210 protein-coding genes, 2 tRNA genes and 4 pseudogenes (2 of these 216 cut by a window edge) are annotated in these 225,404 nt (G+C 71.5%); 105 read left to right on the top strand and 111 right to left on the bottom strand.

All coding sequences use genetic code 11. The annotated features are described in order from the left end of the window. The 5 genes from rsmA to rsmI all read right to left on the bottom strand — a co-directional run. On the bottom strand, window positions 1–573 hold the 5' portion of the coding sequence (gene rsmA / locus ACIQHQ_RS13355) for a 16S rRNA (adenine(1518)-N(6)/adenine(1519)-N(6))-dimethyltransferase RsmA (RefSeq protein ID WP_402612052.1). 318 nt of this gene lie to the left of the window's left edge; only the first 573 of its 891 coding nucleotides appear in the window; its start codon is at window positions 571–573; the stop codon falls past the left edge of the window. Between the two features lie 42 nt (window positions 574–615). Continuing rightward, a complete protein-coding gene (locus tag ACIQHQ_RS13350; RefSeq protein WP_402612051.1) occupies window positions 616–2,103 on the bottom strand; it encodes a ubiquitin-like domain-containing protein in 1,488 nt (495 codons plus the stop codon). A gap of 95 nt (window positions 2,104–2,198) precedes the next feature. Continuing rightward, window positions 2,199–3,113, bottom strand: coding sequence for a TatD family hydrolase (locus tag ACIQHQ_RS13345; RefSeq protein WP_402612050.1), 915 nt, complete (start codon window positions 3,111–3,113; stop codon window positions 2,199–2,201). Window positions 3,114–3,192: 79 nt separating this feature from the next. Further along, a complete protein-coding gene (locus ACIQHQ_RS13340) occupies window positions 3,193–3,621 on the bottom strand; it encodes a hypothetical protein (RefSeq protein ID WP_402612049.1) in 429 nt (142 codons plus the stop codon). A 283-nt stretch (window positions 3,622–3,904) separates the two neighbouring features. Further along, window positions 3,905–4,753, bottom strand: coding sequence for a 16S rRNA (cytidine(1402)-2'-O)-methyltransferase (rsmI, locus tag ACIQHQ_RS13335; protein ID WP_248503779.1), 849 nt, complete (start codon window positions 4,751–4,753; stop codon window positions 3,905–3,907). Between the two features lie 111 nt (window positions 4,754–4,864). Between rsmI and ACIQHQ_RS13330 the strand changes: the two genes are divergently transcribed. The 4 genes from ACIQHQ_RS13330 to ACIQHQ_RS13315 all read left to right on the top strand — a co-directional run bounded on the left by ACIQHQ_RS13330 (window position 4,865) and on the right by ACIQHQ_RS13315 (window position 9,382). After that, entirely contained in the window at window positions 4,865–6,613 is a 1,749-nt protein-coding gene (locus tag ACIQHQ_RS13330; protein WP_402612048.1) for a dolichyl-phosphate-mannose--protein mannosyltransferase, read from the top strand. A gap of 248 nt (window positions 6,614–6,861) precedes the next feature. After that, a complete protein-coding gene (locus tag ACIQHQ_RS13325) occupies window positions 6,862–8,046 on the top strand; it encodes a DUF5677 domain-containing protein (protein WP_402612047.1) in 1,185 nt (394 codons plus the stop codon). A gap of 306 nt (window positions 8,047–8,352) precedes the next feature. Further along, entirely contained in the window at window positions 8,353–8,814 is a 462-nt protein-coding gene (locus ACIQHQ_RS13320) for a GntR family transcriptional regulator (RefSeq protein WP_402612046.1), read from the top strand. A 1-nt stretch (window position 8,815) separates the two neighbouring features. Then, window positions 8,816–9,382, top strand: coding sequence for an HD domain-containing protein (locus ACIQHQ_RS13315; protein WP_402612045.1), 567 nt, complete (start codon window positions 8,816–8,818; stop codon window positions 9,380–9,382). On the opposite strand, the gene ACIQHQ_RS13310 is transcribed toward ACIQHQ_RS13315, so the two are convergent. Both ACIQHQ_RS13310 and ACIQHQ_RS13305 read right to left on the bottom strand, forming a co-directional pair. Further along, the gene (locus ACIQHQ_RS13310; protein ID WP_402612044.1) at window positions 9,370–9,843 is read right to left on the bottom strand and encodes an NUDIX domain-containing protein; all 474 of its coding nucleotides are present in this window, start codon (window positions 9,841–9,843) and stop codon (window positions 9,370–9,372) included. The genes ACIQHQ_RS13315 and ACIQHQ_RS13310 overlap by 13 nt on opposite strands. Before the next feature lie 2 nt (window positions 9,844–9,845). Continuing rightward, window positions 9,846–10,562: an XRE family transcriptional regulator gene (locus ACIQHQ_RS13305; protein ID WP_402612043.1), complete on the bottom strand. Its 717-nt coding sequence runs from the start codon at window positions 10,560–10,562 to the stop codon at window positions 9,846–9,848. A gap of 548 nt (window positions 10,563–11,110) precedes the next feature. Between ACIQHQ_RS13305 and ACIQHQ_RS13300 the strand changes: the two genes are divergently transcribed. From ACIQHQ_RS13300 to ACIQHQ_RS13225, 16 genes are all read left to right on the top strand, one after another. Next, on the top strand, window positions 11,111–11,290 hold the full coding sequence (locus ACIQHQ_RS13300; protein WP_402612042.1) for a hypothetical protein: 180 nt from the start codon (window positions 11,111–11,113) through the stop codon (window positions 11,288–11,290). Between the two features lie 95 nt (window positions 11,291–11,385). Continuing rightward, window positions 11,386–11,655: a DUF6284 family protein gene (locus tag ACIQHQ_RS13295; RefSeq protein WP_399858400.1), complete on the top strand. Its 270-nt coding sequence runs from the start codon at window positions 11,386–11,388 to the stop codon at window positions 11,653–11,655. Next, entirely contained in the window at window positions 11,652–12,098 is a 447-nt protein-coding gene (locus ACIQHQ_RS13290; protein WP_402612041.1) for a Pycsar system effector family protein, read from the top strand. The genes ACIQHQ_RS13295 and ACIQHQ_RS13290 overlap by 4 nt, the downstream gene beginning before the upstream one ends. Continuing rightward, the gene (locus ACIQHQ_RS13285; protein WP_402612040.1) at window positions 12,095–12,760 is read left to right on the top strand and encodes a GGDEF domain-containing protein; all 666 of its coding nucleotides are present in this window, start codon (window positions 12,095–12,097) and stop codon (window positions 12,758–12,760) included. Before ACIQHQ_RS13290 ends, ACIQHQ_RS13285 begins: the two co-directional genes overlap by 4 nt. Beyond that, window positions 12,757–13,770, top strand: coding sequence for a DUF2637 domain-containing protein (locus ACIQHQ_RS13280; RefSeq protein WP_402612039.1), 1,014 nt, complete (start codon window positions 12,757–12,759; stop codon window positions 13,768–13,770). The genes ACIQHQ_RS13285 and ACIQHQ_RS13280 overlap by 4 nt, the downstream gene beginning before the upstream one ends. Then, complete coding sequence (locus tag ACIQHQ_RS13275; RefSeq protein WP_402612038.1) at window positions 13,767–14,099, top strand: hypothetical protein; 333 nt, start codon at window positions 13,767–13,769, stop codon at window positions 14,097–14,099. The genes ACIQHQ_RS13280 and ACIQHQ_RS13275 overlap by 4 nt, the downstream gene beginning before the upstream one ends. 29 nt (window positions 14,100–14,128) lie before the next feature. Further along, window positions 14,129–15,616 (top strand): DNA cytosine methyltransferase, encoded by a 1,488-nt coding sequence (locus ACIQHQ_RS13270; protein WP_402612037.1) that lies wholly within the window; start codon window positions 14,129–14,131, stop codon window positions 15,614–15,616. A gap of 144 nt (window positions 15,617–15,760) precedes the next feature. Further along, a complete protein-coding gene (locus ACIQHQ_RS13265; protein ID WP_402612036.1) occupies window positions 15,761–17,995 on the top strand; it encodes a cell division protein FtsK in 2,235 nt (744 codons plus the stop codon). Between the two features lie 141 nt (window positions 17,996–18,136). Continuing rightward, a complete protein-coding gene (locus tag ACIQHQ_RS13260; RefSeq protein ID WP_402612035.1) occupies window positions 18,137–18,412 on the top strand; it encodes a hypothetical protein in 276 nt (91 codons plus the stop codon). Then, window positions 18,409–18,603, top strand: coding sequence for a hypothetical protein (locus ACIQHQ_RS13255; RefSeq protein ID WP_365095060.1), 195 nt, complete (start codon window positions 18,409–18,411; stop codon window positions 18,601–18,603). The genes ACIQHQ_RS13260 and ACIQHQ_RS13255 overlap by 4 nt, the downstream gene beginning before the upstream one ends. 14 nt (window positions 18,604–18,617) lie before the next feature. Beyond that, a complete protein-coding gene (locus ACIQHQ_RS13250; RefSeq protein ID WP_402612034.1) occupies window positions 18,618–19,091 on the top strand; it encodes a hypothetical protein in 474 nt (157 codons plus the stop codon). Window positions 19,092–19,107: 16 nt separating this feature from the next. After that, on the top strand, window positions 19,108–19,377 hold the full coding sequence (locus tag ACIQHQ_RS13245) for a hypothetical protein (protein WP_402612033.1): 270 nt from the start codon (window positions 19,108–19,110) through the stop codon (window positions 19,375–19,377). 88 nt (window positions 19,378–19,465) lie between these two features. Continuing rightward, window positions 19,466–20,341, top strand: a complete 876-nt coding sequence (locus tag ACIQHQ_RS13240) for a DNA primase (RefSeq protein WP_402612032.1) — start codon at window positions 19,466–19,468, stop codon at window positions 20,339–20,341. A gap of 133 nt (window positions 20,342–20,474) precedes the next feature. Further along, a complete protein-coding gene (locus tag ACIQHQ_RS13235) occupies window positions 20,475–21,896 on the top strand; it encodes a phage/plasmid primase, P4 family (RefSeq protein ID WP_402612031.1) in 1,422 nt (473 codons plus the stop codon). Between the two features lie 62 nt (window positions 21,897–21,958). Further along, the gene (locus tag ACIQHQ_RS13230) at window positions 21,959–22,234 is read left to right on the top strand and encodes a helix-turn-helix transcriptional regulator (RefSeq protein WP_402612030.1); all 276 of its coding nucleotides are present in this window, start codon (window positions 21,959–21,961) and stop codon (window positions 22,232–22,234) included. Window positions 22,235–22,321: 87 nt separating this feature from the next. After that, a complete protein-coding gene (locus ACIQHQ_RS13225; RefSeq protein ID WP_402612029.1) occupies window positions 22,322–23,545 on the top strand; it encodes a tyrosine-type recombinase/integrase in 1,224 nt (407 codons plus the stop codon). A 201-nt stretch (window positions 23,546–23,746) separates the two neighbouring features. Here ACIQHQ_RS13225 and ACIQHQ_RS13220 read toward each other — a convergent pair whose 3' ends face one another. Further along, complete coding sequence (locus ACIQHQ_RS13220) at window positions 23,747–23,977, bottom strand: hypothetical protein (RefSeq protein WP_402612028.1); 231 nt, start codon at window positions 23,975–23,977, stop codon at window positions 23,747–23,749. A gap of 725 nt (window positions 23,978–24,702) precedes the next feature. Between ACIQHQ_RS13220 and ACIQHQ_RS13215 the strand changes: the two genes are divergently transcribed. From ACIQHQ_RS13215 to ACIQHQ_RS13190, 6 genes are all read left to right on the top strand, one after another. Then, window positions 24,703–24,921 carry a hypothetical protein gene (locus ACIQHQ_RS13215; protein ID WP_402612188.1) on the top strand — a complete coding sequence of 73 codons (219 nt, stop codon included), beginning with the start codon at window positions 24,703–24,705 and terminating at the stop codon, window positions 24,919–24,921. Between the two features lie 381 nt (window positions 24,922–25,302). Continuing rightward, entirely contained in the window at window positions 25,303–25,689 is a 387-nt protein-coding gene (locus tag ACIQHQ_RS13210; protein ID WP_402612027.1) for a response regulator, read from the top strand. After that, window positions 25,689–26,063 (top strand): response regulator transcription factor, encoded by a 375-nt coding sequence (locus ACIQHQ_RS13205; RefSeq protein WP_402612026.1) that lies wholly within the window; start codon window positions 25,689–25,691, stop codon window positions 26,061–26,063. The genes ACIQHQ_RS13210 and ACIQHQ_RS13205 overlap by 1 nt, the downstream gene beginning before the upstream one ends. Continuing rightward, entirely contained in the window at window positions 26,060–27,160 is a 1,101-nt protein-coding gene (locus ACIQHQ_RS13200) for a HEAT repeat domain-containing protein (RefSeq protein WP_402612025.1), read from the top strand. Before ACIQHQ_RS13205 ends, ACIQHQ_RS13200 begins: the two co-directional genes overlap by 4 nt. Further along, on the top strand, window positions 27,157–28,647 hold the full coding sequence (locus ACIQHQ_RS13195) for a glycosyltransferase family 2 protein (RefSeq protein WP_402612024.1): 1,491 nt from the start codon (window positions 27,157–27,159) through the stop codon (window positions 28,645–28,647). Before ACIQHQ_RS13200 ends, ACIQHQ_RS13195 begins: the two co-directional genes overlap by 4 nt. Then, window positions 28,644–30,746 (top strand): ATP-binding protein, encoded by a 2,103-nt coding sequence (locus tag ACIQHQ_RS13190; RefSeq protein ID WP_402612023.1) that lies wholly within the window; start codon window positions 28,644–28,646, stop codon window positions 30,744–30,746. The genes ACIQHQ_RS13195 and ACIQHQ_RS13190 overlap by 4 nt, the downstream gene beginning before the upstream one ends. Before the next feature lie 27 nt (window positions 30,747–30,773). On the opposite strand, the gene ACIQHQ_RS13185 is transcribed toward ACIQHQ_RS13190, so the two are convergent. After that, complete coding sequence (locus ACIQHQ_RS13185) at window positions 30,774–31,661, bottom strand: glycoside hydrolase family 16 protein (protein ID WP_402612022.1); 888 nt, start codon at window positions 31,659–31,661, stop codon at window positions 30,774–30,776. Between the two features lie 410 nt (window positions 31,662–32,071). Here ACIQHQ_RS13185 and ACIQHQ_RS13180 point away from each other — a divergent pair, with 410 nt between their 5' ends. Continuing rightward, complete coding sequence (locus tag ACIQHQ_RS13180) at window positions 32,072–33,703, top strand: penicillin-binding transpeptidase domain-containing protein (RefSeq protein WP_402612021.1); 1,632 nt, start codon at window positions 32,072–32,074, stop codon at window positions 33,701–33,703. A gap of 96 nt (window positions 33,704–33,799) precedes the next feature. Beyond that, window positions 33,800–35,467, top strand: coding sequence for a penicillin-binding transpeptidase domain-containing protein (locus ACIQHQ_RS13175; protein WP_402612020.1), 1,668 nt, complete (start codon window positions 33,800–33,802; stop codon window positions 35,465–35,467). 9 nt (window positions 35,468–35,476) lie between these two features. On the opposite strand, the gene ACIQHQ_RS13170 is transcribed toward ACIQHQ_RS13175, so the two are convergent. Beyond that, window positions 35,477–35,842: an SsgA family sporulation/cell division regulator gene (locus tag ACIQHQ_RS13170; protein WP_402612019.1), complete on the bottom strand. Its 366-nt coding sequence runs from the start codon at window positions 35,840–35,842 to the stop codon at window positions 35,477–35,479. 168 nt (window positions 35,843–36,010) lie between these two features. On the opposite strand from ACIQHQ_RS13170, the gene ACIQHQ_RS13165 reads away from it, so the two are divergent. From ACIQHQ_RS13165 to ACIQHQ_RS13140, 6 genes are all read left to right on the top strand, one after another. Continuing rightward, complete coding sequence (locus ACIQHQ_RS13165) at window positions 36,011–37,075, top strand: energy-coupling factor ABC transporter permease (RefSeq protein WP_402612018.1); 1,065 nt, start codon at window positions 36,011–36,013, stop codon at window positions 37,073–37,075. A gap of 1 nt (window position 37,076) precedes the next feature. After that, the gene (cbiQ, locus tag ACIQHQ_RS13160) at window positions 37,077–37,838 is read left to right on the top strand and encodes a cobalt ECF transporter T component CbiQ (protein WP_402612017.1); all 762 of its coding nucleotides are present in this window, start codon (window positions 37,077–37,079) and stop codon (window positions 37,836–37,838) included. Next, window positions 37,826–38,602, top strand: coding sequence for an energy-coupling factor ABC transporter ATP-binding protein (locus ACIQHQ_RS13155; RefSeq protein WP_402612016.1), 777 nt, complete (start codon window positions 37,826–37,828; stop codon window positions 38,600–38,602). Before cbiQ ends, ACIQHQ_RS13155 begins: the two co-directional genes overlap by 13 nt. 10 nt (window positions 38,603–38,612) lie before the next feature. Then, on the top strand, window positions 38,613–39,074 hold the full coding sequence (locus ACIQHQ_RS13150) for a MarR family winged helix-turn-helix transcriptional regulator (protein WP_402612015.1): 462 nt from the start codon (window positions 38,613–38,615) through the stop codon (window positions 39,072–39,074). A 102-nt stretch (window positions 39,075–39,176) separates the two neighbouring features. Continuing rightward, window positions 39,177–39,623, top strand: coding sequence for an organic hydroperoxide resistance protein (locus tag ACIQHQ_RS13145; protein WP_402612014.1), 447 nt, complete (start codon window positions 39,177–39,179; stop codon window positions 39,621–39,623). Between the two features lie 42 nt (window positions 39,624–39,665). Further along, window positions 39,666–40,829 (top strand): serine hydrolase domain-containing protein, encoded by a 1,164-nt coding sequence (locus tag ACIQHQ_RS13140; protein ID WP_402612013.1) that lies wholly within the window; start codon window positions 39,666–39,668, stop codon window positions 40,827–40,829. Here the strand turns inward: ACIQHQ_RS13140 and ACIQHQ_RS13135 are convergent. From ACIQHQ_RS13135 to ACIQHQ_RS13120, 4 genes are all read right to left on the bottom strand, one after another. Then, window positions 40,826–41,101: a DUF1876 domain-containing protein gene (locus ACIQHQ_RS13135; protein WP_402612012.1), complete on the bottom strand. Its 276-nt coding sequence runs from the start codon at window positions 41,099–41,101 to the stop codon at window positions 40,826–40,828. The genes ACIQHQ_RS13140 and ACIQHQ_RS13135 overlap by 4 nt on opposite strands. A 71-nt stretch (window positions 41,102–41,172) precedes the next feature. Then, complete coding sequence (locus tag ACIQHQ_RS13130) at window positions 41,173–42,018, bottom strand: EamA family transporter (RefSeq protein WP_402612011.1); 846 nt, start codon at window positions 42,016–42,018, stop codon at window positions 41,173–41,175. Then, window positions 42,015–42,530 (bottom strand): YbaK/EbsC family protein, encoded by a 516-nt coding sequence (locus ACIQHQ_RS13125; RefSeq protein WP_402612010.1) that lies wholly within the window; start codon window positions 42,528–42,530, stop codon window positions 42,015–42,017. The genes ACIQHQ_RS13130 and ACIQHQ_RS13125 overlap by 4 nt, the downstream gene beginning before the upstream one ends. 67 nt (window positions 42,531–42,597) lie before the next feature. Continuing rightward, on the bottom strand, window positions 42,598–42,783 hold the full coding sequence (locus ACIQHQ_RS13120) for a hypothetical protein (RefSeq protein WP_033312110.1): 186 nt from the start codon (window positions 42,781–42,783) through the stop codon (window positions 42,598–42,600). A gap of 90 nt (window positions 42,784–42,873) precedes the next feature. Here ACIQHQ_RS13120 and ACIQHQ_RS13115 point away from each other — a divergent pair, with 90 nt between their 5' ends. Further along, window positions 42,874–44,016: a glutathione-independent formaldehyde dehydrogenase gene (locus ACIQHQ_RS13115; protein WP_402612009.1), complete on the top strand. Its 1,143-nt coding sequence runs from the start codon at window positions 42,874–42,876 to the stop codon at window positions 44,014–44,016. 22 nt (window positions 44,017–44,038) lie between these two features. On the opposite strand, the gene ACIQHQ_RS13110 is transcribed toward ACIQHQ_RS13115, so the two are convergent. Beyond that, window positions 44,039–44,224, bottom strand: a complete 186-nt coding sequence (locus ACIQHQ_RS13110) for a DUF397 domain-containing protein (protein WP_402612008.1) — start codon at window positions 44,222–44,224, stop codon at window positions 44,039–44,041. Continuing rightward, a complete protein-coding gene (locus ACIQHQ_RS13105) occupies window positions 44,221–45,066 on the bottom strand; it encodes a helix-turn-helix domain-containing protein (RefSeq protein WP_402612007.1) in 846 nt (281 codons plus the stop codon). Before ACIQHQ_RS13105 ends, ACIQHQ_RS13110 begins: the two co-directional genes overlap by 4 nt. Window positions 45,067–45,203: 137 nt before the next feature. On the opposite strand from ACIQHQ_RS13105, the gene ACIQHQ_RS13100 reads away from it, so the two are divergent. Then, complete coding sequence (locus ACIQHQ_RS13100; RefSeq protein WP_402612006.1) at window positions 45,204–45,605, top strand: ATP-binding protein; 402 nt, start codon at window positions 45,204–45,206, stop codon at window positions 45,603–45,605. A gap of 59 nt (window positions 45,606–45,664) precedes the next feature. Here the strand turns inward: ACIQHQ_RS13100 and ACIQHQ_RS13095 are convergent, their stop codons facing one another. Together ACIQHQ_RS13095 and ACIQHQ_RS13090 are read right to left on the bottom strand one after the other, a co-directional pair. Further along, window positions 45,665–47,872, bottom strand: coding sequence for an MMPL family transporter (locus tag ACIQHQ_RS13095; protein WP_402612005.1), 2,208 nt, complete (start codon window positions 47,870–47,872; stop codon window positions 45,665–45,667). A gap of 96 nt (window positions 47,873–47,968) precedes the next feature. Next, entirely contained in the window at window positions 47,969–48,571 is a 603-nt protein-coding gene (locus ACIQHQ_RS13090) for a TetR/AcrR family transcriptional regulator (protein WP_402612004.1), read from the bottom strand. Window positions 48,572–48,725: 154 nt separating this feature from the next. Here ACIQHQ_RS13090 and ACIQHQ_RS13085 point away from each other — a divergent pair, with 154 nt between their 5' ends. Beyond that, window positions 48,726–51,971 (top strand): S41 family peptidase, encoded by a 3,246-nt coding sequence (locus tag ACIQHQ_RS13085; RefSeq protein WP_402612003.1) that lies wholly within the window; start codon window positions 48,726–48,728, stop codon window positions 51,969–51,971. A 76-nt stretch (window positions 51,972–52,047) separates the two neighbouring features. Here ACIQHQ_RS13085 and ACIQHQ_RS13080 read toward each other — a convergent pair whose 3' ends face one another. The 4 genes from ACIQHQ_RS13080 to ACIQHQ_RS13065 all read right to left on the bottom strand — a co-directional run bounded on the left by ACIQHQ_RS13080 (window position 52,048) and on the right by ACIQHQ_RS13065 (window position 55,673). Then, on the bottom strand, window positions 52,048–52,272 hold the full coding sequence (locus tag ACIQHQ_RS13080) for a hypothetical protein (protein WP_390987035.1): 225 nt from the start codon (window positions 52,270–52,272) through the stop codon (window positions 52,048–52,050). Window positions 52,273–52,348: 76 nt separating this feature from the next. Beyond that, window positions 52,349–53,233, bottom strand: coding sequence for an SDR family oxidoreductase (locus ACIQHQ_RS13075; protein ID WP_402612002.1), 885 nt, complete (start codon window positions 53,231–53,233; stop codon window positions 52,349–52,351). Continuing rightward, a complete protein-coding gene (locus ACIQHQ_RS13070) occupies window positions 53,230–54,153 on the bottom strand; it encodes an alpha/beta fold hydrolase (RefSeq protein WP_402612001.1) in 924 nt (307 codons plus the stop codon). Before ACIQHQ_RS13070 ends, ACIQHQ_RS13075 begins: the two co-directional genes overlap by 4 nt. After that, window positions 54,150–55,673 carry a flavin-containing monooxygenase gene (locus ACIQHQ_RS13065; RefSeq protein WP_402612000.1) on the bottom strand — a complete coding sequence of 508 codons (1,524 nt, stop codon included), beginning with the start codon at window positions 55,671–55,673 and terminating at the stop codon, window positions 54,150–54,152. The genes ACIQHQ_RS13070 and ACIQHQ_RS13065 overlap by 4 nt, the downstream gene beginning before the upstream one ends. A gap of 131 nt (window positions 55,674–55,804) precedes the next feature. Between ACIQHQ_RS13065 and ACIQHQ_RS13060 the strand changes: the two genes are divergently transcribed. After that, the gene (locus ACIQHQ_RS13060) at window positions 55,805–56,446 is read left to right on the top strand and encodes a MerR family transcriptional regulator (RefSeq protein ID WP_402611999.1); all 642 of its coding nucleotides are present in this window, start codon (window positions 55,805–55,807) and stop codon (window positions 56,444–56,446) included. Here ACIQHQ_RS13060 and ACIQHQ_RS13055 read toward each other — a convergent pair. Continuing rightward, window positions 56,443–57,246: an exodeoxyribonuclease III gene (locus ACIQHQ_RS13055; RefSeq protein ID WP_402611998.1), complete on the bottom strand. Its 804-nt coding sequence runs from the start codon at window positions 57,244–57,246 to the stop codon at window positions 56,443–56,445. The two genes, ACIQHQ_RS13060 and ACIQHQ_RS13055, sit on opposite strands and share 4 nt — an antisense overlap. Before the next feature lie 127 nt (window positions 57,247–57,373). Between ACIQHQ_RS13055 and ACIQHQ_RS13050 the strand changes: the two genes are divergently transcribed. Further along, window positions 57,374–57,850 (top strand): GNAT family N-acetyltransferase, encoded by a 477-nt coding sequence (locus ACIQHQ_RS13050; RefSeq protein ID WP_402611997.1) that lies wholly within the window; start codon window positions 57,374–57,376, stop codon window positions 57,848–57,850. Between the two features lie 208 nt (window positions 57,851–58,058). Here ACIQHQ_RS13050 and ACIQHQ_RS13045 read toward each other — a convergent pair. From ACIQHQ_RS13045 to galU, 7 genes are all read right to left on the bottom strand, one after another. Next, window positions 58,059–58,132: transfer RNA gene (locus tag ACIQHQ_RS13045), tRNA-Ala, on the bottom strand. 83 nt (window positions 58,133–58,215) lie between these two features. Beyond that, the gene (gene glpR, locus ACIQHQ_RS13040; protein WP_402611996.1) at window positions 58,216–59,439 is read right to left on the bottom strand and encodes a gephyrin-like molybdotransferase receptor GlpR; all 1,224 of its coding nucleotides are present in this window, start codon (window positions 59,437–59,439) and stop codon (window positions 58,216–58,218) included. Between the two features lie 172 nt (window positions 59,440–59,611). After that, window positions 59,612–60,232, bottom strand: a complete 621-nt coding sequence (locus ACIQHQ_RS13035; RefSeq protein ID WP_402612180.1) for a GNAT family N-acetyltransferase — start codon at window positions 60,230–60,232, stop codon at window positions 59,612–59,614. Between the two features lie 23 nt (window positions 60,233–60,255). Next, the gene (locus ACIQHQ_RS13030; protein WP_402611995.1) at window positions 60,256–60,756 is read right to left on the bottom strand and encodes a molybdenum cofactor biosynthesis protein B; all 501 of its coding nucleotides are present in this window, start codon (window positions 60,754–60,756) and stop codon (window positions 60,256–60,258) included. Continuing rightward, on the bottom strand, window positions 60,753–61,262 hold the full coding sequence (moaC, locus tag ACIQHQ_RS13025) for a cyclic pyranopterin monophosphate synthase MoaC (RefSeq protein WP_390987057.1): 510 nt from the start codon (window positions 61,260–61,262) through the stop codon (window positions 60,753–60,755). The genes ACIQHQ_RS13030 and moaC overlap by 4 nt, the downstream gene beginning before the upstream one ends. A gap of 85 nt (window positions 61,263–61,347) precedes the next feature. Next, window positions 61,348–62,685, bottom strand: a complete 1,338-nt coding sequence (glp, locus tag ACIQHQ_RS13020) for a gephyrin-like molybdotransferase Glp (protein ID WP_402611994.1) — start codon at window positions 62,683–62,685, stop codon at window positions 61,348–61,350. 4 nt (window positions 62,686–62,689) lie between these two features. Further along, the gene (galU, locus tag ACIQHQ_RS13015) at window positions 62,690–63,592 is read right to left on the bottom strand and encodes a UTP--glucose-1-phosphate uridylyltransferase GalU (RefSeq protein WP_402611993.1); all 903 of its coding nucleotides are present in this window, start codon (window positions 63,590–63,592) and stop codon (window positions 62,690–62,692) included. A gap of 93 nt (window positions 63,593–63,685) precedes the next feature. Between galU and ACIQHQ_RS13010 the strand changes: the two genes are divergently transcribed. Next, window positions 63,686–64,309, top strand: a complete 624-nt coding sequence (locus ACIQHQ_RS13010) for a 5-formyltetrahydrofolate cyclo-ligase (protein ID WP_402611992.1) — start codon at window positions 63,686–63,688, stop codon at window positions 64,307–64,309. 59 nt (window positions 64,310–64,368) lie between these two features. Here the strand turns inward: ACIQHQ_RS13010 and ACIQHQ_RS13005 are convergent, their stop codons facing one another. Beyond that, window positions 64,369–67,206, bottom strand: a complete 2,838-nt coding sequence (locus ACIQHQ_RS13005) for a penicillin acylase family protein (RefSeq protein WP_402611991.1) — start codon at window positions 67,204–67,206, stop codon at window positions 64,369–64,371. 238 nt (window positions 67,207–67,444) lie between these two features. Between ACIQHQ_RS13005 and ACIQHQ_RS13000 the strand changes: the two genes are divergently transcribed. From ACIQHQ_RS13000 to mscL, 6 genes are all read left to right on the top strand, one after another. After that, on the top strand, window positions 67,445–68,974 hold the full coding sequence (locus ACIQHQ_RS13000; RefSeq protein ID WP_402611990.1) for a potassium/proton antiporter: 1,530 nt from the start codon (window positions 67,445–67,447) through the stop codon (window positions 68,972–68,974). Between the two features lie 264 nt (window positions 68,975–69,238). Then, entirely contained in the window at window positions 69,239–70,531 is a 1,293-nt protein-coding gene (locus ACIQHQ_RS12995; protein ID WP_402611989.1) for an MFS transporter, read from the top strand. A 67-nt stretch (window positions 70,532–70,598) separates the two neighbouring features. Beyond that, complete coding sequence (locus ACIQHQ_RS12990) at window positions 70,599–70,925, top strand: FmdB family zinc ribbon protein (protein ID WP_402611988.1); 327 nt, start codon at window positions 70,599–70,601, stop codon at window positions 70,923–70,925. Window positions 70,926–71,002: 77 nt separating this feature from the next. Next, entirely contained in the window at window positions 71,003–71,863 is an 861-nt protein-coding gene (locus tag ACIQHQ_RS12985; protein ID WP_402611987.1) for an S-methyl-5'-thioadenosine phosphorylase, read from the top strand. A gap of 252 nt (window positions 71,864–72,115) precedes the next feature. Then, window positions 72,116–72,625: a hypothetical protein gene (locus ACIQHQ_RS12980; RefSeq protein ID WP_402612179.1), complete on the top strand. Its 510-nt coding sequence runs from the start codon at window positions 72,116–72,118 to the stop codon at window positions 72,623–72,625. A gap of 132 nt (window positions 72,626–72,757) precedes the next feature. Next, window positions 72,758–73,207, top strand: coding sequence for a large conductance mechanosensitive channel protein MscL (gene mscL, locus ACIQHQ_RS12975; RefSeq protein WP_402612178.1), 450 nt, complete (start codon window positions 72,758–72,760; stop codon window positions 73,205–73,207). Between the two features lie 7 nt (window positions 73,208–73,214). Here mscL and ACIQHQ_RS12970 read toward each other — a convergent pair whose 3' ends face one another. Further along, window positions 73,215–73,394 (bottom strand): hypothetical protein, encoded by a 180-nt coding sequence (locus ACIQHQ_RS12970; RefSeq protein ID WP_030845027.1) that lies wholly within the window; start codon window positions 73,392–73,394, stop codon window positions 73,215–73,217. A gap of 157 nt (window positions 73,395–73,551) precedes the next feature. Between ACIQHQ_RS12970 and ACIQHQ_RS12965 the strand changes: the two genes are divergently transcribed. From ACIQHQ_RS12965 to ACIQHQ_RS12950, 4 genes are all read left to right on the top strand, one after another. Continuing rightward, the gene (locus ACIQHQ_RS12965) at window positions 73,552–73,710 is read left to right on the top strand and encodes a hypothetical protein (RefSeq protein ID WP_402611986.1); all 159 of its coding nucleotides are present in this window, start codon (window positions 73,552–73,554) and stop codon (window positions 73,708–73,710) included. Between the two features lie 99 nt (window positions 73,711–73,809). Then, entirely contained in the window at window positions 73,810–74,838 is a 1,029-nt protein-coding gene (locus ACIQHQ_RS12960; RefSeq protein WP_402611985.1) for a P1 family peptidase, read from the top strand. A gap of 166 nt (window positions 74,839–75,004) precedes the next feature. Next, on the top strand, window positions 75,005–76,222 hold the full coding sequence (locus tag ACIQHQ_RS12955; protein ID WP_402611984.1) for an Ig-like domain-containing protein: 1,218 nt from the start codon (window positions 75,005–75,007) through the stop codon (window positions 76,220–76,222). 191 nt (window positions 76,223–76,413) lie between these two features. Continuing rightward, the gene (locus ACIQHQ_RS12950; RefSeq protein ID WP_402611983.1) at window positions 76,414–77,160 is read left to right on the top strand and encodes a DUF6227 family protein; all 747 of its coding nucleotides are present in this window, start codon (window positions 76,414–76,416) and stop codon (window positions 77,158–77,160) included. Window positions 77,161–77,382: 222 nt separating this feature from the next. Here the strand turns inward: ACIQHQ_RS12950 and ACIQHQ_RS12945 are convergent, their stop codons facing one another. The 5 genes from ACIQHQ_RS12945 to ACIQHQ_RS12925 all read right to left on the bottom strand — a co-directional run bounded on the left by ACIQHQ_RS12945 (window position 77,383) and on the right by ACIQHQ_RS12925 (window position 83,236). After that, window positions 77,383–77,538 (bottom strand): hypothetical protein, encoded by a 156-nt coding sequence (locus ACIQHQ_RS12945; protein WP_402611982.1) that lies wholly within the window; start codon window positions 77,536–77,538, stop codon window positions 77,383–77,385. A 124-nt stretch (window positions 77,539–77,662) separates the two neighbouring features. Next, entirely contained in the window at window positions 77,663–79,717 is a 2,055-nt protein-coding gene (locus tag ACIQHQ_RS12940; protein ID WP_402611981.1) for a fructose-specific PTS transporter subunit EIIC, read from the bottom strand. A gap of 145 nt (window positions 79,718–79,862) precedes the next feature. Further along, window positions 79,863–80,810, bottom strand: coding sequence for a 1-phosphofructokinase (pfkB, locus tag ACIQHQ_RS12935; protein ID WP_402611980.1), 948 nt, complete (start codon window positions 80,808–80,810; stop codon window positions 79,863–79,865). After that, a complete protein-coding gene (locus ACIQHQ_RS12930; protein ID WP_402611979.1) occupies window positions 80,807–81,568 on the bottom strand; it encodes a DeoR/GlpR family DNA-binding transcription regulator in 762 nt (253 codons plus the stop codon). Before ACIQHQ_RS12930 ends, pfkB begins: the two co-directional genes overlap by 4 nt. 162 nt (window positions 81,569–81,730) lie before the next feature. Further along, complete coding sequence (locus tag ACIQHQ_RS12925; protein ID WP_402611978.1) at window positions 81,731–83,236, bottom strand: MFS transporter; 1,506 nt, start codon at window positions 83,234–83,236, stop codon at window positions 81,731–81,733. Window positions 83,237–83,298: 62 nt separating this feature from the next. On the opposite strand from ACIQHQ_RS12925, the gene ACIQHQ_RS12920 reads away from it, so the two are divergent. After that, window positions 83,299–84,282 carry a helix-turn-helix transcriptional regulator gene (locus ACIQHQ_RS12920; protein WP_402611977.1) on the top strand — a complete coding sequence of 328 codons (984 nt, stop codon included), beginning with the start codon at window positions 83,299–83,301 and terminating at the stop codon, window positions 84,280–84,282. A 643-nt stretch (window positions 84,283–84,925) separates the two neighbouring features. On the opposite strand, the gene ACIQHQ_RS12915 is transcribed toward ACIQHQ_RS12920, so the two are convergent. Further along, complete coding sequence (locus ACIQHQ_RS12915) at window positions 84,926–85,609, bottom strand: TetR/AcrR family transcriptional regulator (protein ID WP_402611976.1); 684 nt, start codon at window positions 85,607–85,609, stop codon at window positions 84,926–84,928. Between the two features lie 514 nt (window positions 85,610–86,123). After that, window positions 86,124–87,122, bottom strand: coding sequence for an RNA polymerase sigma factor RpoD/SigA (locus ACIQHQ_RS12910; protein ID WP_402611974.1), 999 nt, complete (start codon window positions 87,120–87,122; stop codon window positions 86,124–86,126). 193 nt (window positions 87,123–87,315) lie between these two features. Between ACIQHQ_RS12910 and ACIQHQ_RS12905 the strand changes: the two genes are divergently transcribed. Continuing rightward, entirely contained in the window at window positions 87,316–87,834 is a 519-nt protein-coding gene (locus ACIQHQ_RS12905; RefSeq protein WP_402611973.1) for a GNAT family N-acetyltransferase, read from the top strand. 4 nt (window positions 87,835–87,838) lie between these two features. On the opposite strand, the gene ACIQHQ_RS12900 is transcribed toward ACIQHQ_RS12905, so the two are convergent. Beyond that, window positions 87,839–88,624, bottom strand: a complete 786-nt coding sequence (locus ACIQHQ_RS12900; protein WP_402611972.1) for a dioxygenase — start codon at window positions 88,622–88,624, stop codon at window positions 87,839–87,841. Window positions 88,625–88,710: 86 nt separating this feature from the next. Here ACIQHQ_RS12900 and ACIQHQ_RS12895 point away from each other — a divergent pair, with 86 nt between their 5' ends. Further along, a complete protein-coding gene (locus ACIQHQ_RS12895) occupies window positions 88,711–89,244 on the top strand; it encodes a MarR family transcriptional regulator (protein WP_283973940.1) in 534 nt (177 codons plus the stop codon). A gap of 92 nt (window positions 89,245–89,336) precedes the next feature. Here the strand turns inward: ACIQHQ_RS12895 and ACIQHQ_RS12890 are convergent, their stop codons facing one another. Further along, a complete protein-coding gene (locus ACIQHQ_RS12890; protein WP_402611971.1) occupies window positions 89,337–90,878 on the bottom strand; it encodes an MFS transporter in 1,542 nt (513 codons plus the stop codon). Between the two features lie 259 nt (window positions 90,879–91,137). Continuing rightward, a complete protein-coding gene (locus ACIQHQ_RS12885) occupies window positions 91,138–91,782 on the bottom strand; it encodes a TetR/AcrR family transcriptional regulator (RefSeq protein WP_402611970.1) in 645 nt (214 codons plus the stop codon). Window positions 91,783–92,155: 373 nt separating this feature from the next. Here ACIQHQ_RS12885 and ACIQHQ_RS12880 point away from each other — a divergent pair, with 373 nt between their 5' ends. The 3 genes from ACIQHQ_RS12880 to ACIQHQ_RS12870 all read left to right on the top strand — a co-directional run bounded on the left by ACIQHQ_RS12880 (window position 92,156) and on the right by ACIQHQ_RS12870 (window position 95,965). Beyond that, window positions 92,156–93,403 (top strand): M6 family metalloprotease domain-containing protein, encoded by a 1,248-nt coding sequence (locus tag ACIQHQ_RS12880; protein WP_402611969.1) that lies wholly within the window; start codon window positions 92,156–92,158, stop codon window positions 93,401–93,403. A 661-nt stretch (window positions 93,404–94,064) separates the two neighbouring features. Further along, window positions 94,065–95,705, top strand: a complete 1,641-nt coding sequence (locus ACIQHQ_RS12875) for an IclR family transcriptional regulator C-terminal domain-containing protein (RefSeq protein WP_402612177.1) — start codon at window positions 94,065–94,067, stop codon at window positions 95,703–95,705. A gap of 184 nt (window positions 95,706–95,889) precedes the next feature. After that, window positions 95,890–95,965, top strand: a tRNA-Arg gene (locus ACIQHQ_RS12870). A 77-nt stretch (window positions 95,966–96,042) separates the two neighbouring features. Here the strand turns inward: ACIQHQ_RS12870 and ACIQHQ_RS12865 are convergent. From ACIQHQ_RS12865 to ACIQHQ_RS12855, 3 genes and pseudogenes are all read right to left on the bottom strand, one after another. Continuing rightward, a pseudogene (locus tag ACIQHQ_RS12865) lies at window positions 96,043–96,438 on the bottom strand (tyrosine-type recombinase/integrase); the annotation flags it as partial. A gap of 185 nt (window positions 96,439–96,623) precedes the next feature. Beyond that, window positions 96,624–96,725: pseudogene (locus ACIQHQ_RS12860) on the bottom strand (type II toxin-antitoxin system prevent-host-death family antitoxin); the annotation flags it as partial. 882 nt (window positions 96,726–97,607) lie between these two features. Then, entirely contained in the window at window positions 97,608–98,066 is a 459-nt protein-coding gene (locus ACIQHQ_RS12855) for a lactococcin 972 family bacteriocin (RefSeq protein WP_402611968.1), read from the bottom strand. A gap of 1,066 nt (window positions 98,067–99,132) precedes the next feature. On the opposite strand from ACIQHQ_RS12855, the gene ACIQHQ_RS12850 reads away from it, so the two are divergent. Then, complete coding sequence (locus ACIQHQ_RS12850) at window positions 99,133–99,603, top strand: hypothetical protein (protein ID WP_402611967.1); 471 nt, start codon at window positions 99,133–99,135, stop codon at window positions 99,601–99,603. A 139-nt stretch (window positions 99,604–99,742) separates the two neighbouring features. Here the strand turns inward: ACIQHQ_RS12850 and ACIQHQ_RS12845 are convergent, their stop codons facing one another. Continuing rightward, entirely contained in the window at window positions 99,743–100,072 is a 330-nt protein-coding gene (locus ACIQHQ_RS12845; protein ID WP_402611966.1) for a hypothetical protein, read from the bottom strand. A gap of 874 nt (window positions 100,073–100,946) precedes the next feature. Here ACIQHQ_RS12845 and ACIQHQ_RS12840 point away from each other — a divergent pair. Further along, complete coding sequence (locus tag ACIQHQ_RS12840) at window positions 100,947–101,540, top strand: DUF5994 family protein (RefSeq protein ID WP_402611965.1); 594 nt, start codon at window positions 100,947–100,949, stop codon at window positions 101,538–101,540. 426 nt (window positions 101,541–101,966) lie between these two features. Here the strand turns inward: ACIQHQ_RS12840 and ACIQHQ_RS12835 are convergent, their stop codons facing one another. Continuing rightward, a complete protein-coding gene (locus ACIQHQ_RS12835) occupies window positions 101,967–102,983 on the bottom strand; it encodes a DNA-directed RNA polymerase subunit alpha (protein ID WP_402611964.1) in 1,017 nt (338 codons plus the stop codon). Between the two features lie 504 nt (window positions 102,984–103,487). Between ACIQHQ_RS12835 and ACIQHQ_RS12830 the strand changes: the two genes are divergently transcribed. The 8 genes from ACIQHQ_RS12830 to ACIQHQ_RS12795 all read left to right on the top strand — a co-directional run bounded on the left by ACIQHQ_RS12830 (window position 103,488) and on the right by ACIQHQ_RS12795 (window position 109,397). After that, window positions 103,488–104,165 carry a glycoside hydrolase family 11 protein gene (locus tag ACIQHQ_RS12830; RefSeq protein WP_402611963.1) on the top strand — a complete coding sequence of 226 codons (678 nt, stop codon included), beginning with the start codon at window positions 103,488–103,490 and terminating at the stop codon, window positions 104,163–104,165. Continuing rightward, entirely contained in the window at window positions 104,162–104,857 is a 696-nt protein-coding gene (locus ACIQHQ_RS12825) for a polysaccharide deacetylase family protein (RefSeq protein ID WP_402611962.1), read from the top strand. Before ACIQHQ_RS12830 ends, ACIQHQ_RS12825 begins: the two co-directional genes overlap by 4 nt. A 150-nt stretch (window positions 104,858–105,007) precedes the next feature. Continuing rightward, window positions 105,008–105,493, top strand: coding sequence for a hypothetical protein (locus tag ACIQHQ_RS12820; RefSeq protein WP_402611961.1), 486 nt, complete (start codon window positions 105,008–105,010; stop codon window positions 105,491–105,493). 125 nt (window positions 105,494–105,618) lie between these two features. Beyond that, the gene (locus ACIQHQ_RS12815; RefSeq protein WP_402611960.1) at window positions 105,619–106,419 is read left to right on the top strand and encodes an SAM-dependent methyltransferase; all 801 of its coding nucleotides are present in this window, start codon (window positions 105,619–105,621) and stop codon (window positions 106,417–106,419) included. A 67-nt stretch (window positions 106,420–106,486) separates the two neighbouring features. Continuing rightward, window positions 106,487–107,170, top strand: coding sequence for a nucleotidyl transferase AbiEii/AbiGii toxin family protein (locus tag ACIQHQ_RS12810; RefSeq protein ID WP_402611959.1), 684 nt, complete (start codon window positions 106,487–106,489; stop codon window positions 107,168–107,170). Between the two features lie 44 nt (window positions 107,171–107,214). After that, entirely contained in the window at window positions 107,215–107,724 is a 510-nt protein-coding gene (locus ACIQHQ_RS12805) for a MarR family winged helix-turn-helix transcriptional regulator (RefSeq protein WP_402611958.1), read from the top strand. A 208-nt stretch (window positions 107,725–107,932) separates the two neighbouring features. Beyond that, entirely contained in the window at window positions 107,933–108,436 is a 504-nt protein-coding gene (locus tag ACIQHQ_RS12800; protein ID WP_402611957.1) for a glutathione peroxidase, read from the top strand. Window positions 108,437–108,512: 76 nt separating this feature from the next. Continuing rightward, window positions 108,513–109,397 carry a MerR family transcriptional regulator gene (locus tag ACIQHQ_RS12795; RefSeq protein WP_402611956.1) on the top strand — a complete coding sequence of 295 codons (885 nt, stop codon included), beginning with the start codon at window positions 108,513–108,515 and terminating at the stop codon, window positions 109,395–109,397. Window positions 109,398–109,500: 103 nt separating this feature from the next. On the opposite strand, the gene ACIQHQ_RS12790 is transcribed toward ACIQHQ_RS12795, so the two are convergent. The 3 genes from ACIQHQ_RS12790 to ACIQHQ_RS12780 all read right to left on the bottom strand — a co-directional run bounded on the left by ACIQHQ_RS12790 (window position 109,501) and on the right by ACIQHQ_RS12780 (window position 111,753). Next, window positions 109,501–109,692, bottom strand: coding sequence for a DUF397 domain-containing protein (locus ACIQHQ_RS12790; protein WP_102912542.1), 192 nt, complete (start codon window positions 109,690–109,692; stop codon window positions 109,501–109,503). Window positions 109,693–109,889: 197 nt separating this feature from the next. Beyond that, window positions 109,890–110,747 (bottom strand): helix-turn-helix domain-containing protein, encoded by an 858-nt coding sequence (locus ACIQHQ_RS12785; protein WP_402611955.1) that lies wholly within the window; start codon window positions 110,745–110,747, stop codon window positions 109,890–109,892. 250 nt (window positions 110,748–110,997) lie between these two features. Further along, complete coding sequence (locus ACIQHQ_RS12780) at window positions 110,998–111,753, bottom strand: GPP34 family phosphoprotein (RefSeq protein WP_402611954.1); 756 nt, start codon at window positions 111,751–111,753, stop codon at window positions 110,998–111,000. 234 nt (window positions 111,754–111,987) lie between these two features. On the opposite strand from ACIQHQ_RS12780, the gene ACIQHQ_RS12775 reads away from it, so the two are divergent. Both ACIQHQ_RS12775 and ACIQHQ_RS12770 read left to right on the top strand, forming a co-directional pair. Continuing rightward, window positions 111,988–115,035: a D-alanyl-D-alanine carboxypeptidase gene (locus ACIQHQ_RS12775; protein WP_402611953.1), complete on the top strand. Its 3,048-nt coding sequence runs from the start codon at window positions 111,988–111,990 to the stop codon at window positions 115,033–115,035. Window positions 115,036–115,197: 162 nt separating this feature from the next. Next, a complete protein-coding gene (locus ACIQHQ_RS12770) occupies window positions 115,198–117,048 on the top strand; it encodes an MFS transporter (RefSeq protein WP_402611952.1) in 1,851 nt (616 codons plus the stop codon). Window positions 117,049–117,051: 3 nt separating this feature from the next. Here ACIQHQ_RS12770 and ACIQHQ_RS12765 read toward each other — a convergent pair whose 3' ends face one another. Beyond that, a complete protein-coding gene (locus ACIQHQ_RS12765; protein WP_402611951.1) occupies window positions 117,052–117,891 on the bottom strand; it encodes a hypothetical protein in 840 nt (279 codons plus the stop codon). A gap of 85 nt (window positions 117,892–117,976) precedes the next feature. Between ACIQHQ_RS12765 and ACIQHQ_RS12760 the strand changes: the two genes are divergently transcribed. Both ACIQHQ_RS12760 and ACIQHQ_RS12755 read left to right on the top strand, forming a co-directional pair. Further along, window positions 117,977–118,762 carry an SDR family oxidoreductase gene (locus ACIQHQ_RS12760; RefSeq protein ID WP_402611950.1) on the top strand — a complete coding sequence of 262 codons (786 nt, stop codon included), beginning with the start codon at window positions 117,977–117,979 and terminating at the stop codon, window positions 118,760–118,762. Between the two features lie 173 nt (window positions 118,763–118,935). After that, the gene (locus ACIQHQ_RS12755; protein ID WP_402611949.1) at window positions 118,936–120,504 is read left to right on the top strand and encodes a sodium:solute symporter family protein; all 1,569 of its coding nucleotides are present in this window, start codon (window positions 118,936–118,938) and stop codon (window positions 120,502–120,504) included. A gap of 36 nt (window positions 120,505–120,540) precedes the next feature. Here the strand turns inward: ACIQHQ_RS12755 and ACIQHQ_RS12750 are convergent, their stop codons facing one another. Together ACIQHQ_RS12750 and ACIQHQ_RS12745 are read right to left on the bottom strand one after the other, a co-directional pair. Further along, window positions 120,541–121,656: an ADP-ribosylglycohydrolase family protein gene (locus tag ACIQHQ_RS12750; protein WP_402611948.1), complete on the bottom strand. Its 1,116-nt coding sequence runs from the start codon at window positions 121,654–121,656 to the stop codon at window positions 120,541–120,543. Window positions 121,657–121,935: 279 nt separating this feature from the next. After that, window positions 121,936–122,400 (bottom strand): ATP-binding protein, encoded by a 465-nt coding sequence (locus ACIQHQ_RS12745; protein WP_402611947.1) that lies wholly within the window; start codon window positions 122,398–122,400, stop codon window positions 121,936–121,938. A 112-nt stretch (window positions 122,401–122,512) separates the two neighbouring features. Between ACIQHQ_RS12745 and ACIQHQ_RS12740 the strand changes: the two genes are divergently transcribed. Further along, window positions 122,513–123,325, top strand: a complete 813-nt coding sequence (locus tag ACIQHQ_RS12740) for a helix-turn-helix domain-containing protein (RefSeq protein ID WP_402611946.1) — start codon at window positions 122,513–122,515, stop codon at window positions 123,323–123,325. Then, entirely contained in the window at window positions 123,322–123,507 is a 186-nt protein-coding gene (locus ACIQHQ_RS12735) for a DUF397 domain-containing protein (RefSeq protein ID WP_402611945.1), read from the top strand. The genes ACIQHQ_RS12740 and ACIQHQ_RS12735 overlap by 4 nt, the downstream gene beginning before the upstream one ends. A 93-nt stretch (window positions 123,508–123,600) precedes the next feature. Here ACIQHQ_RS12735 and ACIQHQ_RS12730 read toward each other — a convergent pair whose 3' ends face one another. From ACIQHQ_RS12730 to ACIQHQ_RS12720, 3 genes are all read right to left on the bottom strand, one after another. Continuing rightward, complete coding sequence (locus ACIQHQ_RS12730; protein WP_402611944.1) at window positions 123,601–124,008, bottom strand: hypothetical protein; 408 nt, start codon at window positions 124,006–124,008, stop codon at window positions 123,601–123,603. Window positions 124,009–124,182: 174 nt separating this feature from the next. After that, the gene (locus ACIQHQ_RS12725; protein ID WP_402611943.1) at window positions 124,183–125,844 is read right to left on the bottom strand and encodes an LCP family protein; all 1,662 of its coding nucleotides are present in this window, start codon (window positions 125,842–125,844) and stop codon (window positions 124,183–124,185) included. A gap of 454 nt (window positions 125,845–126,298) precedes the next feature. After that, on the bottom strand, window positions 126,299–128,041 hold the full coding sequence (locus ACIQHQ_RS12720; RefSeq protein ID WP_402611942.1) for an LCP family protein: 1,743 nt from the start codon (window positions 128,039–128,041) through the stop codon (window positions 126,299–126,301). A 409-nt stretch (window positions 128,042–128,450) separates the two neighbouring features. Between ACIQHQ_RS12720 and ACIQHQ_RS12715 the strand changes: the two genes are divergently transcribed. Beyond that, window positions 128,451–128,960, top strand: a complete 510-nt coding sequence (locus tag ACIQHQ_RS12715; RefSeq protein ID WP_402611941.1) for a DUF2165 domain-containing protein — start codon at window positions 128,451–128,453, stop codon at window positions 128,958–128,960. Here ACIQHQ_RS12715 and ACIQHQ_RS12710 read toward each other — a convergent pair. After that, window positions 128,953–129,513, bottom strand: coding sequence for a hypothetical protein (locus ACIQHQ_RS12710; RefSeq protein ID WP_402611940.1), 561 nt, complete (start codon window positions 129,511–129,513; stop codon window positions 128,953–128,955). The genes ACIQHQ_RS12715 and ACIQHQ_RS12710 overlap by 8 nt on opposite strands. A gap of 97 nt (window positions 129,514–129,610) precedes the next feature. Further along, window positions 129,611–130,609 (bottom strand): glycosyltransferase family 2 protein, encoded by a 999-nt coding sequence (locus ACIQHQ_RS12705; protein ID WP_402611939.1) that lies wholly within the window; start codon window positions 130,607–130,609, stop codon window positions 129,611–129,613. Between the two features lie 138 nt (window positions 130,610–130,747). Here ACIQHQ_RS12705 and ACIQHQ_RS12700 point away from each other — a divergent pair, with 138 nt between their 5' ends. Together ACIQHQ_RS12700 and ACIQHQ_RS12695 are read left to right on the top strand one after the other, a co-directional pair. Next, a complete protein-coding gene (locus ACIQHQ_RS12700; protein ID WP_402611938.1) occupies window positions 130,748–131,218 on the top strand; it encodes a GtrA family protein in 471 nt (156 codons plus the stop codon). Between the two features lie 36 nt (window positions 131,219–131,254). After that, complete coding sequence (locus ACIQHQ_RS12695; RefSeq protein ID WP_402611937.1) at window positions 131,255–132,670, top strand: hypothetical protein; 1,416 nt, start codon at window positions 131,255–131,257, stop codon at window positions 132,668–132,670. A gap of 4 nt (window positions 132,671–132,674) precedes the next feature. On the opposite strand, the gene ACIQHQ_RS12690 is transcribed toward ACIQHQ_RS12695, so the two are convergent. From ACIQHQ_RS12690 to ACIQHQ_RS12680, 3 genes are all read right to left on the bottom strand, one after another. Beyond that, entirely contained in the window at window positions 132,675–135,260 is a 2,586-nt protein-coding gene (locus tag ACIQHQ_RS12690) for a bifunctional FO biosynthesis protein CofGH (protein WP_402611936.1), read from the bottom strand. A gap of 44 nt (window positions 135,261–135,304) precedes the next feature. Next, window positions 135,305–135,511, bottom strand: coding sequence for a hypothetical protein (locus tag ACIQHQ_RS12685; protein ID WP_402611935.1), 207 nt, complete (start codon window positions 135,509–135,511; stop codon window positions 135,305–135,307). Between the two features lie 77 nt (window positions 135,512–135,588). Beyond that, a complete protein-coding gene (locus tag ACIQHQ_RS12680; protein WP_402611934.1) occupies window positions 135,589–136,434 on the bottom strand; it encodes an LLM class F420-dependent oxidoreductase in 846 nt (281 codons plus the stop codon). Window positions 136,435–136,631: 197 nt separating this feature from the next. Here ACIQHQ_RS12680 and ACIQHQ_RS12675 point away from each other — a divergent pair, with 197 nt between their 5' ends. Then, on the top strand, window positions 136,632–138,140 hold the full coding sequence (locus tag ACIQHQ_RS12675; protein WP_402611933.1) for a CehA/McbA family metallohydrolase: 1,509 nt from the start codon (window positions 136,632–136,634) through the stop codon (window positions 138,138–138,140). On the opposite strand, the gene ACIQHQ_RS12670 is transcribed toward ACIQHQ_RS12675, so the two are convergent. Continuing rightward, window positions 138,137–138,961 carry an endonuclease/exonuclease/phosphatase family protein gene (locus tag ACIQHQ_RS12670; protein WP_402611932.1) on the bottom strand — a complete coding sequence of 275 codons (825 nt, stop codon included), beginning with the start codon at window positions 138,959–138,961 and terminating at the stop codon, window positions 138,137–138,139. The two genes, ACIQHQ_RS12675 and ACIQHQ_RS12670, sit on opposite strands and share 4 nt — an antisense overlap. A gap of 98 nt (window positions 138,962–139,059) precedes the next feature. Here ACIQHQ_RS12670 and ACIQHQ_RS12665 point away from each other — a divergent pair, with 98 nt between their 5' ends. Next, window positions 139,060–139,452 (top strand): nitroreductase/quinone reductase family protein, encoded by a 393-nt coding sequence (locus tag ACIQHQ_RS12665; protein WP_402611931.1) that lies wholly within the window; start codon window positions 139,060–139,062, stop codon window positions 139,450–139,452. A gap of 6 nt (window positions 139,453–139,458) precedes the next feature. Here ACIQHQ_RS12665 and ACIQHQ_RS12660 read toward each other — a convergent pair whose 3' ends face one another. The 6 genes from ACIQHQ_RS12660 to ACIQHQ_RS12635 all read right to left on the bottom strand — a co-directional run bounded on the left by ACIQHQ_RS12660 (window position 139,459) and on the right by ACIQHQ_RS12635 (window position 146,905). After that, window positions 139,459–140,910, bottom strand: coding sequence for an aldehyde dehydrogenase family protein (locus ACIQHQ_RS12660; protein ID WP_402611930.1), 1,452 nt, complete (start codon window positions 140,908–140,910; stop codon window positions 139,459–139,461). After that, window positions 140,907–142,637, bottom strand: a complete 1,731-nt coding sequence (locus ACIQHQ_RS12655) for an amidohydrolase family protein (protein ID WP_402611929.1) — start codon at window positions 142,635–142,637, stop codon at window positions 140,907–140,909. The genes ACIQHQ_RS12660 and ACIQHQ_RS12655 overlap by 4 nt, the downstream gene beginning before the upstream one ends. A 113-nt stretch (window positions 142,638–142,750) precedes the next feature. Next, window positions 142,751–143,869 (bottom strand): LLM class flavin-dependent oxidoreductase, encoded by a 1,119-nt coding sequence (locus tag ACIQHQ_RS12650; RefSeq protein WP_402611928.1) that lies wholly within the window; start codon window positions 143,867–143,869, stop codon window positions 142,751–142,753. Window positions 143,870–143,966: 97 nt separating this feature from the next. Continuing rightward, complete coding sequence (locus tag ACIQHQ_RS12645; RefSeq protein ID WP_402611927.1) at window positions 143,967–144,737, bottom strand: SDR family NAD(P)-dependent oxidoreductase; 771 nt, start codon at window positions 144,735–144,737, stop codon at window positions 143,967–143,969. Between the two features lie 9 nt (window positions 144,738–144,746). After that, window positions 144,747–145,649, bottom strand: coding sequence for a TIGR03619 family F420-dependent LLM class oxidoreductase (locus ACIQHQ_RS12640; RefSeq protein ID WP_402611926.1), 903 nt, complete (start codon window positions 145,647–145,649; stop codon window positions 144,747–144,749). 14 nt (window positions 145,650–145,663) lie between these two features. Beyond that, on the bottom strand, window positions 145,664–146,905 hold the full coding sequence (locus tag ACIQHQ_RS12635; RefSeq protein ID WP_402611925.1) for an amidohydrolase family protein: 1,242 nt from the start codon (window positions 146,903–146,905) through the stop codon (window positions 145,664–145,666). A 226-nt stretch (window positions 146,906–147,131) separates the two neighbouring features. On the opposite strand from ACIQHQ_RS12635, the gene ACIQHQ_RS12630 reads away from it, so the two are divergent. The 3 genes from ACIQHQ_RS12630 (at window position 147,132) to ACIQHQ_RS12620 (ending at window position 151,820) form a co-directional block, all read left to right on the top strand. Then, window positions 147,132–150,188, top strand: a complete 3,057-nt coding sequence (locus tag ACIQHQ_RS12630; protein ID WP_402611924.1) for an AfsR/SARP family transcriptional regulator — start codon at window positions 147,132–147,134, stop codon at window positions 150,186–150,188. Between the two features lie 216 nt (window positions 150,189–150,404). After that, a complete protein-coding gene (locus ACIQHQ_RS12625; RefSeq protein WP_402611923.1) occupies window positions 150,405–150,581 on the top strand; it encodes a hypothetical protein in 177 nt (58 codons plus the stop codon). A 312-nt stretch (window positions 150,582–150,893) separates the two neighbouring features. Next, window positions 150,894–151,820, top strand: coding sequence for an SMP-30/gluconolactonase/LRE family protein (locus tag ACIQHQ_RS12620; RefSeq protein ID WP_402611922.1), 927 nt, complete (start codon window positions 150,894–150,896; stop codon window positions 151,818–151,820). Here ACIQHQ_RS12620 and ACIQHQ_RS12615 read toward each other — a convergent pair. Then, window positions 151,786–153,417 (bottom strand): FadD3 family acyl-CoA ligase, encoded by a 1,632-nt coding sequence (locus ACIQHQ_RS12615; RefSeq protein ID WP_402611921.1) that lies wholly within the window; start codon window positions 153,415–153,417, stop codon window positions 151,786–151,788. The two genes, ACIQHQ_RS12620 and ACIQHQ_RS12615, sit on opposite strands and share 35 nt — an antisense overlap. A 97-nt stretch (window positions 153,418–153,514) precedes the next feature. Here ACIQHQ_RS12615 and ACIQHQ_RS12610 point away from each other — a divergent pair, with 97 nt between their 5' ends. From ACIQHQ_RS12610 to ACIQHQ_RS12595, 4 genes are read left to right on the top strand one after another with little or no spacing between them, the layout of a single operon-like run. Further along, window positions 153,515–154,675, top strand: coding sequence for a lipid-transfer protein (locus ACIQHQ_RS12610; protein WP_402611920.1), 1,161 nt, complete (start codon window positions 153,515–153,517; stop codon window positions 154,673–154,675). Between the two features lie 9 nt (window positions 154,676–154,684). Continuing rightward, window positions 154,685–155,098 carry a Zn-ribbon domain-containing OB-fold protein gene (locus ACIQHQ_RS12605; protein WP_402611919.1) on the top strand — a complete coding sequence of 138 codons (414 nt, stop codon included), beginning with the start codon at window positions 154,685–154,687 and terminating at the stop codon, window positions 155,096–155,098. Next, window positions 155,095–155,871, top strand: coding sequence for an enoyl-CoA hydratase/isomerase family protein (locus ACIQHQ_RS12600; protein ID WP_402611918.1), 777 nt, complete (start codon window positions 155,095–155,097; stop codon window positions 155,869–155,871). The genes ACIQHQ_RS12605 and ACIQHQ_RS12600 overlap by 4 nt, the downstream gene beginning before the upstream one ends. Window positions 155,872–155,920: 49 nt before the next feature. Then, a complete protein-coding gene (locus ACIQHQ_RS12595) occupies window positions 155,921–156,871 on the top strand; it encodes an alpha/beta fold hydrolase (protein ID WP_402612176.1) in 951 nt (316 codons plus the stop codon). Between the two features lie 552 nt (window positions 156,872–157,423). Here ACIQHQ_RS12595 and ACIQHQ_RS12590 read toward each other — a convergent pair. Beyond that, a complete protein-coding gene (locus ACIQHQ_RS12590) occupies window positions 157,424–159,802 on the bottom strand; it encodes a PQQ-binding-like beta-propeller repeat protein (protein ID WP_402611917.1) in 2,379 nt (792 codons plus the stop codon). Window positions 159,803–159,994: 192 nt separating this feature from the next. After that, a complete protein-coding gene (locus ACIQHQ_RS12585; RefSeq protein ID WP_402611916.1) occupies window positions 159,995–160,717 on the bottom strand; it encodes a VOC family protein in 723 nt (240 codons plus the stop codon). A gap of 134 nt (window positions 160,718–160,851) precedes the next feature. Between ACIQHQ_RS12585 and ACIQHQ_RS12580 the strand changes: the two genes are divergently transcribed. Further along, window positions 160,852–161,487, top strand: a complete 636-nt coding sequence (locus ACIQHQ_RS12580) for a TetR family transcriptional regulator (RefSeq protein ID WP_402612175.1) — start codon at window positions 160,852–160,854, stop codon at window positions 161,485–161,487. A 50-nt stretch (window positions 161,488–161,537) separates the two neighbouring features. Here the strand turns inward: ACIQHQ_RS12580 and ACIQHQ_RS12575 are convergent, their stop codons facing one another. Beyond that, on the bottom strand, window positions 161,538–162,041 hold the full coding sequence (locus tag ACIQHQ_RS12575) for a nitroreductase/quinone reductase family protein (RefSeq protein ID WP_402611915.1): 504 nt from the start codon (window positions 162,039–162,041) through the stop codon (window positions 161,538–161,540). Continuing rightward, a complete protein-coding gene (locus ACIQHQ_RS12570) occupies window positions 162,038–163,237 on the bottom strand; it encodes an acyl-CoA dehydrogenase family protein (RefSeq protein WP_402611914.1) in 1,200 nt (399 codons plus the stop codon). The genes ACIQHQ_RS12575 and ACIQHQ_RS12570 overlap by 4 nt, the downstream gene beginning before the upstream one ends. 104 nt (window positions 163,238–163,341) lie before the next feature. Here ACIQHQ_RS12570 and ACIQHQ_RS12565 point away from each other — a divergent pair, with 104 nt between their 5' ends. The 3 genes from ACIQHQ_RS12565 to ACIQHQ_RS12555 all read left to right on the top strand — a co-directional run bounded on the left by ACIQHQ_RS12565 (window position 163,342) and on the right by ACIQHQ_RS12555 (window position 165,736). Beyond that, window positions 163,342–164,511, top strand: a complete 1,170-nt coding sequence (locus ACIQHQ_RS12565) for a thiolase C-terminal domain-containing protein (RefSeq protein WP_402611913.1) — start codon at window positions 163,342–163,344, stop codon at window positions 164,509–164,511. Between the two features lie 82 nt (window positions 164,512–164,593). Next, entirely contained in the window at window positions 164,594–165,019 is a 426-nt protein-coding gene (locus ACIQHQ_RS12560; protein ID WP_402611912.1) for a pyridoxamine 5'-phosphate oxidase family protein, read from the top strand. A gap of 36 nt (window positions 165,020–165,055) precedes the next feature. After that, a complete protein-coding gene (locus ACIQHQ_RS12555; RefSeq protein ID WP_402611911.1) occupies window positions 165,056–165,736 on the top strand; it encodes a pyridoxal 5'-phosphate synthase in 681 nt (226 codons plus the stop codon). A gap of 107 nt (window positions 165,737–165,843) precedes the next feature. Here the strand turns inward: ACIQHQ_RS12555 and ACIQHQ_RS12550 are convergent. The 6 genes and pseudogenes from ACIQHQ_RS12550 to ACIQHQ_RS12525 all read right to left on the bottom strand — a co-directional run bounded on the left by ACIQHQ_RS12550 (window position 165,844) and on the right by ACIQHQ_RS12525 (window position 169,201). Next, window positions 165,844–166,244: pseudogene (locus ACIQHQ_RS12550) on the bottom strand (DUF5958 family protein). 17 nt (window positions 166,245–166,261) lie between these two features. After that, window positions 166,262–167,149: a GNAT family N-acetyltransferase gene (locus tag ACIQHQ_RS12545; protein WP_402611910.1), complete on the bottom strand. Its 888-nt coding sequence runs from the start codon at window positions 167,147–167,149 to the stop codon at window positions 166,262–166,264. A gap of 59 nt (window positions 167,150–167,208) precedes the next feature. Beyond that, window positions 167,209–167,421, bottom strand: coding sequence for a DUF4287 domain-containing protein (locus ACIQHQ_RS12540; protein WP_352119587.1), 213 nt, complete (start codon window positions 167,419–167,421; stop codon window positions 167,209–167,211). A gap of 107 nt (window positions 167,422–167,528) precedes the next feature. Next, complete coding sequence (locus ACIQHQ_RS12535; RefSeq protein ID WP_402611909.1) at window positions 167,529–168,152, bottom strand: GNAT family N-acetyltransferase; 624 nt, start codon at window positions 168,150–168,152, stop codon at window positions 167,529–167,531. A gap of 156 nt (window positions 168,153–168,308) precedes the next feature. After that, window positions 168,309–168,752 (bottom strand): Zn-ribbon domain-containing OB-fold protein, encoded by a 444-nt coding sequence (locus tag ACIQHQ_RS12530; protein WP_402611908.1) that lies wholly within the window; start codon window positions 168,750–168,752, stop codon window positions 168,309–168,311. Then, window positions 168,752–169,201, bottom strand: a complete 450-nt coding sequence (locus ACIQHQ_RS12525) for a DoxX family protein (protein WP_402611907.1) — start codon at window positions 169,199–169,201, stop codon at window positions 168,752–168,754. Before ACIQHQ_RS12525 ends, ACIQHQ_RS12530 begins: the two co-directional genes overlap by 1 nt. A gap of 227 nt (window positions 169,202–169,428) precedes the next feature. On the opposite strand from ACIQHQ_RS12525, the gene ACIQHQ_RS12520 reads away from it, so the two are divergent. The 5 genes from ACIQHQ_RS12520 to ACIQHQ_RS12500 all read left to right on the top strand — a co-directional run bounded on the left by ACIQHQ_RS12520 (window position 169,429) and on the right by ACIQHQ_RS12500 (window position 174,987). Further along, window positions 169,429–170,634: a flavin-containing monooxygenase gene (locus ACIQHQ_RS12520; RefSeq protein ID WP_402611905.1), complete on the top strand. Its 1,206-nt coding sequence runs from the start codon at window positions 169,429–169,431 to the stop codon at window positions 170,632–170,634. A 138-nt stretch (window positions 170,635–170,772) separates the two neighbouring features. Next, the gene (locus ACIQHQ_RS12515; RefSeq protein ID WP_402611904.1) at window positions 170,773–172,998 is read left to right on the top strand and encodes an acetate--CoA ligase family protein; all 2,226 of its coding nucleotides are present in this window, start codon (window positions 170,773–170,775) and stop codon (window positions 172,996–172,998) included. Then, window positions 172,998–173,789 (top strand): enoyl-CoA hydratase/isomerase family protein, encoded by a 792-nt coding sequence (locus ACIQHQ_RS12510; RefSeq protein WP_402611903.1) that lies wholly within the window; start codon window positions 172,998–173,000, stop codon window positions 173,787–173,789. The genes ACIQHQ_RS12515 and ACIQHQ_RS12510 overlap by 1 nt, the downstream gene beginning before the upstream one ends. A gap of 41 nt (window positions 173,790–173,830) precedes the next feature. Continuing rightward, the gene (locus tag ACIQHQ_RS12505; protein WP_402611902.1) at window positions 173,831–174,442 is read left to right on the top strand and encodes a flavin reductase family protein; all 612 of its coding nucleotides are present in this window, start codon (window positions 173,831–173,833) and stop codon (window positions 174,440–174,442) included. Window positions 174,443–174,510: 68 nt separating this feature from the next. Beyond that, window positions 174,511–174,987 carry a hypothetical protein gene (locus ACIQHQ_RS12500; RefSeq protein ID WP_402611901.1) on the top strand — a complete coding sequence of 159 codons (477 nt, stop codon included), beginning with the start codon at window positions 174,511–174,513 and terminating at the stop codon, window positions 174,985–174,987. 14 nt (window positions 174,988–175,001) lie between these two features. Here the strand turns inward: ACIQHQ_RS12500 and ACIQHQ_RS12495 are convergent, their stop codons facing one another. Beyond that, window positions 175,002–176,303, bottom strand: coding sequence for an MFS transporter (locus tag ACIQHQ_RS12495; protein WP_402611900.1), 1,302 nt, complete (start codon window positions 176,301–176,303; stop codon window positions 175,002–175,004). Between the two features lie 72 nt (window positions 176,304–176,375). Here ACIQHQ_RS12495 and ACIQHQ_RS12490 point away from each other — a divergent pair, with 72 nt between their 5' ends. Next, entirely contained in the window at window positions 176,376–177,389 is a 1,014-nt protein-coding gene (locus tag ACIQHQ_RS12490) for a GlxA family transcriptional regulator (RefSeq protein WP_402611899.1), read from the top strand. On the opposite strand, the gene ACIQHQ_RS12485 is transcribed toward ACIQHQ_RS12490, so the two are convergent. The 3 genes from ACIQHQ_RS12485 to ACIQHQ_RS12475 all read right to left on the bottom strand — a co-directional run bounded on the left by ACIQHQ_RS12485 (window position 177,379) and on the right by ACIQHQ_RS12475 (window position 180,600). After that, window positions 177,379–178,428, bottom strand: a complete 1,050-nt coding sequence (locus ACIQHQ_RS12485; RefSeq protein WP_402611898.1) for a Zn-dependent alcohol dehydrogenase — start codon at window positions 178,426–178,428, stop codon at window positions 177,379–177,381. The two genes, ACIQHQ_RS12490 and ACIQHQ_RS12485, sit on opposite strands and share 11 nt — an antisense overlap. Then, the gene (locus ACIQHQ_RS12480) at window positions 178,428–179,576 is read right to left on the bottom strand and encodes an acyl-CoA dehydrogenase family protein (protein ID WP_402611897.1); all 1,149 of its coding nucleotides are present in this window, start codon (window positions 179,574–179,576) and stop codon (window positions 178,428–178,430) included. The genes ACIQHQ_RS12485 and ACIQHQ_RS12480 overlap by 1 nt, the downstream gene beginning before the upstream one ends. A 112-nt stretch (window positions 179,577–179,688) precedes the next feature. Then, on the bottom strand, window positions 179,689–180,600 hold the full coding sequence (locus tag ACIQHQ_RS12475) for an SDR family NAD(P)-dependent oxidoreductase (RefSeq protein ID WP_402611896.1): 912 nt from the start codon (window positions 180,598–180,600) through the stop codon (window positions 179,689–179,691). Between the two features lie 104 nt (window positions 180,601–180,704). Here ACIQHQ_RS12475 and ACIQHQ_RS12470 point away from each other — a divergent pair, with 104 nt between their 5' ends. Then, complete coding sequence (locus ACIQHQ_RS12470; RefSeq protein ID WP_402611895.1) at window positions 180,705–181,631, top strand: cyclase family protein; 927 nt, start codon at window positions 180,705–180,707, stop codon at window positions 181,629–181,631. A gap of 426 nt (window positions 181,632–182,057) precedes the next feature. Here the strand turns inward: ACIQHQ_RS12470 and ACIQHQ_RS12465 are convergent, their stop codons facing one another. The 4 genes from ACIQHQ_RS12465 to ACIQHQ_RS12450 all read right to left on the bottom strand — a co-directional run bounded on the left by ACIQHQ_RS12465 (window position 182,058) and on the right by ACIQHQ_RS12450 (window position 186,219). Then, entirely contained in the window at window positions 182,058–182,537 is a 480-nt protein-coding gene (locus ACIQHQ_RS12465) for an ATP-binding protein (RefSeq protein ID WP_402612174.1), read from the bottom strand. A 443-nt stretch (window positions 182,538–182,980) separates the two neighbouring features. Next, a complete protein-coding gene (locus ACIQHQ_RS12460) occupies window positions 182,981–183,883 on the bottom strand; it encodes an acyl-CoA dehydrogenase family protein (RefSeq protein WP_402611894.1) in 903 nt (300 codons plus the stop codon). A 6-nt stretch (window positions 183,884–183,889) separates the two neighbouring features. Then, complete coding sequence (locus tag ACIQHQ_RS12455) at window positions 183,890–185,023, bottom strand: acyl-CoA dehydrogenase (RefSeq protein ID WP_402611893.1); 1,134 nt, start codon at window positions 185,021–185,023, stop codon at window positions 183,890–183,892. After that, window positions 185,023–186,219, bottom strand: a complete 1,197-nt coding sequence (locus ACIQHQ_RS12450) for an amidohydrolase family protein (RefSeq protein ID WP_402611892.1) — start codon at window positions 186,217–186,219, stop codon at window positions 185,023–185,025. The genes ACIQHQ_RS12455 and ACIQHQ_RS12450 overlap by 1 nt, the downstream gene beginning before the upstream one ends. A gap of 89 nt (window positions 186,220–186,308) precedes the next feature. Between ACIQHQ_RS12450 and ACIQHQ_RS12445 the strand changes: the two genes are divergently transcribed. Continuing rightward, entirely contained in the window at window positions 186,309–187,811 is a 1,503-nt protein-coding gene (locus tag ACIQHQ_RS12445; protein WP_402611891.1) for a class I adenylate-forming enzyme family protein, read from the top strand. 28 nt (window positions 187,812–187,839) lie between these two features. Here the strand turns inward: ACIQHQ_RS12445 and ACIQHQ_RS12440 are convergent, their stop codons facing one another. Then, on the bottom strand, window positions 187,840–188,352 hold the full coding sequence (locus ACIQHQ_RS12440) for an EF-hand domain-containing protein (protein WP_402611890.1): 513 nt from the start codon (window positions 188,350–188,352) through the stop codon (window positions 187,840–187,842). Window positions 188,353–188,520: 168 nt separating this feature from the next. Next, complete coding sequence (locus ACIQHQ_RS12435) at window positions 188,521–188,901, bottom strand: STAS domain-containing protein (protein WP_402611889.1); 381 nt, start codon at window positions 188,899–188,901, stop codon at window positions 188,521–188,523. 363 nt (window positions 188,902–189,264) lie between these two features. On the opposite strand from ACIQHQ_RS12435, the gene ACIQHQ_RS12430 reads away from it, so the two are divergent. Both ACIQHQ_RS12430 and ACIQHQ_RS12425 read left to right on the top strand, forming a co-directional pair. Next, window positions 189,265–189,846 (top strand): sigma-70 family RNA polymerase sigma factor, encoded by a 582-nt coding sequence (locus ACIQHQ_RS12430; protein WP_402611888.1) that lies wholly within the window; start codon window positions 189,265–189,267, stop codon window positions 189,844–189,846. After that, entirely contained in the window at window positions 189,843–191,264 is a 1,422-nt protein-coding gene (locus ACIQHQ_RS12425; protein WP_402611887.1) for a maleylpyruvate isomerase N-terminal domain-containing protein, read from the top strand. The genes ACIQHQ_RS12430 and ACIQHQ_RS12425 overlap by 4 nt, the downstream gene beginning before the upstream one ends. A 92-nt stretch (window positions 191,265–191,356) precedes the next feature. On the opposite strand, the gene purU is transcribed toward ACIQHQ_RS12425, so the two are convergent. Both purU and ACIQHQ_RS12415 read right to left on the bottom strand, forming a co-directional pair. Further along, window positions 191,357–192,238, bottom strand: a complete 882-nt coding sequence (purU, locus tag ACIQHQ_RS12420) for a formyltetrahydrofolate deformylase (protein ID WP_402611886.1) — start codon at window positions 192,236–192,238, stop codon at window positions 191,357–191,359. A gap of 70 nt (window positions 192,239–192,308) precedes the next feature. After that, window positions 192,309–192,809 (bottom strand): hypothetical protein, encoded by a 501-nt coding sequence (locus tag ACIQHQ_RS12415; RefSeq protein WP_402611885.1) that lies wholly within the window; start codon window positions 192,807–192,809, stop codon window positions 192,309–192,311. 117 nt (window positions 192,810–192,926) lie between these two features. On the opposite strand from ACIQHQ_RS12415, the gene ACIQHQ_RS12410 reads away from it, so the two are divergent. Continuing rightward, on the top strand, window positions 192,927–194,234 hold the full coding sequence (locus ACIQHQ_RS12410; protein ID WP_402611884.1) for an ABC transporter substrate-binding protein: 1,308 nt from the start codon (window positions 192,927–192,929) through the stop codon (window positions 194,232–194,234). 43 nt (window positions 194,235–194,277) lie between these two features. Here the strand turns inward: ACIQHQ_RS12410 and ACIQHQ_RS12405 are convergent, their stop codons facing one another. Both ACIQHQ_RS12405 and ACIQHQ_RS12400 read right to left on the bottom strand, forming a co-directional pair. Further along, the gene (locus ACIQHQ_RS12405; protein WP_402611883.1) at window positions 194,278–196,074 is read right to left on the bottom strand and encodes a hypothetical protein; all 1,797 of its coding nucleotides are present in this window, start codon (window positions 196,072–196,074) and stop codon (window positions 194,278–194,280) included. A 201-nt stretch (window positions 196,075–196,275) separates the two neighbouring features. Further along, window positions 196,276–197,661, bottom strand: a complete 1,386-nt coding sequence (locus tag ACIQHQ_RS12400) for a transcriptional regulator (RefSeq protein WP_402611882.1) — start codon at window positions 197,659–197,661, stop codon at window positions 196,276–196,278. Window positions 197,662–197,968: 307 nt separating this feature from the next. Here ACIQHQ_RS12400 and ACIQHQ_RS12395 point away from each other — a divergent pair, with 307 nt between their 5' ends. From ACIQHQ_RS12395 to ACIQHQ_RS12385, 3 genes are all read left to right on the top strand, one after another. Next, window positions 197,969–198,631: a bifunctional DNA primase/polymerase gene (locus ACIQHQ_RS12395; RefSeq protein ID WP_402612173.1), complete on the top strand. Its 663-nt coding sequence runs from the start codon at window positions 197,969–197,971 to the stop codon at window positions 198,629–198,631. Between the two features lie 132 nt (window positions 198,632–198,763). Next, window positions 198,764–199,555: an ABC transporter ATP-binding protein gene (locus ACIQHQ_RS12390; protein WP_402611881.1), complete on the top strand. Its 792-nt coding sequence runs from the start codon at window positions 198,764–198,766 to the stop codon at window positions 199,553–199,555. Further along, complete coding sequence (locus ACIQHQ_RS12385) at window positions 199,552–201,174, top strand: transporter (RefSeq protein ID WP_402611880.1); 1,623 nt, start codon at window positions 199,552–199,554, stop codon at window positions 201,172–201,174. Before ACIQHQ_RS12390 ends, ACIQHQ_RS12385 begins: the two co-directional genes overlap by 4 nt. Window positions 201,175–201,193: 19 nt before the next feature. Here ACIQHQ_RS12385 and ACIQHQ_RS12380 read toward each other — a convergent pair whose 3' ends face one another. Continuing rightward, window positions 201,194–202,093, bottom strand: a complete 900-nt coding sequence (locus ACIQHQ_RS12380; RefSeq protein ID WP_402611879.1) for an alpha/beta fold hydrolase — start codon at window positions 202,091–202,093, stop codon at window positions 201,194–201,196. Between the two features lie 605 nt (window positions 202,094–202,698). Continuing rightward, window positions 202,699–203,391 carry a metal-dependent transcriptional regulator gene (locus ACIQHQ_RS12375; protein ID WP_283971932.1) on the bottom strand — a complete coding sequence of 231 codons (693 nt, stop codon included), beginning with the start codon at window positions 203,389–203,391 and terminating at the stop codon, window positions 202,699–202,701. Window positions 203,392–203,660: 269 nt separating this feature from the next. Between ACIQHQ_RS12375 and ACIQHQ_RS12370 the strand changes: the two genes are divergently transcribed. Then, entirely contained in the window at window positions 203,661–204,416 is a 756-nt protein-coding gene (locus tag ACIQHQ_RS12370) for an SIS domain-containing protein (protein ID WP_402611878.1), read from the top strand. A 19-nt stretch (window positions 204,417–204,435) separates the two neighbouring features. Here the strand turns inward: ACIQHQ_RS12370 and ACIQHQ_RS12365 are convergent, their stop codons facing one another. After that, window positions 204,436–205,890: a PAS domain-containing protein gene (locus tag ACIQHQ_RS12365; RefSeq protein ID WP_402611877.1), complete on the bottom strand. Its 1,455-nt coding sequence runs from the start codon at window positions 205,888–205,890 to the stop codon at window positions 204,436–204,438. 131 nt (window positions 205,891–206,021) lie between these two features. Next, window positions 206,022–206,435, bottom strand: a complete 414-nt coding sequence (locus ACIQHQ_RS12360; protein WP_402611876.1) for a RidA family protein — start codon at window positions 206,433–206,435, stop codon at window positions 206,022–206,024. A 303-nt stretch (window positions 206,436–206,738) separates the two neighbouring features. On the opposite strand from ACIQHQ_RS12360, the gene ACIQHQ_RS12355 reads away from it, so the two are divergent. Beyond that, window positions 206,739–207,245 carry an HIT family protein gene (locus tag ACIQHQ_RS12355; RefSeq protein ID WP_402612172.1) on the top strand — a complete coding sequence of 169 codons (507 nt, stop codon included), beginning with the start codon at window positions 206,739–206,741 and terminating at the stop codon, window positions 207,243–207,245. A gap of 20 nt (window positions 207,246–207,265) precedes the next feature. Here ACIQHQ_RS12355 and ACIQHQ_RS12350 read toward each other — a convergent pair whose 3' ends face one another. Further along, window positions 207,266–208,366 (bottom strand): citrate synthase 2, encoded by a 1,101-nt coding sequence (locus ACIQHQ_RS12350; protein ID WP_402611875.1) that lies wholly within the window; start codon window positions 208,364–208,366, stop codon window positions 207,266–207,268. A 284-nt stretch (window positions 208,367–208,650) separates the two neighbouring features. On the opposite strand from ACIQHQ_RS12350, the gene pdxH reads away from it, so the two are divergent. Continuing rightward, window positions 208,651–209,319 (top strand): pyridoxamine 5'-phosphate oxidase, encoded by a 669-nt coding sequence (gene pdxH, locus ACIQHQ_RS12345; RefSeq protein WP_402611874.1) that lies wholly within the window; start codon window positions 208,651–208,653, stop codon window positions 209,317–209,319. 110 nt (window positions 209,320–209,429) lie between these two features. On the opposite strand, the gene ACIQHQ_RS12340 is transcribed toward pdxH, so the two are convergent. The 13 genes and pseudogenes from ACIQHQ_RS12340 to ACIQHQ_RS12280 all read right to left on the bottom strand — a co-directional run. Further along, window positions 209,430–210,041 carry a TetR/AcrR family transcriptional regulator gene (locus tag ACIQHQ_RS12340; protein ID WP_402611873.1) on the bottom strand — a complete coding sequence of 204 codons (612 nt, stop codon included), beginning with the start codon at window positions 210,039–210,041 and terminating at the stop codon, window positions 209,430–209,432. Then, window positions 210,029–210,763, bottom strand: coding sequence for an enoyl-CoA hydratase family protein (locus tag ACIQHQ_RS12335; protein ID WP_402611872.1), 735 nt, complete (start codon window positions 210,761–210,763; stop codon window positions 210,029–210,031). The genes ACIQHQ_RS12340 and ACIQHQ_RS12335 overlap by 13 nt, the downstream gene beginning before the upstream one ends. 137 nt (window positions 210,764–210,900) lie before the next feature. Next, window positions 210,901–211,209 (bottom strand): annotated as a pseudogene (locus tag ACIQHQ_RS12330) (AMP-binding protein); the annotation flags it as partial. Between the two features lie 27 nt (window positions 211,210–211,236). Further along, window positions 211,237–212,364: an acyl-CoA dehydrogenase family protein gene (locus tag ACIQHQ_RS12325; RefSeq protein ID WP_402611871.1), complete on the bottom strand. Its 1,128-nt coding sequence runs from the start codon at window positions 212,362–212,364 to the stop codon at window positions 211,237–211,239. A gap of 80 nt (window positions 212,365–212,444) precedes the next feature. Then, a complete protein-coding gene (locus ACIQHQ_RS12320) occupies window positions 212,445–214,289 on the bottom strand; it encodes an acetyl/propionyl/methylcrotonyl-CoA carboxylase subunit alpha (RefSeq protein WP_402611870.1) in 1,845 nt (614 codons plus the stop codon). A gap of 35 nt (window positions 214,290–214,324) precedes the next feature. Then, on the bottom strand, window positions 214,325–215,923 hold the full coding sequence (locus ACIQHQ_RS12315; RefSeq protein ID WP_402611869.1) for an acyl-CoA carboxylase subunit beta: 1,599 nt from the start codon (window positions 215,921–215,923) through the stop codon (window positions 214,325–214,327). Further along, on the bottom strand, window positions 215,920–217,590 hold the full coding sequence (locus ACIQHQ_RS12310; RefSeq protein WP_402611868.1) for an acyclic terpene utilization AtuA family protein: 1,671 nt from the start codon (window positions 217,588–217,590) through the stop codon (window positions 215,920–215,922). Before ACIQHQ_RS12310 ends, ACIQHQ_RS12315 begins: the two co-directional genes overlap by 4 nt. A 139-nt stretch (window positions 217,591–217,729) precedes the next feature. Continuing rightward, a complete protein-coding gene (locus tag ACIQHQ_RS12305; protein WP_402611867.1) occupies window positions 217,730–218,524 on the bottom strand; it encodes a TIGR03084 family metal-binding protein in 795 nt (264 codons plus the stop codon). Between the two features lie 273 nt (window positions 218,525–218,797). Next, window positions 218,798–219,400, bottom strand: a complete 603-nt coding sequence (locus ACIQHQ_RS12300; RefSeq protein WP_402611866.1) for a DinB family protein — start codon at window positions 219,398–219,400, stop codon at window positions 218,798–218,800. A 459-nt stretch (window positions 219,401–219,859) separates the two neighbouring features. Next, window positions 219,860–220,819 (bottom strand): EamA family transporter, encoded by a 960-nt coding sequence (locus ACIQHQ_RS12295; RefSeq protein WP_402611865.1) that lies wholly within the window; start codon window positions 220,817–220,819, stop codon window positions 219,860–219,862. A gap of 161 nt (window positions 220,820–220,980) precedes the next feature. After that, a complete protein-coding gene (locus tag ACIQHQ_RS12290) occupies window positions 220,981–222,117 on the bottom strand; it encodes a lipid II:glycine glycyltransferase FemX (RefSeq protein WP_402611864.1) in 1,137 nt (378 codons plus the stop codon). Window positions 222,118–222,418: 301 nt separating this feature from the next. Further along, window positions 222,419–225,322 carry an FAD-binding and (Fe-S)-binding domain-containing protein gene (locus ACIQHQ_RS12285; RefSeq protein ID WP_402611863.1) on the bottom strand — a complete coding sequence of 968 codons (2,904 nt, stop codon included), beginning with the start codon at window positions 225,320–225,322 and terminating at the stop codon, window positions 222,419–222,421. A 60-nt stretch (window positions 225,323–225,382) separates the two neighbouring features. Next, on the bottom strand, window positions 225,383–225,404 hold the final stretch of the coding sequence (locus ACIQHQ_RS12280; protein WP_402611862.1) for a carbohydrate ABC transporter permease. 821 nt of this gene lie beyond the right edge of the window; only the last 22 of its 843 coding nucleotides appear in the window; the start codon falls outside the window, past its right edge; the stop codon is at window positions 225,383–225,385.

Below are 225,404 nucleotides of genomic sequence, written 5' to 3'. Positions count from 1 at the left end.
ACCGGCGCGCTTGACCTCGGCGTACCAGTTGGCCTTGACCGAGGGGACACCGTAGACCTTCGAGCCGGGCGGGGCGGCGAGCCGGTCGGCGACCTCCGCCTGGACCATGACCAGGGTGCGCTCGATGGTCGGGAAGGTGTCGAGCATGTGCAGCAGGACCGGGACGGCCACGTTGTAAGGGAGGTTGGCGACCAGCGCGGTCGGGGCGGGGCCCGGCAGCTCGGTGACGTGCATGGCGTCGGAGTGGACCAGGGCGAACCGGTCGGCGCGCTCGGGCATGCGGGCCGTGATGGTCGCGGGCAGCGCGCCGGCGAGCACGTCGTCGATCTCCACCGCCGTGACCCGGTCGGCGACCTCCAGCAGCGCGAGGGTGAGCGAACCGAGCCCCGGGCCGACCTCGACGACCACGTCGTCGGGGCGGACCTGTGCGGTGCGGACGATACGGCGGACGGTGTTCGCGTCGATCACGAAGTTCTGTCCGCGTTGCTTGGTGGGGCGTACGCCGAGGGCTGCCGCGAGCTCGCGGATGTCGGCGGGGCCCAGAAGGGCGTCGGGGGTGGGGCTGCTGGTCACGGGACAAGGGTACGGGGGCCCGGTCGCGCCTCGGGTTCCCCCTTATCCGCCTTGTCCGCGCAGCCGCCCCCCGCAGTGCGGCCACGGACTGGTTCCCTGCCGCACGTACAGCTTCTTCGCCCGGTACGTCTGTTCCGCCGCCGGGGCGTCCTGGGGCCTGCCGCTGCCGCCGAGGGCCCGCCAGGTCCGGGTGTCGAACTGGTAGAGGCCGCCGTAGGTGCCCGAGGGGTCGACCGCGTCGGGGCGCCCGCCCGACTCGCAGGCCGCGAGACCCTGCCAGTCGAGGTGGTCGGCGCCCTGTACGGACGCCGGGCGCGGTTTCGTGCCGACCTTCACGATCTGCGGGCGTGGCGCGCGCACCACCTCGGACCTGATCCGGCGTGGTTTCTGTCTGACGCCGTTGACGGTGCGCAGGGAGAAGGTGATCCGGCGCAGGCCCGGCTCGCCCGCACGTGCCACGACCTCCGTGCCGCGGAACAGGGACGGATCGTCCGTGCGCCGCACGTGGAAGGGGATCGGCTCCTCGCGGACCTCCTTGCCGCCGGTGATCCGCAGCACCGTCACGGTCTGTCCGTCACGCGGGAAGCTGCCCTGCGGGACCGAGGTGGTGTCCTGGCCGTGCAGGGTGATCCCGGCCTCCTCGACGGCCTCCCGTACGGTCGCCGCGTTGGTGCGCACCGTGCGGGCGCGGCCGTCCGCCATGATCGTGACCGTGCGCTCGGTCCGCACGTCCAGCGCGAGACCCTCGCGCCCGATGCGCCGTGAGCGCGGCGCGGACACGTAGGCGCCCTCCTGTCGCACACCGAGCTGCCGCAGCGCTCCTTCCACCGTGTGGGCGGTCGTCCACACCTCGCGCCGGTGTCCGTCGAGGGTGAGCCGCACCGGACGGGCGTAGTGCACGGCGACCTCGTCGCCGCTGGCGATCTCCGTGCCGGGCCTGGGCGCCACCACGTCGTGGGCGCCGACCTCGACGCCCTCCTCCGCGAGCAGTTCGGTGACGTCGTCGGCGAAGGTGTGCAGCGTGCGCGTCCTGCCGTCGACGTTCAGTTCGATGGCCTTGTCCTTGGCGACGAACGCCGTGGTACCGCCCGCGAGGAAGGCCACGACCAGGGCCTGCGGGACCAGCCGCCGCATGGGACTGTCCGGGCGCTCGGCGTAGCGCGCCTTGCGCCGGTGCGTGGACCTGCGGTGCGAGCCGGTGCGCGCCGCGGCTCGTGCCCCGGCGCGCGCACCCACGCCTGGGCCGGCGTACCCGGCGGGCTCGCCGTCCGGGGCGACCTGCCGGGGCAGCCCGGGCAGGGTCGGGGCCTCGTAGGCCTGGCGATTGGTGGTCGGGGTCTCGTAGGCGGGGCGATAGGTGGTCGGGGCCTCGTAGGCGGGGCGATAGGTGTCCTCGTAGGCGCCGGGCGCCCCGTGAGCCAGGGTCTCGGCACTGTGAAGATCAGCCGGAGGCGCGTCGAAACGGCCGTACGCCGGGTCGGCGTAGGCCGGGCCATACGTCTCGTACGTCTCGTACCGCGAGTTGCTCACGCCGACGCGCTCCAGGGGCCGGAGGGGGTCCAGAGGGGTCCGGATCGGGCCCCCAGAACCTAGCGGAGCGGTCGTCACTCTCCAAAGCGACGCGACTACGCACAGTCGTACGGCCGGTGTCGGTAACCGAAGGCCCGCGCGGTGTTCGCGCCGAGCGCCGCGGCCAGCGTGTCCTCGTCGACGCCGCGCACCTCGGCCATGGCCCGCACCGTGATCGGCACCAGGTAGGGGGCGTTGGGCCGCCCGCGGTAGGGCGCCGGGGTGAGGAAGGGCGCGTCCGTCTCCACGAGGAGGAGTTCCAGCGGGGCCACGGCCACCGCGTCCCGCAGGTTCTGTGCGTTCTTGAAGGTGACGTTGCCGGCGAAGGACATGAAGTAGCCCGCGCTCGCGCAGATTTCGGCCATCTCGGCGTCGCCGGAGTAGCAGTGGAAGACGGTCCGCTCGGGGGCGCCCTCCTCCTTCAGCACGCGCAGGACGTCGGCGTGGGCCTCGCGGTCGTGGATGACCAGGGCCTTGCCGTGCCGCTTGGCGATCTCGATGTGGGCGCGGAAGGACCGCTCCTGCGCCTCCTTGCCCTCGGGCCCGGTGCGGAAGTAGTCGAGGCCGGTCTCACCGACGCCCTTGACCTGCTCCAGTGCGGCCAGCCGGTCGATCTCGGCGAGCGCGTCGTCCAGGGCCGCCGGGCCGCCGGGTTCGCGGGCGCCCTGCCGCGACCAGCCGTCGGGGTCGCCGTGCACGATCCGGGGCGCCTCGTTCGGGTGCAGGGCGACCGTGGCGTGGACGGCGGAGTGGGCCGCCGCCGTCTCGGCCGCCCAGCGCGAGCCCTTGAGGTCGCAGCCGACCTGCACGACCGTCGTCACTCCGACCGACGCCGCCTTGGCCAGCGCCTCCTCGACCGTGCCGGACTGCATGTCCAGGTGGGTGTGGGAATCGGCGACCGGCACCCGGAGAGGCTCCGGGAGGGGCGGGGCCGCGTTCTTGTCCTGGCGGCCGGAGGCGTTCGAAGGCATGCCCCGATCCTACGAAAGGGGTACGCCCTCCCCGATGGGGGAGGACCGGGGAGGGCGTCGGCAAGGGAAGCCGGACGGGTCAGCTCGCCTTGCGCTGGAAGGGGTGCAACAGGTCGGACAGGTGCCAGTGGTGGGGCTCGCGCTGCCCCTGGCCGGCCGTCGCCCCGGCCCCGGCGCCCGCGGTGGGCGCCTCCACGGGCCCGGCGGGCGGCGGTACGCGGGACGGCCGGTGCGCCGCCTCGCGCGCCGACGCGACCCGCCCGGGCCGCATGATCCGCACGACGTGGCTGTCGCAGTGGTGACATTCGGGCCTGCTCAACGGGGAGGGCACCACCTCGCCGTCGGCCACGTAGAGGACGAACTCGTGACCCGCGGCGTCCGTGTGGTGCTCTATCTCGTACGACTGCTCCCAGCCGTGCCCGCACCGCATGCAGGCGAAGGAGTAGGACTCGTTGACGACTGCGGTCGCACCGGCGCGGAGCCCGGTCCGCCCTGCGATCTCACTCATGCCGGCTCCTGTTGGTCCGCTGTGGCGTGAGGGCGATGCCGCCCCCGCGACCCAGTGGACTCCTCGACCGGGCCGATGGCAGCGGACCTGTCGACTGTTGGCCCCGATTTGGGCGTCCCTTGCCCTCGCGCCCCTTCTCCTTTGCCCACCCATGGGGCGCGCGCTCAAACGAAAAGAGCCCTGCTCAGAGGGGGCCTACGCCCCGCTCGGCGACGCGCAACGGCGCGGCGAACCCGACACCACCCGCGCCCCGCACAGCACACCGGGCCCACCCCGGACCCGGTCACCCCGCGGCGTTCTTCGCCGCGACCACCGCATCGAAGACAACCCTCTTCGGCACCCCCGCCTCCACCGCCACCGCGGCGATGGCCTCCTTGCGCCGCTCCCCCGCTTCCTCCCGCACCCGGACCCGCCGCACCAGTTCCTCGGGCCCGACCTCCTCGGGCCCCTTCTCCGGCGCCCCCTCGACCACCACGGTGATCTCGCCGCGCACCCCCTCCGCGGCCCACGCGGCCAGCTCCCCGAGCCCGCCCCGCCGTACCTCCTCGTACGTCTTGGTCAGCTCCCGGCACACCGCCGCCCGCCGCTCGGCGCCGAACACCTCGGCCATGGCCGACAGCGTGTCGTCGAGCCGGTGCGGAGCCTCGAAGTAGACGAGCGTCCGCCGCTCGTCGGCGACCTCCCGCAGCCGTCCCAGCCGCTCCCCGGCCTTGCGCGGCAGGAACCCCTCGAAACAGAACCGGTCGACGGGCAGGCCGGACAGCGCGAGCGCGGTGAGCACCGCGGACGGCCCGGGCACGGCGGTGACCCGCACGTCCCTCTCGACCGCGGCGGCGACCAGCCGGTATCCCGGGTCGGACACCGAGGGCATCCCCGCGTCGGTCACCAGCAGCACCCGCGCCCCGCCCACCAGCTCCTCGACCAGCTCCGGCGTCCGCGCGGACTCGTTGCCCTCGAAGTACGACACCACCCGCCCCTTGGGTGTGACGCCGAGCGCCTGGGTCAGCCGGCGCAGCCGCCGCGTGTCCTCGGCGGCGACGACATCGGCTCCGGCCAGTTCCTCGGCGAGGCGGGGCGGGGCGTCCGCGATGTCGCCGATGGGGGTGCCTGCGAGTACGAGGGTTCCGATCACGCTCCCATCCTCCCAGGGCGGGCGGACCCGGACTCCTCCCAGGGGCGGAGGATGCGGACGCATACCGGCCATGCACGGGACTCACACAGAACGGTTCCCTACGATGGCGCGGTGACCAGTACCGCGTCCTCCACGGACACCCGGCAGGGCCAGGCGCCGCTCGAACAGCGGACGTCCTGGCAGCAGCGGCTGCGCCGCTTCGGCTACCAGGGGCAGCCCAGAAGCGACGCCGATGACGTCCGTGAGCGCCTGGTGCCGCCGTACACCGAGCCCGGGCCCCGGCTGTGGGCGGCGCTCGGCATCCCGCACACGCTCGCGGGACGGCTGGTGCGCTGGTCGGGCTGGATCGGCCCGCTGCTCGTGACGCTGCTGGCGGGAGTGCTGCGGTTCTGGAACCTGGGCAATCCCAGGGCGGTGATATTCGACGAGACGTACTACGCCAAGGACGCGTGGGCGCTCGTCCACCGCGGGTTCGAGGTCAGTTGGGACAAGAACGCCAACGACCTGGTCCTGTCGTCGGGCTCGCACGTGACCGTCCCGACGGACGCGGCGTACGTGGTGCACCCTCCGGTCGGCAAGTACGTCATCGGGCTCGGCGAGCTGATGTTCGGGTTCGACCCCTTCGGCTGGCGGTTCATGACGGCGCTGCTCGGCACGCTGTCCGTGCTGCTGCTGTGCCGGATCGGCCGCCGCCTGTTCCGCTCCACGTTCCTGGGGTGTCTCGCGGGTGCGCTGATGGCGGTGGACGGCCTGCACTTCGTGATGAGCCGCACGGCACTGCTCGACGGCGTGCTGATGTTCTTCGTGCTGGCCGCGTTCGGCTGTCTGCTGGTCGACCGGGACAAGGCCCGCGCGAGACTCGCCGCCGCGCTGCCGGTGGACGAGGACGGCCGGGTCCGGCCCGACCGGCACACGGCCGAGACCACCCGCCTGGGCCTGCGCCCCTGGCGCTGGGCGGCCGGCCTGATGCTGGGCCTGGCCATCGGCACGAAGTGGAACGGCCTTTACATCCTGGCCGCGTTCTGCCTGATGGCGGTGGTGTGGGACGTCGGCTCGCGCCGCGTGGCCGGTGCCCGCTACCCGTACACGGCGGTCCTCAAGCGCGACACGGGCCTGGCGTTCCTCGCCACGGTCCCGGTGGCCCTGGTCACCTACGTCCTGTCCTGGACCGGCTGGATCCTCTCGGCCACCGACGGCAAGGGCGGCTACTTCCGCAACTGGGCCGCGACCGACGGCAAGGGCGGCAACTGGACCTTCCTGCCCGACTGGCTGCGCAGCCTGTGGCACTACGAGCACCAGGTGTACGAGTTCCACGTCGGGCTGTCCTCGCCGCACACGTACCAGTCCAACCCGTGGAGCTGGCTCGTCCTCGGCCGCCCGGTGTCGTACTTCTACGAGTCCCCCGCGCCCGGAAAGGACGGCTGCCCGGCCGACGCGGGCGAGAAGTGCGCCCGCGAGGTCCTCGCCCTCGGCACGCCGCTGCTGTGGTGGGTCGCCTGTTTCGCGGTGCTGTACGTCCTGTGGCGCTGGTTCTTCCGCCGCGACTGGCGCGCGGGCGCCATCGCCTGCGGCATCGCGGCGGGCTACCTGCCCTGGTTCATGTACCAGGAACGCACGATCTTCTTCTTCTACGCCGTCGTCTTCCTGCCGTTCCTGTGCCTGGCGGTGGCGATGCTCCTCGGCGCGATCATCGGCCCGCCCCGCTCGACCGAGACCCGCCGCGTCGCGGGCGCCACGGCCGCGGGCGTCCTGGTTCTCCTGATCACCTGGAACTTCATCTATTTCTGGCCCCTGTACACCGGCACCGCCATCCCCATCGACGACTGGCGGGCACGGATGTGGCTGGACACCTGGGTCTAGCTGGGCGGACACACCACGAGGGTGCGGCTGACGGCCGCGCCCTCATGGTCGTTATTGGCCGTCAACGGCTGTCATCGGCCGCCCTCGGACGGCCCAGCGACGGCCCGTCCTGGCCTCGCAGGAGACCGTAGATCGCCGCAAAAACGCCCTGAAGATCACGACACACCGATGCCTCCGAGTCACGAAACACGCTGGCCGTCGCCGTCTGGAACGTCATAACATATCGCCCTTACTATGGAGGTCAATCGGTGAGCAATAAGTTCGGAGCTGTTGACTTCAGCGTTCCACCTTCACAGCGCCATGGGGTCGCCTTCAAAACTGAAATTCGGGCCAACATGGAAGCCATGCTGCCCGAATTCCCGCACATCCTCTCAGCGACCATCGAAGAAATCCAGCTCACGATTCGCCAGTTTTTCACCGAGACCACCAACAAGTCTGCGGCAATCATAGGAAATCACGCCTTCAATGACCTGGATAGTTTTATAGACTGCCTCCTCAGCGGAGACGGCAGGTCTGCCGCGCGGGCTTCCAGGTCGCTCTACGAGCACTTGATCAATTATTGCGAGGTGACGTCATCCGCCGTAGCAGCGGAGAGGTACCTAGAGCATGCTGCCGTCACCGCCGATCTGCTGGGAAACCTAACCCACGGGCTGCATTACCTGAGGGGCACGCAACACAAGCAGGAGAGAACTCGACTGGCGAAACTGAGGCGGGACAGCTTGCCTCAGCTCAAGAATGCCGTCACACGGTTTGGGGCCCGATTCCGCCGGGATTGGTCGTCACGCAACCTGCATGATCGTGCCGTGGCTCACGGGTACGGCAACCACTACGACACCTACCGCCTTCTTTCGCAGGTGACGCACGGGAGCTGCGGCGGGGTCCTTGGCAGTCGTGCTGACATTGCTGGCAAAACCGTTCACCGCACCGGATTCTCCCTTGAACTCGCAGTACTGTCCTACCTGGAGGGTTTCACTTTCTTCCGTGCATTCGCTGCCGAGATCAACTCCCGTCAGTCTATAGACACCCAACGGCTCACCGAATGGGTCGATGTACTACTGGCCTATTGGCCTAATTACCGCCAAGCACTCATGGAGATCGATGCCAATACATGGCCGACTTCTCCACCACCTAGCCCAGTCGCCATCTTGGCCCTCTATCCAAACGGGCGAGTTCGCTGGTTTTTCTGGGAGCCTGCCCTAAGCAGAATGAAGCCCGCCTATCCTCCCGCAGACTGCGAATGGATCGAGGAGGAGTTCCGGAAACATGCAGAGAGTGGGAAAGTTGAGGTCCCTGCGAATATGGAAGGGCGGCCTCTAACGACGGATGTTATGGGGGTGCAGGTCACACCAAAGAGGGGAGCATCCTGGTTCACAGCAAGCGCAATTTTGCTACCCGACGCGAAGCCGTCGGCCTCCTGGCTCAAGTCCTTCTGACGGACGTAAGGCTGTCACTGCGAAACGCTTCATGAACTCCGCGCCCTGTACAGAGGTGCGGCCACTCTGGACTGGCGGTCGACCGTGTCTTAAGTCGGCTCATCCGGCTGGGCGGACCCCTCTTACGACACGGCGACGGTCCGGCCTAGGAATTGGCGGATAAGCCAGTCGCAGCGTGTGTCCAGCTAGCGGGAGCCGTCCGCGTCACGCCCGGCCGGGTGCTGTGTCCGGTGATGGACCTGACTTACAGGTCTCGAATCAACATAGGCTTGGTGGTGACGACGGACTAGCAGTAGAGGAGGGCATGTGACGCAGCAGGCGAGCCCTCGGGGGACTTTCCTGGAAATCGCAGCGGCAGTGAAGGCCCAGGTCAAGGCCGACCCGGGGATGACGAAGCTGCCGTCGGCAGCCGACCTCATGAAGGCTCATGGTGTGTCGCGCGGGGTTGTACTCCGGGCGTTCGGTGCGCTTCAGAAGGAGGGCGTTGCCGAACCGGTGCCGGGCGGGCGTTGGCGTGTCGTACGGGCAAGCGAGCGGACAGACCGCCGTCCGCTAGAAGACCGCATCGCAGACATCATCACGGATGAAGGCCTGCCGGTCGGGGCAGCGTTCCCGAGTGCGTCCGTTCTGGCTGAGCGGTTCGGAGTCTCACGTCCCACCGTGACCAAGGCTCTCGACAAGCTGGCGGCCGCCGGCGTGCTGGCGAGTGGAGGACAGGGCAGAGTGCGGACGGTCCGGGCCCTGCCGATTCGAGAGGAGCGTTCCTAGCTTGTCGAAGCTGACGGAGTGGGCCTATCCCTTGGCTGAGTCCCTGCTCGCGGAGCCGCTACCGCGCCGCTGGAAGCACTCACTGGGGGTGGCCGAACGGGCACGGAGCATCGCGCTCATCCTCGGGCAGGAAGCTGAGCTGCTGGAAGCCGCCGCCGTCCTGCATGACATCGGTTACTCGCCGGACCTCGCCAAGACCGGCTTTCATCCGCTCGATGGTGCCCGCTACCTCCGCGACATCGCCCACGCCGACGAGCGGGTGGTGAAACTCGTTGCGCACCACTCCTGTGCGTGGATGGAGGCTGAAGCGCGGGGCCTGCGTGACGAGCTGGAGGGCGAGTTCCCCCGTGAGAGCGCGCCCCTGAACGATGCGCTCTGCTACTGCGACATGAACACCACGCCAGACGGCGAACCGACGAACCCTGTGGACCGGGTCAACGAAATCGCCGGCCGTTACGGGCCGGACAGCCTGATCGGCACGTTCATCCGGCGCGCTGAGCCGGAGATCTGCGCAAGCACGGCGCGCGTGCTCGAACGGGTCGCCGCCGCCAAGCGTCATCCGATGTAGGGGACCGTTCGCGTCCGGTCCATAGCGTGCTCGATGCGGAGCCGCATCGTAGGGTGGACGTCGAGCTTCGGCAGGTCCGTTGGGTCCACCCAACGAACCTGCGTCGTCTCATTGCTCGTGCGCAGTTCGCCGCCCACCGGCCGGGCGCGGAAGCACATGCTGAACTGCTGGCGCACCTCGCCGTCGTCGTACTTCATCACGTGCCCGGGGTCGGTGTAGATCCCTGAGAGATCGACGACTTCGGCCTTGATGCCGGTCTCTTCCCAGACTTCGCGCACCACGGTGTCACCGATGGACTCGCCCACGTCGTGCCCACCACCGGGCAGCGCCCAGCGCCCGTTGTCGGACCGCTGAATCATGAGCACCTGTCCCGCATCGTTCTGAACGAACGCCACGACGGAGGGTACGACCGAGTTAGCCGGCGGCGCGTCGGGGTCGTGCAGGTAGTCAATGCGTCCCACGGTCAGGCTCCTGTGATGTCGCGGTCCGTAACCTGGCGAGCGCCTCCCCAGGTCTGCTCGATGCTATTCGCGTACGTGTCGAACAGGCCGCCGCCCGGCATACGACGCAGATGAAAGACGGGGGCCATGTAGGCGCCGATTCCGTAGACGTGAGGATTGACGAGCATCTCGTCATCGGACCGGTAGATGGAGTTGTAGAGCGTCGTGGCGTGCAGTCGGAAGCTGATCTCAGGATGGCTCTCGAAGAGCGGCCGGTAGTTCACCAACACGTTCCGAATCTTGCCGTCCATGATCCGGTGCCCCTCGTCTATGCCCCGCTGCCGAACGGCCTCGCAGTCCGGGTCTCCGAGCAGGATGCGCACCTGAGTGTTCCCCTCGACCTTCTTCTTCAGAAGGTCGATGAACAGCGGGTCCTCCGACAGGAAGAGCCCGGAGTAGACGAGCACGTCAAGGTTCGTCTCGGCTCGCGCGTACATCTCACGCCACAGGTTCGGTGGCACCGTGTGGCGGTGCGGGTAGACGGCCACAATCTCCGCCTTGGTCAGGTCCGTTGCGCTCTCCAGCGTGCGGCTGTCGTCCCACAGCGTCGTCACGTCGACCTGGAGCGCTGCGGCTGTGGCGTACTGGTGTCGCCGATACGGAACCTTCCCTTGCGTGATCCAACGTTCGACCGTCTTCGGGTTGACCTTGATCTCTTCGGCCAGGTCGTGAACGGACATGCCGCGAGCCAACAGGGCTGACCGCAAACGCTCGTTGGACATCTGCACCCCCCGGTGGGACATCTAGGGACCTCTTGACCGTAGTGAGAACTCCCCGAGGTGTCCACGCATGGGGTAACCAACTCCCCTGACCTGCGGCGATTCTGATGGTGCGCCAAGAAGTCCCGGCGCAAAGCCCAAGAAGTTCTGCGGCTCTACTTGACTGACCCCTACGCAGTACCTGTAAAACAGGTACTGCATCAGCCGGACGGGATAGCTCGGCAGGAAGGCGGCTTCAGCCGCACGCCGCGAGCCCCGTGCCGGGTGATCTTTGAGAACGCTCCGCTGCTGACGGAGCTGCATAAGCGGGCTTCTGAGCCGTCTCCCCCGAAGTGACGGCCGCGCGGCTGCAAGACCGCGCACCTGCACGACTTCAGCCCCCGCAGCTCAAGCGCTGCGGCCGGTTGCCTCCCCTGCCCGTCTGGCTCCGCACTTCGGTGCGGGTGTCGTACGGGCGGGGTGTGGGGAGCCGCGAGGGCTTCACCCATCACCAGTCGAGAGGACTGTTCATGGACCGCATGAAGGCACAGGCCGCGAAGAACCGTGAGGCGGCGAAGGTGCTGCGCCGCCGGGGCAAGGACACCGCCGCGGAGGAGATGGAGACCCGGGCCAGCGAGCTGGAGTCCGGCCGGGTCACCGACTGCACCGACGCCGTCAGTGACCTCATCTCCTGGGCCTTTCGTCGCTGACCTGGCATTACCCCTTCATCAACGGCGCGCGGCTCCCGGGTGGCACCCCGGGAGCCGCTGTCGGGCCGTTCACCTGTGAGAGGACACACGACCCAATGAAGACCATCGTCACTGTTCAGGACGCTGTTACCGCGTTCGCCGACTGGATGGAGCCGACGGACGCAGAGCTAGACGCGATCGAGCAGGAGATGCCCGTCATCCTGGCGGACATCGAGCTGCTGGACGCGCAGATCAGCACCCTGGACCGCATCCCGACCGAGCTGGACAACCGGCGCCTTCGCCGGGCCCGCCGCCGGGCGCTGGCCGCCCGCGTGGCCCTGGCCAACCGCACCGCCGGCGCTGCCCTGCCCGGGGGTGCCGCATGAGCGCCACCGCACGGAGTCTGACCGCTGCGCACGCTGAGGTGAAGGCGGAGATCACGCGGACCGACACCAAGACCGGTCTTCTGCTGGCGTTCGTCGGCGCAGTGCTGGCCGGCGCCTGGTCGGTCGCCCGGGACCTGCCGATGAACCTGCCCGCCTACCTCGTGGGCGGGGCCGGTATCGCGCTGCTGGTCGCGGCGGCCGGGATGCTGCTGCGCTCCACTCGGCCGAACCTGCGCGGCCGGCACGGGTTCCCGCTGTGGGCCACGCTCACCGCCGAGGAGATCACCGACGCCGTCGCGACCGACCTGGCCGCCGACATCGCCGGACTGTCCCGGCTCGCGGTCGCCAAGTTCACGATCCTGCGCCGTGCGGTCGACCTCACCTTGACCGGCGGCGGACTGCTCATCGCCGCCGCGCTGCTCACCATTGGGGGTGCCCGGTGAACGGTCTGCTGCACACGCTGTCCGCCGCGGGCCCGCTCGCGGCCGGGTGGGGTATCCACGGCCTGTGGATGCGCCGCCGCCTGACCGCCGCCCGCCGTGACCCGCTGTCGGGTCTGTGGACGCGGGAGGCGTTCGAGTCCCGCGCCGCCCGCACTCTGGCCCGCCGCCCACACGTCGTCGTCCTCCTGATCGACCTCGACGGCTTCAAAGCCGTCAACGACCGCTTCGGGCACGCGGCCGGGGATGCCGCGATCCGCGCTACCGCCGTGAGCCTGAGCGACGCACTGAACGAGCGACCGGGTGTGGTCGCTGCACGGCTGGGCGGGGATGAGTTCGCCGCCGTCATCCCGCTCGCCGATCCGGCTGGGCTGCCGTGGCTGTTGCGCGGCCTGCACAGCGAGATCACCGCCCCGTTCCGCCACGCCGGCCGTGACCTGACGGTCGGCGCTTCGATCGGCGCCGCCCTCTCCTCCGAGGCTTCCCGTCCGGGTGAGGTGCTGGGGGCGCTGCTGCGGCTGGCGGACGAAGCCATGTACGCGGTCAAGCGCGCCGGAGGGGGCTGGCACTACCCCGCGACGGGAGCACCCACCGCGGGCACGACGGCCGGGCGCCGCGCCGGACGGCCCGGCACCCACACCACGTACCGGAAAGGAGCGGCATGAGTGCTGAGAGCCTTCCCCCCGCCACCGGCGCGCCCGCTCCCGGGGTGCCGCCGCTGACCCGCCCGGAGATGGGCCTTGCCGGACTCGGGGCGCTGGCCGCCGCCGGGGTCGGCGCACTGGGGCTGGTCTCTTCCTTCGACGCCGTATCGGCCGCCGCCGCCCGCTGGGGGTTCAGCGAGCCGTGGATGCTGCCGGTCGGTATCGACGTGGCCATCCCGGTGTTCACTGTGGCCAACCTGCTGCTGATCCGCATGGACATGGCCCTGGCCTGGGTGCGGTTCGTGCCCTGGGTGCTCACCCTGATCACCTGCGGCCTGAACATCGCCGCCGGACGCGACGTGTGGGCCAAGGTCGCGCACGGCACGATGCCGCTGCTGTGGGTGGTCTTTTCCGAGATCGGCGCGCACATCTACGCTGTCCGCATCGGCGCCGCCACCGGCCGCCGCATGGAGAAGATCCGCGTCTCGCGGTGGCTGCTCGCCCCGGCCTCGACGTTCGCGCTGTGGCGGCGCATGACGCTGTGGGAGGTCACCTCCTACGCCGTCGCGCTGGATCTGGAGCGGGAACGGCAGTTGGCCCGTGCGGATTTGCGCGAGCGCTACGGCTGGCGCTGGCGGTCCAAGACGCCCCGGCGCGAGCGAGTCATGCTGCGCATGGGCGACCACGCCCCCGCCGCGCCTGAAAAGGCCACCCCCGCCCCGCCGCAGCCCACGAGCGCTGAGAGCGGCGAGGCGGCGGCCGGAGGCAAGGCGCCCGTCCCGCGCCGCCGCCCGGCGTCCAAGGCCAAGTCCAAGACTCGGCAGCGCTCTTTCGACGAGGTGCTGAGCGAGGCGCGCACGGTGACCGCCGACTGGCCCGAGACGGAGCTGACCGCCGACCGGTTGCGGACCAGGCTGCGGACCTCGCAGGACAACGCCCGCAAGCTGCGCGACACGCTGAAGGCCGAGCGCACGGAGGGCTCCGGCCTGGACGCCGTCGACACTTCCGTCGGTACGGGGGTGGCGGCGTGAAGTCTCAGCCCCTGGTCGCCGTCAACGTCTGGCGGCCGGTGATGCAGTCGGCCGGCTGGCGCTGCCAGTGCACCGGGCAGTGCGGCAACCCGCACGCCAAGACCGATGGCCGCTGCCCGCGCGAGCACGACCGCTACACCAGCAAGCACGGCCACCGCGTCCGCCTGATGGCCGCGCCCGCAGATGTGCTCACACCGCCGGTCAAGGCCGTCACGCTCCCGGCGGAGGAGCTGCGGGCCTGGTGCCCGGAGTGCCACACCGCGGCCACCCGCAAGACCCGCACCGCCACCGCGCCCGCCGACGAAGCGCCGGGCCTGTTCGAGATCTGACCCGCCCTGTACCCGAAGGGAGTCCAGGCGTGAGCCTGACATTCACTGATCTGTTCTGCGGCGCGGGCGGCTCCTCTACCGGCCTGGTCGCGGCCGGGCTGGAGTTACGGCTGGCCGCGAACCACTGGAAGCGGGCCGTGGAGACGCACGCGGCCAACCACCGCGACGCCGACCACCTGTGCGCGGACATCAACAACTACGACATGCGGCGCCTGCCCAGGACGGACATCCTGTGGGCCTCGCCTATCTGCACGGAGATCTCCCCGGCCGGCGGGCGCCGCCGCACGCACGGCCAGCTCGCCCTGGAGCTGGAGGAGTACGGGCGGGTGGAGGACGCGGGGTGGGAGCGCACCAGGGCGACCGCCTACGACGTGATCCGGGCGACCGAGGTGCACCGCTACAAGGCGGTGCTGTGTGAGAACGTGCTGGAGTTCGCCGTCGACTGGGAACTGTTCGACTGGTGGCGCAAGGGCATGGAAATGCTCGGCTACCGCTCCCAGATCGTCTCGGTGTCCTCCGCCCACATCGGCGGTGCGGACAACGCGCCCGCGCCGCAGTGGCGTGACCGCATCTACGTCGTCTTCACCCGCACCGACGTCCCCATGCCGGACCTGAAGCCCTCTCCGCCCGCCTGGTGCCCCGAGTGCGACCAAGACGTTCTCGCCGTGCAGACATGGCGCAACGGACGCCGGGTGGGCAAGTACAAGCAGCAGTACGACTACCGCTGCCCCAACACCGCCTGCCGCCACCGGGTCGTGGAACCCTACGTGCGTCCGGCCGCGTCCATCATCGACTGGACGAACCTGGGCGTGCGGATCGGGGACCGCCCGGCGCACGGGCTGCGGCCCCTGGCCGCGAACACCGTCAAGCGCATCCGCGCCGGGCTGAACCTGCTGGGGGATCAGCGGATGGTGCTCACGGTCAACCACGGCGGACACGACGGTCGCGCCGTCCCCGCCGACACCGCCCCGCTCGCCGCCCGCACCGTGAAGATCGGGGATGCGGTGCTGGTTCCGGCGGGCGGGACCTGGAACACCCAGCCGACTCACGCGGGTGAGCCGATGCGCACCCGGCTGGCCAACCCCAAGGGGTTCGAGGCGCTGCTGACCCCGCCGCAGGCCGATGACTCGTTCATCGTCACCCTGCGCCGCAACGCCACCGCCCGACCGGTCTCCACCCCGGTCGACACGGTGACCGGACAGGGGCGGCATCACTGGCTCGTCATCCCCTACCGCAACGCAGGGACCAAGTCGGCCGGCGAGCCGCTGCACACGCTCGGCACGAAGGACTCCGCCGCCCTGCTCGGTCCCGCACCGGAGCTGGACGACTGCCACTACCGGATGATCCAGCCGCGCGAACAGCTCCTCGCGCAGCGCTTCCCGGCCGACTACATCGTCCACGGCAACAAGGGCGAGCAGACCATGCAGGCCGGGAACGCCGTCTCCTGCAACGTCGCCCAGTGGATCGGCGAACGCGTCACCGATGCCCTCGCCCGCACCGCCGCCCACGCCGCCTGAATCGAACGCGTGAGCCAGGGGCACAAATTGTGCCCCTCCCGGCCCACCGGCGAACCGACCATCGCAGCACGGGCCCGGCCGCCCACCTCCTACAGCGTCGGCCGGGCCCGCTCTCCCTCGCACCCGAAAGTGGAAGGACCCTCAGTGAACCACTCCGATGACGACGAACTGTTCAACCGGCTGGAAGCCGAGATGGCCGCCGGGCCCGACTCGGGGGCGGACGTGGTCGACCTCGACAAGGCGCGGTCGGCCCGTGCCGAGTCGGCCGACCGGGCCTCCCGACCCGGCCCCGACGCGTCGGCCGACTCCCGCTCGCACGAGTCGGGCAGTGAGTCGGCCGACCCGACTGCGGCCGTGATGGTCGACCAGTCGGCTCAGGCGGCGGTCGGTCCGGGCTACCTCGGTCGGCTCGCTGCCGCCAAGCGCCGGGCCGTGATCCCCGTCTGGCTGCGCTCGGTTGCGGAACTCAAGACCGCGTCGGCGTGGGTGGCCCGCCACTACACCCACACCGCCGCCTACCACGCCCTTCGCACCCCGGTCTACGCCGCCCGCCTCACTCTGCAAGCCCCGTCGGGTGCCGCGAAGTTCGTCGGCGGCGCGATGCGGTGGGTTGCCGACCGCGAGGGCGAACCGGTCCGACTGGCCGCCGTGCGCCGCGAGGACGCGGCCGAGTACCTGAAGCTTTCGCGGCAGCGCGACGGCCGGGTCCGGCTGCGGACCCTGGTGATGGTGCTGGGCATGTTCATCGGCGTCGGTCTGGCGCTCGCGATTTACGTCCTGGCCCCCGACTGGCTGCAAGCCCTGTCCGTGGGCGCCCTGGTGCTCGCGCTGGGCATCCACGGCCGCAAGGCCGACCAGCCCGTCATTCACCGGGCTGTGGAGATCCCCAAGGCGTCCAAGCTCACCAGTGACATCGTGCTGCGGGCGCTGGGATCGATCGGCATTCCCGCGATCAACCAGGCGCAGGCCAAGGGCCGGGACGGGTTCGAGTTCACCGCCCCGATCACCCGCGACGGGCCCGGATGGCGCGCGGAAGGCAATCTCCCCTTCGGCGTGACCGTCACCGACGTGATCGAGAAGCGCGAGCGTCTCGCCTCGGGTCTGCGCCGGCCGCTGGGCTGCGTGTGGCCGGAGGCGGAGTCGGAGGAACACCCCGGGCACCTCGTGCTGTGGGTCGGTGACCAGACCCTCAAGGCCGCGCCCAAGCCCGCCTGGCCGCTGCTGAAGTCCGGCACGGTCGACCTGTTCAAGGCCATCCCGTACGGCACTGACCAGCGCGGACGCTGGGTCGAAGTCACGCTCATGTTCATCGCCGGGGTGATCGGCGCGATCCCCCGCATGGGCAAGACCTTCCTGCTGCGCCTGCTGCTGCTCATCGCCGCACTCGACCCGCGCGCTGAGCTGCACACCTACGACATGAAGGGCACCGGCGACCTCGACCCAGTCGGCGAGGCCGTCTCGCACCGGCACGGCGTGGGTGAGGAAGACGAGACCATCCAGTACGCGCTGGCCGACTTCCGCGCCCTGCGCGAGGAACTGCGCCGCCGCACCAAGGTGATCCGCTCCCTGCCTCGGGACATCTGCCCCGAGTCCAAGGTGACCAGCGCCCTTGCCGACAAGCGCTCCCTCGGTCTGCACCCGATCGTGATCGGGGTGGATGAGTGCCAGGTGCTGTTCGAGCACGCCGAGCACGGCAAGGAATTCGAGGCGATCGCGACCGACCTGGTCAAACGCGGTCCGGCCACCGGGATCGTGCTGCTGCTGGCCACCCAGCGGCCCGACGCCAAGTCCCTGCCCACCGGCATCTCAGCGAACGCGAGCACGCGGTTCTGCCTGAAGGTCATGGGCCAGACCGAGAACGACATGGTGCTCGGTACGTCCTCCTACAAGCGCGGGGTACGCGCGACCATGTTCGCCTGGGGTGACAAGGGGCTGCACTACTTCGTCGGCGAGGGATCCGACGCCCGGATCGTCTCCAGCACGTTCCTCGACGCGCCGATGGCCGAACGCGTCGCGGCCCGGGCCCGCAACGTGCGCGAGAAGGCCGGTCTGCTGTCCGGCTACGCCCTCGGGGAAGCCCCTGAGGCGGTCACCGGCCCGTCCTACGACCTGCTCGCCGATGTCGCGGCCGTGGTGCCGGAGAAGGAGGAGCGGGTGTGGAACGAGCGGATCGCCGCCCGCCTCGCCGAACTGCGCCCCGAGGTCTACGGCGGCTGGAAGGGCGAGAACGTCACCAGCGCGCTCAAGCCGCACGGCATCCGCACCCGCGACGTGGCCGGCACCACCGACGACGGCACCCGCACCACCCGCCGGGGCATCGTCCGCGCCGACCTCATGAAGGCGATTGCGGAGCGTAACGAAAAGCCGGGCGCCGCATAGGCCCGGAACGCTGCTACCGGTAGCAGCCACACCTGCTACCGGTAGCACCCCCGCTAGCACCACAAACCTGCCCTCACCAGTGATCTAGCGGATAGCACCCCATCTGCGGAAACCCCTGGAAACCGCCTGGAAGGGCCCCTCATGACCCCCGCTCTCCTCGCTATCGCCTGCCTGATACTCGTCACTCTCGGTTACGGCGGTCTGTGTGCGGCCTCACCGTTCGGCGACTGCCGCAAGTGCCGTGGCATGGGCCACGCGCTCAAGACCGACCGCAAGGGACGACTCAAGCGCGGCAAGGACTGCCGCCGCTGCCGCGCCACCGGCAAACGCATCCGCGTCGGCCGCTGGCTCTACAACCGCTGGGCGCGCATCTACCGCGCCGGTACCGACACCCCTGGCCCGGGAGGCTCCCGATGATGCTGAACATCTCCGCCGTGCTGCTGTTCGGCGCCGCGTCCGTCTTCGCCGTCAAGACCAAGTCCGCCGGGGGCGGCGCGGCCGTCGTGCTGTTCCTGTTCGGCTTCTTCGCCGCCGGGACCGGCGCGTACGAGCCCATCCACAACCTCGTGCAGGCATCCGCCGACGCCCTGTCCGCCCTCGGCAACTGACAGGAGGCCTCGCCATGAACGACAACGTCCCGGCCCTGCGGCCGGACACACCCACCGCCCCCGCGCACGACCCGGCCTCGCTGAGCATGTGCGCGCCCGACCCGGCGGCCGTCGAACTGGCCGCCGAACACGGACCGGTGGTGTGGGTGCCGGACGCCTATGGCCGCATGGTCCCCATGCCCAAGCACCTCGCCCCGCCCCCCATGGAGCGCCCCGAGCCGCGCGACCTGACCCCGCTGCCCCTGCTGGACCCGATCGCACAGCGCTTCCTCGGGGCCGGGATCGGCGGAGGCGCCTGCGCGGCTGGCATCGGCTGGGGCGTCGGCGAGGCCATCAACGCCGCCGCGGGACTGGGCACCGGCACCGTGATGTGGATCGCCCTCGCCGCCCTCGCCTGGCGCACCCCCGTCCGCGCCCTCGCTTACGGGCGCGGCAGCACGGTCAACATCCGCAAGGCCGTCATCAAGCGCAACCACTTCCACGGCTGACAGGAGGCCAACACCCTTGACTCGACTGCGCATTCAGGTCGCCCACTGGCCCCGCCGAGCCCTGGTCCTGACCGACACACCCCGCCCTGACTGCCGTGACTGCGAGGGCGTGGGTGGCGTCGAGTACCCCTACGGCGACTCCAACGGCGAGTACGCCGGGAGCGACTGGGAGCCTTGCGGCTGCTGGAACGAGAACCGCCGCTGGCCCCTTCTCCCCCTGCCGCGCCTGCCCCGCTGGCTGCGGCGCACCCCGCCCGGCGGCTACAGCAACGAACCGCCCTTCTAGCTACGCCAAGGGCGGCCCCCACATCTCTCCAAAGACCTGGGGCCGCCCTTGCCAACCAGTCCTCAACAGACCTGTTGGAGATCCCAGCATGACCGAACCCACCCCGATCCGGCGAGTAGCCTGCGCCGTCGCCGCCGCCGGGCTGCCCGTGCTCCCGCTGCGCGCGGGCAAGGTCCCCTTCGGCAACTGCCGCGCCTGCACCGGCAACGCGTGCGGCGGGCGGCCGAACATGAAGACCGCGGGCCCCTGCACCTGCCCGGCCCCCTGCCACGCGTGGGCCGCCGCCACCACCAACCCCCACATCATCACCTCGCCCGCGTGGGCGCCGGCATGGGCTGAGGCCGTCGCAGTCGCCTACCACCCGGGCGGCGCTGGGCTGACCGTCGTCGACCTCGACAACCCCGCCGCCATCGCGTGGGCGAGGGAGAGCCTCCCCGCGACGCGGACCGTTCCGACCACGCGCGGCCAGCACTGGATCTACCAGGGCGCCATGCCGTCGGCGAACGCCGTCCGTCCCGGCGTCGACATCAAATCCCGCAGCCAGTACGCCCGCTGGCTCGGACCCGGCACCGGCCGCATGACCGTCCTGCCGTCCGCCGTCCGCGCCCTGGTGGTGAGGGAAGAAGCCATCCCCGCCCGGCGCGGGGTGGCCTCTTCCTCCCCGCGCGCCACGTGGGACCGCACCGTGGCGCGCGGCTGCCGCCACACGGAGCGGTACGTGCGCACCGGCCTCGAACGCGGACTGAGCCTCGTGCGCCAGCACACCGAATCCGGCGCCGGATCACAGGCGTTCGGCGTCGCCCGCTTCCTCGCCGCCCAGCACACCACCTGCCCCGGGCCCTGCGGCCTGGACGCCATCGGGGAAGAGATCGTGGCCGCCACCGTCTCAGTCGGTGTTCCCGAGCCCTACGCCCGCCGCGCGGTCACCAACGGCTTCCAGACCGCTCTGGAGAGCGCCGCATGAATGAAGCGCCGCAGAACACCGTCAACGGCTCTCAGGCCGCCACACGGGGCGCGCCACGGCCTTGCGTGGGCGCACGAGAAGGCGCCGCCCGCATGGGCGTCCGCACAGTCCTGGAAGGGAGGACAGCAGCAGCATGACCGATGAGAACACCACCGAAGCCGAGGAACTGCCGCCGCCGTCTAACCCGCTGGCCGTGGCCCGGCGCCTGCTGCCCGACTGGCAGACCGAGGACGGGCGCCTGGCATACCGGCGCTGGCGCGGCTCGTGGATGCGCTGGACCGAGACCTGCTGGCGCGAGCTGGATGAAGCCCAGGTTCGCAAGGCCATGTACGAGCGGCTTGAGTACGCCGTCTACCTGGCGCCTGGCAAGGACGGGCAGCCCGAGGAACGCGACTGGGCACCCACGAAACCGAAGATCAGCAACCTTCTGGACGCTCTCGGTTCCATCATCTTGCTGCCCACCGACGCTGACGCCCCCGCCTGGATCGACCAGGACGGTGACGGTGAGCAGGACGGCAGCCTGATCGTGGCGTGCCAGAACGGGTTGCTGCGGATCCGGGACCGCGCCCTGCTGCCGCACAGCCCCGGGTTCTTCAACCTGGTCTCCGTCCCCTTCGCCTACGACCCGGCCGCAACCGCGCCGACCTGGCAGCACTTCCTGTCCCAGATCTGGCCCAACGATCCCGACGCCATCGCGGCTCTTCAGGAGTGGTTCGGCTACGTGCTGTCCGGCCGCACCGACCAGCAGAAAATCCTGCTCATGGTCGGCCCCTCCCGTTCCGGCAAGGGAACCATCGCCCGCGTGCTCAAGGAGCTGGTCGGCAAGGAGAACCTCGCCGGACCCACCCTCGCCGGAATGGGCACGAACTTCGGCCTGTCCACCCTGATCGGCAAGCCTCTGGCGGTCATCTCCGACGCGCGACTGTCAGGCAACGAGAACAGCCAAGTCGTCGAACGACTGCTGACCATCTCGGGTGAAGACACCATCGACATTGACCGCAAGTACCGCGAGGTCTGGACGGGGAAACTGCCCACCCGGCTGGTGATCCTGTCCAACGAACTCCCGCACTTCGGCGACTCCTCCGGCGTCATCGCCCGCCGCTTCATCGTGCTCAACACGACCGTGTCATGGCTGGGCAAGGAAGACCCCACCCTCTTCGGCCGACTCGTCGCCGAGATGCCCGGCATCCTCAACTGGGCTCTCGACGGCCTGGCCCGCCTGGAGGCCAAAGGCCGGATCACGGAACCGTCTACCAGCCGCGAGGCGGTCACCACAATGCAGGACACCGCATCGCCGACCAGCGCGTTCGTCCGCGAACGATGCACTACCGGGGCCACGAGCAGCGTGCCCGTGGACACCCTGTGGTCCGTCTGGCGGGACTGGGCCGAGGACAACAACGTCAAGCCGGGGACGAAGCAGGTGTTCGGCCGCAACCTGCTCTCCGTCGTCCCTCAGCTCAACCGCACCCGGCCCCGGGATGAGTACGGCCGGCAGGTGGCCACCTACAACGGCATCGGCCTCATCCCGTCCGGTCCACATCAGCCTGAGTCGTGACTCATCGCGACTCAAGCCCCCTCAAAGCCGCGCTGAGTCGCGATGAGTCACGACTCAGCGCAATGTGGCTCCGACTCACGGAGGACGTAGTGACGCCGCCCCGCCTCCTTGAGGAGACCGATCCCCGCGCCATCCTCCGGGGTGGCCTCCCGGACCGGTACCTCAACCCAGACGACATCGCCGAGATCTTCGACGTGCCGAAAGAGACCGTCTACCAGTGGCGTAAGAAGCGCATCGGCCCGCCCGGATTCCGCATCGGCAAGTACGTCCGATACGACCCCGCAGATGTGCACGCCTACGTCACCAGCCGCAAGGACGCCGAGAACGACGTCGCCTAACGCGGCCGAACATCGCACCGCACAACTCCCCGGGGAGGGTCACGCCGTGGCCCTCCCCGTCTCATGCTCAGAAGGGACAACGCCTAGATGGCAGGCCACATTCAAGACCGATGGTTCAAGACCGCCACCGGCCCCGACGGCAAGCCCGTCAAGGTCAAGACCGACCGCCACGAGACGGGACTCCGGTACCGCGCCCGGTACGTCGGCCCTGACGGAACCGAGAAGAGCAAGTCATTCCGTGACAAGGAACTGCGGCTCGCCAAGCAGTGGCTCGCCCAGATCGAAGCGGACATGTCGCGCGGCCAGTACGTCGACCCCCGCTCCACGCGGACCACGTTCCGGCAGTACGCGGAACGCTGGGTCAAGACGCACACAGGCGAGATCAACAGCCGTGAAGCTGCGGAACGTCGGCTTCGCCTGCACGCCTATCCCCACATCGGCTCCCGCCCGCTCGGCTCGTTCAAGCCAGAACACATCCGCGCCTGGATAGCCGCCCTGGAAGCCACCGTGCCGGCGGAGTCACACCGCCGCATCATCGTCGGCACTGTGTCGGCCGCCCTCAGCGCGGCAGTCGACGACGGACTACTCAGCAAGAACCCCTGCCGCGCCCGCACAGTGCAGCTCCCGAAGCCGGGCAAGCCTCGCGTTGTCCCCTGGACAGCGGCACAGGTCTTCGGCGTACGGGCCGCCCTGCCCCGGCGCTACCAGGCCGCAGTAGACGTGGGTGCGGGCTGCGGACTGCGACAGGGCGAAATCTTCGGCCTGGCCGTCGAGGAACTCGACTTCGAGGGCGGCTGGCTGACTGTCGGCCACCAGCTCAAGCGCATCCGCGGCAAGTACGTCTTCGCCCTGCCGAAGGGCGGCAAGGTCCGAGATGTGCCTCTTCCCAGAGCCGTGGCCACCGCGCTCCGGGACCACTCGAAGGAGTTCGAGCCGATTGACGTGACACTTCCGTGGCGCACGCCTGACGGTCCGCTGGTGACGAAGCGACTGCTCTTCAGCGGCCCCGAGGGCAACCACATCCGCGTGAGCAACTTCAACGATCACCACTGGAAGCGCGCTTTGGCCGCCACAAGCATCATCCCGGCGCGGGAGGCGGGTGAACGGTACGCGTCGGCCTCCGAACACGGCATGCACGCGCTTAGGCACTTCTATGCGTCGGTACTGCTGGACGCAGGCGAGAACATCCGGGCCCTGAGTTCGTACCTCGGTCACAGCGATCCGGGGTTCACTCTGCGCACTTACACTCATCTAATGCCTAGCAGCCAAGGCAGGACCCGCAAAGCCGTAGATGGGTTGTACGGCATCTGATTAGTCCGCGACCATCTGGTCATATCGGGGGCTTGCTGGGCTTCTCGGGGAGACAGCGCCATCTCATGCACTACGCCAAGATGCCGCGCCCACGCGGGAGCCAAGCCGACAGACATCGCGAGGGTTGATCGACTCGAACGGCGAGGTGGGCGGTTCCCTCCCTGAGGGAACCGCCCGCCAGTGGTGGTGACACAGCACCCATCAGGCGCCGTTGCCCTTGACGACGAACGACATGATCGGGAAAGCAACTCCGAGTGTCAGCAGAAATGCTCCGCCGCCCGTCGCCGTCGCTGTGTATAGGGAGAGCTTTCCAACGACGCCAGCGAAGATGCCCGACAGAAACCCGAGATTGCCGCATCCGAAGATGAGCAACGTGACGAGCATCGCCCTAGAGGTGGTCTTCTCGGCAACCCTGTTCTGTGTAGTGTCCAAAGCGAGGTCCGTTTCCTATGCCTGGATTCGCGACCCGAGAGGGCCCGTCGGATCGCTTGCGAGGTGACGCCGACGGGCTCTCGCGGTTGGATGAAATCTTCAGGCCGGGGAACTCCCGGAGCCAAGCGCGATCAGGGCTTCTGAGACCTATTCAACACTTTGCTAAAATTGGGCAATTGCGTCGAAGCGGGCGCCAACTGGTCTCGCGAGGAGTCCTGTTCGTCTGTCGACTCGCAGCCCCGTCGCGCCGCCCCTTCAGGCCGGACCGGCAGCCGAGCGGCCAGGTATAGCTTCACGGCAGGATGTGGGTCGTCACAGCCAGCGGAGTTACGACCGCGGGCAGCCGGCCACCGCATCGAATACCCCCGAGGCCGCACAAGCGGGCTCAAGCTACCGACTGGGGGTGTGTCGACCTCATTGTGAGGGACTTCACAAGGTTTTCCTGCACCTTGCTATAATTTGGGACGATAAGCCCCTGGCGCATCAGAGGCCCCTCAGTCCCCGTCTGCCACCCCTGCGATCCGCTCAGTTGCCTTTCGGCGGGTCACGGCGCGCTCACACAGCGAGGGGCGAACGGATATCGAGTCCGGATACGCGAAACTTAGTGAAGATCTTCACAGACTTTCGCGCCCCCTGCGGCCGCCGGGACAACCTCTGGCCCTCTGCCCACGAGGCGTTTCCGGCCAGCGTTCATGAACTGGCCGTCACAGTCGCCGCCTGCAGGGGTGAACCGTGCGTGGGTCACCGGGGCCGGTCTGACCACGTTCACGGCCCAGAGGCGGCCCAAGGCGCCTGCGGTGACCACGGTCAGCAGCAAAGGCCCTGGCAGTCGGCTTCCCCCGACCGATCGCGCGCACTTCATCTATTTCTGGCCCCTGTACACCGGCACCGCCATCCCCATCGACGACTGGCGGTCGCGGATGTGGCTGGACACCTGGGTGTAGCTCGGCTGACGACCGTCGTGGTGCGAGGGAGTCGTCACGCCGTGACGGTCGTCGCTGAGAGGAGTGGGCCATCGCCCGCTCGCGGGCGGGGAGCCGCCGGCCCCGGCGGACGAGACCGGGCTGGACCGTGCCGGGTCGACGGGACCGAGCCGGTTCACGTTCGCGCAGGGTAGTGCCTCGCCGGGCGGAGGATGCGCACCAGGTGGGCGAAGAGGTGGTCGGCGATCCACCGCTCGGGCACCACCACGAAGACCTGCGGAAACGATCTCCGATCGATCAGCGGCGCCCTGCGGACTTCCGGGGACCAGGGGATCTCCTGTGGCAGAAGCAGCATCGAGCTTCTAGTTTTTAGGTATTGCCCGACTTTGCACTGGGATGGCGATGAATCCTGACGATGGGCTGGTTCACGTCTTGGTGATCGAGGACGACCGGGACGTCAGTGCCCTGCTCAAGCGGCATCTCACCGGTCTGGGCTGCCGTGTGACCGTTGCGGATTCGGGCGAGAAGGGGCTGGACCTGGCCTTCGGCGATCCTCCGGACATGGTGATCGTCGACATACTGCTGCCGGGGATCGACGGGCGTGAGGTCATCCGCAGACTGCGGGCGGACGAGCGGACGAAGCACTGCCATCTCGTCGTCTCGTCCGTACTGGATCGGGAGGACCAGGTGGAGCTCGCGACGCACGAGCTGCTGGCCAAGCCGTTCCGGCAGGCGGCGGTGGCACGGCTGCTCGCCTCCTATCGGAGCTCCCTGGCGCAGGAGGAGTAATGGCTCATGTCCTGATAGCCGATGACGACGCCGACATCCGGGACCTCGTGGCGTTCAAGTTGACGCAGAGCGGTCACCAGGTCACGGCCGTGGAGGACGGCATGGCCGCGCTGCGAGTGCTGCGCGAGCAGCCGCTGGATCTCGTCCTCCTCGACATCCGCATGCCGGGAATGTCGGGACTGGACGTCTGCCGCGAGGCGCGGGCGGCCCCCGAGACCACGTCACTCCCGGTCATCCTGATCACCGCCCGGTCCCAGGAGGGCGACGTCGAACTCGGCTTCGCGGCGGGCGCCGACGACTACATCATCAAACCGTTCAGTCCGCGCGAGCTGTCCAGCCGGGTCAACGCGGTGCTCACCCGGGCAGAGCGGTGATTCCCCTCAACTTCGTCACCCAGGTGTTGTTGTGCCTGCTGGCCGTCGTGTTGGTCCTGAGCCTGCTCATCACGGGGATCCGCGGTGTGCGTACCTTCCGCCAGAGCAGACGCCGGCGGATCGCGGCGCCCGTGCGCGGCCTCCTCCTGGAGCTGCTGTGCACGCAGGAGCACGAGCAGAGCGAGTTGTTGGACCGCATCACGCGCATCGACAAGCGGACCTGGGCCGCGCTGGAGCCGACCGTCGCGGCGATGCTGGGCAAGGTCTCCGGAAAATCGCGCGAGGCGCTGGTCCTGCTGTACGAGCGGCGTGGGTCGCCCGCGCACGCCGTCGCCGATCTGCGGAGCCGCAACGCGGCACGGCGAGGGCGCGCCGCGCAGGTGCTCGGTCTGCTCCACCACCGCCCGGCGGTCCCGTCACTGTGCCGTCTGCTCGACGACCCGGATCGCGAGGTGCGGTCGGCCGCGGCCCGGGCGCTGGGCCGGATCGGTGATCCCGCGGCCGTACCGCACCTGCTGGGGAGCCTGCACGGTGCGCGGACCGTAGCGCCCATGGCGGTCACCGCAGCGCTTGCTTCATTCGGGCCTGCCGCGCGGTCCGGCGTCGCGGCAGGGCTCCGGGACCCGGCGCCCCTCGTCAGGGCCGTGGCCATCGACGTGCTCGGCGTGACCGGCTCGATCGCCCACACCCCCGAGATCGTCCGTGCGCTGCGCGAGGATCACGACACCGAGGTCCGGGTCCGGGCGGCACGCGCGCTGGGCAGGCTGGGCATGCCCGACGGTCTGGAACCGCTGCTGGCGGCCGTCCGGCCCGGTCAGCCGGTCGCCCTGCGCATCGTGGCCGCCGGGGCGCTGGGCAGTCTGGGAGCCGCCACCGCGACGCCCCCGCTGAGGGAGATGCTCGACGACGCCGACCCGCACGTGGCGGGCACCGCGGCGCGGGCGCTGCTGCGGCTCGGCCCGGCGGGGCAGGCGGCATTGCGCGAGGCCGCGGACGAACGTCTGGGCGCTCGGGCCACCGCCCAGGCCAGGGCCGCCCTCGCGGAGGCGGCCGTCGGCGGCCTGCGCCACGACGTCGTGGTCGAGGTGACGTTGTGATTGCGACGCAGGTCGAATTGTGGGAGGGAGTGCTGGGCACACTTCACGGCCTGATCTCGCTGTGCGACACCGCGATCATCATCTACTTCCTGGCCATCAACACCGGTCATCTGGTACTGAACCTCCTCGCCCTCAACGAGATCATCACCGGGCTGCGTCGCGCCTCCTTCGCCGGCTACGAGGACGCCGTCGAGGGGCCCTTCACTCCTCCCATCTCGGTGATCATGCCCGCGTACAACGAAGCGGCGGGCATCACCGAGGCGGTGCGGGCCATGCTGCTGCTGCACTATCCGGTGTTTGAGGTCATCGTCGTCGACGACGGTTCCACCGACGGCACGCTCGACGCCCTCACCGAGGCCTTCAACCTGGCCGAGGTGGACCACGTCGTCCCCGAGGACGTCCCCATGCGGGGCAAGGTCACCTCGCTGCACCTGCCCAGAGGAGGTCCCGTGCCCGTGGTGGTTGCCCGTAAGGACAACGGGGGCAAGGCCGACGCGCTCAACGTGGGGATCAACCTGGCGCGCTACCCGCTGGTGTGCATGGTGGACGCCGACTCCCTCCTGGACTCCCAGGCCCTGCTCACGGTCGCCAAACCGTTCAGCGGCGATCCGCTGCGAGTCGTGGCCACGGGGGGCGTGGTCGGTGTCGCCAACGGCTGCACCGTCGAGGCCGGACGCGTGATCGAGGCGCGCGTCCCCACGGACGTGCTCGGACGCGTGCAGGTCGTCGAATATCTCCGCGGCTTCTTCCTCGGCCGTACCGGGTGGTCGAGAGTGGGCGGGTTGCTGATCATCGCCGGTGCGTTCGGCCTGTTCCGGCGGGACGCGGTGGTGGCGGTGGGGGGCATGGACCCGGACTGCATCGGCGAGGACGCGGAACTCGTCGTCCGCCTCCACCGGCACCTGCGCGAGCAGGGCCGCCGTCACCGCGACTACCGCATCGTCTTCGTCACCGAGCCGATCTCCTGGAGTGAGGCCCCCTCCACGTTCAAGGTCCTCGCGCGCCAGCGGCGCCGGTGGCAGCGCGGCCTGACGGAGATTCTGCTCAAGCACCGCCGCATGATCGGCAACCCCCGCTACGGGCGCATCGGGCTGGTGGCGTTGCCGTTCTACGTGGTTTTCGAGCTGGCGGCCCCACTGGTGGAACTCGCCGGTCTGGTGCTGGTGCCCTTGGGCGTGTTGCTCGGCGCGGTGCACACGGACTTCCTGTGGCGCTTCATGCTCGCCGCCTACGCCTACGCGATGGTCGTCAGCCTGGTGTCGATGGCGGTCGAGGAGTACGCCTACCACCGTTTCTCACGGTGGCGGGACGTGTGGGGTGCGTTCGTCGGCGTGGCCGTCGAGAACCTCGGCTACCGGCAGTGCACGGCGTGGTGGCGGCTGCGCGGCATGTGGGACGCATTTCACCGGACGCCGCAGGTGTGGGGGGCGATGACGCGCAGCGGGTTCGGCCCGCAGGGGGCCCGCGACGGCGAGGATCAGCTGTGAGGCGCGTCATCGGACGGCGCGGCAACGGCGTGGGACGCCGGCTCGCCATGGCTTTCGCACTGCTGATCGCCCTGCTCGTGCTCGTCGGAGCGGGCGCGCTGGCCACCACCAGAGTGGCCGACGACATGCACGATCGGGTCGTCCATGAACTGGAACCGGTGATGCGCGAGAACCAGCAGGTGTACGGCCAGGCGGCCGACCTGCACCGTGCCGTGCGCACCTATCTGCTCACGGGTGACGCAACGGAACGGACCAATTATCTCCGGATGCGTGACGAGCTCTTCACCACTCTCGCGACGGCCCGACGGCAGACCAGCGACGCGGCCCGGCGCAATCTCGCGGCGCAGGACCGGCAACTGCGCGCCTACGTTCGCGTCGCCGACCAGCAGGCGAAGGCCCCATCCGGCAGCGCCCCGGACACCCGGATGTCCGCGGAGGCCGCCCGGCGGTTCGAGACCTTCGAGGCCACCAACCACCGGCTGGAGGAGCAGCTCACGGCAGACGTCCAGCGTCTGAACGAACGGGCCAACGCGTTTCTCGACGTCAGCGCCATGGCCATCGGCACCTTGCTGGCGGCGGGCGGGGCAGCGGCGGTCTTCATGGCGGTGCGCACCACCCGTACCCTCACCCGGCCGCTGCAGCACACCGCTCAGGCCCTGGACCGGCTGGCCTCGGGCGAACACTCGGCGCGGGCGCGGGAGGAGGGTCCCGAGGAGACCAGGGCGGTGGCGCGGTCCGTGAACATGCTGGCCGACGAGAGCGACCGTCTGCGCGGAGCGGCGCAGGAGCGCACGAGACTGGTGGAAGCCGCGAGGCGGACCGTCGTCCGGATCAGGGACCGACTCGATGTCGGCGACGTCCTCGACACCGCGTGCCGTGGCATCGGGGAGGTCCTGGCCGCCGACTACGTCTTCGTCCTGCTCGCCGAGGACGGCGGCTCCGCGTTTCCGGTGGCGAGGGTGTGGTCCGCGAAGCGGGGCCTGCTGCCCGAGGAGGAGGCCAGGGCCATGCCGACACTCCCGCCGGACGTGGTCCACGACCACTACCGGCGGGGAAAGGCCTGGCTGGTCACCGACCTGCCCACGTACGTGTCGGACACCACGCCCATGCCGGGTGCCCCCGGTTCCTTCGGGGAGAGCGGTATGCCGGCCGCGAACCGCGCCGCCGCGGCGGCGATGGACCTGTACTCGGCGGTGGTCAGCCCGATCGGGGTCGGCGAGGAACCGGTCGGTGCCGTCTGCGTGGCCCGCACCAGCCCCGACCGCCCCTGGCGCCCGGTCGACGTCGAGATCGCCGAGTCCATGGCCAGCGGCGTCGGCCGCGCGCTGCACACCGCGCTGCTCTACGAGAAGGAGACCCGTCTGGTGGAGGAGCTTCGCGCGCTGGACAGGGCCAAGAGCGACTTCCTGTCCACCGTCTCCCACGAGCTGCGCACCCCGCTGACCAGCATCATGGGATACATCGAGTTGCTGAAGGACGAGGAGACCGGGCCGCTCACCCCGCCACAGCTGCGCATGCTGGACGTCGTCGACCGCAACGTCAACCGTCTGCGGGCGCTCATCGAGGACCTGCTGACCCTCTCGCGCATCGAGTCGAAGGCGTTCAGCTCCAAGAAGGAGCCGGTCGATCTGTGCCATCTGGTGGCGTCGGCGGCCGACGCCGTCCGTCCGGCCGCGGCAGCCGCATCCGTCGGCCTGGAGACGCACTGTCCCTCCCGGCCTCTGCTACTGACGGCGGACAGCGACCAGCTCGACCGGGTCCTGATGAACCTGCTGTCGAACGCCGTGAAGTTCACCCCCGCGGGCGGGAAGGTCACCGTGCGCGCCGAGGCCCGGGAGGGCGAGGCGGTCCTGAGCGTCAGCGACACGGGCATCGGCATTCCCGTGGCCGAGCGGGAGAAGCTCTTCCAGCGGTTCTTCCGTGCGTCGAACGCCACCGACGCGGCGATTCCGGGCACTGGCCTCGGGCTGACCATCGTCCGCACCATCGTGGCGAACCACGGCGGTGAGATGTCCGTGCACTCCGAGGAGGGGCGCGGCACCACCTTCACCGCCCGGCTGCCCATCGTCGCCCCGAAAGGGACGGCTGCCTCGTCCTGATCAGCCGCCCTTCCGGGTGCGGGCGGATCAGACGGTGTCTTCGAAGGTCACCCCCCGGGCCCGGTAGTCGGCGACGACGGTGAGCACCTCGGCCGGGGTGAGCACCTGGTCCTGGGCGAAGTACACGTAGTCGATCTTCTCCTCGTACGCGCGTGTCTTGCGGCTGTTGATCCCCGTCAGGTTGATCAGCCAGTGGTTGAAGCGGATGCTCATCGTCGACTCGGGCAGGTACGGATCGCTGTGCGTGGCGAAGTGCCGACCGTCGATGTAGTAGGTGACGGCAGTGCTGTCGACCGTGATGACCAGGTCGTGCCAGCCGGCGAAGCTCGCGCGCTCCTGGGTGGTGACGTGCTCCTCCTGAGGCGGGTCCTCCGAGTACGTTTCCCAGGAACTGGCGAGCAGCGCGCTGCCGGGGATGTCCCATCCGCCGTTGGGCAGGTACTCGAAGTCGAGTTCGCTGTAGGACGGGTCCATCGGGTAGTTCAGCGGCGAGATGGCGAAGAACGTCTGGACCATGCGGTCGCCGTCCGGTCCGTAGCTCGGCACGTCGCTGAAGCGGACCCGCGCGGCATAGGTGCCGTACAGGAACTTGCGCTGCTGGTAGATCTCGGTGTGCTCGGTACCGGCAGCCGTGCCGTTGGTGCCGGAACGCATCGTTATGAGCGAATTGCCGGACTCGGTGGTGAAGGAGAAGTTCTGCGGCTTCCACGTGGCGCCGGGCACACCCGGACCGCCCTGACCGGACCGCAGGGTCCAGCCGTGCTGCGTGAGCGACGGGTCGGTGTAACCGGTGTAGTTGAAGTCGTCGAACAGCGCCGGGCCGACGACGGGCTGGGCGGCCGCTCGTGGGGCCGGGAGGAGGACGAGGGCCGCGCACAGCAGCCCGAAGGCGACGAGGCCGGCAGCGCACCTCATTCGCGAGAGCGGAACGAGTCTGAGCATGAGTCATGTGCCTTTCCTGGGAGGACAGAAGGCGTCCGACGCCCGACCTGGCGGACCACGGTCAGTGAAGCATCGTCAGAAGATCGGTTTGGGTGGAATACCGCCCGTTCACCCGAACGGCCCAAGGCGGTCGGGATGGTGGGTCCCGGGAGCCGCGGCGGCCGGGGACTCCACCCGGGACCGGCCGACCGCCGTGACGCCGGCCAGGCCGTTGCCGATCGACGACCGGCGGTCGCGGATATGGCCGGACACCCGGGGTTGACCCGCCAAAAATCGCAACTCCCTGCCCGGCAGTAACCGCTTGCGCATAGAGTGCTGCCGGGACCGGGCCTTCTGAACGCGTTCAAAGGATCGCGTGGGGCCCAACGGGGAGGGATCGCCCCATGGGCAAGGGGGTCAAAGCCGCTGTCATAGGCGGGGTGTTCGCGGTGATGGTGGGCGGTGCCGGCTACGGGGCCTACAACGTCATCGGCGCGCTGAACGGTGACGGCGGCGCCGGCGGGGCGCCCGCGGGGAAGAGAACGGGGCCGCCCGGCAAGGACGAGGTCAAGGAGACCACGGCCACGTTCTTCGCGGCCTGGCAGACGGGCGCGGCCGCGACGGCGGCGTCGTACACGAACAACGACGCGGCCGCCGAGCGGCTGCTCACCGCCTTCGGTGACGACGCGCACATCACCGGCGTGAAGATCACGCCTGGTGCGGCGCAGGGCACGACCGTGCCGTACACGGTGAAGGCGACGGTGTCCTACGACGGGAAGTCCAAGCCGCTGACCTATCGGAGCAAGCTGAAGGTCGTGCGCGGGCTGACCACCGGGCGGGCGCTCGTGGACTGGCAACCCTCCGTCGTGCACCCCGGGTTGAAGAAGGACGACACCCTCGTCACCGAGCAGTCGGCCACCCCGCCCATCGAGGCCGTGGGCCGCGACGGCTCCGTGCTGACGAAGGAGAAGTACCCCTCCCTCGGCCCGGTCCTGGACGCCCTGCGCGACAAGTACGGTGAGAAGGCCGGTGGCACCCCCGGCATCGAGCTGGTCGTCCGGCACGACGGCGACGGCGCTCCCGACACCCCGCTGCTCACCCTCGCCGAGGGCGAGCCGGGCAAGCTCACCACCACGATCAGCCCGAACGCGCAGGCGGCGGCCGAGAAGGCGGTCAAACGGTTCGCCCAGTCGTCGGTGGTGGCCGTCAAGCCGAGCACCGGGGAGGTGCTGGCCGTGGCCAACAACCGCACGGACGGCTTCAACGCGGCCTTCGAAGGCCAGGCGGCGCCCGGCTCCACCATGAAGATCATCACCGCCGCGATGCTCATCGACAACGGCGTGACCTCGATGAACGGTCCGGCGCCCTGCCCCGACACCGCCGTGTGGCAGAGCCAGACGTTCAAGAACCTCACGAACATGAAGCCCGACGAGAACGCCACGCTCGCGGGCAGCTTCATGCGGTCCTGCAACACCGCCTTCATCAAGCTCATCGACGAGAAGCCGCTCACGGACGCCTCGCTGACCCAGGAGGCCGAGGAGCGCTTCGGGCTGGGGCAGGACAACTGGAAGACCGGCATCGTCTCCTTCGACGGCCGGGTCCCCGCGGTCGACGGGCCGGACCGGGCGGCGGGCGCCATCGGGCAGGGCCAGGTCCAGATGAGCCCGCTGAACATGGCCTCGGTGACCGCGACCGCGATCACCGGCACCTTCCGCCAGCCCTACCTCGTCTCGCCCGAACTGGACGGCCGCGAGCCGGCCCGGGCCCGGGGCCTGCGGGCGAGCACCGCCGCCCAGCTCAAGCAGATGATGCGGCTCACCGCCACGCAGGGCACGGCCATGCAGGCCATGGCCGGACTCGGCGGCGACATCGGCGCCAAGACCGGTTCGGCCGAGGTGGACGGCAACGCCAAGTCCAACAGCTGGTTCACCGGCTTCCGCAACGACATCGCGGCGGCGGCCATGACCGAGGAGGGTGGACACGGCGGGGACGCGGCCGGGCCGATTGTCGCAGCCGTGCTACGAACGGGTGGCTGATCTCACCTGCGCGGGACGGGACTCTAGGGTGGTGGCCGTCGTTGGGACAGCCGAGGGCAACGGTGACCCTGGGGATTCGCGGAGGAACGAACAGCAGTGGGCAACAGAAGGCGCGTCGCCGAGCGACGGAAGACGAGACCCGCCGTGATCGGCGGGATGATCGCCGTGGTCGTCGGCGGCGCCGGATTCGGCGCCTACGCGCTGTTCGGCAGCGGGGCCGCTGCCGACGACGGGACGCGGGCCCCGGACCGGAAGCCCGAGGTGAAGACCGGCCCGCTGTCGTCGGCCGAGGTCACCACCACCGCCCGTGCCTTCCTCACCGCCTGGGAGTCCGGCAAGGTCCCCCAGGCCGCCGCCGCCACCGACGCCCCCTCCGCGGCCCGGCAGCTGCTCACCGGCTACACCAAGGACGCCCACATCGAGGACGTCACCCTCACCCCGGGCACGCCCGCCGGTGACAAGGTGCCGTTCACCGTCAAGGCCACGGTGGCGTACAAGGGCACCGAGAAGCCGCTGACGTACGACAGCGCGCTGACCGTCATGCGCCGCACCAGCGACGGCAAGCCCCTGGTCGACTGGCACTCGACGGTGGTCCACCCGGACCTCAAGGACGGTGACGAGCTGGTCACCGGCGAGGCGGGCACACCCCCGGTCAAGGCCCTCGACCGGGACGGCGGTGAGCTGACCACCAAGAAGTACGCCTCGATCGGCCCGGTCCTGGACGGACTGCGCGAGAAGTACGGCAAGGAGGCCGGTGGCAAGGCCGGTATCGAACTGCGCGTGGTGCGCGGGAAGGCCGCCAAGGCGAAGGACCTCTCGGACAAGACCCTGCTGGAGCTGAGCGAGGGCACACCGGGCACGGTGAGGACCACGCTGGACCCGGCGCTCCAGGCCGCCGCCGAGCGACAGGTCGCGAAGAAGGCCCGGTCGTCGGTGGCCGTGGTGCGGGTGTCGACCGGCGAGATCCTGGCCGCCGCCAACGCCTCCCCCGGCTTCAACACCGCCTTCCAGGGCTCCCTGGCCCCCGGCTCCACGATGAAGGTCATCACCTCCTCGCTGCTGCTCGAAAAGGGCCTGGCCTCGGCGGACAAGAAGCACCCGTGCCCGAAGTACTTCACGTACGGCCACTGGAAGTTCCAGAACGACGACAAGTTCGAGATCAAGAACGGCACCTTCAAGGCGAGCTTCGCCCGCTCCTGCAACACGGCCTTCATCAGCCAGGCGCCGAAGCTGAAGAACGACGACCTGACCAAGCAGGCCCAGCAGGTCTTCGGTCTGGGGCTGAACAACTGGGCGATCGGTGTGCCGTCCTTCGACGGCGCGGTGCCGGTGCAGTCGGCGGCCCAGATGGGGGCCTCGCTGATCGGGCAGGGCGGAGTCCGCATGAACCCGCTGAACATGGCGTCGGTGTCGGCGACGGTCAAGGCCGGCACGTTCCACCAGCCCTACCTGGTCTCCCCGGAGGTGGACGGGCGCGGGCTGGCGAAGGCCTCGCGCACGATGTCCGCGGGCATCCTGTCCGCGCTGCGTGAACTGATGTCGTACACGGCCGCGTACGGCACGGCCGCGGAGGCGATGGCCGGGGTCGGCGGTGACGTCGGCGCGAAGACCGGGTCGGCCGAGGTCGACGGGCAGAAGAAGCCGAACGGGTGGTTCACGGCCTACCGGGGCGACCTGGCCGCCGCGGGCGTGGTCCAGCAGGGCGGGCACGGCGGTTCGACGGCCGGTCCGATCGTGGCGGCGCTGCTGAAGGCGGGCGGCTGAGCCCCGGGGTCAGTGCGTCACCGGTTCCGCGGCGGCCGTGTACGTCCGCCGCAGGAACCGCAGCAGCGCCTGCTGCTCGAACTGCACGACCGAAACGCCCTGCGGCGAGTGGAACTCCACCACGACCTGCACCCGGCCGCAGGGCCACACCCGCACTTCGCCGCTGCCCGCGGGGGCCCGCAGGCCCTCCTCCAGGAGTTCGCGGCGGAAGGTCCATTCGCCGCCCCCCGCACCGGGCAGCACCATGCGCACCGACCGGGGATCGTGGTCGGGGTCGTAGCGCAGGGTGACCGGAACCGCCTCCAACTCGTCGACGAGCGGGACGGCCGCGTCCGAGACGATGTGGGCTCGCGCGTACTGCTCGACTACGGACATCGGACAGCCCCTTCACCGTGCGCGTTCCGAGTGGAAACTCTGCGTCCACTCCCCCTCCAATGTCGCATAATTTCCGGATTGCGCCCCTTGAGGTGCATATATCACGGGTGAGATAAAACGAGCGGCACGCTCTTGCAAACTGTTCGCATCAAGCCACATCATCGAACGGTGCATGTACCTGACGGATTCATCAACGCGCCCACCTCAGCAGCCACCGGTGTGATCGCCGCGGGCGCCGTCGCCGTGAGCCTGCGCGGCGCACGCCGCGAACTCGACGAGCGCACCGCGCCGCTGGCCGGGCTTGTCGCGGCCTTCATCTTCGCGGTGCAGATGCTGAACTTCCCCGTCGCGGCGGGGACCAGCGGCCATCTGCTCGGCGGTGCGCTGGCGGCGATACTCGTCGGCCCGTACACCGGGGTGCTGTGCGTGTCCGTCGTCCTGCTGATGCAGGGCATCCTCTTCGCGGACGGCGGCCTGACCGCGCTGGGCGTGAACATCACCAACATGGCGATCGTGACCACGGTCGTCGCCTACGCCCTCTTCCGCGGCCTGGTCAAGGTGCTGCCCCGCACCCGCCGGTCGGTCACCGCGGCCTCCTTCGTCGCCGCCCTGATCTCCGTGCCGGCCGCCGCGCTGGCCTTCACGCTGATGTACGCGGTCGGCGGCACCACCGACGTGTCGATCGGCAAGGTCGCCACCGCCATGATCGGCGTGCACGTCCTGATCGGCATCGGCGAGGCCGCGATCACCGCCCTGACCGTCGGCTCGGTCATCGCCGTACGCCCGGACCTGGTGTACGGAGCGCGGGGGCTGACGCAGAAGCTCAAGCTGCGGGTGAACGGCGAACTGGTCGACGCCCCCGAGGCCGAGCCCGCGCCCGCCCCGGTGGCCGCCCGGACCTCGCACCGCAAGGTGTGGGCCGCCGGCCTGGTCGCCTCCCTCGTACTGGCCGGGTTCGTCAGCTTCTACGCCTCCGCGAGCCCCGACGGGCTGGAGAAGGTCGCCGCCGACCACGGCATCGACAAGAAGGCCGAGGAGCACGCCGTCGCCGGCTCCCCGCTCGCCGACTACGGCGTCGAGGACGTCGACGACGCCCGCCTGTCCGGGGGGCTTGCGGGCGTGATCGGTGTGGGCGTCACGGTGGTGGCGGGCACCGGCGTGTTCTGGGCCGTGCGCCGCCGCCGTACGGACGACACCTCCCCGTCGGACACGACGAGCATGACGAGCGTCTGACGTGGGAGCCGGGCACGCGCACAAGCTGTACCGGCACGGGCACTCGCCCGTGCACGGCCTGCCGCCGCACACCAAACTCGCGGCCGTGTTCGCCTTCGTGGTGGTCGTGGTGTCGACACCGCGCGAGGCGATGTGGGCGTTCGGCCTGTACGCGGTCCTGCTCGGGGCCGTCGCCTACGTCGCGCGTGTGCCCGCGGCGTTCCTTCTCAGGCGGCTGCTGATCGAGGTGCCGTTCGTCGCGTTCGCGGTGCTGATGCCGTTCGTGGCGGAGGGCGAACGGGTCGACGTCCTCGGCCTGTCCCTGAGCGTCAACGGTCTGTGGGGCGCCTGGAACGTGCTCGCCAAGGGCACCCTCGGTGTCGCGGCCTCGGTGCTGCTGGCCGCCACGACCGAACTCCGCGAACTGCTCCTCGGCCTCCAGCGCCTCAAGCTCCCGCCGCTCCTGGTGCAGATCGCGTCCTTCATGATCCGCTACGGCGATGTCATCACCGACGAGATGCGGCGCATGCGGATCGCCCGGGAGTCACGCGGCTTCGAAGCCAGTGGCGTGAAGCACTGGGGTGTGCTCGCGAAGTCGGCGGGCGCGCTGTTCATCCGCTCCTACGAGCGCGGCGAGCGGGTACACCTGGCCATGGTCAGCCGCGGATACGCCGGCTCCATGCCCGTCATCGACGAGGTGACCGCGTCCCGGGCGCAGTGGTCGTACGCCCTCGCCCTCCCCTGCGCCGCCCTCCTCGTCTGTCTGCTGGGATGGACCCTGTGACCGATGCGACCCCTTCACTCGACGTGGCCGGACTGGCCTTCGCCTACCCCGACGGGCACCAGGCCCTCTTCGGTGTCGACTTCTCGATCGCCCGCGGCGAGCGGGTCGCGCTGCTCGGGCCGAACGGCGCCGGCAAGACGACCCTCGTACTCCACCTCAACGGCATCCTGACCGGCGGCGCCGGCACGGTGAAGGTCGCCGGGCTGCCCGTGGACAAGCGCAACATGGCCGAGGTCAGGCGCCGGGTCGGCATCGTCTTCCAGGACCCGGACGACCAGCTGTTCATGCCGACGGTCCGGGAGGACGTGGCGTTCGGGCCGGCGGCGGCCGGAGTGAAGGGGCCCGAGCTGGAGGAGCGCGTGGAGCGGGCCCTGGAGCGGGTCGGCATGGCGGGGTTCAAGGACCGCCCGCCGCACCACCTGTCCTTCGGGCAGCGCCGCCGCGTGGCCGTCGCGACCGTGCTGGCGATGGAGCCGGAGATCCTCGTGCTGGACGAGCCCTCCTCCAACCTCGACCCCGCCTCCCGCCGCGAGCTGGCGGACATCCTGCGCTCCCTGGACGTGACCGTGCTGATGGTCACGCACGACCTCCCCTACGCCCTGGAGCTGTGCTCGCGCTCCCTGATCCTCAGCGACGGGGTGATCGCGGCCGACGGTCCGACCGGCGCACTGCTCTCGGACGAGGAGCTGATGCGGGCCCACCGTCTGGAGCTGCCATTCGGTTTCGATCCGCGTTCCGTCCCGGCGGCTGGGGCCCGTCCGTGACAATGGGCGCGTGACGAACGAGGAGAGCGACGGATCACCGCTGCTGGACGAGCAGCTGTGCTTCGCGCTGTACGCCGCCCAGCGCGCGGTGACGGCGGCGTACCGCCCGCTCCTCGACGAGCTGGGCCTCACCTACCCGCAGTATCTGGTGCTGCTGGCCCTCTGGGAGCGCGGCGAGACGACGGTCAAGGAACTGGCCGCGGCTCTCCGTCTCGACTACGGCACGGTGTCCCCGCTGCTGAAGCGCCTGGAGGGAGCCGGTCTCGTCCGGCGTGAGCGGTCGGCGCGGGACGAGCGGTCGGTGCTCGTGGCCGTGACCGGGCGCGGGGAGGAGCTGCGGGAGCGGGCGGGGCGGGTGCCCGGCGCGCTGCTCACGGCGACGGGGCTGGACGCGGCGGAGGCCGGGCGGCTGCGTACGGAGCTGTGGCGCCTGGCGGAGCGGGCGGAGTCGGCGGCGGACCGGGCCCGCTGAGGGTTACCCGCGGTTGCCACCCCCTGGGCACGACCGAGGGGTTACCGGTCAGTACCTTGTGCACGATGTGTTGGTGCACACCTGGTTCCGGGGGAGGACAGCATGACTGACGGCCCCGCCGTCGACACCCGCCCGACGAAGATCATGTTCGTGGCGGAGGCCACCGCGCACGGCGGTCGCGACGGCTACGTCACCAGCCAGGACGGTCAGCTCGACCTCAGGGTGGCGATGCCCCCGCAGCTCGGCGGCGACGGCAACGGCACCAACCCGGAACAGCTCTTCGCGGCCGGCTACAGCTCCTGCTTCCACAACGCCCTGATCCTCGTCGGCAACCGCGAGGGCTACGACCTGACCGGCTCCACGGTCTCCGCGAAGGTCGGCCTCGGCCCCAACCGACAGCGCGGTTACGGCCTCGCGGTCGCCCTCAGCGTCTCCCTGCCGGTCGTCGACCCCCACCTCGCGACCAAGCTGGTGGACGCCGCCCACGAGGTCTGCCCGTACTCGAACGCGACCCGCGGGAACATCGACGTGACCATCCTGCTTGGCTAGGGAGGGCATCACGAGCACAGCGGCGAGACGAGGAGTACGGGCGTGGACGTGCACGGCACAGTGGCCGAGGGCTTCGAGCCGGTGAGGGACGCGTTCGTACGGAACTTCGAAACGCTCGGCGACCGGGGCGCCGCTGTCGCCGTCTACCGGGACGGGCGGAAGGTCGTCGATCTGTGGGGCGGCACCAAGGACGTCGACGGCACGGCTCCCTGGGAGCGCGGCACCGCCCAGGTCGTGCGCTCGGCGACCAAGGGGGTCGCCGCCGCCGTCCTCCTGCTGTTGCACCAGCGCGGGCAGCTCGACCTGGACGCGCCGGTGGGGCACTACTGGCCCGAGTTCAAGGCGCGGGGCAAGGAGCGGGTGCTGGTCCGGCACGTGCTGAACCACCGCGCCGGGCTGCCCGTCCTCGACCGGCCGCTCACCCCGCAGGAGGCCCTCGACCCGCTGCGTGGCCCGGAGGCGGTCGCCGCGCAGGCCCCCGCGTGGGAGCCCGGCACCGACCACGGCTACCACGCGCTCACCTACGGCTGGCTGCTCGACGAACTCGCGCGGCGCGTGACCGGGCAGAGCACCGGGGAGTGGCTCGCCTCCCAGGTCACCGGCCCGCTGGGCCTGGACCTCTGGCTCGGTCTTCCGGAGTCGGAGGCCGGCCGGGTCGGGCGGGTGGGCCGCGTCGAGGGAGCCGAACCGGCCGGGGGCCTGCGCGCCCGGCCGAAGCGCTCGGTCACCGAGGCCTACGAGGACCCGGCCTCCCTGACGCGCCGGGCCTTCGCCGCGATCTCCCCGTTCCCGGACCAGAACGACCCCGCCTACCGCGCGAGCGCCCTCCCCGCGACGAACGCCATGGCGACGGCGGACGGACTGGCCCGCTTCTACGCGACCCTGATCGGCGAGACGGCCGGCGCCGCACGCCTCTTCACGCCACAGACGGTGGAACTGGCCCGTGCCGAGGAGGCGGCGGGCCCCGACCGGGTCCTGATGGTCGGCACCCGCTTCGGCCTCGGCTACATGCTGCACGGCAGCGCCTCGCCCTTCCTCACCCCGGGTTCCTTCGGCCACCCGGGCCGCGGCGGCGCCCTCGGCTTCGCCGACCCGGAGACCGGAATCGCCTTCGGCTACGTCACCAACGGCTTCCGCAAGACGGTGACGGCGGACCCGCGGGCGCAGGGGCTGGTGCGGGCGGTACGGGGAGTGCTGGGCCTCTAGACGTGGATGGGGTGGGAAGTCCGCCCGGACGCCTGGTCGATCTCCTCGTGGGCCTTGCTCAGCAACGCCATGGCGAGTTCGTTGAGCGCCCGGGCCCCGGCGATCTCCTCCCCCACCCTCGGCTGATTGGCGTCGGTCCGGTGCCGGCTGGCGTGCCCGCGCGCCCGTACCTCGGTGCCGTCGGGCAGGCGGACCATCGCTACGGCTCGCGTGTGCTGCTCGTCCTCCGTGAACTCCATCTCGACGTGCCACCCGACTGTGGTGTGCATCATGACGATCACCTCCGGAACGCTTAGTTCCAGGGTGCTCCTCGCACCGCCCGGACGCACCCGTCCGGCGGCCCCTACCCGGCGTGCAGCATCAGCCCGATCCCGACGACCAGCAACCCGGCCGCCGCGATCCTCGGAGCCCCGAACCGCTCCTTGAAGAAGACGGCCCCGATCGCCGCGCCCACGATGACCGACGACTCGCGCAGGGCCGCGACGGGGGCGAGTTCGGCCCTGGCCTGGGCCCACAGGACGAGGGCGTAGGCGACGACGGACAGCGCGGCGCCGAGCAGCCCGACTCCGGCGAACGGCCGCAGCAGGGCGACGGTCCGCCCGCGCCAACGCCACACGGCGTATGCCGGGACGGCGACCCCCTGGACCGTCATCAGCCAGACGATGTAGCCCAGGGAGGACCCGGAGGCCCGCACGCCCAGCCCGTCGACGACGGTGTACACCGCTATGGTCAGCCCGGTCGCGAGGGCCGCCCCGATCGCCGCCCAGTCGGGCCGCCGGCCCCGCAGTCCCCACAGGGCGACGCCGGTCAGCCCCGCGCAGGACAGGGCGATCCCGGCGGCGGCCCACCCGTCGGGCACCTCGTGTGCGAAGAGGGCGGCGAGCAGGGTCACGACGAGGGGCGCGGTGCCCCGGGCGATGGGGTAGGCCTGCCCGAAGTCGCCCAGCCGGAAGGATTTCATCACCAGGGCGTAGTAGGCGATGTGAACGGCGGCGGAGGCGAGCAGATACGGCCAGGCCCGGGCTGCCGGGAAGGCCACGAAGGGCGCGAGTGCCAGCCCGATGGCAACGCCCCCGCCCGAGATCAGCGCGAAGCCTGCCAGCTTGTCGGTGATCTTGTGGGCGAGGGCGTTCCAGCCGGCGTGGGTGACGGCGGCGAGCAGGACGGCAGCGGTGACCAGGGGTGTCACGGGGTGCGCTCGCGCACGTCCACCAGGATGCCGTCGGCGTGGGTGACGAGGTCCGCGGGGGCCATGGGGAAGACGGTGTACGGCGTCCCGGCCGCGGCCCAGACGACGTCGTGCTCCAGCAGGGACCGGTCGGCGAGCACGCGGGTCCTGGTGCGGTGCCCGAAGGGCGGCACGCCGCCGATGGCGTACCCGGTGGTCTCCCGCACGACGTCCACCTTGGCCCGGGTGACCTTGTCCGCGCCGAGCTCCTTGCGGACGAGTTCGAGGTCCACCCGGGAGGCGCCGTCCATCAGCACGAGCACGGGCGCCCCGTCCGCAGCGAAGATCAGCGACTTGCAGATCTGGCTCAGCTCGCACCCGATCGCGGCGGCGGCCTCGGCGGCGGTACGGGTGGCGTCCGGGAAGCGGCGGACCCGCCGCACGAGGTCCCCGAGCCCGAGCTCCCGCAGGGCCTCGGCGAAACGGGGATGTGCTCCGGAGTTCTCGGCGTCAGTGGCGGCTGTCGTCGTCATGCCGTGCACGCTAGCGGTACGTGTACGGGGCATGCGAGGCGGTATCGGCGCGCTGCCCCGGTCCGGTTCAGCCGGCGGCGTCCTCCGGCCGGACGTCCGCGAACTCCCACCAGGCGAGCGGCAGCCAGTCGCCGTCGACGAAGCCGTCGACGGAACCGCCGGTGCCCTGGATGGCCACGCGGGTCCCGACCGGGTAGGTGGTGCCGGACAGTCCGGAGACCGCCACGAGAAGGGTGCCGATACGTCGTGACAAAGCCCTGCTTCCTCTCTCCTCTGGGTGCAAATCATCTCATCATGCACCAGCCTGGTATATGAGCCACGGCACAGATGGAGGTGCTTGACGATGAGGGCTGTTGTATATAAGGGCCCCTTCGAGGTAGCGATAGAGCAAGTGGAGGATCCACGGATTCAACACCCGAACGATGTGCTCGTCCGGGTCACGTCAACGGCCATCTGCGGCTCCGACCTGCACATGTACGAGGGCCGCACGGCCGCGGAGCCGGGCATCGTGTTCGGCCACGAGAACCTCGGCGTCGTCGAGGAGACAGGAGAGGGGGTCACCACCCTCAGCAAGGGCGACCGGGTGGTCATGCCGTTCAATGTCGCCTGCGGGTTCTGCAAGAACTGCTCGGCGGGCTTCACGGGCTTCTGCCTGACGGTGAACCCGGGCTTCGCCGGCGGCGCCTACGGCTACGTCGCGATGGGGCCCTACACCGGAGGCCAGGCGGAGTACGTACGGGTCCCGTACGCCGACTTCAACTGCCTGAAGCTCCCGGAGGGCACGGAGCAGGAGGCCGATTTCGTCCTGCTCGCGGACATCTTCCCGACGGGGTACCACGGCAACGAACTGGCCGACGTGCGCCCCGGTGACACGGTCGCCGTGTACGGCGCCGGGCCGGTCGGGCTGATGGCCGCCTACTCCGCGATGCTGCGCGGTGCGAGCAAGGTGTTCGTGGTCGACCGGGTTGCGGAACGTCTCCAGAAGGCCGAGGAGATCGGCGCGGTCCCGATCGACTTCACCCAGGGCAACCCGGCGGAGCAGATCAAGGAACAGACCGGCGGCGAAGGGACCGACAAGGGAATCGACGCCGTGGGCTACCAGGCCCAGGCGCAGGGCGAGGACCGTGAGGAACCGGCGGTCGTGCTGAACTCCCTCGTCGAGACGGTCCGGCCTACAGGTGCGCTCGGCATCCCCGGCCTCTACGTCCCGAGCGACCCGGGCGGTCCGGACGAGCAGGCCAAGAAGGGCATGCTGATGGTCTCCATCGGGCGCCTCTTCGAGAAGGGGCTCCGCATGGGCACCGGGCAGTGCAACGTCAAGCGGTACAACCGGCACCTGCGGGACATGATCATCGAGGATCGCGCGAAGCCCAGCTTCGTCGTCTCGCACGAACTGCCGCTCGACCAGGCCCCGTCGGCATACGAGAAGTTCGACAAGCGCGTCGAGGGCTACACGAAGGTGGTCCTCCACCCCCAGGCAGCGTAGGAAAGCCCGGGTCGGCCGACAGTCACTCGGTGACGTACGCGAGGAACGACTCCCACGTGGCGGAGACGACCGTCACGTGGGGAGTCCCTGGGATCTTGGAGTCACGGATGTGGGTCGCGGCGGGGGTGTGGGCGACCTCTACGCAGTCGCCGGGTTCGCTGCTACTGCTGTAGCTGCTCTTGAACCAGTGGAGTTCCGGCGTGCTCATAGTCTCCCCAGCACTTGCTCGATAAAGGTCTGCGACTCCCTTGGCGTGAGAGCCTGCGCCCGGATCATGCCATAGCGCAGTTCAAGGACCCGTAGATCGCGGGGACTTGAGACCGGGCGGCCGTTGAACGCGCCCTCGGACCGCCCGATGGCCGTGCCGTCAGCGAACTTCAGCACCTCGATCAGGCCCTGCGTACCCGCGTGCTCGTCCCGATCGGTCGGCATGACTTGGAGCGCCACGTTCCGCAACTTGGCCACCTCCAGCAGGTGTTCGAGTTGGCGGCGCAACACCATCTTGCCCCCGAGTGGCCGTTCGAGCGTCACCTGTTCCTGGACAAAACTGAGATCCGGGGCAGGATCCCGCTCGAAGACAGCCTTGCGGGCCATGCGTGCGGCGCTCTCCCGCTCGATCACGTCGGCAGAAAGGGCAGGCTGGCGCATCTCGAACAGCGCCCTCGCATACTCCGGCGTCTGCAGGAGTCCGTGGACGTTGTGATTGCTGTAGAGCAGCATCTCCACCGCCCGCTCCTCCAACTGCGCCAGCTCCCGCACCTTCTTCGGGTACCGAGCCCTCTCCATGTCCTTCGTGAACGCCCTCAGATGCCCTTGGGCGTTCAGCACCTGGTCCGCCCTGTCCAGGCACTCCGGTCGGGGAATCCGCGCCCCCCGTTCCATCTTGCGGATCATGTCCTCGCCGTAGCCGAGTACCTCGCCCAACTCGGCGACCCGCATCCCCGCCCCTTCCCGGCACACCTTCAGCAGCTTCCCCACCGCCTGCACCAGCGGCTCGATCTCGTCCCCCGGCTCGACATCCCAGCCGGCCTCGTCGACAGCCTCGTTCATGCCCCACCTCCATCGCGCAGCCGTACCCGTACAACGCCCGGGACAGCCGAGACAGCACGAGACAAGCTCCGGACAGTAGTGGTACGCACACGTGCTGTCGCTGATCACGGTAGGCAGACTCCGCCACGCTGAGTCACATGAACCAGGAGACCACCGTCCGCAACGTCAGCCTTCTGCTCTCCCCCACACCCCGGGGAGCCCGGCTCGCCCGGCTCCTCGCCACCGAGCAACTCCGCTCGTGGGGAGTGCCGTTGGACCCGGCCGAGCAGATCGTCGCCGAGCTCGCGACCAACGCCGCCACCCACGGGCGCGTACCCGGCCGGGACTTCCGGCTGACGCTCTACGTCGTCGGCGGCACCCTCCGCATCGAGGTCACGGACACGCGCGGCGACCGGCTTCCCCACCCCACCCGGCCGGTGCCGGACGCCGGCAGCGGCCGTGGCCTCCTCATCGTGGCCGCCCTCGCCGGCCGCTGGGGCGTGACGCCGGGTCCACACCCGCGCAAGACGGTGTGGGCCGAAGTCGAGGTGCCCAGGTGAAAGGCCGGTGAGGGCGCACCGTCCCCACGGTGCCTCACCGGCCGGTCTCTCACGAGCGGTCAGACGCGGACCAGTTCCCTGTCGCCGTCGTCGTCGCCGGGGGCGGTACGCAGCCCCTCGCCCTCCACGTCCACGTTGGGCAGCGCGCGGTCGAGCCACCTGGGCAGCCACCAGGCCGTGCGGCCGAGGAGGGCCAGGACGGCCGGGACGACGGCCATGCGGACGACGAACGCGTCGAAGAACACGGCGATCGCGAGGCCGAAGCCGATCATCTTGACCATGGACTCGGACGAGCCGATGAAGCCGGCGAAGACGGCCATCATGATCACCGCGGCGGCGGTGACGACCCGAGCGCCGTGCCGGAAGCCGGTGACCACGGCCTGGGCCGGCTTCTCCCCGTGGACGTAGGCCTCGCGCATCCGGGTCACGAGGAAAACCTCGTAGTCCATCGCCAGGCCGAAGACCACGCCGACCATGAAGATCGGCATCATCGACATGACCGGTCCGGTCTGCTCCACGCCCATCAGGTCCGACAGCCAGCCCCACTGGAAGACCGCGACGACCGCGCCGAGGGCCGCCATCACCGACAGCAGGAAGCCGAGGGCCGCCTTCAGCGGGACCAGGATCGAGCGGAAGACCACGATCAGCAGGAGGAAGGCCAGACCGACGACCAGCACCAGGTACGGCACCAGCGCGTCGTCGAGCTTCTCGCTGACGTCGATGTTCATCGCCGTGCTGCCGGTGACCAGGACGTTGGCGTCGGTGTCGGTCTTGATGCCCGCGCCCGCGTCCCGGATGCCGTGCACCAGGTCCTCCGTCGTGACGGAGGACGGCTTGGAGCCGGGGATCACGGTGATGGTGGCGGTGTCACCGGCCTTGTTGGGCTGCGCCGGCGTGACCGTCACGACGTCCTTCAGGCCCTTGATCTCGTCGCGGGTCTCGGCGAAGACCGCCTTGGGGTCGGCGCTGTCCTTCGCGTCGACGACGACCATCAGCGGGCCGTTGAAGCCCGGCCCGAAGCCCTCGGACAGCAGGTCGTAGGCGCGGCGCTGGGTGGTGGAGACGGGCTGGGAGCCGTCGTCGGGCAGGCCCAGTTCGAGGGAGGTCGCGGGCACGGCCGCCGCGCCGAGGCCGATGACGCCGAGGAGCAGGACCGCGAGCGGGCGGCGCACGACGAAGCTCGCCCAGCGGGTGCCCAGATTCGGCTTGGCCGGCTTGTCCTGCTTCTTCGCCCGGCCGAGGCGCTTGCCCTTCTCCCCCATCGGCCTGACCTTCCGGCCGGCGTATCCGAGCAGTGCGGGGATCATCGTCAGGGCGATGAGCACCGCGATGGCCACCGTTCCGGCCGCCGCGATGCCCATCTTCGTCAGCATCGGGATGTTGACGACGGACAGGCCGACCAGCGCGATCACCACGGTCAGACCGGCGAAGACCACCGCGGAGCCCGCCGTGCCGACGGCCCGGCCCGCCGCTTCCTCGCGCTCGCGGCCCTCGGCCAGTTCGGCGCGGTAGCGGGAGACGATGAACAGCGCGTAGTCGATGCCGACGGCCAGGCCGATCATCATCGCGAGGGTGGACGTGGTCGTGCCCAGGTCCAGCGCACTGGCCAGACCCGTGATCGCGAAGACGCCGATGCCGACGCCGATGAGCGCCGTCAGCAGCGGCAGTCCGGCCGTGACGAGCGAGCCGAAGGTGATGACCAGGACGACCGCGGCGACCGCGATGCCGATGATCTCGCTGGAGCCGGTGTGCGGAACGGCCTGGAGGGCGTCACCGCCGATCTCGACGGTCAGCCCGGCCTTCCGCGCGTCGTGCGCGCTGTCCTTGAGGGCGTCCTTGGCGGCGTCGTCCAGCTCCATGCCGGAGACCTTGTACGACACCTGCGCGTAGGCGATGGTGCCGTCCTCGCTGACGGCCTTCGCCCGGTACGGGTCGGTGACGCGGACGACCTCGGAGCCGACGGACAGCTCCTTCACCGTGTCCTGGACCGTCGCCCTGTTGCCGGGGTCGGTCATCTTCTCGCCGCTCGGCGCCTTGAAGACGACGCGTGCGGTGGCGCCGTCGGCACTGGTGCCGGGGAAGCGCTGCTCCAGCAGGTCGAAGGCCTTCTGGGCCTCGGTGCCGGGGATGGAGAACGAGCTGTTGCCCGCGGCGGGGGCGCCGGCCGCGCCGGCACCCGCGAGGGTCAGCAGGACCACCCATATCAGGGCGACGACGTGCCGCCGCCGGAACGAGAGCCGGCCGAGTGTGTAGAGGAATGTGGCCACGAGGGCGTACTCCCGGTCAGTCGTGGGGTCTTCAGGGCAGGGGTGATCAGCCCGACGACGTGAGCGGAGACGTCAGGTAGGGGGCTTGCTGGGGGACTACTCGGTGGGCACGCCGAGGGCGGGGAGAACCACGGCGTCGATGTACGAGGTGAGGAAGGCCGTCGTCGGCGGCTTGTCCTCGAGGACCGAGCAGGTGACGAAGGCGCCGAGCATCATGTGCACCACGAACTCCAGCGCGGGGCAGTCCGGACGGACCTCGCCCCGGTCGACGGCACGCTGGAGGAGACGGCGCGAGTCCGCGATCTCCGGCTCGATGATCTGGCTCCTGAACTCGCTGTGGAGGTCCGGGTTGGCGTGCATCGCCGTGGCCAGGCCGCGCATCAGCGCGCCGTTCTGCTCCATCTCGGCGTCGTCCGCACGCGCCATGAGGGCGTGGAAGTCGCCGCGCAGCGAGCCGGTGTCGATCTCGTCGAGGTTCTTCACCGGCTTGATGTGCCGGAGCGCCTTGACGACCAGCTGGGCCTTGCCGCCCCACTGGCGGTAGAGGGTGGCCTTGCTGGAGCGGGTGCGCGCGGCCACGGCGTCCATGGTGAGGGCGTCGTAGCCGACTTCGCGGAGCAGGTCGAGCACGGCCGCGTAGAGCTCGGCCTCACGCTCGGGGGTGATCCGACTGCGACGCGCGGCGGCGACCTCAGCCATCTCTTCCACCTTCCTGCTCCGTACGACACGGTGTCGTACGTGACGAAGATAGCGCAGCCCCGAAGAAAACGAAACCGTTTCGTACATGTGCTGGGTCACGGTCGCACATGTGGGCTGAGTTGCCCCGGTACGTCCCCCGGCAAAGCATGAGGTGGTGACCTATCTGCGTCTGCCGCACCTCCATGACGACCTGCTGTGCTTCGTGGCCGAGGACGACCTCTGGCTCGCCCCGCTCGACGCCCCCGGCCGGGCCTGGCGGCTCACCGTCGACCGCACCAAGGCGGGCCACCCGCGCTTCTCGCCCGACGGCCGCCACCTCGCCTGGACCAGCTGGCGCACCCTGGTGCCCGAGGTCCACGTCGTCCCGGTGGACGGCGGCCCGGGCCGCCAGGTGAGCCACTGGGGCAGCGCCGACACCCGGGTCTGCGGCTGGACCCCGGAGGGGGAGATCCTGGCGGTGGCCTCGCACGGCGAGCCCTTCTCGTTCTACACCTGGGCCTACAAGGTCTCTCCCGGCGGCGACCCGGGCCGCAAACTGCCCTGGGGGCCGGTCTCCGACATCCAGGTCGCCGACGTGGACGGGGAGCGCAGGTCCCTGCTCCTGACCGGCACCCCGCCGCATGAACCGGCCTCCTGGAAGCGCTACCGCGGCGGCGCCACGGGCCGGCTCTGGCTGCACGGCGAACGGCTGCTGGAAGGCCTGGGCGGCCATCTGCACTCCCCCATGTTCGTCGGCGGCCGCATCGCGTTCCTCTCCGACCACGAGGGCGTCGGCAACCTCTACTCCTGCGCCTACGACGGCTCCGGCCTGCGCCGGCACACCGACCACGACGCCTTCTACGCCCGGCACGCCGCGAGCGACGGCACCCGGGTGGTGTACCAGTGCGGGGGCGACCTGTGGCTGGTCGACGACCTGTCCCCACACTCCGAGCCGCGCCGGCTGGACGTACGGCTGAGCGGGCCGCGCGCGGGGCGGCGTCCCTATCAGGTGGCCGCGTCCCGGCACGTCGACGGGCTCTCGGTCGACGAGACCGGGCGGGCCGGCGCGGTCGTCGTGCGCGGCAGCCTGTACTGGCTGACCCACCGGGACGGCCCGGCCCGCACCCTCACCGACACCCCGGGCGTCCGGGTGCGGCTGCCGGAGATGCTCGGCGGCAGCGGGCGGGTGGCGTATGTGACGGACGCCGAGGGCGAGGACGCCGTCGAGATCGCCTCCCTGCCCCGGGTGAGCGGCGACCGTGAGCCCCGGCGTCTGGCCCCCGGTGCGCTGGGCCGGGTGCACGAGCTGGTCTCGGACCCGGAGGGCGAGCGGCTGGCGGTCGCCTCGCACGACGGCCGGCTCCTCCTCCTCGACGTCACGGAGGAATCCGACGGCGAGGTCACCGAGTTGATCCGGTCGGTCAACGGGCCCGTGCGCGACCTCGCGTTCTCGCCGGACGGGGCGTGGCTCACCTGGTCGCACCCGGGCATCGGGCGGACCCTGCGCCAGATCAAGATGGCCCGGCTGACCGGGACACAGGACGGGGAGCGGCTCATCGTCGACGTCACCAACGGCCGCTTCGAGGACGAGAACCCGGTCTTCACCCGCGACGGCCGCTACCTCGCCTTCCTGTCCTGGCGCGGTTTCGACCCGGTCTACGACGTGCACACCGGTGACCTGTCCTTCCCGCTGGGCTGCCGCCCGTACCTGGTGCCGCTGTCCTCCGCGACGCCCTCCCCGTTCGCGGTGAACCCGGAGGGCCGCCCGGCCGCCGGGGGCCTCGATCCGGTGGAGGACGACGACAACGGGGACAGCGGGGCCGTGACCGTCGAGGTCGAGGGGCTGGAGAGCCGGGTCACGCCGTTCCCGGTGGCCGCCTCCAAGTACTCGGCGCTGTACCCGGTGGCGGGCGGCGGGCTGGTGTGGCTGCGCTGGCCGATCTCGGGCGCGCTCGGCGAGACGTTCGCCAACCCGGACGACACCAGCGGCCGGCCGACCCTGGAGCACTTCGGCATCACCAAGGCCAAGAAGGCCGAACTCGCCCAGCACCTCGACTGGTTCGCGGTCAGCGGCGACGGCACCCGGCTGGTGATCGTCGACGAGGGCGAGCTGCGCGCGGTACCGGCCAACGAACAGGGCGACAGCGACTCCACCGTGTGGATCGACGTGCGGCGCATCCTGCACGTGGCCGACCCGGCGGCGGAGTGGCGGCAGTCGTACGAGGAGGCCGGGCGGCTGATCCGGGCCTACTTCTGGGACCCGGGCATGTGCGGCATCGACTGGGACGGCGTACTGGACCAGTACCGCCCGCTGGTCGAACGGGTCGCCTCCCCCGACGAGTTCGCCGACCTGCTGCGCGAGGTGCTCGGCGAGCTCGGCACCTCCCACGCCTATGTCACCGCCGCCCGGCGCAACGAGGGCCCGCCGCACTACCAGCGCCGGCAGGGCCTGCTGGGCGCCAACTTCGTACGCCGGGACGGCGGCTGGGCGGTCAGACGGATCCTGCCCGGTGACTCCTCCGACTCCAAGGCCCGCTCCCCGCTGGCGGGCACCGGCGTCCGGGAGGGCGCGCTCCTCACCCATGTCGACGGCCGCCCGGTGGATCCGGAGGCGGGCCCGTATCCGCTGCTGGCCGGTGCGGGCGGTACGACGGTGGAGCTGACCTTCCGCCCCGCACAGGGCGAGGGTCCGCCCCGGCGGGTCGCCGTCGTCCCGCTCGTCGACGAGCGGCCGCTGCGCTACCAGGACTGGGTGGCCAAACGCCGTGCGGTGGTGCGCGAGTTGAGCGGCGGACGCTGCGGCTACCTGCACATCCCGGACATGGGCGGCTCGGGCTGGGCGCAGTTCAACCGCGACCTGCGCATGGAGGTGTCCCGCCCGGCGCTGATCGTGGACGTGCGCGGCAACGCGGGCGGTCACATCAGCGAGCTGGTCGTCGAGACGCTGAGCCGGACCATCCTCGGCTGGGACCTGACCCGCGACGCCCAGGCGGTGTCGTACACCTCGAACGCGCCGCGGGGCCCGGTGGTGGCCCTGGCGGACGAGGCGACCTCCTCGGACGGCGACATGATCACCGCCGCGTTCAAGCTGCTGAAGCTCGGCCCGGTCGTGGGGCAGCGCACCTGGGGCGGTGTGGTCGGCATGACCGGCCGCCACGAGCTGGGCGACGGCACGGTGATCACGGTGCCGATGAACGCGGCCTGGTTCGACGCCTACGGCTGGTCGGTGGAGAACAAGGGCGTCGCCCCCGACATCGACGTCCTGCGCACCCCGCTGGACTGGGCCGAGGGGCGGCACGCCCAGCTGAGCGACGCGGTGGAACTGGCGCTCGGGCTGCTGGAGACCAACCCGCCGGCGACGCCGCCGACCTACAGCGACGTACCGGACCGCTCCCGCCCGAAGCTGCCGCCCAGGACGTGAACTCCCGGGCCGGGGCGGGACACACAGGGGAAAGGGGCGCCCCGCTCGGGGGCACCCCTTGCCTCAGCACGCATCGTCAGGCGTCGAAGTCCTGGTCGAAGCGGTCCTCCTGCTCGCGCTCACGCTCGCGCTGCGGCTGCGAGCGCTCACGGTCACGGTCACGCTGCGGCTGCGAGGGGTCCATGTCCTCGTCGCGCCGGCGACCGCGGCCCTGCACCTGCTCGCGAGCCTGGTCCGCCTTCTGGCGAGCCTGGTTCTGCCACTGCTCGGACTTCTCCTGGAACTGGTCCTTCATACCCATGTGGGTTCACTCCCGTTGGGGGTGAGGGGATCTGGCTCGATCAGATTCACACGGGCCGTGACGCTGCGCATGTCGATCAGTTACGGAGCGTGTTCCGCTGCTGCTCGTCGGCCGCTCCACCGGCCCCGACCAGGCCCGTGCGCATGCCGGTCAGGCGGTCGGAGAAGCGCCGCATCTCGCGCTGCCCCACCGTCCCGATGACCGCGGGCAGATAACCGCGCACGCCCTGCATCCCGCGCAGCCACCACTGCCCGTACACATGGCTCGACCGGCGTTCGATCCCCTCCACCAGCCGGTCCACGGCAGGACCGAGCGGGTAGGTCTTGTTGGACGGCCAGGGCAGCCGCTGCCTCAACTCCCGCATGACGTCGTCCTGGTCGGCCCCGCGCACCATGTCGGTGTCGGTCCACGACAGATACCCGACCCCCACCTTCACACCCCGGTGCCCGACCTCGGCACGCAGGCTGTGCGCGTACGCCTCCACACCCGACTTGGACGCGCAGTACGCGGTCATCATCGGCGCCGGGGTGATCGCGGCGAGGGAGGCGATCTGGAGCAGATAGCCCCGGCTCTCCGTCAGCAGCGGCAGGAAGGCGCGGGCGGTCACCGCCGAGCCGATCAGGTTGACCTCGATCACCCGCCGCCAGGACTCCGGGTCGGAGTCGGCGAACGGCCCGCCGGTGGCGACACCGGCGTTGGCGACGACGATGTCGACCCGGCCGAAGCGTTCCTTGACCTCGGCCGCGACACGGGCCATCGCCTCGTGGTCGGTGACGTCGGCGTGCCAGTGGTCGCTGTCGCTGTGCAGCCGCGCGGAGACCTGCTTCAGCGCGTCCGGTTCCAGGCCGACCAGCGCCACCCTCACTCCGCGCGCGGAGAGCTTGCGGGCCAGCAACTCCCCGACGCCGCGCGCCGCCCCGGTCACCACGGCGACCTTGCCTTCGAGGCTCACCCTGCTCATGCGCTCTCCTCGGATACGACCTGGATGTGTGTGGTGACGAGCTCGCGTATCTTCGCGGTGACCTGCTCGGGCGCCTCGATCGGCGTCATGTGGCCGATGCCGGACAGCTCGGTGAAACCGGTGCACCGCGGCAGCGCTTCGCACAGGGCCCGGGCATGCACCGGCGGCGTCAGCCGGTCCGCCCCACCGACGATCACGGCCGTGGGCAGGTCCAGTTCCCGCACGCCGTGGTCGAGATCGAGCAGATCCAGCACCTGCGACCAGGAGTGGCGGACCGTGCGGGGGCAGGCGTGCACGATCCGGGCGCACGCCTCGATCATGTGCGGAGCCGAACCGGGTCCCATCGTGCCGTACTTGAGGACGCGGCGGGCGAGCGGCGTGACCGGCCCGAGCGGGGCGCGGGAGCCGAGGATCCGCCGGGTCAGCCAGGTCCGCACCCGCCCGGCCCGCAGGGGGACGACGGTGGCGGCCGCGACCAGCTGCGAACTGCCCGTGCTGCACAGCAGGACGGCGGCCGCGTGCGCACGGAAGGCGGCTCTCCCCGAGGCCGCCATCACGGTCATCCCGCCCATGGAGTGCCCGGTGATCACGGCCTGTTCACCAGGCGCGAGGGTGGCTTCGAGGACGGCTTCCAGATCGTCGGCGAGCGCGTCGGCGCTGCACGCCGGGCTCGCGGGGCTGCGCCCGTGGCCACGTTGGTCGTAGGCGATGACCCGGTGGTCGACGGCCAGGTCGCGGATCTGCGCCGCCCAGAAGGCGGTGGAGCACGTCCAGCCGTGGGCGAGGACGACGGCGGGGCCGAACTCGGGCCCGTGGATCTCGACGTGCAGCCGGGCACCGTCGGCGGAGACGGCGGTCAGCTCGCGCGCCGGGGCGGGCGGGGCGTAGGGGCCGGAGTCGACGGCCAGGAGGCGGCTCACGCGTCCACCTCCGCCTTCTGCGCCGCGTCGGCCTGTCGCGTCGCGGGCGCCCGCAGGACGTCGTACTCGGCGAGGTCCACCCGTCGCGTCGCCCGCCGGAACTCGGCCGTCGTCCCCGGCCAGATGGTGGTGTTGCGACCGCTCGCGTCGAGGTACCAGCTGGTGCAGCCGCCGGTGTTCCACACGGTGCGCTTCATGCGCTCCTGCACCCGGTGGTTCCAGGTGCGCACGGCGTCGGGGCGGGCGTCCAGGGCGACCCGGCCGCCGAGGACGTCGAGTTGGCGGAGGTAGTCGGCGAGGTAGTTCAGCTGGGACTCGATCATGAGGATCATCGAGGAGTTCCCGAGGCCGGTGTTGGGCCCGATGACCGTCATCCAGTTGGGGAAGCCGGCCGCCGAGGCGCCGCGCAGCGCCTCCATGCCGCCCTTCCAGGTCTCGGCAAGGGTCCGCCCGTCGGCGCCCACGACCCGTTCGGCGATGGGCATGTCGGTGACGTGGAAGCCGGTGCCGAAGACGATCGCGTCGACCTCGGCCTCACTGCCGTCGGCGGCCACCAGGGTGGAGCCGCGCACCTCGGCCAGACCGCTCGCGACGACGTCCACGTTGGGCTGCGCGATCGCCGGGTAGTACTCGCTGGACAGCAGGATCCGCTTGCAGCCGATGCGGTAGTCCGGGGTGAGCTTCGCCCGCAGGGCCGGGTCCTTGATGGCGCGGGCCATGTTGCGCCGGGCCAGCTGCTCGACGAAGCCGAGCTCGTTCGGGCGTTTGGTGAACGCCTGGACCTGCAACTCCCGGATGCCCCACAGCAGTCCACGCCTGACCTGCGAGGTGAAGGGCAGCTGCCGGTGGAGCCACCGCTCGGCGCCGCTGATGGCCCGGTCCATGCGGGGCATCACCCATGGCGGGGTGCGCTGGAAGAGGGTGAGCCGGGAGACGTCGGGCTGGATGGCCGGCACGATCTGGATGGCCGAGGCGCCGGTGCCCACCATGGCGACGCGCTTGCCGCGCAGGTCGTAGTCGTGGTCCCAGCGGGCGGAGTGGAACACCTGGCCGGGGAAGGACTCCAGCCCGGGGATGTCCGGCACCTTCGGGTCGGACAGGGGCCCGGTGGCCGACACGACCATGTCCGCCGACAGGTTCCCGCTGCTGGTCTCGATGTCCCAGCACAGCCGCTCGCTGTTCCAGGTCATCCGCTTCACCTCCGAGTCGAAGCGGATGTGCGGCCGCAGCCGGAACACGTCCGCCACGTGCTCCAGATAGGCGCGGATGTGCTCCTGCCCCGAGAAGGTGCGCGGCCAGTCGGGGTTGGGCGCGAAGGAGAACGAGTACAGGTGGGACGGCACATCGCACGCGCACCCCGGGTAGCTGTTGTCCCGCCAGGTGCCGCCGACACTGCTCGCCCGCTCCAGGACGACGAAGTCGGTGACACCTTCGCGGCGCAGCCGCACGGCGGCCCCCAGCCCGCCGAACCCGGACCCGACCACCGCGACCCGCACATGCTCGTGTTCGCGCTCGCCCATGCCGACACCTCCACACACACCACGAGAACCATGCCAGTGAACACTGGCGCAATGGGAGCGTAGGGCAGCGGCGTACCGATGGGTAGGGGGTGGCCAGGAAAGTTACCCCCGGTACGCCTTAAGGTGCCCAGGTGGCCGAGAAGCGTGAATACCGCATGGAAGAGCTGGCCCGCCTCGCCGGGATCACGGTGCGCACCCTGCGTTTCTACCGCGAACGCAAACTGATTCCGCCACCCCGCCGCGAGGGCCGCATCGCCTGGTACGACGATCACCACCTGGCCCGGCTGCGCACGATCACGGCCCTGCTGGAGCGCGGCCACACCCTCAGCGGCATCGCCGAACTGGCCGAGGCCTTCGACCACGGCCGGGACGTCGGCGAACTGCTCGGCGTCGGCGGCCCCACCGAGGAGGAGCCGGTCCACCTCACCCCCGAGGAACTCGCCGACCACTTCGCCGGCGAGGCCACTCCCGAGAACCTCGCCGCCGCGATGGAGCTCGGCTACCTCGGCACCGACGGCGAGGAGATCGTCCACATCAGCCGCCGCCTCCTGGACGTCTCCGCGGCCCTGGTCCGCGAGGGCATCCCCCTCGCGGAGGTCCTCGGCGCGGCCAAGGAGGTCCGGTCCCACGCCGACGCCCTGGCCGGCCTCTTCGCGGACCTGGTCCTGCGGCACGCCTCCGCGCAGGACCTGCCCCGCCTGCGCCCCCTGGCACGGAGCGTGGTGGAGGCGGAGCTGTCCCTGGCGCTGGACCGCAGGATGCACAAGCCCTAACGGTCGTAGACGACGGTCACCGGCGCATGGTCGGACCACCGCTCCGCGTGCGTCGCGGCGCGCTCCACGAACCCCTTGACCGCCCGCTCGGCGAGCCCCGGGGTGGCCACGTGGTAGTCGATGCGCCATCCCGTGTCGTTGTCGAAGGCCCGCCCGCGGTACGACCACCACGAGTACGGCCCCTCGGTGTCCGGGTGCAGGGCGCGTACGACGTCCACGTATCCGCCGTCGGCCGGGTCGAGGACCCGCCCGAGCCACTCCCGCTCCTCGGGCAGGAACCCCGAGTTCTTGGTGTTGCCGCGCCAGTTCCTCAGGTCGGCCCGCTGGTGGGCGATGTTCCAGTCACCGCAGACCAGCACCTCGCGCCCCTCGGCGGCGGCACGCTCCCGCAGCCCCTTCAGATGGGCGAGGAACTCACCCATGAAGCGTTCCTTCTCGTCCTGACGCTCGGTGCCGACCTCGCCGGAGGGCAGATACAGCGAGGCGACGGTGACCCCCGGCAGGTCCACCTCGACGTACCGCCCGCTGCCGTCGAACTCGGCGGAGCCGAAGCCGATCCGCACCCGGTCGGGCTCACGGCGGCTGTACAGGGACACCCCGGCCCGCCCCTTGGCGGCGGCCGGCGCGTGCACCACGTGCCACCCCTCGGGCTCCCGGACATGCCCGGGCAGCTGCTCCGGCTCGGCGCGCACCTCCTGCAGGCACAGCACGTCGGCTTCGGTCCGTGCGAGCCACTCCACGAAACCCTTCTTCGCGGCGGCACGCAGCCCGTTCACATTCACAGAGGTCACTGTCAGCACAACACTCTCCTCGACATCACAGGCGACCCCATCGGCAGGACCCGTTGTCGGAGGTCACAGTGAGCACCCCGGCACGATACCGGCACTCTGGACGAGGTCCAGTTCCGGATCGAATACGGTAGCGGCCATGCACATCCGCCGGGTCTCCTTCGACCACCCCGACGCCATGAAGCTGAACGACCAGGTCCAGGCCGAGTACGCCGTCCGCTACGGGGACGACGGCGACGCCACGCCCATGGCCGCCGCGGACTTCGCCCCGCCGAGCGGCGTCTACCTGATCGCGTACGACGAGCGCGGCACCCCCGTCGCCTCGGGCGGCTGGCGCGCCCAGGACGTCAACGACGAGGGCAACCTCGACGGCGACGCCGAACTCAAGCGCATGTATGTGATCGACGGCATGCGGGGCCGGGGCCTCGCCCGCCGCATCCTGGCCGCCCTGGAGGAGGACGCCCGCGCGGCGGGCCGCGTCCGCATGGTGCTGGAAACCGGCACCAAGCAGCCGGAGGCCATAGCCCTGTACACGTCCAGCGGCTACGAGCCGTGCGCCAAGTTCGGCTACTACCGCTTCCATGACGAGAGCCGCTGTTTCGCGAAGCGGCTCTGACTCACCGGCTGACAAGGGCTCAGCGGCAGTCCCGCCCGGAGCCCTTGTCACCCGGAGCGCCGTCCCGGCGCGCCACCACTCGGTCACCGAGCCGGTCTCGCCGCGCCGAGACGGCGGAACCAGGGCAAAAGATCCGCGAAAGCCCCATGTGCCGTTGAACACACGTCAGAGCCCCGGTCGGGAATCCCGACCGGGGCTCTGAGCTGCGTGGACCTGAGGGGATTTGAACCCCTGGCCCCCTCGATGCGAACGAGGTGCGCTACCGGACTGCGCCACAGGCCCTTGCAACGAGTGAAACTTTAGCACCCCGATCGGCCTGCTTGGAAATCCGTTCCCGAGGGCCGGTCACCTGCGGCTTCATGGCCCTATTCGTTGGCGGCCCGGGGCCGCTCGCCGTCTTCGTACTGATCGAACAGGGGGGTGCGTCCGCGCTCCCGGGCCCGCCGGGCAGAGGCCGCCCTCCGGGCGTCGGTTCGTCCGTCGCCGTCGCCGTCGCCCGCGTCCTCCTGGGCGGGGTGGTCCGGCTCACCCGGGTGGTCGGCGGCGCCGGAGTCGTCGTCCTCGTTCGGGGCGACGGTGCTCGACCGGGCCGAGCTCCAGGTGTCGGGGGCGCCGAGGTCCACGTCGCTGGTGGCCCGCGGGGCGACCGGAGCCGTCACGTACGTCGGCAGGGGCACCGGCACCGGTTCCCAGCTGTCGCCGCCCTGCCCGGGCCGCCGCTGCCGCTCGCGCTGCTGGTCGACCCACTCCGCGTGGTCGGTCTGCTCGACGAGGGCGCGCCGGTCCGCCGCCAGGGCCGACAGACCGGGGTCGGTCACCGGCCCGGGTCCCTCCTCCGGTTCGTCGATCTCCTCGTCGGCGACGGGACGCCGGCGGGGCTGGCGCTGCCGCTCCCGCAGGCGCTGGGCCGCGGCCTCGGCCATGCGGCGGTCCATCTGGTAGGTGAAGCGGCGCCGCTCCTGGGAGCGGAGGTACGCGATGTAGACGCTGAGCATGACCGCGGGCACGCCGGGCGCCCACAGGAACGCGAGTCCCCCCACCGCGGCGACGATCGCGCCGAGGGTGAAGGCGAGGAACAGCATGATGGTGGTGCGCCGACGGCGCGCGAGCACCTTCGAGCGCCGGGCCCGCGCTGCGGCCGCCTGGTCCGCCTGCGCCGAGGCGCCGCGCCGGGCGGCGGGGACCCGCTCCCGGGGACGCCCGGTACGCGCCGCGCGGGGTGCGGGCGACTGACGGGCCGGGGGTTCGGGCGCCGTCGGGCGGGCCGACTGCTCGGGGGCGGGCGACGACAGGGGTGCCTGGGTCTGCGGACGGGTCTTGGACACGGCGAAGGCCCGGACGTCCACCGAGTCGGTGACGGCGTCCAGGTCGTCGGCGCCCTGCTCCCCCTCGTCGGCGAAGCGGGCCCGCAGGTCCTTGGCGTACCGGCGCTCCATCCCCGCCCGTCCGGACAGCAGCCGGATGGCGGTGCTGAAGCGTTCCGTCGGACGGGCCTCGTTCAGCTCGTCCTGCCTACGGAGCCACATCGGCACCAAGTAGGCGGCCCAGGCCCCGACAATGACTGCGTAGATGAGGCCGCTGCTGCTCACGCCTCACACCGTAGAGGGGTTTGCGTGAGGCCATCTGCCAATTGAGCCGGTGTGTCGCACGATCTGGCTGATATTTCGAACTTTTCTTGTGACCGATGCGATCAGCAGACCGCCCAGGCCGGGAATTCATTGCCCCGAGACGGTCACCGACCGATCAATTTCGAACACTTATTCAATTTCCGGGGTGGTGCCGCATTCCCCGATTACTCTGCGATCGTGCCCGGTGCCAGCGCCTCAGCAGCCCGTCCGGGACCTCTTCCGCCGTGAGCGCGAAGACGAGGTGGTCACGCCAGGCCCCGTCGATGTGGAGATAGCGCGGCCGCAGGCCCTCCTCACGGAATCCTAGTTTTTCCACGACCCGGCGGCTGGGCCCGTTCTCCGGGCGAATGCACACCTCGATGCGATGCAGCCCGACAGCCCGGAAACAGTGGTCCACGGCGAGCGCCACCGCCGTCGGCATCACCCCGCGGCCGGCCACCGACTCGTCCACCCAGTAGCCGACGTGCCCCGAGCACATCGAGCCCCAGGTGATCCCGGCGACCGTCAACTGCCCGACCAGCCGCCCCTCGTACTCGATGACGAAGGGCAGCATCCGGCCCGCGTTCGCCTCCGACCTCAGATGGCGGACCATCTGGCGGAAGGTCGGGCGGTGTGCCATCGGCCCACCGGGCGTGGGCGGCGGGATCGTCGCCTCCCAGGGGCGCAGCCAGTCGCGGTTGCGCCGGTTGACCTCGCGCCACGCCCGCTGGTCGCGCAGCTTTATCGGCCGAAGGACGATGTCGCCGTCCACCAGCTCCACGGGCCAGGATGGGCTGTTCAGCTCGCACCCCCGCTGCCGGGTCTGGGGTGATCGCCGCCCCGAAGCTGTTCGACGGCATGCACGAGCAACGGCTCCAGGACGGCGAGGCCGTCCTTCACGCCGCCGCTGGAGCCGGGCAGATTCACGATCAGCGTCCCGCCCGCCACTCCTGCCAGGCCCCGGGAAAGCGCCGCGGTCGGCACCTTCTGCCGGCCGAACGCCCTGATGGCCTCGGCGATGCCCGGCACCTCGTGGTCGATCACGCGGCGGGTGGCCTCGGGGGTGCGGTCGGTGGGCGAGATGCCCGTGCCGCCCGTGGTGACGATGACGTCGTAGCCGGCGTCCACCCCGGCGCGCAGGGCGGACTCCACCGGGTCCCCGTCGGGGACGACCTGGGGGCCGTCGACCTCGAAGCCGAAGCCCTTCAGGCCGTCGGAGATCAGCGGGCCGCCCTTGTCCTCGTAGATCCCGGCGGCGGCCCGGTTCGACGCCGTGACGACGAGAGCGCGATAGGTCATGCCCGGCTCCAGTCGCCCGACTTGCCGCCCGTCTTCTCCTCCACCCGCACGTCCGTGATGACCGCTCCCTTGTCGACCGCCTTGACCATGTCGATCACGGTGAGCGCGGCGACGGAGACCGCGGTGAGGGCCTCCATCTCGACACCCGTGCGGTCCGTCGTCTTCACGGTGGCCAGGATCTCCACGGCGTCGTCCGCGACCGACAGGTCCAGTTTCACACCGGACACCGACAACGGGTGGCAGAGCGGGATCAGATCGGGGGTGCGTTTGGCGCCCATGATCCCGGCGATCCGCGCGGTCGCGAGGGCGTCGCCCTTGGGGACACCCTCGCCGCGCAGCAACTCGATCACGCGGGGCGAGACGAGAACGCGTCCACTGGCGCGGGCGGTGCGCGCGGTCACGTCCTTCTCCGACACATCGACCATGCGGGCGGCGCCCGCCTCGTCGATGTGCGTCAGCCGATCCGGCGTACGGCCGTCGTGCGGGGGTGGGTCCTGCGTGCTCATGCTGTGTGGCGCTCCCGGTCCGGGCCCGTCGCGGTGCGGCGCACGGGCCTGTTGTGCGCGACACGGTACTCCCAACCAGCGCCTCTCAGCCGAGCAGGACCACCTCGACCTCGGTGCCGGGCTCGACGGAGACGGTGTCCTCGGGTACGGCGATCAGGGCGTCCGCGTGGGCGAGGGCCGCGATCAGATGGGATCCGGCGCCCCCCACCGGGGTGACCTTGCCGTCGGCGTACGCGCCGCGCAGGAACTGGCGGCGGCCCTTCGGGGAGGTCAGCGTCTGGTCGGCCGTCAGGGTCGCCCGGGTCGTGGGGCGGTGGACGTCCTTCAGCCCCATGAGGGTGCGGATCGCGGGGCGGACGAACAACTCGAAGGAGACGTACGACGACACCGGGTTGCCGGGCAGGGCCAGCAGCGGGATGTGGTCGGGGCCGATGGAGCCGAAGCCCTGGGGCTTGCCGGGCTGCATGGCGAGCTTGCGGAAGTCGATGCCGCTGCCGGCCTCGTCCTCGTCGCCGACGTGGGAGAGAGCCTCCTTGACGACGTCGTACGCCCCGACGCTCACACCGCCCGTGGTGACCATCAGGTCGGCGCGGACCAGTTGGTCCTCGATGGTGGAGCGCAGGATCTCGGCGTCGTCGGCGACAGCGCCCACGCGGTAGGCGATGGCGCCGGCGTCGCGGGCGGCGGCGGTGAGGGCGAAGCTGTTGGAGTCGTAGATCTGGCCGGTGCCCAGTTCCGTGTCCGGCTGGACGAGTTCGCTGCCGGTGGAGACCACCACCACGCGCGGGCGAGGGCGTACGCGGACGGTGCCGCGGCCGATCGCGGCGAGCAGGGCGATCTGGGGCGGGCCGAGGATCGTGCCGGCCTCCAGGGCGCGGTCGCCGGCCTTCACGTCGCTGCCCTTCGCGCGCACGTGCGCGCGTGCCTCGGCGGGGCGGTACACGTAGACATGCCCCGTGGCGCCCTCGGGGCCGAGGCTGCGGGCGCGCATCTGGTGCACCGGGCCCTCGCCGAGCCCGCCGTCGGTCCACTCGACGGGCACGACCGCCTCGGCGCCGGGCGGCAGCGGAGCGCCGGTCATGATGCGGGCGGCCTGGCCGGGGCCCACGGGGAGCGATTCGGCCTGGCCCGCGGCGACGTCCCCGACGACCTCCAGGGCCGCCGGGTACTCCTCGCTCGCGCCCGCCACGTCCGCGACCCGTACCGCGTAGCCGTCCATCGAGCTGTTGTCGAAGGGCGGCAGGGACACCGGCACCGTGATGTCCTCGACGAGGACGCAGCCCTGGGCGTCGAGCAGGTTCAGCTCGATGGGTTCCAGGGGCCGGACGGTGGCGAGGATGTCCTCCAGGTGCTCGTCCACCGACCACAGGTGGTCGGGGCCGGAGTGGTCCTGGCCGGTGACGTGGGGCGCGGCGCTGCTCAACGTGCTACATCTCCTCGGCTACGTAACGGCGAAGCCAGGTCCGGAAGTCCGGGCCCAGGTCTTCACGTTCGCATGCGAGTCGGACAATGGCACGCAGGTAGTCACCGCGGTCGCCGGTGTCATAGCGGCGGCCCTTGAAGACGACGCCGTGCACGGGGCCGCCGATCTTCTCGTCCGCGGCGAGCTGCTGGAGGGCGTCGGTGAGCTGGATCTCGCCGCCGCGGCCCGGCTCGGTCCGGCGCAGTATCCCGAAGATGTGCGGGTCGAGGACGTAGCGGCCGATGATGGCGTAGTTGGACGGGGCGTCGGCCGGGTCGGGCTTCTCGACGAGGCCGCTGATCCGGACGACGTCGCTGTCCTCGGTGGTCTCCACGGCGGCGCAACCGTAGAGGTGGATCTGCTCGGGGGAGACCTCCATGAGCGCGATGACGCTGCCGCCGCGCTGCTCCTGGACCTCGACCATGCGCTGCAGCAGCGGGTCGCGGGGGTCGATGAGGTCGTCGCCGAGGAGGACCGCGAAGGGCTCGTCCCCCACGTGCGGGGCGGCGCACAGGACGGCGTGGCCGAGGCCCTTGGGGTCGCCCTGGCGGACGTAGTGCATGGTCGCGAGGTCGCTGGACTCCTGCACCTTGGCGAGACGGCCGGCGTCGCCCTTCTTCTGCAGGGCCGATTCCAGCTCGTAGTTGCGGTCGAAGTGGTCCTCGAGGGGGCGCTTGTTGCGGCCCGTCACCATGAGGACGTCGTCGAGACCCGCGGCGACCGCCTCCTCGACCACGTACTGGATCGCGGGCTTGTCCACGACCGGCAGCATCTCCTTGGGAGTGGCTTTGGTGGCCGGCAGAAACCGGGTGCCGAGGCCTGCTGCGGGAATGACAGCCTTGCTGATCCGAGGGTGCGACTGAGTCATGGCCGCCACCCTATCCGGTGCCTTTGGATGGAATCTGTGGCTCCGGTTCATAGACGCTCATATGAGCGTATTGCGACGGTACGGGAGCAACCATTGAGGCATATCGCACGTCCGGGCGAGCCTGACAAGCGGAGTTTGCGGCACGAGATCCTCGCGGTGAGAAGCAGGTTGACGGCGGATGACCTGCGGGAAACGTCGGCCGCGCTGGCCGGGCGGGCGCTGGAGCTGCCCGAGTTGGCGCGGGCCCGGGCGGTGGCGGCGTACGTCTCGGTGGGGAGTGAACCCGGAACGCTCGCGCTCCTGGACGCGCTGCGCGCCCGGGGCGTGCGCGTGCTGCTGCCGGCCCTGCTGCCCGACAACGACCTCGACTGGGGCGAGTACGAGGGAGAGGGCTCGCTCGCGCGTGTCCGGCACGGTGGCCGGATGGCGCTGTTCGAGCCCACGGGCGAGCGCCTCGGGCCGGACGCCGTGACCAGCGTCGACGCCGTGCTGCTGCCGGGGCTCGCGGTCGACGCGCGCGGGATGCGGCTCGGGCGGGGCGGCGGCTCGTACGACCGGGTCCTGGCACGGCTGGAGCGGGCGGATGCCCACCCCGCCCGGGTGGTGCTGCTGTACGACTCCGAGGTCGTCGAGCACGTCCCAAAGGAGCCGCACGACCGGCCGGTGCACGCGGTGGTGACACCGTCGGGGGTGCGGCGGTTCCGGCCGGAGTCCTGACGCGAAAGGGCCCTCCACGCGTTGCGTGGAGGGCCCTTCGGCCAGCCGGTGTCAGCGGCTCACGGTTTGAGCACCAGCTTGTCGGCCGTGCTCTTCTCGACCGCCTGGTCCGAGAAGGACCAGGGCAGCAGTTCACCGTCGGCCCACTTGTCGGTCTGGTCGACGTAGTGGGCGCTGTAGGCGTGCCCGGAGGCGCCGGTGAGGTTGATCCAGCGGGACTTGTCGAGGTCGCCGAGGTTCACCACCATCCGCATGGACGGCACCCACACCACCCCGTAGCCGCCGGCCGCGTTCCAGCCGGTCGCATTGACCGTGGCCTCGCCGCCGCCGAGCTCCCAGGGGCCGCGGTTGAGGGCGTACCGGATGAATTCGGGGCCCGCGGTGCCGAGGGTCTGGTTCTTCAGGAACAGACGGTGCAGCCTGCCCCAGCTCCAGGAGTCGATGTCCTTGCCGAGCTTGGCGGTCAGCTCCCAGCGGGCGTCGATCATGGCCCGCTTGAACAGGTCGTCACGGTTGTCGGCGCCGGGGCGGCTCTTGCTCACCTCGGGCGTCTTCCACCAGTCGCTGTCCGGCTGGTTCATGAGCCCCCGGACCACCTCGAACCAGCGGTCGCCGCCGTCCGGCTGCGCCTTGTCCGGGTCGCGCTGGCCGCACTCGCGGACCTTCTCGGCCTCGTCGGCGGGGCCGGTGGTGTTGACCGGCTCGACCCACAGGCACTGACCCCTGGGACGCAGCTCCTTGGGCAGCTTGTTGCCGAAGGAGAGCTTGAGGATGTTGCGCCAGACGGCATTGAAGTAGGCCGCTGCCGCCGAGTCGGCGTCCTGGGTGTAGTCCCAGCCCTCAAGGAGCTTCTGCGCCTCGCGGACGTCCTTGTTCTCGGGGTCGATCTTCAGCAGCGTGGGCACCAGCAGCCGGGCGATCTCGCTGCTGTTGTCCAGCTGCATCTGGCGCATGTCGTCCGTGGAGATCTTGCCGCCGTCCTTGATCTTCGACTGGATCAGGTCGGTGATCCGCTGGCTGCGCGCGCCGTAGCCCCAGTCCGTGGTGAGCGTGTACGGGTACGTGTCCGGGTCGATCACGGCCTGGTTGGCGGTGACGATGTAGCCGCGCTCCGGGTCGTACTCGTAGGGCAGCTGGTCCTGCTCGAGGTACCCGGTCCAGCGGTACTCCGGGTCCCATCCGGGCGCCGGGATGGAGCCGTTGTCGCTCTTCGCGCGCGTGGGGATCTTTCCCGGCAGCGTGTAGCCGATGTGGTTCTCGGTGTCCGCGTAGATCAGGTTCTGCGAGGGCACCTCGAACAGTGCGGCGGCCTTTCGGAAGTCGGTCCAGTTCTTCGCCTTGTCCATGGCGAAGACCGCGTCCATCGTGGTGCCCGGCTGCAGGGCGGTCCAGCGCAGCGCGACGCCGTAGCCGTCGCCCCTGTCGGGTGCGGCGGTGTCGACGGTGGCCTTCTTGCCGACCTTCACGAGCTCCTCGTTGCGGTCGGACAGCAGGGGCCCGTTGTTGGTCTCACGGACGACGATCTTCTTCGGCTCGCCGCCGGCGACCTTGATGGTCTCCTCGCGGGTCTCGAAGGGCTTGACCTTGCCGTCGTAGAGGTAGCCGTTGCCGGTGATCTTCTCCAGGTAGAGGTCCGTGACGTCGACGCCGGAGTTGGTCATGCCCCAGGCGATGTCCTGGTTGTGACCGATTATCACGCCCGGCATGCCGGCGAAGGTGTAGCCGCTGACGTCGTACTGGCAGGTACTGGAGACGCTGCGGCAGTGCAGGCCCATCTGGTACCAGACCGACGGCAGGGACGGCGACAGGTGCGGGTCGTTGGCCAGCAGCGGCTTGCCGGTGATGGTGTACTTCCCGCCCACGACCCAGGAGTTGGAGCCGATGCCGTCGCCGTTCACGCCGACGGCCGGCGGGAGGTCGTCCAGGACCCGGGTCAGGCCGCCGAGCTGGCTGTCCAGGCCCGCGGTGCCCGAAGCGCCGGAGGCGGTGCCGCTCGTGCCGGCCGTACCGGACGTGCCCGAGGCGGTGCCCGGCGCGCCGGAGCCGCCGGACACCGTGCCCGCGGTCCCGGACGCCGTGCCCGCGGTCCCGCTCGTACCGGACGTGCCGCCCTGTTCGAACGCCTGGGTCAGCTCGTTGTACTGGCCCTCCTGGACGATGGCCTTGTTCCGGCTGTACGGGTACCGCGGGTACAGGTCGGCGATCTGCTTCGGGCCGAGGCGGCTGGTCAGCAGGGCCCGGTCGATCTCGTCCTGCATGTTGCCGCGCAGGTCCCAGGCCATCGCCTTCAGCCAGGAGATCGAGTCGACCGGGGTCCACCGCTGCGGCTTGTAGTCGTTGGTGAAGCCCAGTGCCGCGTACTCCAGGGAGATGTCCTCGCCGTCCTTGCCCTGAAGGTAGGAGTTGACTCCCTCGGCGTACGCCTGGAGGTACTTCTTCGTGGCGGCCGACAGCTTGGTGTCGTACTCCCGCTGGGCGACCCGGTCCCAGCCGAGGGTGCGCAGGAACTCGTCGTTGTCGACCTGGCTCTTGCCGAACATCTCCGAGAGCCGTCCCGAGGCCATGTGGCGGCGGACGTCCATCTCGTAGAACCGGTCCTGTGCCTGGACGTAGCCCTGCGCCATGAACAGGTCGGCGTCCGAGGAGGCGTAGATCTGCGGGATGCCGTGATTGTCGCGTCTGACCTCGACGGGACCCGAGAGGCCCTTCAGCGTGAGGGTGCCCTTGGTCTGCGGGAAGGAGGCCCGGACGGTACTGATGGACCAGTACGACCCGTAGGCCACGCCCCCGATGAGGGCCAGCACCAGGACGAGCACGAAAAGTCGGGCTTTGCGCCCTTTTCTCCTGCCGGACTTGCCGGGCTGCTGACCCGTGGAGGCGGTGGTGTTGGGGGGCATCGCTGTCCTTGCTGTCCTAACGCGAGCGGCAGGTTCGGCTGTGCTTTTAACTGAGCGCTGGAGCAACGATAGGCGCAGGGCCTTGCGCCCCTTGACGCGGAGTCGGGAACCAGCCCGGACGAACGTTCGATCTCGCCCTCGGAAGCGTCAAGAAATCGTCAAGAGTTAGGTAAGGTAACGAAGTAGTTGGCGCGGTGCGCCACGGCGTCATGTGCGATGTACGTGAGCCCACGCGCGGGTGCGTGCGGGCCAGGGAAGGATTCGGCCGCTGACTGTTCACCACCTCAACCAGCTCCTGCTCGTCTGCTCGCTCGTCCTGCTCGTCGCCGTCGCAGCGGTACGGATCTCCTCGCGCAGCGGGCTCCCCAGCCTGCTCGTGTACCTGGGGATCGGCGTCGCCATGGGCCAGGACGGTGTGGGCGACATCCACTTCGACAACGCCGAACTGACCCAGGTCATCGGATACGCGGCCCTGGTCGTGATCCTGGCGGAGGGCGGTCTGGGCACGAAGTGGAAGGAGATCAAACCGGCCCTGCCGGCCGCCACGGCACTGGCGCTGGCCGGCGTCGCGGTGAGTGTCGGGGTCACGGCGTCGGCCGCGCACTATCTGATCGGGCTGGAGTGGCGGCAGGCGCTGATCATCGGGGCGATCGTCTCCTCGACCGACGCGGCGGCGGTGTTCTCCGTGCTGCGCAAGATCCCGCTGCCCGCGCGCGTGACGGGCATGCTGGAGGCGGAGTCCGGCTTCAACGACGCCCCGGTGGTCATCCTCGTGGTGTCCCTGTCCACGGCGGGCCCGGTCGAGCACTGGTACGTGCTGCTGGGCGTGATCCTGCTGGAGCTGGCCATCGGCGCGGCCATCGGTCTCGCGGTGGGCTGGCTGGGGTCCTGGGGCCTGCGGCACGTGGCGCTGCCCGCCTCCGGCCTCTATCCGATCGCCGTCATGGCCATCGCCGTCGTGGCGTACGCGGCGGGCGCGCTGGCCCACGGCAGCGGCTTCCTCGCGGTGTACCTCGCCGCGATGACGATGGGCAACGCGCGGCTGCCGCACTGGCCGGCGACGCGCGGGTTCGCCGACGGCCTCGGCTGGATGGCCCAGATCGGCATGTTCGTCCTGCTCGGCCTGCTGGTCACGCCGCACGAGCTGGGCGACGACATCGTGCCCGCCCTGGTCATCGGACTGGTGCTGACCATGGTGGCCCGGCCGCTGAGCGTGATCGTGTGCCTGTCGCCGTTCCGGGTGCCGTGGCAGGAGCAGACCCTGATGTCCTGGGCGGGGCTGCGCGGCGCCGTGCCCATCATCCTGGCGACGATCCCCATGGTGGAGGGCGTCGAGGCGAGCCGCCGGATCTTCAACATCGTCTTCATCCTGGTCGTCGTGTACACCCTGGTCCAAGGTCCGACGCTGCCCTGGCTGGGCCGCAAGCTGCGCCTCGGGGACGACTCGGAGGCCGCCGACCTCGGCATCGAGTCGGCGCCGCTGGAGCGGCTGCGCGGGCATCTGCTGTCCGTGGCGATCCCCGGCGGATCGAAGATGCACGGCGTGGAGGTGGCCGAACTGCGGCTGCCGCACGGCGCCGCCGTGACGCTCATCGTGCGCGGGGGCGAATCCTTCGTCCCGCTGCCGACGACGATATTGCAGCGGGAGGACGAGCTCCTCGTCATCGCCACGGACCCCGTCCGGGACGCGACCGAGAAACGGCTGCGGGCCGTGGGGCGCGGCGGCAAGCTGGCCGGCTGGCTGGGGACGGACGGGGCGAGCCGGTGAGCATTTCGCACCGTTTGCGATGTGCGGGGTGAGCGAGCCCATGGTGCTCACTTTCACAGGAACGCAACCCCTTGATCCCTGTACGATGAAGGCGTTACCCAGATCGAACCAACTCTGCCTGACGCAGAGCTGGCGCGACCGTATGGCGGTCGGGACACCCCTCCTCACCGGGCCCCGGCATCTACCGCAGTTCCGCGCAAGAGGACAGCTCTCGGCGCCGCCCGCATGGGGGCCGCGCTACCAGGCGGCAGAAAGGCACGGGCCGTGGTGTCCACGGTCACCTCGAAGGCGTCGGAGAACCCGCCGGCTTCCGCCCGCCCGGGATACGGCCGGCTGCTGCGCACCCGCGGCGCCTGGACGTTCCTGCTCCCCGGTTTCGCGGCACGCCAGCCGTTCGCGATGCTGACCATCTCCATCGTGCTGCTGGTGCAGCACACCACCGGCTCGTACGGAGCGGCGGGCGCCGCCGCCGCCGTCACCGGTGTCTCCATGGCCCTGTTCGCGCCCTACAGCGGCCGCCTCGCCGACCGCTACGGGCAGCGGATCGTGCTGATCCCCGGAGTGCTGCTGCACGCGCTGTCCGGACTGACGCTCACCGCGCTCGCGCTGCTGGACGCGCCCCTGTGGGCGGTGTTCGTGGCGGCCGTGCCGACCGGCGCGTCGGTGCCGCAGGTGGGCCCGATGGTGCGCGCCCGCTGGGGCGTGAAGCTCAAGGACTCGCCGCTGATGACCACCGCGGCGGCCTTCGAGTCCGTCACCGACGAACTGACCTTCGTGGTCGGACCGCTGCTGGCCACCGCCCTGTGCACGGCCGTCGACCCGGCCGCCGGACTCGTCACGGAGGCCTCGCTGACCCTGCTCGGCGGCCTGCTGTTCGCCGCGCAGAAGAGCACCCAGCCCTCGGTCGCCCCGAGCGGGCACGCGCGCGTGGAACACGTTTCGGCACTGCGCGTCCCCGGCGTGCGCGTGCTGATCGTGACCTTCCTGGGCATCGGCACCGTCTTCGGCGGCATGCAGGTGTCGCTGGCCGCGTTCACCGAGTCGATCGGCGAACCGGGTCTGAACGGCGTCCTCTACGGCGTCTTCGCCGCGGGCAACATGCTCTCCGGCGTGGTCTGCGGCGCGATCGCCTGGAAGGCTGCCCCGCAGCGCCGCCTGGTCGTCGGCTACACGGCGCTCGCCCTCACCGCCTCGGGCCTGTGGGCCGCCCACTCGGTGCCGGTCCTCGCCGGCCTCGGCCTGCTGGTCGGCATGTGCATCGCGCCCGCCCTGATCACCGGCTACACCCTGGTCGAGAGCCTGGTCCCGGCCGGTGCCCGCACCGAGGCCTTCACCTGGCTGACCGGAGCGGTCGCGCTCGGCCAGGCCGCCGCCGTCACCGCCGCCGGTCAGCTGGAGGACCGATTCTGGTCGGGCGCCGGTTTCCTGGTGCCCATGGGCGGCACGGTGCTGGCCCTGGTGACCCTTCTGGCCCTGCGTTCCCGGCTCGCGGCGCGGGGCAACGGCCGGACGGTCGCACGTGGCGTGGGTCACCGCGTGCCGGTGGCAGTGGACTGAGCGGCCGGAATACGTCACTATGGATCGTCGTTAGCACTCATCGAGTGAGAGTGCCAGGAGGAAGACAGTGCCCACCTATCAGTACCAGTGCACCGAGTGCGGCGAAGGCCTCGAGGCGGTGCAGAAGTTCACCGACGACGCCCTCACCGAGTGCCCCCAGTGCAAGGGCCGCCTGAAGAAGGTGTTCTCGGCGGTCGGCATTGTCTTCAAGGGTTCCGGCTTCTACCGGAACGACAGCCGCGGCTCCTCGTCGAGCAGCTCCCCGGCGGCGAAGTCGTCGAGCACCGGATCTTCCGGTTCGTCGTCCTCGGACTCCGGCTCGTCGAGCTCCGGTTCGAGCACGTCGTCGAGCACCGGCAGCTCCTCCAGCAGCAGCAGCACCACCGCCGCGTAAGGCCTGATTCCTACGGGACCCTGTCGCCCTCGGGGCGACGGGGTCCTCGGTGTTCCGCGTGCGGTTAGGGTGCGGGCATGGCGAACAAGGCGAACGTGACGGACAGGGGTGGCGCCGGGATCGGCGTCATCGGCGGCTCGGGGTTCTACTCCTTCCTCGACGACGTGACCGAGATCCAGGTCGACACCCCGTACGGGCCGCCGAGCGACTCCCTGTTCCTCGGTGAGGTCGCCGGCCGGCGGGTCGCCTTCCTGCCGCGGCACGGACGCGGCCACCACCTGCCGCCGCACCGGATCAACTACCGGGCCAACCTGTGGGCGCTGCGCTCGGTCGGCGTGCGCCAGGTCCTCGCCCCCTGCGCCGTGGGCGGCCTGCGCCCCGACTACGGGCCGGGCACGCTGCTGGTGCCGGACCAGCTGGTCGACCGCACCAAGTCCCGCGCGGGCACCTATTTCGACGGCCTGCCGCTGCCCGACGGCTCGGTGCCGAACGTGGTGCACGTGTCGCTGGCCGACCCCTACTGCCCCGCCGGGCGGGCCGTCGCGCTGAAGGCGGCGCGCGGCCGGGACTGGGAGCCGGTGGACGGCGGCACGCTGGTCGTCGTCGAGGGGCCGCGCTTCTCCACCCGTGCCGAATCGTTGTGGCACCAGGCGCAGGGCTGGTCGGTGGTGGGCATGACCGGCCACCCCGAGGCGGCGCTCGCCCGTGAGCTGGAGCTCTGCTACACGTCCCTGACCCTGGTCACCGACCTCGACGCCGGTGCGGAGACCGGGGAGGGCGTCTCGCACGACGAGGTGCTGCGGGTGTTCGCGGCGAACGTGGACCGGCTTCGGGGCGTGCTGTTCGACGCGGTGGCCGGGTTGCCCGGCGAGGGCGAGCGGGACTGCCTGTGTGTGAGTGCGCTCGGCGGCATGGATCCGGGATTCGCGCTGCCGTAGGGGTTCGCGTCACCGGAAGCACGTCGAAGCGGATGCCCGCGCCGGACCCGGAAGTCGCCCTTCGGGTGAGGGAGTTGTCCACAGGCCGGCGGTGGGTCCACAGGCCCGAGCGGGCGGCGGCGGGAGGCCCCATCGTGGGGAGCGCAAGCCGGTCCCTCGTCGCAGGTGGTGGTCTCCGTGTCCCTCGCTCGATCCTCGGTCGTCCCTCCGTCTCCCTCCTGGTCCGTCACCCCGTGCCCGCCCGGCGCCGAGGTGCCCGCGACCCGTGAGGTGCCGCGGTTCGATCCGGTCCGGGTTCGCGGCGGCCACCGGCCGGGCCGGCTCGTACGGCACCGGCGGCGGGCCGTGGCCGCCGGACTCGCCGTCACCGCGACGGCGCTCGTGGCGGCGGGCCCGCGCGATGCCGACGGGGCCCGTGGCCATCCCCCGGCGCGTCCTCCCGCGCACGCCTCGGCGTCCGGGGAGCGGCCCGCGCACCCGGGCGGTGCCGCGGCGCCGGTGACGGCCCCGATCCGGATCTCCGACGGGGCCACCGTGCGGCTGCTGCGGCCCGGCGACCGGGTCGACGTCATCGCCGCCGAGGAGACGGTTTCGGGCGGCGATGCCCGGGTGGTGGCGCGCGGAGCCAGGGTCACGAAGGTGCCGGAGCCGGAGGACGCGGGCGACAGCGGGGCGCTGGTCGTGCTGTCGGTCCCGCGGGCCACCGCGGCGAGGCTGGCCGGTGCGAGTGCCACGGCACGGTTGGCGGTGACGCTGTGGTGATCATGTGCACGATCTCGTCCCGGCCCTCGTTCGAGGGACCTGGTTACCCGGTTCGGCCCAACGGTGACGTAGGTTGCGGAGCGTTTTGTTCCACAAGCTGCTTGTGCGAGGAGAGGCCCCGAGGTGAGCGAGATGAAGGAGCCGAGCGTCTGGCAGGGCTTCAAAGCCTTCCTGATGCGCGGGAACGTCGTCGACCTGGCGGTGGCGGTGGTGATCGGTGCCGCCTTCACCAACATCGTCAACGCCCTGGTGAAGGGGATCATCAACCCGGTCGTCGGAGCGATCGGAACCAAGAACCTCGACCACTACAGCTCATGCCTGAGCTCGACCTGCGAGGGCGAGCAGGGCATCCAGATCCTGTGGGGGTCCGTGCTCGGCGCCGCCCTGAGCTTCGTGATCACCGCGGCGGTCGTCTACTTCCTGATGGTCCTGCCCATGTCGAAGTACCTGGCCCGCCAGGAGGCCCGCCGGAAGGCGAAGGAGGGCGCGCAGGAGGTCCTCGAGGTGACCGAGCTGGAGGTGCTGAAGGAGATCCGGGACGCCCTGGTCGCCCAGCGCGGCTCGGGGCACGACCAGCGGTAGCGGCGGCTCAGAGGTGGTGGGGCGGCTTCTCGTCGAGGAAGCGCTTGAGGTCCGCCGCACTGCCGCCGGAGTCGGTGCGCTCGCCCCAGCCCCGGTCGGTGTCGTCGGAGGACTGCTGGTCGAGGGGGTCGTCGAAGACCAGCGCGGGCTTCGGCTCGCGCGGCTCGGGGCCGGGGACGGTACTCATGCACCCAGGGTACGGTCGCGGAGAAAATCCCCGCGCCTTCCGCTGTGCCGGGACGCATGACCGCCGGACCCGCTCCCCCGCCCGTCCCCTCCGGCGCGCCCGGCGAGAGGGGAGCGCTGCGCCGGCTCCGGGCCCGCGGGGGCATCACTCAGAGCTGGTGCTGCCGACGACGGCGCTGCTGGTGATCTGCCGCACGTTCCTGGGCCAATGGGCGGTGTTCGCGGCGGGCGTGGTCTGTGCGCTGCCGGTGGCCGGAGGGACCCTGGCCACCCGCCCGGCCGTCCGGGACAGCGGGCCGGCGACGCGGACCGGATGAGGGCACCCGCGACCCCGTCCCCGCGGACGTCAGCGGGCTGACGCGGCACCGGCCGGTTCGCTGCGCCCGCCGGGGCAGGCGGCTGGACGACACTGTGGCATGACAGTTGACGCACTGACGGATGTCGCCGGCCTGCGGGTGGGGCACGCGACACGCACCGGCGACGGTTGGCTCACCGGCACCACGGTCGTGCTCGCCCCGGAGGGCGGGGCCGTGGCCGCCGTGGACGTGCGGGGCGGCGGGCCCGGCACCAAGGAGACGGACGCGCTGGATCCGCGCAACGTGGTGCGGAAGGTGGAGGCGGTCGTGCTGACCGGCGGCAGCGCGTACGGCCTCGACGCCGCCTCGGGGGTGATGGCCTGGCTGGAGGAACGGGGGCGCGGGATTCGTGTCGGGGCCGACCCGGCGCATGTCGTGCCGGTGGTGCCCGCCGCCTGCGTCTTCGACCTGGGGCGGGGCGGTGACTTCCGGGCCCGGCCGGACGCGGCGACCGGCCGGGCCGCGGTCGAGGCGGCCGCGGCCGGCGAGCTCGGCGCACCCGTGGCGCAAGGGTGCGTGGGCGCGGGCACGGGAGCGGTGACCGGGGTGGTGAAGGGCGGCATCGGCAGCGCGAGCACGGTGCTCGGCTCGGGGATCACGGTGGCCGCGCTGGTGGTGGCCAACGCGGCGGGGTCGACGGTGGATCCGGAAACGGGGGTGCTGTACGGGGAGTTGTTCCAGGGGCGGGTGGAGTATCCGGATGCGGAGGTCCACGCGGCCGCGCGACGGCGTCTCGCCGAGACGGCCGCGAGGAGCACGCCGCCCCCGCTCAACACCACGCTGGCGGTGGTGGCCACGGACGCCGATCTGACGAAGGCTCAGGCGCAGAAACTGGCGGGTACGGCGCACGACGGCATCGCCCGGGCGGTGCGTCCGGTGCACCTGCTCAACGACGGCGACACGGTGTTCGCGCTGGCGACAGGGGAGCACGCGCTGGACGCCGCGAACCCGCTCGCCCTGAACGAGATCCTCGCCGTGGGCGCGGACATGGTGACGCGCGCGATCGTGCGGGCCGTACGGGCCGCGGAGCCGGTCGACGGTCCCGGCGGGGCGTGGCCGTCGTACGGGGAGTTGTACGCGGGCCGCTGAACGGGCCTGTGGCGCACAGCGGATCCCCAGCCGCACCGGAATGTGTCGCGGTTCTGTCACGTGACGGCCTTGATGGGGAACGGACGGAACCCGACCGGTTCCCCGGCCCTTCTTCCCTCACGTACTGGAGCGGATCGCGCACCATCACACCAACCGGGAGCAGCCTGTGACAACGCCGAACATTTCAGCGCGGCGCACTCTGGGGGCCTGTGCCGCCCTGATGGTCGGCGCCCTGACGCTCACCGCCTGCGGTGGCAGCGCCAACGCCAAGGACGACGAGAAGAGCGGCAAGGGCGACACCAAGACGTCCGTCGCGAAGATCGTCATCTCGGCGGAGGACGGTTCGACCGGAGCGTCCATCAATTCCACCGGCGTGAAGGTCAGTGACGGGAAGCTGACCGACGTGAGGATGACGGTCGCGGGCAGCGATCGGGCGGTCGTGGGCTCCGTCTCCGCCGACGGCAAGGCCTGGAAACCGAAGGAACAGCTGGAGCGCGGGACGAAGTACCAGATATCCGCGACCGCCGAGGACGCGGACGGCAGGACCGCCGCGGCCAACTCGATCTTCACGACGGTGACGACGTCGAACAGCTTCATCGGGACGTACACGCCGGACAACGGCACGACGGTCGGTGTGGGCATGCCGGTGTCGTTCACCTTCGACAAGGCCATCACCGAACGCAAGGACGTGCAGTCGCACATCACGGTGACCTCCAGCAGCGGGCAGAAGGTCGTCGGGCACTGGTTCAACGGGCAGCGGCTGGACTTCCGGCCGCAGGAGTACTGGAAGGCCGGCTCCAAGGTCACGATGAAGATCGACCTGGACGGCGTCGAGGGCGCGAACGGCGTCTACGGTGTGCAGAAGAAGACGGTCACCTTCACGGTGGGCCGTTCGCAGGTCTCCACGGTCGACGTCAACACCCAGACCATGACGGTCGTCCGGGACGGCAAGACCATCAAGACGGTCCCGATCTCGGCGGGCAGTCCGGAGCACACCACGTACAACGGGCAGATGGTGATCTCCGAGAAGTTCGTCCAGACCCGGATGAACAGCCGGACGGTGGGGCTGGGTGGCGAGTACGACATCCCGGACGTGCCGCACGCGATGCGCCTGACGACGTCCGGCACGTTCATCCACGGCAACTACTGGTACCAGAAGGGCAACCCGCCCTTCGGCCGTCAGGGCACCAGCCACGGCTGTGTCGGTCTCGCCGACGTCCGGGGCGCGGGGGGCAGCACGCCCGCCAAGTGGTTCTACGACAACTCCCTGATCGGTGACGTGGTCGTCGTGAAGAACTCCCCCGACAAGACGGTGACGCCGGACAACGGGCTCAACGGCTGGAACATGGCGTGGAGCCAGTGGGTGGCGGGCAACGCATCCTGACTGCCCGTAAGACCATCTGAAAGATCACTCCATCTGGGGTTTTTGACGACCCGACCGGGCCGCGCGGGAACTTTTCGCGCGGCCCGCGCGTTTTCCCGGACGTACGTTTTCTCGGTTCCCGGACATGATGTCCGACCGAAGGGCTACGGTATGCACCCACAAGGTGACATGCAGCAACGCCGGGAGAAACCTTGAGCGTTCCGTACGAGACGGCAGCGTACGAACCCCACGACTCGCCCGAGTCTCCGGAGGAGCACCTCGCGCGACTCCTCGGCCGCGCCCTGAACTCCTTCGAGCTACCGGACGAGACGATAAGGCGCCTGGACAGCGCGCTGGCGCACGACGGTTCGCTGCACTCCGCGCACCACAGCGCGGGCCTGCACCGGGAGACCTACCGGCACACGTGGCTGCTGGCCGACGGTTCGGCGCTCACCCTCTGGGAGCTCGTCCACAACACCGCGCCGAGCAGCGAACCGCAGCACGAGGTGTACGTGGACGAGGAGGAGCTGCGCGCCGCCACCACGCGGCTGCCGCTGCCGCCGGACACCCTGGACTTCGAACTGCCGGTGACGGTGCAGCTGTCCCCGCTCCCCTCGCCCCGGCATGCGTACGCCGCCGAGGACTCGGCGGACCACGCGCGCAGGTTACTTCGCCGGGCGGAGAACGCGGACCGGCCGGGCGCGGACACGGCGGCCCTGCTGGCCACGGCGTCGGGGCACCAGATCACCCAGGCGTTCGGCCGGCCGTGCCGCGCGGGCCGGGCAGGGCTGGGCTTCTCGCTCTACGAGCACGCGTTCCTGCTGCGCGACGGCGAGGAGGTCTCCCTCTGGGAGGTCGAGCACACGGCGACGCCGGACGGGCGGCACATGTGCGAGGTGTACACCAGCGAGGACGCGGCACGTGAGGCGATGGAGCGGAGAGCGGCGCAGCTGTCCTGAACCAGGGCCGCGGCAGGCGACGTTCGCCCGTTGAGGAGCGGCGTCCGGTGCGTGCTCTGGGGGTGCCCCCTGCTCGAAGAGCTCGGGGGAATGCCGGCCGGAACTCCTCGTACGGGACGTACTTGGGCTTTCGGCCGGTGCGGCGAGCGGGAGTGCCCCCTGCTCGCAGAGCTTGGGGGAGCGTGCCGGACGTCGCGACGGGGCGAACGTTGCCTGCCGCGACTAGAGCCTGTCGCCGAGTCGGCGTACCAGCTCGGCGAATGCGGCTCTCTCCTGCGTGGTCAGTTCCACGGACTCCGACCGGGAGCCCGTCTGCCGCTGCTGCGGGAGGGCGGGGAGCGGGTGACCTTCGGGCCACCGGAAGACGTGCTCGGGCATGCGCCCCAGTAGACACCACGGCCCGGGACTTCGGTCCCGGACCGTGATTTTCGTGATCTATCTCGCAGGTACCATGAACGGTTCACACACCCCGAAAGGGGCGAACCTCCACCGCGTCAGCGCTTCACGCCGCGACGGGCTGCTTCGTCTCCGCCGTGCGGACCGCGCCGTCCTCACCGGAGGCCGGTGCGGCGCCCGGGGCCGGCTTGCGCATGCCCTTCAGGACCACGACGAGGGCCGTCGTGACGCAGACGCCCGCGGCGATGGCGGCCAGGTAGAGGAACGCGTTGCCGATCAGCGGGACCACGAAGATGCCGCCGTGCGGGGCGCGCAGCGTGGCGCCGAAGGCCATCGACAGGGCGCCGGTGACCGCGCCGCCCGCCATGGAGGCCGGGATGACGCGCAGCGGGTCGGCCGCGGCGAAGGGGATCGCGCCTTCGGAGATGAAGGAGGCGCCGAGCACCCAGGCGGCCTTGCCGTTCTCGCGCTCGGTCTCGGTGAAGAGCTTGCCGCGCACGGTCGTCGCGAGCGCCATGGCCAGCGGCGGGACCATGCCGGCCGCCATCACCGCGGCCATGATCTTCATCGCCGAGTCGCTCGGGGTGGCCACCGCGATGCCGGCCGTGGCGAAGGTGTAGGCGACCTTGTTGACGGGGCCACCGAGGTCGAAGCACATCATCAGGCCGAGGAGGGTGCCGAGGAGGATCGCGTTGCTGCCGGACAGGCCGTTCAGCCAGTCGGTCATGCCCTTCTGCGCCTCGGCGATGGGCTTGCCGATGACGACGAACATCAGGAATCCGACGATCGCCGCGGAGATCAGCGGGATCACCACCACCGGCATGATGCCGCGCAGCGCCGCCGGGACGTTCACCTTCTGGATCGCCATGACCACGCCGCCGGCGATCAGACCGGCCGCCAGGCCGCCGAGGAAGCCGGCGTTGATGTTGAACGCGATCATGCCGCCGACGAACCCGGGGACGATGCCGGGCCGGTCGGCCATGCCGTAGGCGATGTAGCCGGCCAGGACCGGGACGAGGAAGCCGAAGGCGACGCCGCCGATCTGGAAGAGCAGCGCGGCCCAGCTGTCGGCCTGGGTCCACAGGAAGTGGTCCATCACCGACGGTGCCTTGTTGATCTTGTAGCCGCCGATCGCGAAGCCGAGGGCGATCAGCAGACCGCCCGCCGCGACGAAAGGCACCATGTAACTGACGCCGGACATCAGCCACTTGCGCAGCTTGGTGCCGTAGCCCTCGCCGGAGTCGCCGTGGCGCTCCACCGGAGTGGCCGGGGCGGATCCGGAGGTGACCTCACCACGGGCGGCCTTCTCACGGACCTCGGCGATGAGTTCGGCGGCTCGGTTGATGCCCGCCTTCACACCGACGTCGACGGTGGGCTTGCCGGCGAACCGATCCTTCTCCCGTACGGGCACGTCATGGGCGAAGATCACGGCGTCCGCCGCCGCGATGACCTGCGGGTCGAGCCGGGTGAAACCGGCCGAGCCCTGTGGCTCGACGGTGAGTTCGACGCCTGCCTGCCGGCCGGCGTTCTCCAGCGACTCGGCCGCCATGTAGGTGTGGGCGATGCCGGTGGGGCAGGAAGTGACGGCGACGATACGGAACGGGCGCTCGGCGGACGGTTCTTCAGTGGTGGTGTCGTCGGGGGCCGTGGCGGCGGCGGGAGAGGCCGCTCCCGCCGACGCCACGGTGTCTTCGGAACCCGCCGGGGCGGGTGCGTCCGGCTCGTCGCCGCGGATCAGGGCCGCTGCGGCCGGCGCGTCGCTCACCGCGCGCAGGGCGTCGGTGAACTCACTGTTCATCAACTGCCGGGCCAGCGACGACAGGATCGTCAGATGGGCGTCGTCGGCGCCGGCCGGCGCGGCGATCAGGAAGATCAGGTCGGCGGGGCCGTCCGGGGCGCCGAAGTCGATGCCCTCGGCGCTGCGTCCGAAGGCGAGCGTCGGTTCGGTGACGTGCGCGCTGCGGCAGTGCGGGATGCCGATGCCGCCGTCGAGGCCGGTCGGCATCTGGGCCTCGCGGGCGGCCACGTCGGCGAGGAAGCCGTCCAGGTCGGTCACCCGGCCCAGGGCCACCATGCGCTCGGCGAGGGCACGCGCCACCGCTTCCTTGGTGTCGGCGGAGAGGTCGAGGTCGACCAGGTCCGCCGTGATCATGTCGCTCATCGCGGGCTCCTTAGCACGCGTATCGCCCGGTGGGAGGGGTGGGCGGGGAGGGGGACGGGGGTGCGGTGGGGGGTGGCGGGGATGGAGGCGCGGGGTAACGGGGGGGTCCGCCGCTCGCGCGCCGGTCCGCGCTGCTCGCCGTACGTCATGTGACCGGCTCCTTCAGTACACGGTCCGCCGGGACGTCGGCCGTGACCGCCACCGCCGCCGGGTCCAGGTCGCGCGGCGTCGGCATCACGCTGCCGGGCAACTGGACGGCCGCCGCACCGTGCGCGACCGCGGAGGCGAGGGCGTCGGGGCCGTTGCCGCCGGCGATCAGGAAACCGGCGAGGGAGGAGTCGCCGGCACCCACGTTGCTGCGGACGACGGCGACGCGGGCGCTGCCGAACCAGGCACCCTCGTCGGAGACGAGCAGCTGCCCGTCGGCGCCGAGGCTCGCCAGGACGGCCCGGGCGCCCATCTCGCGCAGTTCCTCGGCGGCCTTGACGGCGTCGCCGACGGTGGCGAGGGGGCGGCCGACGGCTTCGGAGAGTTCCTCGGCGTTCGGCTTGACCACGTCCGGCCGCTCGCGCAGGGCCGCGAGCAGCGCGGGCCCGGAGGTGTCCAGGGCGATCCGGGTCCCGGCGGCGTGCGCACGGGCGACCAGCTCGGCGTACCAGGAGGGGGCGAGTCCGCGCGGCAGACTGCCGCAGCAGGCGATCCAGGAGGCCTCGCGGGACTGCTGCCGTACGGTCTCCAGGAGCAGTTCCCGCTCGGCGTCGGCCAGTTCGGGACCGGGCGCGTTGATCTTCGTGAGGACGCCGTCGGACTCGGCGAGGGCGATGTTGGAGCGGGTGGCCCCGGCGACCGGGACGGGCGCGACCTCGATGCCCTGCTGGTCCAGCAGCTCGGCGACGAGGGCGCCGGGGGCGCCGCCCAGGGGCAGGACCGCCACCGTGCGCTGTCCCGCGGCGGCCACGGCGCGCGAGACGTTCACGCCCTTGCCGCCCGGGTCCATCCGCTCGCCGGTGGCGCGGATGACCTCGCCGCGGTCGAGGGACGGCACCTCGTAGGTCCGGTCCAGGGACGGGTTGGGGGTGACGGTGAGGATCATGCGCGCACTACTTCCGTGCCGCCGCGCTCGATCGCGACGGCGTCTTCTGGGCTCAGCCCGCTGTCGGTGATCAGCAGGTCCACATCGCTCAGGCCGCCGAAGCGGGCGAAGTGCTCCTGGCCGTGCTTGGAGGAGTCGGCGAGCAGCACCACGCGGCGGGCGGCGGCCACGGCCGCGCGCTTGACCGCGGCCTCGGCGAGGTCGGGGGTGGTCAGACCGTGCTCCGCGGAGAAGCCGTTGGCGGCCACGAACAGCACGTCGGCGCGGATCTCGCCGTACGCCCGCAGCGCCCAGGCGTCCACGGCGGCGCGCGTACGGTGCCGTACGCGTCCCCCGACGAGGTGGAGCTGGATGCCGGGGTGGTCGGCAAGGCGGGCCGCGATGGGGAGGCTGTGCGTGACGACGGTGAGGGAGGCCTCCAGCGGGAGGGCGGCGGCCACCCGGGCCACCGTCGTCCCGGCGTCGAGGATCACAGTGCCTTCGACGGGCAGTTCCGCGAGGGCCGCTTTGGCGATGCCGTCCTTCTCGTCGGCGGCGGTCGTCTCGCGCTCGGCGAGGTCCGGCTCGAAGTCGAGCCGCCCGGCCGGGATGGCCCCGCCGTGCACCCGGCGGACCAGACCCGCGCGGTCGAGGGCCTTCAGATCCCGGCGGATCGTCTCCGCCGTCACCTGGAACTCCTCGGCCAGCGACACGACATCCACTCGGCCGCCGTCACGGGCGAGCCGGAGGATCTCCTGCTGCCGCTCCGGTGCGTACATGTCCGTTCGCCTCCGCCTCATGCCCGAACGTGTGGTTTCAGCGGGAGGCTACGCCGAGATGTCCACAATGTAAACAGGTTCGGACCCAATCGGGCATGATCGGAAACACGGAACGGGCCCGGCACCGTAGTGCCGGGCCCGATGGGCCCACGACCGCCGCTCTCAGGAGACCAGTACCCGCTCCTCCTCCACCGCCGCCTGCTCCCCCTCCACGTGCTGTGCGGGCCGCTTCGGCAGCGCGAACATCAGCAGGAAGATGGCGACCATCACCGCGGCCACCCAGCCCAGCGCGTTCTGGAAGGCGTCCGCGAAGGCCGGACCGATCCGCTCCGGCCGCAGATGGTCGGAGATCGTGCCGAAGAACACCACGGACACCAGGCCGAGACCGAGCGCGTTGCCCATCTGCTGCACGGTGTTGATCAGTCCGGACGCCGAACCGGCGTGCTCGCGCGGCACCTCGGAGAGGATCGCGTCGGTCAGCGGCGCGACGATCAGCCCCATGCCCACACCCATGACGACGAGCGGCAGGGCCATCTGCCAGGGCTCTATGGCGAGGCCGTAGTGCCCGGACTCCCAGATGTAGAGCAGTACCCCGGCCGCCATCACCAGCGCGCCCGCCTGGAGCACCTTGCGCCCGAAGCGCGGGACCAGCATCTGCACCGACATCCCGGCGGCCGCGGACACGGCGATCGAGAACGGCACCCCGGTCAGCCCGGCCTTCAGCGGCCTCCAGCCCAGCCCGTACTGCATGTACAGCGTCCACACCAGGAAGAAGACACCGAGCGCGACACCGAAGACGGTCTGCACGGCGATGCCTGCCGCGAAGCTCTTGACCCTGAACAGGGACAGCTCGATCAGCGGGGAGCCGTCCCGTGCGGCCTTGCGCCTCTCGTACGCCACCAGCACCGCCAGGACGACGAGCGAGCCGGCCATCGAGACGTACCCCCACACCGGCCAGTCCAGCTCACGGCCGCGAATGAGGGGGTAGAGCAGCATCAGCAGGCCCAGCGTCACCAGCGCGACGCCCACCAGGTCCAGCTTCAGGGCACGCGGCGCCTTGGACTCGGTGATGAAGCGGCTGCCGAGGATCAGGCCGGCGACACCCACGGGCAGGTTGATCAGGAAGATCGACCGCCACTCCCAGCCGAACAGGTTCCACTCGGTCAGCAGCGCGCCGAGCAGCGGACCGGACACGGCTCCGAGACCGACCACCGCGCCGAACAGCCCGAACACCTTGCCCCGTTCGTGCGCCGGGAAGGTCGCGTGCACGATCGACAGCACCTGCGGCACCATCAGCGCCGCCATGCCGCCCTGCAGGAAGCGGGAGGCGACCAGCATCTCCGGGTTGACCGCGAGGCCGCACAGCGCGGAGGCGACCGTGAACCCACCGATGCCGATGAGGAAGATCCGCTTGCGGCCGTGGATGTCGCCGAGCCGTCCGCCGGTGATCAGACCGGCGGCGAAGGCGAGGGCGTAACCGGCGGTGATCCACTGGATCTGGCTGAAGGAGGCACCCGCCTCCCGCTGGATGGACGGGATGGCGATGTTGACGATCGTCACGTCGACGAGGTCCATGAAAGCCGCGGTCATCACGATCGCGAGGGCGAACCAACGTCGGCGGTCGGTCCCGCCGCCCGCCGTGCCCGGGGTGGTGTCGGTGGAGTTCATGCCTCGACGTTAGACCCCCACTAGGTCAGTCCATGTCCTAGTGGTGCGGCATCCTCATGCGTATGACGACGGACACTCCGGCCCGGCTGCTGACGCTCCTCTCCCTTCTCCAGACGCCCCGCGAATGGCCCGGCGGCGAACTCTCCGAGCGGCTCGGGGTCTCCCGCCGCACGGTCCGGCGGGACATCGACCGGCTGCGCGAGCTGGGCTACCCCGTGCAGGCGACCAAGGGCTCCGACGGCGGCTACCGGCTGGTCGCCGGGAAGGCCATGCCGCCGCTCGTGCTCGACGACGAGGAGGCCGTGGCCATCGCGGTCGGGCTGCGCGCCGGGGCCGGGCACGCCGTGGAGGGCCTCGACGAGGCCTCGGTACGGGCCCTGGCCAAGCTGGAGCAGGTCCTGCCGGGCCGGCTGCGCCACCGCGTGACCACCCTGCAGGCCGCGACCACCCCGCTGACCAGCGGCGACGGGCCGAGCATCGCGCCCGAAACCCTGACCGTCATGGCTTCGACGGTCGCCGGGCACGAGCGGCTGCGGTTCGCCTACCGGGCGGCGGACGGCACCGAGTCGCGGCGTCTGACGGAGCCGTACCGGCTGGTGTCGACGGGCCGCCGCTGGTACCTGGTGGCGTACGACATCGACCGCGACGACTGGCGCACGTTTCGCGTCGACCGGGTCAGCGAGCCCTTCGCCACCGGGGCCCGGTTCGTGCCGCGCGAGCTGCCGACGGGGAACGCGGCGGAATACCTGCGGCGGTCCATGCAACGGCAGCAGCAGACCTACGACTTCGAGGTCACGTTCGCCGCACCGGCCGGCTTCGTCGCCGCCCGGGTGCCCCGGTGGCTGGGCACGCCCGAACCGCTGGACGAGGACAGTTGCCGGCTGCGCGGGTCGGTCGGGGACGCCTTGCAGTGGGTGGCGTTCCGGCTGGCGATGCTGGAGTGCGACTTCGTGGTGCACGAGCCGGAGGAACTGGTGACGGCGGTACGGGAGTTGGGGGCGCGGTTGAGCAGGGCGGCCGGCGGCCGGGACGCGGACGGGGTGTAAGCCCTCGCGCCACGGTGCCCGCAGGGCGTTTCACGACCTCCCGGGAAGCCCCACCGGCGGCCGGCGGCCAGGGCGCGGACGGGGTATGAGCCCTCGCCCCACGGTGCCCCCGGGGCGTTTCACGACCTCCGGGGAAGCCCCACCGGCGGCCGGCGGCCATGGCGCGGACGGGGTATGAGCTCTCGCGCCACGGTGCCCGCAGGGCGTTTCACGCGCCACGGTGCCCCCGGGGCGTTTCACAACCTCCCGGGAAGCCCCACCGGCGGCCGGCGGCCAGGGCGCGGACGGGGTGTGAACCCTCGCGCCAGCCCCGGGGCGTTTCACGACCTCCCGGGAAGCCCCACGGCTCTCAGGGGCAGCCACTTCGCGTCCCCGAAGATTACGGCCCTCCAAGCCACGGCCTTCTGAGGTCACGCCCCCGGGAAGTCACGGCCCCGGCCGTCACGGCCCTGGAAGGTCACAGCCCCCGAAGGTCATGCCCCGGCAGCCACGGCCCCCGAAGACCACGGCCCCCCGGCCGTCCCGACCCCCGAAGACCACGGCCCCCAGCAGCCACGACCTTCATAGGTCACGGCCCTCGAAGACCACGGCCTCCGAGGTCACGACCCGGCCGTCACGACCCTGGAAGGTCACGGCCCGAAGCTCACGCCTCCCACGGGAAGTCCCGCAGCGCCGCGAGGTTGCGCAGGGCGAGTTCCGCCGGACCGTCCGGGCCCTCGACGGGCCCGTCCCCCTCGGCCCAGGCCTCCAGAGCCGTCCGCACGGCGGCGCTGGCCACGGCGGCGGCGAAGCGCGCTCGCGGGCCTGCGGCAACGTTGTCGGAGTCGTCCGGCCTCGCGGGTGCCCCGGAGGCACCGGCACGTGTCACCAGTTCCGTCAACACCTCCCCCAGCAGCCGCTCCGACGTCTGGCACACCTCCGCCCAGACCCTGCGCAGGGACGGGTTCGCCTCGGCCAGGCGCAGCAGCGTGCGGACCCACTCCCAGGACGACGCCGAGTCGCCGAGGCCCGGGGTGAGGGTGAGGCGGACCGCCTGCTCCAGGGCCCGCAGCACGCCGGTGCCGGCGGGGGCGGCGCGCACCGCCTCCACCCAGCGCTGGGCGCCGGCCGCGTAGAGCGGGGCGACGGCCTCCTCCTTGGTCGCGAAGTACCGGTAGAAGGTGCGCGGGGCGATACCGGCGGCCTGGGCGATGTCCTCCGCGCGGGTGGCGCGCAGGCCGTGCCGCAGGAAGAGGCCGGCCGCGGCCCGGGCGATCTCCATACGCGTCTCGGCCTTGCGCCGCTCGGTCAGTGAGGACGGAGGCGGGGGCGGGGTGGTGCTGCTCACGCCCGGCAGGCTATGCCCATGTGACACAATCTGCCATCTGGCGGGCCACCCCGTGGTTCAGGTACGGGGTGCCCCGCCCTCCAGCACCCATCCCACGCTCGGCCGGACCACGGGCCACGGTGCCGGGCCCTTCGGGCATGCGGAGGCGGCGGCCGGTCAGAATGAAAGCCGGGCTCCGGCATCCGGGGGGAAGGACGCCGAAGCCCGGCCTCGGGAAAGTCCCGGCGCCGGGGGGAGTGCGGCGGGACTTGGCTGTCGGGGGCAGGGGGTATGCCCCGGTCTCGAACTGGTGGGCCCAGAAGTCTTGTTCCCTGGGTCCGCGGATTGAAGCGGCGTTACAACGCCATGTTTGCGCGGTCTTTCGCCACCCCGCGTACGCGGTGACCCCCGGGCGCACAAGGTCCGTCACCCACGGGCCGTGGGAACGGATCGTACGCCCGGACGCTCACCGTGCTCACCGGTCTCGCGCCGGCCCGCGAACGGGCGGGGGCGCGCCACGCGGGCGGGGGCGGGGTCACGCCGCCGCGTCGAACCCGGTACTGCGGGCCAGCTTCTTCAGCTCCAGCAGCGCGTGCTTCTCGATCTGCCGGATGCGCTCGCGGGTCAGGCCGTGCTCCTTGCCGACCTCGGTCAGCGTGCGCTCCCGGCCGTCCTCGATGCCGTAGCGCATCTTGATGATCGACGCCGTCCGCTGGTCGAGCCGGCCGATGAGGTCGTCGAGCTCCTCACTGCGCAGCAGCGTCAGCACCGACTGCTCGGGCGACACCGCCGAGGTGTCCTCCAGGAGGTCGCCGAACTGGGTCTCGCCCTCGTCGTCCACCGACATGTTCAGCGAGACCGGGTCGCGCGCCCAGTCGAGCACGTCGGTGACGCGCTCGGGCGTCGAGCCGAGCTCGGTCGCGATCTCGGCGGGCTCCGGGTCCCGGCCGTGCTCGCGGTTGAACTCGCGCTGGACACGACGGATCCGGCCGAGCTCCTCCACGAGGTGGACGGGCAGGCGGATCGTACGGGACTGGTCCGCTATCGACCGCGTGATGGCCTGGCGGATCCACCACGTGGCGTACGTGGAGAACTTGAAGCCCTTGCGGTAGTCGAACTTCTCGACCGCGCGCACCAGGCCGGCGTTGCCCTCCTGGATCAGGTCCAGCAGGGGCAGACCGCTGCGGGGGTAGCGGCGGGCGACCGCGACGACCAGGCGCAGGTTGGAGCGGATGAAGACGTCCTTGGCCCGGTCGCTTGCGTCGACCAGGGCCTGGAGCTCCTCCGGCGAGGCCCCGGTCTTGTTCTCCTCCAGGCCTTCGAGGATCTGCTGTGCGAACACACCCGCTTCGATGATCTGCGACAGCTCGACCTCCTTGGCGGCGTCGAGCAGCGGTGTGCGCGCGATCTCGTCGAGGTACATGCCGACCAGGTCGCGGTCGGCGATCTCGCCGCCATGGGCGCGAACACTGCTTGCCGCGTCGGCCGTCTCGCCGGTGGCGGACTGACGACGGGCGACGGCACGGGTTGCCATGCGAGCTCCCTTGCGATGGTGAGGTCGGCGGGTGGTCCTTCGGACGCTGGACTCCGTCTTCCGAGACTCTCCGGACTCTCCTCGGGTGCCCTGCATCCGATGGAAACAACGACTGGAATCAGGACAGAATTCCCACCCGCCCCCCGAATTTTCTGATCATGCAGTACCCTGTCCGGCCACACAGGGAGGCGCGATGCCGTCGGAACGTACAGAGGTGCAGGTCAGACCGGGAGTCGAGGACGACCTCGAAGCCCTCACGGCCCTCTACAACCACTATGTACATGAGACGGCGATCACATTCGATACCGCGATCTTCACTCCGGAGGAGCGCCGTCCTTGGCTGCTCTCCCACCCAGAAGACGGACCGCACCGCCTGATGGTTGCCAGGGAGCCGGACACACAGCGGATTCTGGGTTACGCCACTTCCAGCCCTTTCCGATCGAAGCCCGCCTATGCCACCTCCGTGGAAACGACCGTGTACGTCGCCCCGGACGCAGGCCGGCGCGGCATCGGCACGCTCCTCTACACAGCCCTCTTCGAGGCCCTGTCGGGCCAGGATCTGCATCGCGCGTACGCGGGCATCGCGCTGCCGAACGAGGCGTCGGCCCGGCTGCACGAACGCTTCGGCTTCCGGCATGTCGGTACGCACCGGGAGGTCGGACGCAAGTTCGGCCGCTACTGGGACGTGGCCTGGTACGAGAAGCCGCTGTAGACGCTCAGCCGAACTGGACCGATCGCTTCGCCAGGCCCATCCAGAACCCGTCGATCACGGACTTCTGCGCGTCCAGTTCACCGGCCGCGTCGGCCGCGCCCATGGTCACGAACAGCGGGGCGAAGTGCTCGGTGCGCGGGTGGGCCAGCTGCCCGGCGGGCGACTTGCGGGTGAAGTCGAGCAGGGCGTCCACGTCACGCGCCTCCAGCGCCCGCCGGCCCCAGTCGTCGAACTCGGCCGACCAGGCGGGGACGCCGCCCTGCCGGAGCGCGGCCAGGTTGTGGGTGAAGAAGCCGGAGCCGACGATGAGCACGCCCTCGTCCCGCAGGGGGGCGAGCTTGCGGCCGATCTCCAGGAGCCGGACCGGATCGAGCGTCGGCATGGACACCTGGAGGACCGGGATGTCGGCCTCCGGATACATCTCGACGAGTGGGACGTAGGCACCGTGGTCGAGGCCGCGGTCGGGAACGTCCTGGACGGGCATGCCGGGGGCGCGCAGCAGCTTGCGCACGGACTCGGCGAGCTCCGGCGCGCCGGGGGCGTCGTAGGTCACCCGGTAGTAGTGCTCCGGGAAGCCCCAGAAGTCGTAGACGAGCGGGACGGTCTCGGTGGCACCGAGAGCCAGCGGGGCCTCCTCCCAGTGGGCGGAGACGATCAGGACGGCCTTGGGGCGCGGCAGGCCGGCGGACCAGGCGGCCAGTTCACCGGGCCAGACGGGGTCGTCCGCCAGGGGCGGCGCGCCGTGGCTGAGGTACAGAGCGGGCATGCGCTCCTGAGCGGCGGCGGACATGCTGCGGCTCCTTCCACAATGGTTCCCTACAAACTGTACGGGCCATTTGTTTAAAGTTCAAGGAGAGGCCGCGTAGAGTGGAACCCATGAAGGCACCCGCATCCGCACCGACACCCGGCTCCGCCGCGGCGCCCCAGGAACCGCGTTGGCTCACCGACGAGGAGCAGCGCGTCTGGCGCTCGTTCATGGAGGGCGTCACCCTCCTCGACGACCATCTCGACCGTCAGCTGCAGCGCGACGCGGGCATGCCGCACGTCTACTACGGCCTTCTGGTCAAGCTCGCCGAGGCACCGCGGCGGCGGCTGCGGATGACCGAGCTCGCGATGCTGGCGAAGATCACGCGGTCCCGTCTCTCGCACGCCATCGCGCGCCTGGAGAAGAACGGCTGGGTGCGCCGCGAGGACTGCCCCGACGACAAGCGGGGCCAGTTCGCCGTCCTCACGGACGAGGGCCTCGACGTGCTGCGGCAGACCGCGCCGGGCCATGTGGAGGCCGTGCGCCAGGCGGTCTTCGACCGGCTCACCCCGGAACAGCAGAAGTCCCTCGGCGAGATCATGCGGATCGTCGCCGAGGGACTTCAGCCCGCCGAAGCGGGCGCGGACCTGCCCTGGCTCCGCTGACGCGGGAGCCGGGCGGGTCCTGGATTCCGTAGGTACGAGGCGTCCCCTTCCTCGTACCTACGGATGGCCCGAAGGGGTGTGGTGCGCGGCCGTCAGTGGGCGACGACCGGGATCTGCACTTCGTCCGCCGCGTCCGCCTGGGAGCCGGTCACCGTGGTGGTGCCCGGGCGTCCGGCGTTGACGAAGGTCAGGGCGATCACGGCGGCCGCCACCAGGATGCCGACGGCGAACCAGATGGCACTGGTGTAGCCCTGCACCATGGCCTCCAGCTGGACCAGCTGCTGCTGGGACCGGCTGGTCGCCCCGGCGATGTGGTCGGCGACGTACGCCGTGGTCGCCGAGGCGGCGATCGTGTTCAGCAGGGCCGTGCCGATCGCGCCGCCGACCTGCTGGGAGGTGTTGACCATCGCCGAGGCGACACCGGAGTCCCGCGGCTCGACGCCCTGGGTGGCCAGCGACATGGCCGGCATGAACGCCGTACCCATGCCGAGACCGAGCAGCAGCATCGCCGGGAGCAGCAGCGCGGCGTACGAGGAGCCGATCTCCAGCTGGGTCAGCAGCAGCATGCCGAGCGCGGCGACCAGGAAGCCGGGGCCCATCAGCAGGCGCGGCGCGACCCGGGTCATCAGACGCGTGCCGATCTGGGTGGAGCCCGTGATCATGCCCGCGATCATCGGCAGGAAGGCGAAACCGGTCTTGACCGGCGAGTAGCCCTTCACGATCTGCAGGTAGTAGGTCAGGAAGAGGAACAGACCGAACATCGCGATGATCGCGAGACCGAGGGAGAGGTAGATTCCGCCGCGGTTGCGCTCGGTGATCACGCGCAGAGGCAGCAGCGGGGCCTTGACCTTGGACTCGACGAGCACGAAGGACGCCAGCAGCACGACCGAGGCGACGAACATGCCGACGGTCACGGAGTCGCTCCAGCCGTCCGACTCGGCGCGAGTGAAGCCGTAGACCAGAGCGACCAGACCGAGGGTGGAGAGGATGACGCCCGGGATGTCGAGAGCGGAGCGGTTGCGGCCGCCCTCCGGCTCACGGATGACGAAGTAGGCACCAGCGGCGGCGACGACGGCGAAGGGGATGTTCACGAAGAACGTCCAGCGCCAGTCCAGGTACTCGGTGAGGAAGCCGCCCAGGATCAGGCCGACGGCGCCACCGCCACCGGCGATCGCACCGTAGATGCCGAACGCCTTGGCGCGCTCCTTGGCGTCGGTGAACATCACCGCGAGCAGGGAGAGCGCGGCGGGCGCGAGCAGCGCGCCGAAGGCACCCTGGAGGGCGCGGGCGCCGAACATCATCGCCTCGTTGGTCGCCGCGCCGCCGAGCGCGGAGGCCGCGGCGAAACCGCCGAGCCCGAGGACGAACGCCCTCTTGCGGCCCCACAGGTCGGCTATCCGGCCGCCGAACAGGAGCAGACCACCGAAGGCGAGGGCATAGGCCGTGACGACCCACTGCCGGTTGCCGTCGGAGATGCCGAGGTCCTGCTGGGCGGAGGGCAGGGCGATGTTCACGATGGTGGCGTCCAGGACGACCATCAGCTGGGCCAGCGCGATGAAGACGAGCGCTTTCCAGCGGCCGGCGTCCGGTTCCCTGGCCGGTGCGCCGAGGGTTTTCGAGGCTGTTTCAGACATGGGGATACCCACTTCGGGACTTCGTGACGGAAATTCGGGACGTCTTACTGAAAAAGGTGACGAAAGGTAATGAAAGCTGACGGCTCCGACGACTCGTCCTGGGGACCGCCGCAGGGGCTGCCGTTCGGGTTTCAGGCCGGCGGGGCGGCCTGAACTCATCGGGCTGAAACGATCGGGGTGAGCCGGTCGGGCCGAGCCGGCCGGACTACCGATCGGACTGAGCCGGTCGGCCGAGCCGGTCGGTGGACGAACCGACCGGTCAGGGCCGGCGCAAATCCTCCAAGGTCACGGCCGTGCCCGGGAGAGCCGAGCGAGCGGGAGCCCGCAGCCCGTCCAGGAACAGCTGAAGATGGCGGTGGACGAAACGGTCGGCCCGGAAGCAGTCCGTGCCGGCCGGGGGGCGGCTGAGCTGGGCCACGGCGATCATGACGTCCCCCACGTCCACGTCGGGCCGGAGCTGTCCGGCCGACCTGGCGCGGTCCATGACCTCCGCGACCTGCCGCTCGACTCGTTCGCGCGCGGCCTCCAGGTCCGGATGATGCTTGTCGAACGTGCTGGAGACCATCGGACACAGCGCGCTGATCCGCTCGTCGGCGGCGGCGTGCACGAAGCGCTCCAGCGCCTCGAACGCGTCGCCGGTCTCGGCGAGCGCGAGCTCGGCCGCGGCGGCCGTACGGTCCATGACGGAGCAGACGACCTCACGGACGAGTGCGTCGCGGTCCGGGAAGTTGCGGTACACCGTGGCGTTGCCGACGCCGGCCCGGCGGGCGATCTCGTCGAGCGGCACCTCGGGGCCGTGTTCGACGAACATCTCCCGGGCGGCGGTGACGATCCGCTCCCGGTTGCGCAGAGCGTCGGCACGGGGCCGGGGCGCCTTGCGCGCTTCGGGGCTGGCGGTCTGCACGGCGTACTCCTGGTCTGGAAGGGGTGGTACTCCGATCCGGGGAGCGGGTCCCCGTTTCGGTCGGACACATGGCTAAACGGGGAGTGGGTCCCCGGTATTTCCCGCCGACGTCAAAATTCCCTGTGACCTAGCTCACAAGCAACACGGGCCGCTACTGACGGGAAACCCACGATCGGTCTCCTCCAACGGGCGTACCCCCCACCCCGCGACGCAGGGTGAGCGCAAGGGTGCAGCCGGAGCCCGGGGCTGCCGTGGCGCGGGAGGTCTCTTGCAGGTCCCTTGCAGGCAGCCGCAGCCTCGGCGCCCCCGGCCGACCCGCACGGGTCCGGCCGGGGGCCGGATACCCAGGCGCCGACTGGCCGCCCTGGCCTGTGTGTCCGCACTGACCTTCACGGTCAGCACCTCGGCGGGCACGGGTCGTCTCACCCCGGGCACCAGTACGGCGGGAGCGGACCCGATCGTCCTGTCCCACACCCCTGCACACGGCCCCTGCATGATCCGCGGCGCCCGCGAGGTCCAGATGTCCGAGGGCATCCCCACCTCCACCGGCTACACCCGCTCCACCGGCACCGTCCGCGCCCTCACCCTGATGATCGACTTCTCCGACGCCCCCGGCGAGGGCGAGGCCCAGGACCGCTTCCACGAGTTCTTCCCGCAGACCCGCGAGTGGTTCCGCACCAGTTCCTACGGCCGCCTCGACTACCGCCCCGAGACCCCCATCCCGGGCTGGCTGCGGATGCCGAAGTCCTTCCGGGAGTACGGCATAGAACGCGGGGCCCCGTTCGAGCCCGGCTACCGCGCGCTGGTCCAGGACCTCGTGGCCGCGGCCGACCCGAAGGTGGACTTCCGCGCGTACGACCTGCTGAACGTCCTGGTCACCCCGAACGCCGGCCCCTCCGCCCTGGACACGGTCCTGTCCGTCACCTTCGCCGGCAACCCGGACGCCCCCACGGCCGACGGCATACCCGTGGCCAACGCCTCCTTCGTCTACTCCCGCCAGGACGACGGCTCCGGCTCCTACGACCGCACCGGCTACCGCGTCCTCCCCCACGAGAACGGGCACGTCTTCGGCCTGCCCGACCTGTACACCGCGGAGGGCGGGGGCGCGGTCGGGCACTGGGACATCATGAGCGAGGACTGGGGCGCCAACAACGACTTCCTCGGCTGGCACAAGTGGAAGCTGGGCTGGCTGGACGCCACCCAGGTCCACTGCGCGGCGACCCCCGGCACCACGGAGTACACCCTCACGCCCCTGGCCCGGGCCGGCGGCTCCAAGCTGGTCTTCGTCCCCCTGGACGGCAGAACCGGCTACGCCGTCGAACTGCGCACCCGCGCCGGCAACGACGAGGCCGTCTGCCGCCCGGGCGTCCTGATCTACAAGGTCGACGCGGAGGTGGACACGGGCATGGGCCCGGTCACCGTCCACGACTCCCGCCGCAACAGCGGCGGCTGCACGCGCGCACCGAACGTCCACGCGGAACTGTCGGACGCGCCGTTCACACCCGGGGAGACGTTCCGGGACACGGGCAGGGGCATCACGATCGAGGTGGCGCGGGCGGAGGCGGGAGCGGCGGGGGCGAGCGCGGAGGGGGGTTACCGGGTGCGGGTGACGAGGGAGTGAGGAGTAGGGGCGACGCACGGAGGCGCCGGCCCCTCGAACCCCTCCCTGTCTCCGGACAACGGATTCCGGATTACGGTGGGCCTGCCGCGACCGTCGCGAGCGCCGTACCGGAGAGCCGATGCCAGCGAAGCCCACGTCCGAGACCCCGGAGGGGTCCGCCCCGCCGGCCGACGAGAAGAGGCAGCCGGTCGAACAGGGGTTGCCGGCCGAGCAGGGGCCACCGGCCGAGCAGGGGCCACCGGCCGAGCAGGGGTTGTCGGTCGAGCAGGGGCCACCGGCCGAGCAGGGGCCGTGGGCCGAGCAAGGGCAGCCGGCCGAGCAAGGGCAGCCGGCCGAGCAAGGGCAGCCGGCCGAGCAAGGGCAGCCGGCCGAGCAGGGGTTGTCGGTTGAGCAGGGGCCGTCGGCCGAGCAGAGGCCGTCGGCCGAGCAGGGGCCGTCGGCCGGGAAGAGGCCGTCGGTTGAGCAGGGCCCGTCGGCCGAGCAGAGGCCGTCGGCCGAGCAGAGGCCGTCGGCCGAGCAGAGGCCGTCGGCCGAGCAGAGGCCGTCGGCCGAGCAGGGGCCGTCGGTCGGAAAGAGGCCACGGGTCGCAAAGGCGACCGCGTCCGCCACTCGGAAGGACCCGCCGGTCGCTCGCACGGCGAGCACACCCGGTGAGAGAGGGATCCCCGCCGAGGCGGTCACTCCCCTCATCCGCGGCATCGCGGTGCTACGGGAACTGACGGAGGCTGACGGCACACTGAGTCTGAGCGGCCTGGAACGGGCCACCGGCCTCGCCCGCTCCACGGTCGACCGCATCACAGCCACGCTCGCCCGCATGGGCTACGTCCGCTTCGACGGCCGTGACGTGCACCTGTCCCCCCGCCTGATGGAACTGGGCAACGCCTACATGTCGGCCCTGCGTCTGCCCGCCCTCCTCTCCCCGCACGCGGACGCCCTGGCCGACGAACTGGACGAGTCGGTCTCCCTCGCGGTCGCCGACCGCGACGGCATCCGCTTCATCCACCAGGCGACCCGCCGCCGCGCGATGTCCCTCAGCTTCCGCATCGGCGACCTCCTGCCCGCCGAACGCACCGCACCCGGGCCGCTGTTCGCGACGGAGTGGACGGCCGCGGACTGGCAGCACTGGCGGGACCGCAGAGCCGCGGACCCGAGGGACCTGTCCTTCACGGCCGTACCGCCACGCGGGTACGGGGCGGACACGCAGGACGACGAATTCTTCGCCGACCGTGCGGCCGAGGCATCCGCCCACGGCTGGTCCATGGACGACCAGCTGATCGAGCCGGGCCTGGTGGCGATCGCGGTACCCGTGCGCGCTCCCGGCCCGGACAGCCGGATCGCGTGCGTGGCGAGCGTGGTCAGCCACACGAGCCGGCACACCGCGCACCACCTGAGGACGGCCCTCCTCCCGAGGCTGCGGTCAGCGGTCACTGACATGGAACGCACACTCCGCCGCACCCCGCCCCCGCACCCCGGCCCGCCCCCCTCGGACCTGGCGCTCTGGACGGGCGCCTCGAAGCAGCAACTGGGCCGCGAGTTCATCGAATCCCTGGCCCGGGGGCTGACCGTCCTCACAGCTTTCGGCGAGGGCAGGCCGGAGCTGACCCTCACGGAGGTGGCCCAGGCGACGGGCCTGGCCCGTGCGACGGCCCGCCGAGCCCTGATCACCTACGAGCACCTGGGCCTGGTGGCCCCGGCCGGCCGCACCTTCACCCTCACCCCCCGGGTCCTCTCCCTCGGCTTCCCACCCCTGTCCCGCACCTCCCTCCCCGAGATCGCCCAGCCCCACCTGGCCGACCTGACGTCCCGCATCCACGAGTCGACATCACTGGCGGTGCTGTCGGACTCCGGCGAGGAGATCCAGTACACGGCCCGGGTGGCCACGGCCCGGGTGATGAGCGTGAACATCACCGTGGGCACGCGACTGCCGGCACACGCCACGGCCCTGGGCAGGGTCCTTCTGGCGGACGCGCCCAAAGACGCCCTCCGACCGGAATCCCTACGGGCTTACACCCCGCACACGATCACGGAACAGCGGACCCTGGAAAAAGTCCTGACCTCGGTCCGCTCGCAGGGCTACGCCCTGGTGGACGAGGAACTGGAAGACGGGCTCCGCTCGATCGCCGTCCCGATCCGCGACCGGTCGGGCCGGGTGGTGGCAGCCCTCAACACAGCGATGCACGCGAGCCGCCGCACGCCGCGGCAGTGCGTGACGGACCTCCTGCCCGAACTGACGGCTACGGCCGGACTCATCCAGAGGGACCTCCACACGGCGGCCAGCTTCACCCACGTCCCCTCGTCCTGACCCCGGCCCCTCCGGACCACCCCTGGCCGCCGCTCCCCACTCGCCCGCATCCCTGCCGTACCCCACACCCACCCGACCCCCATCCCTGACCTGACCCCCACACCCGTCCCACCGGCATCCGGTACGCTGACGCCTGTGGTCCTCCCAGACCACGGGCACGTCGCTGCTTGCGTTCGCTGCCACTGCCTTCGTAGCTCAGGGGATAGAGCACCGCTCTCCTAAAGCGGGTGTCGCAGGTTCGAATCCTGCCGGGGGCACCAGGTCAGAAGGGCCCGCACCTACGACTTTCGTAGGTGCGGGCCCTTCTGACATCTACGGCTGACATCAACGAGCCTGGTCACTGACGACCGGGGCGCCTCCTGAGCACGCGATCCATGTGGCTCATGGCTTCGCGCTGCGTGTCCTGGACGACGTGGGTGTAGACGTCCATCGTGATGCTGATCTGCGAGTGACCGAGGATCTCCATCACGACTCGGGGAGCGACTCCGGCCGCCGTGAGCAGGGTGGCCGTCCCGTGGCGAGCATCGTGCAGCCGGATCACGCGAAGGCCGGCGGACACGGCGACGCGAGTGAAGGAGCGGTACAGGTTGCGCGGCTCGACAGGGCGGCCGGTTCGGGTGGCGAAGACATAGTCCGACTCCTGCCACCTCTCCCCCGCCTTGGCGCGAGCGTTCGCCTGCCGTAGGCGATGCCATCGCAGGGGCGCGATGCAGAGGGCGGGGAGAAGGACTGCGCTTAGACGGGGAACAGCGGGGATTCACGGTGAAAGCGGTGCAGCATGAGGAGGCGGCAACCGAGGCGTCCCCCAGGGCATAGCCCGGGCATGCGCCGATTGACCGCAGCCTCCCAAGCTGAGAGCGCGAGTTCGATTCACGTCACCCGCTCCACGAAGAAGGCCCAGGTCAGAGACCTGTGCCCTTCGCCGCTCTTGGAGCTGATGCGCACGGGAGTGTGGTCGTCGTTGGCGCGCTTGATGAGCGGAAAGAGGCCCTTGCGGGCCTCGCTGGCGCTTATCGTCATCTGTGGCGCCCCCCTCTCGGCCGTACGGGAAAGCGGTACCGCAGATGGTATGGGTTTCTCGAACAGTTCTCGGAGTGAGATGCCTTTGACGGCCCTGACCGGTTTCGCGTGGGCGGAGGCCTAACGGGCGTCGCCGCTGACCGGCCGCCCGGCCTGTGTTCCGGTGAGGCGTCAGAGGCGCTTCGCTGGGGCAGGCTGCCGCGCGCCCCGGCCATGCCACCAGCTCCACGCTGTATGGCCCACCAGAAGCACGACGGTTACGACCGAGAGCACGCGAACCGAAGCCCACACCATTTCGACGACTCGGCCCTGCGAGTCGCCCACCTCTGCTGCCAGCCGCTGGGATGCCTCGAAGAAGGCGATCAACGGGACAAGCAGGCGGAACCCGAGACCGCCGATGCCGGGCGTTCTGGCCATACTCCCGAGGAGCCCAATGGGCGCACCGAAGACGAAAGCCGCTACCCCCCAGAACACGGCCCTGGAGTAGAGGCCATCCCCCGCACCAGAGATAACGTGTCCCCCGGCCGGAACCGCGGGGCTCAGAAACTTGAAAAGGTAATATACGGCTACGCCCACTGCCAATGCCGAGGACGCCAGCAGTGATGCCTCGATTCTTGACCGCCTGGAGTAACCGACCAGGAAGGCGAAGCATGCCCACGACCATCCCACAGAAAATATGACGCCTACGGCCTGGTAGGCCGGGTTGTCGAATTTGCTCGCGAATGGGCCGACTGCGCCGAGCAGCACACCTGCCCCGAGAGCTGTCGCAATAGGAGCGATGCGAGAAGGCGTAAAGTGTGGGATTTTCATGACCCTACTCTGTGGCAATTTCCCAGGCGGAGAAAATCCGCCCCCGGCGGTGGCCGCCGGGGGCGGAGGGAACTAGTACTTAGCGTAGTAGGTCTTGCACGTGTACGCCGCACCCGCGGTCATATTGGCGTAAGACCACTTACCCTTGGCCGCCACGGCCTTGTTCGACCCCCCGGCCAGCTCCACTGTCGACCCATGCATCACCTTGGGGTGGTAGTAATTCGAGTAGCAGTACTGGCCATCGGTGGTGAGATCCTTCCCGTAGCTCCAAGTTCCGCCACCAATGTCAAGGACGGTCTTCGGCCTGATGCCTCCCGTGGAGCCAGCCGTGAACTCCACTACGCCCCATTCCTTGGGGTCTCCCAGCGCCGCAGGCGGCTGGGTGCCGTCACCCCTGGTGTGGGTCGTGACGGTGACCGCGCCAGCGGCCGGAGCCTGGGCACTGTCCGCAGTGGCCGGGCCGGCAAGGGTGCCCACGGCCAGGAACCCACCCGCAACAGCAAAAGCCATGGACCTACCGGATACCTTCATGCGATTCCCCTCCCGTGATGCCCCCGTCGCGAGGGCTGCGGATGGATCTTCCCCCAACCCGAACATCCCGGTAAAGAGACGCTAAAGCACTTGACCGAAAAGCGCCGACGATGGATGTGTGAGATTCGCATACCGCTAAATGGTTAGTACCGGCTTCCTCGTAATGGTCGCTTGAGTGCGTAATGTCCGGCATGCTGGACTGGTGCCACGCCGCTCCGTCCGTGAGCAGGGCGGGCAGTGAGGTCGGAGGCGTACCGTTGGCCGATTCGCCATACTGGGCAGGACGATCTACGCCGGCTACGTCAGGGCAGCAGCAGGCCAAGCGCCTCGAACGCGACCGACGGGCGTTCCTGGCCACACCCGTGGGGCAGGCACGCCAGTGCTTCGAGCAGGGGGACCTCGTATATCAATGCTCGTTGAACGTCATGAACCAGTAAGCGATCACCGTCAAAATGGTTGGCAGCACAACCACCAAGCAAACGACGGATCCCGTAGTCGTCCTCAACGCCGTATGCCGAGAGGGGTGGGAGCTAGTGAACGGTTCCTTCGTCTTCCTGGGACAGGGGCAGCAAAGTCGCGACAAGCTCATGTCGTCCAGTCAGAACGTCGCCATCAGGGGTGAAACCGTGGGCTACTACCTCTTCAAATTGCTCACGGAAGAGCCAGCCCAGTTGGGTGGTAACCAGGTATGCGGCTCGAGACACCCCAGCCCGGTCCACCAGGTGCGTGGGAGGAACGACCGTCAAGTTACATCTCCTCATGCCTGTTCCGGCAGCCGGCAATTCCCAGCCTAGAGGCTGGGAGTGACAGCTGGTCTCCGTAACCTGGTCGTACAGCAACGGAGTTGGCTGGAGGGCCGTTGCTGGCTGGTCACACTGGTGCGCGCTTGGCTCAGGCCCTCGATCAGATGCTGGCTCATCGGATGCCCTCGGGGATTCCTTAGCAGCCTGAGGTCGTGCCGGCCGCCATCGATGAGGACGCCCGAGGTCTTGAGTCGGGTGCGGCGGGCCGAGTCGGAGCACCGTAGAGAGGACGTGAGGGAGAGCTGTGTGGCACGATCCTTCGCGTGGAGTGGGGGACACTTGTCGGGACGGCCCTTGGGGCGGTGCTCGGCATCGGGGCGACGCTGGCCGGCGAGCACTTGCGTTGGCGGCGGACTGTCAGGGACAACAGGCTGCAGGACCGACGAACCATGTACGTGGACTGTTTGGTGGCTCTTCGCCGTGCCCACGAGGCGATGCGGTTGGCCGCTGACGAGGACCACCCGGACCCGCAGGCCAGGGCGGCCAAGATCCGGCAGGCGTTCCAGGCGTCGGGGTGCGACGAGGCGCGAGAGCGGCTCGTTCTCACGGCAGCCACCGACATATCGGAAGCCATAGACGCTTCGTACCACTCTTTACGTCGAGTTCGAGAGACACTCGCGTCCGGATGCACGTTGACGTCAGATGAGTACCACGCTGCCAGGCAGGCTCACGGAGACGCGACCAGGGAGGCACGTGTGGTCCTCCGGCAAGACCTGGAGACGTTGGAGCTCTGAGCCGCGTTGCCGGGACGGGCTCGGATCGGACTTCCCGCCGTGTTCGTACACAAGCGCTCCTCCGGCTGTCCCGGGCTGCGCAAGCGCCTTCGGCCTCCTCAGATGCTTGTGGTGGGCGGACGCCCGAAGCTCGTACCGATCAGAGGAGATCTCGCCAGAAGGGGAGCGTCGCTTCCGGATTCCAGCTCTCGTCGACGTCGCCGCGTGCCTCGTCGAACTCCTGGTGCATGTAGTCGACCAGGTCCAGCCCGTAGTACATGGCATCGGTCTGCCACAGCGAGAGGACGGGGTGGTTATGGCTTCCCCGGCCCGCCGGCAGGTACCGATGGGTGTGCACGGGCACCAGCGTCGGCGCTTCCGTGAGTTGACGGCGTGCCGTAGCCAGTGCCGTGAGTCCGTCGGCGGGACGTTCGCCCCAGCCCTCGTGCGAGAAGCCGTTGTGTTCGATGCTCAGGAGAACGCCCTCCACCGGCCAGCCGAGTTGATCACACAGCTCGTCGGGATCTCCGCTGCGCCAGTCGGGCCGGGGCCTGGACCAGGTTTGCCCCTCGCCGCGAGGAACGCGCGGTGGTCATCCGCGAACTCGAAACCGTACTCGCGCTCGATGCGCGCGAACTCGGCGTCCGACAGCCCCGGCTCAACCTCGTACAGTCCGGTCTGCGCCAAGCGACGCGCCGCTATTGCGCCCAGACGTGCACCCTCATCGCTGACCACCGCCGCACGTTGACGTCCAACGGTGGTCTTTCGCATTCGAGTTGCGCAGACGCTCGGTGCGGCTCGGTTCCGTCTGGTCAGGGGCACTGCTGTCCGCGTGGGCGGTGGGTGCCTGGGGACTGCGATGAGAGCCGTCCAATCCGTGAAGGTTGTCGTCCCCGTCGACGGCCGCCCCGAGCCCGGTTTCCGAGGCGACGACAACGAGGCCGGGCCGGGCGCGCGCATACAGCTTGGCGGGCGGGCGGCCCGGGATGGGTTCGGGCATGCGCACGTCCGTCAGCACGACGTCCTCACACCGTGGCGTCCGCCTCGCCGAGCGGGACGTGGCCCACGTGGTCAGCGCTCTTCCGCAGGTACGGTGGTTCGGGCCCGCCATCCGCGAAGGCCCGGCTATGGCCGCCCGCGAGGTGGCGCCCGCGGTTCGTGGCCGGGAGGGTTCGGTGAGCCGCGGGTGGACACCCAGCGGCGAGGCCTGCAGCCAGGCGGCCGCGTACCCCCCGCTGCGGCGGAACGCGGAGTAGTGTGGTCAGTACCGAGGGCATTTCGCACACCGGCTTCCACGCCGGGTCGTTCTCGGCGAAAGATGAAACCCGGGCCGCCGCAGAGCGGCCCGGAGACGGGTCCGCGTCATGTCGGCGACCTTGCTTCCCACCCTGCCGCACCCCGAGCCCGTCGCAGCCCCGGCCGCGCGTCTCGCACTGAAGACCGACGGCAGCTCCCGCGGACTCCTGGACGGCGCCTGGTGGCCCCGCTCCCGTGATCTGCCCAACGAACTGCGGGCGCTGACCGACGTGTTGGACCCTTTGTGGGGCCGCATCACCCGCGTCGCCGTCAACCCGAGGCACTGGCCGGTCCTCCCCCACAAGGTTCCCGTGGACGGCCACACCGTCAAGGTCGGCTGGTTCACGCCGGAGATCGACCCGCACAAGCTGCTGTTGCTCTCGTACCGCACCGGCCGCTGGGATCTCCTGGTCATCCCGCCCGAGACCGGAGCGGAGTCGGCGGCCCGGCTGATGGCTGCCGCGTCCGGCCGCGACGGCCTGCCACTGACCGCGAGCGCGCTCATCGCCGCGGACGAGGCGCGGCACGGCGTCTCGGCGGCCGACCGGCCTCTGGCCCCGGACGAGGCATGGGAGTACGAGGGCGGCGCCTCCACGGTGTCCGCGGGCGTTCCGCAGCAGCTCGGTCCGCCCGGCCCGGCCGCCCGGCTGACCGGTTTGTGAGGTGTCCGCCATGAACGTGTATCTGGCAGCCGTGGCCTTCTTGGTCCTCGTCGCAGTGGCGGCGTATGTGATCCACCGGCTCAACCTCCAGCACGCCGACAGAATCGCCGTGTACCGGTACAGCTCCCCTCTGCCGGGCCGCCGCGGCCGCGTCACGCCGCAGCCGCCGTCGGTGCCTGACCCGTCGGGGTCGGCGACCACCGGCGGTCGGCGGGAGCACCGCGCCCGAGGGTCCGCACGTTCGGCCGATGGGGAACGCGGCTGAGAGGGACGTCTTCGTCCTCCTGATCAGATCCGGCTGATCAGATCCGGAGGGCTCGGGCGATCACCTCTTTGCCGGGGAGCCCTCAGGGAGCCGGGTGCGGTCGGGTGGCGCTCATCGCCCGCCCCTCCGGCGTCCCGGCTCCCTCGCGGCCTGCGCAGGGTTCAGTACTGCTCGGTCTCCACGAAACCCGCGTCCGCGTCGTCGTCCGCGCCGAAGGCGGCGGCGGTCGGGTCGAATCCGGGCGGGCTGTCCTTCAGGCCGAGGCCCATGCCGGCCAGCTTCGCCTTGACCTCGTCGATCGACTTCGCACCGAAGTTGCGGATGTCGAGCAGGTCCGCCTCCGAGCGCGCCAGGAGTTCGCCCACCGAGTGGACGCCCTCACGCTTGAGGCAGTTGTAGGAGCGGACCGTGAGCTCCAGCTCCTCGATCGGCAGGGCCAGATCGGCGGCCAGGGCGGCGTCCGTGGGCGAGGGGCCCATGTCGATGCCCTCGGCGTCGATGTTGAGCTCACGGGCCAGACCGAACAGCTCGACCAGGGTCTTGCCGGCGGACGCCATGGCGTCACGCGGACGCATGGCCTGCTTGGTCTCGACGTCGACGATCAGCTTGTCGAAGTCGGTCCGCTGCTCGACACGCGTGGCCTCGACCTTGTACGTGACCTTCAGCACCGGCGAGTAGATCGAGTCGACCGGGATCCGGCCGATCTCCTGGCCGACCTGCTTGTTCTGCACGGCGGAGACGTAACCGCGGCCACGCTCGACCGTCAGCTCCATCTCCAGCTTGCCCTTGCCGTTGAGCGTGGCCAGGACCAGGTCGGGGTTGTGCACCTCCACACCGGCCGGAGGCGCGATGTCGGCGGCGGTGACCAGACCCGGACCCTGCTTGCGCAGGTACATCACGACCGGCTCGTCGTGCTCCGAGGAGACGACCAGCTGCTTGATGTTGAGGATCAGGTCGGTGACGTCCTCCTTGACGCCCGGCACGGTGGTGAACTCGTGCAGGACACCGTCGATACGGACGGATGTGACCGCCGCACCCGGGATCGAGGACAGGAGCGTACGACGCAGGGAGTTGCCGAGGGTGTAACCGAAGCCCGGCTCCAGCGGCTCGATCACGAACCGGGACCGGAACTCGTCGACGACCTCTTCGGTCAACGAGGGACGCTGAGCAATCAGCACGAGGTATTGCCTCCAGTGTGTGGCGCCCGCTATGTGACGCCGTAGACACCACAAAGGGTACGGGGTGGTTCGGCCTGCTGTGAGGCCGAACCGCCCGGCCTCACCCGGGCCTGCTCAGGAGGGGGTTCCCTCCCCGGGGGCCTCCGTCGTGTTCGCCGTGCACCAGGCGGTGCCCGCGGCCCTGCACGACCGTGCGGCGCTTTACGGGCACGAGACGGTCCGCAGCGTGGTGCCGGCTTGATACTCCGGAAGGATTCCGAAACATTCGAAGAGCAGAGGCCCGGCCTTCCGCACCTCAGGGCGGGCAGATCTGTGGAACTTGCTCCACCGCGCCGCAGAACTGCCGAGCGAGCAGGAGAAAGGCGCGGATACCACTCTTTTGAGGGAACCGAATATTTCGTAGCCGCAGCCGAAACTATTGACAGTTGACAGGGCCCGGCCAACACTCCGGATGACAGAGCTCCCCCATCGACCCACCCCACGAGGACATGGAGGAAGCACCTCATGAACCAGTCATCCGGCCGTTTGCGGCTGCTCCTGAGCAGCGTCTTCACGATGCTGCTGGTCGCGGCCGCGGCCCTCACCATGCCGGGCACCGCTCACGCCGACACCGTCGTCACCACCAACCAGACGGGCACCAACAACGGCTACTACTACTCGTTCTGGACGGACGCGCCGGGAACGGTCTCCATGAACCTGGCCTCCGGCGGCAGTTACAGCACCTCATGGCGCAACACCGGGAACTTCGTCGCCGGCAAGGGATGGAGCACCGGCGCCCGTCGCACCGTGACCTACTCGGGCTCGTTCAACCCGTCCGGCAACGCCTACCTGACCCTTTACGGCTGGACGGCGAACCCGCTCGTCGAGTACTACATCGTCGACAACTGGGGCACCTACCGGCCGACGGGCACGTACAAGGGCACCGTCACCAGCGACGGCGGCACGTACGACATCTACAAGACGACGCGGTACAACGCCCCGTCCGTCGAGGGCACGCGCACCTTCGACCAGTACTGGAGCGTGCGGCAGTCGAAGCGGACGGGCGGCACCATCACGACCGGCAACCACTTCGACGCGTGGGCCCGGGCCGGGATGCCCATGGGCAGCTTCAAGTACTACATGATCATGGCGACGGAGGGCTACCGCAGCAGCGGCAGCTCCAACATCACCGTGCGCTCGTGACCGTGACGAAGAGGGCGCGCCTCCCCCTCCGGGCCCTGGTCACGGCCCTGACGGTCCTCACCACGGCGGCCACCGCCACGCTCACGGCCACCGCCGCCCCGGCGCGGACCACCGCCTGTACCGGATACGTCGGACTCACCTTCGACGACGGCCCGTCCGGCACCACCACCAGGCTGCTCGACGCCCTCCGGCAGAACGGACTGCGGGCCACCATGTTCAACCAGGGCCAGTACGCGGCCGCCAACCCGTCCCTGGTCCGGGCCCAGGTCGCCGCCGGCATGTGGGTGGGCAACCACAGCTACACCCACCCGCACCTGACCCGGCTGAGCCAGGCACAGATCGACTCCGAGATCTCCCGCACCCAGCAGGCCGTGGCGAGCGCGGGAGGCGGCACCCCGAAGCTGTTCCGTCCGCCGTACGGCGAGACCAACGCGACGGTGAAGTCGGTCGCGGCCCGCCACGGCCTGACCGAGATCATCTGGCACGTCGACTCCCAGGACTGGAACGGCGCGAGCACCGACGCGATCGTCCAGTCCGTCGCCCGCCTCACCGACGGCCAGATCATCCTCATGCACGACTGGCCCGCCAACACCCTCGCCGCCATCCCGCGCATCGCCCGGACCCTGGCCTCCCGGGGCCTGTGCGCCGGAACGATCTCCCCCCGAACGGGCCGCGCGGTGGCCCCGTCCTGAACACCGGGCGCGACGGCCCGGGACCGTCGCGCCCCAGGCCGGTTACGAAGGGACGGCTCGGACGCCGGGGCGTGCGCACGCCCCGGCGTCCGCCGTACTTGAGTACGCGTGCTCATGACGGCCCCCGCTCCGCTCCTCGATCCTGGACGTATGACACAACGGGGAATGGTGGCGGCCGGAGCCGCGCTCGTCAGTGGGGTGCCCGTGGCCGCCTGGGGGCTGATGGGACAGCAGAACCACGACGGGCTGCCGGCCGGTGAGCTCGACTACGCGTTCCAGCCGTGGGACATCGGCGACGGCGTGGCCGCGGTCGCCGGAGGGCTCGCGCTGGTGCTGGCGGTGGCCGGTGCGACGGTGCTCGTGCGGGGCTCGCTGCGCGGGGCGATGGACCGGCGGTGGTGGGGGGTGCTCGGGCCACTGGTCGTGCTCGGGCTCATGGCCGGGGTGGGGTGGCGGATCCTGACCGCAGGGGGCATCGGAGCCAACATCGGAGCCGGGTTGCTGATCGTCTTCGGTACGCCGATCGCCGCCGGGCTGCTGCTGTGGTCCCTGGCCTGGGCGTTCTGGCTGGTCACCCAGCGCCATGGGCACGAGGGCGGCAACGACGTGGGCGGTTTCGCCTCCCGCGGGGTGTAGCGCCCAGGCCGTGGCCGAAACTCCACGCCGGGCGGGAGGCGGGAGGGGCGACATCCGTACCTCACCTGGACGTTCTTCTAGGTTGGTGGGCGGTCCCCCTTCCCCACCCCCCAGGAGGCCCCGCCGTGTCCGATGACAGGCTGCGCGACCGTATCGACACCTCCACGCCGCACTCGGCCCGCTTCTGGAACTACTTCGTCGGCGGCAAGGACAACTACGAGGTCGACCGCGAGATCGGCGACCAGATCAAGTCGATCTTCCCGGGGCTCGTCGACGTGGCGGTCACGAGCCGCCGGTTCCTGGGGCGGGCCGTCGGACACCTGGCCGGTGAGCGGGGTGTACGGCAGTTCCTGGACGTCGGCACCGGCCTGCCCACCGCCGACAACACCCACGAAGTCGCGCAGCGCGTCGCACCCGACGCGCGGATCGTCTACGTGGACAACGACCCCGTCGTGCTGGCCCACGCCAACGCGCTGCTCACCAGCACCGCCGAGGGCAGGACCGCCTATCTGGACGCCGACCTGTACGACCCCGAGGCCGTCCTGGAGGCCGCCGCCGGCACGCTCGACCTGTCGCGGCCGGTCGGCCTGATGATCCTCAACACCCTCGGTCACGTCGCCGACTACGAGCAGGCCCGCGAGCTGGTGCGGCGGCTCATGGCCGGGCTTCCGGCCGGCAGCCACCTGGTGATCAGCGACAGCACCGCGACCAGCGAGGGCATGATCGCCGCGTCGAAGGCGTACAACGCCAGCGGGGCGGTGCCGTACCACGTGCGTACGGTCGCCGAGATCGCCGGGTTCTTCGAGGGCCTCGAGCTGGCCGAGCCGGGGGTCGTGCGGGTGCCCGAGTGGCGGCCGGAGACTTCCGGCGACGCCGGTTCCGGTGCCGCCGTGGACGCGTACTGCGGAGTGGGGCGCAAGCCGTAGGCGCCCCCGGTCACCCGTCCGGGTCGATCACCTCAGCCCCTCGGCGCCCCCACGCGATAATCAGGACATGTCCGCCCCTCCCCCCGTCTCCGAGCCCGCCGGCCGGCTTCTCGGTGATCTGCTGGCGGTGGGTGAGGCCCACTCCCTCGTCCTCGCCGGCGGCTACGCGGTGCTGGCGCACGGCCTCGTGGAGCGGGCCGGGCGGGACGTGGACGTGGCCACCGAGCACCCGGCCGCGATGGAGGTCATCGCCGGCACCGTCCGGTCCGGGCTGGTGGGGCGCGGCTGGCTCGTGCGGACCCTGGAGACCGAGCCTCTGTCCGCCCAGTTCCTGGTCACCGACGCGGCGAGCGGCGCGGAGTGCGAGGTCGGGGTCCACAAGGAGATGCTGTGGCGCCCGCCCGTGCGGACGGAGCTCGGTCCGGCGCTCTCCCTCGAGGACCTGGTCGGCACCCGGGTGCGGGATTTGGCCGACCGCGGACTCGCGCGCGACCTGGTCGACGTGCACGCCGCCTCGGCCCGCTGGAGCCACCCCGAGCTGGAGGAACTCGGCCGCCGGCACGCACCCGACACCTTCGACCTCACCGACCTCCAAACCCGGCTGACCGGCACGGACTGGCTGGACGACAGGGCCTTCACCGTCCACGGTCTCGACGCCGCCGCCGTGCCCGAACTGCGCCGCTGGGCCCAGGAGTGGGCCGACGACATCGCGGAACGCCTCATCGAGGGGGAGGCCCCGCAGGAGGAGTGACCCGCACGCCTCTCACGAGACTGACCGGTCGGTACCCTGACCCGATGGGGAACGGGGCAGCCGGGCAGGTGGGAGTCGTCGCCGCGCTGGTGCGCGCGGCGTTCCTGGTCGACGGTGTGTACGCGGAGACCAGCCGGGCCCACGGACTGACGCCGCAGCAGGGGCAGTTGCTGTGCGTGCTGATGCCACAGCCCTACGGGATGAGCGAGCTCGGCGAGACCCTCGGGCTGGCGAAGTCGAGCCTGACCGGACTGGTGGACCGGACGGTCCGGCGGGGGCTGGTACGGCGGGAGGCCGATCCGCGCGACGGGCGGGCCGTGCGGGTGGGCCTGACGGACGAAGGAGCCGCGCTCGCCCGCAAGTTCTACGCCGAGACCTGCCGCCGCATGGAGGCCCTGCCGTCCGGGCTGAGCGGCGCCGAGCGGGACCGGCTGGCCGTGCTGTTGTCCCGGGTCGTGGTGGACAACGAGGTTCCCGAGGTGTTCGTCGAGACCGGGCCGCTCGCTGTCCCCGGTGCCGGTGAGGGCCTGTCGTTCGGATCAGGCGGGCTGTGAGGGACGGCTCCTGCCGGCCGGCCCGAGCCCCGCGGCACCGGGAGGACCCGAACGACAGGCCGCCGGCGCACGTCCCGTCAGGCCGACCGTGAGGCTCGGAAGGGCGGGCAGGTCGGTGCTGTACTCGCGGACGGCGGCGGGTCAAGTGCTGGTGGAGGCAGCCGAGGCCCGCAACCGGTCCGGCACCCGACGGAGCTAGGGTCCTCTCATGACGACAACCAACGGTTCCTCTCCCCTCGATGTCGAGATCGGTGCGCTGCAGGGCGGTTCCGCCGACCTGTCCCAGTACGCGGGCAAGGCGGTGCTCGTGGTGAATGTCGCCTCCAAGTGCGGCCTGACCCCGCAGTACACGGGCCTCGAGAAGCTCCACGAGCAGTACGCCGCGCGCGGCTTCAGCGTCCTCGGCGTGCCCTGCAACCAGTTCCTGGGGCAGGAGCCCGGCAGCGCCGACGAGATCGCCGAGTTCTGCTCGGCGACGTACGGCGTGACCTTCCCGATGACCGAGAAGGTCGAGGTCAACGGTGAGGGGCGGCACCCGCTGTACGACCGCCTGACCGGCTTCGCCGACGCCGAGGGGTACAGCGGGGACATCCGCTGGAACTTCGAGAAGTTCCTCATCGGCCGCGACGGCCGGGTGGTCGCCCGCTTCTCGCCGCAGGCCGAGCCGGACTCGGCGGAGGTCGTGGCCGCGATCGAGGCCCAGCTGGCCTGAAGGCGGCCGGCGGGGCGTTGACCTTGCCCCTGGGTCAGGCCGGAGTGTCCTCGTCATCGGGCGGAAGAGCCGCCCGATGACGGAGGATGCCGTGGTGGACGGACCGGAACGGGACCTGGAACTGCTCACCATCGGGGCGTTCGCCGCGCGCGCCCGCCTGTCGGCGAAGGCGCTGCGGCTGTACGACCGGCTGGGCCTGCTGGCCCCGGCGCACGTGGACGAGGCCACCGGCTACCGCTACTACCGCGCCGGGCAGGTCGAACGGGCCCGGCTCGTGGCCATGCTGCGGCAGCTGGACATGCCGCTCGCCCGGATCGCCGAGGTGGTCGCGGCCGGCGACGGGCCCTCGGCCGCCGCACTGCTCGGCACGTACTGGGCGGACGTCGAGGCGCGGGTGGCGGGGCAGCGGACGCTTGCCGAGTACCTCCGTGGACGGCTGTCGGGGAGGAGCTCCGAAATGTACGGGAACTTCACGGTCGAGACGGTGGAGGTGCCCGCCCAAGTGGTGATCTCCGAGAAGCGGCACACGCTGGCGGACGAGCTGCCGACGTGGATCGGTGCGGCGCTTCACCGGCTGAAGGAGGCGGCCCGGGAGTGCGGGGGCGTGGCCGGAGTGCCGTACGTCGCCTATCACGCGGAGGTGTCGATGGAGAGCGACGGCCCCGCGGAGGCGTGCGTGCCGGTGGCCGACGAGGCGGCGGCCCGGGCCTGGGCGGAGCGGCGGGGGAAGGCGTGGGAGACGGCGGTGCGGGTGGAGCCGGCCCGGCGGCTGGCGTACACCAGGATCACCAAGGCGCAGGTGGCGCACCCGCAGATCCTGGCCGCCTTCGAGGCGGTGGAGGAGTGGATGGCGGCGGAAGGGCTGACGGCGACCGGCCCCTGCCGGGAGCTCTATTTCGCGGACTGGGCGGCGGCGGGCCCGGGGGATCCGGTGTGTGACGTGGCGTTCCCGCTGAGCTGATCCCGGAGTTCTCGGGGCACAAGCGGAGCCCTCTCGGCAAGGACGGCGATTCTGGTCGAGAGGGCTCTGTCGGTGGTGCTTGTGGTGCTGTCGATCGCGGGGGTCAGGCCTTGACCGAGGCCACGAAGGCGCTCCACGCGTCGGCGGGAAACGCCAGTTTGGGACCCTCGGGGATCTTGGTGTCCCCGAGCTCCAGGGCCTCGTCGACGGTCGACCTGACCATCACGCACGCGCCGTTGTTGTTGGTGTAGGAGGACGTCGTCCACGTTTCCGTGGCGCCCAGACGAATTGCCATGTTCGCTCCGTTGCCAGTTGCGTTTACGCCAACCGGTGCTGATGGTTGGCGTGATCGACGCTACTCGCCAACATCCTCGTTCGGAGCAGCCATTCACTCGACTGGATGGCATATTCCAGGGGAGACTTCCAGTCAGGCGTGTCCGGGGTGTAGCATCCCGCGCTTTTGCCCACCGGAGGTCCGCTCCCGACGTCAGGTCAGCGCGCGTACTCCTTCGCCACCCGCTCGATGAGCTGCCGGGACTGGTCCACGTTCAGCGACTGGGCGCGCAGGTGCTCGTACATCACCGTGTACTTCTGCACGTCGAGCGGCTTCTCCAGATACAGGTCGCTGGTGACGCCCTCGATGTAGACCACGCTCGAATCGGCCGCGTCGGCGAACTCCAGGATCGAGTACTGGCCGTTGATGCCCGCGTGCGCGCCGACCTCGAACGGCAGGACCTGCACGGTGATGTGGGGCAGCTGCGAGATCTCGATCAGGTGCTCCAGCTGCTCGCGCATCACCGGCCGGCTGCCGACGATCCGGTGCAAGGACGCCTCGTCCAGGACCACCCACAGCCGCAGCGGGTCGGTGTCGGCGGTGATCCGGCCCTGCCGGCGCAGCCGGACCTCGACGCGCTTGTCGTTGTCGGCCTCCGACGCCTCGGGCGAACCGCCGCGGATGATGGCCTCGGCGTACGCGCGGGTCTGCAACAGGCCGGTGATGATCTGGGGTTCGTACACTCTGAGCGACTCGGCGTCGGTCTCCAGGCCGATGTAGACGCTGTAGGGGATGTCCCCGAAGGCGTGCCACCAGCCCTGCTGCCGGGAGTCCTTGGCCATCTGCATCAGCGAGTCGACGATGCGCTGGTCCTCGACCTCGTAGACCCCGCACAGGTCGCGGACGTCGCGCTGGCTGATGCTGCGCCGCCCGTTCTCCAGGCGGCTGATCTTCGACTGCGACACCAGCAGCCGCTCGGCGACCTCTTCGGCCGTCATGCCCTTGAGCTCCCGGAGCCTGCGGAGCTCCTGGCCCAGCCGGCGCCGCCTGACGGTGGGATTGACATTGGACGCCACGGGACGTGCACCTCCGGCTGCGTGCCTCTACTTTGCGTATCTGCTGTTGAGCAGACTGCCACCAAGGTGCTTACTACCGCTGGGAAACGGTGGATATGCGACGGGTACACGCCAGTTGGGGCACGGCACGCCGAGCGGGGCGAAGAGAGTGTGCGCTCTCTCCGCCCCGCTCGGACAGCGGCTCCCGTGACCGGGTTCGTGGGTCCCGTGATGCGTGTGCCGGTCGTAGGTCGTGCCGGCGCGGCGCGGCTCAGTGGGCCGCGACGCGCGCCATGGTTCCGTGGCGCGGTTGCATCGGAACGCCTCGAGCGGGTTCCGATGCGGGCCTGGCTCCGCCGGCGGCCTGACGGCCGGACGGTGCCGGGCTGCGGCGCGGCTGGGCCGCGACGCCGTTCTGGACGTCCATCACCGCGTGCGCGACGAGGCCGCCCATGGGGTCGTGCCTGATCAGGTCCCGCAGCCGGGATCGAGAGGAACGCCCCTCGTTGCCCGGGTACAGGTGCTTGCCGAGGCCGACCGCGTGAGCGAGGGCGGCGAGTGCCGCGGTCCGCGGGTCCGGCGGTACGCCGGTGCGGATCGCGGAGTCCAGCCGGGCCCTGATCTCCCGGCTGATCTCGTTGTCCGTCGCCTGATAGCGAGTCGTCGGCAGCACTCCGCACATCTGGCCGGCCACGGCGTGCACCATGCCGCACCGCTCCAGATGCGAGAGGTAGGTCTGGCGAAGCCCGAGACGCGGCCCGCCGATCCAGTGGACGGCACGCACGGGAGCGCCACGCCGTCGCAGCAACTCCAATGCGCAGTCCAGTGTTGGATCTCCTGTCGGCCGTGGTGCCACCACGGCGATACGATCCCCGTCTGGGGCTATCCGTCCGGCCAGCGCCAGCTCCACTAGCTGTGCTCCGGCCAGACCGAGGTCGAGCGACTGCGGCTGAGCGGTGGTACCCGTGGTCGGGTCCAACGCCAGCAGCAGAAGCTCCTCCGGAAGTGTTCTGCGGCTCCTGCCCATCCATGCCTCCCCGCGTGGATGAAAGACAGGGTGACCCCTCTCACATTGGTCTGTCGAGGGTGCGTGACCGGTTCGTAGTGGAACCAGCAGGTATGTCGTTCTCGTCTACCGGATGGGTTTGGCCCGCACACAGGACACTGGTACATGGTTCGGACAGCGCCGAGCGGTGTCACGGGCGGCGGTTCACGGTTCGGTACGCGTACGCGGGGAGTGCGGCGCGAGGAGGAGGCATCGGTGGCGGGCGAGTCCCCCGACAGGTCGAAGCAGCGCGAGTCGTCGGCACGAAGGACGTCGGGGAGCGCGAGTCCGGTTCCGGAGGCCAGGAGCGAAGCCGCCGACCCGCGGCTCGCGGTGGCCCGGGACGCGGAGAAATCCTCGGCGCGGGGTGCTGCCGACACGGCGACCCGCGTGCTGTCCACCCGGACGGCGGAGGGCCCGGAGAACACCGAGGGCGCCACGCGTGGCTCGGACACCGAGAGCGACGCCGAGCAGGATCCGTCCCGCTCCGCCGAGGGCTCCGAGGGGTCCGGGGGGCCCGGGGCCGGGGAGCCCTCCGCCGCCGAGGGTGGTGACGGGCGGCTACGGGATGCGGTGGCCGCGTGGGTCGCTTCGGCGGACGGGGGCGAGAAGCCCGCCGCCAAGGGCGACGGCGAGGACGCCGAGGGCGGCCGAACGGCTGCCGAACACACGGCCGAGCCCACCGAGGCAGACACGGACGAGCCCACCGAGGCCGACACGGACGGCCAGGAGGCCGGGAAGGCCGCCGGGGTGCCGGAGGCCGGCCCGGACGCCGAGGACGCACGTACGGCCGGGTCCGCGGACGGGCCCGCGAGGAACGACGCCCACGCCGGGGACGCCGAGCGCGCGGACGGGCCTGCCGAGAGCGGCACGGGCACGGACGCCACGGGCCGCCGTGAGGCCGAGCGCGACGAGGCGCCCCAGGACGCCGTTGACGCGTCCGACGGGGCCGACGAGGCCGAGGCGGACCGTTCCGCCACGCACGGCAGCGTGAGCGCCACGGCGACCGGCGAGAAGACCGGCGACAAGGCCTCCAGGCCCGCGGACCCTCGAATCCCCAGCCCGGCCAAGGCCACGCCGAAGGCCGCCGACGCCAAGGCCGAGCCCGAGGACGCCGTCCCCCAGGACGCGCCCGAGCCCGCCGACGCCAAGGCCTCGGCCAAGGACGCTGAGCACACGCCCGCGCCCAAGGCCCCCGCCGCCAAGGACACCGACGCCGAGGCCACGCCGAAGGCCGCCGACGCCAAGGCCGAGCCCGAGGACGCCGTCCCCCACGACGCGCCCGAGCCCGCCGACGCCAAGGCCTCGGCCAAGGACGCTGAGCACACGCCCGCGCCCAAGGCCCCCGCCGCCAAGGACACCGACGCCGAGGCCACGCCGAAGCCCGCCGACGCCAAGGCCGAGCCCGAGGACGCCGTCCCCCACGACGCGCCCGAGCCCGCCGACGACGAGGACGCCGGCGGCAAGGCCGCGCCCGAGCCCGCCGACGGCAGGACCGCGCCCAAGGCTCCCGGCGCCGAGAACGCCGAAGCAAAGCCCTCGCCGAAGGACGCCGGCGACGAGGACTCGGCCGAGGACGCTGAGCGCACGCCCGCCTCCAAGGCTCCCGACGCCGAGGGTGCTGCCAAGGCCCCCGCCGTCACGGGCGACGCCCCCGGGGACGAGTCCGGCGCGACCAAGGCCGGCGGAGCCGCCGGCAGCGGCACCGCGCCCGCGTCGGACGACGACGCCCCGGCCGAACACCCCGTCGACCAGCCCACCGCCGTCTTCAAGGCCGTGCGGCCGCCCGTCGACCAGCCCACCACCATGCTGAAGCTCGGGGGCGGGACCAAGGACGCGCCCGAGAAGGACGCCGAGCGGACCAGCAAGTTCGTCGCGTTGAAGCCCTTGGACGAGCCGGCGGCCAAGAAGCCGGTCCCGGCCGAGGCCACCGCGCCCGTCCCCACCGTCGGCCCCGAGCGGACCACGCAGCAGCCTCTGCCGCCCAAGCCGCCGCTGGATCTGCTGGCCGAGCTGACGAACACCCCGCCGCCCCCGGAGACGCCGCTGCGGACGGCCGCCCGGCGGGTGAAGATCTGGACGCCGCTGGTGCTGCTGCTGGTGGTCGTCTTCGCGGTCGTGCAGAGCGTGCGCCCGCTGCCCACACCCACCCTCGAACTCACCGCCGAGGACAGCTACACCTTCGAGGGCGGCAAGGTCGACATCCCCTGGCCCACCCAGGGCCAGGCCGCGCTGGACGTCCAGGGCATCGGCACCTTCGGCTCCTCCGGTGAGCAGAAGCCCGTCCCGATCGCGAGCGTGGCCAAGGTCATGACCGCCTACCTCGTCCTGCGCGAGCACCCGCTCAAGAGCGGCGAGGACGGTCCGAAGATCCCGATCGACCAGGCCGCCCAGGACCAGTCAGACGCCGGGCAGGAGTCCACCGTCGACGTCACCAAGGGCGACAAGATCACCGAGCGGGAGGCTCTGGAGAGCATCCTGATCGCGTCCGCGAACAACGTGGCGCGGCTGCTCGCCCGCTGGGACGCCGGGTCCGAGAAGGCGTTCGTGCGGAAGATGAACGACGCCGCCGAGGACCTCGGCATGAAGAACACGACGTACACCGACCCCTCGGGCCTGAACAACACGACCGTCTCCACGGCCGTGGACCAGGTGAAGCTCGCCAGGGCCGCCATGCAGCAGCCCGTCTTCCGCGAGGTCGCGACGATGATGTCGTACGTCGACTACAAGGGGAAGAAGCACGACAACTGGAACCGGCTGGTCGGCTACAACGACGTCACCGGCATCAAGACCGGCACCACCACCTCGGCGCTCGGCAACCTCGTCTTCGCGGCCAGGAAGGACGTGAACGGCGAGACCCACCGGATCATCGGCGCGGTCGTGCGCCAGCCCGCCGGCGGCCCGGACAACACGATCCTGGGCGCCGCGCTCCACGAGGGCGACAAGCTGATCCGGGCCGCGCAGGGCGCGCTGGAGTCGGCGACGATCCTGAAGAAGGGCGAGGTCGTCGGGTACGCCGACGACGGTCTCGGCGGCCGCACGCCGGTCGCCGTCACCGAGGACGTCACGGCCGTCGGCTGGGCGGGGCTGTCCGTCAAGCTCACGTTCGCCCGGGACGACCTGCCGCACACGGCCAAGGCCGGCACGAAGGTGGGCACGCTCACCGTCGGCGACGGCACGACCAGCGCCGTGAAGGTCCCGGTCGCCCTCCAGAAGGACCTGGTGGAGCCGGGCTTCGCGGCCAAGCTCACGCGAATCGGCTGATCCGGGGCGCGAGCCCGCACCACCGCACCCCGCCGGTGACGGCCCGTCCGGGCGCTGCCCGGCGGGGTGCGTGCTAGCGTCCCGAATCGGGACAGGTCGCCGTTCGCGGCGGCGCGGCGGCGAAGCCGAGAACAGAAGACGGGACACGGGGAGTGCCTTCGAGTGGCCACTGCGGAGCCGACACGCGCAGACGACGCCGATCCGGGCTCGGTATCGGGCCCGCGAATAGGTGTGCCCGAAGCGCCGGAGGCCGGCGCGTCTGAAGACGGCGGGGAGCGGTTCGCGTGGCCGGCCCCCGTACTGGCGCTGCGTGAGCGCATGCTGCGGCATCCCGTTCTGTCGATCACCGGCCTGGCCGCGGCGCTGCACATCCTCTGGTTCTTCACGTTCGCGAACAGCGGTGGCGATCTGGCCGCGCAGGACGCGTGGGCGGAGTTCGTCGGCCGGCATCCGGACTCGGCGTACAACCTCGCCTGGTACGGCGGAATGCACCCGGTCTCCTACAGCGTGGTGTCGCCGTATCTGATGTCCGTGCTGGGCGTGCGGACGACGATGATGATCGCGGGGACGGTCTCGGCCGGGCTGCTGACCCTGCTCCTCCTGCGCAGCCGCTCGGTCCGCAATCCGCTGTGGGCTTCGCTGGCGGGCGTGTTCGGGCTGTTCTGCAACGCGGTGTCCGGGCGCGTCACGTTCGGGCTGGGCATGATGTTCGCGCTCGGCGCGGTCGCCGTCGTGTTCTGCTGGCCGTACCGGTGGCGGTACAAGCGCTGGGCGAAGGCGCTGAGCGCGGCGCCGCTGGCCGCGCTGGCCACCATGGCGTCGCCGGTCGCGGGCCTGTTCGTGGGTCTGGTGGCGGTGGCGCTGTTCCTGCAGAAGCGGCGGCCCGGCGCGTGGGCGCTGGGTCTGGCGCCCAGCGCGGTGGTGGCGGTGTCGGCGTGGCTGTTCCCGTTCTCGGGCACGCAGCCGATGATGATCGGCTCGGTGCTGCTGCCGCTCGCGTTCTCGATCCTCGCCTACGTGCTGGTGCCGCGGGAGTGGAAGACGGTCCGGCTGACGGCCGCGGTGTACGGCCTGGCGGTCGTGCTGGTGTGGCTGATCAGCTCCCAGATCGGTTCGAACATCACGCGCCTGGCGATGCTGTTCGCCGGGGTGGCGCTGGTCGCCGCGCTGCCGTTCACGGTGCCGCGCAGCCGCAAGTGGTACGCGGCCGTCGTGGCGCTCTGCGGTTTCGGTGTGTGGATCGGCTTCAAGACGGTCGACGACATCGTGCACACGGCCCCGGCGGCGTCCTGGTCGCGCGAGCTCGCGCCGCTGGTGAACGAGTTGCAGCAGGTCGGCGCCGAGAAGGGACGGGTCGAGGTCGTCCCCGCCCGTTCGCATCGCGAGGCCTCCGCCCTCGCCCCGTACGTCAATCTGGCCCGCGGCTGGAACCGCCAGGCCGACATGGAGCGCAACCCGCTCTTCTACGACGACACGCTCAACTCGGCGAACTACCACGAGTGGCTGAAGCGCTGGGCCGTGCACTACGTCGTGCTGCCGAAGGGCGAGCCGGACGGTGACGGGGGTCAGCGGGAGCGGGCGCTGGTGCGGCGCGGGCTGCCGTATCTGACCCAGATCTGGGGCAACGACACCTGGCAGCTGTTCAGGGTGACGGCCCCGACCCCGCTGGCCGAGCCGAACACCGTGGTCGACCGGGCCGAGCAGGGCGAGATGACCCTCCGGGTGAAGAAGGCGGGCCGGATCCTGGTCCGCGTGCCGTATTCGCCGTGGCTCAGCATCGTCGACGCGGAGGGCAAGAGCGTGCAGCCGCCGCAGGAGACGGAGGAGTCCACGAAACGTCCCGAGGGCGAGCCGAAGACGTACGTGAACGTCAACGGGTGCCTGGCGGAGACGGAGGAGGACGCGCAGGGCGGCACGTGGACGGAGCTGCTGGCCCCGAAGGCCGGGACGTACCGCCTGGCGGCGCCGTACCAGTTGCCCCGGGGCACGCCGTGCCCGGAGGAGTTGCGCTGAGCCTCAGCGCAACCGGTCCACGTACGTGTCCGTGCCCGGCACCGTCGGTATGAACGGCGCCACCAGCTCCACCCTGCCCAGGCCGGACTCCGTCACCGCCGCGTCGAGGTCCGTGAAGGAGGGGTCCCAGCACTGCCTCGGGTCCGTTTCGAGGAACCACAGCAGCGTCAGGCGGGTGTCGACGCCCTCGACCTGTTTCACGTACGTCATGCGGTCGCCGGGGAGTGGCGTCGGGCTGAAGACCGTCACCAGCGAGGCCGGGGAACCCGCCAGGCGCCTGGGGAGGTGGCGGGTGCGCAGCCACTCCAGCGCGGGGGCGCGCCGCTCGGGGGTGTCCACATCGACGACTTGGAGGACCAAGCCCGCGTAGGGGTGGTCGAGGGCGTGGACGTCCCGGGGGCCGGCCGCTCCGTCGCGGTACACCGTCGCCTCGTGGTTCTGGAACGCCGTGAGGACGTGTGTGCGGTGGTGGTAGACGCGGGCGTCCCGGTTGAGGCGCTTGTTGATGGCGACCGTCCAGCGCATGTGGTCGTCGTAGCGGCCGGCGGTGATCCAGTACGTGGAGAGGTAGCAGCCGGCGGTGACCGGCTGTGCGATCGCCGACTTCTGGGGGTAGCGCAGGAGTTGCAGGTCCCGCGTCGCCACCCAGCGGCGGCCCGCGTACATCCAGGGCATGGCCATCGCACCGGCGTAGTAGTGGTCGTCCTCGTACCAGTGGTTGTAGGCGTACTCGTGGCCCGGATGCGGTTCGACCATGGTGATGAGGGCGTGCCCGGGGTGGGTGCCGTAGGGGCCGACGGCGGCCAGTTCGGCGTACAGCTCGCTGCGGGTGTCCTCGTTCATGCCCTTCCCCTTCGTCGGCGGCTCGCTCATACTCTGACGCTCCGTCAGATGGAACGCCAGGGTTCCGGTCCGGGGAGGTCCTGCCATGTCACTGCTCGCGGGGAAGACGGTCGTCGTGTCGGGGGTCGGGGCCGGGCTGGGCCGGCGGGTCGCGGCGGCCGTCGTACGGGACGGCGGGCGGGCCGTGCTCGGGGCCCGCACGGAGGCGAGTCTGGCGAAGACGGCCGCCGAGATCGACCCCGGCGGGGCGTGTGCCGCGTACCGGGTCACGGACATCTCCGACGAGGCGCAGTGCGAGGCCTTGGCGGAGGTGGCGCGCGAGCGGTTCGGCGGGATCGACGCCGTCGTGCACGTGGCCGCGCTCGACGGTTGCTTCGGCGGGCTGGAGGACGCCGACTTCGAGTCCTGGCGGACCGTGCTGGAGGTGAACCTGCTGGGCACGCTGCGCATGACGCGGGCCTGTCTGCCGTCGCTCAAAGAAGGCGGCGGGTCCGTCGTGTTCATCGGGACGCAGTCGGCGGTAGCCGCCCCGTCGCAGGTGCGGCAGACGGCGTACGCGGCGTCGAAGGGGGCGCTGACGAGCGCGATGTACTCGCTCGCGCGGGAGCTCGGGCCGTACCGGATCCGGGTCAACACCGTGCTGCCCGGCTGGATGTGGGGGCCGCCGGTGCGGGCGTACGTGCGGTTCGCGGCAGAGTCGGAGGGCGTGTCGGAGGCGGCGGTGCTGGGCAGGCTGACGGACCGGATGGCGCTGCCGGAGCTGGCGACGGACGGAGACGTGGCCGACGCGGCGGTGTTCCTCGCGTCCGACCGGGCGCGGGCGATCACAGGGCAGTCGCTGCTGGTGAACGCGGGTGAGCTGATGCGCTGAGGAGTACTCGAGAACTACTTTCAGCCAGCACCGACAGTTCACGTACATAAACTGATTTCACCTCACCGAACTATTTTACGGTCTCTTGACCTTCTCCTTGCTTGCCGTGCGCACGTCATCGAAACCAGAGTTCACATGCCTGACCCTGGCGGCAGCACCGTGGAAGGGGATTCATGAACGGTCTCGACTGGGCCGTGCTCATCGGCTACTTCGCCGTGATGGTCGCGATCGGCGTCTGGTCGCACAAGCGCGTCGACAACGTCAGCGACTTCTTCACCGCCGGCGGCAAGATGCCGTGGTGGCTCTCCGGCATCTCGCACCACATGTCGGGCTACAGCGCGGTGATGTTCACCGGGTACGCGGGCATCGCCTACACCTACGGCGTCACGTCCTTCGTCACCTGGTCCTTCCCCATCGCCCTCGGCATCGCCATCGGGTCGAAACTGTTCGCCCCGCGCATCAACCGGCTGCGCTCCCGGCTCCACGTGGCCTCCCCGCTGGAGTACCTGAAGAACCGCTACGACCTCAAGACGCAGCAGGCGCTGGCCTGGTCCGGGATGCTGCTGAAGATCGTGGACGTGGGCGCGAAGTGGGCGGCGATCGCCACGCTGCTGTCCGTGTTCACCGGGATCTCCCTCAACCAGGGCATCCTCATCACCGGTGCCATCACGGCGGTCTACTGCACCATCGGCGGCCTCTGGGCGGACGCGCTGACCGAACTCGGGCAGTTCGTCATCCAGTTGCTGGCCGGCGTCGCGATGTTCCTGGCGGTGTTCGTACGGCTCGACGACCACGGCGGCTTCTTCGGCGTGTGGGACTCGCCCGAGCTCCAGGGCCACGGGAAACCGCTGGTCGGCCCGTACGGCACGGTGTTCCTGCTCGCGTTCCTCTTCATCAAGCTCTTCGAGTACAACGGCGGCATGCTCAACCAGGCCCAGCGTTACATGGCCACACCCAACGCCAAGGAAGCCGAGCGCTCCGCCCGCCTGTCGGCGATCCTCTGGCTGGTCTGGCCGCTGGTGCTGTTCTTCCCCATGTGGATGTCGCCGCTGCTGGTCGAGTCGCAGAAGCGGGACGGCTCGGACTCCTACGCCCTGATGACCGAACAGCTCCTGCCACACGGCCTGCTGGGGCTGGTCATCGTCGGGTTCTTCTCGCACACCATGGCCATGTGCTCCTCCGACGCCAACGCCATCGCGGCGGTGTTCACCCGGGACTGCGCGCCGGTGATCTGGGCGAGGGCCCGGACCTGGAACCAGAGCCAGGGCCTGCGGGTCGCCCGGATCGCCACGGTCGTCTTCCTCGGCCTGTCCATGGCGGCGGCGACCCAGGTCAACTCACCCGCGTTCAAGGACATCATCACGGTCGTCATCAAGTGGGTGGCCGGTCTGATGGGCCCGATGGCGATCCCGATGATGCTGGGCCTGCTGCGGGCGTTCCGCCGCTCCGGACCGACGGCGGCCCTGGTCAGCTGGTCGATGGGTCTGCTCGCCTTCTGGCTGGTGAACTACCCGGTCCACTGGAGCATCGAGGGCGGCGTGCCGCTGCAGTACCAGGTGTCGATCCCGCTGGCGGTGTCGCTGGTCCTGTACATCCTCGTCGGCTACATCAGGCCGGAGGACACACCTGAGCGGCTGGCGATCATCGAGCGGATCAACACCGACGACGACGGGGCGGCGGTCACGGTTCCGGTACCGTCCGGGCCCACGGAGAACGTGGTGCGGACGACCGTCAAGGACTGAGGCACCGGGCCGGAGAGGGCGTCTCCAACGGTGTGCTCAGGCCCGTGGATAGCGGGCGAGCCACCCCGGTGACGCACCCCCGGGCCCGTGCAGCGCGGGCCCCTGGGTCATCTCCATGGCGAAGTCGTCGGCCAGCTCCAGAATCGTGGGACGGCCCTCCAGCTCGGCCAGCCAGGCCGGGGGGAGGGCCGTCTCCCCGTGCAGGGCGCCGAGCAGGCCACCGGTCAGCGAGCCGGTGGCCGCGGACGGGCCGTCGTGGTTCACGGCGAGACACAGCCCGTGCCGCACGTCGGCCGCGACCAGCGCGCAGTACACGGCGGCGGCCACGAGCCCCTCCGCCGTACCCGCCCCGCTCAGCTCGGCCACGCGCTCCGGTCCCGGCATGCCCTGCCGCACGGCACCCAGCGCATGCTGCAACGCGTCCGACACCGGCTGGTGCCCCGGCCGGGCGGCCAGCAGCGCGAAGGCCCGCTGCACGGCAGCGTCGAGGCTCTCGCCCAGCGCCAGCGCATGCACGATCACGGCGTACGCGCCCGCCGCGAGCGAGGCCGTGGGATGGCCGTGGGTCTGCGCGGCGCACTCGACGGCGAGCTGCGCGACCAGCTGCGGCTCCCAGCCCACGAGCAGCCCGAAAGGGGCCGACCGGGCGGCGGCCTCGGGCCCGGCCTCCCCGGGGTTCTTGGGCGCTTCCGGAGTCCCCATGGTCTGGTCGCCGAGCCCCAGCAGCAGCGCGCGGCTGGGGTCCCGCCGCGCGTACAGCCACTCCTCCCGCGCCAGCCACCCGTCTTCCTTGCGCCGCTCGTCGGGCCCCCAGTCGCGCTGGGTGGCGGCCCAGCGAAGATACGCCCGGTGCAGATCGGTCGGCGGATGCCAGGCGCCGGTGTCCCGCCTGACCTGGGCCCGGATCAGACCGTCGACGGAGAACAGGGTGAGCTGGGTGAGGTGCGTGACGGCGCCGCGTCTGCCGTAGGCGGGGGCCAGGTCCACCAGGCCCTCCGCCCCGTGCGCCTCCCGGATGGCCTCGACGGTCAGCCCGTCGACCGGTGTCCCCAGGGCGTCGCCCACGGCCACGCCGAGCAGGGTCCCGCGCACCCGGCTGCGGAAGTCCTGCTGCTCTGTACGGCCCCAGACGGCGCCGGCAGTCGCACCCACCTAGACCTCCCAGGGCACCGTCCACACGTACGACAGCTCAGCACTGTAATCGAACGGGAACGGTGGGTTCAGGGGCGGAACGGTGCGGGAGTGCGGGCGGGAGGTCCCGGTCGGCGGCCTCAGCTCTGCGGCCGGGTGATCCCCGCTGCTCACAGCATCCCGCCGCACGTCCGGTGGCGGCGCCGGGCGACGAAAGGCCCCCCACAGACCGGCGAAGAACAGCCGGCCGAACACGATCCCTTCCCGCCTTCGGGTTCCTCGGCGCCGGGTCCGCCCCGGTCATGACGGGCCGCGATCCGACCCCTCCCCCGTCCCGCCCACGTCGCGACCGTCCAGTTCGGCCCAGAGTGTCTTCGCACCGGCCGGTGCCTGCGTCAGGCCCCAGCGGTCCGCGTACGCGTCGACGATCCGCAAGCCCCTGCCTCCCTCGGCGTCGTCCGCCACCGGCCCCGGGAGCCGTGGCACCCGATCGCCCCGGGCGTCGGTGACCTCGATACGGAGCGTGCGGTCGGCGTACAGCGTCAGGGCCAGCCGGAAGTCCCTGCCCTGGACACGGCCGTGCAGCACCGCGTTCGCCGCCAGCTCGGCCACCACCTGCGCGGCCACGTCGTACGCCTCGCCCCACTCGTCGAGCTGGCGTTCGGTGAGCAGGCGGGCCAGTCGAGCACCTCTTCGAGTGGCGGACAGCCGGAGCGCGACGTGACGTACGGGGGCGTTGGTTCCGGCGAGGGATTTCTGGCTCATGTCACCCAGCGTGGTCGTCCGTCCCTACTCTGAACAGCGATGACCTCGGTACGGACCGTGACTGTCCGGACACGTCACGAGGTCGTACGGCTCGTACGTAGGAGGGGAAGGCGTGGAGGACGAGGAAGCGGCGGCCGTGCTCAGGGCGGTCGGGCGGCAGATCAAGATGTGGCGCGAGGCCGCGGGTCTGAAGCAGGCGGAGTTGGGCTCGGCCATCGGCTACGGCGAGGAGATGGTGTCGTCCGTCGAGCGGGCGCGGCGCATCCCCAAGCCGGACTTTCTCGACAAGGCCGATGAGGTCTTGGGGGCGGGCGGCAAGATCTCCGCGATGAGGGAGGACGTGGAGAGGGCTCGGTATCCGAAGACCGTCCGGGACCTGACCAAGCTGGAGGACCAAGCGGTCGAACTCGGCGCCTACGCCGCCCTGCACATCCACGGGCTGTTGCAGACACCCGAGTACGCCGAGGCGTTGTACGCGATGCGCCGGCCGGCCTACACGGAGGACGAGATCGAGCGCCACGTGGCCGCGCGCATGGCACGGAAGGCCGTCTTCGATCGGGTGCCCCGCCCTCTGGTCACCTTTGTCCAGGAAGAGATGACCCTGCGGCGGCCCCTCGGAGGCAGAATGGTGCTGCGCCGACAGCTCGAACACCTGTTGCAAGTAGCCGAGTTGAGGCACGTCGAGATCCAAGTGATGCCGATGCGCAGGGAGGATCACGCGGCTGTGATGGGTTCCTTCCGGCTGCTCAAGCTCCAGGACGGCAAGGCGCTCGGCCACACGGAAAGCCAGCTGTACGACCGGGTGATCAGCGATCCGAGAGACGTCCAAGTCCTCGATATGCGCTATGGCATGATCCGGGCGCAGGCCCTCTCACCCCGTGATTCGCTCACCTTCATCGAGAAAGTGCTGGGAGAAGAGACATGACGCCCACCCTGCTGACGTGGATCAAGAGCAGCTACAGCGGCAACGACGGACCGGACTGCGTCGAGATCGCGATAGCGCACCCCACCATCCACATCCGCGACTCCAAGAACGAGGACGGCGCCCGGCTGTCGTTCACTGGCGGCGCCTGGTCACAGTTCCTGGAGTTCACCACAGGACGCTGACGTCGCCCAGGTCTTTCCCCGGACGGCGGACCGAAGGCCTCCTCCCGGACAACCGGGAAGAGGCCTTCGCCAGGTGCCGACGGCCGGTGGGCCTCAGTCGCAGTGGAAGTAGCCGGAGGGCGGCACGTGGTCCTGGATGATGTTGTTGCCGTTCAGGTTCCACACGTCGGTCTCGACGGCGATGCAGCGGTTCTTCCCGTAGAACTTGAAGCTCGCGTAGTAGAGGTAGTGGCCGTCGTCCCCCGGGGGGACGTAGCCGTCCACGTTGGTCCAGGCGTCCACCGCGATGCGCGACTTGACGCCGTAGTAGGAGCCCTGCTTCACGGCCGCGACGCAGTTGTAGGTGCCGTCCCAGAAGAGGTAGGTCTTGGCGTACGTCCTGCCGTTGTAGGTGTTGTTCCAGCTGTCGATCTGGGAACCGTTGCAGCCGTATGTGGCGGCGCTGGCGGCCGGAGCCGTGACGAGCGAGTAGCCGGCGATCGCCGACAGCATCATCGCCATGGACGTGGCGTATCTGGCGGTCCTGCTCTGGAACTTCAACTTATCCCCCTGGAACGGTCGTTGTCCGACTCGTGACTGCCCAGGATTTTGTCATGTTCAGGTAATACATATGATCGCCGCGTAACGCATTGACCAGAAATGACCTTTCTGGCCGAAAGCGCTTCCAGAGGGCTGCTACCAGGTGAAGTCGGGATTGACGTGCATACAGGCCTTGGTGTCCGCGCCGTTGAAGGTGTCCTCCGACTCGGTCGGCGAGTCGTCCTCCCGCGCGGCCTTGTAGGTCGCACCCGAGCGCCAGTCCCCGCCGACGACCAGGGTGACCCCGGAGACGTCCGTCGACCTCGTCACCGAACCCATCGGAATGCCGAGGGCCTTGGCGACCCGCTGGGCATCGCCTTCCAGGTCGGCGCTCGGATAGCGGACGACCGTCTTGTCCTGGCTGAGGAGCACCGAGGAGTCCGACTTGGCCGCGGTGAAACCCTTGCCGACGAGAAGCTCGGTCACATCGCCGGCTCGCCCCGGCACCGCCGCCTGTGTGCTGGTACGGGTGCCGTTGTGCACCTGGACGGCGATCTCGTCGTCCGCGGCGGCCGGGGCGTCGGAGGTCTCGCCCTCCGTCCTTTCCTTGTCCTTGCCGTCGAGCGCGATGTCCTCACGGATCAGGCGGAAAACCTTCTCCGCCTCCTCCGGCTTGGGCACCACCCGGTTGCCGTCCGAGGCGTACCGCCACGGCATCGTCGTCATGGTGATGCGCTCGGTGGGCACCTTCCGCAGCTCGTTGCTCAGGTCGTACAGCTTCGTCACGCTGCCCAGCCCTTCGTCCACCGTCAGCGCCTCGGTGGCCGTCTCGGCGAGCTTGCGCAGCTTGATCGGGCTGCTCAGTGTCGCGTTCTCGCGCAGCTGGCGGACCATCGAGTTCATGTACTGGTGCTGGGCCTTGGCCCGCGAGATGTCCGTGTTGTCCTCGAAGCCGTACCGTGTGCGCAGCCACTGCAGGGCCTGCTTGCCCTTGATGTACGTGGTCCCCTTCTCCAGCTTCAGGCCGGAGCCGTGGCCGCTGGAGGTGTGGGAGCGGATGTTGGCGTCCACGCAGACCGGTACCCCGCCGATCGCGTCCGCCATCGACACCACTCCCGCGAAGTCGACCATGATGAAGTGGTCGATGTGGATGTCGGTCAGCTTCTCCCAGGTCGCCACCGTGCAGCCGGGGCCGCCACGGCCGAGGGAGTCGTTGGTCATGGCCGACGTGACGGCCTCGTAGACCTTGCCGTTGTCGGGGTCGGTGCACTTCGGGATGTCGACCAGGGTGTCGCGTGGCATGCTGACGACCGACATGTGGGAGCGGTCCGCCGACACGTGCAGCAGCATCTGGACGTCAGCGCGCGGCGCGGTGTTGTACGTGTCCTTGGCACCGCCGAGCTTCTGGTTCTCGGCGTTGTCCCGGGCGTCCGAGCCGATCAGCATGATGTTCAACGGCGTCTGCCCGGCGGCGTTCGGCTCCGACTCAGACGCCCTGTCCTTCTCGTCGCTCAGGTTGAGGGCGTCCTTCTCGATGTTGGCGTTGAGGCGCTCGTAGTAGAGGTAGCCGACGCCCGCGGTGCCGACGATCACCACCGCCAGCACGATGGCCGACCAGCGCAGGACACGCCGTCCACGCGGCCGGTCGCCTCTGCCGTGCCGTTCCCCGCCGTGACCGGCGGGCGGTCTCGGGCCCTTCGGTGCCGGGGACGTCGTGTCCTCGACCGCGGGCACCTCCCCGTGCACGCTCTGCGTCAACTCTCTGCCCCCACCCCTGCTGACTGCCGAGCTCCCCCGAGCCCGGCGGCCGGCCCGCATGCCTGGTCCGCCCTGACCGAAAATCGTACGCGAGAACCATCGTCGAACACGGCATCGCATACTGACCCGGCTCAGGGACGTGAGCACGCTTCATCCATCCGCCGGGCGTGATGAGTTGGCCGGGAGCCTGATTCACCCACCGATCACGGTCTCCGCGCCGGTCTCACCGTCGCCCGTCGTCCTCTTCGGCGCGAGTGCCTTCCTTGCCGTCGCCGGTCAGGAGGGCACTCGCGGACAGGTGACCGATGCCGGTCGCCCGGCTTCTTCGTGAGGTCAGCCGCAGGTGGGCGGCGGTGCATCCTCGCCACCGCCGGGCTTCACGCATCTCGGCGGAGGCACGGCGGGGTCGGAGCCGGACAGGCGTTTTCCCCGCCTCCCCCACCCCCGCGGCCCTGAACAGGCCTGCCGTCACTGTGCGACGTACGACAGGCCTGTCAGGTGGAACCTCGCATGCTCAACTGGCGCACTGCTGCTCGTTCGCCGTGGTCTTCGAGACGCCCGGAGGCGCCGCCGAGGGCGCTTCGATCTTCACCCCGGCTCCCTTGAAGTCCTCGCCCAGCGTCAGCGTCATGGTCGGCAGGCCCTGGGAGTTGGTGACGCTCTCGCCCGGCTTCATCGCCGATCCGGACAGCCCCATGATCTCGGCCAGCCTGCGGGCCTCGTCCGCTTGGTCCGGGGCGTACTCGAGGGTCGTCTTCGCCAGCGTCCTCTCCGCGTTGCCCCCGTTCTCGGACTTGATCACGCCCGCCTGGGTCTGGAGATAGGTCAGCTCCTCCTGGGCGCTGCCGGCCGGGGCCCCGCCGTTGAAGATCCGCACCCGCACCTCGTCCGCGGCGGACTTAGGACCCTTCAGCCGGGCGGCGACCGCGGCCTTCTCCTTCTTCTCCTTCGCCTTGACCTCGGTGAAGGAGACGTCGTTCTTGATCATCGTGAAGACCTGGGGGGCCCGCGAGTCGTCGACGATGACCGTCTTCTTGACGGCACCGTCCGCGGGGTTGTCCGCCACCGGCGTCGTCAGGAAGGTGATGTTCTTCACCGGCACCTTCTTCATCTCCAGCGCCAGGTCCTTGAGCGTGCTGGCCTTGCCGATGCCCTTGTCGACGGTGAGCGCCTTGGTGGCGGCATTGGCCAGCTTCACCAGCTTCGTCGGGCTGGTGAGGGCGTTGCCGGAGGTCATCTTGCGCATCAGCGAACTCATGAACTGCTGCTGGATCTTGATGCGGTCCAGGTCGCCCTGGTTGCCGAAACTGTGCCGGGTGCGAACGAAGGCGAGGGCCTGCTCACCCTCGATCGTGGACGTGCCGGCCGGCAGCTTCAGCTTCGACTCCTTGTCGTTGACGGCCTTCTTCAGGCAGACCTCCACGCCGCCCACCGCCGTCGTCAGCGTCTTCACCGCGTTGAAGTCGGCCATCACGAAGTGGTTCACGTCGATGCCGGTGACCTCTTCGACCGTCTTCATGGTGCAGCCCGGGTCGCGGCCGTCCTGGCCGAGACTGGTGTTGAAGCGGACGCTCTGCGCGCCCGGGATGATCGAGCCGTCGCTCGCCTCGCAGTCGGGCACATCGACGACCAGGTCCCGCGGGATGCTCATCGCGGTGGCGTTGGTACGGTCCTTGGAGACGTGCAGCAGGATGGTGGTGTCGGCGTGCCCGGCGCTGCCCTTGTCGCCGTAGCCCTCGTTGCCCGCGCCGGTCCGCTTGTCGGTGCCGATGATCAGGATGCTGAAGGCCTCGTCCTTGCTGAAGCCGTCATCCGCCACGCTGCCGACATCCTCGGTCGTGACGTTGCCTTCGAGGTGCTTGAGGTAAAGATAGGCGGCCCCGGCGGTGCCGACGAGCACGAAGGCCATGACGCCGCCGGTCCACAGCACGGCCTTCTTGGCCCTGGCCTTCTTCTTGACCGGCCGCCGGCTGCGCCGCCCCGGCAGTGGCTCCTCGGGCGCACCGCGGCGTCTGCGCGGCGGCGGCACGTCACGGCCGGGCGCCTCGGCGGGCACCGTACGGCCCGGCGCCGCCGACCGGTTGCGTGTTGCCCCGCCCGCACCGCCGGAGCGGGGAGCGGACCTACGAGGTCCTGGCACCGCTGATTGCGGTGCGGAAGGAGTCAGTCGCAGTTCGTATTCGCCAGTGGCCGGATTGACTACCCACTGGTCTGCGGGGTCGATGTCGTCCGCCCGCCCACGGCCTTGCGCGTCCACGGTTGCTGAATCCTCCGTCGGGGCCACGCGGCGCCTTTCCCCTCAAGGCGCTCGGGTCTCGGTCACACAGTCCGACCGCAGGAAGACCTGATAGCCGGATGCACAGGATCGCTCACACTATCCGCCCAGTTCATCGTCGAGCGACGACGGTGACAGATTCCACGTTCCTAGAACTGGTCAATCCCCCACAATTCCCTGGACACCTCTACATCGCCTTGGTAATCGCTTTACTGAACGCTTCTCATCCTGAGGGTCGGCGGCTCATGGCGGCCGGCGGGTGGGGGCCGCTGACGCGGCAGAGCTCCTGGTCGTCGCGGCCGGCGATCCCACTCGCCAACCTCCCGGCAAGGCAGGCCTGTTGGTGCCGTACGGGTACACCGGACGGTCGCGCTTGGGGAGAATGATCGGCATGGCCACCTCCACATCACGCGGCGCGCTGTCGCTCGCCGCCACCCTGCTCACCGCGACCATCGCCCTCTACATGACACTCGTCGCCTTCGGGAACATCACCGACTTCGGGACCAATCAGCAGTTCGTCCGGCACGTGCTGGCCATGGACACCACGTTCAAGGACGAGGACCTGATGTGGCGGGCCATCACCAGTACAGGGCTTCAGGACACGGCCTATGTGCTGATCATCGTCTGGGAGACCGTCGCCGCGCTGGTCCTCATATACGGGAGCTGGCTGTGGGCCAGACGCGATGACCTGCGCGCCCGCCGGATGTCCACCTACGGGCTGCTGATGGTGATGCTGCTGTTCGGGGCCGGGTTCATCGCGATCGGCGGCGAGTGGTTCTCGATGTGGCAGTCCAAGAGCTGGAACGGGCTGGACGCCGCGACCCGGATCTTCCTGTTCAGCGGGGTCGTGCTGATCGTCAACCAGCTGTCGGCCCCGCGCGGGCAAACGCCCGCTACCTGACCACGGTCACGGTCGTGCCGACCGTGCCGAACGCCCACAGTGCCGTGCCGTCCGCCTTCCGCATCCTGACTCCGCCCGTCCTGGTGCCGGAGGCGGCGGGCGGCGGCGAGGCCCCGTCGACGGCGTTGGAGAACGCCACGGAGACGCCGGACTTCGCGGCGAAGTACATGATGTGCTCGATCCGGACGCCGTCCGAGCCGGTCGTGGCCGCGTTGCGCGACGACACCGTGTAGCTGCCCGGGTCGGGGCTGACCGAGCCCGGCCAGACGGTGAAGGTGCGGCGAGTGGCCTCGCTCGCGTCGACCAGCCACACCCGCTTCTCGCCGAGGGAGTAGACGATGCGCCGGCCGGTGCCGGAGCCGTCGGGCACCTTCGCCGGGACCGAGGCGGTGGGGGTGGGCTGCGCCGAGGCCGTGCTGCTCGGCTTGGCCGACGTGGCGGTGGGGTGCGGGCCCCGGTCGGCCTGTACGCCCAGGACCGTCACCGCGGCTATCGCTCCCACGGTCAGCCCGGTCACCCAGGCCCACGAAGGAAGTCGGGCAGGCACCGGCACGCATCTCCTCAGTCACGGGACCCCGCACCGAAACGGGGTTCCGATCATCGTACTGCGCGTCCGCCGTTGACCCGCTGCCTCAGGGGCCTCGGCCGCCTCAGGGGCCGCCGACGGTCTTGCGGACCGGGACCGGGCCCGTGCCGGCGCCGCGGGCGCTGTAGCGGGGGGTGCGCACCGGGGCCGGGTAGGAGAGGTGCACCAAGCGGGTCTGCTCCTGGCGCATGTGCGTCAGCGACTCGAGGATGTAGCCCACGAGCAGCACGAGTGCCGCGATGGTCATGATCGCGGCGGCGAGGATCGCCGTGGGCATCCGGGGCACGGTGCCCGTCTCGACGAAGTCGGCGATGACGGGGATGCCGAGGATGACCGAGAGGAGAGCCAGGACCCCGGCGACGACGGTGTGGACCAGCGAGGGGCGCTCGCGCCGGGCCAGGTCGAGGATGACCCGCAGGATGCGCCAGCCGTCCCGGTAGGTGCGCAGCTTGCTCTCGCCGCCCGCGGGCCGGACCCGGTAGTCGACGACCACCTCCGCCGTGGGCAGCCGCAGGTGCAGCGCGTGGATGGTCATCTCGGTCTCGGTCTCGAACTCCCGGGCGAGCGCCGGGAAGGACTTCACGAACCGCCGCGAGAAGACGCGGTAGCCGCTGAGCATGTCCGTCACGTCGTTGCCGAACAGTGATCGCACGGCCCCGGTGAGCAGCTTGTTGCCGACGGCGTGCCCGGCCCGGTAGGCCCCGTCGTCGGTCACCCGGCGGGCTCCGACGACCTGGTCGTACGGCCCCTCGAAGAGGAGGTCCACCAGGTCCCGGGCGCGGGAGGCGTCGTAGGTGTCGTCGCCGTCGATGATGAGCAGCGCGTCGGCGTCGACGTCGGCGAAGGCGCGGCGGATGACGTTGCCCTTGCCCTTGCGGATCTCCTTGCGCACGATCGCGCCGGCTTGCCGGGCGATTTCCACGGTGCGGTCGGTGGAGGCGTTGTCGTACACGTAGACGACGGCCTCGGGGAGGGCCGCGCGCAGGTCGCGGACCACCTTGCCGACGGCCGCCTCCTCGTTGCGACACGGCACGACACACGCGATCGTCGGTTCCACGACCACTCCTCACTCGGACCGGTTCCGCACAGGGTCGGCACCGCACGGTCAGCACCTCGTACATCAGCACCTCATACAGCAGGACATAGTGCGATATGAGCGCGCCTGACCGGATGTGGCGCGCCGGGTGGTTACGCTCGCCGGGTGCCGGTCCTCGACTCTGTGACGCTGCGTGCGCGTGACGCCATCAAGGGCATCTGGCGCGAGGCCGCCGCGTTCGGCGTCGTCGGGGCCCTGGCTTTCGTCGTCGACAACGGCGGCTACAACCTGCTCGTCTTCGGCCTGCCCGGCGGCGCGGAGGGCGGGGTGATGCGGACCGCCCCCGTGCAGGCGTCCGTCCTCGCGACGGCGGCGGCGGCGCTCTTCAGCTGGGTCGGCAACCGCTACTGGACGTACCGTGACCAGCATCGCGAGAAGGTCACCCACGAGCTCGTGCTGTTCCTCGTCGCGAACGGGGTCGGGCTCGCCATCACCGCGGGCACGGTCTACGCCTCCCGGCATCTGCTCGGGCTGGACTCGGCGCTCAGCGACAACACCGCCCGCATCCTCGGCTGGGTGCTGGCGACCCTGTTCCGCTTCTACGCCTACCGGCGCTACGTCTTCGTCGCACCCTGACCGGTCGGCACCCGACGACCCGTTAGCATCCGACATATGGGACAAACAGGGTGGGTGCGGCGGGACGGGCAGCGCTGGGTCTGGGGGACGGCCGCCGTCGCCGCGGTCTGCTGCCTGGCGACGATCCTCGTCTTCGCCCCCGGCTACCTGAGTCCCGACAGCCTCGACCAGCTCCGCCAGGCCGAGGGGAAGAAGCCTCTGACCGACTGGCATCCGCCCGTGCTCAGCCTGGTGTGGCGGGCGCTCATCGCGGTGACCGGCTCGATCGCCTCCCTGCTGGTCCTCCAATGCCTCGTCCTCTGGGCGGCGCTGTGGGTGCTGGCCGTATGCGTAAGGAGGCTGACCGGGAGCCGGGGCGCTGCGCCGGCCGTGCTCGGGCTGGGTCTGGCGCCGTTCGTGCTGACGTTCGCCGGGGTGGTGTGGAAGGACGTGCACGCGGCGTTCGCGCTGCTCGCCGCCTGCGCGGTCGCGTTCACCGGCCTGCTGCTGCGCGACGGCGCCCCTCGCCGCCCCGCCGTGCGGTGGGGCCTGCTCTGGCTGGGCGTGCTGTTCCTCGCCTACGCGATGCTGGTACGCAAGAACGCCGTCGTCGCCGCGATCCCCGTCTTCGTGATGCTGGTCCTCGCCCTGTGGGGCACGCCCGGACGCCGTACGTGGCTGAAGTGCGCGGCGGCCCTCGTCGCCGGGGTCGTGGTGCCCGCCGCCGCCATCTCCCTCTTCGCGCATCCGCTGCGCACCGACCAAGGCGCGCAGATCATGCTCGACGACCTCGTGCACGTGCTGAGCGTGGACGAGCTCCGGTCGGCGGACGTGTCACCCGGGCTGCGGGACCGGCTCGTGGCCTCGGCGCGCGCATGCGAGCGCGTCGGCGCCCTGTCCGACGCCTACTGGGCCTGCTACCAGCGCCCGGCGGACGGGTTGCGCGGCGACTCCGGCGCGATCACGTCCCTGTGGCTGCGGGAGATGAGCGGGCATGTGCCGCACTACCTCCAGTACCGCCTGCTGCTGTTCACGACCCTGCTGTTCGAGACCGACTACGCGTACAAGGCGGGGATCACCCGCAACGACCTGGGCATCGAGGTGGCACACCCCCGGCTGGAGGACATGCTCGGCACGTACGTCAACGGCATGGCCGAGGACCTGCCCTGGCTGTTCCGCGGCTGGTTCTGGCTCGCGGTCGCGCTCGTGCTCGCCGTCCGGCCCGGCACGGGCGTCTTCGCGATGCCGGTCCGGGCGCTCGGTGTCAGCTCGGCGGCCTACATCGTCGGCTATCTGCCGATCATGCCCGCCACGGACTTCCGCTACCTCTACTGGCCGGCGATCGCCTGCGCCCTCGGCCTGCTGCTGCTGTGTCTGGGCCGGGGCACGCCTCCCCCACGACCGGCGAGCCCCGGCGCCCCGGCCGACCGCACCCTCACGGCGCATCAGCCGGCGGACGCCGGGGGCCAGTAACGCCTCAGTCCAGCACCGGCAGCAGCTCGGGCAGGTGCCCGTCCGACGCCTTGGCCGCCCGCTGCCGCTCCTCGGGCACCTCCCCGTACAGGGTGTTCCGGGCCCTGGCCGGGCGGCCCGCCGCGTCCGCCACCGCGATCAGGTCCTTGACCGACTTGTACGAGCCGTACGACGAGCCCGCCATGCGGGAGATGGTCTCCTCCATGAGCGTCCCGCCGAGGTCGTTGGCGCCGGAGCGGAGCATCTCGGCCGCGCCCTCCGTGCCCAGCTTCACCCAGCTGGTCTGGATGTTGGGGATGTACGGGTGCAGCAGGAGCCGGGCCATGGCCGTGACCGCGCGGTTGTCCCGCACGGTCGGGCCCGGCCGGGCGATGCCCGCCAGGTAGACCGGCGCGTTGGTGTGCACGAACGGCAGCGTCACGAACTCGGTGAAGCCGCCCGTGCGCTGCTGGATGCCGGCGAGGGTGCGCAGGTGCCCGAGCCAGTGCCGGGGCTGGTCGACGTGGCCGTACATCATCGTCGAGGACGAGCGGATGCCCAGCTCGTGGGCGGTCGTGACGACGTCGATCCAGTCGGCGGCGGGCAGTTTGCCCTTGGTCAGGATCCAGCGGACCTCGTCGTCGAGGATCTCGGCCGCCGTGCCCGGGATGGTGTCCAGGCCCGCCTCCTTCGCGGCGGTCAGCCACTCGCGGACGGACATGCCGGTGCGGGTCGCGCCGTTGACGACCTCCATCGGCGAGAAGGCGTGCACGTGCATGCCCGGGACGCGCTCCTTCACGGCCCGCGCGATGTCGAAGTACGCCGTGCCCGGCAGGTCCGGGTGGATGCCGCCCTGCATGCACACCTCCACCGCGCCCACCTCCCAGGCCTGCTGGGCCCGGTCGGCGACCTGGTCCAGGGAGAGGGTGTAGGCGTCGGCGTCCGTGCGGCGCTGGGCGAAGGCGCAGAAGCGGCAGCCCGTGTAGCAGACGTTGGTGAAGTTGATGTTGCGGGTGACGATGTAGGTCACGTCGTCGCCCACGGCCGATTTGCGGACGTCGTCGGCGACCCGGGCGAGGGCGTCCAGCGCCGCCCCGTCGGCGTGCAGCAGCGCCAGCGCCTCGTCGTCGGTCAGCTTCGTCGGATCGTCGGCGGCCGTGCGCAGGGCCTGCCGTACGTCGGTGTCGATGCGCTCGGGTGCCATGCCCGGGGCGGCGGCCTCGCGCAGGGCGCCCCAGTCGCCGTACACCTCGTCGAAGTCGTCCCGCCGGTCCGACGTACGGCCCTCGGAGTCGATCGAGGAATGCAGGTCGGTGCGGCCGGACGCGACGAAGACCTCCTCCGGCTCCTGCCAGGGCAGGCCCTCCGGCAGGGCCTCGGGGCGGGCGAGGCCGGTCTCCGGGTCGGCCAGGGCGGCCACGTGCGGGCGCAGCCGCGGGTCCAGCCAGGGCTCGCCGCGCCGCACGAACTCCGGGTACACGCAGAGCCGTTCGCGCAGTTCGAAGCCGGCGGCGCGGGACTTCTCGGCGAGCTGCTCGATCTGCGGCCAGGGGCGCTCGGGGTTGACGTGGTCGATGGTGAGCGGGGAGACGCCTCCCCAGTCGTCGATCCCGGCGCCGATCAGCCGCTCGTACTCGTCGTCGACGAGGTTGGGCGGCGCCTGGATGCAGCCCGAGGGGCCCATGAGGAGCCGGGCGACGGCCACCGTGGCGACCAGTTCGTCGAGTTCCGCGTCGGGCATGCCGCGCATCGCGGTGTCCGGCTTGGCGCGGAAGTTCTGGATGATCAGCTCCTGGACGCCGTGGTAGGCCCGGGAGACCTTCCGCAGCGCGAACAGCGACTCGGCGCGCTCCTCGTAGGTCTCGCCGATGCCTATGAGGACCCCGGAGGTGAAGGGCACGGAGGAACGCCCCGCGTCCTCCAGGACCCGCAGGCGGACGGCGGGTTCCTTGTCGGGAGAACCGTGGTGCGGGCCGCCCGGCTCCGACCAGAGACGGGTCGCGGTGGTCTCCAGCATCATGCCCATGCTGGGCGCGACCGGTTTCAGACGCTGGAAGTCCGTCCAGCTCATGACGCCCGGGTTCAGGTGGGGCAGCAGGCCCGTCTCCTCCAGGATGCGGATGGAGATGGCCCGGACGTAGGCGATGGTGTCGTCGTAGCCGTGCGCGTCGAGCCACTCGCGCGCCTGCGGCCAGCGGTCCTCGGGCTTGTCGCCGAGGGTGATGAGGGCTTCCTTGCAGCCGAGGGCGGCGCCCTTGCGGGCGATGTCCAGCACCTCGTCCGGGGACATGAACATCCCGTGGCCGTCCCGGCGCAGCTTGCCGGGGACGGTGACGAACGTGCAGTAGTGGCACTTGTCCCGGCACAGCCGCGTCAGCGGGATGAAGACGCTCTTCGAGTACGTGATGACGCCCGGCCGCCCCGCTGCCGCCAGGCCCGCGTCCCGCACCCGGGCGGCCGAGGCCGACAGGTCCTCCAGCCGCTCACCCCGGGCCTGGAGCAGCACCGCAGCCTCGGTGACGTCGAGCGAGACGCCGTCCCTGGCCCGTTTCAGGGCGCGACGCATGGAGTTCTCGGTGGGGCCGGTTCCGGAGGTCGCGGAAGTCGTCATCCTTCGAGCATACGAGTGCGCTGATCAGAGCCGGGGAATCCCCGTCAGTGGAAGGCCAGCCACCCGATGCCCAGGGCCGAGGTGAGGCCGGCGGCGGCGACGGCGGCCGGTCTGTTGCGGTGCAGGGCGAACCAGGCCAGCGCGGCGGTCACCAGCACGGCCGCCGTGCCGATCGCGGCACGCAGCGGCCCCTGGCTGTAGCCGTACTCGGTGAAATGACGCAGGAGCCAGGACAACCAGGCAAGCCTCATGACGCTCTCTCCCCCGTGGCGAACTGACCCGCAGTTTAGTAGAGGGAGCCAACCACCCTGCCGTGCAGGGAAGTTGGTCAGAGGTATCCGACCAGGCCGTCCAGCGCCTTCAGCACCTCCGCCTCCCCCGCCGGAGGCAGCTGCGCCACGATCTCCCGGATGCCGAGGTCGGCGTAGTGGGCGAGCTTGCCCGGGCTGGGGTGGACGGCGTAGGGGACGACCTGGAGAGCCTCGGGGTCGCGCCCGGCGTCGGCCCAGGCGGCGCGCAGGACCGGCAGCGACTCGCCGAGGCCGCGACCGCCGATCGGCAGCCACCCGTCGGCGTACTCGCTGATGTGCGCGAACAGCCTGGGTCCGGCGGCCCCGCCGACGAGCGTGCGCGGGCCGACGACCGGACCGCGCGGCTGCTGCACGGGCTTCGGATACGCGTGACTGGCCCGGACGCCGCCGAACTCCCCCTCGTAGGCGACCGGCTCCCGCGACCACAGCGCCCGCATCAGCGCCATCCGGTCGCGCACCAGCTCGCGCCGGGTGTTCCACCGCACGCCGTGATCGGCGGCCTCCTCGACGTTCCACCCGAAGCCGAGCCCGAGCGTGAACCGGCCGCCGGAGAGATGGTCCAGGGTCGCGATCCGCTTGGCCAGGTCGATCGGATCGTGCTGGGCGACCAGTGTGATGCCCGTGCCGAGCCCGAGCCGCTCGGTGACGGCGGCGGCCTGGCCGAGGGCCACGAAGGGGTCGAGGGTGCGGCCGTACTCGGGCGGCAGGTCACCGCCCACCGGGTACGGGGTGGTCCGCTCCACCGGGATGTGGGTGTGCTCGGGCAGATACAACCCGGCGAAACCGCGGTCCTCCAGCTCCCGGGCGAGCCGGGTCGGGGTGATCGTCTCGTCGGTGAGGAAGATCGTCACGGCGATGCGCATGACGCATCTGTACCCGAGGGACGGGACGATGTCGATACCGACCGGTCGGCATTCACCGGGGTCCGTGCGGGTGAAATCTGCCGATCCCCTTCCCTTGCACCGGAGTTCACGGCTCAATACGAGGCTGGACACGAGGCTCCACGCACCACCCCCGCACCACCCAGCCATGTCACCGACGACACCCGGGGAGCATCAGCATGTGCGAGGACAGCCACGGCGGGTTCGGCCGGCGCGCTCTGTTCGTGACCGGAGCGCCGGCCGCGCTTACGGTGGGAAGCGTGAGCTTCGCGTCAGCGGCCGACGGGGGCCGGGAGCGCAGAACCGTGCGCGGCACGCTGCCGCCCGGCTCCCCCGACTTCGTGTACGTGCCCGTGGAGGTCCCGGCCGGTGTCCGGGAGCTCAAGGTCGCCTACACCTACGACCGGCCGGCCGTCCCGGCCGGCACCCTGGGCAACGCCCTCGACATCGGCGTCTTCGACGACCGCGGCACCGAGCTCGGCGGCCGGGGTTTTCGCGGCTGGTCGGGCGGGGCGCGCACCGAGTTCTTCCTGCGCGCCGACGACGCGACGCCCGGCTACCTCCCGGGCCCGGTGCGCGAGGGCACCTGGCACATCGCGCTCGGCCCGTACACGGTCGCCCCGCAGGGCCTGTCGTACGAGATCACCCTCACGCTGACGTACGGGGAGCCGGGCGAGGCCGCGGAGCCGGTGTATCCGCCGGAGCGGGCGAAGGGCCGGGGGCGGGCCTGGTACCGGGGCGACTGCCATCTGCACTCCTGGCACTCCGACGGCCGCCGCACCCCCGCCGAGATCGGCGAACTGGCCCGGGCCGCCGGTCTGGACTTCATCAACTCCTCCGAGCACAACACGCAGGCCGCGCACGCCCACTGGGCCGACGTGGCCGGGGACGACCTGCTGGTCATGCTGGGCGAGGAGGTCACCACCCGCAACGGGCACGTCGTCGCGCTCGGCACCGACCCGGGCACCTTCGTCGACTGGCGCTACCGCGCCCGCGACAACCGCTTCGGCCGGTTCGCCCGGCAGATCCGCCGCGCCGGCGGCCTGGTCGTCCCGGCCCACCCGCACGCCACCTGCGTCGGCTGCAACTGGAAGTTCGGCTTCGACGAGGCGGACGCGGTGGAGGTGTGGAACGGCCCCTACACGCCCGACGACGAGGTGGCGCTGGCCGACTGGGACAGTATGCTCGTGGCGTCCGTACGGGACGGGCGCGGCTGGCTCCCGGCGATGGGCAGCAGCGACGCCCACCGCTCCCCGGACGCGGTGGGCAGCCCCCAGACGGTCGTCCTGGCCGACGACCTGACCCGGGAGGCCGTCCAGGAGGGCATCCGGGCGGGACGGTCCTACATCGCCGAGTCCGCCAGGGTCACGCTGTCGTTCGGGGCGTCCGGCGGACGCGGCGAGCACGCCGGCATCGGCGAGCGGCTCGCCGTGGGCCGCGACACCCCGGTCACCGTCCGCCTCGACGTGACGGGCGCCCCCCGCTGCACGGTCCGCTTCGTCACCGACCAGGGCGTCGTCCACACCAGTGCCCCCCTGCCGGTGTCCGGTTCGGGCGTGGTCGAGTGGCGGACGACCCCGTCCTACGCGGCGTACGTACGGGCCGAGCTGCGGCACGAGGCGGCGGCGGGGCCGCTCCCCGGAGCGCTGGCGGCGTTCACGAATCCGGTCTTCCTGGGCCGCCGCTAGGGGGTGGCGTCCGCCAGGTCGGCCACGACCGCCGCGTGGTCGGAGGGCCACACCCCGTCGACCGGGCCGTCACAGGCCCGCCGTACGTCCCGGACACGGCCGAGTCCGCCGGGGCCGGGTGGGCCCACGTGGATGTAGTCGATGCGTGCGCCGGGTTTCCGGCCGGCCACCACATGCGGGTTGGCCGCGTCCCAGGTGGCGGAGGGCGCGGCCGGGTCGGCGTACTCCCAGGCGTCGACGAGGACCTGGCCGGGCACGGTGGGAGCCGTCTTGTAACCGCCGAGGAGACGGATCTCGTCGGAGTCGGGCCAGGCGTTGAGGTCGCCGGTGACGACGGGCGGGAACGGGGAGTCGCCGCCGTGCCGGGCGACGAACTCGGCGAGGGCGGCGACCTGCCGGCAGCGGACCGCCGAGGCGTGCAGGGCGGAGCTGAAGTGGGCCGTGAAGAAAGGCACTTCGTGGCGGGGCGCGGCCAGGCGGGCGTAGAGGGCCAGGCGGCCGTCGTCCGTGTCGGCCGGGGCGGGCAGCGGCAGCACGTCCTGGTCGACGACCGGCCATCTGCTGAGCACGGCGTTGCCGATGCCGACGGTGGGGTCCCCGATCCGCCGCTGCCAGCGCTCGGGGGCGGGCGAGGCGCCCCAGGCCCAGTGCAGGCCGAGCTCACCGGCCAGCCACTCGGCGAGGTTCTCGCCGTCGGCCGCCCAGACCTCCTGCAGTCCCACGACGTCGGGCCGCAGCTCCCGCAGGGCTGTGAGAATCGCCTTCTGCCGTGTCTGCCACGGCCCGAAGCGCCACCACAGGTTCCAGGTCACGATCCGCATCCGCAGCCACCCGCTCTCCTCGATGCCGCGTCTGGGATCATTGAAGCAGGAACCATCGCGCGTTCTGTGAGAGCTTCGTGTGAAGGAGACCATCGACGATGTCCCGACGCGCCGACCTGAGGTTCCGGGCGACCACGGCCTTCCAGCGCCGCCTCAACCCGTTCCTGCGCCGCCTCCCCCTCCAGACGGTCCTGGAGACGACGGGCCGCGTCTCCGGGCTGCCCCGTCGCACGCCGGTGGGCGGACGCCGCGTCGGCGGCTCCTTCTGGCTGGTGTCGGAGTTCGGCGAACGGTCGCAGTACGTGCGCAACATCAAAGCCGATCCGCGGGTGCGGGTGCGCATCCGCGGGCGGTGGCACGAGGGCACCGCGCATCTGATGCCGCAGGACGACCCGGTGGCGCGGCTGCGGGCGCTGCCCCGCGTCAACAGCATGGGGGTGCGGGTCCTCGGGACGAACCTGCTGACCGTACGGGTGGATCTGGACGGCTGAGGCGCGTCAGCCCGGCCAGACGATCGCCTGCACCTCGCTGTAGGCGTGCAGCGCGTAACTGCCGACGTCCCGGCCGACGCCGCTGCGCTTGAAGCCGCCGAAGGGCGCCTCCATGTTCCGCCCGACGGTGTTCACCCCCACCCCGCCGGCCCTGAGCCGCCGCGCCACCCGGAAGGCCCGGGCCACGTCACCCGACCAGACGTAGTCGATGAGCCCGTAGTCGGTGTCGTTGGCGAGTGCGACGCCCTCCTCCTCGTCGTCGAAGGGGATGACGGCCACCACCGGCCCGAAGATCTCCTCGCGGGCCACCCGCATGTCGTTGCGGCAGCCGGCCAGCAGGGTCGGGGCGACGTAGAAGCCGTGGGGCAGATCGGGGCGTTCGCCGCCCGCCACCACCACCGCGCCCTCCTTCCGGCCCAGTTCGACGTACGACTCCACCCGGTCCCGGTGCGCCGCCGAGATCACCGGCCCGACCACGGTGTCCGGCTCGCGCGGATCACCGACCTTCAACCGGCGTGCGTAGGCGGCCAGTCCCTCGACCAGCCGGTCGTGGATCCCGCGCTGTGCCAGCACCCGGGTCGGTGCCGTGCAGATCTGCCCGCTGTAGAAGGAGAAGGTGGTGCCGATCCCGGCCACGGCCGAGGCGAGGTCGGCGTCGTCGAAGACGACCGCCGCGCCCTTCCCGCCCAGCTCCATCAACTGCCGTTTCATGCCGCGCCCGCACACCTCGGCGATGCGCTGCCCGACCGCCGTGGAGCCGGTGAAGCTGACCATGTCGACGTCCGGTGACGCCACGGCCGCCTCGCCGGTCTCGCCGCCCGGGCCGCCGACCACGTTCACCACGCCCGGGGGCACTCCGGCCGCCTCCAGTGCCTGAGCCATCCGGTACACCGACAGGGGATCCTGCGGGGCAGGTTTCACCACGACCGTGTTGCCCATGGCCAGGGCGGGCGCGACCTTGCCGGCCGGGTTGGCCCAGGGGTTGTTGTACGAGGTGATGCAGGTGACGACCCCGACGGGCTGCCGGATCGCCAGAGCACCCATCACGCCGGCCTTCCCCATCGGCCCGGCCTCGTTGATCTGCGGCGGGATCGCCCACTCGGCGCTTTCCACGCGCGCGTAGCGCCGGAAGCGGGCGGCGGCGACCCCGACCTGCATGGCCCGGGCCGTGCCGGTGGTCGCGCCGGTCTCGGCCCGGGCCAGCTCCGCGTACTCCCTCAGATGGCCGGCGATGATCCCCGCCGCCCGCCCGAGCACCGCCGCCCGCTCCTCCGGCGCAGTGCGCGACCACGGCCCGAAGGCCTCGCGGGCGGCGGCGCAGGCCGCGAGCACCTGATCCCGCGAGGCCTGTGGCGCCCACCCGACGGTCTGCCCGGTCGCCGGGTCGATCACCGCGTAGTGCCCGCCGTCCGGCTCCGCCCAGGCGCCGCCGACGAACAGCGACTGCCGTGCCGTCACCGCGTGCTCACCGTCTCCGTGTCCCGCCCCGAGCGCAGCACCCGGCCCGGTACGGCCCCGGTCACCACGTCGTCCCGGATCGCCTCGGCCCCGTTGACCCAGACGGCCCGCACGCCCAGCGCCCGGGAGTCCAGCCGCGGGCTGTCGCCCGGCAGGTCGTGCACCAGGGTGGCCGGGCCCGCGTCGATCCGCCGCGGGTCGAGCAGGACCAGGTCCGCGTGCCAGCCCTCCCGGATCCGCCCCCGTTCCCGCAGTCCGAAGAGCCGGGCCGGGTCGTCGGTCAGCATCTTCACGGCCTGCTCCAGACCGACCAGCTTCCTGCCCCGCAGGCAGTCCCCGAGGAACCGGGTCGTGTACGGCGCCCCGCACATCCGGTCCAGATGGGCACCCGCGTCGGACCCGCCGAGCAGCACGTCCTCGTGCTGCCAGGTCTGAGCCCGCAGCGCCCAGGACGCCGGGTCGTTGTCGGTCGGCATCGGCCACAGCACCGTACGGAGCTGGTCGTTGGCGCAGATCTCCACCAGGCACGCGAAGGGCTCCTGGCCGCGCTCCTCGGCGATGTCCTTCACCACGCGCCCGGTCAGCCCGGCGTTCGCCTCGCTGTAGGTGTCGCCGATGACGTACCGGCCGAAGTTCGACAGCCGCCGGAAGACACCCGCCTCCTTGGAACGGGCCCGCCGCAGCAGCTCGGCCCGCACGTCCGGATCCCGCAGCCTCTCGATCCGCTCGGGCACGGGCAGCCCGAGCACCGGCCCCCACCCGGGGATGAGGTTCAGCGCGCAGAACGTCCCCAGGGACATGTTCATCGGCGTGAGGATCGGCATGGTCAGCGCCACGACCCTGCCGCCGGCCTTCCTCGCCTGTTCGCTCGCCAGCAACTGCCGGGGCACCCGCTCGGGGACGGCCGCGTCGATCGTCAGCACGTTCCAGTTCAGCGGCCGCCCGGCCACCGCGCTCATCTCCGCGAACAGGTCGATCTCCGCGTCACTGAACTGATCCAGACAGCCCGCGACGATCGCCTCGATCTGCGTGCCCTCACACTCCCCGACGGCCCGTGACAGCGCCAGCAGCTCGGCCGGCCGGGCATGCCGCGAGGCGACCGGCTGCCCGTCGCCGTCGGAGTGGCTGGTCGACTGGGTGGTGGACAGCCCCCAGGCCCCGGCGTCCATGGACTCCCGCAGCAACCGCACCATCGCGGCGAGCTCCTCCTGAGTCGGCTGCCCGCCGACGGCCCGCGGCCCCATCACGTACCGCCGCAGCGCACAGTGCCCCACCATGAACCCGGCGTTGACGGCGATCCGCCCCTCCAGGGCGTCCAGGTACTCCCCGAAGGAATGCCAGCTCCAGGGCGCCCCCTCCTCCAGCGCCACCAGCGCCATGCCCTCGACCCTGGACATCATCCGCCGCGTGTAGTCGGCGTCCTCGGGTCGATCGGGATGCAGCGGCGCCAGCGTGAACCCGCAGTTCCCGCCGGCGACGGTGGTGACCCCGTGGTTGAGGGACGGCGTGGCGTACGGGTCCCAGAAGAGCTGGGCGTCGTAGTGGGTGTGGGGATCGACGAAGCCGGGAGTGAGGACGAGCCCGGTGGCGTCCTCGGTGGTCCGGGCTTCCCCGGTGACCCGGCCGATGACGGCGATGCGGCCGTCTTTGACGCCTACGTCGGCGGTGTAGCCGGGCGCACCGGTCCCGTCGACGACGGTCGCCCCTGTGATGACGTGATCGAGCATGACGACTCAACTCCCTCGAGTACGACGCCTGAGGGGCGCGGGACTGTGCCGATGTGCGGCTCCGCCGCGTGGGCGCGGCCGGCCACGACGCGCCCGCACTCGCCACCGCACGCTCAACCCACCCCGCGGAACCGCGACGTCCGATGCACGGGATCGGTATCGATCTTGGGAATCACGTACTCCCCGACCAGCCGGATCGTCTGAAGCGTCTCCTCCTTCGGCACCCCCACCGGCAGCCCGAAGCTCAGCTGATCGGCCCCGGCCTGCTCCCACCGCTTGCACTGCCGCAGCACCTCGTCCGGGTCCCCGCAGATCAGCAGCTCCTCCTCGATCAGCACCTCCACGAGCTCCTCGGTGTACTCCGGCAGCGTCTCCGGCCACACCGGGAACCCCTCGGGCCGGGGGAACGTGTCGTGGTAGCGGAAGACCAGTGAGGGCAGATAGTGCAGCCCCCCGCTCGCGGCGATCCGCACCGCCTCGGCGTGGGTCGGCGCGCAGATGGCCGTGGTCGTCACCATCACGTTGTCGTTCACGAAGGCCCCGACGGGCTCCGCGTCCACGATCGCCGTCTTGTACTGCTCCAGCACCCATTCCATGTCGGAGACCTTCTGCACGCTGAAGCCGAGCACCCCGAGGCCCTTCCTCGCCGCCATGGCGTACGACGGGGGCGACCCGGCCGCGTACCACATCGCCGGGTGCGAGGCGCCGTACGGCTTCGGCAGGACCTTCCGCGGCGGCAGCGACCAGTGCTTGCCCTGGAAGCCCTGGTACTCGTCCTGGAGCCACATCCTGGGGAACTCGGCGATCGTCTCTTCCCAGAGTTCCTTGGTGTGGTTCATGTCGGTCACGCCCGGCATGAACCCGAGGATCTCGTGCGATCCGGCGCCCCGCCCGCTGCCGAACTCGAAGCGGTTGCCGCTGAGGTGGTCGAGCATCGCGACCTTCTCGGCGACCTTCACCGGGTGGTTGACCGGGGCGAGCGGGTTGAAGATCCCCGAGCCCAGATGGATCCGTTCGGTCGCGTGCGCCAGGTACCCGAGGAAGACGTCGTTGGCGGAGAGGTGCGAGTACTCGTCCAGGAAGTGGTGCTCCGAGGCCCAGGCGTACTTGAAGCCCGACTTGTCCGCCTGGATGACGTACTCGGTCTCCTCCATCAGCGCCTTGTGCTCGGCGAGCGGGTCGGTCTCGGCCCGTTTGCCGACGTATCCCTGAACGAAGATGCCGAATTCCAAGGAGGTTCACCGCCCCACAGTCAGTTCTGACGGTGCGTCAGATCGTTGGGTCCGACTGTTCCACCGGCCCTCATGAGCGTCAATAGCCGATGGAACGTCAGATGACGCTGACACCGGCCAGCCAGCCGCCGTCGATCACGAACGGCTGCCCCGTGATGTACGACGAGTCCTGCGAGGTGAGGAACAGCGCGAGCCTGGCCACCTCCTCCGGCCGCCCGGCCCTGCCCAGCGGCACGAGCTTGCGGTACAGCCGGTCGAGCCCTCTCGCCGTCTCCTCCGGGTCGGCGTCCGGGTCGAGCCGTGCCGGGTTGGACATCGCCGTGTCGACGGCCCCCGGACAGACGACGTTGACGCGTATCCCCCGCCCGGCCAGCTCCAGGGCGGCGACCCGGGTCAGACCGACCACGGCGTGCTTGGTCGCCGCGTAGGCGCCCACCGCGGCCATCCCGGTCAGGCCGGTGCAGGATGCGGTGTTGACGATCGTGCCCCCGTCGGCCATCTCCGGGGCGACCGCCTTGATGCCGAGGAAGCAGCCCACCTGGTTGACCTGGACGACCTGCATGAATTCGTCGAGGGGGGTGTCGAGGAGGGAGTTGAAGCGCAGGATGCCGGCGTTGTTGACGAGCCCGTCGACGTGGCCGTACGCGTCCTTGGCGGCGGCGACGGCGGACCGCCAGTCGCCCTCCCGCCCCACGTCCAGACGGACGTACCGCCCGCCGATCTCCTTCGCGAGGGCCTCGCCCTGGTCGTCGAGGACGTCCGCCAGGACCACCCGGGCCCCCTCGGCCGCGAACAGCCGCGCCTCCTGCTCGCCCTGGCCGCGTGCGGCCCCGGTGACGATGACGACCCGTCCGTCCAGCTTTCCCATGGGGTCTCCTCACAGCTCGGGGGCGACCTCGGCGCCGAACGCCGCGATCTGGTCGACGAGTTCGGCGCCGCTCCGGCTGCGGAACCGCACCTGGATCTGGTGCACGCCCATCGCGCGGTACGCCCGCAGCGACTCGGCGAGCTCGCGCGGCCCGCCGGTGAGGGTCCGGCGCCCCACGTCCCACCGGGGCGTGCCGACGTACAGCGGCTCGGTGATGGCGCCCACCGTGAACGGGCCCCGTACGCCGGCTTGTTCACGCAGCTCCCCGATGCGGGCGATCCGCGCGGGCAGCCGGTCCCTCGGATCCCCCTGCGGCAGCCACCCGTCGCCCTTGAGGGCGGCCCGCCGGAGGGCGGCGGGCGAGGAGCCTCCGACCCACAGGGGAACGGGGTCCTGCACCGGCCGGGGCCGCTGCCCGAGCCCCTCGAAGTCGTACAGCTTGCCGTGGTGCTCGGGGAACTCCTCCGGCCCGAGGGCGGCGCGCAGGGCGTCCACGCACTCGTCGAGCACGGCCCCGCGCCGGCGGAAGTCGACGCCCAGGGCCTCGAACTCCTCCGGCACGTGCCCTGCCCCGACGCCGAGGATCAGGCGACCGCTCGAAAGGTGGTCGAGGGTGGCGTACTGCTTGGCGGTGAGCAGCGGGTGCCGCAGCCCGACGATCGCGACATGGCTGAGCAGCCGGATCCGTTCGGTGGCGGCGGCGAGGAAGGCGAGCGTGGCGACGGGGTCGTACCACACGGTGCTCATGGCGGCGGCGAGCCGGCGGGGGATGCCGACGTGGTCGCAAGCGGCCAGGTAGTCGAATCCGGCCCGGTCGGCGGCGCGGGCGATCTCCAGCAGGTCGGCGGGCCCGGCCGCCGCCTCCCACCCCTCCGCGTAGAGGGTGCTCTGCGACTGGACGGGAAGCTGCATCCCGTAGCGCAGGCTCACCGCGCGCCGCCGCCCGGCCACAGGCCCTCGGCCGTCAGCCCGAGCAGTTCGATGGCGTTGCCCCGCACGATCCGCTCCACGACCTCCGGCTCCAGGTGCCCCATCTGCGCCTCGCCGACCTCGCGGGACTTGGGCCAGGTGGAGTCGGAGTGGGGGTAGTCGGTCTCGTAGAGGACGTTGCCGACGCCGATCGAGTCGAGGTTGCGCAGTCCGAAGGCGTCGTCGAAGAAGCAGCCGTAGACGTGCTCGGCGAACAGTTCGGACGGCGGCCGGTGCACCTTGTCGGCGACGCCGCCCCAGCCGCGGTTCTCCTCCCACACCACGTCGGCCCGTTCCAGGATGTAGGGGATCCAGCCGATCTGGCCTTCCGCGTACATGACCTTGAGGTTCGGGAACTGCTCGAACTTGCCGCTCATCAGCCAGTCGACCATGGAGAAGCAGCAGTTGGCGTACGTGATGGTGGAGCCGACGGCGGGCGGGGCGTCCGCGGAGGTGGACGGCATGCGGCTGCTGGAGCCGATGTGCATGGCGACGACCGTGCCGGTCTCGTCGCACGCGGCGAGGAACGGGTCCCAGCCGTCGGTGTGGATGGAGGGCAGCCCGAGGAACGGCGGTATCTCGGAGAAGGCGACCGCACGGACGCCGCGGGCGGCGTTGCGCCGGACCTCGGCCGCCGCCAGTTCGGCGTCCCACAGGGGGATGAGAGGCAGGGGTATGAGCCGCCCGTGCGCGTCCGGGCCGCACCACTCCTCCACCATCCAGTCGTTGTAGGCGCGCACGCAGAGCAGGCCCAGCTCGTGGTCCTTCGCCTCGGTGAAGGTCTGGCCGCAAAAGCGCGGGAACGTCGGGAAGCAGAGGGCGGACTGGACGTGGTTGACGTCCATGTCGGCCAGCCGCTCGGTGACGTCGTAGGAACCGGGCCGCATCTGCTCGTAGGTGATGACTTCGAGCCGGATCTCGTCCCTGTCGTACCCGACCGCGGTGTCGAGCCGGGTCAGGGGCCGGCGCAGATCCTCGTAGACCCACCAGTCCCCGACGGGACCGTCGTCCCCGGGCTGCCCCATGACCGGCTTGAAGCGGCCTCCGAGGAAGGTCATCTCCTTCACGGGAGCCCGGACGATCCGCGGCCCGGCGCTCCGGTACTTCTCCGGAAGCCGGTCCTGCCAGACGCTCGCGGGCTCCACGGTGTGGTCGTCCACGGAGATGATCAGCGGAAAGGTGCTGTCGTGGGTGTCCATGGCGCTCACGGTAGCGCTGATCTGACGGGGCGTCAGCTATGCGTACGGGGGCCGGTTCCGGCCGTGATGGCGTGATCCACTCGGTCCGGCCCGGCACATGCGGAGAGTGTGTGCAGACCTGGTGGTCTCCCGTGCGCCGCCCTGTGATCGGTGTCTCCCACGGCTGACGTATCCGCCGTCAACAAGGCAAACTGGCGTGGTTGCTCAGGATGTCTAGGGGGACTTCATGGACGGTGTACCGGACGGTGTGCCGCGCGTACCGGAGCAGCGGCGTCCCGACCACGCGTCGACATCGCCGGAGCCGGCGACGCCGGAAGGGCTCACGGAGCCGGGGGACTCCAAGGCGCTGCGCTTCAGCGTGCTCGGCCCCGTGCGCGCGCGGCGCGGTGACGAGCCGGTCACCACCGGATCCCCCCAGCAACGCGCCCTGCTGGCCGCCCTGCTGCTGCGCGAGGGCCGGACCGCCACGGCGGCGGAGCTGATCGACGCCCTGTGGGGCGAGGAACCGCCCTCGCAGGCACTGGCGGCGGTACGGACGTACGCCTCACGCCTGCGCAAGGTGCTGTCCCCGGGCGGCGAAGGGCGCCGGTCCGGCGGCACCGGCACCACCGCCGGCGCCGTCCTGGTCAGCGAGTCCGGCGGCTACGCGATCCGGGGGCTGGCCGAGGGCGCCTTGGACCTCACCGTCGCCCAGGACCTGGCGACGGAGGCGGAGAAGGCCCGCTCCGCCGGCGACCTCTGCCACGCCCGCACCACCCTGCGCCGCGCCCTCGCCCTGTGGGAGGGGGAGACCCTGGCCGGTGTGCCCGGCCCCTATGCGGAGGCCCAGCGTGTCCGGCTGGAGGAGTGGCGGCTCCAGCTCCTGGAATCCCGCCTCGACATGGACCTGGAGCAGGGCTGCCACGCCGAGGCGGTCTCCGAGCTCACGGCCCTCACCGCGGCGCACCCCCTGCGCGAACGGCTCCGCGAGCTCCTGATGCTGGCGCTCTACCGCAGCGGCCGTCAGGCCGAGGCCCTGGCCGTGTACGCCGACACCCGGCGGCTGCTCGCCGACGAACTCGGTGTGGACCCGCGCCCCGGCCTGAGCGAACTGCAACAGCGGATCCTCCAGGCGGACCCCTCACTGGCGGAGCCCTCCTCCCCCGCCCCCGAACCGGCCGCTGTCCCGGTCCGCCCGGCACAACTGCCCGCGACGGTGCCGGACTTCACCGGCCGCTCCGGTTTCGTCCGCGAGCTCGGCGACATCCTCGCCTCCGCCGAGGGCCGGGTCATGGCGGTCTCGGCCCTGGCCGGCATCGGCGGCGTCGGCAAGACGACCCTCGCCGTGCACGTGGCGCACCAGGCCCGCGCGGCGTTCCCGGACGGGCAGCTGTACGTCGACCTCCAGGGCGCGGGCGCCCGTGCGGCGGAACCGGAGACGGTCCTGGGCTCGTTCCTGCGCGCCCTCGGCACGGCCGACTCGGCGATCCCCGACTCCCTGGAGGAACGCGCGGCCCTGTACCGCTCCGTCCTGGCCGGGCGCCGGGTGCTGGTTCTGCTGGACAACGCCCGCGACGCCGCCCAGGTACGTCCGCTGCTGCCCGGCACGGACGGCTGTGCCGCACTGGTCACCTCCCGGATGCGGATGGTGGACCTGGCCGGGGCCCATCTGATCGACCTCGACGTGATGTCACCGGACGAGGCGCTCGCACTGTTCACGAAGATCGTGGGTGAGGAGCGGGTGGCGTCCGAACGGAAGGCCGCCCTGGACGTGGTGGCGGCCTGCGGTTTCCTGCCGCTGGCGATCCGCATCGCGGCGTCCCGCCTGGCGGCCCGCCGTACCTGGACGGTGTCGGTCCTCGCGGTGAAACTCGCCGACGAACGCCGCCGCCTGGACGAACTCCAGGCCGGCGACCTGGCCGTCAAGGCGACCTTCGAGCTCGGCTACGGCCAGCTGGAGCCAGCCCAGGCCCGCGCGTTCCGCCTGCTCGGCCTGGCGGACGGCCCCGACATCTCCCTGGCCGCCGCGGCGGCGGTCCTGGACCTGCCGCTCGAGGACACCGAGGACCTGCTGGAGTCCCTCGTGGACACCTCCCTCCTCGAATCGGCCGCCCCCGGCCGTTACCGCTTCCACGACCTGGTGCGGCTCTACGCGCGTGCCTGCGCGGAAAGGGATGAACTGTCCCCGAGCGAACGGAGCTCGGCGCTGTCCCGGCTGCTGGACTTCTACCTGGCGTCCGCGGCGCGCGTGTACGCGATCGAGCGGCCGGGCGACCGGCTGGTGCACCATCTGGAACCCACGTCGTACCCGGGGCTGCGGTTCGACGACCGGCACGCGGCACAGGACTGGCTGTACGCGGAGGCCATCTGTCTCCTCGCGTGCGTACGGCAGTCCGCGGGGCAGCCGGAGACCCTCCCCCGGGCGATCGACCTGCTGTGGGCGGCGCACGACCTTTCCGAGTCGGGGGCCAACTCCAAGGAGTACGAGGCGACGGCCGGGGCGCTCGTCGACGCGGCCCGCTCGCACGGCCTCGGGCGGGCGGAAGCACGCGCGCTGATGACGCTCGTCAACGTCCACCACGTGAGCGGCCGTTTCGAACGGGCCGAGGAGGAGGCCGAGCGGGCCATCCTGCTCGCGCAGGAGTCCGACGACCTGCTCCCCGTCTGCTGGGCGCGCAACGCCCGCGGCATCATCGCGCTCTACCAGAACCGGCACACGGACGGAGAGGAGCACCTCTCCCGGGCCATCGAGCACTTCCGGGCCCTGGGCGACCGCCCCGGCGAGGCCGCCGCGCTCTGCAACCTCTCCCGGATCCACCTCGCGACCGGGCGGACCCAGAGCGCGGTCGCGCTGGCCCAGGAGGGCATCGACATCTACGACGGCATGGGCAACTCCATGCGCGGTGCGAACGCCCGCTACGCCCTCGGGCTCGCCCTCACCCAGAGCGGGGAGCTGGGCAAGGCCGCCGACCGGCTCCAGGAGGCGGTGGAGGTGTTCCGCGACAGCAGGCAGCGCCTGTGGGAGGGCATGAGCCTGTTCCGGCTGGCCGAGGTGGATCTCGCCGCCCGGCGCGCGGCACGGGCCGCCGCCAACGCCGAGATGGCCCTCACGGTGCTGCGCGGCATCGGCGGACAGTGGCGGCGGGGCAACGTCCTCACGGTCCTCGGGCGCGCACTCAGCGGCATCGGCCAGACCGGCCGGGCCCAGGTCTGCTGGCAGGAAGCGGCCGCGATCTACGAGGAGTTGGGCTCGCCGGAGGCCGCCGAGGTGCGTGCGCTGCTGTCCCCGGTGCAGGCGGCCTGAGGGCCCGTCGGTGCGTTCATCATTCGTTTATCGCCGCACGCCATGATGGACGCAGTCGATCCGTCGCGTCGGGGGGCAGACGGGTCACCGCGCGGGCCTCGCCCTGATCATTCGGGGCGAGCGGCCCGGGTGGGCCTGCCCGGTCATCCTCGGGGGAGTGACCGGGCGGGCCCGCCGATCCCACTGCTTGATCCATGCCAAGGGGAGTTGACGATCATGGGCGACGAGCTCAAGCCGCAGGACCTGCACGCCACCGCCGAGCCGCTGAAGACCAAGGACGCGCAGGCCGCGGAGGAGGGTGCCGTCAAGAAGCAGGACCTGCACGCGACCGAGGAGCCGCTCGAGGTCAAGGACCTGCACGCGACGTCGGAGCCCTTCAAGCCGACGAAGTAAGCCACCACTCACGGGGTTCGGCCGCGGCGGCGCGGAGGGGGAGCCGTCGCGGCCGAGGTGTGTCCGCGAGCGGACGGCGTCGCGTCAGAGTGGAACGACCCGCACGCCCGGCCCGCGCGGTTTCCCCATGTCGTCCTCGCCGGAGGTGAAGAGCACCACGCCTGCGGGCCGCCGGCTCGCGATCACGGCCAGGGCCGCGTCTATCGCGTACGTCCGGGGTGCCGTCCGCCCGGCAGCGTGCGCCGCCGGTTCCGGCGCGCGATAGTGGACCCGCGCAGATCACCCGTCGGCCCGATCCCGAAGGCGGCCCCCATGCCCGGCGAGCAGCCCCACCTGTACGAGACCCTCGACGAGCGGTTCCGGACGGGGAGGTGCCAGGCGGGGGACTCGCGGCTGGAGACGCTGTACGAGGGGTGCCGGTGGGCCGAGGGGCCGGTGTACGTGCCCGCCGGGCGCTATCTGGTGTGGAGCGACATCCCCAACGACCGGCTGCTGCGGTGGGACGAGACCACCGGGGCCGTCGGCGTCTTCCGCTCGCCCGCCGGGTACCCGAACGGCAGCACCCTGGACGGCGAGGGCCGTCTCATCACCTGTGAGCAGGGCAATCGGAGGGTGACCCGGACCGAGCACGACGGGTCGGTCACCGTGCTCGCCGAGCGGTTCAGGGGCAAGCGGCTCAACAGCCCGAACGACGCCGTGGTGAGGTCGGACGGGTCGGTGTGGTTCTCGGATCCCGAGTTCGGGATCGCCACCGACTACGAGGGGCATCGCGCCGACAGCGAGATCGGCGCCCGTAACGTCTACCGCGTCGACCCCGCGAGCGGCGAGGTGCGGCTGGTCGCCGACGGGTTCCAGGGGCCGAACGGGCTCGTCTTCTCGCCGGACGAGCGGCAGCTGTACGTGTCCGACAGCATCGCCAACCACATCCGCGTCTTCGACGTCCACGAGGACGGGTCGGCCCTCTCGGGCGGTGACGTCTTCACCGAGTGCGCGCACGGCACCTTCGACAACATCCGGTTCGACGACGCGGGGCGGCTCTGGGCGGCCGCGATGGACGGGGGCGTGCACTGTTACGACCCCGACGGCACGCTCCTGGGCCGCATCCTGGTGCCCGGCACCGTCGCCAACGTCCGGTTCGGCGGTGCCCGGCGCAATCGCCTGTTCATCGCCGCCGACACCACCCTCTACTCCCTGATGATGTCGGTCACCGGCACCCCGGCCCTGCCGCTCGGCCGGTGACCGCGTCCCGCAGGGCGCCCTTCAGGACCTTCCCGCTCGCGTTGCGCGGCAGCCGCGCGACGAACTCCACCGTTCTCGGCACCTTGTAGTTCGCCATCTCCCTGCGGGACCAGGCGATCAGGTCGTCGGCGGTCAGCAGGGCGCCGGGGCGCCGCACGACGTAGGCCCGGCCGACCTCCCCGAGCCGGGCGTCCGGCACGCCGATCACCGCCACGTCCGCCACGTCCGGGTGGAGGCCCAGGAGCTGCTCTATCTCGGCGGGGTAGGCGTTGAAGCCGCCGACGATGAACATGTCCTTGAGGCGGTCGGTGATGCGCAGATTGCCCGCCGCGTCCAGGACTCCGACGTCGCCGGTGCGCAGCCAGCCGTCCGGTGCCAGCACCTCGGCGGTGGCCCGCTCGTCCTCGTGGTAGCCGGTCATGACGGTGAAGCCGCGGACCAGGACCTCGCCCGGCACCCCGGGTCCCAGGGGCCGGCCCTCGGGGTCCACGACCCGGACCCGCGTGCCGGGGACGGCCCGGCCGGACGTGGACGCGATGACGGCCGGGTCGTCGCCGCGCCGGCACATCGTGACGATCCCGCTGGCCTCGGAGAGGCCGTACGCCGTGAGGACGGTGCCGATGCCGAGTTCGCCGCGCAGCCGTTCCACCAGCGCCAGCGGCACCACGGCCGCTCCCGTCACCACCAGGCGGAGGGTCGAGAGGTCGTGGGCGTCCCGTGCGGGGTGGTCGAGGAGGGACTGGAGGAGGGTCGGGGGGCCGGGGAGGACGGAGACCCGCTCCGCGGCGATGTTGGCCAGGACGGTGTCCACACCGGACACCGGCTGGGGGATCATCGTCGCGCCCCGCATGAGGCAGGCGATCACCCCGGCCTTGTAACCGAAGGTGTGGAAGAAGGGGTTGACGATCAGATAGCGGTCGCCGCGGGTGAGGCCGGCCAGGTCGCCCCAGATGTCGTACGCCCGCAGCGTCTGGTCGTGGGTGATGACCGCGCCCTTGGGGCGGCCCGTGGTGCCGGAGGTGAAGACGATGTCCGAGGGCCAGGACCCCCGCACGGCGGCGGCCCTTTCCCGCACCTGGGCCGACCCCGTCCCCTCCCCGCTCGCCAGGAAGTCCTTCCAGGTCAGGAAACCCACCGGGGCATCGTCCGAGAGAACCACCGCGTGCTCCAGGGCCGGCAGGCCGGGCAGCGGTCCGGCGCCCGGGCCGTCCCCCGCCGCCCGGCGCAGGGACGCCACGTACGAGGTGCCGAGGAACGTGCCGGTGACGAACAGCAGCCGGGCTCCGCTGCGCCGCAGCACGTCCGCCGCTTCGGCCCCCTTGAAGCGGGTGTTCAGCGGTACGAGCACCGCGCCCGCCGATACGGCTCCCAGGGCGCCGACGATCCAGTCGAGCGAGTTCGGCGCCCAGATGCCGACCCGGTCGCCCGGCTCGATCCCGTTCGCCAGGCAGGCCGCCGCCGCGCGCTCCACGCGCGCACCCAGTTCCGCGTAGGTGACGCGGGTGCGGCCCTCGACGACCGCCTCGTCGTCCGCGTATCTCTCGGCCGCCGCCCTGACCAGGCCCGGAACGCTTCCCCATGCCGTATCCGCCCGCACCGCACGCCTCCCCACGCCATAGGAGCTGACTGTCCGTCAGATTATCTGTAATCTGACGACCTGTCAGCGACCGTTCGGGCCCGGAGGTGCGCGCAGCATGGCAGCAGGATCGGGAGGCCTCAAGGACGCCACCGCTCTCGTCGGCATAGGTCAGACGCCCTTCGCCAAACGGCTCCCGGAGGACGAACGCACCCTCGCCTGCCGAGCCGTCCTGGCCGCTCTGGACGACGCCGGGATCGCGCCCGGTGAGGTCGACGCCCTGGCCTCCTACACCATGGAGGAGACGGACGAGGTGGAGCTGGCCAAGGCCTGCGGCTTCGGTGACCTCACCTTCTTCAGCAAGGTCGGCTTCGGGGGCGGGGGTTCGTGCGCCACCGTCGCCCATCTCGCCGCCGCCATCGCCGCCGGGCAGGCGAGCGTCGGGGTGGCCTGGCGGTCCCGCAAGCGAGGCAGCGGACCCCGGCCCTGGACCAACACGACCGTCCAGCTCCCGACCCCGGCCCAGTGGACCCGGCCGTTCGGGCTGCTGCGGCCCGCCGACGAGATCGCGATGCTCACCCGCCGCTACCTGCACGAGTACGGCGCCACCCGGGACCACCTGTTCAACGTCGCCCTGGCCTGCCGCAACCGGGCCAACCAGAACCCCGCCGCGGTCATGTACGACCGGCCCCTCACCCGCGAGATGTACATGACCTCCCGCTGGATCAGCGAGCCGCTCTGCCTCTTCGACAACTGCCTGGAGACCGACGGGGCGCTGGCCTGTGTCGTGGTCTCCGCCGAGCGGGCCCGCGACTGCCGGCGCCGGCCCGTCTACGTCCACTCCGCCGCCCAGTCGCTGCCCGCCCAGCACCACGGCATGGTCAACTACTGGAACGACGACCCCCTCACCGGCCCCGCCTGGAGCGCCGCCCGGCACCTGTGGAAACACTCCGACCTGGCCCCGGAGGACGTCGACGTCGCCCAGATCTACGACGCCTTCACGCCGCTGGTCCTGCTCTCCCTGGAGGGCTACGGCTTCTGCGGGCGCGGTGAGGGCGGGGCGTTCACCGAGGGCGGGGCACTGGAGATCGGCGGGCTGCTGCCGGTGAACACCGGCGGGGGCGGGCTGTCCGAGGCCTACGTCCACGGCTTCAACCTCATCAACGAAGGGGTGAAGCAGCTGCGGGGGACGAGCACCGCCCAGGTGCCGGGCGCCTCCGCCTGTCTGGTCACGGCGGGCGAAGGGGTCCCGACCTCCGCCCTGCTGCTGAGGAATTGAGGAGCGACCATGCTGCGTCCCGTCCCCGACCCCGACGGCGCCCCGTTCTGGGAGTACGCCGCACACGGCGAACTGCGCGTCCAGGCCTGCGCCGCATGCGGAGAACTCCGCTTCCCGCCCCGGCCCTGCTGCCCGCACTGCCAGTCCTTCGAGGCCGAATGGCGGCCGGTGTCCGGCCGGGGCCGGGTCTGGTCGTACGTCGTGGCCCATCCGCCGCTGCTGCCCGACTACGCCGCGCAGGCGCCGTACAACGTGGTCGTCGTCGAGCTGGAGGAAGCGCCCCGGATCCGGCTGGTGGGCAACCTGGTCACCGGGGCGGGGCAACCGCTCGGCTCCTGCCCGGCCGAGAGCCTTCGCATCGGCGCCCGGGTGCGGGCCGTCTTCCACGACGACCTTCCCCAGTGGGTTCCGGAGCGGTCATGAGCAGCGTCCTGGTGCGGACCGACGCGGACAGCGGGGTCGCCGTCGTGACGCTCAACCGGCCCGAGCGGCTCAACGCCGTCGACCTCGCCATGGCCGGCGAACTCGCCTCCACCTGGGACGAGCTGCGGTTCGACGACTCCGTGCGGGCGATCGTCCTCACCGGGGCCGGCGAGCGTGCCTTCTGCACCGGCATCGACCGGGACGCCGTCGTGCCGCAGCCGAACTCGCCCTACGCGCAGGACGATCCGCTGCTCGGCATCGGACCGAAGGCCAACGACCTGTGGAAGCCGGTCGTGGCCGCCGTGCACGGCATGGCCTGCGGAGGTGCCTTCTATCTGCTCGGCGAGGCCGAGTTCGTCGTCGCGGACACCACCGCCTCCTTCTTCGACCCGCACACCACCTACGGCATGGTCAGCGCCTACGAGTCCGTCCTGATGGCGCAGCGCATGCCCTACGGGGAGGTCGCGCGGATGGCGTTGATGGGCACGGCGGAGCGGATCTCGGCCCGGCGTGCGTACGAGACCGGGCTGGTGTCGGAACTCGTGGCGAAGGGCGAGGCCTTGGGGGCGGCTGCCGGGTGTGCCGCCGTCCTCGCCGGATATCCCACCGAGGCCGTGCAGGGGACGGTGCGGGCCCTGTGGGCCGCGAGTGAGGCGGGGCGCTCGCAGGGGATCGCGCAGGCACCACACCTGATCGCACTCGGGAACGCGGCGGGTGCGCGGCAGGCCCGGCTGTTCGCGGGACGGTCGCGGGAGTACCGGTTGCGCGGGTAAAAGTCGTTTACATATACATGCGTATGCTCGGGGGGTGGTTGAGCATCGGATGATCGACGTCAATGGCATACAGCTGCACATCGCGGAGCAGGGCGAGGGCCCGCTCGTGGTGCTGCTGCACGGATTCCCGGAGTCCTGGCACTCCTGGCGGCACCAGTTCGGGCCGCTGGCCGAGGCGGGTTTCCGGGTGGTCGCGCCCGACCAGCGCGGGTACGGCGGCAGTGACCGCCCCGAGGACGTGAACGCGTACAGCATCCTCCACCTGGTGGGGGACGTGGTGGGGCTGATCCACGCGCTGGGCGAGGAACGGGCGTTCGTCGTCGGGCACGACTGGGGCGCCCCGGTGGCCTGGCACACCGCGCTGCTGCGGCCGGACGTGGTGCGCGGGGTGGCCGGGTTGAGCGTGCCGCCGCCGTTCCGCGGGAGCCGGCCCCCGCTGGAGACCATGCAGGAGCGGTTCCAGGGCCGGTTCTACTGGAACTACTTCCACCGGCCCGGGGTCGCGGAGGCCGAGTTCAGCGCCGACACCCGCACGACCCTGCGCAAGCTGCTGTACTCCGCCTCCGGTGACGCGCCGGACGCCGGGCGTCCCGAGCAGGCCCTGGTCGACCTGGAGCGCGGCTGGCTCACGGACGCGCCGAACCCCGAGGTGCTGCCCGAGTGGCTCACCGAGGAGGACCTCGACCTGCTCACCGAGAGCTTCGAGCCGGGTTTCACGGGCGCGCTCAACTGGTACCGCAACCTGGACCGCAACTGGGAGCTGACCGCACCCTGGCAGGGCGCGGTCGTCTCCCCGCCCGCGCTGTACGTGTACGGCGACCGGGACCTCGTGCCCGCCTTCCCGGGCACGCCCGAACTGATCAAGCAGCTGCCCGGGTTGATGCCGAACCTGCGCCGCAAGCCGCTCGTGCTGCCGGGCTGCGGCCACTGGACGCAGCAGGAGCGGCCCGCCGAGGTGAACGAGGCGCTGATCGAATTCCTGACGGAACTGCGGGACTGACGCCCCGCGAGGGCGGGGCCCCTCAGTCGTCCGCCAGGGCCTGGCGGCCGACGTCGCAGTGGTCGACCGAGTCCACCGGGCCCGAGCCGCCGCCGCTCGCGCGGTCATCGTCGCCGGAGCCGCAGGAACCGCCGCCCGAGCCCTACGAGCCGCCGCTCGGCGTCGACCACCGAGCCGCCGCTCGCGCGGTCATCGTCGCCGGAGGGGCGGGAACCGCCACCCGAGCCCTACGAGCCGCCGCTCGGCGTCGACGACCTCGAACCGTCGTGGTCCCGGCCGGAGCCGCCGCACCCGCCGCCGCGGCTCCGGCCGGACGAGGAACCGGTCAGTGCCAGGACGACCAGGACCAGCACCGCCGTCTACCTGAGCCTGCGCCCCCGTGTCTGCGTCGCGGAGAGCCTGGGGGCACCTGCCACGGTCATGCCACTGCGGCGACCGGGTGGGTACCCGGCGTGGCGTCTTGGGCGGAAGCGGTGAACGGGCCGCTTCCCGACGAGCGACGGCCGCCGCCCGGAGCCCCTTCCGCACCGGTGCGACGGCCGCCCGGGCCGGTCAGGCGGTGCGTGCCGTGCCCGTGCCCTTCTCCGCGTCCAGTGCGTACACACAGCGGTCCTTGCTGCACGCGTACACCACCCCGTCCCGGACGACCGGGGAGCCGGTGATCTCGCCGCCGGTGGCGAGCTTCCAGCGCAGCCGGCCGTCGTCGGCCTTCAGGGTGTAGAGCAGGTGGTCGGTGGAGCCGAAGTGGATACGGCCCTCGGCGACCGAGGGGGTGCCCACGATGTCGCCGCCCGCCTGGAAGCGCCACTTGGGTGTGCCGGTGACCGCGTCGAGGGTGTAGAGGCCCTTGCCGCTGCCCACGTGGACATGGCCGGCGGCGACCAGGACGGGGTCGACACAGGAGCGGGCCTCGGTGGCGATGCGCCAGCGGTCGCGGCCGTCGGTGGCGTCGAGGGCGTAGACCGTGCCGAGGTAGTCGGCGAGGTAGATGCCGCCGCCGGTGACGGCCGGGCCGGGGACGAAGGTGGGCGGGCACACGAACACGGCCGGGGCCTCGAAGTGCCACTTCACATGCCCGGCGGCCACGTCGAGGGCGAGGACGCGGGTGCCGGCGCAGACGTAGACGTAGCCGTCGGTGGCCTGCGTGAGCCGGACCGGGACGCCGCCGCAGGAGGCCGCGTCGCCGATCGGGTACGACCAGCGCTCCTCGCCGGTGCGGGCGTCCAGGGCGCGCAGCCGGGCGTCCTGCCACACGTAGACCGTGCCGTCGTGCAGGACGGGTCCGGCCTCGGGGGACTCGAAGTCGGACTGGCAGCCGGTGACCTCCCAGAGCTTCTGGCCGCCGGAGGCCTCCCAGCCCTGGACGCCGCCGCCGCGGGTGCCGGTGACGACGGTGCCGCGGCCGGCCTTGAGCGAGTAGACCCAGGCGTCCGTCTGCAGGCGCCACAGGTCGCCGCCCTCACGGGCGTCCAGGGCGAACAGGGTGGGCCCGTCGGAGGCGTGGATACGGCCGTCGGCGACCGCCATGGACCAGGCGACGTCCCGGGTCTTGAAGCGGCGGCGGCCGGTGGCGACGTCCAGGGCGTGCACCTCGAAGGAGGTGACGTAGACCAGGTCGTCGGCGACGGAAGGGGTGCCCCAGACGTCGTTGGACATGCGGAAGCGCCAGGGCCGCCAGCCACCGGCCTGCTCCGGCGGTGCGGCCGGGGCCGGGGGCGCGGCGACGGCGGGGCCCACAGCGGGGTCCGTGCCGTTGACGCCCGGGCGGGGCTTGGACCAGGAGGCGGCGAGGGCGGCCTCCGGAGAGGGCGCCTGGACGGCGGCGGCACGCACGTCGGCGACCCGCGGGCCGGGGCCGATGGGCACCTTGGCGCCGGCCAGCCGGACGGGGCCGGTGTCGGGGCCGCCGGCCGGCGCGGGGGCGGGCGCCGGGACGACGGGGTCGTGCGAGGGCGGGGGCGGGATGGGCGCGGGGCCGGGGGCGGGGCGTCCGCCGCCGCCGCGTCCGGCGCTCTGGGCGGGCTTGCCGGCCGGGCGGCCGTTGCGGCGGGACTCGATCAGGCCCACGGCCCGCTCGGGCAGCCACGCGGAGGCCGTGCCACTGTCGTCGGAGCCGGAGCCGAAGAGGTGGGGGGCCAGCTGGGCCTGGAGGTCGGCCGGGTTGGGGCGGGCCGTCGGGTCCATCTGCATACAGGACTCGATGAGCGGCCGCAGTTCGTCCGGGAGCCCTTCGAGGTCCGGGCCCTCGCGCAGCAGCATGAAGACCGTCTCGACCGGGTTGGCGCCGTGGTAGGGCGGGTGCCCGGTGGCGGCGAAGACCAGCATCGAGCCCAGGGAGAAGACGTCGCTGGCGCCGGTGACGCTGCGGGAGTCCTTGGCCTGCTCGGGGGACATGTAGGCGGGGGTGCCGACGGCGACGTTCGTCATCGTCAGACGGGTGTTCGAAACGCCGGACGCGATACCGAAGTCGATCACCCGGGGCCCGTCCTCGACGACGAGGACGTTCGACGGCTTGAGGTCCCGGTGCACCAGACCCGCGCCGTGGATGGACTGGAGCGCCTCGGCCACGCCCGCCGCCAGCCAGCGCACCGCCTGGGCCGGCATCGGGCCGCAGTCGTTCACTATCTCCTCGAGGGAGGGCGCGGGGACGTACGCGGTGGCCAGCCACGGCACGGCGGCGCGCGGGTCGGCGTCCACGACCGCGGCCGTGTAGAAGCCGGAGACGGCGCGGGCCGCCTCCACCTCACGGGTGAAGCGGACCCGGAACAGCTGGTCCTCGGCCAGCTCCGTCCGGACGGTCTTGATCGCCACGCGCCGGCCGGACGCCGAACGCGCGAGATAGACCAGCCCCATGCCGCCGGCACCCAGCCGTCCCAGCACCTCGAACGGCCCGATCCGCCGCGGATCGTGCTGCGTCAGCTGATCCACCACTCTGCCTGCCACCTCCCCGTACGAGCCGCGCCAAGCCACATGTTCCACGCGACCCCGTGCAGCGTCTCACCACCGCACCGCCATGGCGGCACGCACCCTGATTCTTCCTGGCCGGAGCCGTGGTGGCGAACCCGCTGACAATTGGGATGTCTCGATGCAAAGGTGATCAAACGATGACCAAACAATGCCTGCTCAGCGGTGCAGCAGCGCGAAGGACGCCCCCTGATTGTCCGTGACGACGGCCACCTCGCCGTACGAGGTCTCGAAGGGCGGGGCCTGCACCCGGCCGCCGAGCCGCTTCACGTCCTCCAGCGCGGCCGCGACGTCCTCGACCGCGAAGTGCACCAGGAAGTGGGGTGGCATCTCGGCGGGGAACACGTCGGAGACGGAGGCACGGCCGAAGTCCGGCGCGGCGTCCGGCCCGAACAGGGCCTCCTGGAAGAGATCGCCGTAGAACGCGTTGGCGGCCTCGGTGTCCCGGGCGTACAGCTCGGCCCAGGCGAAGGTGCCCGGCTCGTGCCGCTTGCCGAAACCGGGGTGCTCCTCCGGCTGCCACAGGGCGAAGACGGCACCCTCGGGGTCGGTGACGAGCGCGGTGACGCCCAGATCGCCGGCCGGCACCGGCGCCGAGACGACCTGTCCGCCCGCGTCCCGGATGCGCCGGGCCAGGGCCGGTGCGTCCGGGGTCGCGAAGTACACCGTCCAGACGGTGGGCAGCCGGCCGTCCACCTTGCGGACCAGAGCCGCCACGGGCTCGCCGTCCTTCAGCGCCTGTGCGAAGGAGCCGAACCAGTCCTCGAAGGACCACCCGAAAAGTTCCCCGTAGAACCGCTTGCCCGCCTCGACGTCGGGAAGCTGCGCGTCCACCCAGCAGGGGACGCCCTCTCCGTACACCGATGCCCTGTTTTCGGCCATGCCGACAACGTAACCGCGTCTGCCGCAACCCGCAGACCAGGCACACCAGCCTCGGCACTCCCTCACACCCCATTTGCAGTCGGCCGAATCGCGCCCCGAACACGCCTCGGTAAGCTGACGGCATGACAGGACAAGTGCGTACCGTCGACGGCCGCGTGGCCGGGCGGCGTGGGCAGGCGACCCGGCAGAAGCTGCTCGACTGCCTCAGCGAGATGCTCAGCTCCTCCCCGTACCGGGACGTCAAAGTCATCGATGTCGCCCGGAAGGCGGGTACTTCGCCCGCGACCTTCTACCAGTACTTCCCGGACGTCGAGGGCGCCGTTCTGGAGATCGCCGAGCAAATGGCGGCCGAGGGCGCCGCGTTGACGGAGCTCCTCCAGGGCCGCTCCTGGGCCGGCAAGGCCGGTTGGCAGACGGCTCAGGAGCTCGTCGACGGTTTCCTGGAGTTCTGGCGCAAGAACGACGCGATCCTCCGGGTCGTCGATCTCGGTGCCGCCGAGGGTGACAAGCGTTTCTACAAACTCCGCATGAAGATCCTCAATTCGGTGAACAACTCCCTCGCGGACGCCGTCGCCGAGCTCCAGTCCAAGGGCAGGGTCGACAAGGACGTGAACCCGGCGGCCGTCGCCGGCTCGCTCGTCGCGATGCTCGCGGCCGTCGCCTCCCACCAGAAGGGATTCTCCTCCTGGGGCGTGAAACAGGCCGAACTGAAACCGAACCTCGCCCTGTTGGTGCACCTGGGCGTCACCGGCCGGAAGCCGACGAAGTAGCGCGGCGCGGCGGCCTCTTATCCATCAAGTCCTGTCTGGCAGGCGGCGGTTCACCCGGGTGAACCGCCGCCTGTCGCGCTCCCGGCCCTCCGCACGAGCCGGAACACCCGGATCTCCCGCTCCACCCGCGCCTGGTACGTCGCGTACGGCGGCCAGAACGCCAGCAGCGCCCGCCACACCGCCGCCCGCTCCTCCCCCGCCAGCAGCAGGGCCGTGACCGGGACGTCCTGCCCCTTCCAGCTGATCTCGGCGTCGGGATGCGCGAGCAGGTTGTGACTCCAGGCGGGGTGCCCCGGCCGCCCGAAGTTGGACCCGACGAGGATCCAGGCGCGCCCGCCGTCCTCCGGCATACAGGCCAGCGGCGTACGCCGGGCGAGCCCGCTCCTCGCCCCGGTCGAGGTCAGCACCACACCGGGGAGCAGTTGGGCGCTGAGCAGCACCTTTCCCCGGGTGAGCCGGTGGACGACCCGGTCGAGGACGGGCACCACGTGCGGCGCCACGCGGGCGAAGCCCCTGGTCGACGACACCTTCTGCACCACGCGCGCACCCCTCATGTGCAGGCCTCCTCGAAGACGTGTGCCGTGTCGGCGGCGTGCGCCCGCAGCCGGTGCACCGGCCCGAACAGCAGCTCGTCGCCCGCGGCACGCTTGAAGTACAGGTGAGCCTCGTGTTCCCAGGTGAACCCGAGGCCGCCGTGCAACTGGATCCCGTCGGCGGCGGCGCGGCGCAGGGCTTCGAGTGCCTGGGCGAGGGCGAGGCCTCCGGCCGCCTCCTCGCGGGCGGGAGCGGGAGCCTCGACGGCGGCCCAGGCCGCGTAGTACGCCGCCGAGCGGGCCGCCTGCACCTGGACGTACGCGTCGGCCAGCCGGTGCTTGACCGCCTGGAAGGAGCCGACCGGCCGCCCGAACTGCTCGCGCCGCGCCACGTATGCGACGGTCCGCTCCAGCACCCGGTCGGCGGCCCCCACGGCCTCGGCCGCGAGACAGGCCGCGGCGGCGTCCCCGAGCCGGGCGAGGGCGGCGAGGACGTCCACGGCGTCACCGCCCAGCAACTCGGCCGGGACGTCGCGCAGCTGGACGCGCGCCTGCGGACGGGTCGCGTCCAGCGCGGTCTGCCGTACACGCGTCAGACCGGCGGCCTCACCGCGGACGAGGAAGGGCAGCACCCGGGACCGGGCGAATCCCCCGGTGTGCGCGGCGACCACCAGCAGGTGAGCACTGTGCCCGTCGACGACCTGCTCGACCTGCCCGTACAGCCGCCAGCCGCCCTCCGCCCGCCGGGCCTGCACTCCCCCGGCCCGTCCGCCGCCCGCCCACCGACCGTGCCGGTCGCTGCCGGTGAGCGCGAGGGCGGTGGCGAGGGCCGGCCCCGGTACGGCGAGGGCGGCGGTGAGGCGGCCGGAGGCGATGGGCGGCAGCAGTTCGGCGCGCTGGGCGCCGGTGCCGAGGGCCAGCAGCAGCGGGGCGGTGAGCACGGCGGTGGCGAGCAGGGGCGTGGGGGCGAGGGCCCGGCCCGTCTCCTCGCAGGCCAGGGCCAGTTCGGTGGCTGAGCAGCCGACACCGCCGTAGGCCTCGGGGAGGGCCAGGGCGGGCAGGCCGAGCCGTTCGGCGAGGGTGGTCCACAGGGCCCGGTCGTGACCGGCCGGGGTGTCGACGGCGGCCCGCAGCTCCCCGGGACCGCACCGCTTGGTCAGCAGTTCGCGCAGGGTGCGGCGGATCTCGTCCTGTTCGTCGGTGAAGCGGGCGTCCATGGGGCACCTCTCTCCGCATCTGACGATGCGTCATATTAGGGCGACGGGCCAGGGAAGCCCAGAGCCCTGCCGCGCCCCCGCCCATCTGATGTACCGTCAGATTCATGGTGGCCCGGAGGAGAGCGGCCGTCGTCGGCGTGGCCCTGTCGGACTGCGGCCGCCTGAACGACGCGACCCCGTACGCCCTGCACGCCCAGGCGGCCCGCCGCGCCCTGGCCGACGCGGGCATGGACCGGTCACTGGTCGACGGCTTCGCCTCGGCGGGCCTGGGCACCCTCGCCCCGATCGAGGTCGCCGAGTACCTGGGCCTGCGTCCCACCTGGGTCGACTCCACCGCCGTGGGCGGCTCCACCTGGGAGGTCATGGCGGCCCACGCGGCGGACGCGATCGCGGCCGGGCACGCCCGCGCGGTGCTGCTCGTCTACGGCTCGACGGCCCGCGCGGACGTCCACGCGGGCCGCCGCACCGGGACGCTGTCCTTCGGCACGCGGGGCCCCTCGCAGTTCGAAGTCCCCTACGGCCACACCCTGATCGCCAAGTACGCCATGGCGGCCCGCCGCCACATGATCGAGTACGGCACGACGATCGAGCAGATGGCGGAGGTGGCGGTGCAGGCCCGGGCCAACGCGGCCCTCAACCCGGAGGCGATGTTCCGCACCCCGGTCACCGTCGACGAGGTCCAGGCCGGGCCCGTGATCGCGGACCCGTTCACCAAACTGCACTGCTGCGTCCGCTCCGACGGCGGCGCCGCGGTGCTGCTGGCGGCGGAGGAGTACGTACGGGACTGCCGGACCTCGCCGGTGTGGGTGCTGGGGACGGGAGAGGCCGTCTCGCACGCGGCCATGTCCGAGTGGCCGGACTTCACGGTCTCGCCGGCGGCGGTGAGCGGGCGGCTGGCGTTCGAACGGGCGGGGGTGCGACCGTCGGAGATCGACTTCGCCGAGATCTACGACGCGTTCACCTACATGACCCTGGTGACACTGGAGGACCTCGGCTTCTGCGGGAAGGGCGAGGGTGGGGCGTTCGTGGAGAAGGGGCGGCTGCGGGTCGAGGGCGGGGCGCTGCCGGTGAACACCGACGGCGGCGGGCTGTCGGCCCAGCATCCCGGGATGCGCGGGCTGTTCCTGCTGGTGGAGGCGGTGCGGCAACTGCGCGGGGAGTGCGGGCAGAGGCAGGTGCGGCGCAGGGACGGGGCACTGCCCGGGCTCGCGGTGGCGTCGGGGACGGGGGGCTGGTTCTGCTCGTCGGGGACGGTGGTGCTGGGGGCGGGGTGAGCGGCCGCGCCCCGCGGAGGAACACGCGCGCGGCGTCACGGCGTTGTACCGGGCAGTGTCCGTTTCGCCGAAGGAGACCGTGGTGGCCCTGACCCGCGAAGAACGTGAACAGTTCCTGGCCGAGCCGCACATCGCGGCGCTCGCGGTCGACGCGGGGGCGGGCCGCGCCCCGCTCACCGTGCCGATCTGGTACCAGTACGAGCCAGGCGGCGACATCTGGATCATGACCGGGCGCGACTCCCGGAAGAACGAGCTGATCGGCGCGGCGGGCCGGTTCTCCCTCATGGTGGACCGGGTCGAGCCCACGATCCGGTACGTGTCCGTGGAGGGGCCGGTGGTCGACACGGCCCCCGCGACCCTCGAACAGCTCCGGGAGATCTCGGCGCGCTACCTGCCGGCCGAGAAGGTCGACGGCTACGTGGACTTCGCCTGGAAGAACCACGGGGAGCAGCTGGTGCTGCGGATGCGGCCGGAGCGGTGGGTCTCCTCGGACCTGGGGCAGGTGTGAGCCCCGGCGGACCGCCGGAGCGGTGACAATCGGGGCATGGCAACCGATCTCCACGCGCTGCTGAGGTCGCTGCGGGTCTGGGACCCGCAGACCACGGACCTGCGGCACTTCGACCCGGCCACCGCCCCCGCGGCCCCCCTGCCCCTGTTCACCGAGTGGTTCGCGGAGGCGGTGGCGGCCGGGCAGCCCGAGCCGCACACCATGTCGCTGGCGACCTCGGACGAGTCGGGCCTGCCCGACGTGCGGATCGTGATGCTGCACGGCGCGGACGCCGACGGCTGGTCCTTCGCGTCCCACGCCGGCAGCCGCAAGGGCCGGCACCTCGCCGGCCGGCCGTACGCCGCGCTCGGCTTCTACTGGCCGGTGCTGGGCCGCCAGGTGCGGGTACGCGGCCCGGTGTCGGCGGCTGCGTCCGTGGAGGCCCAGGGCGACCTGCACGCCCGCTCGACGGGGGCACTGGCGGCGGCGCTGACCGGACGCCAGAGCGAGGTGCTCGCCTCCTTGGACGAACTGGCCCGGGCCTCGGAGTCGGCGTGGGAACGGGCGTCACGGGAACCGCAGGCGCCGGTGCCGTCCTGGACCCTGTACCGGCTGCGGGCCGAGGAGGTCGAGTTCTTCCAGGGCGACGAACGCCGTCGGCATGTCCGGCTCCGCTACCGGCGGGACGGGCAGGAGACGGCCGCGAAGGAGTGGTCGCGGGAGCTGCTCTGGCCGTGAGGGGGCGTTTCGCGCGACTGACGTCCGACACCGACCGACGACCTCGGAACCAGGCCCTCGGTACCGGGGCGTCCGGGTCCACGGTCCGATCCGCGGGACGGCTCGGCCTAGGCGGTGCCTCGTCCCGGTTGATGCCATTCATGGGCGCACCCGTCGGCGCAGTACCGCTCCCGCCGCCGGGCGTCCGCCTGTCCCAGCACCTGGATCAGCAGACGGAAAGCCTTGATCCGCTCATGCCGCGGCCGCAGGGCGGCGACCTTTCCCAGCTGTTCGTCGATGCGTCCTGAAGGATCAGCACCGACGGGGTGTGGGACGGCCGGAGCCCGGAGCGCCGGATGCCCTCCGAGGCGTCTTCACCGGTGGCTCGTGCCTGGACGCGGAAAGCACGGAGCATCCTCAGCACAGCTCCCTGTTCTTCCTCGGCCAGGCCCTCGAACCATGCGAGCCCCCGGTCCGGCGGGCGCAGGCCCCGGGCGAGCTCGTTGAGCAGCACAGCGCGCTCATCCATCCGTCACCCCCGCACTCCTACGTGAAGTCGTACACCTCGAAGTCCGCCACCGGGCGGTAGCCGATGCGTTGGTACAGGCTGTTGCTGGTCGGGTTGGCCAGGTCGGTGAAGAGGAGGACCTCCTCCGCCCCGGCGGCCAGGGCGGCGCGGCTGACCTCGGTCGTGACCGCGCCCGCGTAGCCGCGGCCGCGCAGGTGGGGCGGGGTGTAGACGGGCGCGACCCGGATCTGGCCGGCGACCTGGGGACCGGTGCCTGCCATGGCGACGGGGACGCCGTCGGGGCTCTCCCAGAAGGTGATGCCGCCGCTGCCGATACGGGCGTCCGCCCACTCGGCGGAGTCGCGGGCGGTGCCCGGGTCGACGGACTCGCTGAACTCGTCGTGCCAGCGGACGAGTCGCTCGCGATCCGCTGCGACCGCGACCCGGGGGCCGCCGGGCGGCAGGGGTCCGGGCGCGGTCAGGGTGCCGAGCCGGTAGAGCCGCTGGCGCTGGCGGAGGGCCGCTGTCACGCCCGTGTGCCGCTCCCAGGCCTCGGCGAAGGCGGCGGCGGTGTCGCACGGCGCGTTCACGCCGGGCGGGCGGCGCCCGAGGGCGGCCAGCTGCGCGGCGAGGGTGTCCGCGTCCCCGGGGGTGAGGGCAGTGAGGTTCAGCCAGTGCGGCGGGGTGCGGAAGAAAGTCGCCCGGACCACCCCGTCGCGTTCCAGCAGGCCGAACTCCGGCGCTCCGGCGCCGTACACGCACCGGCCGCGCGTGCGCAGCGTCTCCGTGACCGTCAGCGGCACGGTGTGCAGCGCCGGCCGGGAGCGGAGGAAGGCGCCCGCGCGGGTCAGGAAGTCGTCGAGGTCATGGGTGAGGTGCCAGTTGCCGGTTTCGGTGTCGGTCGCGGTGTCCGTGCCTGTGTCCATGGTTCATGGTGCCGTCAGCGGCCTCCCGGGCACTTCCCATTTTTCGCGGGCGGCCCCGCTCAGGTGCCGCTGTCCTCGGCGAGCGTGTGCGCCACCAGCGCGTTGGCGTGGCCGTGGCCCAGGCCGTGCTCGGTCTTGAGCCAGGTGACGAGCTCCATGTGCCGGGTCAGTGGCGAGCTGCGGATGAGCTCCTGCCAGTCGGCGATCGGCCGGCCGTACTTCTTCTCGATGGACGGGAAGTAACTGGCGGGGCCCTTCACGGGTGCGGTCATCTCGGCCGGTCCCTTCTCTTCTCTGCGGTGCCGCTGCGGGGTGCTGCGGTTGCCGGGTTTGACCGGCCGGGCCGCAGGGACTGATCACCCCTCCGAAGTGACGTGCGTCACATGGCCGTGCTCTGGCCGTCCGGCCCCGCCGGCTCCGGATCCGTGGCCAGGCGTGCGTGCAGATGGGCGTCCCGGAACGCGTCATGGCGGCCCTCCTGGAAGATCGCGCCGCGCAGAGTGCCCTCATAGGAGAACCCGCACCGCTCGGCGATCCGGCACGACGCGTCGTGACCGACCGCGTGATCCAGCTCCAGCCGGTGCAGCCCGAGTTCCGTCAGCGCCCAGTGGGCGGTGAGCAGGAGGGCCCGGGTGGCGACGCCCCGGCCGCGGGCCTCGGGCAGGACCCAGTAGCCGACCCGGGCGACCTTCAGGTGGTACTTGATCTCGTTGACGCCGATGTGCCCCAGCGCCGTGTCGGCGCGCGCGTCCGCGACCCGGAACGACACCGACGTCCCCTCCAGGGCGCTCTGCGCCCGGGCGAGCAGCGACTCCCGCGCGCCCGCCCGGTCCGTGACCAGTCTCAACGGGGTGTTCCAGCGCCGGAAGTCCGGATCCCGCATGCCGCGCAGCCAGGTGTCGACGTCGGCACCGGACCCCGCGTCCCAGGGACGCAGACGGAGGCCGTGGCCGTGCAGATCCGGGTGGGAGCCGGTCAGGGACCGGTCGCGTATGGGGGCCATGAGTCCCATTCAAACCCGTGGTGCGGGATTCGGGGCCGCCGGGACGGAATGAAGACGGCCGCCCAGGCCCGGCTTCCCGGCGCTCGGGGCATGCCGGCGGAGTCGCTCGGCACGCTGGCCCCGGGACGAGCTCCCCGGCGCCGCCCGGCCGCTCCGTCAGCGCGACTGGGCCGACGGGGGCGGCTCGGGCCCGGGCACCGTCCGGAACACCGGGACGCCCTCCCGGAATGCCACCTCCAGCTCCGCCCCGCCCGACAGTTCGAGATCCTCACCGGCCGGGTCGCCCCCTGACCCGACGATCTCCGTCATCATCCGCGGCCCCTCGGCGAGTTCGACCACGGCGGCGACGTACGGGACGCGTTGCGGGAACGGCGGCAGGTCGTTGCGGTGGACGACGGACCACGTGTAGAGCGTGGCGCGGCCGCTCGCCGTCTCCCACCTCACGTCCTCGCTCCAGCAGTGGGGACAGAACTCGCGCGGGTAGTGGTGGGCCCGGCCGCAGGCCCCGCAGCGGCGGATCAGCAGCCTGCCCCCGGCGGCCGCGTCCCAGTACGCCCGGGTGAAGGCGTCGGGCTCGGGCAGGTCGAAGCGGGCGGCCATCAGAACAGGCCCAGGGCGCTGTCCAGCGACCACGTCTGCCAGGACATCCCGAACAGCCCGACCACCGACATCAGCGCCATCATCGAGTTCTGCCCCTGCTCGGCCACGTCGTGGACCATGAGCGTGAAGTAGAGGGCGTTGAGGAGGAATCCGCCGGCCAGGGCGACCGGGGTGAGGAAGCCGGTGATCAAGCCCAGACCGAGGGCCAGTTCCGCGTAGACGACGACGTACGCCATCGCGCGCGGGTGCGGCGCGACGGCCGCCTCGAAGCCCGACCGGACGGCGCGCCAGCGGTGCTCGGCGGCGACGCCGGCCGCCCACGTGATGCCGCTGCCCCGTTCGAACCAGGCCTTGCGGTCCTTGTGCCGCCAGCTCTCCAGCCACCACAGCCCGAGCCCGATCCGCAGCACGGCCAGCCATTGCGCTCCGGTGAGCCAGATCGCGTCCATGCGATCTGACGGTACGTCAGTTCTTCGGATGCGCAAGACCCGCCGAGGGGACGGAACCGCGTACGCCCCCCGACGATCCACCCCGACGGACATGCTCACCGGTCCGCCACAACCGGGCCTCCGGCGCCACGGACCCCTCCCTCTCCCCCTACAGCCGTGATCAATCCGAAACCAATTCCGGTCTTGACCGAGACCCATCAAGCGGTCCCGTGATTACGCTCCCGCTCATGGCCGACTCCACACCCCCCACACGCGCCTTCACGCAGCCCCCGCCCGACCGCCCCGTCTACGTCATCGGCGGCGGCCCCGGAGGGCTCTCCGCGGCGTACGCGCTGCGCGCCCGGGGCATACGGGCCGTCGTCCTGGAGAAGTCCGACCGCGTGGGGGCGTCCTGGCGCCGCCACTACGACCGGCTGCACCTGCACACCACCCGCCGCCTCTCGGCCCTGCCCGGCCTGCCCATGCCCCGCCGGTTCGGGCGGTGGGTGTCCCGGGACGACGTGGTGCGGTACCTGGAGAAGTACGCCGAGCACCACCGCCTCGAGATCGTCACCGGCGTCGAGGTGTCCCGGATCGAACGCGCCCCCGACGGCACGGGCTGGCTGCTGCGCGCCACCGGCGGCCGGGAACTGACCGGCGCGGCCGTGGTCGTCGCCACCGGCTACAACCACACCCCGCGCGTGCCGGACTGGCCCGGCCGGTCCGCCTTCACCGGCGAGTTCCTGCACGCCGGCGAGTACCGCAACGGCGAGCCCTACGCCGGCCGGGACGTCCTCGTCGTCGGCGCCGGCAACACCGGCGCGGAGATCGCCGTCGACCTGGTGGAGAGCGGCGCCGCCCGGGTCCGGCTCGCCGTGCGCACCGTCCCCCACATCGTGCGCCGGTCGACCGCCGGCTGGGCCGCCCAGTACAGCGGTGTCCTGGTCCGCCGGCTGCCGGTCGGCCTGGTCGACCGACTGTCCCGGGTGCAGGCCAAGGTGGCCGTGCCCGACCTGTCGGCCCACGGGCTGCCGCGTCCCGGCACCGGGCTGTACTCGCGGGTGCGGCAGGGGGCGATCCCGGTGCAGGACGTCGGCCTGATCGACGCCGTGCGCAAGGGCAAGGTGGAGATCGTGGCCGCCGTGGACGGCTTCGAGGACGGCGGCAGGATCGCCCTGGCCGACGGCACCCGGATCTCCCCGGACGCCGTGATCGCCGCCACCGGGTACGTCCGCGCCCTGGAGGACCTGGTCGGCCACCTCGACGTGCTCGACGACCGCGGCAGGCCCGTCACCCACGGCGCCCGCGCCCCGAAGAACGCCCCCGGCCTGTACTTCACCGGCTTCACCAACCCGATCAGCGGCAATCTCCGCGAGATGGCGCTCGACGCGGTGAAGATCGCGAAGGCCGTCGCGAGGAACGACTCGCGGGGCGCGTCCCGGCTGCCGACCTGAGGACCTCGCCCTGCGGACCTGATGCCCGAGGGGCCGTTCGCCCAACTTCGCCTGCCCTCGCCATTCCTGACGTCGCGTCGTTTCAGTAATCTGACAAGGCGTCAGTTAGCGGCTGTCTCACAGGAGCGGGCGGAAACGATGCTCGGATCGACTCACGGCACCCTCACCACCGACTCCCGACGGGCCCGGGCCATCGCCTGTGGCGAACGGTCCGGGCCCGTCGTGCACGGCAGGCCGGCCCAGCCGGACGACCTCGACGTCAGCGGGCGGCCGCTGCACACCGACGCACCCGACCTGGACCGCTTCTTCCGCCCCCACTCCGTCGCCGTGATCGGCGCCTCGGACGCCGAGGGGCGCCCCCACACCGGCATCACCCGCCGCCTGGCCGACTGGGCGGAGCGCGTCGGCGCCCGGCTGTACCCGGTGCACCCCTCCCGGCCGTCCGTCTTCGGCATCCCCTGCTCCCCTTCCGTCGCCGACCTGCCCGAGCAGGTCGATCTGGCGGTGGTGCTGGTCGGGGACCCCCTTCCGGTGATCGAGGAACTGGCCGAGGCCAAGGCACGGTTCGCGGTCGTCTTCGCCTCCGGGTTCGCGGAGACCGGGCCGCAGGGCGAGGCCGCCCAGCGGCGGCTGGCCGCCGCCGTCGAGCGGTCCGGCCTGCGGCTGCTGGGGCCCAACACCAACCTCAACGCCTTCGAGCGGTTCCGCGACGACCTGGAGGGGCCGGCGATCGCCTTGATCACCCAGTCCGGCCACCAGGGCCGCCCCCTCTTCGCCCTTCAGGAACTCGGCATCCGCCTCTCCCACTGGGCGCCCACCGGCAACGAGGCCGACCTGGAGAGCGCCGACTTCCTCTCCTACTTCGCCGAGCAGCCCGAGGTCGGCGCGATCGCCTGCTACCTGGAAGGCCTCAAGGACGGCCGTTCCTTCCTGCTCGCCGCCGACCGGGCCGCCCGGCGCGGCGTGCCGGTCGTCGCCGTCAAGGTGGGGCGTACCGAGACCGGCGCCCGCACGGCCGCCTCCCACACCGGCAAGCTGACCGGCGCGGACGCGGTGGTGGACGCGGCGCTCCGGCAGTACGGCGTGATCCGCGTCGACGGGCTCGACGAACTGCAGGACACGGCCGCCCTGCTGGCCCGGGCCCGCCCGCCGCGCGCGGACGGGGTCGTCGTCTACTCCATCTCCGGTGGCACGGGCGCCCACGTCGCCGACCTGGCGGCCGGGGCGGGCCTGAGCCTGCCGGTCCTGTCCGAGGCCAAGCAGGCCGAGCTGCACCAGTGGATACCCGAGTACCTGAGCGTCGCCAACCCGATCGACAACGGCGGCCACCCGGTCGGCGACCATCGCGGACGGAAGATCATCGACGCGATCCTCGCCGATCCCGCGGTGGGCGTGTTGATCTGCCCGGTCACCGGGCCGTTCCCGCCGCTCAGCGACCGGCTCGTCCGTGACCTGGTGGAGGCGGCCGAGCAGACCGACAAGCTCGTCTGCGTGGTGTGGGGTTCGCCGGTCGGCACCGAGCCGGCCTACCGCGAGGTCCTGCTCGGATCGTCCCGCGTGGCCACCTTCCGCACGGTCGGCAACTGCCTCACCGCCGTCCGGGCCCACCTCGCCCACCACCGCTTCACGACCGCCTACCGCTCCCCCTTCGACGATGCCCCGCGCACCCCTTCGCCGTCCTACCGCAAGGCGCAGGCCCTGATGCAGCCCGGCCGGCAGCTCAGCGAGCACGCGGCGAAGCAGCTGCTGCGGGCGTACGGCATCCGCGTACCGCGCGAGCAGCTGGTGACCAGCGCGGCGGCGGCCGTCCGCGCGGCCGGGCTCGTGGGCTACCCGGTGGTGATGAAGGCCTCCGGCGCCCGGATCGCCCACAAGAGCGAGCTGGGCCTGGTGAAGATCGGGCTGACCTCGGCCAGCCAGGTCCGTGACGCCTACCGGGAGCTGACGGACATCGCCCGCTACGAGGACGTCTGCCTGGACGGCGTCCTGGTCTGCCAGATGGTGGAGCAGGGCGTCGAGATGGTCGTCGGTGTCACGCACGACGACCTGTTCGGCCCGACCGTGACCGTCGGGCTCGGCGGCGTGCTCGTCGAGGTGCTGCGCGACACCGCCGTGGGAGTGCCGCCCTTCGGGGAGGAACAGGTGCGGGACATGCTCGCGGGGTTGCGCGGACGGGCTCTGCTCGACGGGGTCCGGGGGCGGCCGGCGGCGGATCTGGAGGCGCTGGTCGAGGTGGTCCTGCGCGTCCAGCGCATGGCACTGGAACTCGGCGACCAGCTCGCCGAACTGGACATCAACCCGCTGCTGGTCCTGCCCCGGGGGCAGGGCGCCGTGGCGCTGGACGCACTGGCGGTGTGCCGCTGATGACGAAGGCCGCTGTTGTGCACACGAGCGGCGACCACGTCCTCACCGTCACCCTCAACCGGCCCGAGAGCCTCAACGCCCTCACGGCCGGGCAGCGCGAGGAGATCATCCGGCTGCTGTCGCAGGCGTCCGCCACGGCGGAGGTACGCGCTGTCGTGATCACGGGGACGGGTCGCGGCTTCTGCTCAGGGGCCGACCTCCGGGGCGCCGGCCCGGCCGGGGATCGCGTCGCGGGCGATGTCGCGCGCACCCTGCGCACCGGCGCCCAGCGTCTGATCGCCGCCGTGCTCGACTGCGAGAAGCCGGTGATCGCGGCGGTGAACGGCACGGCGGCCGGCCTCGGAGCACACCTCGCGTTCGCCTGCGATCTCGTCCTGGCGGCCGAATCGGCCCGCTTCATCGAGGTGTTCGTCCGGCGCGGCCTCGTCCCCGACGCGGGCGGCGCCTACCTCCTACCCCGTCTCATCGGCCCGCAGCGCGCCAAGGAACTGATGTTCTTCGGGGACGCGCTCACCGCCCCGGACGCCGAACGCCTCGGGCTCGTCAACCGGGTCGTCAGGGACGAGGAGCTCGAGAAGACGGCACGCGCGTGGGCCGAGCGGCTCGCCTCCGGCCCGACCCGCGCCCTCGCGCTGACCAAACAGCTCGTCAACGCCTCCCTCGACACCGACCGCACCAACGCCTTCGCCGCCGAGGCCGCCGCGCAGGAGATCAACATGACGACGGCGGACGCGCAGGAGGGCGTGCGGAGCTTCGTGGAGCGGCGGAGCCCGCGGTACGGGGGGCGCTGACCCTTCCCATCTGACGCTACGTCAGTTTCAATGTCGGGGTGATGGGACAAGCAGGGATGGCGGAAGCCGCCGTCCGCTACCTCAGGTCGGTCCGCACGGCCGCCCCGGCGCCCGTCGACGCGCTGCCACGGCCCGAACTGCGCTGCGTCGGCGCCGACGAGCGCGCTCCGCTCGACCCACGGGAATTCCGGCGGGTGCTGGGGAACTTCGCGACGGGCGTGGCCGTGATCACGGCACCACCCGCCTCCCCCGGCGAACCTCCCGCCGGATTCGCCTGCCAGTCCTTCACCTCGCTCTCCCTCGACCCGCCCCTGGTCGCCTTCATGGTCGGCCGTACGTCGGCGACCTGGCCGCGGATCGCCCGCGCGGGGGTGTTCTGCGTCAATGTCCTGGGCGCCGGGCAGGGCGAGTTGTGCCGGGCGTTCGCGGTGAGCGGCGCGGACAAGTTCGCGGGGGTGGCGTACGACGCGGCGCCGGTGTCGGGTGCGCCGCGCCTGGCGGGCGCCGTGGCGTGGATCGATTGCGCCGTCCACGCCGTCCACACCGGCGGCGACCACCTCATCGTGGTCGGCCGGGTGACCGCCCTCGGCACGCAGGACACCGGAGGCCCGCTGCTGTTCCACAGGGGACGCTTCGCGCGGCTGGCGGACTGACGCCCCAGGGGGCACCGGCCCGGTGAACCGTGCACACGGAGGACTGCAGAAGGTCGACAGTGAGCCGCATGAGCACCGAAGGCAGACCGCAGGAACCGCCCGAGCACGCCCGGTTCGCCGCCTACCTGGCCGCGCTGGAACAGGTCACCGGCGCGGACGAGATCGAGCTGGTCGGCGACGTCCTCACGGACCCGGACCGGATCATGGCCCAGGGCGCCGTGCTGCGGCATCTCGACCGCCGGGCCGCACAACTGTGCGCCGGACCCGCCTGGGAGGAGTGGGCGCAGGCCATGGCCCGCGTGGTGATCCGGCATCCTTTCCTTCTCCGGCGCCTGCGGGAGTGGTCCCTGTTCCGGGCCGTCGCGCTCCGGCTGCCCTGGCGTCGGGAGGACCTGCTCGCGTCGTCCTCCTGGCTCCAGCTCCGGATCGCGGCCGGATCGGACGCCGAGGCGCTCGGGGTGCTCGCCGAGAGCGGCCGGACGAAGAGGATCCGCCACACCGCCCGGACCGGTCCGGCCCGGCAGCGCAGCCGGGGAACCCGCTGAAGCGGTGCCCCGGTTCAGGCCACCGCCACCGCGCCGCCCGCCCTCCGCCGGATCACCAGCGCCATCAACGCCGCCGCCGCGCACAGGGCCCCCGACGCGTACCACATCACGTCGTACGTGCCGAAGGTGTCGCGGGCGACGCCGCCCAGGAAGGCGACGGCGGCGGCGCCGATCTGGTGCGAGGCCAGGACCCAGCCGAAGACGATCGCGCTGTCCTCGCCGTACTGCTCGCGGCACAGGGCCAGGGTCGGCGGGACGGTGGCGACCCAGTCGAGTCCGTAGAAGACGATGAAGAAGATCATCGGGGGGTGGACCGTCGGGCCGAGCAGGAGCGGGAGGAACATCAGGGACACGCCCCGCAGCGCGTAGTAGACCGCCAGCAGGCGGCGCGGCTCGAAGCGGTCCGTGAACCAGCCGGAGGCGATGGTGCCGACGACGTCGAAGACGCCGATGACCGCGAGCAGGGAGGCGGCGGCCCGGATGGGCATGTGCGCGTCGTGCGCCGCGGGGATGAAGTGGGTCTGGATCAGGCCGTTGGTGGAGGCGCCGCAGATGGCGAAGGTGCCGGCGAGCAGCCAGAACGGGCCGGTGCGCACGGCGGAGAGCAGGACGGTCACGGCCCGGCGGGCAGCGCCGGGGACGGGCGGGGGCTTCGGCACGAACTCGGTGGCGCCGTACGGCTTCTGGCCCACGTCCGCCGGGTGGTCGTGCAGCAGGAGCCAGACGAACGGCACGACCGCGAGGGCGGCGAGGGCGACCGTCACGGCCGCCGGGCGCCAGTCGTACCGGTCGATGATCCAGGACAGCAGGGGCAGGAAGATCAGCTGGCCGGAGGCCGAGGCGGCGGTGAGGATGCCGCTGACCAGACCGCGCCGCTCGGTGAACCAGCGGTTGGTGACGGTCGCCGCGAAGGCCAGCGCCATGGAGCCGGAGCCGAGACCGACCAGCAGGCCCCAGCACAGCATCAGCTGCCAGGCCGCGGTCATCCACACGGTGAGCCAGGAGCCGACCGCGATCACGGTCAGGGCGACCGCGACGACCCGGCGGATGCCGAAGCGGTCCATCAGGGCCGCGGCGAACGGGGCCGTCAGGCCGTACAGCGCGAGATTCACCGAGACGGCGGCGCCGATCGTGCCGTGCGACCAGTCGAACTCGTCGTGCAGGGGATCGATGAGCAGGCCCGGCACGGATCGGAAGGCGGCGGCGCCGATGATCGTCACGAAGGTGACGGCGGCGACGAACCAGGCGCGGTGCACACGCCCACGAGTCGGCTTCGGCGGATGCTGGACGGCCGCCGCATCGGTTGTCTGGGTCACGGCATAGAGCCTCCGGCCTGCGGCACAACCACATCGAGTGGCCGGAAGGACAGTATTCGTTAGGATCGGGCCATGAGCCGTGAGCCGGAGTTCCGCCCGCATCGCGTCGTCGTCCTCGCCCTCGACGGTCTGCTCCCCTTCGAACTGGGCATCCCGCACCGCATCTTCGGCCGCCCGAGGGACGCCCGGGGGCGCCTGCTGTACGACGTCGTCACGTGCTCGATCCGCCCGCCCGGCCCGGTGCAGACCGACGCCGACTTCGCCATCCAGGTCGAGCACGGCCCCGAGACCCTGGCCACCGCCGACACCGTGATCGTCCCGGCGTCGTACGAGCTCGGCCCGGTCTTCGAGCAGGGCGAGCTGACGGGCGAGCTCGCCGCCGCCCTCGCCCACATCCGCCCCGGCACCCGGCTCGCCTCGATCTGCACCGGTGTCTACGTGCTCGCCGCCGCCGGTCTCCTCGACGGCCGTCCGGCCACCACGCACTGGGCCGACGCCGACCGGTTCCAGCGGCTCTTCCCGCAGATCGAGGTCGACCCGGGCGTCCTGTTCATCGACGACGGCGACGTCCTGACCTCCGCGGGCGTCGCGGCCGGCATCGACCTGTGCCTGCACATGGTGCGCCGCGACCACGGTGCGGTGATCGCCAACGACGTGGCCCGCCGCACGGTCGTACCGCCGCACCGCGACGGCGGGCAGGCGCAGTACATCGCGCGGCCCGTGCCCGATCCGCAGCAGGCGTCCACCACCACCGCCCGCGCCTGGGCCCTGGGCCGCCTCCACGAGCCGATCCAGCTGCGCGACATGGCCGCCCAGGAGTCCATGTCGGTCCGCACCTTCACGCGCCGATTCCGCGAGGAGACCGGCGTCAGCCCCGGCCAGTGGCTCACCCAGCAGCGCGTGGAGCGGGCCCGCCACCTCCTGGAGTCCACCGACCGCTCCGTCGACCAGGTCGCCCGGGACGCGGGCTTCGGCACGGCCCAGTCGATGCGCCAGCACCTCCAGACGGCCCTGGGCGTCACACCCTCCGCCTACCGGCGGACGTTCCGGGCGGAGAACGACACGGCCGCCGCCCTCAGAAGGTGAGCACCGCCCGCGCCACCCGCCCCGCCTCCGCGTCCGCCATCGCCTTCTCGAAGTCCTCCACGGGGTAGGTCCGGGTGACCAGTTCGTCCAGCAGGAGGCGCCCCCGGCGGTACAGGCCGGCGTACAGGGCGATGTCCCGCTGCGGGCGGGAGGAGCCGTAGCGGCAGCCCAGGATGGACTTGTCGAGGTACAGGGAGGAGACGCGGAAGGACGCCTCGGCCGTGGCCGGGGGCACGCCGAGCAGGATGGCCTGGCCGTGCCGGTCCAGGGAGTCGATCGCCCGGCGGATCAGCTCCACGCGGCCGACGCACTCGAAGGCGTGGTCCGCGCCCGTGGGCAGGAGGTCGCGCACGCCCTCGGCCGAGGTGAGGAAGTCGGTCGCGCCGAACCGTCGTGCCAACTCCTCCTTCGCCGGGTTCGCGTCGACGGCCACGATCCGCCCGGCGCCCGCGAGCCGGGCCCCCTGGAGCACGTTCAGGCCGATACCGCCCGTCCCGATGACCAGGACGCTGTCGCCGCGGTCCACCCGCGCCCTGTTCAGTACGGCGCCCACCCCCGTCAGCACCCCGCACCCGATGAGCGCCGCCGACGTCAGCGGAATGTCGTCGGGGATGCGGACCGCCTGTACGGCCTTGACGACCGTGCGCTCGGCGAACGCCGAGTTGGACGCGAACTGGTGCACCGGAGAGCCGCCGTGGCCGAACGGCCGGCCCGGGCGTCCGATGGCCTGCCGGCACATGGTCGGCCGGCCCCGGTCGCACTCCGCGCACGTGCCGCAGTTTGCCAGCGTGGACAGCGCCACGTGGTCCCCCGGCGTGACATGGGTGACGCCCCCGCCGACCGCCTCCACGACCCCGGCCCCCTCATGGCCCAGCACCACCGGAACGGGGAACGGAATCGTCCCGTCCATCACCGACAGATCGCTGTGGCACAGCCCGGCCGCCGCGATCGCGACCCGCACCTCGCCCGGCTCCGGCTCGCGCACCTCCAGGTCCGTCACGACCCGGGCCCGCTTCCCGTCGAAGATCACGCCTCGCATCACACGGCCCCCTTGGGCTCCCTGGGCAGGCCGAGCACGCGCTCGGCGATGATCGTGCGCTGGATCTGGTCCGAGCCGCCGTAGATCGTGTCGGCCCGGGAGAAGAGGAACAGGTGCTGTGCCGCGTCCAGTTGGTACGGCGACCGCGCCGACCAGTCGACCGGACCGACGCTCGCGGCGGCGCCCCGCACCTGCACCGCCAGCTCCCCGAGCCGCTGGTGCCAGCCGGCCCACAGCAGTTTGGCCACGCTCGGGGCACCCGCGTCGCCGGAACCGCCCAGGGTGCGCAGGGCGTTCCAGCGCATCGTCCGCAGCTCGGCCCACTGCCGCACGAGCCGCTCCCGTACGACGGGGTCGCGCACGGCGCCCGACTCGACGGCCGCCCGCACCACGCCGGCCAGTTCCTCGGCGAACCCGATCTGCTGGGCCAGCGTGGACACGCCCCGCTCGAAGCCGAGCAGGCTCATGGCGACGCGCCAGCCGTCGCCCTCGCCGCCGACGACGTGTTCCGCGTGCGCGTCGTCGAAGAAGACCTCGTTGAAGTCGCTGGTGCCCGTCATCTGCCGGATGGGGCGGACCTCGATCCGGCCCGGCTGGTCCATCGGGACGAGCAGGAAGGTCAGCCCGTGGTGGCGCACCGAGCCGGGTTCGGTCCTGGCCAGCACGAAACACCAGTCCGCCTCGTGCGCGAGTGATGTCCAGATCTTCTGCCCGGTGACGCGGTAGGCACCGCCGTCCGGTCCGCGCACGGCCGCGGTACGGATACCGGCCAGGTCCGATCCGGCTCCCGGTTCGCTGTACCCCTGGCACCACAGCTCCTCACCGCGTGCGATCGGCGGCAGGAACCGGGATTTCTGGGCCTCGGTGCCGTGGGCGATGAGGGTGGGGGCGAGCAGGTTCTCCCCGATGTGCCCGGAGCGCGGGGGCGCGGCCGACCGCGCGTACTCCTCCGCCCAGACGACCTGCTGGGTGAGGGTGGCTCTGCGGTTGCCGTAGCCGTCGCCGTCCCACCCGAGCCCGATCCATCCGGCCGCGCCGAGGGTGCGCTCCCAGGTGCGGCGCTCACTCGTGCCGTCGGCATGCGCGCCGAGCCAGGCACGAGCCTCGGCACGGAAGTCCTCGTCTTCTGGCGTGAGTCCGAAATCCACGATCGCCGCCTCGATTCGATGTGCGGTGGAGACATCTCCTTGGGGGGCGCGGGGAACCGCGCGAACCACCCCCACCGGCCCGCTGCCGCCACGCGGCACGCGCCCCGGCCCCTCACGCGTTGGGCCGTTCCCCTTCCCGGGCAGCCCTTTCCATCCCGGCCACCCGCTCCAGCATCGGCATCGGATCCACCCCCACCGACCCGGGCAGGCACTCCGCGATCCGTTCCACGGTCCACCCGTCGGCGGCGTACGCGGCGCGCAGCTCCCTCGGCTGTGCCCACACCGCGATCTTCGTGCCGGCCACCGTGTACACCTGCCCGGTCACCCCCTGCCGGGCGGCGGTGTCGGACAGCAGGTACACCACCAGCGGGGCGACATCCTCCGGTTCCCCGATCTCGGCCAGTTCCATCGGCACCCCGGCCGACATCCGGGTCCGCGCGACCGGCGCCACCGCGTTGGCGGTCACCCCGTACTTGTGCATCCCGAGCGCGGCGCTGCGCACCAGCGAGATGATCCCGCCCTTGGCGGCGCTGTAGTTGGCCTGCGACACCGACCCCTGGTGGTTGCCGCTGGTGAAGCCGATGAGCGTGCCGGAGCGCTGTTTGCGCATCACCGCGGAGGCCGCCCGGAACACCGTGAACGTGCCCTTCAGATGGGTCGCGACGACGGGGTCCCACTCCTCCTCGGTCATGTTGAACAGCATCCGTTCGCGCAGGATCCCGGCCACGCAGACGACACCGTCCAGCCGCCCGTACGACGCCAGCGCCACGTCGACGACGCGCTGCCCGCCCGCCATCGTGGAGATGTCGTCGGCGACGGCCACGGCCCCACCGCCCGCCGCCTCGATCTCCTTGACCACGGTTTCGGCGATCTCGCTCGCCGGTGAGGCGCCGTCGACCGAGACGCCGTAGTCGTTGACGACGACCTTCGCTCCCTCGGCCGCCGCCGCGAGGGCGACCGCCCGGCCGATGCCCCGCCCGGCACCCGTGACGGCGACCACCTTGCCTGCCAAGAAGTTCCCCACGCCCGGCCCCTTCCCGTCCCACGGTTTCTGACGGACCGTTAGATATTGGATTCCCGAATTCTACGACCCGTCAGATAGGCGCGGACAAGCCCCGGGGAGGACTCATGTCACTACCGGACGCGTTCCACGACATCGCCAAGCGCGTGAACAACTGGGGCCGTTGGGGGGCCGACGACGAGATCGGCACGCTGAACCTGATCACCGACGAAGTGGTGAGGGAAGCCGCGGCGACCGTCCGCACCGGCCACCGCATCCCGCTCGCCCTGCCTCTCCAGCGCGACGGTGTGCAGACGGGGATGATCCCCGGCCGTATCGACCCCCTGCACGCCATGGTGCAGATCAACCAGGAGATCTTCGGCCCGGGCACGGTCGCGTGCAGCGACGACGTGGTGACCATGGGGCTGCAGGCGGCCACCCACTGGGACGCCCTGCCCCATGTGTCGCACTCGGGCCGGCTCTACAACGGCCGTCCCGCCCACACCGTCACCCCGCACGGCGGCGCCGAGTTCAGCGGCATCGGCACGGTCCGGCACGTCGTCTCACGCGGGGTACTGCTGGACGTCGCCCGGGCTCGCGGCACGGACCGGCTCGACGGCGGGTACGCGGTCACACCCGAGGACCTGGACGCCGCCGAGGAGTTGGCCGGCACACGGGTGCGGGCCGGTGACATCGTGCTGGTGCGGACCGGGCAGATCCGGAGCTGCCTGGCCGGGGACCGGCACGGCTACGCGTATCCGTCGCCGGGGCTGTCGATCCGCACACCGGAGTGGTTCCACGCGCGGGACGTCGCCGCCGTCGCCAACGACACCCTCACCTTCGAGGTGTTCCCGCCCGAGGTGGAGAACCTCTGGCTGCCGGTGCACGCCCTCGACCTGGTGGAGATGGGCATGCCACAGGGCCAGAACTGGAATCTCGAAAAGTTGTCCACAGCCTGTGGAGAAGCGGGCCGGTACGCGTTCCTGCTGACGGCGACCCCCGAACCGTTCACCGGGGCGACCGGTTCTCCGGTGGCACCCGTGGCCGTCCTGTAGGCCCCGCACGGCCGGGCCGCCACCAACGAGGTGGCGGCGTCGCGCTGCTCGCCCCGAGCACGGCAGCGCGCGCCGCCACCCGACTCCGGCGCTCCCGCCCCGACTTCCTGACCTCGAAAGAAGCCGACGCCGCCGAACAGCGACTCGCACTCGACGAGGGCTGCCGTCCACCGAAGCCCTCGTCGTCCCCTCACGGCGAATCGCTGCCCACCAGCGTGATCACATGGTCACGCGGCGTCAACACCCGCTCGGCGGTATGCCGCTTATACGGCTTTCGTCGCGGGCGCGCACGGAAGCACATCCCGGCGCATCACCGCATGCCCCGACCTAATCGGCCGTCCCTCTGCCTCCGTGCCCCGCCCCCGCAGTACAACCCCGCGGCATGTGCCGTCACACACCACGCGCCCGGCGGGCACGGCCGGCGTCCTACACCACCTCGTACGCCAGCCCTTCGAATGACGCCCCGCCGCCGTACGCCACCGCACCGCCTCCGCACGACGCCGACAGCTCGCGGGACTTCGCGCACCGGTCCAGTTCGCACCAGATGCGCTTGCCGGTGGCCTCGACACTCCAGCCCCAGCGGTCGGCGAGACCGTCGACGAGAGCCAGGCCCCGGCCGCCGGTCGCGTCGTCACCGGCGCACCGGGGCACGGGTGCCCGGTCGCTGCGGTCCGCCACCTCCAGGCGGACCGTGGCCTCCTCCGTCACCACGGGCGGCAGGGACAGCCGCAGGACGGCGGGGCGGCCGGTGTGCACCACGGCGTTGGTGACGAGCTCGGAGACGAGCAGGATCAGCGTCTCGGCGAGGGGTTCGTCGGCCTGTATGCCGGACCCGGCCAGGCGGGAGCGGGCCCACCGCCGGGCTCGCCCCACTTCTGCGGGGTCGGGCCGGATCTCCAGCTGCACTTGAAGCACCTGCACCGCTCACACCATCCGAACCGGCGGACACTTAGGCTCGCGCCTCACGAGGGCCACGATCGTAGCCATTTTCTGCATGGCCAGAACAACGGCCGGGACAAGGATCACAGAACGTGAGTCCCTTGTGGGACAGCATGGTTGACGTACAGTCACGCCAACAAGCGCTTCGGGCATATTCCAGCGCGAAGGAGTACCCGTGCGGCATACTGTGCGACGCTCGCCGCGGGCAGTCGAACAGGCCGCGCCACTGGGTCGCACTGCGCTCGGAGCCACTCGCATCTGACACAAGGTACCGGAGCGGGCAATCGACTCCAGGCCGTAACGAGTCACACTGAGGACACAAGCCGATATCAACGCTCCGTGATTCCGGTATGCCACGATCCATGACATCTCCGGGAACGCGCACGGCGACGTCGCAGCCAGACGGCCCGTCAGGCCGTTCCGGGGGGCAGAGCAGCCGCGAGCAGCTCCTCACTCTCCGTGACGCCCCCCGCACGCTGGGTTCGAACCCATGCGCGTTTCAGATGCAGATGGACCTCGGACTCCCAGGTGAAGCCCATGCCGCCGTGCACCTGGAGGCAGTCCCGGGCGCCGCGCACCGCGGCCTCGTCGGCGAGGACCCGGGCCGCGGCGATGTCGGCCGGGTCGGCGGTGACGGCGGCCGCGTACACCGCGACGCGGGCCGTCTCCGCCCGGACCAAGATCCCCGCGCACAGGTGCGCCACCGCCTGGAAGGCCCCGATCGGCCGGCCGAACTGTTCGCGGGCCCGGGCGTGTTGCGCCGCCAGTTCGCAGACGCGGCCGGCCGTGCCGAGTTGCTCGGCGGCGGTGAGCAGGACCGCGACGGGGTCGGGAGCGGATCGCCGCGCGGGCAGGCGGTGCAGGGGGGTGAGCGGGTCGAGCGAGCGCAGCGGCACGGCTCCGGTGGCGTCCCCGCGGACGACGTCCGCCTGCGCCAGCCACTCCACCAGCCCGCCGTCCACGGCCGCCACCACCGTCTCCCCGGTGGCCGCGCCGGGTACGGCACCGGCCGCCAGGTGGGTGGCGACGAGCGGCCCGGGCAGCAGCGCCCGCCCCGCCTCCTCGAACGCCAACACCGCCTCGGGCAGACCGAGTCCGACCCCACCGTCCGCCTCCGGCACCCGCAGCGCGAAGAACCCGAGGTCACCGAGGGCCCGCCACACCTCCCGGTCGAGACGCGGCGCCCCGGCGGCGGCCCCCTCACCGGCGCCCTCCAGCGCGGCCCGCAGCGCCTCCCCGTCGAAGCGCCGTGCGAGCACCCCGCGCACCCCGTCCCGCAGGGCACGCTGGTCGTCCGTCAGACGGAACCGCACGGCCCCTCACCGCCCCTTCGGCAGGCCGAGGATGCGTTCGGCGATGATGCTGTGCTGGACCTGCGAGGTGCCGGCCGCGATGGTGTACGACAGGGCGGACAGCCGGTCGAGGGTCCACGGCCGGTCCAGGTCGAGGCAGTCGGGGCCCAGCACCTCGGCGGCAGCGTCGTACAGCTCCTGGCGGGCGTGCGAATAGCGGAGCTTGAAGACCGAGCCGCCGGTGCCCGGGACCCCGCCCGACTCCTCCGCCGCGCTCACGTTCCACTGCGTGAGCCGCCACAGCGCCCGGAACTCGGCGTTGAGCCTGCCCAGCCGGCGCCTGAGGGCCGGGTCGTCCCAGCGGCCGTTCGTACGGGCCTCGACGGCCAGTTCGCCCAGCACCCGCCGGCAGGCGACGACCTCGCCGGCGAAGGCCGTGCCCCGCTCGAAGGAGAGCGTCACCATGGTCACGCGCCAGCCGTCGTTCTCGTCCCCGACCCGGTTCGCGACCGGCACCCGCACCTCGTCGAGGAACACCTCGGCGAACTCGGCCGACCCGGCGAGCGTGCGCAGCGGCCGTACGGTGATGCCGGGCGCGTCCATGGGCAGGGCGAGCCAGGTGATGCCCCGGTGCCGGGGCGCCTCGGGGTCGGTGCGGACCAACAGCTCGCACCAGTCGGCCACTTGCGCGTGGGAGGTCCAGATCTTGGAGCCGGTCACCACGTAGGCGTCGCCGTCGCGCCGCGCTCGGGTGCGCAGGGCCGCGAGGTCGGAGCCCGCCTCCGGTTCGCTGAAGCCCTGGCACCAGACCTCCTCGCCGCGCAGGATCGGCGGCAGCCAGCGCTCCCGCTGCTGCGGCGTGCCCTCCGCGGCGACGGTCGGGCCGGCGTGCAGGAGACCCACGAAGTTGGCGCCCACATAGGGCGCGCCGGCCTTCTCGGTCTCCTCCAGGAAGATCAGCCGCAGGGTCGGTGAGGCACCCCAGTGGACGTCGGCGTATCCGGCGTCGTGGAGCGTGCGCTGCCAGCCGAGGTCGTACGCCCGCCGCCCCGGCCAGTCGCCGGGCGACGGTCTGGGCGGGAGACCCGGGAGCGTCTTCGCGAGCCAGTTGCGCAGCCGGGCCCGGAAGTCCTCCTCCTCGGGCGTGTACGACAGGTCCATCAGCGGTCGAGGTCCAGGTCCAGCATCCGGATGGCGTTGCCCCGCATCAGCTTGTAGACCGTCTCGTCGTCGAGGCCCTTCACATGGTCGAGGGCGACTTCCTTGGTGTGCGGGAAGGTCGAGTCGACGTGCGGGTAGTCGGTCTCGAAGGTGGCGTTGTCCCGGCCGACGACGTCGATCGAGGCGACCCCGTGTTTGTCGCGGAAGAAACAGCAGAACATCTGCCGGTAGTAGTACGTGGACGGCGGCTCGGGGACGGTGTCGCGCACGCCGCCCCAGGCGCGGTGCTCCTCCCAGACGTCGTCGGCGCGCTCCAGGGCGTAGGGGATCCAGCCCATCTGGCCCTCGGAGTAGGCGAGCTTGAGGCGCGGGAACCGCACCAGGACGCCGCTAAAGAGGAAGTCCATCATCGAGGCCATCGCGTTGTTGAAGCTGAGCGAGGCCTGGACGGCGGGCGGGGCGTCCGGGGAGGCGGCCGGCATCTGTGAGGACGATCCGATGTGCATGTTGACGACCGTCCCGGTCTCCTCGCAGACGGCGAAGAACGGGTCCCAGTAGCCGGAGTGGATGGACGGGAGCCCGAGGTGGGTGGGGATCTCGGAGAAGGTCACCGCCCTCACCCCGCGTGCGGCGTTGCGGCGGATCTCCGCGACCGCCAGGCCGATGTCCCACAGCGGGATCAGGCACAGCGGGATGAGCCGCCCGCCGCTGTCGCCGCACCACTCCTCGACCATCCAGTCGTTGTAGGCGCGCACGCAGGCGAGGGCGACCTCCTTGTCGTGCGCCTCGGCGAAGGTCTGCCCGCAGAACCGGGGGAAACTGGGAAAGCAGAGGCTCGCCTCGACGTGGTTGAGGTCCATGTCCTTCAGGCGTTCCTTCGGGTCCCAGCAGCCGGGCCGCATCTCCGCGCGGGTGATGCCCTCCAGGGTCATCTCGTCCCGGTCGAAGCCGACGGCCGCGATGTTGCGCTTGTACGGGAACTTCAGGTCCTCGTAGACCCACCAGTCGGTGGGCGGACCGTCCGGGTCCATGGTGATGCGGTACTTGCCGCCGATGTAGGCGAGTTCACCGATGCCGGCGGTCAGCGCCCTGGGCCCGCGCTCGCGGTACCTGGCCGGCAGCCAGGTGTCGAAGAGGTGGGCGGGCTCGATCACGTGGTCGTCGACGCTGATGATGCGGGGCAGTTCGGTCGCCATGGGTCCCCTCCGCCGGACGGTGCTCATCTGATGCTGCGTCAGATAGCATCTCATCTGACGATCCGTCAGCCAAGGAGCAGGGGGCACCCGTGAACGAGACCCCGCACGCCCTGAGTTCGTCCGCCACCCTGTGGGAGCTGGTCACCCGCCGCGCCGCCCTCACCCCCGACCGGCCACTCTTCCTCCAGGGCGACCGCACGCTCACCTTCGAGGCCCTGCGTGCGCGTGCCGAGCGGGTCGCGGCCGGGATGTACGGCATGGGTGTGCGCCCCGGCACGGTGGTCGCCTGGCAACTGCCCACCCGCATCGAGACGGCCGTGCTGTCCTTCGCCCTGGCCCGTCTCGGTGCCGTGCAGACCCCGGTGATCCCCTTCTACCGGGACCGGGAGGTCGGCTTCGCCCTGCGCGCGTCCGAGGCGGAGTTCTTCGCGGTGCCGGGCGTCTGGCGCGGCTTCGACCACGGGGAGATGGCCCGCCGACTGGGCGCGAAGGGCGTCTTCGAGGCCTACCGGGCGCTGCCCGACGGCGATCCGTCCGTTCTGCCGCCCCCACCCTCCGACGGCACCGCCGTCCGCTGGATCTACTGGACGTCCGGCACGACGTCCGACCCCAAGGGCGTGCTGCACACGGACCGTTCGCTGCTCGCGGGCGGCTCCTGCCTGGCCCACGCGCTGCGGCCCGCGGCGAACGACGTGGGTTCGATCGCCTTCCCGTACGCCCACATCGGCGGCCCCGACTACACGGTGATGCTGCTGCTGTACGGCTTCCCGGCGGTGCTGTTCGAGCAGTTCGCGCTGCCGGACGCGCTGGCGGCGTACCGCGCGCACGGGGTGACGATGGCGGGCGGGTCGACGGCGTTCTACTCGATGTTCCTGGCCGAGCAGCGCAAGCGGCCGGGGACGCCCGTGGTGCCCACCCTTCGGCTGCTGGCGGGCGGCGGAGCGCCCAAGCCGCCGGAGCTGTACCACGCCGTGGTGCGGGAGATGGGCGTGCAGCTCACCCACGGCTACGGCATGACCGAGGTGCCGATGGTCACCATGGGGGCGCCGGACGACGGTCCCGGATTGCTGGCGGCGACCGAGGGACGGCCACCGGAGGGCATGGAGATCCGGATCGTGGACGGGGAGGTGCGGCTGCGCGGGGAGGCCGTGTGCCGCGGGTATCTGGACCCCGAGCAGACGGCGGAGGCCTTCGACGAGGACGGGTTCCTGCGCACCGGCGACCTCGGGCACCTCACGGAGACCGGGCACCTGGTGCTCACCGGCCGCCTGAAGGACGTGATCATCCGCAAGGGCGAGAACATCTCGGCCCGGGAGATCGAGGACCTGCTGCACCGGCATCCGGCGATCGGCGACGCGGCCGTGATCGGCCTGCCCGACGCCGAGCGCGGGGAACTGGTGTGCGCGGTGGTGGAACAGCCGCCGGGAGCCGCTTCCTTGACGCTCGCGGGCGTGACCGCGTTCCTGCGCGCCGAGGGACTGTCGGTGCACAAGCTGCCCGAGCGGCTTGAGGTGGTGGACACCCTTCCGCGGGGCGAGACCCTGCGGAAGGTGCTCAAGTACAAGCTCCGCGAGCGCTATGCGGGCACGTGAGGCCGCTCGGGCACGCGCCCCGGCCGGGCTATTCGGGCACGGTGAAGTAGCGGGCGAAGGCCGGGACGACCTCGGCCTCGCCGACCTTGCCGTCACCGTCCCCGTCGAGCGCGGCGGCGGCCGGCCGGGCGGCGTCCTCGGGGACGCCGAGACACTTCAGCACACGGGCGGCCTCCTCGACCGTCGCGGCACCGTCACCGTCGGTGTCGGCGACGTCCAGGGCCGCGTGCAGGAAGGGGCGGGCGATCTCGGCGAACCGGTCGGGGTTGTCGCGCAGGCGCTTGACCGCGCCGTTGACGAACTCCTCGCGCGTGATGCGCTGGTCGCCGTCACGGTCCGCCATCCCGGCCATGCCCTGCCAGAAGGCCTCGGCACCGCCGTACAGGGCCTGCCCCTTGTCGGACCGGGCCGCCACGCCGAACTCCGCCAGGAGCCCCTTGGCCGCGCCGTAGAAGTCCTCGCGGTCGATGTAGCCGTTGCCGTCCTGGTCGAAGGTGGCGAACCGGGCGGCGATCTTGTGCTCGTACTCGCTGCTGGCCATGTCTCTCTCGGGCCGCCTTACGTCGGATGGGGTGTGTCTCGGTCGGAGCGTACGACGGAGGGAGCCGTTCGGGCGCGGGAAAACGTCACTTCTGCCAAGACCGGGGGAATTCCGGGACACCGGTGTGCCGAAACGGCGACACTCGGCCTACCGCGCGTCATCGGCCCGTCACGCGGACAGGGGTTCGCCCTCGTCGCCGAGGGCCGCGTCCACATCGCCGTACACGTCGAACAGCCTGCGGACGCCCAGCGCTCCGAGGACGCGGTTGACGTGCGATCCGTCGGCCGCGCCCCGGGCGGGCAGCACCAGGCGCAGCCGGCCCTGGCAGGAGCGGATCAGGCGGCGGACCGCGATGAGCACGCCGACGCCGCTGGAATCGCAGAAGAACACCTCGGACAGATCCAGGACGAGGCAGTGGTGCCCCTCGGCCACGACGTCGTGCACACGCTGACGCAGCACCGGCGATGTCACCAGATCCAGCTCGCCCGACACCTGGAGCACAGCCCAATCGCCCTGCTCGCCACCGGTCACATTGAAGGTCACCACCACGCCCCTCGATCGCCAAAACGGAAGCAGTCCCTACGCTTCCTTGCAGCGCGGCTGCCCAGCGGCCGTTCCCTGAAACGCGACCCGAAAAACGGATCCCCCGCAGGAGAGGCTTGTTTTAGTCGACTTCGATCCTGTTCGATCCTCTTCAGTCAGGTCTGATCGGGAGGTTCGTGGGTAGGCGCGAGCCCAAAGGCACCCGGTGCGAGCACCGGTGGCCCTCTACCATCTACGGCCGGTCAGGGGGCGCACATTGCCACAAAGGGACGTGCGCTACCGGACGTGCCGACTACATTCGAGGAGACGTCGGCACAGGCTGGACAGGACACGCGCGCGGGAAACACGAGCAGGGGGTGAGGGGGCCGCATGGCGAAAAAGGACGTACCGCCTCGCTGGGACCGCACGATGCAGCAGCGGCTCGCCCGCGGGGAAGCGGCCGCCCTCGGTGAGCTCTACGACCGGTTCGCCTCCCTCGTGCACGGCCTCGCCCACCGCGTGCTCGGCGACGAGCGCGCCGCCGACGGCATCACCCGCGAGGTCTTCATCCACGTCTGGGAGCATCCCGACTCCTACGACCCCAAACAGGGCCCGCTGCGCACCTGGGTCGCCACCCTGACCCACCGGCTGGCGGTGCAGCGGCTGCGCGCCACGGAGACCGCCGCTCTCGCCCGCGAAGGCTCCGGCACCACGGAGGCACTGGAGCACCGGGTGCGCCGCGCCTCGGTCGCCGCCCGGGCCGACTACATCGTCCAGTCCATGCCGGTGCCCCTGCGCTCGGCCCTGGAACGGGCCTACTTCCAGCGCCGCGACTACCGCCAGACCGCCACCGACCTGGGCATCACCGAGGACGAGGCCCGCCGCCGCCTGCGCCTGGGCCTGCAACTGCTCTCCACCGCCCACGACGCCGAGGCACCGGGCGCACCGCCCGGACACGGGGGTGCGGTGTGAACGGACCGGACCGGTACGAGGCGTACGACGGCGATGACGGCCGCGAGGAGAAGGGCAACAGGCGGGACGGGAGCGGCATTCGGGATGAAAGCGGCGAAGGCGGGCCGGTTTTCGGCAGCCCTTCCCGACCGACCGGCTCAGCCGGCCCCGGCGGACCGGAAGGGCCGGACACGCCCCGGCGCGGTGAGGCCCCGGAATCCGGACACCCGCCACGCATACCCATGCCCCGGGTCTCCGTCGAGGACAGCGGACTGCCGCTGCCCGAGCCGGCGACCCTCGGCGAGCCGGCACCGCCGCCCGCCCCGCCCGTCTTCGAGCACGCCGTGCTGAAGTCCCTGCTCGGCGCCTGGGCGCTGGCCGCGTGCTCGGCCGAGGAGGCCACGGCCGTCGAGGAGCACCTCGGCGGCTGCGGCGTCTGCGCCGACGAAGCCCGGCGGCTGCGCGAGGCGGTCGGGCTGCTGCAACGCCCCGAGAGCCTCGATCTGAACCCGGGTTTGCGCACGCGTGTCCTTCAGACCTGCCTGGAGCGGCGCCCGCCGCACATCCCGGTACCGGACTGGGCGGCCGCGTACGACGCCGAGACCGCGCGCCTGGACGCGCTGCTCCAGGACTTCGGCGACGCCGAGTGGCACGCGCCGGTACGGCTGCGCTGGTTCCGCTCCGACGAGTCGACGAGCCGCCGCACCACCGTCGCCGGGGTCATCGCGCATCTGCTCAGCGTCGACGGCCTGGTGGCGGTCGCGCTCGGCCTGGACGACCCGCTGGGCGACGTCCCGTCCCGGCACCCGACGCCTGCGGCCCGCACCGAGGCGTTCTGGCGCGCCTCCCGCTTCCCGCCCACCCGCTTCCTGCGCACGCCCTGGCGGGAGCAGAGCCACAACCTCGTCCGCACGGTGTCCTTCACGGGCGGCGGCGCCGGGAAGACGGCGGTGTCGTACGGCGACTTCGAGCTGCCCCTGCACGACGCGATGCTCGACCGCGCCTTCGAGTGCTGGGTGCACGCGGAGGACATCGCCGACGCGGTCGACTACCCCTACGCCCCACCCTCGCCGCGCCATCTGCACCGCATGATCGACCTGGCGGCCCGGATGCTGCCGACGGCCCTGGCCCACCGCCGCCGGGTCGGCCTGGCCTCCCCCGCCCACCATCGTCACCTGGTCGCGGCGGGCGAGCCGGGCCGCAGCCTCCGCCTGGAGATCGAGGGCTCGGGCGGCGGCGAGTGGCTGATCCCCCTCGACTCCCCCGCGGCGAAGGGCTCCGCCGAGCACGAGGTGGCCCATGTGGCCCTGGACGGCGTCGAGTTCTGCCGCCTGGCAGCCGGTCACGTACCTCCGCAGGAGGCAGCGGCGGGCCAGGTGGGAGACAAGGAGGCGATCACGGCCGTCCTGTTCGCGGCGGCGTCACTGAGCCGGATGTAGAACCGGCCTCGGGGGCACGTCCTCAGGGGCGGGGAACCGCGACAAGCCACGGAGCATCCGCACCCGCCGCAGGTACAGGACCACCAAAGCCGTCAGGCGAACACCACAGTCCGCCGCCCATTGAGCAGAATCCTCCGCTCGGCATGCCACTTCACACCCCGGGCCAGCGCCTGGCACTCCACGTCGCGCCCGATGGCGACGAGTCCTTCCGGCGTCACGTCGTGCCCGACCCGCTCGACCTCCTGCTCGATGATCGGCCCCTCGTCGAGGTCGGCCGTCACGTAGTGGGCCGTCGCTCCGATCAGCTTCACGCCCCGGGCGTGAGCCTGGTGATACGGCTTCGCGCCCTTGAAGCTCGGCAGGAAGGAGTGGTGAATGTTGATGATCCGCCCGGAAAGCGCCTTGCACAGGTCGTCCGAGAGGACCTGCATGTAGCGGGCCAGCACGACCAGCTCCACGCCCTCCTCACGCACGATGTCGAGCAGCTGCCGCTCCGCCTCGGCCTTCGTGTCCTTCGTCACCGGAATGTGGTGGAAGGGGATGTTGTACGAGCCCACCAGCTCGGCGAAGTCCGTGTGGTTCGACACCACTCCGGCGATCTCCACCGGCAGCGCCCCGGTCCGCGCCCGGAACAGCAGGTCGTTCAGGCAGTGCCCGAACTTGCTGACCATCAGCAGGATGCGCATCTTCTGGTCGGCCCGGTTGATCTGCCAGTCCATCTGGAACGAGTCGCCGATCGCGGCGAAGCTGGCCCGCAGCTTCTCCACGGTCACCGGCGCCTCCGCCGAGAAGTGGACCCGCATGAAGAACAGTCCCGTGTCGTGGTCGCCGAACTGCTGGCTGTCCTCGATGTTGCACCCGGTCATGAACAGATAGCTCGACACGGCGTGCACGATGCCCTTCCGGTCAGGGCAGGACAGGGTGAGGACGTACTGGTCGGCCGGGACCGCGGCGCTGGTGGACTGCTCGTTCATGCGGGACAGGTTCCCACAAGGAACGACACCACCGGCAATCGTCCCGCAGGGCGGACCGCCGCGACGGCCGCTAGGCGGACCTGGTCATGATGCGCAGCACCTCCAGGCTGCGCGGCGGCGCGTCCGGCTCCTCGCCATCGCTCGCCGCGAGCCGCACGTGCGCCTCCCGGGCCGCCCGGACCGCCTCCGGCCAGGCCTCGTGTTCGAGGTACGCGGCGACCGGCGCGTCCGGCCCGACCTGGTGCATGATCCGCAGCACCCGCAGCACCGCGCTGTCGACGAGGGCCGCCTCCTGGGAGTCCCGGAAGATCGTGCCGACGTACTTCTCGGCGGACCAGTGGTCCAGCCAGGTGTCCTCGACCAGCCGGTACACCGCGTCGGTCACATCGCCGTAGCCGTCCACGCCGGCCAGCCAGACGTCCCGCTGGAAGACGGGATCGGAGAGCATGTGCAGCGCCGAGCGCACGTTGCTGCGCCAGCGCCACCACGGCATGTCGTTGGCAGGCATGCCGCCCATGGTGGATGAGCGACGGCCACGTCGGGAAGAGTTCTCCGAAGCTTGCACGGTCATCGATCGTACGTTCCCCTCCACATCGGTCACACCGGCCCCCGCAATTCACCGGTACGTCACCCATTGTTGACCGGACATCACTCATGGGTTCGTCGTGTGACGGAATCGTGCGGAACCATGACCGGCAGGCGACGCACCCGCAGCACATTCCTCCCCGGCCTCCTCACCCGTCACGCCAGGAACGGCATCCTCTCCGCGGGCACGGCGGTCGTATGCGCGTCGCTCCTCGCCGGATGCGGTACGGTCCCCGGCACCACGGGGGATGCCGGGGGCGACACCATCACCGTCATGACCTGGGCCCCGCAGAACACCAAGGCCACCAACAAGCCCGGCATGCCCGCCTTCGCCCATGCCTACGCCCGCTGGATCAACGCCAACGGCGGGATCAACGGCCGCAAGCTCACCGTGCTGACCTGCAACGACCACAACGACAGCGTGGCAGCCGCGAAGTGCGCCCGGCGGGCCGCCAAGGAGAACGTGGTCGCGGTCGTCGGATCCTACAGTCAGTACCCGGACTCCTTCTTCCCGTCGCTCGAGGGCGCCGGCATCCCCTACATAGGCGGCTACGGCATCACCAACGCCGAGTTCACCAGCCCTCTGTCCTACCCCGTCAACGGCGGTCAGCCCGCGCTGCTCGCCGGTCTCGGCGGCGCACTCTCCGACTGCGGCCCCGTCGTGCTGGTCCGTCCCGACACCATCGCGGGCGACCAGCTCCCCCCGCTGCTCGACTCCGGTCTGAAGGCGGGCGGGCACCGGCCCTCGAACGACCAGCGGGCGGCGGAGGACGCCACCGCGTACGACGACCAGGCCGAGCGGGCCCTGCGCACGACGACCGGGGGAACCGGCCAGGGATGCGTGGTGCCCGCGCTCGGGGACCGCAACGGCACCTTCATGGACTCCTTCCGGCGGGCCCGCGAGGACTACCCGGAGGTGCGGACGGCCACCGTGCTCGGCAGCGCCGACCAGACGGTGATCGACGCGACCGGCGGAGCCTCGGGGCCCTACGAGGGCTCGTACGTCACCGGCTGGTACCCGGTGGCGAGCGATCCGCGCTGGGACGAGATGAAGCGGGTGATCCGGGAGGAGGCCTTCGGCGACAACCGCATCGACCCCGCGGACGCCGGAGTGCAGACCACCTGGATCGCCTACACGGTGTTCCGGCAGATCGCCGAGTCGCTCGGCGACGGCGAGGTGACCGCGGACACGGTCACGGACGCCCTGGACGACGGCCTGAAGGTCAGCACGGGCGGGCTGACGCCGACGCTCCATTGGCAGTTCCAGGACAAGCTCGCCGCCGTGGGCTTCCCGCGCCTGGTCAACGCGAACGTGACCGTACAGGTGGTGCGGGAGGGGCGCCTGGTGTCGGCGCGCAAGGGCTTCGTCGACACCACGAAGACGCTCCAGGACGCCGACGTGAACTACTGAGCGTCGCCGCCCGGCAGTTCACGTCCCCACCGGGCCGTCTTCGTCACAGCTGGGTCGGCTGACGCTCGGTCAGGCCGTACTTCCTCGCGATCCCGTTCCACAGCCCGGCCGCCTTGGCCTTCTGGGCGCTGGCGACGCCGCTGGCGCGGTTCCCGGCCAGGGTCTGGTCGGTGGTGCGGGCCTGGCCCTTCTTGCAGCCCTTCCGGCCCGCGGTCTGGTCGGCCCAGGCCGCGTAGTGGTTGTCGGCCGAGGCGGAGGCCTGCCAGGCCTTGGTGAGGGCGGTGGTCAGCGCGGCGTGTTCGGGGAGCCGGTCGACCTCGATGCCGGAGAGCCGGGTGACCAGACCGCTGCGCTGCTCGGCGGCGTCGCGCAGGTCCTTCGCGGCCTGCGAGAGGTTGTCGCAGCGCTTCACATCGCCGACCGCGTTGATCACGGTGCTGCGGCTGTTGCCGCTGTCGGCGAGCAGCTTGTCCAGCTCGACGGCCTGGGCCCGGGCCGGATCGGCCGACGGCGAGGCGGAACCGTCCGTCGCGGGAGCGGAGGCGGCCACGGTCTTCTTGTCACCGCCCTCGTCGTCCCCACCGCCTGAGCCACCGGCGAGCAGCGCGCCCGCGCCGACGCCGAGGACGGCGATGCCGATGCCGACGGCCGCGATCAGGGGGACGCGCGAACCGCTACGGCCACCACGTGAGCGCTCTGCGGCGGGCGGGGCGTGGGAAGGCCCGGGAGCGCCGTACGAGGGCTGGGGCTGCGGCCGGTGCTGCTCGATGCGGGGCATCTGCTGGGTGGCCCCGGCCGGGCTCTCGGCGCCCCGCTCACTGCGGAAGAGGTTGTCGAACTCGGCGGGCGGCTGCTTGTCCTCGCCCGGCACCGGCGCGATGTACTGCGTCGCCTCGGCGTCCGGATTCGAGGCGGGGGGCAGCGGCCCGGCTCCCGACCCGGCCCGGGGCCCGGTCCCGAGGAACCGCGTCGCCTCGGGGTCCTCCCCGGACGGCGTCTCGGGCGGCAGCGCTCCCGGCCTCACGGGGGGTATGTACTGAGTCGCCCCCTCGTCGGCGGCCGGCGCGACCGGCGGCAGATACTGCGTGGCCGCGGCGGCGTCCCCGGCGACGGGCGGTATGTACTGGGTCGCGCCGTCGTCCGCGGGCGAGGGCAGGGGCGCGCCCCCGCCGGTCCCGTACCCGGTTGCCGCCTGTGGCTGCGGCGCTCCCCCGGCAGGCTGCCCGTACCCGTCGGAGGCCGGCGGCAGACCGCCCCCGTACGGGTCGGCGCCCTGCGGCGAACCGGTCCCCTGCGGATGGCCGTACCCGGAAGCTCCCTGCGGCTGCTGTCCCCCGCCGGCTCCGTGCGGATACCCGTACCCGGGCGCACCCGAGCCCTCCGGGGGCAAGGGGGCTCCTCCGCCGGAGATGCCGTACGGGTCGTAGCCGGTGTGGCCCGCGGACGGCTGGGCCGAGCCGTACGGGTCGGGGTGCGCCGGTGTGCCGGCGTACGGGTTCGGGGGCCGGGTGCCCTCCGCGGGGAGCGCGCCCGGGGCCTGGGCGTCCCAGGCGGTCGGTTCCGGCGTGCCCCACTGCTGGGGCTGGGACTGCCAGGTCCCGCCCGGCGGGGGCGCGCTGCGCTGCTGGTCCGGGCCCCACGGCCCGCCCCAGGTCTGGCCCTCCGCGGGGGCCGCGGCCTGCGGCCCGCCCGTCGACGGCGGGGCGGGCCTGCGGCCGGGGGCGTCGTCCGGTCCGCCCGTCATGCCCGGCAGCAGGGGCTCGCCACCGTCGGAGGGCAGCACGATGCCTTCGCGCGCGGGGCGCGCCGAGGGCTCCTCGCCCTGTCCACTCTGCGTCACCGGGACTCCTACTAATGGGGGACCTTGTGAATCGTCGGGTCACGCTACCGGGTCCCCAGAGCCCCGTGCCACGCAGCACAGGGCCCGACCTCCTGCCCTGTGAGCGCGGTAACACCACCGGATCACGGCCCGCCGTCGATGTCACCTCCCGCCGGCGGGGCGGCCGTTTCCCGCACGTTCACGTATCCGCAGACCTTGTGTTCACGCTGCGGTCTGCAGGTCGAGCCGCGCCCCGAACTCCCTGACCACCGCCTCGTCCCGGTACGGCTCCAGCCGCTGCTGGAAGTCCTCCAGGTACTCGGCGCCCCGGTTGGACCGCAACCCCTCCAGGAGTTTCACGGCCTTCATGCCGGTGCTGCACGCCTCTTCGATCTCGCGCTGCTGTACCTGTGCCGTGGCCAACAGCACATAACCGATGGCCCGGCGGCGTGCCCGCGTCCCGGGATGCCCGGCCAGCGACTCCTGAGCGCACCGGGCCGCCGCCTCGGCCTGCCCGAGGTCCCGGTGGCAGTGGGCCAACTCGTCGGCGAGATACGCCTCGTCGAAGTGCGCGATCCACACCGGGTCGTCCCCGGCGGCCGGGTCGGCCGCCTCCAGGGCGCTCACCGCGCGCCCTGCCGAGGACTGGGCGGCGCGCACGTCGCCCATGAGGGCGTGCCCACGCGCCTCCGCCGCGTGGAACATCGACTCCGCACGCGGTGACACGCGCCCCCGCGCCCCCTCCTGCGCCGCCCGCGCCAACTGCGCGATCTCCCGCGGGTTTCCGAGCTGCGCGGCGAGATGACTCATGGAGGCCGCGAGCACGTAACCGCCGTAGCCGCGGTCCCCGGCCGCCTGCGCGAGCCGCAGCGCCTGGATGTAGTAGCGCTGGGCCAGGCCAGGTTGCCCCGTGTCGACGGCCATGTACCCGGCGAGCTCCGTCAGCCGGGCCACCGCGGCGAACAGGTCCCGCCCGACCGCCTCCCGGTACGAGCCCGCCAGCAGCCCCGAGACGACGCTGTTGAGGTAGTGCACGACGACCGGCCGCACATGCCCGCTGCCGTACTGGTGGTCGAGATCCACCAGCGCCTGCGTCATGGCCCGCACCGCCTGGACGTCGGTCTGCCCCACCCGTGGCCCCGCCGAGCGCGACACCTGAGCGTCGGGCGCGGAGATCAGCCAGTCGCGGCTGGGCTCGACCAGCGCGGACGCGGCGACGGAGGAGCCGGACAGGAAGTCCCGCCGCCCCACGTCACTGCGCCACAGCTCGCAGACCTGCTCGACGGCCCCCAGTACCGTCGGCGAGAACTGCAGGCCCACGCCCGAGGCGAGGTTCTTTCCGTTGGCCATGCCGATCTCGTCGATCGTGACGGTACGGCCGAGTTTGCGGCCCAGGGCCTCGGCGATGATCGCCGGGGCCCGGCCCCGTGGTTGCTGCCCGCGCAGCCAGCGCGCCACCGACGTCTTGTCGTAGCGCAGGTCGAGTCCGTGCTCGGCACCGCACATGTTGACCCGGCGGGCCAGGCCGGCGTTGGAGCATCCGGCTTCCTGGATGAGCGCCTGGAGCCGTTCGTTCGGCTGCCTGGCGACGAGCGGCCTTGCGGCCATGGCGTACCCCCTGTGGCTGCGGTGCCTGCCCACGCACCGAGTTGACGTGTCTTCCGCGGCCGAGCCCCTTCACCTTCCAGCGAGAAGGTCCGGCCGTGAAGATCAATGCCCCGCCGACCAGGCGAGAATGCGAGGCATGTGAGGATTGCCGGGTAACGGCTGTTGCCGCCCCCCTCGTGGCTACCCGGCCCCGGCCACGGTTCCTCCTGCGCGCCCCCGCACATGCATCCATGCGCCCCGGCCACACAAGCGATGCTCCTCCCCGCGCACGGGGGGCGGGCGTAACCCCTGGTTGACGACCAGAGTTGTGTTCATCGTGGAAGAGACGATCGCCGGCACCGAAGCCGCTCAGATCCCGAAGCAGCGCGGGGAATCGCTGCTGGAGACCGCTGTCCGCTACGCCGAGGAGCGCCACTGGGACGTGTTCCCCGGCACCTGGCTGGAAGCCCTCGACGGGAGTCAGCGCTGCTCATGCGGTGACGTGGCGTGCCCGGCACCCGGGTCGCACCCGGCGCGTCCGGACTGGGCGACGCAGGCGACGGGCAGTGCGACGGTCGCGCGGCGGATGTGGCAGAAACAGCCGGCCGCGTCGATCCTGCTGCCGACGGGGCGGACGTTCGACGCGATCTCCGTGGCGGAGACGGCGGGGTTCCTCGCGCTGGCGCGGATGGAGCGGATGGAGCTGACGCTCGGGCCGGTGACCCTCACACCGGATCGCCGGATGGAGTTCTTCGTGCTGCCGGGGGCGGCGGCGAAGGTGCCCGATCTGGTGCGGAAGCTGGGATGGTCGGTGTCGTCGCTGGATCTGTCCGTGCTGGGTGAGGGGGCGTACGTGGCCGCGCCGCCCACGCGGTTCGGGTCGCGGGGCGCCGTGCAGTGGGCCTGCCGGCCGACGCCTGTGAATCGGTGGCTGCCGGACGCGGAGGAGTTGATCTCGCCGCTGGCCTATGCGTGCGGGAGGGATCGTTAGCCGCGCCTGTCCGTCTGCCGGTCGCTGTTCGTGCGGCGGCCGCGGGTCGTCCGTGGTTGATCGCGCCCACGCGGCGGAGCTGCATTCAGACAGAGCCCCGCGCCCCCGAAGAACACCACCGTAGGGTTCTCCGTGACGGAGGGAGACGCGGTGGGATCCAGCGCTGTGCGTGTGCGGGGGCTCTGGAAGCGGTTCGGGCAGCAGGTCGCTGTGGCCGGGATCGATCTGGAGCTGCCCGCGGGCAAGTTCATCGGGCTCGTCGGGCCGAACGGGGCCGGGAAGACCACCACCTTGTCGATGGTGACGGGGCTGCTCAGGCCCGACCAGGGGACGGTCGAGGTGGTCGGGCACGACGTGTGGCGGGACCCCGTCGAGGTGAAGGCGCGGATCGGGGTGCTGCCGGAGGGGCTGCGGCTGTTCGAGCGGCTCTCGGGACGCGAACTGCTGGCGTACAGCGGGCGGTTGCGTGGGCTGCCCGGCGCCGAGGTCGACAAGCGGGCCACCCAGCTCCTCGACGTCCTCGATCTCGCCGGCGCCCAGCACAAGCTGGTCGTCGACTACTCGACCGGCATGCGCAAGAAGATCGGGCTCGCCGCCGCTCTCCTCCACAACCCCGAAGTGCTGTTCCTGGACGAGCCGTTCGAGGGCGTCGACCCGGTTTCCGCCCAGACCATCCGGGGCGTCCTGGAGCGGTACACGGCCTCGGGCGCCACGGTCGTGTTCTCTTCCCACGTCATGGAGCTCGTCGAGTCGCTGTGCGACTGGGTCGCGGTGATGGCCGCCGGGCGGATCCGCGCCACCGGCACCCTCGCCGAGGTACGCGGGGAGGCGCCCTCGCTGCAGCGGGCGTTCCTGGAACTCGTCGGCGCGCAGAGCCGGGACGCCGGGTCCGATCTGGACTGGCTGGGGGGCGGGTCGCGGTGAGCACCCCCGCGATCACCCCCGTCTTCGTCCGGCTGAAGCTGTCGCTGCTGCGCAACGGACTGCGGCAGTCCGGCGGGCGCAAGGCCGCCTACATCACCTCGGCGGTCTGCGCGCTGCTGTTCGCCGCGCTCCAGCTGATCGGCCTGATCGCGCTGCGCGGCCACGCGCACGCCGAGTCGGTGGTCGTACTGGCGGTGGCGGTGCTGGGGCTCGGCTGGGCGGTGATGCCGCTGTTCTTCCCCAGCGGTGACGAGACCCTCGACCCGACCCGGCTGGTGATGCTCCCGCTGCGCCCCCGGCCGCTGGTACGGGCGCTGCTCACGGCCTCACTGGTGGGCATCGGACCGTTGTTCACGCTGTGCCTGCTGGTCGGTTCCGTGGTCGCGGTGGCGCGGGGCGGGGCGGCGTTCGCCGTCGGTGCCGTCGCCGTCGTCCTCGCGCTGCTGGTGTGCGTGGCCTTCGCACGGGCCGTGGCCGTCGCCAACGTACGGCTGCTGACCAGCCGCAAGGGACGGGACCTCGCGGTGCTCAGCGGGCTCGTCATCGCGATCGGGGCGCAGATCGTCAACTTCGGCGCGCAGCGGCTCGGGGCGTCGGGGCTGGGCGAACTCGACCCGGCGGCCGAGGTGCTCCGGTGGGTGCCGCCCGCGTCGGCGATCGGGGCCGTGCACGCGGTGAGCGAGGGGTCCTACGGTCTCGCCGTGGGGCAACTGGCACTGACGGCGGGTGCGCTGGTGGCGCTGCTCGCGTTCTGGTCGCGGCATCTGACCCGGCTGATGACCTCGCCCGACGGATCCACCCTGCCGAGCGCCGAGTCCGCCGCCCGGGAGCGCTCGTCGACCGGCCTGGGCCGGCTCCTGCCTTCCCCCCGTGCCGAAAGCCCGGGAGGTGCCCCGAGCCGCACGGGCACGGTCATGGAGCGCAGCCTGCGGTACGTGTGGCGCGACCCGAAGACCAAGGCCGCCTGGGTGACATCGCTGGCCATCGGGCTGATCGTGCCGGTGTTCAACGCCTGGCAGGGCACCGGGTCGGTGTACTTCGCGTGCTTCGCCGCCGGGATGCTCGGCATCCTGATGTACAACCAGTTCGGGCAGGACACCTCGGCGTTCTGGATGGTCGCGATGACGATCTCCTCGACGCGTGACGCCTACGTCGAGCTGCGCGCCCGGGCGTACGCCCTGCTGCTGATCACCCTGCCCTACGCCACGCTCGTGACGGTCCTGACCGCGGCCGTGCTCGGCGACTGGCGGCGGCTGCCCGAGGCGCTGGGCCTGTCCTTCGCGCTGCTCGGCGCGATGCTCGCGACCGGGGCGTGGACCTCCGCCCGCTTCCCGTACTCCATCCCGCAGGAGGGGTACAAGAACGTCGCCCCCGGGCAGACCGGGCTCGCCTGGATCTCCATCTTCGGCGGCATGATGGCGGCCGCCCTGCTGTGCGCGCCCGTCATCGCGCTCACGATCTGGCTGAACGTGAGCGCCGACGGCGACGACTGGAGGTGGCTGCTGCTGCCGGTCGGCACGGCGTACGGGGCGGTGCTCGCGGCGGCGGGGCTGAAGCTGGCCGCTCCGCGGACGGCCCGGCGGCTGCCGGAGATCCTGGCGGCGGTCAGCAAGGGGTGACGCGCCCGCGGAGGCGGCGTCAGTGGTCGCCCAGCGAGTCCAGGAACGGCTCGATGGCGGCACGCCAGGCCTCCGGCTGGTCGTAGTGCACCAGGTGACCGGCGTCCGCCACCTCGGCGTACTGGCCGCGGGGCAGGACGCGGACCATCTCCTGGGCCTCGGCGCGGCCCAGCTCGCCGTCCAGGCCGCGCACGACCAGGGTGGGGCAGCGGACCTGGGCCAGCTCCTCCCAGTGCGCGTCGTACACCCAGGTCTCGCGGGAGCGGAGCATCTGCTCCGGCTCGAAGACCGGGCGCCAGCCGTCCGAGGACTCGGCCATCACCTCGGCGTAGAACTCGCCACGGGCCGGATTGGGCCGCTCCACCCAGGGGTCGTCCTCGCCGAAGAACTTGCGGACGTCGGCCAGCGTGGCGAAGGGCAGCGGCCAGGACTCGAACCACTGGCCCCACTCGCGCTGGGAGGCACCGCCGAGCGCGGAGGCCCGCATGTCGCAGATGATCAGCCCGCGGACCAGGTCGGGGCGTTTGGCGGCGAGCTGCCAGGCGGTCAGCGCGCCCATGGCGTGGCCGATGAGGACGACCGGGGCGAGGCCGAGCTGCTCGAGAGCGGCCTCGGCGTCGTCCACGTAGGCGTCTCGGGTGAAGGAGCCCTGCGGCGGTTTGTCACTGCGGCCGTGGCCGCGCTGGTCGAGGGCGACCGCGCGGTAACGCGCGCAGAGCCAGCGGGCGGTGGACGCCCAGTGCGAGGCGCGGCCCATGAGGCCGTGCAGTAACAGCACGCCGGGCGAGCCCTCCGGCGCGATGTGCCCGTCGTGCGCCCCCTGCCCGTCCTGCGCCGGGTCGGTTTTGGGCGGGTCGCCGAACTCCCAGGCCGCCAGGCGTACGCCGCCCGTCCCGGTCACGTCGATGCGTCGCGCCATGTCCTGGCACCCCCCAAGCTTCGCGCGGACCGCGGCTCCCTGGGAGCCGGCCGGTCCTGTGAACCGTGTTTCCGCCTGCTGTTCCTTCTGCCCTGCTGGCCGTCGTACCTGTCCGTACAAGTGTGCCGTGCGCCGCCCGCAGGCTATCGAATGGGCATTCGAGAATGGGGTTTTCGCGGGCAACACCCCTCGTTCGAGTGACCATCCCCGGGGATTGATCGCCGCTGCGGAGGGGAGATCTTCAACGGGGGGCGGGCCGCTCGGGGAAACCGGCCCGCGGGGAATGACCCTGAGAGCTCGGGGCTCCGGGTCAGCACAGGGGAGGACAGGCCCCGGCGCCGCACGGCGCCGGGGCCCTCCTCTGCTCCACGGCACATCCTCCAGCCCCCTCCCCGGCCGGGCTGACATCGCTGTCGAGCCGCGGGCCCAGAGCCCCTCAGGTCATATGCCTCACGCGACAGCGTCGCACGGGAAGCGCACGAGCGCTGCCATTCGGCGGACCGGATCCCCGATTCGGTCCGGATCACGCCAACGCCACAAGAACCCCCCACGCGAAGGGAGTTGACCATGCCCCGGCGGGCCGCCCTCGCCGGCGGCGCGGCGGCTCAGGGCTTGGCGACGAACACGTGGGAGGCGACGTCCGACTCCAGCTCGGCCGCCTCGCCACCACTGCCGACCAGCACACCGCCCGGCGACTCGGTCACACTCACCACCGAGCCGGGCTGCACGCCCGCCCGCCGCAGCGTGTACATCAGCTGCGCGTCCGTCTGGATGGGCTCGCCGATCCGGCGCACGACGACCGTCTTGCCCTCGGCGCCCGGGTCGAGGCTGGCCAGCGACACCATGCCCTCGTCCAGGAACGGGTCGGCGCCGTCCTTCTCGCCGAGCTCCTCCAGCCCCGGGATCGGGTTGCCGTACGGCGACTCCGTCGGGTGCCGCAGCAGCTCCAGGACGCGGCGCTCCACGGCCTCGCTCATCACGTGCTCCCAGCGGCACGCCTCGGCGTGGACCTGCTCCCACTCCAGACCGATCACGTCGACGAGCAGACACTCGGCCAGGCGGTGCTTGCGCATCACACGCGTGGCCAGCCGACGGCCCTCGTCGGTCAGCTCCAGGTGCCGGTCGCTGGCGACGGACACCAGTCCGTCGCGCTCCATCCGCGCCACCGTCTGGCTGACGGTGGGGCCGCTCTGGTCCAGCCGCTCGGCGATACGGGCGCGCATGGGGACCACACCCTCTTCCTCCAGCTCGAGGATGGTGCGGAGATACATCTCCGTGGTGTCGATCAGTCCGGACATACGTGCCCCTCGAATGAGATCTGCCGGAGGCTGGACGGCTCACCGGCGTGTGCGCTGGCCCTGCAACCAATTCTGCCGGATACCACCGCCAACCGTGCCGCCGGAGGGAGGCCGGGGATTACACGGCCGTGCGCAAGGGTACGGACTTTCCTTCCGGCGCTCGCCCGGCACTCGGCGCGCGGACCGCACGGCCGTATTGACACCGCAGTGGTCCAGACCGCACCGTGATGCGCGACACGAGCGGCGAGGCCAGCCCGAAGGGATCCCGAATGAGCGACCGCGCGCCGGCCGGACAGTTCCTCGACGCCGCGATCGGCCTGCTGCGGCAGATCCGTGACGAGGAGGCCGACGGCATCGCCACGGCCGGGACGCTCCTCGCCGACACCGTCGCGAGCGGGGGCCGGCTCTTCGCCTTCGGCGCGGGGCACTCCTCCCTCGCCGCGCAGGACCTCGTCTACCGCGCCGGGGGCCTCGCGCTGATGAACCTGCTCGCCGTGCCGGGGGTCGTCGGCGTCGACGTCATGCCCGCGCCGCTCGGCTCCGCCCTGGAACGCGTCGACGGCCTCGCGAGCGCCGTCCTCGACAGCTCCCCGCTCCGCGAGGGCGACGCCCTGCTGATCATCTCCCTGTCGGGGCGCAACGCGCTGCCCGTCGAGATGGCCATGAACGCGCGCGCCCTGGGCGTCAGGGTCATCGGCGTGACGTCGGTGGCCTACGCCTCGCAGACGAAGTCCCGGCACGCCTCCGGCACGTACCTCAAGGACCACTGCGACCTCGTCCTCGACTCCAAGATCGCAGTCGGCGACGCCGAACTCACCCACGAGGACATCCCCGCCCCCTTCGCTCCCGCCTCCACGGTCGTCACCTCGGCGCTCCTGCAGGCCGTCATGGCGACGGCGGCCACGACGCTCGCCGACCGCGGCATCGAGCCGCCGCTGCTGCGCTCGGGCAACGTCGACGGCGGCCACGACTGGAACGCCCGGGTGATGGAGCAGTACCGCGACCGGATCTTCTACCGGCACTGAGAAGACCGGGAGGCGCGCCTCACCGCTCCTGCGTCAGCCCGGCCAGATCCAGCGCCGTCGCGATCCGCACCGCCACGTCCTCCGCGTACATCGCGTCGGAGCGCTCGAAGGCGCTGCGGCCCGCGCCCCGCAGGAACGTCACGACGCCCAGCGTCCGGCCCCGGCTGCGCAGCACCGCGCACAGGGCGTGCACCGCGTCCGGGGGCCACTGACGGGCCAGGGCCCACTCGTGGGCCGCCTCGGGCGAGGCGGCGCCCGCGCTCGCCCGCAGGGCTCCCATGCGCTCCACGCTCTGCAGGGCCGGGTGCCCCTCGGCGTACCGGACGGGCAGTCCCGCGCGGTCGGCCAGCTTGCTCGGGCCCGGCGCCCCCGAGGGTGTCGCGGCGACCCGGACCAGCCGCACCGGCCCCTCGGTCTCCGCGTCGGTGAGCGCGCCACCGGCGACCCGGTCGATCAGCGCGTGGTCGGCGAAACCGGCCAGGGCGAAGTCCAGGTGGACCGTCGCCGCCTCCGCCGGGTCCTCGCACTCGGCGGCGGCCCGCGACGCCCGGTGCAGCTGCTGCATGCGGAACCGCAGCAGGGACGCCTCCTGCTCGGCCTGCTTGGCCTCCGTCACGTCCTGGAACAGCCAGCCCACACCCAGCGGGACCGGCTCCTCCGCGAGGGGCGAGGCCAGCCGCAAAAAGCCGCTGCGCCAGCACCGCCGCTGCTCGCCCTCCGACGCGCGCACACTCACCCACACCTCGGCCGGCGCGGGCGGCGCACCCTCCGCCAGCACGTGCTGCAGCGCGCTCTCCAGCTCCTCCACACCCTGCGCCAGCAACTCCCCGAGCGGCCGCCCGAGCACCGACGTACGACCCGTGCCCAGCGCCCGGGCCGCGTGCGCGTTCACCACGGCCGGCCGCAGGTCCACGTCCACCAGCACGACGCCCCAGCTGGCGTCCTCGAACAGCGCCTCGCTCAGCGCGATCGACCGCTCCAGATCGATCTGCGCGTGCACCTCGCTGAACGCGCAGTACACCCCCGCCGGCTTCCCGTCGGGCCCGCGCACCGCCGCCGACTGCGTCCGCACGAGCACGCGCCCGCCGTCCTTCGTCAGCAGGGCGAACTCGTGCACCTGCCGCCCCGGCGCGTGCATCACCGACAGCAGCCGGCCCTCGACCTCCTCGGCGTCCGCGCTGCGCACGGCCCACCCGGCCAGCCCGCGCCGCCCCACGGCCTCGTCGGCGCTCCAGCCGAGGATCCGCTCGGCCTCACGGTTCCAGTGCGTCACGACCCCGTCGGCGTCGAACGCGCACAGCGCCGCGTCCATCCCGTCCAGCAAAGCGGCAAGCAGATCCTGACCATCCGAACCGTCCCGCCCGGGCTCCTCCGGCCCCAGCTCGTCGGTGGTCCCACTACGCCGGGAAGCACTCACCTGGACCCCCTGCAGGCTGCGTCCGTACGTCCGGCACGTCGGTTCGCTCCTTGCCATCATTCAACTGGAACGTGACCCAGCGCACACCGAGTTCCCAGAACATTGAAGCAATCGTTGTACGGCGGCAATCCCCACGTCAACGCCACGGGGACCGCCCGGGCGGCCGCACCGCCGGGCGGCCCACGCCCTCAGTCGATCAACGGCAGGACCACCTCGCCGCTCCCCCGCCGCGCGTACACCTCGATCTCGATCCTCATCCGGGGGTCCGCGAGCCCGCACACCAACATCGTCGCGGCCGGCCGCACCTCGCCGAAGCACGCGCGCAGCACCGGCCAGCACGGCTCGAAGTCCTCGCGCTCCGGCAGCAGGTACCGCACCCGCACGACGTCCGCGAACGAACACCCGGCCTTCTCCAGCGCGGCCCCGATGTTCCGCAGACACTGCTCCGCCTGCTCCACCACGTCCTCGGAGATCGTCATGTCCGCGTAGTCGAACCCGGTCGTCCCCGACACGTGCACCCAGTCCCCGTCCACGACGGCCCGGGCGTACCCGATCCGCTCCTCGAACACCGAACCGCTGAGAATCGCCTGCCGCTGCGTCATGGAGTCAAGGTCTCAAAAAAGCGGTTGATCCGGGGCCGATCGGTTTCTTAGGGTTCCAGGTACACGAGAAGGGAGGTGGTTCGGCAGATGTATGAGAACCGGACGCGTGAGGTGGCTGCGGGCTAGCGGCCCGACACCACACACAGTGCGGTGCCGGACCAGCGCGTGAGTGAAGCGCGCAGCCGGCCCAATCTCCAGCAGTCACCCGACCCGCGAGTCGCCGGTACGTCCGGCCGGCTCCTCCTCCGGAGGAACCAGACTCGCGGGTCGTCTGCGTTTTCCTGCGGCTTCCCGGGGGCGATGGTGGTGGACGCGTGGCGCGACGATCGGATCGGCAGTGCCCTGCGGGGTGAGAACCCGGCCGTGCTGCGGAGGCTGGACGCCGGCTTCGCGGTCATGGGCGATGTGCAGTTCCTGCCCGGCTACTCGGTGTTGCTGACCGATGATCCGGCGGTGCAGCGGCTGTCCGAGCTGCCGCGGAGCAGGCGGCTGGCATTTCTGGACGGCATGGACCGGCTGGGGGAAGCCGTCGAGCGGGCCTGCCGGCGGGTGGAGACGGGGTTCCGGCGGGTCAATCTGGAGATCCTCGGGAACACCGACGGGTTTCTGCACGCGCATGTGTGGCCGCGCTACGACTGGGAGCCCGGGGACCTGGTGCGGCTGCCCGTGTGGCTGTACCCGCGGCGGATGTGGGGCGAGGAGCGGTACGCGCTCGGGGCCCGTCATGACCGGCTGCGGGAGGCCATCGGCGAGGAGCTGGATCGGCTCGCGGGACGATGCATGCCGACGGCCCCACCCGGAGTCGGGTGAGGCCGTGGACGTGGAGCGGGTCAGTGGGCGATGCCCTCGTAGCCCTCGATCTCGTGGGGGTTGCGGGTGCCCGGGCCCACGTAGCGGGCCGAGGGGCGGACCAGGCGGCCCGTGCGCTTCTGCTCCAGGATGTGGGCGGACCACCCGGCCGTGCGGGCGCAGGTGAACATGGACGTGAACATGTGCGCCGGGACCTCCGCGAAGTCCAGGACGATGGCGGCCCAGAACTCGACGTTCGTGGCGAGGACCCGGTCGGGGCGGCGGGCGTGGAGTTCCGCGAGGGCCGCCTTCTCCAGGGCCTCGGCGACCTCGAAGCGGGGGGCTCCCAGCTCGCGGGCCGTGCGGCGCAGCACCCTGGCCCTCGGGTCCTCGGCGCGGTAGACGCGGTGACCGAAGCCCATGAGACGCTCGCCCTTGTCCAGCGTCCGCTTGACGTAGGCCTTGGCGTCGCCGGTGCGCTCGATCTCCTCGATCATGTGCAGGACGCGGGAGGGGGCGCCGCCGTGCAGCGGGCCGGACATCGCGCCCACCGCGCCGGAGAGCGCGGCCGCGACGTCCGCGCCGGTCGAGGCGATGACCCTCGCCGTGAACGTGGAGGCGTTCATGCCGTGCTCCGCGGCGCTCGTCCAGTACGCGTCCACCGCCGCCACGTGCTTGGGGTCCGGCTCGCCCCGCCAGCGGATCATGAAGCGTTCGACGACGGACTGGGCCTTGTCGATCTCGCGCTGCGGAACCATCGGCAGGCCCTGGCCGCGCGCCGACTGGGCGACGTAGGACAGCGCCATGACGGCCGCGCGGGCCAGGTCCTCGCGGGCCTCCTCGGCATCGATGTCGAGGAGCGGTTTGAGGCCCCAGACGGGCGCCAGCATGGCCAGGGCGGACTGGACGTCCACACGGATGTCGCCGGAGTGCACGGGGATGGGGAACGGTTCGGCGGGCGGCAGGCCGGGATTGAAGGCGCCGTCGACGAGCAGGCCCCAGACGTTGCCGAACGAGACGTGGCCGACGAGGTCCTCGATGTCGACGCCCCGGTACCGGAGTGCGCCGCCCTCCTTGTCCGGTTCGGCGATCTCCGTCTCGAACGCGATGACTCCCTCGAGCCCGGGTACGAAGTCGGACATCAGGCGGCTCCTCGTGGTGTAAGTGACAGATGGTGTGATGTGGGGTGGAACGAACGAACCATGTGTCAGTCAGCTGGCGAAGCGGGCGGCCGTCCGGTGGATCCACGGTCGTCCGCGCGACTCGCGGTCCCGGCCGGTCTCCCCGGTGATGCCCCGTGCGGTTGGCGGTCACCCCACCGGAACGGCATCCAAACGATATCCCCGAGTGCCAGCGTTGGGGAGGGTTCACGGCACTCAGTGCCATGCAGTGACGAAGGACACCGTCCATACGGCAAGATGACCGGGTGACCGACCGCGACGACGTCCCCTTCGATCTGGCCTCGATGCGCAAGCAGTACCGGGCGGAGGGGCTCTCCGAGACCGAGCTGGCCGCCACGCCCGTCGAGCAGTTCGCGCGCTGGTTCAAACAGGCGGCGACGGACGGTGGGCTGTTCGAGCCGAACGCCATGATCGTCTCGACGGCCGACGCCGGGGGACGTCCCAGCGCCCGTACGGTGCTGCTCAAGCACTTCGACGAACAGGGCTTCGTCTTCTACACGAACTACGACTCCCGCAAGGCCCGTGACCTGGCGGAGAACCCGTACGTCTCGCTGCTGTTCCCCTGGCACCCCATGGCCCGGCAGGTCATCGTGACCGGAGTCGCCCGGCGCACCGGCCGGGACGAGACGGCGGCGTACTTCCGCACCCGTCCGCACGGTTCGCAGCTGGGGGCGTGGGCCAGCGCCCAGTCCTCGGTGATCTCCACCCGCGCCGACGTCGACGGCGCCTACGCCGAGCTGGCGGCCCGCTACCCCGAGGGCGAGCAGGTGCCCGTGCCCCCGCACTGGGGCGGCTTCCGGGTGGCGCCGCAGACGGTGGAGTTCTGGCAGGGCCGCGAGAACCGGCTGCACGACCGTCTGCGCTACGTGGAGCAGCCGGACGGCAGCTGGCAGGTGGAGCGGCTCAGTCCCTGAGAGACAGAGCTTTCTCCCCCCACGCAGGCCGTGCGGTGGCCGTCCAGGAGTTCGCCGAGGCCGGTGCGGAAGCCGGGGCGCAACCGTGGCCCCGGCCACTGACACCGCCCTCAGCCCAGCGTCTCGTCCAGCAACCCCGCCCACTGGGCCACCACCCGTTCCCGGCGGGCCGTGTCGTCCGTGAGGAGGTTGGCGAGGCCCAGTCCGCGGGCCATGTCGAGGAGACCCTGGACCGTCTCGCGGACGCCGGGGACGGATTCGTCCGCGGCGAGGAGGTCGACGGCTATGCGGTGGGTTTCGCGGCCGACCCGCGATTCGAGCTCGGTGACGCGGGGACGCAGCTGGTCCTCGTTGGAGGCGGCGACCCACAGGTGGAGGGCCGCGCGGAACAACGGCCCCGTGTAGAGGTCGACCAGGGCGGCGACGACGGCGTGGCGGTCTCCGGCCGCGCCCTCGGGGAACAGCGCGCGCAGGGCCGTGGAGCGTTCCTCGGCGACGTACTCGACGGCCGCCGTGAAGAGGTCCTCGCGGGTGGGGAAGTGGTGCTGGGCGGCGCCGCGGGAGACTCCGGCGCGTTCGGCGACGACGGAGACGGTGGAGCCTGCCCAGCCGTGTTCGGCGAGGCAGGACACGGCGGCTTCGAGGAGCCGCTGCCGGGTGGCCCGGCTGCGGTCCTGCTTGGGGACTCTCTCCGCACGATCGACCGTGCTCACACCACCCATGCCGGATCCCGTCGTTCGAGGAAGGCCGTCATCCCCTCGCGGGCCTGCGGGGAGGAGAACAGCCGGGCCGAGAGCGCGGTCAGGTCGGCAGCGTCCCGGTCGAAGGCTTCCAGCACCCTAGCCGCGAGCAGCCGTTTCGTCTCGGCCAGGGCGTGGGGGGCGGAGCGGCGCAGACCGTCCAGGACGGGTGCCAGGGCCGTGTCGACGTCGTCGGCATAGGTGGTGAGCAGGCCTGTTGCGGTCGCCTCCGCCGCGTCGAAGCGTTCGCCGGTGAGGTAGTAGCGGGCGAGGGCGCGCGGGTCGGCGCGGGGCAGGAGCGGGAGGGAGATGACGGCGGGGGCGACACCGATGCGGACCTCGGTGAAGGCGAAGGTGGCCTCAGTGGAGGCGGCGGCGATGTCACAGGCGGCCAGGAGGCCGAGGCCGCCCGCGCGGACGTGGCCGGTGACCCGGGCGACGACCGGCTTGGGCACTTCGATGATCTGCCGCAGCAGGGCGACCAGCGCCTCCGGGGGCGGCGGGTCCTTGAGGTCGGCGCCCGCGCTGAAGGTGGTGCCGGTGTGGGTGAGGACGACGGCGCGCACGCCGGTGTCCTCGCCGGCGTCGGTGAGAGCGCCGGCCAGTTCACCGACCAGGGCCGCCGACAGGGCGTTGCGGTTGCGTGGTGAGTCGAGGGACAGGGTCTCCACGGCACGCGCGCGGGTGCGGGTGATCAGCGACATGCGCTCTCCCTGAGCTGTCGGCGGAGGATCTTGCCGGAGGCCGCGCGGGGGACGCCGACGGTGAAGGTGACCTGGCGTATCCGCTTGTAGGGGGCGACGCGTTCGGCGACGTACATCATGATGTCCGCCTCGGTGAGCTCGGCGGTGGCGAGCGGGTGCACGGTGGTGACGGTGGCGCCCGCGCGCGTGGCCGCGTAGAAGGCGGTCGGGAAGGCGATGGTGTTGGGGCTGTGCAGGGCGAGGACGTCGCCCTTGCGGACCCCGGCCTCGGCCAGGGCGGCGGCGACGCGCCGGTGGAACCGGTCCACCTGCTCGTACGAGAGGGTGGTGCCGTCGGTGCCGTCGATCAGCGCCGGGGTGTCGCCGAACTCGGCGGCCCGGGCCAGGACCGCGTCGTGGATGGGCAATTCGACGGGAGGGACGTCTGCGTACTCGCTGCGGAACATCACTGGTTCCTCCTCGCGCGGGCCGTCTCAGTACGACTTGGGCAGGCCGAGAGTCTGGTGGGAGACGTAGTTGAGAATCATCTCCCGGCTCACCGGCGCGATACGGGCCACGCGTGCGGCCGTTATCAGCGAGGCGAGGCCGAACTCGCGGGTGAGGCCGTTGCCGCCGAGGGTGTGCACGGCTTGGTCGACCGCCTTCACACAGGCCTCCCCGGCCGCGTACTTGGCCATGTTGGCGGCCTCTCCGGCGCCCATGTCGTCGCCCGCGTCGTAGAGGGCGGCGGCCTTCTGCATCATCAGGCGGGCGAGTTCGAGGTCGATGTGCGCCTGGGCGAGGGGGTGGGCGATGGCCTGGTGCGCGCCGATGGGGGTGTCCCACACGGTGCGCTCGCGGGCGTATGCGACGGCCTTCGCGAGGGCGTGGCGTCCCATGCCGATCGCGAAGGCGGCGGTCATGACGCGTTCGGGGTTGAGGCCGGCGAAGAGCTGGAGGAGTCCCGCGTCCTCGTCGCCGACCAGGGCGTCGGCGGGCAGCCGTACGTCGTCCAGGACCAGCTCGAACTGCTTCTCCGCGGCGTTGAGTTCCATGTCGATGGCCCGGCGGGCGAAGCCGGGGGTGTCGCGCGGGACGATGAAGAGACAGGGCTTGAGACGGCCGGTGCGGGCGTCCTCGGTGCGGCCGACGATGAGGGTCGCGTCCGCGATGTCCACGCCGGAGACGAAGACCTTGCGGCCGGTGAGGATCCAGCCTCCGGTGTCCTGGTCGCGGCGGGCCGTGGTGGTGATGCGGTGGCTGTTGGAGCCGGCGTCGGGTTCGGTGATGCCGAAGGCCATGAGGCGGGTGCCGTCGGCGAGGCCGGGGAGCCACTGCCGTTTCTGGGCGTCCGTGCCGAAGCGGGATATCACCGTGCCGCAGATGGCGGGTGACACCACCATCATGAGGAGCGGGCAGCCCGCGGCTCCGAGCTCTTCGAGGACGAGGGAGAGTTCCGAGATGCCTCCGCCTCCGCCGCCGTACTCCTCCGGGAGGTTGACGCCTATGTAGCCCAGTCTGGCGGCTTCCGACCAGAGTTGCCCGGTGTCGCCTCCCCGGCCGTGGCGTTCGCCGAGTGCGGCGACGGCCTCTCGTAGGGCTTTGTGGTCGTCGGTGGCCATGGGGGTCCTTTCGCGTGCGGGCTCGTCGTGGTGTGTCGCGCTCACGCGGCGGAGGCGCATGTACATACAGCCCCGCGCCCTTACAAGGTCTCCGTCACCACCGCCAGGAGCGCGCCCGGCTCCACCTGCTGTCCGGGTGCGACGCACAGCTCGGTCAGCGTTCCCGTGACCGGGGCGGTGATCTTGTGCTGCATCTTCATCGCCTCCAGCCAGAGCAGGGGCTCACCCGCCTTCACCGGTGTTCCCGCCGTGAGGCCCTCGGAGACGCGGACGACCGTGCCCGGCATGGGGGCCAGGAGGGAGCCGGGGGCGTGCTGGGTGGTGGGGTCGGGGAAGCGGGGCAGGGCGGTCAGGGCCGTGTTGTTGACGTAGACCCGGTCGCGGTGGCGGGCGACCTCGTACTTGCGCCGCACCCCGGCCACTTCGAGGACCACGAGGTGCGCGTCGGCGTGGACGACCCGCACCCCGTCCGCCTGAAGGCCCTGCCTCGTGTGCCGGTAGCGGGCCTCGTGCTCCTCGCCCGCCATCAGGTACCGCTTGGTCTGCGGCTGTGCGGGGACGTTGCGCCAGCCGCCGAAGCGGGAGCGGCCGTGGGCGTCGGCGAGGGCGGCGGCCAGGGGGGCGTGCGGGTCGGGGGACGGCTCGGCCAGATCCGGCAGGTGGCGGTCGTAGAAGCCGGTGTCCATGCGGCCGTCGGTGAACTCGGGGTGACGCAGGGAGCGGACCAGGAGGTCGCGGTTGGTGACGGGGCCGTGGATCACCGCGCGTTCGAGGGCGGCGGCGAGCCTGCGGACGGCTTCCGTGCGGGTGGGGGCGTGCGCCACGACCTTGGCGAGCAGGGGGTCGTAGTGGACGCCGATCTCGTCGCCGTCCGTGTAGCCCGTGTCCAGGCGGACCGGTCCGGGGACGAAGAGGCGGTGCACGGTGCCGGTCTGCGGGGACCAGTCGCGGGAGGGGTCCTCGGCGTACAGGCGGGCCTCCACGGCGTGGCCCCGGGCGCGGGGAGGGTCGGTGTCGAGGGGGTGGCCCTCGGCGATCCGGATCTGCTGCGCCACCAGGTCGACGCCGAACACGGCCTCCGTGACGGGGTGTTCGACCTGGAGGCGGGTGTTCATCTCCAGGAAGTGCGCCCTGCCGTCGGCGACGAGGAACTCGACCGTTCCGGCGCCCACGTAGTCGACGGCCCGGGCGGCCCGGACGGCGAGGGCACACAGCTCGTCCTCCAGCGTGCCGGAGAGGCCGGGCGCCGGGGCCTCCTCGATCACCTTCTGGTGGCGGCGCTGGAGGGAGCAGTCGCGGGTGCCGAGGGCACGGACGGTGCCGTGGGTGTCGGCGAGGATCTGCACCTCGACATGGCGGCCGTCCTCCACGTACGGCTCGGCGAAGACCTCGCCGTCGCCGAAGGCACTGGCGGCCTCGGCCCGTGCGGCGGCCAGTTCGGCGTCCAGGTCCGCCATGCGCCGTACGACGCGCATGCCACGGCCGCCGCCGCCCGCCGCCGCCTTCACCAGCACCGGCAGGTCGGCCTCGGTGACCTCGGCGAGGGGCTCGATGCCCATGAGCTGCTTGGCGCGGGTCTTGGACGCCATCGTCTCGATGGCCTGCGGGGGCGGCCCGATCCAGCGCAGGCCCGCGGCCAGCACGGCCCGGGCGAAATCGGCGTTCTCGGAGAGGAAGCCGTAGCCGGGGTGCACGGCGTCCGCGCCGGCCGCGACGGCGGCCTTCACGATCAGGTCGCCGCGCAGATAGGTGTCGGCGGGCGCCTCCCCCGGCAGTCGTACGCTCGCGTCGGCCACGCGTGCGTGCAGGGCGTTCGCGTCCGCGTCCGAGTGCACGGCGACGGTCCGGATGCCCAGGTCACGGCAGGTGCGGAAGACGCGGCAGGCGATCTCGCCGCGGTTGGCGACGAGCACAGAAGTGATCACTGAAGGGTCCCTCACGGCATCGGTCACTGGTTCCCTCACATCCGGAAGACGCCGAAGCCACCGCGCGCGCCCTCGTAGGGGGCGGTGTGGATCGCGGACAGGCACAGGCCGAGGACGGTGCGGGTGTCACGCGGGTCGATGACACCGTCGTCGTAGAGCCGCCCGGACAGGAACATCGGCAGCGACTCGGACTCGATCTGCTGTTCCACCATGGCCCGCAGCGCGGCGTCCGCCTCGTCGTCGTAGGGCTGCCCCTTGGCGGCGGCGGACTGGCGGGCGACGATCGACAGCACGCCGGCGAGCTGCTGCGGGCCCATGACGGCGGACTTGGCGCTGGGCCAGGCGAAGAGGAAGCGGGGGTCGTAGGCCCTGCCGCACATGCCGTAGTGCCCGGCGCCGTAGGAGGCGCCCATGAGGACCGAGAGGTGGGGGACGCGGCTGTTGCTCACCGCGTTGATCATCATCGCGCCGTGTTTGATGATGCCGCCCTGCTCGTACTCCTCGCCGACCATGTAGCCGGTGGTGTTGTGCAGGAACAGCAAGGGGATGTCGCGCTGGTTGGCGAGCTGGATGAACTGGGCGGCCTTCTGCGACTCCTCGCTGAACAGCACCCCCCGGGCGTTCGCGAGGATGCCGACCGGATAGCCGTGCAGGGCGGCCCAGCCGGTGGTCAGGCTCGTCCCGTACAGCGGCTTGAACTCGTCGAAGTCGGAGGCGTCGACGATGCGGGCGATGACCTCGCGCGGGTCGAAGGGGCTCTTCAGGTCGCCGGGGACGATGCCGAGCAGTTCCTCCGCGTCGTACCGGGGCGGCTCGGCGGGCCCTGGATCCTCATATGCCTTGCGGTGGTTGAGGCGGGCGACCACACGTCGGGCCTGCCGCAGCGCGTCCGGCTCGTCGACGGCGAGGTAGTCGGCGAGGCCCGACACCCGCGCGTGCATCCCGGCGCCGCCCAGGGACTCGTCGTCGCTCTCCTCCCCGGTCGCCATCTTCACCAGCGGCGGACCGCCGAGGAACACCTTCGCCCGCTCCTTGACCATGATCACGTGGTCGGACATGCCCGGGATGTAGGCGCCGCCGGCGGTGGAGTTGCCGAAGACGACCGCGACGGTGGGGATCCCGGCGGCGGACAGCCGGGTGAGGTCCCGGAAGACGGCGCCGCCGGGGATGAAGATCTCCTTCTGGGACGGCAGATCGGCGCCGCCGGACTCGACCAGACTGACGCAGGGCAGCCGGTTGGCCAGCGCGATGTCGTTGGCGCGCAGGGCCTTCTTCAGCGACCAGGGGTTGCTCGCTCCCCCGCGCACGGTCGGGTCGTTGGCGGTGATCAGGCACTCCACGCCCTCGACGACACCGATGCCGGTGACCAGGGACGCGCCGACGGTGTGGTCGCTGCCCCAGGCGGCCAGCGGCGACAGCTCCAGGAACGGCGTGTCGGGGTCGAGGAGCAGCTCGATGCGCTCGCGGGCGAGGAGCTTGCCGCGCCCCCGGTGCCGGGCGACGTACTTCTCGCCCCCGCCCGCGAGGGCCTTGGCGTGTTCGGCGTCGAGTGCGGCGAGCTTGTCCAGCATCGCCTCGCGGTTGGCCCGGTATTCGAGGCCGGCCGGGTCGAGCGCGGAGGTCAGGACGGTCACAGCAGGGCCTCCGGTATCTCCAGGTGGCGGGAGCGCAGCCATTCGCCGAGGGCCTTGGCCTGCGGGTCGAAGCGGTGCCGGTCGGCGACACCGGCGCCGAGGATGCCCTCGACGACGAAGTTGAGGGCGCGCAGGTTCGGCAGCACGTGCCGTACGACGGTCAGCTGGCGACTCTCGGGGATCAGCTCGCGGAACCGGTCGGCGGTCAGCTCATGGGCGAGCCACCGCCAGGCGTCGTCCGTGCGCGCCCACACCCCGACGTTGGCGTTGCCGCCCTTGTCCCCGCTGCGGGCACCCGCGACGAGGCCGAGGGGGGCGCGCCGGGTGGGCCCGGGCGCCGGCGGCTCCGGTAGGGGCGGCTCGGGCGCGTCGTCGAGGACCGCCGTGTCGTGGGCCGGTGGCACGGGGATCCGGCGCCCGTCGTGGAGGACCGCCACATGGCCGACGGCCTCCCGGGGGACGTACACCGCCTCGAAGACCCCGTAGGGCGAACCCTTTCCGGGTGGGGCCAGCACGTGGAAGCCCGGGTAACTGGCCAGCGCCAGCTCCACGGCCGCCCCGCTCAGCGCCCGCCCGACGACGCCCTGGTCCGGGTCCCGCACGACGAGCCGCAGCAGCGCGCTCGCCGTCTCCTCGCTCGGGGCGTCGGAGCGGTCGGTGCGGGCCAGCTCCCAGCGCACGTCGGCGATCTTGCCGAGGGCCGGTTCCATCTGGTCCCGCACCAAGGCGGCCTTGGCCTCCACGTCGAGGCCGGTGAGCACGAAGACGACCTCGTTGCGGAAGCCGCCGAGCCGGTTGAGCCCGACCTTGAGGGTGGGCGGCGGTGCCTCCCCGCGCACGCCCTCGATCCGCACCCGGTCTGTTCCGTCCCGGCTCAGCCGTACGGTGTCCAGCCGGGCGGTGACGTCCGGTCCCGCGTACCGGGCGCCGGCCGTCTCGTACAGCAGTTGTGCGGTGACCGTGCCGACGTCGACGAAGCCGCCGGTGCCGGGGTGCTTGGTGATGACGCAGCCGCCGTCCTCGTGCAGTTCGGCGAGCGGGAACCCGGGGCGGCGGACGTCGCCGTCCTGGAAGAAGGCGTAGTTGCCGCCGGTCGCCTGCGTCCCGCACTCCAGGACGTGCCCGGCGACGACGGCCCCCGCGAGCCGGTCGTACTGCGCCGGTGTCCAGCCGAAGTGGGCGGCGGCGGGCCCGGTGACCAGGGCCGCGTCCGTCACCCGGCCGGTGACCACGATGTCGGCGCCCGCCCGCAGGCACTCCGCGATGCCGAAGCCGCCGAGGTAGGCGTGAGCGGCGAGGCTCCCCGGGTGCTCGGCGGTGAGGTCGTCGCCCTCGACATGGGCGACGCGCACGGGAATGCCGAGCCGAGCCGCCAACGCCCGTACGGCGTCGGCGAGTCCGGCCGGGTCGAGTCCGCCGGCGTTGGTGACGATCCGCACGCCCCGTTCGTGCGCGAGGCCGAGGCAGTCCTCCAACTGCCGCAGGAACGTGCGGGCGTATCCGGCGGCGGGGTCCTTGAGACGGTCCCGGCCGAGGATGAGCATGGTCAGCTCGGCGAGGTAGTCGCCGGTGAGGACGTCGAGTTCCCCGCCGGTGAGCATCTCGCGCATCGCGTCGAAGCGGTCGCCGTAGAAGCCGGAGGCGTTGCCTATGCGCAAGGTCGTCACGAGGCCGCCTCCCCGCCACCGCACACGGGCGTCACACGCCCGGCCTCCCCGCCACCGCACACGGGCGTCACGCGCCCGGCCTCCCCGCCACCGCACACGGGCGTCACACGCCCGGCCTCCCCGCCACCGCACACGGGCATCACGCGCCGGCCTCCTTCGGTGGGCGTCCGCTTCCCGGCGGTCCCGCGAAGGCCTGCGCGATGTCCAGCCAGCGGTCGGCGTCGGGGCCGTCGGCCCGCAGGGCGAGGTCGGTGCGGTGGGCACGCTGGGTGACCAGGAGACAGAAGTCGAGGGCGGGTCCGGAGACGCGCTGCGGGGCGTCCTCGGGGCCGTACGTCCACAGGTCGCCGGAGGGTGCGCGGAGTTCGACGCGGAAGGGGCCTGTGGGTGGGGTCAGCCCCTGCACGCCGTAGGCGAAGTCCCGGGTCCGCACCCCGAGCCAGGCCACATGCCGGAGCCGGTCCGTGAGCGGGCGCACCACACCCAGCGCGTCGGCCACGTCCTGCCCATGGGCCCAGGTCTCCATCAGGCGGGCCGTCGCCATGGAGGCGGCCGACATCGGCGGGCCGTACCAGGGGAAGCGCGCCTTGGGCGGGGACGCCCGGAGCGCCGTCTCCAGTGCCGCACGGCCCTCACGCCACCGCGCGAGCAGTTCGGCGGGCGGGAGCGCGGCGCCCTCCTCGGCCCCCTTGTCGACGAACGAGCCCGGCGCGGCGAGGGCCTTCTCGACCAGCGTGTGGAAGCCGCCGGCGTCCGTGACGGCGAGCAGGGCCGAGCGGTCCGTCCAGGCGAGGTGAGCGATCTGGTGGGCCACGGTCCACCCGGGCGCGGGGGTCGCGAGCGACCATCGTCGCGGGGGCAATCCGGCGACGAGGCGGTCGAGTTCCTCGCTCTCCTCGCGCAGATCGTCGATCACGGACGTCTGATCGGACACGGGGCGCTCCCCTCGGGGCACGGCGGTGTGCGGGGTGGTGCGGCGTGCTGAGGAGCATGGCAGCGGCACCAGAAACAATCAAGCGTGCTTGCATGAAATGGTCGGGTGGCGGTGCCGGTGCGGGCGGTGTTCACGCTCGGAGCGCCCGCTGTCGGTGACGATGGCGGGGCTGTGGGAGCCGCGCCGGCTGCGGGCGCACTACGGAAACCTGGTGCGCGGATGCTGGTGCGTCAGCGCCGGCCGCCGCCACGGGCCGGGCTCGTGGCGGCGAGCTCAGACCTCCGCGGCCGCTTCGCGCGCCGCCTCCTCCAGCCGGTGCCGATGGGCCTCCCACATGGCCTGGTCGTCCGGGGGCATGCCGTCCTTGCCCGGCGTCAGGCCGACCGACCCGTCGATGAGCTCGCGCACGATGTCGGCGTGCCCGGCGTGACGGCTCGTGTCGGCGATCACGCGCACCAGGATGTGGTGCAGCGTGGTCTCGCGCCGCTCCTCGGGCCACCAGGGGACACGACCGACCGCATCCAGCGGCAAAGCCCCGATGGTGCCGTCCGCGTGCTCCCACGCCCTGCGGTACAGCCCCGCGATGTCCTCGCGCGACTCGTCCGGCGTGGCCCACATGTCGGCGTTGGGTTCGGCGTCCCGCGTGTACCACCAGGGTGGTGGGTCCTCGTCGAAGAACGGTCGGCCGAAGGTGTCGCCGAAGTACCCCAGCTCCACACCGGCAGTGTGCTTGACCAGCCCCAGCAGATTGGTGCCGGTCGGTGTCAGGGGACGGCGGATGTCGTACTCCGAGAGTCCGTCGAGCTTCCACAGCAGGGCGTCACGTGCCTCTTGCAGATAGCGCAGGAGGTCGGCCTTCGGGTCCGGTGCGGTCATGCGGGCAGTCTCGCACCCGGCACTGACAACCCGGCCGGGCCGAAAACGGGACGGCGGATGCCCACCTCGCCGGGGACGGCGGATGCCCACCTCGCCGGGGACGGCCGAAAACGGGACGGCCGTTGCCCACCTCGCCGAGGGCGGTCAGCCCCGAGGACCGGTCATCCCCGAGGGCCGGACGGCCTCGGTGGCCGGTCATCCCCGAAGGCCGGTCAGCCCCGAGGACCGGACGGCCCCGGGGCTGACAAATCGGCGGGCCGAAAACGGAACGGCGGTTGCCCACCTCGCCGGGGCCGGCCGAAACGGGACGGCGGTTGCCCGCTTCGTCGGGGACGGTCACCCCCGAGGACCGGACGGCCTCAGGGGCCGGACGGTCTTGGGACCGGACCGGACAGTCTCGCGGCCGGACGGCCCCGGGGGCGGCCGGACAGCCTCGGGGGCCGGACGGCCTCGGGCCGGTCAGTCCTTCCGCGCCGTGCCCTCCAGCGCCACCGCGTTCTTGCGGCCGCGGCCCACCTGGGTGCGCACCGCCCCCATGCTCGCCGCGACGACGAGGGCGATCGCGGCGGCCTCGGCGGCGCTGAGGACCTGGTCGAGGATGAGGAAACCGGCCGTCGCGGCGATGGCCGGTTCGAGGCTCATCAGGATCGCGAAGGTGGAGGCGGGCAGGCGGCGCAGGGCGAGGAGTTCGAGGGTGTAGGGCAGGACCGAGGAGAGCAGCGCGACCGCCGCGCCGAGGCCCAGCGTCACCGGGTCGAGCAGCTTCGCCCCCGACTCGGCGATGCCCAGCGGCAGGAACAGCACCGCCCCCACCGCCATCGCCAGGGCCAGTCCGTCCGCCTGCGGGAAGCGGCGGCCCGTACGGGCGCTGAAGACGATGTAGGCCGCCCACATGGCGCCGGCCCCCAGGGCGAAGGCCGTTCCTATGGGGTCGAGGCCGCTGAAGCCTCCCCCGCCCAGCAGGAAGACACCGGCGAGGGCGAGCGCCGCCCAGACGACGTTGATCGCGCGGCGGGAGGCGAAGACCGAGAGGGCGAGCGGGCCGAGGACCTCCAGGGTGACCGCGGGGCCCAGCGGGATACGGGCGAGGGCCTGGTAGAAGAGGCCGTTCATGGCGGCCATGGTGATGCCGAAGACGACGACCGTGCCCCAGTCGGCACGCGAGTGGCCGCGCAGCCGTGGACGGCAGACCAGCAGGAGGACGACGGCCGCGACCAGCAGGCGCAGCGCCACCACTCCGAGGGCACCCGCCCTGGGCATCAGGGTCACCGCCAGCGCGCCGCCGAACTGCACGGAGATGCCGCCCGCGAGCACCAGGCCCACGGGCCCGAGGGAGCCGAGCCGGCCCGGGCCGGTACCCGGCGCGGTGGCGGCGGGGGTCGCGGACGCGGGCGAGGCGGTGGTGTCCGGCGTGGTCACGGGCGGGTCCTGTGCTCGGGGGTCGGTGTCCGGGTGCTGCGCGTGTGCGGTGCGTACACCCGGATGCACTCAACGTACAGCCCGATGCACTGCACGGTCCAGGGTAATGGACTTGGTCAGGTGCGTGAACCCCTTTTACCTCTGTCTCGGGCTGTGAGACCTCAGCGGCGGGCGAGGTAGAGGTCGAACGCCTTGTGGAGCAGCCGGTTGAGCGGGTAGTCCCATTCGCCGAGGTACTCCACGGCCTCGCCGCCGGTGCCCACCTTGAAGCGGATCAGGCCCAGCAGGTCGCTGGACTCCTCCAGGGTGTCGGTGATGCCGCGCAGGTCGTAGACGGCGGCACCGAGTTCGTGCGCGTCGGTCATCATGCGCCACTGCACGGCGCTGCTCGGCTGGACCTCGCGGCGGCGGGCGGTGGAGGCGCCGTAGGAGTACCAGACGTGCTCGCCGACGGTCAGCATGGTGGCGGCGGCCAGCACCTCCCCGTCGTGATAGGCGAGGTACAGCCGCATCCGGTCGGGGTGTTCGGCGGTGAGCGCCGTCCACATGCGCTGGAAGTACGGCAGCGGGCGCGGGAGGAAACGGTCCCGTTCGGCGGTCTCGCAGTAGAGCTCGTGGAAGGCCGGCAGGTCCTCCAGATCGCCGCGCACGACCTTGACCCCGGCTTTCTCCGCCTTCTTGATGTTGCGGCGCCACTGCTGGTTCAGGCCGCCGTGGATGTCCTCCAGCGACCGGCCGGCGAACGGCACCTGGAAGACGTAGCGGGGCTGTCCGGCCGCGAAGCCGTTCTCGCCGGAGGTCTCGGACTGCCGCCAGCCCATGCGGCGCAGGCTGTCCGCGACCTGGCCGGCCCGCGGTTCGTACGACGTCGCCCGCACGTCGCTCAGCCGCCGCGCCGCCGGGTCCGCGATCGCCGCCTTGACCACGTCGGCGCTCCAGCGGCGCACCACGACCGGTGGGCCCATCCGCACCGCGAAGGCGCCCCGCCGTCTGAGGTGGGCGAGCATCGGCTCCAGCAGCCGCTCGAGGCCGGGCTCGTGCCAGTCGAGGAGCGGCCCCTCGGGCAGATACGCGAGGTAGCGCGGCAGCCCGGGCACCCGGGGCCCGGGCAGCGGCCGCAGCAGCACCAGTCCCACGCCGACGAGCTGCCCGCGGTCGTCGAACCAGCCGAGGCTCTCCGCCCGCCAGTCGGGCTTCACCTCGCCCCAGGACGGGAGCTGGGTGTGGCTGGCGGAGGGGCGGGCCGTGACGAACCCGAGGTGCTCCTCACGGGTGATCGGCTGGACGCGGACGCTCATGCGGCGGGCTCCTTCGAGCAGCGGGCGGTGTCTGGTCCCGCGAGCCTAGGAGCGGCCCCGGCCCTCCGCCGGCTCAGACACTCGGGTCCACCCGTCCGGTGGCACGAACGCCCCACGCGGCGCCGCTCCCCGGTCACGGTCTCTGCTCCGCCCGGCCGTCGACCGGAGTACCGAGCCGGTCTGCCACGGTGGTGAGGGCCGCCGAGCGGAAGCGAAACCCTCGTGAGGGAGTGCCGGTCACCTCGGGTCCGGTCCCGGTTGATGATCAGCACAGGCTTGCCGCCGGTCGTCGCGGGACGTCTCACGCGTCGGTCCCGCCCGTGTTCTCGTCGAGCGCCTCGGCCAGGACCTCCGCCAGGTGCCTGCCCCGCACGCCCGCCAGCTGCTCCAGCTGCGTGCGGCAGGAGAAGCCGTCCGCCAGGACCACCGTGCCGTCCGGGGCGTCCCGTACGGACGGCAGGAGCTGTTCCTCCGCGCAGGCGGTGGACACCTCGTAGTGGCCCTTCTCGAAGCCGAAGTTTCCCGCGAGGCCGCAGCAGCCGCCGCTCAGTTCGCCGGAGAGCAGGGCCGCCGCACGCAGCCGGCGGTCGGCGGCGTCGCCGAGCACCGCGTGCTGGTGGCAGTGGGTCTGCCCGGCCACCGGGCGGTCCACGCGCGGCGGGGCCCACTCGGGGGCGTGCCGCTCCAGCGCCTCCGCGAAGGTGAGGACCCTCGCGGCGAGACGGGCCGCGCGCGGATCGTCGTGCAGCAGCTCGGGGACGTCGGTGCGCAGGGCGGCGGCGCAGCTCGGCTCCAGGACCACGACCGGGGCACCGGTCTCCAGCACCGGTTCCATCAGATCGAGCGTGCGGCGCATGACGGCCCGGGCGCGGTCCAGCTGGCCCGTCGACACGTACGTCAGCCCGCAGCAGACCCGGCCCCGGCCGCGCAGGAGGGACAGTGGGTCCAGGGCGACCGTCCTGGCGTCGCCCACCGGCGGCTTCGCCAGGCGCAGGGTGGGCGGCAGCGCCACCCGCAGCCCGGCCGCCTCCAGCACCCGTACGGCGGCCCGGCCCACGGAGGGGGAGAGGTGCTCGGTGAAGGTGTCGGGCCACAGGACGATCAGCCGGCCCTGCGCCGGGGGACGATGCGCCCTCCTCCGCTCCCACCAGCCGGTGAACGTCCGCCGCGCCACCGGGGGGATCTCCCGCTCCGGGGCGATGCCGCCCAGCCGTTTCATCGCCCACGCGACGGGCTGTATCCGCGACAGCGCGTTGACCAGCCACGCCGTGCGGGTCCGGGACACCGCCCGCAGCCACACCGGCAGCCGGCCCATGGCGTAGTGGGCGGCCGGACGGCGGCGCCCGGCGTAGTGCCGGTGGAGGAACTCGGCCTTGTACGTGGCCATGTCGACCCCGACCGGGCAGTCCGAGCGGCAGCCCTTGCAGGACAGGCACAGGTCGAGCGCGTCGCGGACCTCCCGCGAGCGCCAGCCGTCCGTCACCACTTCACCCGCGAGCATCTCGTGCAGCAGCCGGGCCCGTCCGCGCGTGGAGTGCTCCTCCGCGCCGGTCGCCCGGAAGGACGGGCACATGACCCCCGGGCCGTTCACCGACGTCGTACGGCACTTGGCGACGCCCACGCAGCGCCGCACCGCCGCCGAGAAGTCACCGCCGTCCAAGGGGTAGCCGAAGGCCACGTCGACCGGCTCGCGGGGCAGGACGGAGAAGCGCAGGCCGCTGTCCAGGGGCGCGGGGCGGACGAGCATCCCGGGGTTGAGCAGGTCGTCCGGGTCCCATACGCCCTTCACCCGCTCGAACAGGGCCACCATCTCGGCCCCGTACATCCTCGGCAGCAGCTCCGCACGCGCCTGCCCGTCCCCGTGCTCCCCGGACAGCGACCCGCCGTACGTGACCACCAGCTCCGCGAGTTCCTCCGAGAAGCGGCGGAAACGGGCGACGCCGGCCTCGGTCAGCAGGTCGAAGTCGATCCGGACGTGGATGCAGCCGTCCCCGAAGTGCCCGTACGGCGTGCCGCGCAGTCCGTGGGCCGCCATCAGCCCCCGGAAATCCCGCAGGTACGCGCCCAGCCGGGCGGGCGGCACCGCGCAGTCCTCCCAGCCCGGCCACGCCTCGGAGCCGTCCGGCATGCGCGTCGCCGTGCCGCTCGCGTCGTCCCGGATCCGCCACAGCGCCCCCTGCCCGGCCGGGTCCGTGACCACGAGCGCGTCCACGACATCGGCCGCCCGCACGATCGCCTCCGCACGCGCGCGTGCCTGAGCCGCCGACTCCCCGCCGGTCTCCACGAACAGCCAGGCGCCGCCCCGCGGCAGCGCGGCCGGGGACGGCACCAGATCCGCCGCCATCCCCTCCACCGTCAGCGGCCGAAGCGGCAGCAGCCCGGCCGCCGCCTCCGCCGCCGCGCTCTCGTCGGCGTACGCCAGCACGGCCAGGGCACGCGCGCGGGGCGCCTCGACCAGGCGTACGACCGCCTCCGTCAGCACACCGAGGGTGCCCTCGGAGCCGCAGAAGGAGCGGGCCACGTCGGCGCCGCGCTCGGGCAGCAGGGCGTCCAGCGCGTAACCGGAGATGCGGCGGGGCAGGTCCGGGAAGCCGGTGCGCAGACGCGCCGGTTCCCCCTCGGCCAGCTCCCGCAGCCCCGCCGGTGCTCCGGACCAGTCCCGCCCGAGCCGCAGGCGCTCGCCGCGCGCGGTGACGACGTCCAGCTCCCGCACACTGTCCGCGGTCGTCCCCCACGCCACCGAGTGCGAGCCGCACGAGTTGTTGCCGATCATGCCGCCGAGCGTGCACCGGCTGTGGGTGGAGGGGTCGGGGCCGAACCGCAGGCCGTGCGGGGCGGCGGCCTCCTGGAGCCGGTCGAGCACCAGGCCCGGCTGCACGACGGCGGTGCGCTCCGCGGGATCCAGGGACACGAGCCGGTTCATGTACCGGGTGAAGTCCAGCACCACGCCCGTGCCCGTCGCCTGGCCCGCGATCGACGTACCGCCGCCTCTCGCCACGACCGGCACCCCCCGCTCCCGGCACACCTCCAGCACGGCCGCCACGTCGTCGGCGTCATGGGGAGCGACCACACCGAGCGGCACCCGCCGGTAGTTGGAGGCGTCCATGGTGACCAGCGCCCGGGAGGTGACGTCGAAACCCACGTCACCCCGGACGACCCGGTTCAGCTCGGCCTCGAGGGCGGCCGGATCCCCGACATCCGTCATGCGTCCAGCATGCACCCGGCCACTGACAGTGACGGACCGGGGCGATACTCCCCCGAGGTCTCAGCCCTTGACGGCGGAGCTG

The organism is Streptomyces sp. NPDC092370 (assembly GCF_044755265.1).
Classification (GTDB): domain Bacteria; phylum Actinomycetota; class Actinomycetes; order Streptomycetales; family Streptomycetaceae; genus Streptomyces.
This window is presented reverse-complemented; position numbering and strand designations above follow the sequence as displayed.

Excerpts from the sequence above, each read along its gene's own strand:
- ACIQHQ_RS13345 (WP_402612050.1), bottom strand. The coding sequence starts at position 3,113 with ATGCCTTCGAACGCCTCCGGCCGCCAGGACAAGAACGCGGCCCCGCCC.
- ACIQHQ_RS13340 (WP_402612049.1), bottom strand. The coding sequence starts at position 3,621 with ATGAGTGAGATCGCAGGGCGGACCGGGCTCCGCGCCGGTGCGACCGCA.
- ACIQHQ_RS13305 (WP_402612043.1), bottom strand. The coding sequence starts at position 10,562 with ATGTCCGTTCACGACCTGGCCGAAGAGATCAAGGTCAACCCGAAGACG.
- ACIQHQ_RS13300 (WP_402612042.1), top strand. The coding sequence starts at position 11,111 with ATGGACCGCATGAAGGCACAGGCCGCGAAGAACCGTGAGGCGGCGAAG.
- ACIQHQ_RS13295 (WP_399858400.1), top strand. The coding sequence starts at position 11,386 with ATGAAGACCATCGTCACTGTTCAGGACGCTGTTACCGCGTTCGCCGAC.
- ACIQHQ_RS13290 (WP_402612041.1), top strand. The coding sequence starts at position 11,652 with ATGAGCGCCACCGCACGGAGTCTGACCGCTGCGCACGCTGAGGTGAAG.
- ACIQHQ_RS13280 (WP_402612039.1), top strand. The coding sequence starts at position 12,757 with ATGAGTGCTGAGAGCCTTCCCCCCGCCACCGGCGCGCCCGCTCCCGGG.
- ACIQHQ_RS13260 (WP_402612035.1), top strand. The coding sequence starts at position 18,137 with ATGACCCCCGCTCTCCTCGCTATCGCCTGCCTGATACTCGTCACTCTC.
- ACIQHQ_RS13255 (WP_365095060.1), top strand. The coding sequence starts at position 18,409 with ATGATGCTGAACATCTCCGCCGTGCTGCTGTTCGGCGCCGCGTCCGTC.
- ACIQHQ_RS13250 (WP_402612034.1), top strand. The coding sequence starts at position 18,618 with ATGAACGACAACGTCCCGGCCCTGCGGCCGGACACACCCACCGCCCCC.
- ACIQHQ_RS13240 (WP_402612032.1), top strand. The coding sequence starts at position 19,466 with ATGACCGAACCCACCCCGATCCGGCGAGTAGCCTGCGCCGTCGCCGCC.
- ACIQHQ_RS13235 (WP_402612031.1), top strand. The coding sequence starts at position 20,475 with ATGACCGATGAGAACACCACCGAAGCCGAGGAACTGCCGCCGCCGTCT.
- ACIQHQ_RS13230 (WP_402612030.1), top strand. The coding sequence starts at position 21,959 with ATGTGGCTCCGACTCACGGAGGACGTAGTGACGCCGCCCCGCCTCCTT.
- ACIQHQ_RS13225 (WP_402612029.1), top strand. The coding sequence starts at position 22,322 with ATGGCAGGCCACATTCAAGACCGATGGTTCAAGACCGCCACCGGCCCC.
- ACIQHQ_RS13210 (WP_402612027.1), top strand. The coding sequence starts at position 25,303 with ATGAATCCTGACGATGGGCTGGTTCACGTCTTGGTGATCGAGGACGAC.
- ACIQHQ_RS13205 (WP_402612026.1), top strand. The coding sequence starts at position 25,689 with ATGGCTCATGTCCTGATAGCCGATGACGACGCCGACATCCGGGACCTC.
- ACIQHQ_RS13185 (WP_402612022.1), bottom strand. The coding sequence starts at position 31,661 with ATGAGGTGCGCTGCCGGCCTCGTCGCCTTCGGGCTGCTGTGCGCGGCC.
- ACIQHQ_RS13180 (WP_402612021.1), top strand. The coding sequence starts at position 32,072 with ATGGGCAAGGGGGTCAAAGCCGCTGTCATAGGCGGGGTGTTCGCGGTG.
- ACIQHQ_RS13170 (WP_402612019.1), bottom strand. The coding sequence starts at position 35,842 with ATGTCCGTAGTCGAGCAGTACGCGCGAGCCCACATCGTCTCGGACGCG.
- ACIQHQ_RS13155 (WP_402612016.1), top strand. The coding sequence starts at position 37,826 with ATGGACCCTGTGACCGATGCGACCCCTTCACTCGACGTGGCCGGACTG.
- ACIQHQ_RS13145 (WP_402612014.1), top strand. The coding sequence starts at position 39,177 with ATGACTGACGGCCCCGCCGTCGACACCCGCCCGACGAAGATCATGTTC.
- ACIQHQ_RS13135 (WP_402612012.1), bottom strand. The coding sequence starts at position 41,101 with ATGATGCACACCACAGTCGGGTGGCACGTCGAGATGGAGTTCACGGAG.
- ACIQHQ_RS13125 (WP_402612010.1), bottom strand. The coding sequence starts at position 42,530 with ATGACGACGACAGCCGCCACTGACGCCGAGAACTCCGGAGCACATCCC.
- ACIQHQ_RS13115 (WP_402612009.1), top strand. The coding sequence starts at position 42,874 with ATGAGGGCTGTTGTATATAAGGGCCCCTTCGAGGTAGCGATAGAGCAA.
- ACIQHQ_RS13110 (WP_402612008.1), bottom strand. The coding sequence starts at position 44,224 with ATGAGCACGCCGGAACTCCACTGGTTCAAGAGCAGCTACAGCAGTAGC.
- ACIQHQ_RS13105 (WP_402612007.1), bottom strand. The coding sequence starts at position 45,066 with ATGAACGAGGCTGTCGACGAGGCCGGCTGGGATGTCGAGCCGGGGGAC.
- ACIQHQ_RS13100 (WP_402612006.1), top strand. The coding sequence starts at position 45,204 with ATGAACCAGGAGACCACCGTCCGCAACGTCAGCCTTCTGCTCTCCCCC.
- ACIQHQ_RS13090 (WP_402612004.1), bottom strand. The coding sequence starts at position 48,571 with ATGGCTGAGGTCGCCGCCGCGCGTCGCAGTCGGATCACCCCCGAGCGT.
- ACIQHQ_RS13080 (WP_390987035.1), bottom strand. The coding sequence starts at position 52,272 with ATGGGTATGAAGGACCAGTTCCAGGAGAAGTCCGAGCAGTGGCAGAAC.
- ACIQHQ_RS13075 (WP_402612002.1), bottom strand. The coding sequence starts at position 53,233 with ATGAGCAGGGTGAGCCTCGAAGGCAAGGTCGCCGTGGTGACCGGGGCG.
- ACIQHQ_RS13065 (WP_402612000.1), bottom strand. The coding sequence starts at position 55,673 with ATGGGCGAGCGCGAACACGAGCATGTGCGGGTCGCGGTGGTCGGGTCC.
- ACIQHQ_RS13050 (WP_402611997.1), top strand. The coding sequence starts at position 57,374 with ATGCACATCCGCCGGGTCTCCTTCGACCACCCCGACGCCATGAAGCTG.
- ACIQHQ_RS13030 (WP_402611995.1), bottom strand. The coding sequence starts at position 60,756 with ATGACCTATCGCGCTCTCGTCGTCACGGCGTCGAACCGGGCCGCCGCC.
- moaC (WP_390987057.1), bottom strand. The coding sequence starts at position 61,262 with ATGAGCACGCAGGACCCACCCCCGCACGACGGCCGTACGCCGGATCGG.
- galU (WP_402611993.1), bottom strand. The coding sequence starts at position 63,592 with ATGACTCAGTCGCACCCTCGGATCAGCAAGGCTGTCATTCCCGCAGCA.
- ACIQHQ_RS13005 (WP_402611991.1), bottom strand. The coding sequence starts at position 67,206 with ATGCCCCCCAACACCACCGCCTCCACGGGTCAGCAGCCCGGCAAGTCC.
- ACIQHQ_RS12985 (WP_402611987.1), top strand. The coding sequence starts at position 71,003 with ATGGCGAACAAGGCGAACGTGACGGACAGGGGTGGCGCCGGGATCGGC.
- mscL (WP_402612178.1), top strand. The coding sequence starts at position 72,758 with ATGAAGGAGCCGAGCGTCTGGCAGGGCTTCAAAGCCTTCCTGATGCGC.
- ACIQHQ_RS12970 (WP_030845027.1), bottom strand. The coding sequence starts at position 73,394 with ATGAGTACCGTCCCCGGCCCCGAGCCGCGCGAGCCGAAGCCCGCGCTG.
- ACIQHQ_RS12960 (WP_402611985.1), top strand. The coding sequence starts at position 73,810 with ATGACAGTTGACGCACTGACGGATGTCGCCGGCCTGCGGGTGGGGCAC.
- ACIQHQ_RS12945 (WP_402611982.1), bottom strand. The coding sequence starts at position 77,538 with ATGCCCGAGCACGTCTTCCGGTGGCCCGAAGGTCACCCGCTCCCCGCC.
- ACIQHQ_RS12940 (WP_402611981.1), bottom strand. The coding sequence starts at position 79,717 with ATGAGCGACATGATCACGGCGGACCTGGTCGACCTCGACCTCTCCGCC.
- pfkB (WP_402611980.1), bottom strand. The coding sequence starts at position 80,810 with ATGATCCTCACCGTCACCCCCAACCCGTCCCTGGACCGGACCTACGAG.
- ACIQHQ_RS12930 (WP_402611979.1), bottom strand. The coding sequence starts at position 81,568 with ATGTACGCACCGGAGCGGCAGCAGGAGATCCTCCGGCTCGCCCGTGAC.
- ACIQHQ_RS12925 (WP_402611978.1), bottom strand. The coding sequence starts at position 83,236 with ATGAACTCCACCGACACCACCCCGGGCACGGCGGGCGGCGGGACCGAC.
- ACIQHQ_RS12920 (WP_402611977.1), top strand. The coding sequence starts at position 83,299 with ATGACGACGGACACTCCGGCCCGGCTGCTGACGCTCCTCTCCCTTCTC.
- ACIQHQ_RS12910 (WP_402611974.1), bottom strand. The coding sequence starts at position 87,122 with ATGGCAACCCGTGCCGTCGCCCGTCGTCAGTCCGCCACCGGCGAGACG.
- ACIQHQ_RS12905 (WP_402611973.1), top strand. The coding sequence starts at position 87,316 with ATGCCGTCGGAACGTACAGAGGTGCAGGTCAGACCGGGAGTCGAGGAC.
- ACIQHQ_RS12900 (WP_402611972.1), bottom strand. The coding sequence starts at position 88,624 with ATGTCCGCCGCCGCTCAGGAGCGCATGCCCGCTCTGTACCTCAGCCAC.
- ACIQHQ_RS12895 (WP_283973940.1), top strand. The coding sequence starts at position 88,711 with ATGAAGGCACCCGCATCCGCACCGACACCCGGCTCCGCCGCGGCGCCC.
- ACIQHQ_RS12890 (WP_402611971.1), bottom strand. The coding sequence starts at position 90,878 with ATGTCTGAAACAGCCTCGAAAACCCTCGGCGCACCGGCCAGGGAACCG.
- ACIQHQ_RS12855 (WP_402611968.1), bottom strand. The coding sequence starts at position 98,066 with ATGAAGGTATCCGGTAGGTCCATGGCTTTTGCTGTTGCGGGTGGGTTC.
- ACIQHQ_RS12840 (WP_402611965.1), top strand. The coding sequence starts at position 100,947 with ATGTCGGCGACCTTGCTTCCCACCCTGCCGCACCCCGAGCCCGTCGCA.
- ACIQHQ_RS12830 (WP_402611963.1), top strand. The coding sequence starts at position 103,488 with ATGAACCAGTCATCCGGCCGTTTGCGGCTGCTCCTGAGCAGCGTCTTC.
- ACIQHQ_RS12820 (WP_402611961.1), top strand. The coding sequence starts at position 105,008 with ATGACACAACGGGGAATGGTGGCGGCCGGAGCCGCGCTCGTCAGTGGG.
- ACIQHQ_RS12810 (WP_402611959.1), top strand. The coding sequence starts at position 106,487 with ATGTCCGCCCCTCCCCCCGTCTCCGAGCCCGCCGGCCGGCTTCTCGGT.
- ACIQHQ_RS12805 (WP_402611958.1), top strand. The coding sequence starts at position 107,215 with ATGGGGAACGGGGCAGCCGGGCAGGTGGGAGTCGTCGCCGCGCTGGTG.
- ACIQHQ_RS12800 (WP_402611957.1), top strand. The coding sequence starts at position 107,933 with ATGACGACAACCAACGGTTCCTCTCCCCTCGATGTCGAGATCGGTGCG.
- ACIQHQ_RS12795 (WP_402611956.1), top strand. The coding sequence starts at position 108,513 with ATGACGGAGGATGCCGTGGTGGACGGACCGGAACGGGACCTGGAACTG.
- ACIQHQ_RS12790 (WP_102912542.1), bottom strand. The coding sequence starts at position 109,692 with ATGGCAATTCGTCTGGGCGCCACGGAAACGTGGACGACGTCCTCCTAC.
- ACIQHQ_RS12780 (WP_402611954.1), bottom strand. The coding sequence starts at position 111,753 with ATGGGCAGGAGCCGCAGAACACTTCCGGAGGAGCTTCTGCTGCTGGCG.
- ACIQHQ_RS12765 (WP_402611951.1), bottom strand. The coding sequence starts at position 117,891 with ATGAACGAGGACACCCGCAGCGAGCTGTACGCCGAACTGGCCGCCGTC.
- ACIQHQ_RS12760 (WP_402611950.1), top strand. The coding sequence starts at position 117,977 with ATGTCACTGCTCGCGGGGAAGACGGTCGTCGTGTCGGGGGTCGGGGCC.
- ACIQHQ_RS12755 (WP_402611949.1), top strand. The coding sequence starts at position 118,936 with ATGAACGGTCTCGACTGGGCCGTGCTCATCGGCTACTTCGCCGTGATG.
- ACIQHQ_RS12745 (WP_402611947.1), bottom strand. The coding sequence starts at position 122,400 with ATGAGCCAGAAATCCCTCGCCGGAACCAACGCCCCCGTACGTCACGTC.
- ACIQHQ_RS12735 (WP_402611945.1), top strand. The coding sequence starts at position 123,322 with ATGACGCCCACCCTGCTGACGTGGATCAAGAGCAGCTACAGCGGCAAC.
- ACIQHQ_RS12730 (WP_402611944.1), bottom strand. The coding sequence starts at position 124,008 with ATGGCGATGATGCTGTCGGCGATCGCCGGCTACTCGCTCGTCACGGCT.
- ACIQHQ_RS12725 (WP_402611943.1), bottom strand. The coding sequence starts at position 125,844 with ATGCGGGCCGGCCGCCGGGCTCGGGGGAGCTCGGCAGTCAGCAGGGGT.
- ACIQHQ_RS12715 (WP_402611941.1), top strand. The coding sequence starts at position 128,451 with ATGGCCACCTCCACATCACGCGGCGCGCTGTCGCTCGCCGCCACCCTG.
- ACIQHQ_RS12695 (WP_402611937.1), top strand. The coding sequence starts at position 131,255 with ATGGGACAAACAGGGTGGGTGCGGCGGGACGGGCAGCGCTGGGTCTGG.
- ACIQHQ_RS12690 (WP_402611936.1), bottom strand. The coding sequence starts at position 135,260 with ATGACGACTTCCGCGACCTCCGGAACCGGCCCCACCGAGAACTCCATG.
- ACIQHQ_RS12685 (WP_402611935.1), bottom strand. The coding sequence starts at position 135,511 with ATGAGGCTTGCCTGGTTGTCCTGGCTCCTGCGTCATTTCACCGAGTAC.
- ACIQHQ_RS12680 (WP_402611934.1), bottom strand. The coding sequence starts at position 136,434 with ATGCGCATCGCCGTGACGATCTTCCTCACCGACGAGACGATCACCCCG.
- ACIQHQ_RS12675 (WP_402611933.1), top strand. The coding sequence starts at position 136,632 with ATGTGCGAGGACAGCCACGGCGGGTTCGGCCGGCGCGCTCTGTTCGTG.
- ACIQHQ_RS12670 (WP_402611932.1), bottom strand. The coding sequence starts at position 138,961 with ATGCGGATCGTGACCTGGAACCTGTGGTGGCGCTTCGGGCCGTGGCAG.
- ACIQHQ_RS12665 (WP_402611931.1), top strand. The coding sequence starts at position 139,060 with ATGTCCCGACGCGCCGACCTGAGGTTCCGGGCGACCACGGCCTTCCAG.
- ACIQHQ_RS12655 (WP_402611929.1), bottom strand. The coding sequence starts at position 142,637 with ATGCTCGATCACGTCATCACAGGGGCGACCGTCGTCGACGGGACCGGT.
- ACIQHQ_RS12645 (WP_402611927.1), bottom strand. The coding sequence starts at position 144,737 with ATGGGAAAGCTGGACGGACGGGTCGTCATCGTCACCGGGGCCGCACGC.
- ACIQHQ_RS12640 (WP_402611926.1), bottom strand. The coding sequence starts at position 145,649 with ATGCAGCTTCCCGTCCAGTCGCAGAGCACCCTCTACGCGGAGGGGTGG.
- ACIQHQ_RS12635 (WP_402611925.1), bottom strand. The coding sequence starts at position 146,905 with ATGGACACCCACGACAGCACCTTTCCGCTGATCATCTCCGTGGACGAC.
- ACIQHQ_RS12630 (WP_402611924.1), top strand. The coding sequence starts at position 147,132 with ATGGACGGTGTACCGGACGGTGTGCCGCGCGTACCGGAGCAGCGGCGT.
- ACIQHQ_RS12625 (WP_402611923.1), top strand. The coding sequence starts at position 150,405 with ATGGGCGACGAGCTCAAGCCGCAGGACCTGCACGCCACCGCCGAGCCG.
- ACIQHQ_RS12620 (WP_402611922.1), top strand. The coding sequence starts at position 150,894 with ATGCCCGGCGAGCAGCCCCACCTGTACGAGACCCTCGACGAGCGGTTC.
- ACIQHQ_RS12610 (WP_402611920.1), top strand. The coding sequence starts at position 153,515 with ATGGCAGCAGGATCGGGAGGCCTCAAGGACGCCACCGCTCTCGTCGGC.
- ACIQHQ_RS12605 (WP_402611919.1), top strand. The coding sequence starts at position 154,685 with ATGCTGCGTCCCGTCCCCGACCCCGACGGCGCCCCGTTCTGGGAGTAC.
- ACIQHQ_RS12600 (WP_402611918.1), top strand. The coding sequence starts at position 155,095 with ATGAGCAGCGTCCTGGTGCGGACCGACGCGGACAGCGGGGTCGCCGTC.
- ACIQHQ_RS12595 (WP_402612176.1), top strand. The coding sequence starts at position 155,921 with ATGATCGACGTCAATGGCATACAGCTGCACATCGCGGAGCAGGGCGAG.
- ACIQHQ_RS12585 (WP_402611916.1), bottom strand. The coding sequence starts at position 160,717 with ATGGCCGAAAACAGGGCATCGGTGTACGGAGAGGGCGTCCCCTGCTGG.
- ACIQHQ_RS12575 (WP_402611915.1), bottom strand. The coding sequence starts at position 162,041 with ATGAGGGGTGCGCGCGTGGTGCAGAAGGTGTCGTCGACCAGGGGCTTC.
- ACIQHQ_RS12570 (WP_402611914.1), bottom strand. The coding sequence starts at position 163,237 with ATGGACGCCCGCTTCACCGACGAACAGGACGAGATCCGCCGCACCCTG.
- ACIQHQ_RS12565 (WP_402611913.1), top strand. The coding sequence starts at position 163,342 with ATGGTGGCCCGGAGGAGAGCGGCCGTCGTCGGCGTGGCCCTGTCGGAC.
- ACIQHQ_RS12555 (WP_402611911.1), top strand. The coding sequence starts at position 165,056 with ATGGCAACCGATCTCCACGCGCTGCTGAGGTCGCTGCGGGTCTGGGAC.
- ACIQHQ_RS12545 (WP_402611910.1), bottom strand. The coding sequence starts at position 167,149 with ATGGACACAGGCACGGACACCGCGACCGACACCGAAACCGGCAACTGG.
- ACIQHQ_RS12540 (WP_352119587.1), bottom strand. The coding sequence starts at position 167,421 with ATGACCGCACCCGTGAAGGGCCCCGCCAGTTACTTCCCGTCCATCGAG.
- ACIQHQ_RS12535 (WP_402611909.1), bottom strand. The coding sequence starts at position 168,152 with ATGGCCCCCATACGCGACCGGTCCCTGACCGGCTCCCACCCGGATCTG.
- ACIQHQ_RS12530 (WP_402611908.1), bottom strand. The coding sequence starts at position 168,752 with ATGGCCGCCCGCTTCGACCTGCCCGAGCCCGACGCCTTCACCCGGGCG.
- ACIQHQ_RS12525 (WP_402611907.1), bottom strand. The coding sequence starts at position 169,201 with ATGGACGCGATCTGGCTCACCGGAGCGCAATGGCTGGCCGTGCTGCGG.
- ACIQHQ_RS12520 (WP_402611905.1), top strand. The coding sequence starts at position 169,429 with ATGGCCGACTCCACACCCCCCACACGCGCCTTCACGCAGCCCCCGCCC.
- ACIQHQ_RS12515 (WP_402611904.1), top strand. The coding sequence starts at position 170,773 with ATGCTCGGATCGACTCACGGCACCCTCACCACCGACTCCCGACGGGCC.
- ACIQHQ_RS12510 (WP_402611903.1), top strand. The coding sequence starts at position 172,998 with ATGACGAAGGCCGCTGTTGTGCACACGAGCGGCGACCACGTCCTCACC.
- ACIQHQ_RS12505 (WP_402611902.1), top strand. The coding sequence starts at position 173,831 with ATGGGACAAGCAGGGATGGCGGAAGCCGCCGTCCGCTACCTCAGGTCG.
- ACIQHQ_RS12500 (WP_402611901.1), top strand. The coding sequence starts at position 174,511 with ATGAGCACCGAAGGCAGACCGCAGGAACCGCCCGAGCACGCCCGGTTC.
- ACIQHQ_RS12490 (WP_402611899.1), top strand. The coding sequence starts at position 176,376 with ATGAGCCGTGAGCCGGAGTTCCGCCCGCATCGCGTCGTCGTCCTCGCC.
- ACIQHQ_RS12485 (WP_402611898.1), bottom strand. The coding sequence starts at position 178,428 with ATGCGAGGCGTGATCTTCGACGGGAAGCGGGCCCGGGTCGTGACGGAC.
- ACIQHQ_RS12470 (WP_402611895.1), top strand. The coding sequence starts at position 180,705 with ATGTCACTACCGGACGCGTTCCACGACATCGCCAAGCGCGTGAACAAC.
- ACIQHQ_RS12455 (WP_402611893.1), bottom strand. The coding sequence starts at position 185,023 with ATGGACCTGTCGTACACGCCCGAGGAGGAGGACTTCCGGGCCCGGCTG.
- ACIQHQ_RS12450 (WP_402611892.1), bottom strand. The coding sequence starts at position 186,219 with ATGGCGACCGAACTGCCCCGCATCATCAGCGTCGACGACCACGTGATC.
- ACIQHQ_RS12440 (WP_402611890.1), bottom strand. The coding sequence starts at position 188,352 with ATGGCCAGCAGCGAGTACGAGCACAAGATCGCCGCCCGGTTCGCCACC.
- ACIQHQ_RS12430 (WP_402611888.1), top strand. The coding sequence starts at position 189,265 with ATGGCGAAAAAGGACGTACCGCCTCGCTGGGACCGCACGATGCAGCAG.
- purU (WP_402611886.1), bottom strand. The coding sequence starts at position 192,238 with ATGAACGAGCAGTCCACCAGCGCCGCGGTCCCGGCCGACCAGTACGTC.
- ACIQHQ_RS12415 (WP_402611885.1), bottom strand. The coding sequence starts at position 192,809 with ATGACCGTGCAAGCTTCGGAGAACTCTTCCCGACGTGGCCGTCGCTCA.
- ACIQHQ_RS12410 (WP_402611884.1), top strand. The coding sequence starts at position 192,927 with ATGACCGGCAGGCGACGCACCCGCAGCACATTCCTCCCCGGCCTCCTC.
- ACIQHQ_RS12400 (WP_402611882.1), bottom strand. The coding sequence starts at position 197,661 with ATGGCCGCAAGGCCGCTCGTCGCCAGGCAGCCGAACGAACGGCTCCAG.
- ACIQHQ_RS12380 (WP_402611879.1), bottom strand. The coding sequence starts at position 202,093 with ATGGCGCGACGCATCGACGTGACCGGGACGGGCGGCGTACGCCTGGCG.
- ACIQHQ_RS12375 (WP_283971932.1), bottom strand. The coding sequence starts at position 203,391 with ATGTCCGGACTGATCGACACCACGGAGATGTATCTCCGCACCATCCTC.
- ACIQHQ_RS12370 (WP_402611878.1), top strand. The coding sequence starts at position 203,661 with ATGAGCGACCGCGCGCCGGCCGGACAGTTCCTCGACGCCGCGATCGGC.
- ACIQHQ_RS12365 (WP_402611877.1), bottom strand. The coding sequence starts at position 205,890 with ATGGCAAGGAGCGAACCGACGTGCCGGACGTACGGACGCAGCCTGCAG.
- ACIQHQ_RS12360 (WP_402611876.1), bottom strand. The coding sequence starts at position 206,435 with ATGACGCAGCGGCAGGCGATTCTCAGCGGTTCGGTGTTCGAGGAGCGG.
- ACIQHQ_RS12350 (WP_402611875.1), bottom strand. The coding sequence starts at position 208,366 with ATGTCCGACTTCGTACCCGGGCTCGAGGGAGTCATCGCGTTCGAGACG.
- ACIQHQ_RS12340 (WP_402611873.1), bottom strand. The coding sequence starts at position 210,041 with ATGGGTGGTGTGAGCACGGTCGATCGTGCGGAGAGAGTCCCCAAGCAG.
- ACIQHQ_RS12335 (WP_402611872.1), bottom strand. The coding sequence starts at position 210,763 with ATGTCGCTGATCACCCGCACCCGCGCGCGTGCCGTGGAGACCCTGTCC.
- ACIQHQ_RS12325 (WP_402611871.1), bottom strand. The coding sequence starts at position 212,364 with ATGGCCACCGACGACCACAAAGCCCTACGAGAGGCCGTCGCCGCACTC.
- ACIQHQ_RS12300 (WP_402611866.1), bottom strand. The coding sequence starts at position 219,400 with ATGACCGCACCGGACCCGAAGGCCGACCTCCTGCGCTATCTGCAAGAG.
- ACIQHQ_RS12290 (WP_402611864.1), bottom strand. The coding sequence starts at position 222,117 with ATGAGCGTCCGCGTCCAGCCGATCACCCGTGAGGAGCACCTCGGGTTC.
- ACIQHQ_RS12285 (WP_402611863.1), bottom strand. The coding sequence starts at position 225,322 with ATGACGGATGTCGGGGATCCGGCCGCCCTCGAGGCCGAGCTGAACCGG.